The 226314-nt window shown below is 63.9% G+C and carries 209 protein-coding genes, 2 tRNA genes and 9 pseudogenes (2 of these 220 cut by a window edge); 119 read left to right on the forward strand and 101 right to left on the reverse strand.

All coding sequences use genetic code 11. The features are described from left to right. From ACVIGA_RS41110 to ACVIGA_RS41120, 3 genes are all read right to left on the reverse strand, one after another. Positions 1 to 1107, reverse strand: partial view of a porin gene (locus tag ACVIGA_RS41110; protein WP_456670512.1) — the 5' portion only. 525 nt of this gene lie to the left of the window's left edge; 1107 of the gene's 1632 nt are visible here — the first part of the coding sequence; it begins with the start codon at positions 1105 to 1107; its stop codon lies off the left edge, out of view. 356 nt (positions 1108 to 1463) lie between these two features. Further along, the gene (locus ACVIGA_RS41115; RefSeq protein ID WP_456670513.1) at positions 1464 to 1943 is read right to left on the reverse strand and encodes a hypothetical protein; all 480 of its coding nucleotides are present in this window, start codon (positions 1941 to 1943) and stop codon (positions 1464 to 1466) included. Between the two features lie 79 nt (positions 1944 to 2022). After that, a complete protein-coding gene (locus ACVIGA_RS41120; RefSeq protein ID WP_456670514.1) occupies positions 2023 to 3006 on the reverse strand; it encodes an ATP-binding protein in 984 nt (327 codons plus the stop codon). A 190-nt stretch (positions 3007 to 3196) separates the two neighbouring features. On the opposite strand from ACVIGA_RS41120, the gene yajC reads away from it, so the two are divergent. The 5 genes from yajC to ACVIGA_RS41145 are packed head-to-tail and all read left to right on the forward strand — an operon-like array spanning position 3197 to position 7493. Continuing rightward, positions 3197 to 3553, forward strand: coding sequence for a preprotein translocase subunit YajC (gene yajC, locus ACVIGA_RS41125; protein WP_050400518.1), 357 nt, complete (start codon positions 3197 to 3199; stop codon positions 3551 to 3553). Positions 3554 to 3593: 40 nt separating this feature from the next. Beyond that, complete coding sequence (gene secD, locus ACVIGA_RS41130; protein ID WP_456670515.1) at positions 3594 to 5198, forward strand: protein translocase subunit SecD; 1605 nt, start codon at positions 3594 to 3596, stop codon at positions 5196 to 5198. 10 nt (positions 5199 to 5208) lie between these two features. Beyond that, the gene (secF, locus tag ACVIGA_RS41135; RefSeq protein WP_223967692.1) at positions 5209 to 6243 is read left to right on the forward strand and encodes a protein translocase subunit SecF; all 1035 of its coding nucleotides are present in this window, start codon (positions 5209 to 5211) and stop codon (positions 6241 to 6243) included. A gap of 6 nt (positions 6244 to 6249) precedes the next feature. Next, positions 6250 to 6633: an Mth938-like domain-containing protein gene (locus ACVIGA_RS41140; RefSeq protein ID WP_223967691.1), complete on the forward strand. Its 384-nt coding sequence runs from the start codon at positions 6250 to 6252 to the stop codon at positions 6631 to 6633. Further along, positions 6630 to 7493: a phytoene/squalene synthase family protein gene (locus ACVIGA_RS41145; RefSeq protein WP_456670516.1), complete on the forward strand. Its 864-nt coding sequence runs from the start codon at positions 6630 to 6632 to the stop codon at positions 7491 to 7493. Before ACVIGA_RS41140 ends, ACVIGA_RS41145 begins: the two co-directional genes overlap by 4 nt. Here the strand turns inward: ACVIGA_RS41145 and ACVIGA_RS41150 are convergent. From ACVIGA_RS41150 to ACVIGA_RS41165, 4 genes are all read right to left on the reverse strand, one after another. Then, a complete protein-coding gene (locus ACVIGA_RS41150) occupies positions 7490 to 7774 on the reverse strand; it encodes a DUF1488 family protein (protein ID WP_456670517.1) in 285 nt (94 codons plus the stop codon). The genes ACVIGA_RS41145 and ACVIGA_RS41150 overlap by 4 nt on opposite strands. Before the next feature lie 75 nt (positions 7775 to 7849). Next, positions 7850 to 8953 (reverse strand): serine/threonine protein kinase, encoded by a 1104-nt coding sequence (locus ACVIGA_RS41155; protein WP_456670518.1) that lies wholly within the window; start codon positions 8951 to 8953, stop codon positions 7850 to 7852. Positions 8954 to 8958: 5 nt separating this feature from the next. Then, positions 8959 to 10392: a methylenetetrahydrofolate--tRNA-(uracil(54)-C(5))-methyltransferase (FADH(2)-oxidizing) TrmFO gene (gene trmFO, locus ACVIGA_RS41160; protein WP_456670519.1), complete on the reverse strand. Its 1434-nt coding sequence runs from the start codon at positions 10390 to 10392 to the stop codon at positions 8959 to 8961. 216 nt (positions 10393 to 10608) lie between these two features. Continuing rightward, a complete protein-coding gene (locus tag ACVIGA_RS41165; protein WP_016846063.1) occupies positions 10609 to 10761 on the reverse strand; it encodes a DUF1127 domain-containing protein in 153 nt (50 codons plus the stop codon). 756 nt (positions 10762 to 11517) lie between these two features. Between ACVIGA_RS41165 and ACVIGA_RS41170 the strand changes: the two genes are divergently transcribed. Next, positions 11518 to 11793, forward strand: coding sequence for a hypothetical protein (locus ACVIGA_RS41170; RefSeq protein WP_374707969.1), 276 nt, complete (start codon positions 11518 to 11520; stop codon positions 11791 to 11793). A 153-nt stretch (positions 11794 to 11946) separates the two neighbouring features. On the opposite strand, the gene ACVIGA_RS41175 is transcribed toward ACVIGA_RS41170, so the two are convergent. Beyond that, positions 11947 to 12762, reverse strand: a complete 816-nt coding sequence (locus ACVIGA_RS41175; protein WP_456670520.1) for a lytic murein transglycosylase — start codon at positions 12760 to 12762, stop codon at positions 11947 to 11949. Positions 12763 to 12995: 233 nt separating this feature from the next. After that, positions 12996 to 13907, reverse strand: coding sequence for a DUF2189 domain-containing protein (locus ACVIGA_RS41180; protein ID WP_456670521.1), 912 nt, complete (start codon positions 13905 to 13907; stop codon positions 12996 to 12998). 288 nt (positions 13908 to 14195) lie between these two features. Here ACVIGA_RS41180 and ACVIGA_RS41185 point away from each other — a divergent pair, with 288 nt between their 5' ends. Further along, positions 14196 to 14609, forward strand: a complete 414-nt coding sequence (locus tag ACVIGA_RS41185; protein ID WP_456670522.1) for a DUF3597 domain-containing protein — start codon at positions 14196 to 14198, stop codon at positions 14607 to 14609. 141 nt (positions 14610 to 14750) lie between these two features. Continuing rightward, complete coding sequence (locus tag ACVIGA_RS41190) at positions 14751 to 15542, forward strand: fumarylacetoacetate hydrolase family protein (protein WP_456670523.1); 792 nt, start codon at positions 14751 to 14753, stop codon at positions 15540 to 15542. A gap of 14 nt (positions 15543 to 15556) precedes the next feature. Here the strand turns inward: ACVIGA_RS41190 and ACVIGA_RS41195 are convergent, their stop codons facing one another. Continuing rightward, a complete protein-coding gene (locus ACVIGA_RS41195) occupies positions 15557 to 15829 on the reverse strand; it encodes a GNAT family N-acetyltransferase (protein ID WP_298363310.1) in 273 nt (90 codons plus the stop codon). Between the two features lie 343 nt (positions 15830 to 16172). Between ACVIGA_RS41195 and ACVIGA_RS41200 the strand changes: the two genes are divergently transcribed. The 3 genes from ACVIGA_RS41200 to ACVIGA_RS41210 all read left to right on the forward strand — a co-directional run bounded on the left by ACVIGA_RS41200 (position 16173) and on the right by ACVIGA_RS41210 (position 19305). Then, on the forward strand, positions 16173 to 16574 hold the full coding sequence (locus ACVIGA_RS41200; RefSeq protein ID WP_456670524.1) for an SPW repeat protein: 402 nt from the start codon (positions 16173 to 16175) through the stop codon (positions 16572 to 16574). Between the two features lie 210 nt (positions 16575 to 16784). Then, positions 16785 to 18425 (forward strand): acyl-CoA synthetase, encoded by a 1641-nt coding sequence (locus tag ACVIGA_RS41205; RefSeq protein WP_456670525.1) that lies wholly within the window; start codon positions 16785 to 16787, stop codon positions 18423 to 18425. 4 nt (positions 18426 to 18429) lie between these two features. Next, positions 18430 to 19305 carry a PCC domain-containing protein gene (locus ACVIGA_RS41210; protein WP_456670526.1) on the forward strand — a complete coding sequence of 292 codons (876 nt, stop codon included), beginning with the start codon at positions 18430 to 18432 and terminating at the stop codon, positions 19303 to 19305. A gap of 94 nt (positions 19306 to 19399) precedes the next feature. On the opposite strand, the pseudogene ACVIGA_RS41215 reads toward ACVIGA_RS41210, so the two are convergent. From ACVIGA_RS41215 to ACVIGA_RS41225, 3 genes and pseudogenes are all read right to left on the reverse strand, one after another. Further along, a pseudogene (locus ACVIGA_RS41215) lies at positions 19400 to 20389 on the reverse strand (IS30 family transposase); the annotation flags it as partial. 204 nt (positions 20390 to 20593) lie between these two features. After that, positions 20594 to 20917, reverse strand: coding sequence for a hypothetical protein (locus ACVIGA_RS41220; protein WP_456670527.1), 324 nt, complete (start codon positions 20915 to 20917; stop codon positions 20594 to 20596). A gap of 4 nt (positions 20918 to 20921) precedes the next feature. Further along, entirely contained in the window at positions 20922 to 21329 is a 408-nt protein-coding gene (locus tag ACVIGA_RS41225; RefSeq protein WP_456670528.1) for a PaaI family thioesterase, read from the reverse strand. Between the two features lie 177 nt (positions 21330 to 21506). On the opposite strand from ACVIGA_RS41225, the pseudogene ACVIGA_RS41230 reads away from it, so the two are divergent. From ACVIGA_RS41230 to ACVIGA_RS41250, 5 genes and pseudogenes are all read left to right on the forward strand, one after another. Then, positions 21507 to 22273 (forward strand): annotated as a pseudogene (locus ACVIGA_RS41230) (AAA family ATPase). A 156-nt stretch (positions 22274 to 22429) separates the two neighbouring features. Further along, positions 22430 to 22969, forward strand: coding sequence for an SRPBCC family protein (locus ACVIGA_RS41235; RefSeq protein WP_375780949.1), 540 nt, complete (start codon positions 22430 to 22432; stop codon positions 22967 to 22969). Between the two features lie 2 nt (positions 22970 to 22971). Beyond that, the gene (locus ACVIGA_RS41240; RefSeq protein WP_456670529.1) at positions 22972 to 23910 is read left to right on the forward strand and encodes a YVTN family beta-propeller repeat protein; all 939 of its coding nucleotides are present in this window, start codon (positions 22972 to 22974) and stop codon (positions 23908 to 23910) included. A 196-nt stretch (positions 23911 to 24106) separates the two neighbouring features. After that, positions 24107 to 24439 carry a PRC-barrel domain-containing protein gene (locus ACVIGA_RS41245; protein WP_375780951.1) on the forward strand — a complete coding sequence of 111 codons (333 nt, stop codon included), beginning with the start codon at positions 24107 to 24109 and terminating at the stop codon, positions 24437 to 24439. Positions 24440 to 24596: 157 nt separating this feature from the next. After that, complete coding sequence (locus ACVIGA_RS41250) at positions 24597 to 24968, forward strand: VOC family protein (RefSeq protein ID WP_456670530.1); 372 nt, start codon at positions 24597 to 24599, stop codon at positions 24966 to 24968. A gap of 121 nt (positions 24969 to 25089) precedes the next feature. On the opposite strand, the gene ACVIGA_RS41255 is transcribed toward ACVIGA_RS41250, so the two are convergent. The 5 genes and pseudogenes from ACVIGA_RS41255 to ACVIGA_RS41275 form a co-directional block, all read right to left on the reverse strand. Continuing rightward, positions 25090 to 25731 carry a tetratricopeptide repeat protein gene (locus ACVIGA_RS41255; RefSeq protein ID WP_456670531.1) on the reverse strand — a complete coding sequence of 214 codons (642 nt, stop codon included), beginning with the start codon at positions 25729 to 25731 and terminating at the stop codon, positions 25090 to 25092. A gap of 74 nt (positions 25732 to 25805) precedes the next feature. Next, on the reverse strand, positions 25806 to 28781 hold the full coding sequence (gene uvrA, locus ACVIGA_RS41260; protein ID WP_456670532.1) for an excinuclease ABC subunit UvrA: 2976 nt from the start codon (positions 28779 to 28781) through the stop codon (positions 25806 to 25808). Positions 28782 to 29027: 246 nt separating this feature from the next. Further along, positions 29028 to 29687: an outer membrane protein gene (locus ACVIGA_RS41265; RefSeq protein WP_456670995.1), complete on the reverse strand. Its 660-nt coding sequence runs from the start codon at positions 29685 to 29687 to the stop codon at positions 29028 to 29030. Positions 29688 to 29912: 225 nt separating this feature from the next. Further along, positions 29913 to 30299, reverse strand: a pseudogene (locus ACVIGA_RS41270) (outer membrane protein); the annotation flags it as partial. A gap of 99 nt (positions 30300 to 30398) precedes the next feature. Beyond that, positions 30399 to 31142, reverse strand: coding sequence for an outer membrane protein (locus ACVIGA_RS41275; RefSeq protein WP_456670533.1), 744 nt, complete (start codon positions 31140 to 31142; stop codon positions 30399 to 30401). A 445-nt stretch (positions 31143 to 31587) separates the two neighbouring features. Between ACVIGA_RS41275 and ACVIGA_RS41280 the strand changes: the two genes are divergently transcribed. The 3 genes from ACVIGA_RS41280 to gyrA all read left to right on the forward strand — a co-directional run bounded on the left by ACVIGA_RS41280 (position 31588) and on the right by gyrA (position 35676). Further along, a complete protein-coding gene (locus ACVIGA_RS41280) occupies positions 31588 to 32082 on the forward strand; it encodes a single-stranded DNA-binding protein (RefSeq protein WP_097672149.1) in 495 nt (164 codons plus the stop codon). 257 nt (positions 32083 to 32339) lie between these two features. Continuing rightward, positions 32340 to 32738 (forward strand): DUF2306 domain-containing protein, encoded by a 399-nt coding sequence (locus ACVIGA_RS41285; protein WP_456670534.1) that lies wholly within the window; start codon positions 32340 to 32342, stop codon positions 32736 to 32738. A gap of 211 nt (positions 32739 to 32949) precedes the next feature. Then, positions 32950 to 35676 (forward strand): DNA gyrase subunit A, encoded by a 2727-nt coding sequence (gene gyrA / locus ACVIGA_RS41290; RefSeq protein ID WP_456670535.1) that lies wholly within the window; start codon positions 32950 to 32952, stop codon positions 35674 to 35676. A 408-nt stretch (positions 35677 to 36084) separates the two neighbouring features. On the opposite strand, the gene ACVIGA_RS41295 is transcribed toward gyrA, so the two are convergent. Beyond that, the gene (locus tag ACVIGA_RS41295; RefSeq protein ID WP_092114072.1) at positions 36085 to 36264 is read right to left on the reverse strand and encodes a hypothetical protein; all 180 of its coding nucleotides are present in this window, start codon (positions 36262 to 36264) and stop codon (positions 36085 to 36087) included. A gap of 260 nt (positions 36265 to 36524) precedes the next feature. Here ACVIGA_RS41295 and ACVIGA_RS41300 point away from each other — a divergent pair, with 260 nt between their 5' ends. After that, complete coding sequence (locus tag ACVIGA_RS41300) at positions 36525 to 37334, forward strand: transglutaminase-like domain-containing protein (protein ID WP_223975206.1); 810 nt, start codon at positions 36525 to 36527, stop codon at positions 37332 to 37334. After that, a complete protein-coding gene (locus ACVIGA_RS41305; RefSeq protein ID WP_456670536.1) occupies positions 37331 to 37522 on the forward strand; it encodes a hypothetical protein in 192 nt (63 codons plus the stop codon). Before ACVIGA_RS41300 ends, ACVIGA_RS41305 begins: the two co-directional genes overlap by 4 nt. 45 nt (positions 37523 to 37567) lie before the next feature. Here ACVIGA_RS41305 and ACVIGA_RS41310 read toward each other — a convergent pair whose 3' ends face one another. From ACVIGA_RS41310 to ACVIGA_RS41320, 3 genes are all read right to left on the reverse strand, one after another. Next, on the reverse strand, positions 37568 to 38545 hold the full coding sequence (locus tag ACVIGA_RS41310; RefSeq protein WP_456670537.1) for a phosphotransferase family protein: 978 nt from the start codon (positions 38543 to 38545) through the stop codon (positions 37568 to 37570). Positions 38546 to 38604: 59 nt separating this feature from the next. Then, on the reverse strand, positions 38605 to 40503 hold the full coding sequence (locus ACVIGA_RS41315) for a potassium transporter Kup (protein ID WP_374708069.1): 1899 nt from the start codon (positions 40501 to 40503) through the stop codon (positions 38605 to 38607). A gap of 154 nt (positions 40504 to 40657) precedes the next feature. After that, positions 40658 to 40915 carry a hypothetical protein gene (locus tag ACVIGA_RS41320; protein ID WP_212319671.1) on the reverse strand — a complete coding sequence of 86 codons (258 nt, stop codon included), beginning with the start codon at positions 40913 to 40915 and terminating at the stop codon, positions 40658 to 40660. Between the two features lie 266 nt (positions 40916 to 41181). Here ACVIGA_RS41320 and coaD point away from each other — a divergent pair, with 266 nt between their 5' ends. The 5 genes from coaD (at position 41182) to queA (ending at position 44366) form a co-directional block, all read left to right on the forward strand. Next, positions 41182 to 41679: a pantetheine-phosphate adenylyltransferase gene (gene coaD / locus ACVIGA_RS41325; protein ID WP_092114077.1), complete on the forward strand. Its 498-nt coding sequence runs from the start codon at positions 41182 to 41184 to the stop codon at positions 41677 to 41679. A 47-nt stretch (positions 41680 to 41726) separates the two neighbouring features. Next, entirely contained in the window at positions 41727 to 42290 is a 564-nt protein-coding gene (locus ACVIGA_RS41330) for a peptidylprolyl isomerase (protein ID WP_456670538.1), read from the forward strand. A gap of 6 nt (positions 42291 to 42296) precedes the next feature. Then, on the forward strand, positions 42297 to 42737 hold the full coding sequence (locus ACVIGA_RS41335) for a hypothetical protein (protein WP_456670539.1): 441 nt from the start codon (positions 42297 to 42299) through the stop codon (positions 42735 to 42737). Further along, complete coding sequence (locus ACVIGA_RS41340) at positions 42713 to 43177, forward strand: peptidylprolyl isomerase (RefSeq protein WP_223975197.1); 465 nt, start codon at positions 42713 to 42715, stop codon at positions 43175 to 43177. Before ACVIGA_RS41335 ends, ACVIGA_RS41340 begins: the two co-directional genes overlap by 25 nt. Before the next feature lie 112 nt (positions 43178 to 43289). Next, entirely contained in the window at positions 43290 to 44366 is a 1077-nt protein-coding gene (gene queA, locus ACVIGA_RS41345) for a tRNA preQ1(34) S-adenosylmethionine ribosyltransferase-isomerase QueA (protein ID WP_456670540.1), read from the forward strand. A 3-nt stretch (positions 44367 to 44369) separates the two neighbouring features. On the opposite strand, the gene ACVIGA_RS41350 is transcribed toward queA, so the two are convergent. From ACVIGA_RS41350 to ACVIGA_RS41375, 6 genes are all read right to left on the reverse strand, one after another. After that, the gene (locus ACVIGA_RS41350; RefSeq protein WP_456670541.1) at positions 44370 to 44882 is read right to left on the reverse strand and encodes a GNAT family N-acetyltransferase; all 513 of its coding nucleotides are present in this window, start codon (positions 44880 to 44882) and stop codon (positions 44370 to 44372) included. Between the two features lie 91 nt (positions 44883 to 44973). Beyond that, a complete protein-coding gene (locus tag ACVIGA_RS41355; protein ID WP_456670542.1) occupies positions 44974 to 45240 on the reverse strand; it encodes a tautomerase family protein in 267 nt (88 codons plus the stop codon). A gap of 204 nt (positions 45241 to 45444) precedes the next feature. Next, positions 45445 to 46482 (reverse strand): aspartate-semialdehyde dehydrogenase, encoded by a 1038-nt coding sequence (locus ACVIGA_RS41360; RefSeq protein ID WP_456670543.1) that lies wholly within the window; start codon positions 46480 to 46482, stop codon positions 45445 to 45447. A 251-nt stretch (positions 46483 to 46733) separates the two neighbouring features. After that, positions 46734 to 47336, reverse strand: coding sequence for a PepSY domain-containing protein (locus tag ACVIGA_RS41365; RefSeq protein WP_456670544.1), 603 nt, complete (start codon positions 47334 to 47336; stop codon positions 46734 to 46736). A gap of 308 nt (positions 47337 to 47644) precedes the next feature. Next, positions 47645 to 48382, reverse strand: a complete 738-nt coding sequence (locus ACVIGA_RS41370; RefSeq protein WP_456670545.1) for a TetR/AcrR family transcriptional regulator — start codon at positions 48380 to 48382, stop codon at positions 47645 to 47647. A 98-nt stretch (positions 48383 to 48480) separates the two neighbouring features. Continuing rightward, positions 48481 to 49614 carry a patatin-like phospholipase family protein gene (locus ACVIGA_RS41375; protein WP_456670546.1) on the reverse strand — a complete coding sequence of 378 codons (1134 nt, stop codon included), beginning with the start codon at positions 49612 to 49614 and terminating at the stop codon, positions 48481 to 48483. A 255-nt stretch (positions 49615 to 49869) separates the two neighbouring features. On the opposite strand from ACVIGA_RS41375, the gene tgt reads away from it, so the two are divergent. Beyond that, the gene (gene tgt / locus ACVIGA_RS41380; protein WP_456670547.1) at positions 49870 to 51003 is read left to right on the forward strand and encodes a tRNA guanosine(34) transglycosylase Tgt; all 1134 of its coding nucleotides are present in this window, start codon (positions 49870 to 49872) and stop codon (positions 51001 to 51003) included. A gap of 10 nt (positions 51004 to 51013) precedes the next feature. Here the strand turns inward: tgt and ACVIGA_RS41385 are convergent, their stop codons facing one another. Next, positions 51014 to 51229: a hypothetical protein gene (locus ACVIGA_RS41385; protein ID WP_223975179.1), complete on the reverse strand. Its 216-nt coding sequence runs from the start codon at positions 51227 to 51229 to the stop codon at positions 51014 to 51016. A 229-nt stretch (positions 51230 to 51458) separates the two neighbouring features. Between ACVIGA_RS41385 and cysK the strand changes: the two genes are divergently transcribed. The 7 genes and pseudogenes from cysK (at position 51459) to ACVIGA_RS41420 (ending at position 55852) form a co-directional block, all read left to right on the forward strand. Then, a complete protein-coding gene (cysK, locus tag ACVIGA_RS41390; RefSeq protein WP_375780966.1) occupies positions 51459 to 52433 on the forward strand; it encodes a cysteine synthase A in 975 nt (324 codons plus the stop codon). Between the two features lie 3 nt (positions 52434 to 52436). After that, positions 52437 to 52682: a BrnA antitoxin family protein gene (locus tag ACVIGA_RS41395; RefSeq protein WP_456670548.1), complete on the forward strand. Its 246-nt coding sequence runs from the start codon at positions 52437 to 52439 to the stop codon at positions 52680 to 52682. A gap of 299 nt (positions 52683 to 52981) precedes the next feature. Continuing rightward, on the forward strand, positions 52982 to 53305 hold the full coding sequence (locus ACVIGA_RS41400) for a PadR family transcriptional regulator (RefSeq protein WP_456670549.1): 324 nt from the start codon (positions 52982 to 52984) through the stop codon (positions 53303 to 53305). Continuing rightward, positions 53306 to 53422, forward strand: a pseudogene (locus ACVIGA_RS41405) (HAAS signaling domain-containing protein); the annotation flags it as partial. Positions 53423 to 53567: 145 nt separating this feature from the next. Beyond that, positions 53568 to 53879: a hypothetical protein gene (locus tag ACVIGA_RS41410; protein ID WP_456671021.1), complete on the forward strand. Its 312-nt coding sequence runs from the start codon at positions 53568 to 53570 to the stop codon at positions 53877 to 53879. 17 nt (positions 53880 to 53896) lie between these two features. Then, positions 53897 to 54814 (forward strand): GIN domain-containing protein, encoded by a 918-nt coding sequence (locus ACVIGA_RS41415; RefSeq protein ID WP_456670996.1) that lies wholly within the window; start codon positions 53897 to 53899, stop codon positions 54812 to 54814. Positions 54815 to 54859: 45 nt separating this feature from the next. Next, positions 54860 to 55852 carry an alpha/beta hydrolase family protein gene (locus ACVIGA_RS41420; RefSeq protein ID WP_456670550.1) on the forward strand — a complete coding sequence of 331 codons (993 nt, stop codon included), beginning with the start codon at positions 54860 to 54862 and terminating at the stop codon, positions 55850 to 55852. A gap of 40 nt (positions 55853 to 55892) precedes the next feature. On the opposite strand, the gene ACVIGA_RS41425 is transcribed toward ACVIGA_RS41420, so the two are convergent. Beyond that, on the reverse strand, positions 55893 to 56768 hold the full coding sequence (locus tag ACVIGA_RS41425) for a DMT family transporter (RefSeq protein WP_456670551.1): 876 nt from the start codon (positions 56766 to 56768) through the stop codon (positions 55893 to 55895). 142 nt (positions 56769 to 56910) lie between these two features. Here ACVIGA_RS41425 and ACVIGA_RS41430 point away from each other — a divergent pair, with 142 nt between their 5' ends. Continuing rightward, on the forward strand, positions 56911 to 57309 hold the full coding sequence (locus ACVIGA_RS41430; protein ID WP_106317130.1) for a RidA family protein: 399 nt from the start codon (positions 56911 to 56913) through the stop codon (positions 57307 to 57309). Between the two features lie 11 nt (positions 57310 to 57320). Then, positions 57321 to 57527, forward strand: a complete 207-nt coding sequence (locus ACVIGA_RS41435) for a hypothetical protein (RefSeq protein ID WP_223975171.1) — start codon at positions 57321 to 57323, stop codon at positions 57525 to 57527. A gap of 68 nt (positions 57528 to 57595) precedes the next feature. Here the strand turns inward: ACVIGA_RS41435 and ACVIGA_RS41440 are convergent, their stop codons facing one another. The 6 genes from ACVIGA_RS41440 to ACVIGA_RS41465 form a co-directional block, all read right to left on the reverse strand. Beyond that, the gene (locus ACVIGA_RS41440) at positions 57596 to 58150 is read right to left on the reverse strand and encodes a hypothetical protein (RefSeq protein ID WP_456670552.1); all 555 of its coding nucleotides are present in this window, start codon (positions 58148 to 58150) and stop codon (positions 57596 to 57598) included. Continuing rightward, complete coding sequence (locus ACVIGA_RS41445; protein ID WP_244549451.1) at positions 58095 to 58454, reverse strand: hypothetical protein; 360 nt, start codon at positions 58452 to 58454, stop codon at positions 58095 to 58097. Before ACVIGA_RS41445 ends, ACVIGA_RS41440 begins: the two co-directional genes overlap by 56 nt. 193 nt (positions 58455 to 58647) lie before the next feature. Then, a complete protein-coding gene (locus ACVIGA_RS41450) occupies positions 58648 to 59247 on the reverse strand; it encodes a formyltransferase family protein (protein WP_375780967.1) in 600 nt (199 codons plus the stop codon). A 119-nt stretch (positions 59248 to 59366) separates the two neighbouring features. After that, complete coding sequence (locus ACVIGA_RS41455; protein WP_223975163.1) at positions 59367 to 60656, reverse strand: hemolysin family protein; 1290 nt, start codon at positions 60654 to 60656, stop codon at positions 59367 to 59369. 206 nt (positions 60657 to 60862) lie between these two features. After that, a complete protein-coding gene (locus tag ACVIGA_RS41460; protein WP_375780969.1) occupies positions 60863 to 61120 on the reverse strand; it encodes a hypothetical protein in 258 nt (85 codons plus the stop codon). A gap of 104 nt (positions 61121 to 61224) precedes the next feature. Next, positions 61225 to 61440 carry a hypothetical protein gene (locus ACVIGA_RS41465; RefSeq protein ID WP_456670553.1) on the reverse strand — a complete coding sequence of 72 codons (216 nt, stop codon included), beginning with the start codon at positions 61438 to 61440 and terminating at the stop codon, positions 61225 to 61227. 530 nt (positions 61441 to 61970) lie between these two features. Between ACVIGA_RS41465 and ACVIGA_RS41470 the strand changes: the two genes are divergently transcribed. From ACVIGA_RS41470 to ACVIGA_RS41500, 7 genes and pseudogenes are all read left to right on the forward strand, one after another. After that, on the forward strand, positions 61971 to 62162 hold the full coding sequence (locus ACVIGA_RS41470) for a hypothetical protein (RefSeq protein ID WP_456670554.1): 192 nt from the start codon (positions 61971 to 61973) through the stop codon (positions 62160 to 62162). Positions 62163 to 62282: 120 nt separating this feature from the next. Then, a pseudogene (locus ACVIGA_RS41475) lies at positions 62283 to 63155 on the forward strand (3-hydroxybutyryl-CoA dehydrogenase); the annotation flags it as partial. 289 nt (positions 63156 to 63444) lie between these two features. Next, entirely contained in the window at positions 63445 to 63705 is a 261-nt protein-coding gene (locus ACVIGA_RS41480; RefSeq protein ID WP_456670555.1) for a DUF3551 domain-containing protein, read from the forward strand. An 84-nt stretch (positions 63706 to 63789) separates the two neighbouring features. Beyond that, positions 63790 to 63954, forward strand: a complete 165-nt coding sequence (locus ACVIGA_RS41485) for a hypothetical protein (RefSeq protein WP_375780973.1) — start codon at positions 63790 to 63792, stop codon at positions 63952 to 63954. Between the two features lie 36 nt (positions 63955 to 63990). Beyond that, complete coding sequence (locus tag ACVIGA_RS41490) at positions 63991 to 64473, forward strand: hypothetical protein (protein ID WP_456670556.1); 483 nt, start codon at positions 63991 to 63993, stop codon at positions 64471 to 64473. Positions 64474 to 64638: 165 nt separating this feature from the next. Continuing rightward, on the forward strand, positions 64639 to 65016 hold the full coding sequence (locus tag ACVIGA_RS41495; protein ID WP_456670557.1) for a hypothetical protein: 378 nt from the start codon (positions 64639 to 64641) through the stop codon (positions 65014 to 65016). A 50-nt stretch (positions 65017 to 65066) separates the two neighbouring features. Beyond that, positions 65067 to 65261, forward strand: a complete 195-nt coding sequence (locus ACVIGA_RS41500) for a hypothetical protein (RefSeq protein ID WP_456670558.1) — start codon at positions 65067 to 65069, stop codon at positions 65259 to 65261. 1 nt (position 65262) lies between these two features. On the opposite strand, the gene ACVIGA_RS41505 is transcribed toward ACVIGA_RS41500, so the two are convergent. After that, a complete protein-coding gene (locus tag ACVIGA_RS41505; RefSeq protein WP_456670559.1) occupies positions 65263 to 65712 on the reverse strand; it encodes a BLUF domain-containing protein in 450 nt (149 codons plus the stop codon). A 349-nt stretch (positions 65713 to 66061) separates the two neighbouring features. Between ACVIGA_RS41505 and ACVIGA_RS41510 the strand changes: the two genes are divergently transcribed. Together ACVIGA_RS41510 and ACVIGA_RS41515 are read left to right on the forward strand one after the other, a co-directional pair. Further along, entirely contained in the window at positions 66062 to 66307 is a 246-nt protein-coding gene (locus ACVIGA_RS41510) for a hypothetical protein (RefSeq protein ID WP_456670560.1), read from the forward strand. A 220-nt stretch (positions 66308 to 66527) separates the two neighbouring features. Then, on the forward strand, positions 66528 to 66899 hold the full coding sequence (locus ACVIGA_RS41515) for a hypothetical protein (protein ID WP_456670561.1): 372 nt from the start codon (positions 66528 to 66530) through the stop codon (positions 66897 to 66899). Positions 66900 to 67114: 215 nt separating this feature from the next. Here ACVIGA_RS41515 and ACVIGA_RS41520 read toward each other — a convergent pair whose 3' ends face one another. The 4 genes from ACVIGA_RS41520 to ACVIGA_RS41535 form a co-directional block, all read right to left on the reverse strand. Continuing rightward, entirely contained in the window at positions 67115 to 67480 is a 366-nt protein-coding gene (locus tag ACVIGA_RS41520; protein ID WP_456670562.1) for a hypothetical protein, read from the reverse strand. 1083 nt (positions 67481 to 68563) lie between these two features. Continuing rightward, a tRNA-Lys gene (locus tag ACVIGA_RS41525) sits at positions 68564 to 68639 on the reverse strand. Positions 68640 to 68816: 177 nt separating this feature from the next. Continuing rightward, positions 68817 to 71690: a glycosyltransferase gene (locus ACVIGA_RS41530; RefSeq protein WP_223975146.1), complete on the reverse strand. Its 2874-nt coding sequence runs from the start codon at positions 71688 to 71690 to the stop codon at positions 68817 to 68819. Between the two features lie 193 nt (positions 71691 to 71883). Then, positions 71884 to 72495, reverse strand: a complete 612-nt coding sequence (locus tag ACVIGA_RS41535) for a beta-1-3, beta-1-6-glucan biosynthesis protein (protein ID WP_223975144.1) — start codon at positions 72493 to 72495, stop codon at positions 71884 to 71886. 244 nt (positions 72496 to 72739) lie between these two features. Here ACVIGA_RS41535 and ACVIGA_RS41540 point away from each other — a divergent pair, with 244 nt between their 5' ends. Then, entirely contained in the window at positions 72740 to 74368 is a 1629-nt protein-coding gene (locus tag ACVIGA_RS41540) for a glycoside hydrolase family 17 protein (protein ID WP_456670563.1), read from the forward strand. On the opposite strand, the gene ACVIGA_RS41545 is transcribed toward ACVIGA_RS41540, so the two are convergent. Both ACVIGA_RS41545 and ACVIGA_RS41550 read right to left on the reverse strand, forming a co-directional pair. Continuing rightward, on the reverse strand, positions 74328 to 74708 hold the full coding sequence (locus tag ACVIGA_RS41545; RefSeq protein WP_456670564.1) for a hypothetical protein: 381 nt from the start codon (positions 74706 to 74708) through the stop codon (positions 74328 to 74330). The genes ACVIGA_RS41540 and ACVIGA_RS41545 overlap by 41 nt on opposite strands. A gap of 7 nt (positions 74709 to 74715) precedes the next feature. Then, entirely contained in the window at positions 74716 to 76197 is a 1482-nt protein-coding gene (locus ACVIGA_RS41550) for a hypothetical protein (protein ID WP_456670565.1), read from the reverse strand. 183 nt (positions 76198 to 76380) lie between these two features. On the opposite strand from ACVIGA_RS41550, the gene glmU reads away from it, so the two are divergent. Further along, a complete protein-coding gene (gene glmU / locus ACVIGA_RS41555) occupies positions 76381 to 77739 on the forward strand; it encodes a bifunctional UDP-N-acetylglucosamine diphosphorylase/glucosamine-1-phosphate N-acetyltransferase GlmU (protein WP_456670566.1) in 1359 nt (452 codons plus the stop codon). 241 nt (positions 77740 to 77980) lie between these two features. After that, positions 77981 to 78997, forward strand: coding sequence for an IS30 family transposase (locus tag ACVIGA_RS41560; RefSeq protein ID WP_456670567.1), 1017 nt, complete (start codon positions 77981 to 77983; stop codon positions 78995 to 78997). 59 nt (positions 78998 to 79056) lie between these two features. Here the strand turns inward: ACVIGA_RS41560 and ACVIGA_RS41565 are convergent, their stop codons facing one another. The 3 genes from ACVIGA_RS41565 to ACVIGA_RS41575 form a co-directional block, all read right to left on the reverse strand. After that, entirely contained in the window at positions 79057 to 80640 is a 1584-nt protein-coding gene (locus ACVIGA_RS41565) for a solute symporter family protein (protein WP_456670568.1), read from the reverse strand. A gap of 15 nt (positions 80641 to 80655) precedes the next feature. Next, complete coding sequence (locus ACVIGA_RS41570) at positions 80656 to 80946, reverse strand: DUF485 domain-containing protein (RefSeq protein WP_456670569.1); 291 nt, start codon at positions 80944 to 80946, stop codon at positions 80656 to 80658. Between the two features lie 78 nt (positions 80947 to 81024). Then, the gene (locus ACVIGA_RS41575; protein WP_456670570.1) at positions 81025 to 81975 is read right to left on the reverse strand and encodes a LysR family transcriptional regulator; all 951 of its coding nucleotides are present in this window, start codon (positions 81973 to 81975) and stop codon (positions 81025 to 81027) included. 259 nt (positions 81976 to 82234) lie between these two features. Here ACVIGA_RS41575 and ACVIGA_RS41580 point away from each other — a divergent pair, with 259 nt between their 5' ends. After that, entirely contained in the window at positions 82235 to 83299 is a 1065-nt protein-coding gene (locus ACVIGA_RS41580; protein ID WP_456670571.1) for a carbon-nitrogen hydrolase family protein, read from the forward strand. Between the two features lie 140 nt (positions 83300 to 83439). Continuing rightward, positions 83440 to 84234, forward strand: a complete 795-nt coding sequence (locus tag ACVIGA_RS41585) for an adenylate/guanylate cyclase domain-containing protein (protein WP_456670572.1) — start codon at positions 83440 to 83442, stop codon at positions 84232 to 84234. 217 nt (positions 84235 to 84451) lie between these two features. Here the strand turns inward: ACVIGA_RS41585 and ACVIGA_RS41590 are convergent, their stop codons facing one another. Beyond that, positions 84452 to 85666, reverse strand: a complete 1215-nt coding sequence (locus ACVIGA_RS41590; protein ID WP_456670573.1) for a sensor domain-containing diguanylate cyclase — start codon at positions 85664 to 85666, stop codon at positions 84452 to 84454. Between the two features lie 426 nt (positions 85667 to 86092). Between ACVIGA_RS41590 and ACVIGA_RS41595 the strand changes: the two genes are divergently transcribed. The 3 genes from ACVIGA_RS41595 (at position 86093) to ACVIGA_RS41605 (ending at position 89760) form a co-directional block, all read left to right on the forward strand. Continuing rightward, a complete protein-coding gene (locus tag ACVIGA_RS41595; protein ID WP_456670574.1) occupies positions 86093 to 86743 on the forward strand; it encodes a hypothetical protein in 651 nt (216 codons plus the stop codon). A gap of 207 nt (positions 86744 to 86950) precedes the next feature. After that, positions 86951 to 88777, forward strand: coding sequence for a glutamine--fructose-6-phosphate transaminase (isomerizing) (glmS, locus tag ACVIGA_RS41600; protein WP_456670575.1), 1827 nt, complete (start codon positions 86951 to 86953; stop codon positions 88775 to 88777). A gap of 197 nt (positions 88778 to 88974) precedes the next feature. Next, entirely contained in the window at positions 88975 to 89760 is a 786-nt protein-coding gene (locus tag ACVIGA_RS41605; RefSeq protein ID WP_223975127.1) for a DUF502 domain-containing protein, read from the forward strand. Between the two features lie 121 nt (positions 89761 to 89881). Here ACVIGA_RS41605 and ACVIGA_RS41610 read toward each other — a convergent pair whose 3' ends face one another. Next, on the reverse strand, positions 89882 to 90169 hold the full coding sequence (locus tag ACVIGA_RS41610; protein WP_456670997.1) for a GIY-YIG nuclease family protein: 288 nt from the start codon (positions 90167 to 90169) through the stop codon (positions 89882 to 89884). Positions 90170 to 90292: 123 nt separating this feature from the next. Further along, on the reverse strand, positions 90293 to 92401 hold the full coding sequence (gene recG, locus ACVIGA_RS41615; RefSeq protein ID WP_456670576.1) for an ATP-dependent DNA helicase RecG: 2109 nt from the start codon (positions 92399 to 92401) through the stop codon (positions 90293 to 90295). A 239-nt stretch (positions 92402 to 92640) separates the two neighbouring features. Between recG and ACVIGA_RS41620 the strand changes: the two genes are divergently transcribed. The 3 genes from ACVIGA_RS41620 to ACVIGA_RS41630 all read left to right on the forward strand — a co-directional run bounded on the left by ACVIGA_RS41620 (position 92641) and on the right by ACVIGA_RS41630 (position 102865). Further along, positions 92641 to 92931 (forward strand): FAD assembly factor SdhE, encoded by a 291-nt coding sequence (locus ACVIGA_RS41620; RefSeq protein WP_456670577.1) that lies wholly within the window; start codon positions 92641 to 92643, stop codon positions 92929 to 92931. Further along, a complete protein-coding gene (mfd, locus tag ACVIGA_RS41625) occupies positions 92928 to 96446 on the forward strand; it encodes a transcription-repair coupling factor (protein WP_456670578.1) in 3519 nt (1172 codons plus the stop codon). Before ACVIGA_RS41620 ends, mfd begins: the two co-directional genes overlap by 4 nt. A 509-nt stretch (positions 96447 to 96955) precedes the next feature. Further along, positions 96956 to 102865 (forward strand): AIDA repeat-containing protein, encoded by a 5910-nt coding sequence (locus ACVIGA_RS41630; protein ID WP_456670579.1) that lies wholly within the window; start codon positions 96956 to 96958, stop codon positions 102863 to 102865. A 102-nt stretch (positions 102866 to 102967) separates the two neighbouring features. Here the strand turns inward: ACVIGA_RS41630 and ACVIGA_RS41635 are convergent, their stop codons facing one another. The 3 genes from ACVIGA_RS41635 to ACVIGA_RS41645 all read right to left on the reverse strand — a co-directional run bounded on the left by ACVIGA_RS41635 (position 102968) and on the right by ACVIGA_RS41645 (position 107633). Then, a complete protein-coding gene (locus tag ACVIGA_RS41635) occupies positions 102968 to 104194 on the reverse strand; it encodes a GGDEF domain-containing protein (RefSeq protein WP_456670580.1) in 1227 nt (408 codons plus the stop codon). 105 nt (positions 104195 to 104299) lie between these two features. After that, on the reverse strand, positions 104300 to 105811 hold the full coding sequence (locus ACVIGA_RS41640; RefSeq protein ID WP_456670581.1) for an AMP-binding protein: 1512 nt from the start codon (positions 105809 to 105811) through the stop codon (positions 104300 to 104302). Between the two features lie 85 nt (positions 105812 to 105896). After that, complete coding sequence (locus ACVIGA_RS41645; RefSeq protein WP_456670998.1) at positions 105897 to 107633, reverse strand: extracellular solute-binding protein; 1737 nt, start codon at positions 107631 to 107633, stop codon at positions 105897 to 105899. A 384-nt stretch (positions 107634 to 108017) separates the two neighbouring features. On the opposite strand from ACVIGA_RS41645, the gene ACVIGA_RS41650 reads away from it, so the two are divergent. Both ACVIGA_RS41650 and ACVIGA_RS41655 read left to right on the forward strand, forming a co-directional pair. After that, positions 108018 to 108845, forward strand: a complete 828-nt coding sequence (locus ACVIGA_RS41650; protein ID WP_456670582.1) for an invasion associated locus B family protein — start codon at positions 108018 to 108020, stop codon at positions 108843 to 108845. 544 nt (positions 108846 to 109389) lie between these two features. Beyond that, positions 109390 to 110511 carry an MFS transporter gene (locus ACVIGA_RS41655; RefSeq protein ID WP_456670583.1) on the forward strand — a complete coding sequence of 374 codons (1122 nt, stop codon included), beginning with the start codon at positions 109390 to 109392 and terminating at the stop codon, positions 110509 to 110511. A gap of 50 nt (positions 110512 to 110561) precedes the next feature. On the opposite strand, the gene hspQ is transcribed toward ACVIGA_RS41655, so the two are convergent. Then, on the reverse strand, positions 110562 to 110894 hold the full coding sequence (hspQ, locus tag ACVIGA_RS41660) for a heat shock protein HspQ (protein ID WP_024584048.1): 333 nt from the start codon (positions 110892 to 110894) through the stop codon (positions 110562 to 110564). A 121-nt stretch (positions 110895 to 111015) separates the two neighbouring features. Between hspQ and ACVIGA_RS41665 the strand changes: the two genes are divergently transcribed. Continuing rightward, positions 111016 to 111969 carry an AEC family transporter gene (locus ACVIGA_RS41665; protein ID WP_212314395.1) on the forward strand — a complete coding sequence of 318 codons (954 nt, stop codon included), beginning with the start codon at positions 111016 to 111018 and terminating at the stop codon, positions 111967 to 111969. A 12-nt stretch (positions 111970 to 111981) separates the two neighbouring features. Here ACVIGA_RS41665 and ACVIGA_RS41670 read toward each other — a convergent pair whose 3' ends face one another. Beyond that, positions 111982 to 113166 carry a UbiH/UbiF family hydroxylase gene (locus ACVIGA_RS41670; protein WP_456670584.1) on the reverse strand — a complete coding sequence of 395 codons (1185 nt, stop codon included), beginning with the start codon at positions 113164 to 113166 and terminating at the stop codon, positions 111982 to 111984. A gap of 132 nt (positions 113167 to 113298) precedes the next feature. Here ACVIGA_RS41670 and pcsA point away from each other — a divergent pair, with 132 nt between their 5' ends. The 3 genes from pcsA (at position 113299) to ACVIGA_RS41685 (ending at position 115858) form a co-directional block, all read left to right on the forward strand. Then, positions 113299 to 114027, forward strand: coding sequence for a phosphatidylcholine synthase (gene pcsA, locus ACVIGA_RS41675; RefSeq protein WP_298379892.1), 729 nt, complete (start codon positions 113299 to 113301; stop codon positions 114025 to 114027). Further along, positions 114024 to 114749, forward strand: coding sequence for a TerC family protein (locus ACVIGA_RS41680; RefSeq protein WP_456670585.1), 726 nt, complete (start codon positions 114024 to 114026; stop codon positions 114747 to 114749). Before pcsA ends, ACVIGA_RS41680 begins: the two co-directional genes overlap by 4 nt. Before the next feature lie 134 nt (positions 114750 to 114883). Beyond that, positions 114884 to 115858 carry a quinone oxidoreductase family protein gene (locus tag ACVIGA_RS41685; RefSeq protein ID WP_092114426.1) on the forward strand — a complete coding sequence of 325 codons (975 nt, stop codon included), beginning with the start codon at positions 114884 to 114886 and terminating at the stop codon, positions 115856 to 115858. Between the two features lie 97 nt (positions 115859 to 115955). On the opposite strand, the gene ACVIGA_RS41690 is transcribed toward ACVIGA_RS41685, so the two are convergent. After that, the gene (locus tag ACVIGA_RS41690; RefSeq protein ID WP_456670586.1) at positions 115956 to 117152 is read right to left on the reverse strand and encodes an acetylornithine transaminase; all 1197 of its coding nucleotides are present in this window, start codon (positions 117150 to 117152) and stop codon (positions 115956 to 115958) included. 309 nt (positions 117153 to 117461) lie between these two features. On the opposite strand from ACVIGA_RS41690, the gene ACVIGA_RS41695 reads away from it, so the two are divergent. After that, positions 117462 to 117758: a hypothetical protein gene (locus tag ACVIGA_RS41695; RefSeq protein ID WP_456670587.1), complete on the forward strand. Its 297-nt coding sequence runs from the start codon at positions 117462 to 117464 to the stop codon at positions 117756 to 117758. 6 nt (positions 117759 to 117764) lie between these two features. Here ACVIGA_RS41695 and rimO read toward each other — a convergent pair whose 3' ends face one another. Continuing rightward, complete coding sequence (gene rimO / locus ACVIGA_RS41700; protein ID WP_456670588.1) at positions 117765 to 119090, reverse strand: 30S ribosomal protein S12 methylthiotransferase RimO; 1326 nt, start codon at positions 119088 to 119090, stop codon at positions 117765 to 117767. Positions 119091 to 119208: 118 nt separating this feature from the next. On the opposite strand from rimO, the gene ACVIGA_RS41705 reads away from it, so the two are divergent. From ACVIGA_RS41705 to ACVIGA_RS41715, 3 genes are all read left to right on the forward strand, one after another. Continuing rightward, the gene (locus tag ACVIGA_RS41705; protein ID WP_028332037.1) at positions 119209 to 119799 is read left to right on the forward strand and encodes an ANTAR domain-containing response regulator; all 591 of its coding nucleotides are present in this window, start codon (positions 119209 to 119211) and stop codon (positions 119797 to 119799) included. Next, complete coding sequence (locus ACVIGA_RS41710) at positions 119796 to 120953, forward strand: CmpA/NrtA family ABC transporter substrate-binding protein (protein WP_456670589.1); 1158 nt, start codon at positions 119796 to 119798, stop codon at positions 120951 to 120953. The genes ACVIGA_RS41705 and ACVIGA_RS41710 overlap by 4 nt, the downstream gene beginning before the upstream one ends. Positions 120954 to 121219: 266 nt before the next feature. Beyond that, positions 121220 to 121372, forward strand: coding sequence for a hypothetical protein (locus tag ACVIGA_RS41715; protein WP_168193479.1), 153 nt, complete (start codon positions 121220 to 121222; stop codon positions 121370 to 121372). Between the two features lie 74 nt (positions 121373 to 121446). On the opposite strand, the gene ACVIGA_RS41720 is transcribed toward ACVIGA_RS41715, so the two are convergent. The 4 genes from ACVIGA_RS41720 to pxpB form a co-directional block, all read right to left on the reverse strand. Continuing rightward, positions 121447 to 121866 carry a hypothetical protein gene (locus ACVIGA_RS41720; RefSeq protein WP_456670590.1) on the reverse strand — a complete coding sequence of 140 codons (420 nt, stop codon included), beginning with the start codon at positions 121864 to 121866 and terminating at the stop codon, positions 121447 to 121449. Between the two features lie 151 nt (positions 121867 to 122017). Beyond that, positions 122018 to 122791 (reverse strand): LamB/YcsF family protein, encoded by a 774-nt coding sequence (locus tag ACVIGA_RS41725; protein WP_456670591.1) that lies wholly within the window; start codon positions 122789 to 122791, stop codon positions 122018 to 122020. 31 nt (positions 122792 to 122822) lie between these two features. Further along, complete coding sequence (locus tag ACVIGA_RS41730; RefSeq protein WP_456670592.1) at positions 122823 to 123857, reverse strand: 5-oxoprolinase subunit C family protein; 1035 nt, start codon at positions 123855 to 123857, stop codon at positions 122823 to 122825. Then, positions 123854 to 124585, reverse strand: a complete 732-nt coding sequence (pxpB, locus tag ACVIGA_RS41735; RefSeq protein ID WP_456670593.1) for a 5-oxoprolinase subunit PxpB — start codon at positions 124583 to 124585, stop codon at positions 123854 to 123856. Before pxpB ends, ACVIGA_RS41730 begins: the two co-directional genes overlap by 4 nt. 213 nt (positions 124586 to 124798) lie before the next feature. Between pxpB and ACVIGA_RS41740 the strand changes: the two genes are divergently transcribed. Continuing rightward, positions 124799 to 125497 carry a ribonuclease activity regulator RraA gene (locus ACVIGA_RS41740; RefSeq protein WP_456670594.1) on the forward strand — a complete coding sequence of 233 codons (699 nt, stop codon included), beginning with the start codon at positions 124799 to 124801 and terminating at the stop codon, positions 125495 to 125497. A gap of 23 nt (positions 125498 to 125520) precedes the next feature. Next, positions 125521 to 125925: a (R)-mandelonitrile lyase gene (locus tag ACVIGA_RS41745; RefSeq protein WP_456670595.1), complete on the forward strand. Its 405-nt coding sequence runs from the start codon at positions 125521 to 125523 to the stop codon at positions 125923 to 125925. Between the two features lie 72 nt (positions 125926 to 125997). Here the strand turns inward: ACVIGA_RS41745 and ACVIGA_RS41750 are convergent, their stop codons facing one another. After that, positions 125998 to 126798, reverse strand: coding sequence for a DUF2147 domain-containing protein (locus ACVIGA_RS41750; RefSeq protein WP_456670596.1), 801 nt, complete (start codon positions 126796 to 126798; stop codon positions 125998 to 126000). 186 nt (positions 126799 to 126984) lie between these two features. Continuing rightward, positions 126985 to 127758, reverse strand: a complete 774-nt coding sequence (locus tag ACVIGA_RS41755; RefSeq protein WP_456670597.1) for a transporter substrate-binding domain-containing protein — start codon at positions 127756 to 127758, stop codon at positions 126985 to 126987. A gap of 86 nt (positions 127759 to 127844) precedes the next feature. Here ACVIGA_RS41755 and ACVIGA_RS41760 point away from each other — a divergent pair, with 86 nt between their 5' ends. Beyond that, on the forward strand, positions 127845 to 128369 hold the full coding sequence (locus ACVIGA_RS41760) for a DUF1993 domain-containing protein (RefSeq protein WP_456670598.1): 525 nt from the start codon (positions 127845 to 127847) through the stop codon (positions 128367 to 128369). Positions 128370 to 128465: 96 nt separating this feature from the next. Here the strand turns inward: ACVIGA_RS41760 and ACVIGA_RS41765 are convergent, their stop codons facing one another. The 7 genes from ACVIGA_RS41765 to ACVIGA_RS41795 all read right to left on the reverse strand — a co-directional run bounded on the left by ACVIGA_RS41765 (position 128466) and on the right by ACVIGA_RS41795 (position 136144). Next, positions 128466 to 129098, reverse strand: a complete 633-nt coding sequence (locus ACVIGA_RS41765) for a hypothetical protein (protein ID WP_456670599.1) — start codon at positions 129096 to 129098, stop codon at positions 128466 to 128468. Between the two features lie 91 nt (positions 129099 to 129189). Then, on the reverse strand, positions 129190 to 130308 hold the full coding sequence (locus tag ACVIGA_RS41770; RefSeq protein WP_456670600.1) for an amidase: 1119 nt from the start codon (positions 130306 to 130308) through the stop codon (positions 129190 to 129192). Between the two features lie 376 nt (positions 130309 to 130684). Next, positions 130685 to 131674, reverse strand: coding sequence for a hydroxyacid dehydrogenase (locus ACVIGA_RS41775; RefSeq protein WP_456670601.1), 990 nt, complete (start codon positions 131672 to 131674; stop codon positions 130685 to 130687). Positions 131675 to 131703: 29 nt separating this feature from the next. Then, entirely contained in the window at positions 131704 to 132804 is a 1101-nt protein-coding gene (locus ACVIGA_RS41780) for an ABC transporter ATP-binding protein (protein ID WP_456670602.1), read from the reverse strand. Positions 132805 to 132835: 31 nt separating this feature from the next. Next, a complete protein-coding gene (locus ACVIGA_RS41785) occupies positions 132836 to 133747 on the reverse strand; it encodes a carbohydrate ABC transporter permease (protein WP_456670603.1) in 912 nt (303 codons plus the stop codon). Beyond that, a complete protein-coding gene (locus tag ACVIGA_RS41790; RefSeq protein ID WP_375774783.1) occupies positions 133747 to 134685 on the reverse strand; it encodes a carbohydrate ABC transporter permease in 939 nt (312 codons plus the stop codon). Before ACVIGA_RS41790 ends, ACVIGA_RS41785 begins: the two co-directional genes overlap by 1 nt. A 118-nt stretch (positions 134686 to 134803) precedes the next feature. Beyond that, on the reverse strand, positions 134804 to 136144 hold the full coding sequence (locus ACVIGA_RS41795) for an ABC transporter substrate-binding protein (protein ID WP_456670604.1): 1341 nt from the start codon (positions 136142 to 136144) through the stop codon (positions 134804 to 134806). Positions 136145 to 136599: 455 nt separating this feature from the next. Here ACVIGA_RS41795 and ACVIGA_RS41800 point away from each other — a divergent pair, with 455 nt between their 5' ends. Continuing rightward, a complete protein-coding gene (locus ACVIGA_RS41800) occupies positions 136600 to 137352 on the forward strand; it encodes a Spy/CpxP family protein refolding chaperone (RefSeq protein ID WP_374708067.1) in 753 nt (250 codons plus the stop codon). A gap of 261 nt (positions 137353 to 137613) precedes the next feature. Here the strand turns inward: ACVIGA_RS41800 and ACVIGA_RS41805 are convergent, their stop codons facing one another. The 4 genes and pseudogenes from ACVIGA_RS41805 to ACVIGA_RS41820 all read right to left on the reverse strand — a co-directional run bounded on the left by ACVIGA_RS41805 (position 137614) and on the right by ACVIGA_RS41820 (position 140646). Then, positions 137614 to 138015, reverse strand: coding sequence for a VOC family protein (locus tag ACVIGA_RS41805; protein ID WP_223975078.1), 402 nt, complete (start codon positions 138013 to 138015; stop codon positions 137614 to 137616). A 24-nt stretch (positions 138016 to 138039) separates the two neighbouring features. Next, the gene (locus tag ACVIGA_RS41810; protein WP_456670605.1) at positions 138040 to 138900 is read right to left on the reverse strand and encodes an acyl-CoA dehydrogenase family protein; all 861 of its coding nucleotides are present in this window, start codon (positions 138898 to 138900) and stop codon (positions 138040 to 138042) included. A 52-nt stretch (positions 138901 to 138952) separates the two neighbouring features. Beyond that, a pseudogene (locus ACVIGA_RS41815) lies at positions 138953 to 139228 on the reverse strand (acyl-CoA dehydrogenase family protein); the annotation flags it as partial. 11 nt (positions 139229 to 139239) lie between these two features. Continuing rightward, positions 139240 to 140646, reverse strand: a complete 1407-nt coding sequence (locus tag ACVIGA_RS41820; protein ID WP_456670606.1) for an MFS transporter — start codon at positions 140644 to 140646, stop codon at positions 139240 to 139242. A gap of 270 nt (positions 140647 to 140916) precedes the next feature. Between ACVIGA_RS41820 and ACVIGA_RS41825 the strand changes: the two genes are divergently transcribed. Beyond that, entirely contained in the window at positions 140917 to 141168 is a 252-nt protein-coding gene (locus tag ACVIGA_RS41825; protein ID WP_223975071.1) for a PilZ domain-containing protein, read from the forward strand. Positions 141169 to 141250: 82 nt separating this feature from the next. Beyond that, entirely contained in the window at positions 141251 to 141982 is a 732-nt protein-coding gene (locus tag ACVIGA_RS41830; RefSeq protein WP_456670607.1) for an adenylate/guanylate cyclase domain-containing protein, read from the forward strand. Positions 141983 to 142128: 146 nt separating this feature from the next. On the opposite strand, the gene ACVIGA_RS41835 is transcribed toward ACVIGA_RS41830, so the two are convergent. Then, positions 142129 to 144198, reverse strand: coding sequence for an ATP-dependent helicase (locus ACVIGA_RS41835; RefSeq protein WP_456670608.1), 2070 nt, complete (start codon positions 144196 to 144198; stop codon positions 142129 to 142131). 112 nt (positions 144199 to 144310) lie between these two features. On the opposite strand from ACVIGA_RS41835, the gene ACVIGA_RS41840 reads away from it, so the two are divergent. Continuing rightward, positions 144311 to 144568, forward strand: a complete 258-nt coding sequence (locus ACVIGA_RS41840) for a hypothetical protein (RefSeq protein ID WP_456670609.1) — start codon at positions 144311 to 144313, stop codon at positions 144566 to 144568. Between the two features lie 161 nt (positions 144569 to 144729). On the opposite strand, the gene ACVIGA_RS41845 is transcribed toward ACVIGA_RS41840, so the two are convergent. Further along, the gene (locus tag ACVIGA_RS41845) at positions 144730 to 144984 is read right to left on the reverse strand and encodes a hypothetical protein (RefSeq protein ID WP_223975061.1); all 255 of its coding nucleotides are present in this window, start codon (positions 144982 to 144984) and stop codon (positions 144730 to 144732) included. A 100-nt stretch (positions 144985 to 145084) separates the two neighbouring features. After that, positions 145085 to 145285, reverse strand: coding sequence for a DUF3072 domain-containing protein (locus ACVIGA_RS41850; RefSeq protein ID WP_223975059.1), 201 nt, complete (start codon positions 145283 to 145285; stop codon positions 145085 to 145087). A 61-nt stretch (positions 145286 to 145346) separates the two neighbouring features. Between ACVIGA_RS41850 and ACVIGA_RS41855 the strand changes: the two genes are divergently transcribed. Next, positions 145347 to 145652 (forward strand): hypothetical protein, encoded by a 306-nt coding sequence (locus ACVIGA_RS41855; RefSeq protein ID WP_456670610.1) that lies wholly within the window; start codon positions 145347 to 145349, stop codon positions 145650 to 145652. Between the two features lie 363 nt (positions 145653 to 146015). Here ACVIGA_RS41855 and ACVIGA_RS41860 read toward each other — a convergent pair whose 3' ends face one another. Next, entirely contained in the window at positions 146016 to 147971 is a 1956-nt protein-coding gene (locus tag ACVIGA_RS41860) for a PAS domain S-box protein (protein WP_456670611.1), read from the reverse strand. Positions 147972 to 148254: 283 nt separating this feature from the next. On the opposite strand from ACVIGA_RS41860, the gene ACVIGA_RS41865 reads away from it, so the two are divergent. The 3 genes from ACVIGA_RS41865 (at position 148255) to ACVIGA_RS41875 (ending at position 157532) form a co-directional block, all read left to right on the forward strand. Continuing rightward, the gene (locus tag ACVIGA_RS41865) at positions 148255 to 154539 is read left to right on the forward strand and encodes a HAMP domain-containing protein (RefSeq protein WP_456670612.1); all 6285 of its coding nucleotides are present in this window, start codon (positions 148255 to 148257) and stop codon (positions 154537 to 154539) included. 16 nt (positions 154540 to 154555) lie between these two features. After that, on the forward strand, positions 154556 to 156049 hold the full coding sequence (locus ACVIGA_RS41870; protein WP_456670999.1) for a sensor histidine kinase: 1494 nt from the start codon (positions 154556 to 154558) through the stop codon (positions 156047 to 156049). A gap of 169 nt (positions 156050 to 156218) precedes the next feature. Continuing rightward, on the forward strand, positions 156219 to 157532 hold the full coding sequence (locus ACVIGA_RS41875) for a PQQ-dependent sugar dehydrogenase (RefSeq protein ID WP_456671000.1): 1314 nt from the start codon (positions 156219 to 156221) through the stop codon (positions 157530 to 157532). 18 nt (positions 157533 to 157550) lie between these two features. On the opposite strand, the gene ACVIGA_RS41880 is transcribed toward ACVIGA_RS41875, so the two are convergent. Beyond that, positions 157551 to 157808, reverse strand: coding sequence for a hypothetical protein (locus tag ACVIGA_RS41880; RefSeq protein WP_223975052.1), 258 nt, complete (start codon positions 157806 to 157808; stop codon positions 157551 to 157553). 199 nt (positions 157809 to 158007) lie between these two features. Here ACVIGA_RS41880 and ACVIGA_RS41885 point away from each other — a divergent pair. Continuing rightward, positions 158008 to 158827: pseudogene (locus ACVIGA_RS41885) on the forward strand (aminoglycoside phosphotransferase family protein). A gap of 12 nt (positions 158828 to 158839) precedes the next feature. Here the strand turns inward: ACVIGA_RS41885 and ACVIGA_RS41890 are convergent. Next, entirely contained in the window at positions 158840 to 159007 is a 168-nt protein-coding gene (locus ACVIGA_RS41890) for a hypothetical protein (protein ID WP_176531327.1), read from the reverse strand. 85 nt (positions 159008 to 159092) lie between these two features. After that, the gene (locus tag ACVIGA_RS41895) at positions 159093 to 159563 is read right to left on the reverse strand and encodes a winged helix-turn-helix transcriptional regulator (RefSeq protein ID WP_456670613.1); all 471 of its coding nucleotides are present in this window, start codon (positions 159561 to 159563) and stop codon (positions 159093 to 159095) included. 149 nt (positions 159564 to 159712) lie between these two features. On the opposite strand from ACVIGA_RS41895, the gene ACVIGA_RS41900 reads away from it, so the two are divergent. Further along, complete coding sequence (locus tag ACVIGA_RS41900) at positions 159713 to 160633, forward strand: alpha/beta fold hydrolase (protein ID WP_456670614.1); 921 nt, start codon at positions 159713 to 159715, stop codon at positions 160631 to 160633. A 145-nt stretch (positions 160634 to 160778) separates the two neighbouring features. Here the strand turns inward: ACVIGA_RS41900 and ACVIGA_RS41905 are convergent, their stop codons facing one another. The 4 genes from ACVIGA_RS41905 to aspT (ACVIGA_RS41920) form a co-directional block, all read right to left on the reverse strand. Continuing rightward, positions 160779 to 161066 carry a DUF5658 family protein gene (locus ACVIGA_RS41905; protein ID WP_456670615.1) on the reverse strand — a complete coding sequence of 96 codons (288 nt, stop codon included), beginning with the start codon at positions 161064 to 161066 and terminating at the stop codon, positions 160779 to 160781. A gap of 158 nt (positions 161067 to 161224) precedes the next feature. Then, the gene (locus tag ACVIGA_RS41910) at positions 161225 to 162205 is read right to left on the reverse strand and encodes an acyltransferase family protein (protein WP_456670616.1); all 981 of its coding nucleotides are present in this window, start codon (positions 162203 to 162205) and stop codon (positions 161225 to 161227) included. Positions 162206 to 162370: 165 nt separating this feature from the next. Next, positions 162371 to 164065, reverse strand: a complete 1695-nt coding sequence (gene aspT, locus ACVIGA_RS41915; RefSeq protein WP_456671001.1) for an aspartate-alanine antiporter — start codon at positions 164063 to 164065, stop codon at positions 162371 to 162373. Between the two features lie 14 nt (positions 164066 to 164079). After that, positions 164080 to 165771, reverse strand: coding sequence for an aspartate-alanine antiporter (aspT, locus tag ACVIGA_RS41920; RefSeq protein WP_223975043.1), 1692 nt, complete (start codon positions 165769 to 165771; stop codon positions 164080 to 164082). A gap of 323 nt (positions 165772 to 166094) precedes the next feature. On the opposite strand from aspT (ACVIGA_RS41920), the gene aspD reads away from it, so the two are divergent. Both aspD and ACVIGA_RS41930 read left to right on the forward strand, forming a co-directional pair. After that, positions 166095 to 167726, forward strand: a complete 1632-nt coding sequence (aspD, locus tag ACVIGA_RS41925; protein ID WP_456670617.1) for an aspartate 4-decarboxylase — start codon at positions 166095 to 166097, stop codon at positions 167724 to 167726. A 200-nt stretch (positions 167727 to 167926) separates the two neighbouring features. Continuing rightward, positions 167927 to 168106, forward strand: a complete 180-nt coding sequence (locus ACVIGA_RS41930; protein ID WP_456670618.1) for a hypothetical protein — start codon at positions 167927 to 167929, stop codon at positions 168104 to 168106. 8 nt (positions 168107 to 168114) lie between these two features. On the opposite strand, the gene ACVIGA_RS41935 is transcribed toward ACVIGA_RS41930, so the two are convergent. After that, a complete protein-coding gene (locus tag ACVIGA_RS41935) occupies positions 168115 to 168633 on the reverse strand; it encodes a B12-binding domain-containing protein (protein ID WP_456670619.1) in 519 nt (172 codons plus the stop codon). A 26-nt stretch (positions 168634 to 168659) separates the two neighbouring features. On the opposite strand from ACVIGA_RS41935, the pseudogene ACVIGA_RS41940 reads away from it, so the two are divergent. After that, positions 168660 to 168979: pseudogene (locus tag ACVIGA_RS41940) on the forward strand (hypothetical protein). A 36-nt stretch (positions 168980 to 169015) separates the two neighbouring features. On the opposite strand, the gene ACVIGA_RS41945 reads toward ACVIGA_RS41940, so the two are convergent. After that, a complete protein-coding gene (locus ACVIGA_RS41945; protein WP_456670620.1) occupies positions 169016 to 169411 on the reverse strand; it encodes a hypothetical protein in 396 nt (131 codons plus the stop codon). Positions 169412 to 169820: 409 nt separating this feature from the next. On the opposite strand from ACVIGA_RS41945, the gene ACVIGA_RS41950 reads away from it, so the two are divergent. Further along, complete coding sequence (locus ACVIGA_RS41950; RefSeq protein ID WP_456671002.1) at positions 169821 to 170900, forward strand: AI-2E family transporter; 1080 nt, start codon at positions 169821 to 169823, stop codon at positions 170898 to 170900. Then, entirely contained in the window at positions 170897 to 171337 is a 441-nt protein-coding gene (locus tag ACVIGA_RS41955; RefSeq protein WP_456670621.1) for an ion channel, read from the forward strand. The genes ACVIGA_RS41950 and ACVIGA_RS41955 overlap by 4 nt, the downstream gene beginning before the upstream one ends. An 8-nt stretch (positions 171338 to 171345) precedes the next feature. Here ACVIGA_RS41955 and ACVIGA_RS41960 read toward each other — a convergent pair whose 3' ends face one another. Beyond that, positions 171346 to 172014: a helix-turn-helix domain-containing protein gene (locus ACVIGA_RS41960; protein ID WP_223975031.1), complete on the reverse strand. Its 669-nt coding sequence runs from the start codon at positions 172012 to 172014 to the stop codon at positions 171346 to 171348. A gap of 340 nt (positions 172015 to 172354) precedes the next feature. On the opposite strand from ACVIGA_RS41960, the gene ACVIGA_RS41965 reads away from it, so the two are divergent. From ACVIGA_RS41965 to ACVIGA_RS41975, 3 genes are all read left to right on the forward strand, one after another. Then, positions 172355 to 173428, forward strand: a complete 1074-nt coding sequence (locus ACVIGA_RS41965) for a sensor histidine kinase (RefSeq protein ID WP_456670622.1) — start codon at positions 172355 to 172357, stop codon at positions 173426 to 173428. A gap of 82 nt (positions 173429 to 173510) precedes the next feature. Next, on the forward strand, positions 173511 to 174143 hold the full coding sequence (locus ACVIGA_RS41970; protein WP_456670623.1) for a response regulator transcription factor: 633 nt from the start codon (positions 173511 to 173513) through the stop codon (positions 174141 to 174143). Between the two features lie 170 nt (positions 174144 to 174313). Further along, positions 174314 to 174718, forward strand: coding sequence for a response regulator transcription factor (locus ACVIGA_RS41975; RefSeq protein WP_456670624.1), 405 nt, complete (start codon positions 174314 to 174316; stop codon positions 174716 to 174718). Here ACVIGA_RS41975 and ACVIGA_RS41980 read toward each other — a convergent pair. Both ACVIGA_RS41980 and ACVIGA_RS41985 read right to left on the reverse strand, forming a co-directional pair. Next, complete coding sequence (locus ACVIGA_RS41980) at positions 174700 to 175251, reverse strand: invasion associated locus B family protein (protein WP_456670625.1); 552 nt, start codon at positions 175249 to 175251, stop codon at positions 174700 to 174702. The two genes, ACVIGA_RS41975 and ACVIGA_RS41980, sit on opposite strands and share 19 nt — an antisense overlap. A gap of 79 nt (positions 175252 to 175330) precedes the next feature. Then, the gene (locus ACVIGA_RS41985; RefSeq protein WP_456671003.1) at positions 175331 to 176218 is read right to left on the reverse strand and encodes an alpha/beta hydrolase family protein; all 888 of its coding nucleotides are present in this window, start codon (positions 176216 to 176218) and stop codon (positions 175331 to 175333) included. Positions 176219 to 176399: 181 nt separating this feature from the next. On the opposite strand from ACVIGA_RS41985, the gene ACVIGA_RS41990 reads away from it, so the two are divergent. The 3 genes from ACVIGA_RS41990 to ACVIGA_RS42000 all read left to right on the forward strand — a co-directional run bounded on the left by ACVIGA_RS41990 (position 176400) and on the right by ACVIGA_RS42000 (position 181540). Next, complete coding sequence (locus tag ACVIGA_RS41990; RefSeq protein ID WP_456670626.1) at positions 176400 to 178076, forward strand: SulP family inorganic anion transporter; 1677 nt, start codon at positions 176400 to 176402, stop codon at positions 178074 to 178076. A 188-nt stretch (positions 178077 to 178264) separates the two neighbouring features. Then, positions 178265 to 181015 carry a decarboxylase gene (locus ACVIGA_RS41995; RefSeq protein WP_456670627.1) on the forward strand — a complete coding sequence of 917 codons (2751 nt, stop codon included), beginning with the start codon at positions 178265 to 178267 and terminating at the stop codon, positions 181013 to 181015. A 90-nt stretch (positions 181016 to 181105) separates the two neighbouring features. Then, positions 181106 to 181540: a hypothetical protein gene (locus tag ACVIGA_RS42000; protein ID WP_223975023.1), complete on the forward strand. Its 435-nt coding sequence runs from the start codon at positions 181106 to 181108 to the stop codon at positions 181538 to 181540. Between the two features lie 40 nt (positions 181541 to 181580). Here the strand turns inward: ACVIGA_RS42000 and ppk2 are convergent, their stop codons facing one another. Continuing rightward, entirely contained in the window at positions 181581 to 182381 is an 801-nt protein-coding gene (gene ppk2 / locus ACVIGA_RS42005) for a polyphosphate kinase 2 (protein WP_456670628.1), read from the reverse strand. A gap of 25 nt (positions 182382 to 182406) precedes the next feature. Further along, positions 182407 to 182859, reverse strand: coding sequence for a hypothetical protein (locus ACVIGA_RS42010; RefSeq protein ID WP_375774803.1), 453 nt, complete (start codon positions 182857 to 182859; stop codon positions 182407 to 182409). A gap of 154 nt (positions 182860 to 183013) precedes the next feature. On the opposite strand from ACVIGA_RS42010, the gene ACVIGA_RS42015 reads away from it, so the two are divergent. The 7 genes from ACVIGA_RS42015 (at position 183014) to ACVIGA_RS42045 (ending at position 189705) form a co-directional block, all read left to right on the forward strand. Next, positions 183014 to 183457, forward strand: a complete 444-nt coding sequence (locus ACVIGA_RS42015; protein WP_456670629.1) for a hypothetical protein — start codon at positions 183014 to 183016, stop codon at positions 183455 to 183457. Then, entirely contained in the window at positions 183450 to 184682 is a 1233-nt protein-coding gene (locus ACVIGA_RS42020) for an HlyD family secretion protein (protein WP_456670630.1), read from the forward strand. The genes ACVIGA_RS42015 and ACVIGA_RS42020 overlap by 8 nt, the downstream gene beginning before the upstream one ends. A gap of 24 nt (positions 184683 to 184706) precedes the next feature. Next, complete coding sequence (locus tag ACVIGA_RS42025; RefSeq protein ID WP_456670631.1) at positions 184707 to 185120, forward strand: hypothetical protein; 414 nt, start codon at positions 184707 to 184709, stop codon at positions 185118 to 185120. Positions 185121 to 185211: 91 nt separating this feature from the next. Then, positions 185212 to 186522 carry a TAXI family TRAP transporter solute-binding subunit gene (locus ACVIGA_RS42030; RefSeq protein ID WP_456670632.1) on the forward strand — a complete coding sequence of 437 codons (1311 nt, stop codon included), beginning with the start codon at positions 185212 to 185214 and terminating at the stop codon, positions 186520 to 186522. A 99-nt stretch (positions 186523 to 186621) separates the two neighbouring features. Beyond that, positions 186622 to 188328, forward strand: coding sequence for a DUF3300 domain-containing protein (locus ACVIGA_RS42035; protein ID WP_456670633.1), 1707 nt, complete (start codon positions 186622 to 186624; stop codon positions 188326 to 188328). Continuing rightward, on the forward strand, positions 188325 to 189257 hold the full coding sequence (locus ACVIGA_RS42040) for a DUF2950 domain-containing protein (protein WP_456670634.1): 933 nt from the start codon (positions 188325 to 188327) through the stop codon (positions 189255 to 189257). The genes ACVIGA_RS42035 and ACVIGA_RS42040 overlap by 4 nt, the downstream gene beginning before the upstream one ends. 16 nt (positions 189258 to 189273) lie before the next feature. Next, positions 189274 to 189705, forward strand: coding sequence for a hypothetical protein (locus ACVIGA_RS42045; protein WP_223975004.1), 432 nt, complete (start codon positions 189274 to 189276; stop codon positions 189703 to 189705). Positions 189706 to 189797: 92 nt separating this feature from the next. Here the strand turns inward: ACVIGA_RS42045 and ACVIGA_RS42050 are convergent, their stop codons facing one another. After that, positions 189798 to 190346: a hypothetical protein gene (locus ACVIGA_RS42050; protein ID WP_456670635.1), complete on the reverse strand. Its 549-nt coding sequence runs from the start codon at positions 190344 to 190346 to the stop codon at positions 189798 to 189800. Positions 190347 to 190428: 82 nt separating this feature from the next. Then, the gene (locus ACVIGA_RS42055) at positions 190429 to 196080 is read right to left on the reverse strand and encodes a glycosyltransferase (protein ID WP_456671004.1); all 5652 of its coding nucleotides are present in this window, start codon (positions 196078 to 196080) and stop codon (positions 190429 to 190431) included. 524 nt (positions 196081 to 196604) lie between these two features. On the opposite strand from ACVIGA_RS42055, the gene ACVIGA_RS42060 reads away from it, so the two are divergent. Further along, entirely contained in the window at positions 196605 to 197006 is a 402-nt protein-coding gene (locus ACVIGA_RS42060) for a hypothetical protein (RefSeq protein WP_456670636.1), read from the forward strand. 97 nt (positions 197007 to 197103) lie between these two features. Continuing rightward, positions 197104 to 197547 (forward strand): annotated as a pseudogene (locus ACVIGA_RS42065) (DUF4347 domain-containing protein); the annotation flags it as partial. A gap of 245 nt (positions 197548 to 197792) precedes the next feature. On the opposite strand, the gene ACVIGA_RS42070 reads toward ACVIGA_RS42065, so the two are convergent. After that, complete coding sequence (locus ACVIGA_RS42070) at positions 197793 to 199121, reverse strand: hypothetical protein (RefSeq protein WP_456670637.1); 1329 nt, start codon at positions 199119 to 199121, stop codon at positions 197793 to 197795. A 2758-nt stretch (positions 199122 to 201879) separates the two neighbouring features. Between ACVIGA_RS42070 and ACVIGA_RS42075 the strand changes: the two genes are divergently transcribed. The 6 genes from ACVIGA_RS42075 (at position 201880) to ACVIGA_RS42100 (ending at position 209230) form a co-directional block, all read left to right on the forward strand. Beyond that, positions 201880 to 202068, forward strand: coding sequence for a hypothetical protein (locus ACVIGA_RS42075; protein WP_223966502.1), 189 nt, complete (start codon positions 201880 to 201882; stop codon positions 202066 to 202068). Positions 202069 to 202152: 84 nt separating this feature from the next. Further along, positions 202153 to 203043, forward strand: coding sequence for a hypothetical protein (locus tag ACVIGA_RS42080; protein ID WP_456670638.1), 891 nt, complete (start codon positions 202153 to 202155; stop codon positions 203041 to 203043). A gap of 187 nt (positions 203044 to 203230) precedes the next feature. Continuing rightward, complete coding sequence (locus ACVIGA_RS42085) at positions 203231 to 204466, forward strand: hypothetical protein (RefSeq protein WP_456670639.1); 1236 nt, start codon at positions 203231 to 203233, stop codon at positions 204464 to 204466. Beyond that, positions 204384 to 206045, forward strand: a complete 1662-nt coding sequence (locus tag ACVIGA_RS42090; RefSeq protein WP_456670640.1) for a peptidase domain-containing ABC transporter — start codon at positions 204384 to 204386, stop codon at positions 206043 to 206045. Before ACVIGA_RS42085 ends, ACVIGA_RS42090 begins: the two co-directional genes overlap by 83 nt. Further along, complete coding sequence (locus ACVIGA_RS42095; RefSeq protein ID WP_223966495.1) at positions 206042 to 207439, forward strand: HlyD family type I secretion periplasmic adaptor subunit; 1398 nt, start codon at positions 206042 to 206044, stop codon at positions 207437 to 207439. The genes ACVIGA_RS42090 and ACVIGA_RS42095 overlap by 4 nt, the downstream gene beginning before the upstream one ends. A gap of 42 nt (positions 207440 to 207481) precedes the next feature. Continuing rightward, the gene (locus ACVIGA_RS42100; RefSeq protein ID WP_456670641.1) at positions 207482 to 209230 is read left to right on the forward strand and encodes a tetratricopeptide repeat protein; all 1749 of its coding nucleotides are present in this window, start codon (positions 207482 to 207484) and stop codon (positions 209228 to 209230) included. Positions 209231 to 210011: 781 nt separating this feature from the next. Here ACVIGA_RS42100 and ACVIGA_RS42105 read toward each other — a convergent pair. The 4 genes from ACVIGA_RS42105 to ACVIGA_RS42120 form a co-directional block, all read right to left on the reverse strand. Continuing rightward, positions 210012 to 210254: an Arm DNA-binding domain-containing protein gene (locus ACVIGA_RS42105; RefSeq protein ID WP_456670642.1), complete on the reverse strand. Its 243-nt coding sequence runs from the start codon at positions 210252 to 210254 to the stop codon at positions 210012 to 210014. A gap of 139 nt (positions 210255 to 210393) precedes the next feature. Further along, positions 210394 to 210483 (reverse strand) — tRNA-Ser (locus ACVIGA_RS42110). A gap of 12 nt (positions 210484 to 210495) precedes the next feature. Next, positions 210496 to 210951: a tyrosine-type recombinase/integrase gene (locus ACVIGA_RS42115; RefSeq protein ID WP_456671005.1), complete on the reverse strand. Its 456-nt coding sequence runs from the start codon at positions 210949 to 210951 to the stop codon at positions 210496 to 210498. Between the two features lie 75 nt (positions 210952 to 211026). Continuing rightward, positions 211027 to 211224, reverse strand: coding sequence for a hypothetical protein (locus ACVIGA_RS42120; protein ID WP_456670643.1), 198 nt, complete (start codon positions 211222 to 211224; stop codon positions 211027 to 211029). A 330-nt stretch (positions 211225 to 211554) separates the two neighbouring features. Here ACVIGA_RS42120 and ACVIGA_RS42125 point away from each other — a divergent pair, with 330 nt between their 5' ends. The 4 genes from ACVIGA_RS42125 to ACVIGA_RS42140 all read left to right on the forward strand — a co-directional run bounded on the left by ACVIGA_RS42125 (position 211555) and on the right by ACVIGA_RS42140 (position 213638). Next, positions 211555 to 211908 carry a nuclear transport factor 2 family protein gene (locus tag ACVIGA_RS42125; protein ID WP_456670644.1) on the forward strand — a complete coding sequence of 118 codons (354 nt, stop codon included), beginning with the start codon at positions 211555 to 211557 and terminating at the stop codon, positions 211906 to 211908. 460 nt (positions 211909 to 212368) lie between these two features. Beyond that, positions 212369 to 212572, forward strand: coding sequence for a cold-shock protein (locus ACVIGA_RS42130; protein WP_223966486.1), 204 nt, complete (start codon positions 212369 to 212371; stop codon positions 212570 to 212572). Positions 212573 to 212711: 139 nt separating this feature from the next. Beyond that, a complete protein-coding gene (locus ACVIGA_RS42135; RefSeq protein ID WP_223966485.1) occupies positions 212712 to 212861 on the forward strand; it encodes a hypothetical protein in 150 nt (49 codons plus the stop codon). Positions 212862 to 213197: 336 nt separating this feature from the next. Further along, positions 213198 to 213638, forward strand: a complete 441-nt coding sequence (locus ACVIGA_RS42140; RefSeq protein WP_456671006.1) for an arsenate reductase/protein-tyrosine-phosphatase family protein — start codon at positions 213198 to 213200, stop codon at positions 213636 to 213638. Here the strand turns inward: ACVIGA_RS42140 and ACVIGA_RS42145 are convergent. Then, positions 213631 to 214065, reverse strand: coding sequence for an NUDIX domain-containing protein (locus ACVIGA_RS42145; RefSeq protein WP_456670645.1), 435 nt, complete (start codon positions 214063 to 214065; stop codon positions 213631 to 213633). The two genes, ACVIGA_RS42140 and ACVIGA_RS42145, sit on opposite strands and share 8 nt — an antisense overlap. 860 nt (positions 214066 to 214925) lie before the next feature. Here ACVIGA_RS42145 and ACVIGA_RS42150 point away from each other — a divergent pair. Beyond that, the gene (locus ACVIGA_RS42150; protein ID WP_456670646.1) at positions 214926 to 215861 is read left to right on the forward strand and encodes a septal ring lytic transglycosylase RlpA family protein; all 936 of its coding nucleotides are present in this window, start codon (positions 214926 to 214928) and stop codon (positions 215859 to 215861) included. A 50-nt stretch (positions 215862 to 215911) separates the two neighbouring features. Here the strand turns inward: ACVIGA_RS42150 and ACVIGA_RS42155 are convergent, their stop codons facing one another. After that, positions 215912 to 216847 (reverse strand): alpha/beta fold hydrolase, encoded by a 936-nt coding sequence (locus tag ACVIGA_RS42155; RefSeq protein ID WP_456670647.1) that lies wholly within the window; start codon positions 216845 to 216847, stop codon positions 215912 to 215914. 162 nt (positions 216848 to 217009) lie between these two features. Here ACVIGA_RS42155 and ACVIGA_RS42160 point away from each other — a divergent pair, with 162 nt between their 5' ends. The 9 genes from ACVIGA_RS42160 (at position 217010) to ACVIGA_RS42200 (ending at position 226122) form a co-directional block, all read left to right on the forward strand. Then, entirely contained in the window at positions 217010 to 218269 is a 1260-nt protein-coding gene (locus tag ACVIGA_RS42160) for a D-alanyl-D-alanine carboxypeptidase family protein (protein WP_456670648.1), read from the forward strand. A gap of 1 nt (position 218270) precedes the next feature. Further along, on the forward strand, positions 218271 to 218957 hold the full coding sequence (tmk, locus tag ACVIGA_RS42165) for a dTMP kinase (RefSeq protein ID WP_207839864.1): 687 nt from the start codon (positions 218271 to 218273) through the stop codon (positions 218955 to 218957). Then, positions 218954 to 219994 carry a DNA polymerase III subunit delta' gene (locus tag ACVIGA_RS42170; protein WP_456670649.1) on the forward strand — a complete coding sequence of 347 codons (1041 nt, stop codon included), beginning with the start codon at positions 218954 to 218956 and terminating at the stop codon, positions 219992 to 219994. Before tmk ends, ACVIGA_RS42170 begins: the two co-directional genes overlap by 4 nt. Positions 219995 to 220114: 120 nt before the next feature. Continuing rightward, the gene (gene metG, locus ACVIGA_RS42175) at positions 220115 to 222088 is read left to right on the forward strand and encodes a methionine--tRNA ligase (protein ID WP_456670650.1); all 1974 of its coding nucleotides are present in this window, start codon (positions 220115 to 220117) and stop codon (positions 222086 to 222088) included. A 14-nt stretch (positions 222089 to 222102) separates the two neighbouring features. Continuing rightward, positions 222103 to 222894, forward strand: coding sequence for a TatD family hydrolase (locus ACVIGA_RS42180; RefSeq protein WP_456671007.1), 792 nt, complete (start codon positions 222103 to 222105; stop codon positions 222892 to 222894). Beyond that, positions 222891 to 223697 carry an MBL fold metallo-hydrolase gene (locus ACVIGA_RS42185; RefSeq protein WP_223966476.1) on the forward strand — a complete coding sequence of 269 codons (807 nt, stop codon included), beginning with the start codon at positions 222891 to 222893 and terminating at the stop codon, positions 223695 to 223697. Before ACVIGA_RS42180 ends, ACVIGA_RS42185 begins: the two co-directional genes overlap by 4 nt. Before the next feature lie 128 nt (positions 223698 to 223825). Continuing rightward, complete coding sequence (gene lpxA / locus ACVIGA_RS42190; RefSeq protein ID WP_456670651.1) at positions 223826 to 224659, forward strand: acyl-ACP--UDP-N-acetylglucosamine O-acyltransferase; 834 nt, start codon at positions 223826 to 223828, stop codon at positions 224657 to 224659. 256 nt (positions 224660 to 224915) lie between these two features. After that, complete coding sequence (locus tag ACVIGA_RS42195; protein ID WP_456670652.1) at positions 224916 to 225674, forward strand: nitroreductase family protein; 759 nt, start codon at positions 224916 to 224918, stop codon at positions 225672 to 225674. Beyond that, a complete protein-coding gene (locus ACVIGA_RS42200) occupies positions 225655 to 226122 on the forward strand; it encodes a MarR family winged helix-turn-helix transcriptional regulator (protein WP_456670653.1) in 468 nt (155 codons plus the stop codon). The genes ACVIGA_RS42195 and ACVIGA_RS42200 overlap by 20 nt, the downstream gene beginning before the upstream one ends. 13 nt (positions 226123 to 226135) lie before the next feature. On the opposite strand, the gene ACVIGA_RS42205 is transcribed toward ACVIGA_RS42200, so the two are convergent. Then, positions 226136 to 226314 carry the 3' portion of an acyl-CoA synthetase gene (locus ACVIGA_RS42205; protein ID WP_456670654.1) on the reverse strand. 1471 nt of this gene lie beyond the right edge of the window, so the window shows 179 of its 1650 coding nt (coding positions 1472–1650); its start codon lies beyond the right edge, outside the window — the gene reads right to left on this strand; its stop codon occupies positions 226136 to 226138.

The following is a 226314-nucleotide window of genomic DNA, read 5'->3' on the forward strand; positions in this document are numbered from 1 at the left end:
GGCTCCCGGCGGAACGATCAGCACGCCGCCATTGCTCAACGGCGTGACGGCTTCGTCGCCGGTGCGGTTGGTGCCCTCATGCAGCTCGTAGGCGGCGACCGCCGTGAACGGTCCCTGATTGTAGGTCAGCGACGCACTGTAGAGGTTGCCGTAGGAGCCGTCGGTGCAGCCTTCCGGTGCCGCGGTGAGCGGGAAGCCGCTGCCGCTGCCGCGCGCGGACGTGGCGGGGCAGTTGAAGTCGCCGAGCGCGAAATCGCTGTTGTCCTTTGCCGTGTTCTGTCCCGGCGAGATCATCAGCGTGGTCTGGAAGCCGTTCCAGACCGGCGATTCGTACCAGAGCGCATGGGCCGCGCGCCAATCGAACTCCGCGCGCAGGTCGCCGCCGGTATTGCCCATGATCGAGTTGTAGTCGCCGAGCGTCGCCGAGAACGGATCGAACTTCGATGTGGCTTTCTTGTACGGCGTGTCGGACTTGCCGGCCTTGATGGTTCCCCATGGCGTTGCCATCCCGATGAAGCTGTCGCGCGTTCCGAGCGCGGCGCGCTCGGTCGGAACCGCGGCGACCTCGACAAGGGATTCGAACTGGGCGATGGCGGCCCAGCCGGCGAAGCCATACGGTGTGAGATCGTGACGCGCGTGGACGCCGAAAAAGGTGAGGTTGCTTGCCACACCGAACTTAGTGCCCTGATCGAACACGCCGGCGTTGAAGACGTCGCCGGATAGATCCACGTGGCCGTAAAGCGTGACGGTGGTGTTGTCGACGAAGGCGTTGCCGCCCGGCGCCTTGCTGTAGAGCGGCGCGCCTCCGATGCTGACGACGGCATGCTCCGGAGCTGGAGTCGGCGTCGGGGAGGGCGCGACGCCCGCATGCTGTACCGGGTTGCCCTTTGGCGTTGAGGCCGCCGCAGGGGGCGCGGCGCTGCGGCTTGAGATGGTGTTCACGCGATCCCGAAGCTGTGCATTCTCCTTCGCGAGCTTCGCATTGTTTCGTTCGAGCGCATCCAGACGCGCCATCACGTCATCGAGCGTTGCTGCCTGCACCGGTTGTTGTGTGAGCGCCAGGCCGATCGCCGCGAGTGCGGTTCCGGCGAGAAGTCCCTTCTTCATCTAATCCCCCTTTGTCAGAACGCCTCAGCGGTGTGCTGAGGGTCACAAAGTGGAGGAACGTTAATGTATACCACACACCAGATACATGGATGCGGACGGGGCCAGACAGATAAACACGCGATGTGACTTATATGGTACTATGATACTGCTGCACTGCATCAATTTGTCGCATCTCTGAGTCTGGAATAAGATTTGACTTACACTCAGGCAATTGAACTTGCGTCAGGAAAATCGATCCCCAAAATTCGGACAGGATTGCTGACGTAAGATATTGCACCGCAGAAATGTCGATGCATTTTGGAATAATGGATGCCAACTTTCGGTAGCTCAGAGCGAGTTCGTGCCCGGCAAGAGGCTTAGATCGGCTGCCAGGGGTCTCGCGTATCTGCGAGACGCTCGACCATGTCGCTCAGGAATTGCGGCGGTCCAAACGCGTGCCAATCCCCATCCGATTGCAGCAGCAGGGGCCGGCGCGCGTCGCGGCTGAAGGCTTCCAGCCACGCGCGCGCCTTGGCTTTCGGACGAGCGCCGATGGCAACCGCGACATCGACTGGAATTGTGCGCCAGACAAAGCTTGCCGGGAGAAAGATGACATTGGATTTGTCCGGACGCATCCAGTCAGGCAGCGGGCTTGTCGGCGTCAGCCAGCCGCAGACGAAATTCCGGCAGGGATCGATCGGACGCTCGTCGTAGATCGTGCATTTGCCTGCGCTGCTGAACGGGCACCTCTGCCCCGGATGGACGTCGTGGCCACGGATCCGGATTTTCAGCCAGCCATCGCAGCAAGCGGTGCACTCGCCACATCGTCTCGCAGTCGTGCTGGGTTCGGCCGGCATGCGTCGAGTGTACCCATGCCGCAATGAATTCAGAAGGCCTGCGACTTGATTCAGCGACCTGCCGGACGTGCGGCTCGCACTATGCGCCGCTCAGCCGCACGCCGAGCCGGCCGGCGAGTTCCTGCGCGTACTGCCAGGCGACGCGGCCCGAGCGCGATCCGCGGGTGGTCGACCATTCGAGCGCCTCGCGCTCGAGCTCGTCCTCGGCGATCTTGATGCCGTAATGGTCGCAATAGCCTTTCACCATCGCGAGGTACTCGTCCTGGCTGCAACGGTGGAAGCCGAGCCAGAGACCGAAGCGGTCCGACAGCGACACTTTCTCCTCGACGGCTTCGCCCGGATTGATCGCGGTCGAGCGTTCGTTCTCGATCATCTCGCGCGCCAGGAGATGCCGCCGGTTCGAGGTCGCATAGAGGATGACGTTCTCGGGGCGTCCCTCGATACCGCCTTCCAGCACCGCCTTGAGCGATTTGTAGGAGGCGTCGTTGCCGTCGAAGGAGAGGTCGTCGCAGAACACGATGAAGCGGAAGGAGGAGCTGCGCAGACGCTCCATCAGGCCGGGCAGGCTCTCGATGTCCTCGCGGTGGATCTCGATCAGCTTGAGCCGGTCGGCCGGCTTGCGATCGACATTGAGGCTGGCATGCGTCGCCTTGACCAGCGACGACTTGCCCATACCGCGGGCGCCCCACAGCAGCGCATTGTTGGCGGGCAGTCCGTTGGCGAAGCGCTCGGTATTCTCCATCAGGATATCGCGCATCCGGTCGACGCCCTTGAGCAGGCCGATCTCGACGCGGCTGACGCGCGGCACCGCGGCGAGGCGTCCGTCCGGATGCCAGACAAAGGCATCGGCGGCGCCGAACGTCTCAGCCGGATCGGGGGCCGGGGAGGCGGTCGCAAGGCGGCTCGCAATGGTCTCCAGGGCGTTCGCGATCCGCTCGGCGGTGACGCCGTCGAGTGGCATTACCGGGCGTTTTGTCGCGGCGTTTGCAGCACGCTTGGCGGCAGCTAGAGGGGCGGTTTTGCGGGTTGTTTTACTGGTGGTTTTCTTGGCTTTTTTCGGCATTTGTCCAGTTCCTGACGGCGCAGCCTTATCGGGCTGGCGGCGGTCCCGCAAGCGCCCTAAATGACGGTCCGTTAACGTTGCAATTGGGACCGCGGCCGCTATAGTCCGCGCGAATTTGTCCGGACCGCCATACCGCCCCGAACCCGAGGGTGCTGCCGGTCCTTTCCCGTCTTATCCGAGGATCGTCTGAATGCTGATTACTCCTGCGTTTGCTCAGGCTGGAGCTGGCACTGATACCAACAGCATGTTGATGTCACTGCTGCCATTCGCGCTGATCTTCGTCATCATGTACTTCCTGATTCTGCGCCCGCAGCAGCGGAAGGTGCGCGATCACGCGGATCTCGTGAAGAACATCCGCCGCGGCGACACCGTGGTGACCTCGGGCGGTCTTGTCGGCAAGGTGACCAAGGTGGTCGACGACGACCAGATCGAGTTCGAGATTTCGGACGGCGTTCGCGTGCGGCAGATGCGCCAGATGATTTCGGGCGTGCGTACCAAGGGTGAGCCGGCGAAGGGCGATGCCAAGGACGAGGCGTCCGCGAGCTGATTGCCGCGGAGCCCTTTGCCGAATCTGACAGGTCAATTCGATGTTGTATTTCACGCGGTGGCGAGCGCTGGGGATTATCCTGACAGCGCTGGTGGTCTGCCTGTGCGCCGTGCCCAATTTCTTCCCCGAAGCGCAGGTCAAGACCTGGCCGGCCTGGGCACAGCGGCGCCTCGTCCTCGGCCTCGATTTGCAGGGCGGCTCGTATCTCCTGCTCGAGGTCGACTCCAACTATGTAAAGAAGGAGAAGCTCGAACAGATCCGCGACGATGCCCGGAAGGCGCTGCGCGATGCCCGGATCGGCTTTACCGGGGGAATCGTAATCCGCAACGACGGCGTCGAGGCCCGGATCGCGAAGGAGGCCGATGTTCCTGCGGCGTTGGCCAAACTTCGGGAGATCGCGCAGCCGATCGGCGGCCTGATCGGATCGAGCGGGCAGCGCGATCTTGAGGTGGCGGACGCCGGAGGCGAGCTGATCCGCATGACGATACCGCAAGCGGCCATGCTCGATCGCATGCGCAAGACCATCGAGCAGTCGATCCAGATCGTCGAGAAGCGCGTCAACGAACTCGGCACCGTCGAGCCCTTGATCCAGCGTCAGGGCACCGATCGCATCCTGGTGCAGGTGCCGGGTCTGCAGGACCCGACCCATCTGAAGGAGCTGCTCGGCAAGACCGCGAAGATGGAATTCCGCATGGTCGACTCCTCGGTGTCGCCCGACCAGGCCCAACAGGGCCGGGTGCCGCCGGACTCCGAATTGCTGACGAGTGCGTCGCCGCCGCCGGTTCCGTACGTCGTCAAGAAGCAGGTGCTGGTTTCCGGAGCTGAACTCTCCGACGCTCAACCCGGCTTCGACCAGCGCACCGGCGAGGCGATCGTCAGCTTCAAGTTCAATACGTCGGGCGCGCGCAAATTCGCTCAGGCGACCGCCGATAACGTCGGCCAGCCGTTTGCGATCGTGCTTGACGGCAAGGTGATCTCGGCGCCCGTGATTCGCGAGCCGATCACCGGCGGGCAGGGGCAGATCTCCGGCAGCTTCACGGTGCAGTCCGCCAACGATCTGGCGATCCTGATGCGTGCCGGCGCGCTGCCGGCGCCGTTGACCGTGGTCGAGGAGCGCACCGTCGGTCCCGGTCTCGGGCAGGACTCGATCGAGAAGGGCGAGCTCGCTGCCTATGTCGGCTCGATCCTGGTGATCGTGTTCATGCTGATCACCTACCGGCTGTTCGGGGTGTTCGCCAACATCGCGGTGGCCATCAACGTCGCCATGATCTTCGGGCTGCTGTCGCTGCTCAACGCCACGCTGACCTTGCCCGGCATCGCCGGTATCGTGCTGACGGTCGGCATCGCGGTCGATTCCAACGTGCTGATCTACGAGCGCATCCGCGAGGAATTGCGCGGCGGCCGCAACGCGATCTCGGCGATCGACGCCGGGTTCAAGCGGGCGCTGGCGACCATCCTTGACTCCAATATCACCACCTTCATCGCTGCCGCCGTGCTGTTCTATATCGGCACCGGGCCGGTGCGCGGCTTTGCCGTGACGCTCGGCATCGGCATCATCACCACGGTGTTCACCGCCTTCACCATGACGCGCCTTATCGTCGCCGGGTGGGTGCGGTGGAAGCGGCCGCAAACCGTGCCGATCTGAGAGGCCTATTGTGACTCATACCGTTCTCATTGGCCTTGGCATCCTGATTGCCGTGCTGACCGTGGTCGCGGCGCTCGGCCTGCTGCCGCCGCTGCGTATCGTGCCCGACGACACGCATTTCGACTTCACGCGCTTCCGCCGCATCAGCTTCCCGATCTCGGCGCTGCTCTCGATCCTCGCCATCACGCTGTTCTTCACCCACGGCCTGAATTTCGGCATCGACTTCAAGGGCGGCACGCTGCTGGAAGTGCGGGCCAAGTCCGGCACCGCCGACATCGCCGCGATGCGTACGACGTTGAACGGTCTTGGCCTCGGCGAGGTGCAGTTGCAGCAACTCGGCGGTTCGGGCGAGGCCGACGTGCAGATCCGCGTCGCCGAGCAGCCGGGCGGCGACAAGGCACAGCAGGATGCGGTGGGCAAGATCCGCGCCTCGCTCGGCGAGTCCGTCGATTACCGCCGTGTTGAAGTGGTCGGACCTCGCGTCTCCGGCGAGCTGCTCGCCTTCGGCATGCTCGGCCTGATGCTCGCGATCGTCGGCATCCTGATCTACCTCTGGTTCCGGTTCGAGTGGCAGTTCGCGCTCGGCGCCATGATCGCCAACGTCCACGATATCGTGCTGACGATCGGCTTCATGTCGATCACTCAGGTCGATTTCGATCTCACCAGCATCGCGGCATTGCTGACGATTCTCGGCTACTCGCTCAACGACACCGTCGTCATCTACGACCGTATCCGCGAGATGCTGCGGCGCTACAAGAAGATGCCGATGCCGCAGCTGCTGAACGAGTCGATCAACTCGACGCTGTCGCGTTCGATCATCACCCACGTCACCGTGACCCTGGCGCTGCTCGCGCTGCTGCTGTTCGGCGGCCACGCGATTCACAGCTTTACCGCCGTGATGATGTTCGGCGTGGTGCTGGTCGGCACCTACACCTCGATCTTCATCGCGGCGCCCATCCTGATCTATCTCGGGGTTCACACCACGCGGGGCGAGGCGCAGGACGCGCCGGCCAAGAAGCCGGACGCGGCCGCAGCCAAGAAGTAGCCGGTCATGAGCAATCCCTCGGACGCTCCCCATCTTCCGAGGTCGGCGCCGATCGAGGCCTACGGCAAGGGCGGCTTCGCGTTTGCCGATATGTCGCATCGTGGCTCGCTGTTGTGCCTGCCCGACTCGATGTGGGCCTGGGCGGTGACCAGGCCGCAGGAGATCGACGAATACGCGCTGCAAAAGGTATTCGCGGCCGCCAATGCGATCGACACCCTGATCGTAGGCAGCGGCACCGAGGTCTGGGTGCCGCCAAAAGGCCTACGCGAGGCCCTGCGCGCGGTGCGGGTGGTGCTCGACCCGATGCAGACGGGCCCCGCGATCCGCACCTACAACATCATGCTGGGCGAGCGGCGTCGCGTCGCGGCGGCGCTGATCGCCGTGCCATGAGCGCGGCGGAGGCGCCGCAGGACGGCGCGGCATTCTGCGCCGATTTGGTGCGGACCCATGACTTCGTGCGCTACGCGTCGATCTTGTTCCTGCCGGGTCCGGAGCGCCGGGCGCTGCTCGCACTCTATGCCTTCAACATCGAGGTCTCGCGCGTGCACGAGCAGGTCAGCCAGCCGCTGCCCGGCGAGATGCGGCTGCAATGGTGGACCGACATGCTGGCAGGCGCCGGACACGGCGGCGTCGAGGGCAATCCGGTCGCGGCGGAGCTGCTGTACGCGATCCGCAATCACCGACTGCCGGTCTCGCCATTGTCGCAGCTGGTCGAGGAGCATCAGTTCGATCTCTACAACGACCCGATGCCGTCGCTGGCCGCACTCGAGGGCTACCTCGACGCCACGGCGTCGGCGCTGTTCGCGCAGGCTACGCGCGTGGTGGCGCGGCCGTCGGAGGCGATCGATCACCTGGCTCGTCATGCCGGCCTCGCCCAGGGCATGGCGCAGGTCATCGCGGCGCTCGGCCGCGATGCGTCGCGGCAGCAACTGTTTCTGCCGGTCGAGCTGCTGCAGCAGCACGGCAGCAGCAAGGAAGAGGTGTTTGCCGGCAAGCCGACGCCGAACATCCGCGCTGCGATCAATCAGCTTGCAGACGAGGCGCAGGGACATCTCAAGACCGCATTCGGGCTGCTTGCGGATGTGCCGTCCGGCGTGAGGCCGATCTTCCTGCCGCTCGCTCACATCAGGCGCGAGCTGAACCGGGCGAGGAGGGCCGACTACGACCCGTTCCTGCCGAAGCCGGTGTCACGACTGCGTACGCTCTGGACGTTGTGGCGAGCCGCGCGCACCGAGGAGTTCGGTCGCTAGCGCTGCTCTTTCGAGATGTGCTTGGTGAAGATCCGGATCGTCGCGCCTCTGACCACCGGGCCGCTGTCAAAGATGTCGGATGCGATCATCTCGATCGCGTCGCGCAGCGCAATGAACTGCGCCTGCCGGGCCAGGCTCGGTGTTCCGCGCGTGCCGGCCAATTCGTCCATTGCGGCGTCGCTGATCTGACATTCAACTTCCTGATCGCCGTGCATCATGGTGAAGCCGAACGCCAGGCGTTCGGAATCATATCCCCCGATACGGCCACGGGTGAGTGGCATTAAGCTTGTCCCTTGAGCGCGCTAGCCCTCACAAGATTGGCGCTTCGAGCTGCGTTTGTCGAGAGTGCGCGCGCTTCAGCGCGCCGGCCGATCCATCTCGGCGACTTCAAAATTGAAGCGGTCGCGCAGATTCTTGCGTTGCTCGAGGATGTCCTTGAGGAACTCGCGATCGGCGTCGCTGCGCATCATCGGCTCGATCAGGTCGATCTGGTTCATGGCGACGAGCTGCAGGATTTCGGTGCGCGGCTTGCCGGTCGCATCGCGCGGCAATGCATGCACGATCTGGATGTGTTCGGGCGGCTTGACGCCCTTGGCCCCGGCAAGCTCGCTGCGCAGCGTCTTCTCCAGTGCGGACTGGTCGGCCTCGACGAAGGCGTAGAGTCCGACGCCGACGCGCCGATCGGCAAAGGCGACGATCGCGGTGTCGCGCACGTCGGGATTCCTGCGGATCAAATCGACCAACACCGGCGCGTCGTTGACCAGTCGCCGGCCGCCACCTTCGCGGTCGGTGAAATTGAAGATACCGCGGGTGATTGCCTGATAGACCTTCTTGCCGGTCTTGAGCCAGACGCTGGCGACCGCGGACTTCTTCGCGAGCACCTTGCGCTCCTTCGGCGTCAACGCCTCCGGCGCGTAGCTGCGCTTGTGCTTCAACAGATGCCGTAGATCCTCATAGGCCGCGATGCGGAACAGCCGGCTTCGGGTCTTGAAGCAGGCAGCAAGCTGGAAGTCGGTGAGGTAGGCGCGGCCGTCGCGGCCGACCAGCCAGTTCTGCTCCTTGGCGAGGTCGTTGTGGCAGATGCCGGCGCGATGCAGCTTGCGCAAGGCGGCCTTGGCGGAGCGGAAATAGGCGACGTCGCCATGCGGCTTCGCCAGATGCAGAGCCGCGCCGTCGATGAAGCCGCGCACCAGCGCGCGCCTGCCTGCCCACAACAGCTTGGGGCCGACGTCGAGATCGCTCGCCAAGGTGAGCGCGCGGCGTTCGCGCGAGAACAGATGCAGCGCCACGGCGAACGACCAGAACGGCACCTGATCGAGCCGGCGCAGCACGCCCTCGACCTCGCCGCCATCGGTCCGGAAATGGCCGCGCTCGACCGTCGAGAACACGTCGCGCTTGAGCAGCACGCCTTGGCTCCATCGCGCCGACAGGGTGGCGTCGTCGTCTTTCGGCAAGCTCATGACTGTCAGGCCGCTGCCGCAACGCGCAGGTGCTCTGCGATCCAGTGGTCGAGGTCGGTGAGTGCCCGCGCGCTGATCGCCTGCTTCTTCGCAACCGTCTTCTCGTTGCCGCGCAGCCGCGAACCGTCCGGCTTCTTGGTCGGAGCACTGGCCAGCGGCGGGAACAGTCCGAAATTGATGTTCATCGGCTGGAACGAGCGCGTCCCGGCGTCGATGGTTTCGATATGGCCACCGGTGATGTGGCCGAGCAGCGCGCCGAGCGCGGTGGTGGCGGGCGGTGGCGTCAGCGCGGCGCCGCGCATCTCGGCGGCAGCGCAGAGGCCGGCAACCAGGCCGACGCTGGCCGACTCGACGTAACCCTCGCAGCCCGTCATCTGACCGGCGAAACGCAGCCGCGGCTGCGCGCGCAGGCGCAGCTGGCTATCGAGCAGTTTCGGCGAGTTCAGGAAGGTGTTGCGATGCAGGCCGCCGAGGCGCGCGAACTCCGCGTTCTCGAGCCCCGGGATAGTGCGGAACACGCGTTGCTGCGCGCCATGCTTCAGCTTGGTCTGGAAACCGACGATGTTGTAGAGGGTGCCGAGCTTGTTGTCCTGCCGCAACTGGACGATCGCATAGGCCTTGACCGTCGGATTGTGCGGATTGGTCAATCCCACCGGCTTCATCGGCCCGTGGCGCAGCGTCTCGGGGCCGCGCTCGGCCATCACCTCGACCGGCAGGCAGCCGTCGAAATAAGGCGTGTTGGTCTCCCAATCCTTGAAGTCGACCTTCTCGCCGTCGAGCAGCGCCGCGACGAAGGCGTCATATTGATCCTTGGTCATCGGGCAATTGATGTAATCGGCGCCGGTGCCACCCGGGCCGACCTTGTCATAGCGCGACTGAAACCAGGCCACCGACATGTCGATGGAATCCTTGTGCACGATCGGTGCTATCGCATCGAAGAAGGCCAGCGCGTTCTCGTCGGTGAGCTGCCTGATGGCGTCGGCGAGCGGCGCCGAGGTGAGGGGACCGGTAGCGACGATCACGTTGCTCCAGTCGGCCGGCGGCAGGCCCGCGACTTCTTCGCGGCTGATCTCGATCAGCGGATGTTCGTTCAGTGCTTCGGTAACGGCAGCGGAGAAGCCGTCCCGGTCGACCGCCAGCGCGCCGCCGGCGGGCACCTGGTTGGCATCGGCCGAGCGCATGATCAGCGAGCCCAGCCGCCGCATCTCGGCGTGCAGCAGCCCGACCGCGTTGTTGGCGGCATCGTCGGAGCGGAAGGAATTCGAGCAGACCAGTTCGGCGCAGCCTTCGGTCCGATGCGCCTCGGTCATCCGGTGCGGGCGCATTTCATGCAGGACGGCACGGACGCCGGAGTTGGCAACCTGCCAGGCGGCTTCCGAGCCGGCGAGCCCCGCGCCCACGATGTGCACGGGTTGGGAAGAGGATTGATGCGGTGTCATCGCGCAGCGTTAGCGCGTTTCGAGATCATATGCATCTGAAACTGCAGCAGAGCGTTTTCAAGCGAAGTGGGTACCGGTTCGCGTGAAGAAAACGCGTCAAACCTAGGACCAGAGCCCATCCCGTTCCGACCCCGTTCGGAACGGGATGGGCTCTGAAAACGAGAACGCCCGCTGTGGAAGCGGGCGTTATCCGTTCATCAGATGGCTTGCGGCCGATTAGCCGTTGTAGGTACCGGCGGCAACGCGCGGAATGTCCGAGCGGTCGAGGCCGATATCGGCCAGTTCGCGATCGCTGAGCTGGGACAGTTCGCTGACATTGCGCTGATAATCCCGGAAAGCCTGGATCATGCGGATGAGCGAGAGCAACATGGTAGTCTCCTAGTAATTATAGCAATTCAGATTCAGCTTTTCCAAAGCCTCATCGTTGAAGTGAATATAGATGATATGGTGCGCCGCGGTAGTTCCAATGGTGCGATGCAGCTAGACCCAAAACGCATGGCGGCGGTAAGTTTCGATTAACCGTTTGGCGCTTGCCGAGCAGGCCCACCAACGGAAGTTCCGCCGATGCGGCGTGCAATACAAAAATAATCTTGAAATCAGTTGGTTGGTAGAATTTCGGTAAGCCGGATTAGGCATCATATATGGTAACTGAAGACCGTCCAATCAAGTTTTTCGGCGACCTCGCGGGCCGGATCACGGCGATGTGTTCCATGCGTGATTCGCATGCGACAGGATGTCATAGAAGTGATTTTTTATTCATCTTATGGTGCGGGCGCCTCCATGGGTCGGCGAGGCGTCAATCAGTCGCATTGACGTGAGAGGTAATTCGGTCATGCGCCACGCGCGGATCCCCGTCGCGTCCGGCCGTGTCGCACGGAACGTGCTGAGGATTATCGGAAGTGCATTCGATTGAAGTGAACGTTGGCAGCAAAGCTAATGCGGCGCCGCTTCCTTACCGACATGTAATCGAAACACTATGCAACGCATGCGCGATCCGCGTGCAGCGCCGATCACATTCGTATCGCGCGAAGTTCATTCTGAACGGTGCCGTGAACAGCGAATAATCGCGCTGCAGATTCCGCAATCACGCAGGGATCTGTCCAAGAACAAGAGATGGATCATCCCATGATTAAAACATTCATCGCCGCGGCCGCCATGGCTGCCGTTGCTTACGCTGTCGCTGCTCCCGCCCAGGCCGCTCATCGTCATCATATGGGCGTCGGCTGCAGCGGTGCCAATTTCGGCAAGACTGAAGCCGCCGTCGAAGCTATGGCCGACAATGAGGTCAAATTCGCGGCGGAAAAGGAAGTCTCGCTCGCGCAGGATGCAATGCTGAACAACAAGTGGGGCGCATGCGGCGCGCACCTCAGCAAGGCCGCCGAAGAGAGCATGGCGAAGTAAGCTTTTGATCATGGCGATAAGGGCCGATTGCCTGGGGCAATCGGCCCTTTTTGATTCATCCTAGCGGGATCGGTATTGATCGAACCGGAGGCGCAGTCCGCGTTTCGCGTTCTTGGCTCGCCGTTGGCGCAAGACGGTGTGCCCTCCAGGGCGCTACGGAGCCTTGGCGAGCTGGGTCGCAAAGTAGCCGATCGTCTTGGCGTACACCTCGCTCTTATTCCACTGCTGGATGACTGCGAAATTCTCGCTGCCGGGCTCCCAGCCTTTGCCCTTCTTCCAGCCGTAGCTCTTCAGGAAGTTCGCCGTCGAGGCCAGCACGTCAGGCACGTTGTGCAAGAGGTCGCGTTTGCCGTTGCCGTCGAAATCGACCGCGAACTTGATGTAGGACGATGGCATGAATTGGGTCTGGCCGATCTCGCCGGCCCAGGCGCCGCGCATCTCCTGCGGTGCGAGATCGCCACGCTCGACGATGCGCAACGCATCCATCAGTTCGGCCTTGAACATGTCGGAGCGGCGGCAATCATAGGCCAGCGTCGCCAGCGAGCGCATGGTCTGAAACTTGCCGGTGTTGACGCCGAAATCGGTTTCCAGCCCCCAAATCGCGACCAGGATTTCGCCGGGTACGCCGTAGGCCTCCTCGATCCGCGACAGCACCGAGCCGTAGCGCTTCATCATGTCGGAGCCGCGATTGAGCCGCGGGGGTACCATGCGACCCGAGAACTGTTCGAAGGTCTGGCTGAACACCTGCTGCGAATGGTCGCGCGCCAGGATCGCCTTGTCCTGCGTGACGCCATTCAGCCCAGCCTGGATCGCGTTCTGCGAAATGCCCTTCGTCACAGCCTCCTTCTTGAAATCGTCAAGCCAGGACTCGAACGTGCCCGTGCCGCATTGGGCGGCCAGCGCAGACGCGGTCGAGGTCAAGAGCCACGCCCCGACGGCGAGCGTGCGAATGGAAAAGCGCGAGGTCATAGGCAATTTCACTCCGGAGTCTGCGATGTCATCGATTGGTCGCGAAACCCGGCGGGTATGTTCGCGGCAACAGCGGCCAAAACAAGGCTCGTGATCGAGCCGTTTATCTCGGGCAACGCTGCAAATGCCACGCCAATTTCACACCCATTTGACGATCCGGAACGACAAACCGCCAGCCGAATATAATCGGCCGGCGGTTGCTTTGGCGTTTACGCGTTCGGGTTAACGGGCGCTTAGCCGCGATCGCTGCGCCGCCACGGGAAAAGGTTGGCCGGGAAGTCGGCGGCGGGCTTGCGCTCGCGCGGCTCGGGGATCACCGGCCGTGCGTTCGGATCCTTGACGATGACCTCGCGATAGAGATGCCAGGTGGCGTGACCGAGCAGGGGGATCACGACGGCAAGGCCGAGGAAGAACGGGATTGTGCCGAGCAACAGCAACACCGCGACGATCAGGCCCCAGGCCGCCATCGGCACCGGGTTCTGTGCGACGGCGCGCATCGACGTCACCATGGCTTCGCCGGCGCTTGCCTGGCGGTCGAGCATCATGGGGAAGGCGACCACGCTGATGCAAAGCGCGACGAGCGCGAACAGGAAGCCGACACTGCAGCCGACCACGATCAGCCACCAGCCTTGCGTTGTGGTCAGCACGCGCGTGGCAAAATCGGGAATGTCGGCCGCAACCGCATAGCCGAACACAGCGGTGTAGATCGCCTGCGCGGTGGCGATCCAGGTCACGAACAGTGCGAACAGCAACGTTCCGACCCCGAGCATCGCGCCGAATGACGGCGAGCGGAATACCTGGACGGCGTCCCATGCGGATGCCTCACCGCCGTCCTCGCGGCGGCGGCTCATCTCGTAGAGGCCGATCGCGGCGAACGGGCCGAGCAGGGCAAAGCCCGCGGCCAGCGGAAACAGCAGGGGCAGCACGGAATAACCGTGCACGGTGCGCGCAAGCACGATGCCGAGCACCGGATAGATCAGACAGAGGATGATGGCGTGGCTTGGTACTGCCTTGAAGTCTTCCCAGCCGAGACGCAGCGCTTTATGCAAATCGGACAGGCCGATGGTGCGGATAACCGGCGCAGATGCGGGGCCTTGTCCGCTCTGTGTCATCGATGTGACATTGCCTTGGTATGGAGTGGCCATGGTCGTTGTCTCCCTCTGGGCGGGCGCATTCTGCGCCCGGCGCGTGGGCACAAACGTACCGCCTCTCGAAGCGATCACGATCAAGCCAGACGCGAAAGACAGAGCAGGGAACTGGCCGTGTCGCGAACTGTGAAGCGAGGGTACTCCCAAACCGCGGCAAAAGCACTCACGCTTAGGTGAATGTCGCATTGGCAAGGTATTGAGGGAGCGATACACTTGAACTGCGACCTCGGTCAGCCGGCGCGTTGCCGCGCGGCCTTCACATCTCAACTCTCTTGGGAGCGAACGATGAGCATTTTCGGAAAAATCATGGGCGCGATCTTCGGCAGCAGCGCCAGCGCCGCGCCCGCCGGCGGAACGGCCACAAGCGCAGCTCCCGCCGGTGGATCCGGTAGCGCATCGCCGTCTCCCGCCACGGTCCCCGCCGGGGCGGCGCCCGCGCAGTCCGTTGATGTCGCCCCGATCCTCGACAAGGCGGTTGCCGCGAAGGGCGAGAAGCTCGAGTGGCGGACCTCGATCGTCGACCTGATGAAGGCGCTCGACATCGACTCCAGCCTGTCGGCGCGCAAGGAGCTCGCCAAGGAGCTCGGCTACACCGGCGACACCAACGATTCCGCCAGCATGAACATCTGGCTGCACAAGCAGGTGATGACGAAGCTCGCGGCCAATGGCGGCAAGCTGCCACCCGATATCAAGCACTGAGATATCAAGCACTGACGGGATCATCATCCCGCACACCGCCAGGGCCCGCGCCAGCGCGGGCCCTTTTTTATAGGCCGGCGAGCATCTATAGATCGGCGGACAAGAAGGAGAACGCCCATGAAAACTCCCATGAAAACGCCCATGACTGATCTCGATCGCCGGACGATTCTTGCGACCGGCGCCCTCGCACTGGTCGGCGTCGCCGCGCAATCCGTGCCGGCCCATGCCGAAGCCGCGCCGAAGGCGATGTTTGCGGTCCCGGCCGTGACGATCCCGATCGTCGGCGCCACCGAGGTGTTCCAGGTCCGCCGCATCTACTGCATCGGCCGCAACTACGCCGCGCACGCCCTCGAGCGCGGCTCCGATCCGACGCGCGAGCCGCCGTTCTTCTTCCAGAAGCCGACCGATGCGATCCAGAACGTCGCGATCGGTACGGTCGCCGATCATCCCTATCCGTCGCTGACCAAGAACTATCACCATGAGGTCGAGCTGGTCGCCGCGCTGAAGTCCGGTGGCACCAACATCCCCGCCGACAAAGCGCTCGATCACGTCTATGGCTACGCGCTCGGCCTCGACATGACGCGGCGTGATTTGCAGAACGGCATGGCGGCGGAGAAGAAGCCGTGGGAGATCGGCAAGAGCTTTGATCACGCCGCGGTGCTCGGGCCGATCCATCCGGCAAGCAAGACCGGCCATTTCACGCAAGGCGCGATCTCGCTCGCGGTCAACGGCACGGTGCGGCAGAGCTCGGATCTGAAGAACATGATCTGGAGCGTCGCCGAGCAGATCGCAAAACTCTCCGAGGCCTTCGAACTGAAGGCCGGCGACATCATCTATTCCGGAACGCCGGAGAATGTCGGCCCGGTCGTCAAGGGCGATGTGCTGCTGTGCAAGCTCGAGGGCTTGCCTGACATGTCCATCAAGATCGTTTGACGCCGGGCAGGGCGCTAGCCCGCAAGGTCCGCAAATTCCGGATGCTTGTCGAGGTAGTCCACCACGAAGCCGCAGCCGGCGATCACCTTGTGGCCGTCGGCGCGGATCAGCTCCAGCGCGCCCTTGACCAGCTCCGACGCGATGCCGCGGCCGCGCAGGGCGCGCGGTGTCTCGGTATGGGTGATGATGACGGCCGAGGGCGTCTGCCGGTAATTCGCAAAGGCGGTGCCGCCCTCGGTGTCGAGTTCGAAGCGCCTCTCGGCCTTGTTGTCGCGGACGGCAGCCATCGCAAAATCCCGGTTGATTCACAGGCCTTGATCTAAGCGCGTGAACCCGCCGGTGCAAAGCCGCGACCAACCCGCAAATTGGCATTTGTGGATTGACGAGATGCGCATTTTGGCCGGCCTGACCGCCGCATTGCTCGGCGCCGCGCTGACGCTGCCAAATCGCTCGCGAGCCGCACCCGGCGATCCTGCCGCATCGCACATGCGCGGATCGGGCTTGCGGGCCGATGCAATTCGATTAGGCTTGTTCCCAGACATACGCCCCCGGATGCGGCCCAATGGTCGTCTGGTACCGAGTGGTGAGGCCGGCCGCTGACGTATGCCCCTTGTCGCAAGGAGGTTCGTCATGTCGGACAATCGTTTCTTCGGCACACACCGCCCCTGGGAGGACTGGCTCGGCATGCTGCTCGGCGTGCTGATCATGGTCTCGCCCTGGTTTCCGATGCAGGTCAGCGACGTCGTCGATGTCGAGCGCAGCCACCTGGTGCTCAACAGCTTCGTGGTCGGCATGCTGGTGCTGGGCCTCGCCCAGCTCGAATATGTCGCGCTGCATCGCTGGGAGGAGGTGGCGAGCATCGTGCTCGGCCTCTGGCTGATCGCGTCGCCCAACATCTTCGGCTATTCGGAAGACCAGGCGCTGCAGCTCTGGCACATCCTGCTCGGCGGGCTGGTCGCCTTGATCGGCGCCTTGCAGCTCTGGCAGGACTGGAACCTGAGCGAGCAGGACCTGGCCAAGCATCCGCAATAGCGGTCTCGGGCCAAGCATCCTCGGGTTGGCTGCCGTCGGCGCGGTATCATCGCGCCGCGCCCGGCGGGCCTTGCCGAGGCGCGCTGCTTGGCGATAAACCGGGGCGCACCAATCCCTTGCGGCGCTTGAAGACGCCCGGTTCTGACCGAGGAAACACCTGATGACCGTCCTGACCATGCCTTGTCTGTTGTGCGTATCGGCGTGGCGGCAATGAGCGGGACCGAGCTGACCGCGCCGCGCGGCGGGATCGCGCGGGTGTCGCGCCGGGTGATGAACCTCGCCTACATCCTGACCCAGAACGCCCGCCGCCACGGCGATCGTCCCGGCTTCATCTGGAACGAGAAGGCCTGGTCGTGGCGCCATATCGACCAGAACGTCTCGGCGCTGGCGGCAGCGCTCGCCGCGCGCGGTATCGGCAAGGGCGACCGTATCCTGGTGCATTCGAAGAACTGCGACGAGATGTTCTGGTCGATGTTTGCGGCCTTCCGGCTCGGCGCGGTCTGGGTGCCGACCAATTTCCGCCTGATGCCGGATGAGGTCGCCTATCTGGCGGCGGCCTCGGGCGCCAAGGCGTTTCTGTGCCATGCCGATTTCCCGGAGCACGCCAAGGCGGCCGCCAATCCCGCGCTCGAATTCGTCTGGCGGATCGGCGAGGAGGGGACCTTCGGCGAGGCCACGGTCGGCGACGTCATTGCCAAGCATGCCGGCGCTGCGGTCGAGAACGTTGCTGTCGAATATGACGATCCCTGCTGGTTCTTTTTCACCTCCGGCACCACCGGCCGCTCCAAGGCCGCGGTGCTGACCCACGGCCAGATGGCCTTCGTGATCACCAACCATCTCGCCGACCTGATGCCCGGCACCACCGAACGGGACGCCTCGCTGGTGGTGGCGCCGCTGTCGCATGGCGCCGGCGTGCATCAGCTGGTGCAGACCGCGCGCGGCGTGCCGACCATCCTGCTGCCGTCGGAGAAGTTCGACATCACCGAGGCGTACCGGCTGATCGCCAAATATCGCGTCAGCAACATGTTCACGGTGCCGACCATTTTGAAGATGATGGTCGAACATCCCGCCGCCGACCAGCACGACCATTCCTCGCTGCGCTATATCATCTATGCCGGCGCGCCGATGTATCGCGAGGACCAGAAGGCGGCGCTGCACAAGCTCGGCGGCGTGCTGGTGCAGTATTTCGGCCTCGGCGAGGTCACCGGCAACATCACGGTGCTGCCGCCCGGCCTGCACGATCCCGAGGACGGACCGCATGCGCGGATCGGCACCTGCGGCTTCGAGCGCACCGGCATGCAGGTCTCGATCCAGGGCGACGACGGACGCGAGCTGAAGGCGCACGAGACCGGCGAGATCTGCGTGATCGGCCCCGGCGTGTTCGCCGGCTATTACGACAACCCCGAGGCCAATGCGAAGGCGTTTCGCGACGGCTGGTTCCGTACCGGCGACCTCGGCCACATGGACGAGGAGGGTTTTGTCTATATCACCGGCCGCGCCTCCGACATGTACATCTCCGGCGGCTCCAACATCTATCCGCGCGAGATCGAGGAGAAGCTGTTGACGCATCCCGCGGTCGGCGAGGTCGCGGTGCTCGGCGTGCCCGACCCGTTCTGGGGCGAGGTCGGCATTGCCGTCTGTGTCGCGCGCGAGGGCACCGAAGCGGTCGCGGAGGCGGAGCTTGCGGCGTACCTCGCGCCAAAGGTGCCGCGCTACAAGATGCCGAAACGCTTCTTCTTCTGGGAGGCGCTGCCGAAGTCCGGCTACGGCAAGGTGCCGAAGCGGCTGATCCGCGACGAACTCGAAGCGCGCGGGCTGCTCGAGGTAACACCCAAATCAACGGGCGCGTGAGGCGATGCGCAGCATCGCCCAGCCTGGCGCTCCCATCCCCGAGCGCATCCAATGGGTTGCCGCGCGCGGCCGCGCTTTTTCATTCGTGCTCGAAGCCGGCATTCCCTTGCTCGAAGCCGTGCGTCGCGGCTTTGCGGCGGAAGGATTTTCCGGCGGCGTGCTGAGCGCGACCGGTGGGGCGCTCGGGCCGTTCGCCTATGTGATGCCGGCGCTGTCGAAGGACGGCGTCAATGCCGCGTTCTACAGCGACACGTTCCGTCCCGTTGGCGTGACGCGGCTCAAGCTCGCGGCGCTGACCTTCGGCGAACGCGACGGCGCACCGTTCTTCCATTGCCATGGCTTGTGGACGGAGGCCGACGGTCGCTTCAACGGCGGACACATGCTGCCGGATGAAACGATCGTCGCCGAGCCGTTCGAGGTCAGCGCGTTCGGGATCGACGGCGCGACGTTCGTCGCCGAGCCCGACAGCGAGACCAATTTCAAGCTGTTCGGTCCGGTCGCCAGCGCGCCGACGGGTGCGAAGACCACGAACCATGCCTTCGCGTTGCGGCTGCGGCCGAACCAGGATTTCGCCTGTGCTCTGGAGGGATTCTGCCGTGAGCACGGCATTCTGCGCGCGCGTCTGCATGGCGGCGTCGGCTCGACCATCGGCGCGGTCTTCAGCGGTGGCCACAGCGTGGTGCCGTTCGCGACCGAGCTTGCGGTGACCGCGGGGCAGATCGCGCCCGACGCCAATCGCCGGATGCGCGCCAGTCTCGACGTCGCGCTGGTCGACTATCTCGGCGGCATCGCCGAGGGACGTCTGGTGCGCGGCGATAATCCCGTGCTGATGACGATGGAGCTGGTGCTGGAAGTGCTGGAAGAGGCGGAGCGGCCGTAGGGGGCGTCCTCTGGTCTCTCCACGCGTCGTCCCGGCGTTTGCTGGAGTCGATACCGCGCCACATCCTTCGCTGTCGTCCTGGCGAAAGCCAGGAGGTGGATTCACACTCGAAGTGCAACACTTGATCGGCAAAGGACTCCGCAGGCGTGCGGTAGTCAAGGCATTTGCGTGGGGTGTTGTTGTAGGTGGCGATGAACTGGCGGAATCTGGCGGTCGAGAGGGTTACGAGATCCGTTTTGCGAGGGATGAAGCGGCGCATCCTGCCGATGGCGTTCTCGATACCACCCTTCTGCCAGGGCGCGTGGGGATCGCAGAAGAAGGTCTCGATCGAGAGGCGATGTAGCGCCAGGTGACCGGCAAACTCGGTGCCGTTGTCGAAGGTGACGGTCTGGCGCAGCTCTTGTGGAAGGGCAGCGAAGAAGCGGACGAGATGGCGTGCGACACCGCGCGCAACCTTGCTGGCAAGGCGGATGCCGAGCAGCAGGCGAGAGGTGCGCTCATGCACGGTCAGCACGGCCTGACCGTACTTCGAGAACATCATCAAATCGGCCTCCCAATGCCCGGCGACGCTACGGTCGGCAACCTCAAGGGGCCGATTTGCCAGGGAAACACGGCCTTCGATGAAGCTTGCGGGGCTGCCGCCTCGCTTGCCGCGGAGGCCGCGCTTGCTCTTGGCGCGCGGCAGGTAGCGTCGCCAGTTGAAGTCCGAGGTGCGCCTGAGTTGGCCATAGATGAAGCGGTAGATGGTCTCGTGGGAGATCACCTTGTGCCCGCACTCGCGGGCCAGCCGGCCGGCGATCTGCTCCGGCGACCAACCTCGGCGAAGGCGTTGCAACACCGCGCGGCGCAGGACGGGCTCCCGTTCGAGGCGTCCGCCCGTCCAGCGCCGCGCTCGCATCTGTTGCTGGGCATAATTTGGCTTGTAGCCAGCCTGAACGCTCCGATTACGGCTCAGTTCCCGAGAGATTGTTGATGGCGAGCGATCCAGAGCTGCCGCGATTTGCCGGACCGAGCTGCCATTGGCCGATAGACAGGCAATCTCGCATCGGTCGTCCAGAGAGAGCTGCTTGTAAGTCCGCCCCATGGCAACACCTCCTCAAGGAAGTGTTGCACTTCGTTTGTGAACTCAGGGGACCCATACGCCGCGGCCATCGCAAAGGCACGCGGCGAGACCTTCATCTTGCAACTGACAGTGGTGGCAATGGGTCCCGGCCTTCGCCGGGACGACGGGGAGTGCGTGGTGTGGGTCACACATCCGCATTCTCGCAACTGGCAAGGGCCGCGCCGCTCACCGCCGCTTGCGGACGTGAACGTTGATATCGAGGTCGATCGCGCTGACGCAGGTCTGCTCGGTGCGGTGCGAGCCGCCCTCGTGCCAGGCGCCCTTGCGCAGGCTGAGGGCAGTGACCTGGGCAAGCCGCAGGCAGCGCCATTGCGGCAGCCTGCCCGAACTTTCGCCGGCGAACTGCCAGGCCAGCACGACCTCTTCGCCGCTTTTGTTGTGGCCGATGATATGCGGGCATAGCTCTCGCGGCCGGCCATCATAGATGCAGACCGCTTGCTGCTCGGTAAGGATCGCCTTGCGGAAGAGCATGTAGGCACGACTTGGCATCGGCTCAGTCGTCGAACACGCGGAAGACGGCGGCGGCTGTCACCAGCAGCTTGTCGCCGGCGAAGGCTTCCGCATCGACGAAAGCGAAAGTCCGCGTCACCTTCTTCAAGGTCGTGCGGCCGATGATCCATGGACCCGGCGCGGCGCCGCCGACGAAGCGGGTGTCCAGCGAAACGGTCGCGCATTTGCGTTTGGTTGCCATGAACACGGCACTGCCAAGGGCGGTATCGAGAAAGCCGAGGATCGCCCCGCCATGAATGTAGCCGTAGGGATTGCCGTGCCGCTCGTCGCTCTGAAATCCCCATTCAGGCGTGGCGTCGCCGGTCTCGCGCCAGTAGTAGGGGCCATTATGGTCGATGAACCCTGGGCGGCTCGGCAGGAGCTTGAACCCTTCTGGAGGCGAAGTTGTCATTTCGGGGATCCCAACAAGGCTTGCTGATTCCGCGTCGCATGCGCGGGACGTTGAACCTAGCATTGTGCGCCGACATGCGCGCCAGACCAGTCCACGCGTTCCCGTTGTGTTCTTGACGGGGTCACCTCGATCTGGGATCGTGGTTGGCGCCGCCGCGGCGTGCCGGAAGCAGGACGAATGGCCAGAGGACGACACCGCCCGATCAACATGCCCGCGCCGTATCTGAGGCGCGTCTGGCTCGATCCCGAGCGCATCCCCAATCGCAACGGATATCCGTTCGTGCTGCCGCTGCTGCGCGACGAATTCGAACTCAGCTTCGACAAGGCGATCAGCATCATTGTCGGCGAGAACGGCACCGGCAAGTCGACGCTGCTGGAAGGCATCGCCGTGATGGCGGCTATGACGACGCCGGCGGCGGCAAGGGCTATCGCGCGGTCGACCATGGTCGTGCGCTGGAGAAAATGGGCGGTTCGCTGGCGTCAGCGCTGCGTGCGAGCTGGTTGCCCAAGGTCACCAATGGCTGGTTCTTCCGCGCCGAAAGCTTCTTCTCGGTTGCACGATATCTGGACGAGGCAGCGCAGGACGTCGGCGCGTTGCCGCCGGACTTCCTGTCGCATTCCCACGGCGAGGGCTTCCTACGCTTTTTCGAGGAGCGCTGCCAACGGCAGGGCATCTTCATGTTCGACGAGCCGGAATCCGCCCTGTCGCCGTCACGGCAGATTGAATTCCTCAAGCTGCTGCACCGGATGAACGGCACCGGCCACTGCCAGGTGATCATGGCGACGCATGCGCCGGTCCTGATGGCCTATCCCGACGCGACGCTGCTGCGGCTCAGCAAAAGCGGGCTCGAGCCGGTCAACCTGCGGGACACCGATCACTACCGGCTGATGCGCGAGTTCTGCGACGATCCGAAGGGGTTCGTCGAGGCGGCGATCGAGGAGTGACGCCGATCCCGGCAGGCTTGCCTCGCGGGGAAGCCGGCGGCCGCGACTTCGCTCTGGTGCAAGAAGCCGGCCCCCGATCTAGTCTAGAACCTCGAACCATAAACTGCGGCATGCGCCAGGCGGCGCATGACCGACGGACATCGGGAGAGACCAGGGATGAGATCGACGATCGCGAAGGCCGGCGTGTTGGTGGCGGCATTGGCCGTATTGGGGGCCGCCTGGGCCCATGGGCCGACCCGCCAGAAGGTGCGCGAATCTATCGAGATCGATGCGCCGCAGGCCAAGGTGTGGGCGGTGATCGGCAATTTCCAGGACATGAGCTGGCTTGCCGGTGTCGCCAAGACCGAGGGCGAGAAGGGCAACGAGATCGGCGCCACGCGGCGGCTGACACTGGCCCCCGGCATTACCATCGACGAGGAGCTCTACAAATACGAGCCCGAGATGATGAGCTATTCATACCGGATCACGGCTGTCGACGTGAAGGTGCTGCCGGTCACAAATTACTCCTCGACGCTGTCGGTGTCGCCGGCGCCTGGCGGCAAGACGAAGCTGGAATGGGCCGGCGCGTTCTATCGCGGCTTTCCCAACAACGATCCGCCGCCGGACCTGAACGACGAGGCCGCGGTGAAGGCCGTGAGCGAGCTCTACCGCGGCGGGCTGGCGGCGCTGAAGAAGAAGATCGAGAGCGGCAGCTGAGCATGCGCGCGATCGCGCTGGTGGCGCTGCTCGCCAGTCTCAGCGGCGCGCGCGCCGAGGAGGCGTTCGTCACCAACCAGCTCAGCGACGATCTGACGGTGGTCGATCTTGCGACCTCGAAGCCGGTCGCGACCATCGCGATCGGCGGCAAGCCCGCGGGCGTTGCCGTCAGCAACGACGGCCGCTTCGCCTATGTGACGAGCCCGGACGCCAAGGCGGTCACGGTGGTCGACGCGTCGGCGCGAAAGGTGGTCGGCCGGGTCGAGGTCGGCGGCGGGCCGCTCGGCATCGCGGTGGCGCCCGACGGCGCAACCGTCTATGTCGCCGACTGGTATGCCGCCGCGGTGCGGGTGATCGATGCCAGGGAGCAACGTGTCGTCGCCAGTCTCGCGGTCGGCGCATCGCCATCCGGGCTTGCCGTCACGCCGGACGGGCGGCTGCTGCTCTCGGCCGACCGCGACGACGACAGCCTTTCGATATCAGACATTTCCGCCCACGAGCGGAGAGGGATCGTGAAGGTCGGGACCCGTCCGTTCGGCGTTACCATCGATGCCGACGGCAAGCGCGCCTACACCGCCAATGTCGGCTCCAACGACGTCTCGGTGATCGACATCTTAACCGCGCGCGAGATCGGCCGCGTCCATGTCGGCCTGCGACCCTATGCGGTGGCGCTGGCGCAGGGCCGCGGCTTCGTCACCGACCAGTATGACGGCAAGGTCAGCGTGTTCGATCTTACGACGTTGCAGCTGGTGAAGCGGATCACGGTGGGCGACTACCCCGAGGGCATCGAGGCGACCGCCGACGGCAAACGCATCGTGGTCGCGAACTGGGAGAGCAACACGCTGAGTGTGATCGATGCCGCCGAGCTCAAGGTGATCGGCGAGGTCAAGGTCGGCGACGGCCCGCGCGCGTTCGGGGCGTTTCTGAGACGGACGGAGTAGGTGCGAAGCACGGTGCGTAGGGTGGGTTAGCGAAGCGTAACCCACCACCTTCCTCGCGGAGGAGCGGTGGGTTACGCCTTCGGCTAACCCACCCTACGACCTTCGAGCCGCCTGACGCTTCCTCGCGCGACCCGTTGGCTGACCGGGACGACAGGCCTATAATCCCCTCCGAACAAGGGAAGACAGGGAGGATGCCATGCATCATACCTTGGTGCCCAGCGACCGCGTCGAGCATGTCTGCGTGTTCGGGCGTGATGGCTCAAAACTCGGATCGATCGAGCGGCTGATGCTCGACAAGGTGAGCGGAACGGTGGCCTACGCCGTGATCAAGACGGGCGGCGTGCTCAGCAGCCACCACCATTATCCGGTCAAGTGGACGGCCCTGAAGTTCGATCCCGCGCGCCAGGCCTTTGAGGCCGAGGTGACGCTGGACGATCTGCGCACTGGCCCGTCCGAGTTCGACGGCGACGAGTTCGACTGGGGCGACCGCTCGCACGGCTACACGCACCCGAATTATTGGGCGGTATAGCGCGGAGGCGAGGGGACGGTTGTTGTAGCCCGCATGAGCGAAGCGACATGCGGACAGAGGTCGACGACTACGAGAAGGCTCCCGGATATCGCTTCGCTCATCCGGGCTACTGCTCTAATCTACGGCGCATCGTCGTGGCCTAGGCAAAGACAGACGCATGCCCCAGTTCAAGCCCGCCGGCTGGCCTTCCGTCATACCGCGAATTGTCACGCGCGACCTCACCGGTTTGGCCGGATTCCTGAGAGACGTTTTCGATGCGGAGGGCGACGTCCGGTCCGGCGCGCCAACGGAAATTCGGATCGGAGACTCGATCATCCTTATCAGCGACGGCGGAGGCGTACGGGACGCCATGCCGGCCTTTCTCTATGTCTATGTTGAGAACGCGGACGAGACCTACCGGCGCGCGATTGCGGTAGGCGCTGAATCGATCGAGACCCCTGCGGATACGCCTTATGGCGACAGGCGCGCGATGGTCCGGGATACATGGGCGAACGTCTGGCAGATAGCCACTTACCGAGGGAATCCGTAGAATGGGTGGAACGAAGCGATACCCATCATTCGGGCCGCAGGATGAGTTGATGGGTTTCGCTTCGCTCTACCCATCCTACGCGCTGGTCCGCGCTGCTTACCAGCGTGCCCGGTACCGAATTTCACGCGGACGCAATTGCCGCTAAGCGTGCCCGGATGTCATCGTACCTTGGTCCCACAACACCGAACTTCGGACGGTATCGAAGTCCGGACTCTTCCTGGTCGGCCGCACTAAGCGCTGTGCGTGCGTTGTTCGCGGCAAGGTCGGTCAATCCGTAGGTGTTCATGATGAGGGCGCGGCTACCGTAGACGCGGAATACTACCACGGGAAACAATGCTGCTCGATTCCCGAACTCATCAAGGACCGCAAGGGCAGTCTCATAGCGGTTCGAGAGTTCGTTAGTCGCGACGACCCACGCAAGTTCAAGCCACGCCCATGTCTGGACACTCGGCTTGACACGCATCCTCTGGATCGCATGCTCATAGTAAGTCAGCGCGCCCTCAATGTCTCTTGACCTTAAAAGACAGTCGGCTTTTGCGGAGAGCGCTTGCACGACGGTAATGGAATTAGGGTAGCGATCGATCACGTGGTTGAAGAGAGCTATCGCATCGGCGTCGTATCGCTGCCCGATTTCCATCAGAGTGAAGCCTTGAACGAAGACGTACTGCGCCCGATTTGTCTCCCGCGCTCTGTTCAAGCGCCGCCAAAATTCGGTTTGATCCTCTTGCGACCAAGACTGCTTGCGAAACCAGTCGACGCCCATTCTAAGACCAGTCAAAAACGCTTTGGCGCACTGAGGATATCCACGATTGACCCCGGAATAGGGGGCTTCCTAAACTACTCCGCCGCCTCGCTCGCCGAGCTCTTCCTCGGCTTGCTGTTCCCCTTCTTCAGCACCGGGGCCAGAAACTTGCCGGTGTAGCTGCGCGGCGCCTTGACGATGTCCTCGGGCGGGCCCCAGGCGACGATCTCGCCGCCGCCGTCGCCGCCTTCGGGGCCGAGGTCGATCACCCAGTCGGCGGTCTTGATGACTTCGAGGTTGTGCTCGATCACCACCACCGTGTTGCCCTGGGCGACCAGCTCGTGCAGCACCTCCAGCAGTTTTGCGACGTCGTGGAAGTGCAGGCCGGTGGTCGGCTCGTCCAGGATGTAGAGCGTGCGGCCGGTGGCGCGCTTTGACAGCTCCTTGGCCAGCTTGACGCGCTGGGCCTCGCCGCCGGACAGCGTGGTGGCCTGCTGGCCGACATGGATGTAGTCGAGGCCGACGCGGTGCAGGGTCTGGAAGGTCTCGCGCACGCGCGGCACTGCCTTGAAGAAGTCGGCGGCTTCCTCGACCGTCATGTCGAGCACGTCGGCGATGCTCTTGCCCTTGAACAGCACCTCAAGCGTCTCGCGGTTGTAGCGCTTGCCCTTGCAGGTGTCGCAGGTGACGTAGACGTCGGGCAGGAAGTGCATCTCGATCTTGATGACGCCGTCGCCCTGGCAGGCCTCGCAGCGACCGCCCTTGACGTTGAAGGAGAACCGCCCGGGCTCGTAGCCGCGCGCCTTGGCCTCGGGGAGGCCGGCGAACCATTCGCGGATCGGCGTGAATGCGCCGGTATAGGTCGCGGGGTTCGAACGCGGCGTGCGGCCGATCGGCGACTGGTCGATGTCGATGATCTTGTCGATGTGCTCGAGGCCCTCGATGCGGTCGTGCGGGGCCGCGCCTTCGCTGGCATTGTTCAGCTTGCGCGCGATCGACTTGTACAGCGTGTCGATCAGCAAGGTCGACTTGCCGCCGCCGGAGACGCCGGTGACGCAGGTGAACAGGCCGAGCGGAATCTCGGCCGAGACGTTCTTCAGATTGTTGCCGCGGGCGTTGATCACCTTGATGGTGCGCCGGTGGTTCGGCGGCCGCCGGTCGGGCACGGGCACCGAAAGCTCGCCGGTGAGATACTTGCCGGTCAGCGATTTCGGGTTGCGCATGATCTGGTCGGGCGTGCCTTCGGCGACGATGTGGCCGCCATGCATGCCGGCGCCGGGTCCGATGTCGAGCACGTAGTCGGCAAGCCGGATGGCGTCCTCGTCATGCTCGACCACGACCACGGTATTGCCGAGGTCGCGAAGCCGCTTCAGCGTGTCGAGCAGCCGGGCGTTGTCGCGCTGGTGCAGGCCGATCGACGGCTCGTCCAGCACGTAGAGCACGCCGGTCAGGCCCGACCCGATCTGCGAGGCCAGACGGATGCGCTGGCTCTCGCCGCCGGACAGCGTGCCTGAGGAGCGCGACAGCGTCAGGTAATTGAGGCCGACGTCGAGCAGGAAGGTCAGGCGCTCGCGGATCTCCTTGAGGATGCGCGCGGCGATCTCGTTCTGCTGCGCATTCAGCGCCTCCGGCACCGTCTCGAACCATTCGCCGGCGCGCCTGACCGAAAGCTCGGAGATCTCGCCGATATGCTTAGCCCCGATCTTGACGCACAGCGCCTCCGGCTTCAGCCGGTAGCCGTTGCAGCCGGCGCAGGGCACGTCCGAGAAATACTTGCCGAGCTCCTCGCGCGCCCACTCGCTCTCGGTCTCGCGGTAGCGGCGATTGATGTTGGTGACGACGCCCTCGAACGGCTTCTTGGTGTCGTAGGAGCGGACGCCGTCCTCATAGGAGAACTTGATCTCGTCGTCGCCCGAGCCGTGCAGCAGCGCGGCCTGCACCTTCTTGGTCAGGTCCTTCCACTTGGTGTCGAGCGTGAACTTGTAATGCTTGCCGAGCGCAGTCAGGGTCTGGATGTAATAGGGCGAGGACGATTTCGCCCACGGCGCGATCGCGCCCTTGCGCAAGGTCAGCTCCTTGTCGGGAATGACCAGGTCTTCGTCGATATGCTGCTCGACGCCGAGACCGCCGCAGGCCGGACACGCGCCATAGGGGTTGTTGAACGAGAACAGGCGCGGCTCGATCTCGGGGATCGTGAAGCCGGAGACCGGGCAGGCGAATTTCTCCGAGAACAGGATGCGCTCGGGCCCGCTCTTGTCGTGGATCTTCGCGGTCTTCTTCTTGTCCTCGGCCGGTGCCGCTGCCGGCGCGTCGGCGTATTCGATCACGGCGAGGCCCTCGGCGAGCTTCAGCGCGGTCTCGAAACTTTCGGCGAGGCGCTGGGAGAGGTCGGGACGCACCACGATGCGGTCGACCACGACGTCGATGTCGTGCGGGAATTTCTTGTCGAGCGCGGGCGCCTCCGACAGCTCATGGAAGGTGCCGTCGATCTTGACGCGCTGAAAGCCCTTCTTGAGATACTCGGCGAGCTCCTTCTTGTACTCGCCCTTGCGGCCGCGAACGACCGGCGCCAGCAGGTAGAGGCGGGTGCCTTCCGGCAGCGCCAGCACGCGGTCGACCATTTGCGAGACGATCTGGCTCTCGATCGGCAGCCCGGTAGCCGGCGAATAGGGCACGCCGACGCGCGCCCACAGCAGGCGCATGTAGTCGTAGATCTCGGTGACGGTGCCGACGGTGGAGCGCGGGTTCTTCGACGTGGTCTTCTGCTCGATCGAGATCGCAGGCGACAGGCCGTCGATCTGGTCGACGTCGGGCTTCTGCATCATCTCGAGGAACTGGCGCGCATAGGCCGACAGCGACTCGACGTAGCGGCGCTGGCCCTCGGCATAGATGGTGTCGAACGCGAGCGACGACTTACCGGAGCCCGACAGGCCGGTGAACACCACGAGCTTGTCGCGCGGAATCTCGACGTCGATGTTCTTCAGATTGTGTTCGCGCGCGCCGCGGATCGTGATGGCGCGCGATGAGGAGCCGGCGGTCTGTTGGCGCTTCGCCTTGAGCACTTCATCCATAGCGACATTTCCGGGCGCATGATCGGGCGCCTTTTGGGCGCGCATCGCCGGTGCTGCCGGGACCTTGCGCCGATGGGTGAGAAGACTGGAACGTAGGAAGAACGGCCGACAATTTCCAGTGCTGAGTCGCGTCCATCAACGGATAGTTTGCCTGTTGGCAGCAGCCGTCAGCAGGGCCCGGTTCCCGGACGCAAAAAAGGCCGGCGCGAGGCCGGCCTTTTCGAGACCGTGAGGTCTGCTTTTCGCTCAGTACTTGGCGACGATCGGGCCGCCGAAGTGATAGTTCACGCCGAACTGCACGGTGTGCAGGTTGATGTCGGCAGACCGAATGCCGAAGTAGGTCTCGCCGCCGAGGCTGCGATACAGGTACTCGCCCTTGATCGACCACTGTGGCGCGATGAACGCCTCGATGCCGGCGCCGACGGTCCAGCCGGAGTGGAAGTTGCTCTGCGAGACGTTCACGCCGCCCGCGCTGAGGGTGAGCTTGTTGTCGGCCCAGGCGTAGCCGCCGGTGCCGTAGAACAGCACCTTGTCGACGGCGAAGCCGATGCGGCCGCGCGCGGTGCCGAGCGCGTCGATCTTGCTCGTCGCGGTGATGCCGAAAGCGGTAGCGGACGCATTGACGTCAGCCCAGGCGCCGTCAGCCTCGAGGCCGTACACGATGTTGCCGGCCTGCCAGTTGTAGCCGACGGTGCCGCCGCCGAAGCCGCCTTCCATCTTCGGGTTGCCGGAGTCCTCGCTGGCATAGCCACCGAAGCCGCCGATGTAGAAGCCGGTCCAGTTGTAGATCGCGGCCGGCTGCGGAGCCTTCACGTAAGGCGCGCGTGCCGCCATGTCGGCGGCCATTGCCGGTGCAATTGCGCTGAGGGCAAACATGCCGGCCGAAGCCAGCAAAACATTCCTGATTTTCAAAGTCCCAGTCCCATTTTCTTGTTGTCCCTTCAAACACTGAAGGGAACGTCACAGCAGTGTCGTGTGACGATCGCGTGTTTCTACTTAGAAATCTTGGAAGTTGTGTATCCGTGAAACCACAATGCACGGAAAATGGCTCGGCGAAGCGCGCGCTTGCACGCAACGAAAAGCCGGCGCAAGGCCGGCTCTTTTCTCCGATGCGAAGCGACCGCCGGTAGCTCAGTATTTCGCTGATACGACCGGGCTCAGCGCGTTGAAGTGGTAATTGATGCCGAGCTTGACGGTGTGGAAGGTGTCCTTCCACTCCGAGCGATCGTTGATCGCCGGCGTGTACTGGGTCGGCGCGACCTTGCCGAGATCGATGTAATTGTACGCGAGCTTGGCCGACCAGTTGGCGGCGAACATGTATTCGACGCCGGCGCCGACGGTCCAGCTCCAGCGCGTGTCACTGGCCGAGACCGAGGGCGGCGCGAGCCCGGCATTGTAGCGGTGCAGGATGTCGCCGACCGCGGCGCCGCCGTTCACGAACCACAGCGTCGCGCCGTCGGCGTAGGCGAGCCGGCCCTTGATGTCGCCGAAGCTGCGCAACTCGGTGTAGTAGCTGTCGAGCACATCAGGCGGTCCGACGTTGGAGCGCACCGCCCTCGCAAAAAAAAGGCCGGCGCGAAGCCGGCCTTTCGTCTGGATCAAATCCGTGTCACGCGATCAGTAGCGCGCAACCACCGGGCCGCCCCACTTGTAGTTCACGCGGACGGTGACGAGGTCGACGTCCTGGCGATCGCGGATGTTGCTGAACAGCGCGCCGGTCGGGGTGGTGAGGTTGTAGGTCTTGTCCTGCATGAACAGGTGGTCGTATTCGACGCCGGCGGTCCAGTTCGGCGCGAAGCCGACTTCGATGCCGGCGCCGATGGTGCCGCCCCAGCGGGTGTCGCTCGCGCTGCCGGCGAGGACGCCGGTCGGCGTGAAGTAGGTGTTGAAGCGATTGTCGGTCAGCGCCGCACCGCCCTTGGCGTAGAGCAGCACGTTGTTGACGGCGTAGCCGATCTGGCCGGTGAACAGGCCGAACGCGTCGATCTTGCTCTGGTTGGTGAACAGGCCCGGGAAGATCGCGCTGTTGTTGCTGCCCTTCAGGTCAGCCCAGTTGCCCTGCGCTTCGAGGCCGAACACCCAGGTGCCCGCCTGCCAGCGATAGCCGATCTGACCACCGGCAACGCCGCCGGTCGCGTCGTGGCAACCATCCGAGCCGATGAAGATGCCGCCCGGGACCTGGTCCCAGCAATTGTGGCTCGAGCCCCAGCCGCCGTTGGCGCCGATGTAGAAGCCGCTCCAGTCATAGACGGCGGCGATCATCGGCGGCGCCTTTGTGTAGGGGCGCGCAGCGAGATCGGCAGCCGCGGCAGGCGCAGCGAATGCAATCAGGCCAACCGTAGCGAGCAAAAACTTCTTCATAATCAAACCCCCAGCTTCCCAATCGGCTTCCAACGGTCCCGAAGCGCGACTTCAGACGCGAGCGCCCGTCTGATGGGTGGTAGCTATACGCTGATTCAACCTGAAGCGCCGTCTCCCAAATGCAACACTCGCAGAGGAAGTGTCGACAAGGCAAGGCGTTGATTTAACTTACATTTTCGTAAGGCGTCAGAGCCCGCTGGTGGTCGGACCGAAATCGGCGGCGACTCCATGACCACCGGCTGCTTCTACGGCTGGTTGTGGCGAACAAAACTGGAACAGTGTCGGCTGCGATGCTATATCTTGAATATCGTGGATAACCGCGCGACGGCGAGGGCATCGAGCCGGCACCGGCCGTATAGGTCATTCGCGGCGCCTGCAAGTAAGTGGCGATGGTTGAGAGTGGCGGCCGATGTCCGGCGCCCGGTTTTTGAGCGGAGATGATGCGATGGCGGGAAGCGTGAACAAGGTGATCCTGGTTGGAAACCTCGGCAAGGATCCGGAAATCCGGCGGACGCAGGACGGCCGACCGATCGCAAATCTTTCCATCGCCACCTCGGAGACCTGGCGCGACAAGGGCACCGGCGAGCGCAAGGAAAAGACCGAGTGGCACCGCGTCGTGATCTTCAACGAGGGCCTCTGCAAGGTCGCCGAGCAGTATCTGAAGAAGGGCGCCAAGGTGTACATCGAGGGTCAATTGCAGACCCGCAAATGGACCGACCAGAGCGGCGTCGAGAAGTACTCGACCGAGGTCGTGCTGCAGGGCTTCAACTCCAACCTCACCATGCTCGACGGGCGGGGCGGCGGAGGCGGCAGCTTCGCCGATGATGGCGGCGGCAGCGATTTCGGCTCGTCCGGTCCGGTCAGCTCGGCGCCACGCCGTGCGGTCGCCGCCGGCGGCGGCAGCCGCAACAGCGACATGGACGACGACATCCCGTTCTGACCGGAGGTCAGGCTTTCCGAGATTCCGTCAGACGCCGTTCCGTGAAGATCATTATCCCGGAGCGGCGTTGAGATTTGTCGCGGAAGTCTCCTCGTGTGGATTTTGAGGATAACTCTCTAAGCGCCTGCTTGACCTTGTCCAACCGAGGACGGCCAGCGCGGGTTCCCCGAACTTTGACACAGGTCAATGTGAATGATATTTACATTGGCCTGCGGCGAGCGACGTCTGGCCGCGAGCTTCACTCGAGGGCTGCCATCATGAGCCTCGCGCCACTGCTCGACGCTGCGCCTGCGATCCCGCTCCATGCCTTTGCCGCGATGGCGGCCTTCGTGCTTGGCTCCATCCAGCTCGCCGCACCGAAGGGCACGCTGCCGCACCGGACGCTGGGCTGGATCTGGGTGATCCTGATGCTGGTGGTCGCCGGGAGCTCGTTCTGGATCCATCAGATCAAGCTGGTGGGCCCGGGGAGCCCGATCCATCTGCTGTCGATCTTCTCGCTGATCATGCTGGTGCTCGGCGTGACGGCCGCGCGGAACCACAACGTCCGCCGCCACAAGTTCACGATGATCGGCATTTTCTTCGGCGCGCTGGTCATTGCCGGGCTTTTCACCTTCATGCCCGGGCGGATCATGCACGCGGTGATTTTCGGCCAATAATCGGATGATCAGGGCGTTGCGAAGGCCGGTTCCACCAGGCCTTCGCGACCTTGCAACCGCCGGGCTAAGCAGGCGCGTCGCAAACCTGCAATGCGGCCGGTAAGTGCATGAAAAAACGAAGGGAAAAACGGCTTGCGGCGCCGCGCAAGGGTGGTTATCAGGCCTTCAATGGTCTATATGATTCCCCAGCAGAACTGACCGGATTTCCCCTTTGTCCGAACCCGAAGACGACAAGCCCGGCGAGCCGCCGGTGCCCTCAGATATTCGTCCCGTTTCCATTCTCGACGAGATGAAGAAGTCCTACCTCGATTACGCGATGAGCGTGATCGTGTCGCGTGCGTTGCCCGATGCGCGCGACGGGCTCAAGCCGGTGCACCGGCGCATCCTCTATTCGATGCATGAGCAGGGACACACCCCGGACAAGAAATACGTGAAGTCCGCGCGCGTCGTCGGCGACGTGATCGGTAAGTATCACCCGCATGGCGACCAGTCGATTTACGACGCGATGGTCCGCATGGCGCAGGACTTCTCGCTGCGGGTGCCGCTGATCGACGGCCAAGGCAATTTCGGCTCGGTCGACGGCGATCCGCCGGCGGCCTACCGATATACCGAGGCACGGCTGACGAAGGCGGCGCTTGCCGTCCTCGCCGACATCGACATGGACACCGTCGATTTCCAGCCGAACTACGACAACTCGGAGAAAGAGCCGGCGGTTCTGCCGGCCCGGTTCCCGAACCTCCTGGTCAATGGCGCCGGCGGCATCGCCGTCGGCATGGCGACCAACATCCCGCCGCACAACCTCGGCGAGGTCGTCGACGCCTGCGTGGCGCTGATCGACAATCCGGCGCTCACGATCGACGAGTTGATCGACATCATTCCCGGACCGGACTTCCCGACCGGCGGCATCATCCTGGGCCGCCAGGGCATCCGCTCGGCCTACCATCTCGGCCGCGGCTCGATCGTGATGCGCGGCAAGGTGGCGATCGACACCATCAGGAAGGATCGCGAAGCGATCATCATTACCGAGATTCCCTATCAGGTGAACAAGGCGACGATGGTCGAGCGCATCGCCGATCTCGTCAAAGAGAAGAAGATCGAGGGCATCGGCGACCTGCGCGACGAGTCCGACCGCGACGGCTATCGCGTCGTCATCGAACTGAAGCGCGAAGCGGTGCCCGACGTGGTGCTGAACCAGCTCTACCGGTTCACGCCGCTGCAGACGAATTTCCCGGCCAACATCCTGGCGCTGGATTCCGGCCGTCCGCAGACGATGAATCTGAAGGACCTGCTCACCATCTTCGTCGCGTTCCGCGAACAGGTGGTGACCCGGCGGACCAAGTTCCTGCTCGGCAAGGCCCGCGATCGCGCCCACATTTTGGTCGGCCTGGCGATCGCAGTCGCCAATATCGATGAGATGATCCGTGTCATTCGAACCTCGCCCGATCCGAACACCGCGCGCGAGGCCCTGATGTCGCGCGACTGGCCGGCACGCGACGTCGAGGCGATGATCACGCTGATCGACGATCCCCGGCATCGCATCAACGATGACGGCACGCTCCGGCTGTCGATGGAGCAGGCCAGGGCCATCCTCGATCTCCGGCTGCAGCGCCTGACCGCACTGGGGCGGGACGAAATATCCGAGGAGCTCGACAAGCTCGCGGCCGAGATCGCCGACTATCTCGACATCCTGCGCTCGCGCGCGCGCGTGCAGGGCATCGTCAAGACCGAGCTCGCCGAGGTGAAGCAGCAGTTCGCCACCCCGCGCAAGACCGTGATCATCGAGCATGAAGGCGAGGTCGAGGACGAGGACCTGATCCAGCGCGATGACATGGTCGTCACCGTGTCGCATGCGGGCTACGTCAAGCGCGTGCCGCTGTCGACCTACCGGGCGCAGCGCCGCGGCGGCAAGGGCCGCGCCGGCATGCAGACCCGCGACGAGGATTTCGTCGCGCGCCTGTTCGTGGCCTCGACCCACACGCCGGTGCTGTTCTTCTCGTCACGCGGTCAGGTCTACAAGGAGAAGGTCTGGCGGCTGCCGATGGCGGCGCCAAACGCGCGCGGCAAGGCTCTGATCAACATCCTGCCGCTGGAGCAGGGCGAGCGCATCACCACGATCATGCCGCTGCCGGAGGATGAATCCTCCTGGGGCAATCTCGACGTGATGTTCGCGACCACCAGCGGCACGGTTCGCCGCAATAAGCTGTCCGATTTCGTCGACGTCCGCCGCTCCGGCATCATCGCCATGAAGCTCGGCGAGGGCGAGGCGATCGTCGACGTGCAGATCTGCACCGAGCGCGATGACGTGCTGCTGACCGCCGCCGGCGGGCAATGCATCCGCTTCCCGGTCACCGATGTGCGCGTCTTCACCGGCCGCACCTCGATGGGCGTGCGCGGCATCGCGCTGGCCGAGGCCGACAAGCTGATCTCGCTGTCGATCCTGCGCCATGTCGAGACCACTTCGGACGAGCGCTCGGCCTACCTGAAGATGCGCCGCGCGGTGGCCGGCGAGGCGACCGTCGAGGAGCCCGCGGATGCCGAGGGCGAGGAGACGGCGAATGCGATCCAGCTGTCGCAAGAACGTTATGCCGAGCTGTCGGCGGCCGAGCAGGTGGTGCTGACCGTCTCAGTCAACGGCTTCGGCAAGCGGACCTCGTCTTACGAGTACCGCACCACCGGCCGCGGCGGCAAAGGCATCGTCGCGATGAGCGTCAACAACCGCAACGGCAATCTGGTGGCGTCGTTCCCGGTCGAGGACGCCGACCAGATCATGCTGGTCACCGACAAGGGCCAGCTGATCCGCTGCCCGGTGGCCGACATCCGCGTCGCCGGCCGCTCGACCCAGGGCGTGATCGTGTTCGACACCGCCGAGGACGAGCACGTGGTCTCGGTCGAGCACATTCCGGAGGAAGAGAACGGCGCGAACGGGAACGGCGAGTAGGGTCGTTCCCGAACGTGGTTCGTTGCAGGCGGCTCAAGGTCGGGGCGCCACGCCAGGTTGACTGATGCCTGATTGCCTGGGCGCGCAGGGCTGCGCCCATACGTCGTTTCGCCGAGCTTCGCGAACGTGCGTCTCTGTTCGTCGAAGGGCGACCCGCTCAGGGCGTCTGGGGCGCAGATAGCATTGTGAACAGAACGCTATCGCCGTCCCGTTGCGCTGTTTCACGTGACGTCGCGTAGCCGTGCACGAGCTCCAAACCGCCTTCGGAAACATGCCATTTCCAGCGAGTGGGCTCTTTCTGCGCACTCACGACAACCTCGAGAAGGCGAACGCGGGTTTGTTTGGCCATCTTGCCGACGTGCGTCTGAGTTGGCATTTGCCGATGCGCCCAATCCGGTCGCGCCGGAGCTATTTCTTCTTCCTCGGCGGAGGAGGATTGATCTCGGCGATCTTGCGCAGGCAATCGGCTTCGGTGTCATGCGGGCCGGTCACGAATGTCCCGCTGACCTTTGTGGAATACCAACCGGACGTCACGCCGAGGCGCACGGACTCTTCAGTCTTGACGTGACGAGGCGAGAGATTTTGCATGAAGCTCTTTCGGTGAGTGCGTTCGAGTCTTTCTCGAGCGCACGGAGGAGGCTTTCGACCATCCGACTGGAACATTCGTCGGGTTCGCCTCGCGCTGGAAAGCCGCGCCAGTCGGCAAGCGTCGTCGTTCCTGCGCGCGATTGCAGCAAATAGCCAGCACTTTCTCGCGCGATACGGGTATTTGTCCGATCAGGCAGATCGTACCTTGTATTCGACCGCATCGTCGCCATGTCGGTAGGACATAGAGGAACGTATTTCGAATGAAGCTTCGCGTCGGATTCGAAATGCACTACGAGTTCCCGCAGCCGACGCCCATGATCATGGTGCTGGGCACGCATTTCACGCGCGCCTCCGATATCATCGTCCCCGACCACCTGACCACCAGCCCGGCGGTGCCGATCACGCCGTATCGCGACGGATTCGGCAATTGGTGCAGCCGTATCGTTGCACCGGCCGGTCCGATGCGCCTGGCGGCCGATGGCGTCGTGCGCGACAGCGGCGAGCCTGATCCGGTGTTTGCTTCGGCCGGTCAGCACGCGGTCGAGGACTTGCCGGCGGACACGCTGGTCTATCTGCTGGGCAGCCGCTATTGCGAGACTGACCGGCTTTCGGAAATCGCGTGGAAGTTGTTCGAGGGCACGCCGCCGGGCTGGCCGCGGGTCCAGGCCATTTGCGATTTCGTCCATCGCCACATCGCTTTCGGCTACGAGCACGCCCGCGCCACCAAGACGGCGCGGGAGGTCTTCGACGAAGGCAAAGGCGTGTGCCGCGATTACGCGCATCTGGCTATTGCCTTCTGCCGCTGCATGAACATTCCGGCGCGCTATTGCACCGGCTATCTCAGCGACATCGGCACCCCGCTGCCCTGGGCGGCTGGTGATTTCGCCGGCTGGTTCGAGGCCTATATCGGCGGCCGTTGGCATATGTTCGATCCGCGCAACAACGTGCCGAGGATCGGCCGGGTTCTGATCGCACAGGGACGGGATGCCTCCGACGTTCCGATCACCCAGACGTTTGGGCCAAACACGCTGGTTTCGTTCAAGGTCTGGACCGACGAGGTCGCGTCATGACGGATGATCCCCAAGTCCTCAGTTCGGACGAGTTCGCCTCCCTGGTCGAGGTCGGCAAGGGTGAAGCGCAACGGGAGATTCCTCAGTTGCACGGGGAGCGACTTGTCGGACTCGGTTACGCAGTCAGACGGCTCGGTGAACTCGGCCTGACCGCATCCGGCGTGCGTCGTCTCGCGGCGGGCGAATAGGCCGTCCGGCCTTTGCCAGGCCTCGATGCCCGCGTCCGATTTCGGTCAATAAGCCACGGCCTGACTGGTCGAATTCTCGAGCTCTCTGGTGAGGCCGGCCAGCGCATCCGCTTTGCCGATCTGCGCGAACCAGCACCACAGCTCTAACATGGAGGCGAGCCGGTAGAGCGCGATCGTCGCTTCCCAGTCGGGGCGATCGAGCGCGCCATAGCCGGCGAGCAATCCTTCACGCCGCGCCGCATCCTTCGGGGTGAAGTAGTACAGCGCCTTGGCGATATCCATCAGGGGATCGCCGGCCGTCGCGTTCTCGAAATCGACGATGCCGCAGAGTTGCGGCTTTCCTTCCGGCGTCACCAGCACGTTGCCGGCATGGAGATCGTAGTGGCAGAGGCGGGGCCTGTCGGCGGCGTCGAGCAGGTGCGCACGGGCGGCGATGCAGGTCCGGAGCCGCTCGGCCAGCGCTGCGTCGCCGCCGCGGGTACAAAACTCGGTCAGCTTGCGGTCGAACTGCGCGGACATGTAGGCGCGGTTGGTGGGGTGGGGCGTCCAGACCCCGCTTGGGCCGATATAGCCGAAGCTGTCGAGCGTGATGTCGTTGATCCTGCGCAGCGCCGCGCCCATCTCGGCGAAGATCGCAAACTGCTCCTGCTCGCTCAGCTCCGGATCGCGCCGGCTGAGCTCGACGCCGTCGAGCTTGCTCATCAGCACGAAGCCGAGATCGATCACCGACCGTGTGTCGTCAGCGAGCAGGATGCGGGGCACGGGGATATCGGCGTCGCGCAACAGCCCGTGGACATAGACCTCCTTCGCCATCTTCCAATGCAGCTGGGCGGGGTAGACCTTGAGGATACAGTTTGGCGTGTCCGTCAGCGCGATCTCGAGGATCGTGCTGATCTCGCCGCCGCGCAGCTCGACGACGTCGCGCACCGTTGCGCCCGGTGCGGCGCGGCTGATGATCGCCTGCGCCTGGTCGATCGAAATCGCCAGCCGCGGCTTCAGCTGAAGAGGCGGATCGTCTGACATTGCCGGTTATCGTAGCCCGGATTGCGCTGCGCTGCATCCGGGCTACGCAAGCCGCTCGATCAAATCTCGATCTCGGTGCCGAACTCCACGACCTGTCCCGTCGGCACGCCGAAGAAGGCCGCGGAACGCTCGGCGTTGCGCTGCAGGAAGGCGAACAGCGATTCACGCCACACCCACATGCCCGGGATATCCTCGCTTGGGATGATGGTTTCGCGGCCGATATAGTAGGTCACGTCGGAGAGATCGATGCCGGGCAGCTTGGCCTGCAGGCAGGCGGTCTTCAGCCCCTCATAGATCGTCGGATACTGCATGAAGCCGTAATGCAGGACGATGCGGGTGATGCCGGGGCTGATCTCGAGCACATTGGCGCGTTCCTCGTCCGAGATCCGCGGGCGCTCCTCGATCAGCACGGTGACCAATAGCACGCGCTGATGCAGCACGTGATTGTGCTTGACGAACTGGGTCAGCGCGAGCGGCACGCCATTGGGGGCCGAGGCCAGGAACACCGCGGTGCCGGGCAGGCGGGCGCTGCATTTGTTGACCGCGGTCTCGATCAGATCCTCTTCCGGCTGACGCAACTTGCCGCGCGCCTTTTCGACCAGCTTAACGCCGCTGCGCCAGGTCAACATCAGGAACGCCACCGCGGCTGCGAGCAGCAGCGGGAACCAGCCGCCCTCGAACAGTTTCTCGGTGTTCGCCGCGAAGAAGATCGCGTCGATGATGAAGAAGAAGCCGTTCACCGCGATCACGATGATCGGCGAATAGCCCCACTGGATCGCGACCAGCGCCGCGAGCAGCGTGGTGATCGCCATCAACAGCGACACGGCGATGCCGTAGGCGCCGGCCAGCGCGTCCGAGGTGCCGAAGGCGAGTACGGCGCCGAGCGTTCCCGCCGCAAGCAGCCAGTTCACCAGCGGCACGTAGATCTGTCCGATCGCATCGCTCGTGGTGTGGCGGATATGCATCCGCGGCAGGAAGCCGAGCTGGATCGACTGCTGGGTCAGCGAGAACACACCGGAGATGATGGCCTGCGAGGCGATCACGGTCGCAACGGTCGCGAGCAGGACGAGCGGGTAATGTGCCCAGTCAGGGGCAAGCTGGAAGAACGGGTTATCGATCGAGCTCGGATCGTTGATCAGCTCGCCGGCCTGGCCAAAATAGTTCAGTACCAGCGCGGGCAGGCAGATGGCGAACCAGGCGAGCCGGATCGGAAAGCGACCGAAATGCCCCATGTCGGCATACATGGCCTCACCGCCGGTCACCGCGAGGAACGCGGCGCCGAGGATGGCAAAGCTGACGTGAAAATCCTGATGGATCAGGAAATCGAACGCATAGAACGGGCTCAGCGCGACCAGCACGCCGGGCGCCTTGACGATGCCGTGAATGCCGAGCGCTGCGAGCACGGCGAACCAGAACAGCATCACCGGGCCGAAGATCTTGCCGATGAAGCCCGTGCCCTGCTTCTGCATGAAGAACAGGCCGATCAGGATCACGACGGTGAGAGGTACCACGGCCGGCGTCAGCGACGGCGCGTCGACCTTGAGGCCTTCGATCGCCGACAGCACGGAAATGGCCGGCGTGATCGCGCCGTCGCCATAGAGCAGGGCGGCGCCGATGAGGCCAACGACCAGCAGATGGGCGCGCCAGGTGCCGGGCGCCGCGTTGCGTGCGGAGAGCAGCGCCAGCAGCGCGACGATGCCGCCTTCGCCGCGGTTGTCCGCGCGCAGGATCAGCATGGCGTATTTGACGGAAATGATTAGGATCAGTGCCCACAGGATCAGCGACACCGTGCCCAGCACGGCAGCTTGGCTGAGTGGCCCGCCATGCGCGGCGGCCTTGGCGGCTTCCTTTAGGGCGTAGAGGGGGCTAGTGCCGATGTCGCCATAGACGACACCCAGGGCACCGAGCGTGACGGCAAACGGGATCGGGCTGGTTGGAGGATGGCCAGAAGAAACGATGGCGGGCGTACTGGTCACGGCAATCCCCCGATGGCTTGCGCCCGCCGGATCATCCGGTCGGGCGCCTTAGACGATAGTCTGCGACGGGACGTCGCAAATTACCATTGGGTTTTGTGTGACGGACGGAAGTGACGCCTTTACGGGTCAGAAGTGACTACGGGGTGCGATCGGCGGTGACGAGGCGGGCTTCGCGAACGACCGTCTTGTTGCCGGCGCTGCGCAGGCAGGAGGCTTCGAAATTCGGCCAGGCCTGCTGTGAGCACTCCTTGCCGACCGGGTGCACGTCGAGACGGTCGCTCTTGGCCAGCGGCTGCGGGGTGGAGGCTGCGACCTGCGGCGCAAAGCCCGGCAGAACGGTGAGCGCGGCGGCAATGAACGCGGCAACGGCGATAGCGGAAAGTGCCTTGATCATGACGGTCCCCATATGATCGGACCCCCCGGGCCCGTCGTTTCGTTGTCCAATGTCTACCGGCCGCAGGTTTCCTGGTGTCTTCGCCAGGGTGGAAAATGGTTTCATCGCCGGCCGGTTTTGTTTCGTCCGCCAACGGCCGACGAAACATTCACCACGTAGACGCTGGCATCCCAGGACTCGTTCACTGGACGAGCAGGTATTTATTTCGCGCGACGGGTGGAACCCGGGCGGCTTGCCGGGACGAGCCGGGCGGGTTAGGAGGGACCATGTCCCGTATCGCGCTCTATCCCGGCTCCTTCGATCCCGTCACCAACGGCCATCTGGACGTGGTCCGGCAAGCCGTCGGCCTGTGCGACCGCCTGGTCGTCGCCGTCGCTATCCATGCCGGCAAAAAGCCGCTGTTCTCGACCGAGGAACGGCTGGACATGCTGCGCGAGGTGTGCGGCCCGATTGCCCAGCAGGCGGGCTGCGCCTTCGATTGCACCACCTATGACAATCTGACCGTGACGGCGGCGCGCAAGCTCGGCGCGACCATCATGATTCGCGGCCTGCGCGACGGCACCGATCTCGACTACGAGATGCAGCTGGCCGGCATGAACGAGGCGATGGCGCCCGAGGTGCATACCGTGTTCGTTCCGGCGTCGGTCGCGGTCCGCCCGATCACCGCCACACTGGTGCGCCAAATCGCCCAGATGGGCGGCGACTTCTCTGCATTCGTGCCGTCATCAGTCGCCGCTAGCCTGAAGGCCAAGTTCGCCGGCTGATGCCGGCGGCCTGCCATACCCAAAACGTCCAGAGATCCGGAGTTTCCATGATCCGCATTCTTGCATTCGTTGCCGCGCTGCTCTGCGTCGTGCCTGCGGTCGCGCAGCCGCTGCCAGCCAATCTCGACAAGGCCAATGCGATCGTGATCGACACCACCAAGGGCCGCATCGTCATCAAGCTGCGCACCGACATCGCGCCCCAGCATGCCGAGCGCATCAAGCAGCTGGCGCGCGAGGGCTTCTACAACAACGTGCCGTTCCATCGCGTGATGGATGGCTTCATGGCGCAGACCGGCGACGGCCAGAACTTCAACGGCACCGGCGGCTCGAAATATCCGAACCTGAAGCAGGAATTCTCGCAGGTCCCGTTCAAGCGCGGCATCGTCGGCATGGCCCGGCGCGGTGACAGTGTCGACAGCGCCAACTCGCAGTTCTTCATCATGTTCGCTGAAGGATCGAGCCTCAACGGCCAGTACACCGTGGTCGGCGAGGTGGTGTCGGGCATGGACGTGGTCGACAAGCTGAAGAAGGCTCCCGCGGGCTCTCCCGGCGGCGCCGTCACCGATCCCGACAAGATGGTGAAGGTGCAGGTCGCATCAGACATCAAGTGATCGGCGATGGCGGCGCGCAGCAAGCCACTTGCCTGGTTCGCCGCGCCACTGGTGCTGTGGCTCGCGCTGACCGGATCGGCGGCGGCCGAGCCGGAGCAACTCAATACGATCCGGGACGTTATTCTGGCGATCCATCGCTGCTGGCGGCCGCCGGCGGCGGACAAGGCCGCTCCGATCGACATTACCGTCATTGTCAGCTTCAACCGTGAGGGCGCGATCCTCGGGCATCCCAGGATCAGCTATGAATCGCAGGAAGCGACCGACAACGACCGGATCGCGTACCGGGTCGCGGTGATGGAGGCGTTGCAACGCTGCACGCCGATGCCATTTACCGAGAGCCTGGGCGGCGCGGTTGCGGGCCGTCCATTCGCGATCCCGTTCCGGAATAAGAAATATCCACCCCGAAGCCAGGAGAAGCGAGCATGGCTGCTACCGAAAATACTCTGATCCTCGAAACCACCCAGGGCCCGGTCACGATCGAGATGCGCCCGGATCTCGCGCCCGGTCACGTCGCGCGGATCAAGGAGCTGGTGCGCGAAGGCTTCTACGACGGCATCGTGTTCCATCGCGTGATCGACGGCTTCATGGCGCAGACCGGCTGCCCGCAGGGCACCGGCATGGGCGGCTCCGGCAAGAAGCTGAAGGCGGAGTTCAACAAGGAGCCGCATGTCCGCGGCACCACCTCGATGGCGCGCGCCGCCAGTCCGGATTCCGGCGACAGCCAGTTCTTCATCTGCTTCGACGACGCCTCCTTCCTCAACGGCCAGTACACGGTCTGGGGCAAGGTCACCGAGGGCATGGAGAACGTCGACAAGATCAAGCGTGGCGAGCCGGTGAAGGACCCGGACAAGATCGTCAAGGCACGCATGGCCGCCGACGCGGCGTAAGCTATTCGCTGTCATTCCGGGGCGATGCGCAGCATCGAACCCGGAATCTCGGGATTCCGGGTTCACGCTTCGCGTGCCCCGGAATGACGGCGCTGAAGTAATAGTCACGGCCATGCGCACCGATCTCTTCGATTTCGAACTGCCGCCCGAGAGCATCGCGCTTCGCCCTGCGAGCCCGCGCGATTCCGCGCGGATGCTGGTCGTGCATCCGGACGGCGTGCTGCGCGACGCCACGATTGCCGACCTGCCGCATTGGCTGGAGGCGGGCGATCAGATCGTCGTCAACGACACCAAGGTGATCGCGGCCCAGCTCAGGGGCCGCCGGATCGGGCGCGAGACCGAGCCGAAGATCGAGGCGACCTTGATCAAACGGCTCGACGGCTCGCGCTGGCAGGCGCTGGTGAAGCCGGCGAAGAAGCTTGCGCCCGGCGACGCCATCCGCTTCGGCAATGAGGGCAAGGTCTGCCTGCTCGGCAATCTCGATGCAGAGGTCGAGGCCAAGGGGCAGGAGGGCGAGGTGACGCTGTCATTTTCGTTCCATGGTCCGGTGCTCGACCAGGCCATCGCCGATGTCGGCGCCACGCCGCTGCCGCCCTACATCGCCTCCAAGCGCACGCCCGACGACCAGGACGTCAGCGACTACCAGACCATGTTCGCCGCCAATGAAGGCGCAGTTGCCGCGCCGACGGCGGGGCTGCATTTCACGCCGGCGCTGGAAGCCACGCTGAAGAGCCGCGGCGTCGGGCTGCATCGCCTGACGCTGCATGTCGGGGCAGGGACATTCCTGCCGGTCAAGGCCGATGAGACCTCCGAACACAAGATGCATGCCGAATGGGGCTGCATCAGCGCCGAGACCGCGTCTGCCCTGAATGCCGCACGCGCAAAGGGTGGCCGGATCGTCGCGATCGGCACCACGTCGCTGCGGCTGCTGGAGAGTGCCGCAAATGCCGACGGCACCATCCAGCCGTTTGCGGCGGAAACCTCGATCTTCATCACGCCGGGCTATCGCTTCCGCGCGGTCGATATCCTGCTGACGAACTTCCATCTGCCGCGTTCGACGCTGTTCATGCTGGTCTCGGCCTTCTCCGGCCTCGAGACCATGCAGGCCGCCTACGCCCATGCGATCAAGGACGGCTACCGGTTCTATTCGTACGGCGATGCCTGCCTGCTGTTCCGCGCGCGCGACTGAAGTTCACGCGCGAGGCTCAAGCTTCGCGTAGAGATAGCGCACCGTCTTCGCGCCGCCGTCGATCGTGGCCCGGCCGACTTCCTCGAAGCCAAGCGAGCCGTGGAATGCGTCCGACGTCGGGTTCGGAGGCTCGACGTTGACCTCGCAGACGACGCGGCCGAGGTCGCGCTGTGCAGCCTGCTGGAACACCTCGCGGTAGAGCATGCGCGCCAGTCCGTACCGCCGCCACGCTGCCCCAACGACGATGCGATCGACGTAGATGAACCGGTCCATCCGGCGGCGAAACCACCCGAAATGCGTGCCGTCGTACTCGTCGCAATGCGCAAACGCCAACAGCAGTGCGGCGGAAGGCGGCACGAACAGCGCGATCGATGCGGTATCGATCAATTGCGCGAAACGCTGCGCCGTCAGCAGCGAAGTCTCCCGCGCGCTGGCGTTGTTCAGATGCAGGAGGTCGTCGCGCTCAGAATGAGTGTGAAGATCTCTGATCTCGAACTGTTCGGATGAGGAATGCATATCGAGAAGGGGTCCGTCGGCAACGCATCGAAGTGGGTTACGGCAGCTCGCCCGATGGTGTGACTTGAGCGAGTTTCACCGGGCATGCCCGTCAGACGTCAACCTTGAACCCGAGGTCAATTTCGGACGCGGGCAAACCTCCGCGTAAACCCCAATTGTCGGATGGAACCTCGATCAGAACGGTCTTGATCTCATTGGCGGGCACCCCGAGGGCGGAGAGGTTCGCCACCACCGCACTGTAGAGCGCTTTCTTGGCCGTCAGCGATCGTCCGGAAAACAGCAAAATCTCGATCCGTGTGTAGCGCTCCGATCGGCCGGTGGGCACGATCCGGGCGGCGTCGTCATAGAGGTCGAGCACGACATCGCGGTCGTAGTCAGGGATTTTCAGCGCCGCAGCAGGGCGTCCTGGACGGCTTCAATCACCTTGGTCTCGATGCCGCGGGCCCAGATGCCGGTCGTGATCCGAGTGCTTGGCATGATACGTCCTGCTCTGTCTGTCGCCGAACGATGCGGCGGATCGCGGGGTGGGCTACGCTTTGCCCACCCTGCGCAGTTCATCACATCACGCCACTGCGCGTTCGGGCAATAACTCAGCGATCTGCACCGCGTTCAATGCAGCGCCCTTGAGCAGCTGATCGGCCGCGACGAACATCGAGATCGAGTGCCCGCTGGGATCGCTGAGATCCTTGCGGATGCGGCCGACCAGCACGTCGTCCTGGCCGGAGGCGTCGATCGGCATCGGGAAGTAGTTCTTCGCGCGATCGTCGACGATCTTGACGCCCGGCGCCTGTGCCATGATCGCGCGCACCTGGTCCTCGGTGATCGGCCTCTCGCATTCGAAGGTAATCGCCTCGCAATGCGCGCGCAGCACCGGCACCCGCACGCAGGTGACGCCGACCGCGATCTTGTCGTCCTCGAAGATCTTGTGGGTCTCCTTGATGACCTTGGTCTCTTCGTCATTGTAGCCGGTCTCCGGATCGATCGCCGTGTTGTGGTTGAACAGGTTGAAGGCGTAGGGGTGCGGCATTACCTTCGGGGTGTAGACCTGTCCGTTGAGATTGGCGCGGGTGGATTCGACGAGCTCCTCCATCGCGGCTGCTCCCGCGCCGCTCGCGGCCTGGTAGGTCGAGATGATCACGCGCTTGATGCGGTTCTTCTGGTGGATCGGCCACAGCGGCACCAGCGCGGTGATGGCGGCGCAGTTCGGGTTGGCGATGATGCCCTTGTGGTCGCGGATGCGGTTGGCGTTGATCTCGGGGATCACCAGCGGCACGTTCGGATCCATCCGGAAGGCCGACGAATTGTCGACCACGACGGCGCCCGACTTCACGGCAACAGGCGCGAACTTCTTCGAGATGCCGCTGCCGGCCGAGAACAGCGCGATGTCGACGCCCTCGAAAGCGCGCTCGGTCAGCTCCTCGATCACGACCGGCTTGCCGCGGAAGCTGACGGTCTTGCCGGCCGAGCGGGCGCTCGCCAGCGCCTTCAGCTTGCCGACGCGGAAGCCGCGCTTGTCCATGGTGGCGATGAATTCGGCGCCGACTGCGCCGGTGACGCCGACAATCGCGACGACGGGATCGTTACTCACTTTGTCCTCCATTCGAGTTTGAGCATGACGCAGGCAACAAAAAAAAGCCCCGGACCTTCATCAGGCGGGGCTTCGGGTAGAGATGATGCTGTACGACCGACTACGCGCGCACGCCTCCCGAGGCCCCAGAGGGCTTGGTGGTTTTGGTCGTGCGTTTGGTCGCGGTGATCATGATGCGGACTTATGCGGCAGAGATCGGCGTCCGTCAACGGCTTTTGGGCGAAAACTTGGCAAGGGAGAACCGGGCAGCGCCCGCGCCGCGCTCAGCGCCTGCGCGCGCCGGGCGGCTCGAGGATCACCTCTTTCAGATCGCTGCCCGTCAGCACCACGATGACGAAATTGAGCTTGCCGCGTTCGCGCATCAAGCCGCCGCTGATCGCCTTGCCCGAGGTCGTATGCTCGGCGACACGCACCGCATCGGCGAGGCGATGCCGGAGCGCCCTGAGCACGACAAGGTTGTCGCGGTCTTCGGCACCGAGGGAGGCCAGCGGCGAAGGCGGCTCGCCGCCGATCACCTGGCCGGTCGAGGCGTCGATCGCGTGCTGCCAGATCCGGTTCTGCTGCATGGTCTTGACCCGGTAGACCGCGGGGTCCGATGCGCCGTCGAAGCTGATGTCGGCGGTGATCGAGCCTGAGTGCAACGCTTCCGCAATCGCCATCGCCTTGCGCAGCGAGATCTGGGCGGACTGGAAGCTGTCGAGCTCGCGGCGAACCGCATGCACGTCGAGCGCGCTGTCACTGTCCTGCGGGGAGAGCGCGGCGGCAGCCGAACTCGAGATCGCATGGGCCGGCGACGCGAAGGGCAGGGCCAGCAGCGCGGTTGCAAGCAGCCGCGTTCCCAATGCCAAATGCCTCAGTGCGTGCAATCGTCCTGTCCTCATCGTCGAACCTGTATCGAATATGTGCACGCGCATGACCCGCGTTCGCAGCGCGACGGGGCGGGTCGAGAAAGATGCGGCCGACCCTTGTTAGTCAGAGGTCGGACGCCGAACGTTCAGGCGGAGCGATGGCGGCAGCTCCGTCGTGACGGTCGAAGTTACAAGGCGACGCAGAACCCTTTGGGGGGCGATCTGGGTTCGGCGTCTCTTTGCAACTAAACAATACGGTTTCGTTCTGTTTATTCAAGGTTCATCACGGCAACGTGTAAGACGACGAAACGATCCCCTAAAAACGGTCAGCGCGCCGGCCGGCGTCGCGCTTTGGCGGCGTCGCGCAGCCGGTCCCGCGGTCCCACGGCACCGGCAAGGAACAGCCGGATCGAGACTTCCATCCGCGTCACGGCGGCCTTCATGTCGATTACAATCCCGAATGTCGCCATCCGGTGGGTGTGGCCGACCACCATGTTGAGGAAGGTCTCGGCCGCGATCGTCGTGTCCTCGAGGTCGAGGGCGCCGTTGTCGACCAGATGGTCGAAGAAATCCGCCGTGGTCGACACCGCTTTCGACCAGCCTTCGTCGACGGCAAGCTTGGCGACCTCGGGAAAATTGATCGCCTGCGCGGTCAGGATCCGGCTGAAGGCGATCGAGTCGGCGCTGCAGTTCAGCACCAGCAGCTGGCGTCCGAGCTCGATCAGCCGTTCCTCGACCGAACCATCGCAGCTGCCGCCGGCCTGCGCTTCGGCCGCCGCGGCGGCGAGCGGAGCAAGCCAGCGGGCGATCTCGCGCCGGAGCACTGCGGTGAACAGGCCGCGTTTGTCGCCGTACTGTCCGTAGACGGTCGGCTTGCTGACGCGGGCAGCCTCGGCCACGGCGTCGATCGACGTCGCATCGAAGCCGCGCTCGAGGAACAGGCGCGTGGCGACCTCGATCAGCCGCTGGTCGCGCTCGATCGCAGCATCCCGGGTCGGCCGGCCGCCGCGTGACTTGATCACGCCGCGCTTGGCCGCCTTGGCCTTGGTTGCCGTCAATCCCATTGCCCATTCATCTCGTTGTGCGTTCGGACGGGTCTGTCCGGTCTATAACCCGCGCGATGCGGATTCGTCCATTCGGCGGTACCGGGAGCTGGCTCGCTTTAGGGCGGCGTCGCGGTCCAGGCCTGCCCCGCGGCGGCCTTCTCGTAGCCGTGCTGGTAGAGCGCGCGCATATAGGCGGTGTCGAAGCCCTGGGTTTCCGGCGCCGGATAGTCGCGCTCGATGTAGGACAGATGGAAGCCGAGCCGATTGCGGCGGGCGAAATCATATGTCGAGAGAATGACCGAGCGCGTCTGCGCCTGGGTGATCGCGGAAATGCTGCGCGAGGCGACGTCGATCGTCGAGTTCGACACCAGCTCGAAATTGCCCTCGAGCTTCTTGTTGACGAGGATGTAGATGTTCATGTGGCCATTGGCGGGCCAGGCACGCTCGCGGAACAGCAATGCGTCCGGCAGCGTCAGGACCGGCGCGGTCACGCCGCCGTCGACATGCATCTCCTGGAAGCGGCGGCCCTGGCCCTCGGCGTCGATCATGATCGGCGGAAACACCAGCGGGATGCTGGCGGAGGCCGCCATCACGTCGCGAAACAGCTGGAGCGCCTCGGGCGTTCCGACGGCGGCGATCCGTCCCATGTCCCAGATCACCGTGCGCTGGGTGTCGAGATCGGTGGTGACGATCAGGAGCTTCCGGCCCTTGGCGTTTTCGCGCGCCACCTCGCTCAGGATGTCCTGGCCGACGTAACGCGCCACCAGCTCGCGCAGCCGCTTGTTGCCGAACAGGCCGGAGCCGAACAGCACCCGCATCAGGCTCGGGTCCTGCAGCAGGCTTTCAGCGATACCTGACGTGTATACCTCCCTCAGCGTGTCGTCGTAGCGCGGGCCGAGGAATGCAAAGGGCGCGATCAGTCCGCCGGTGCTGACGCCGGAGACGACCGAAAAGCTCGGGCGGTTGCCGGCCGCGGTCCAGCCGTTGAGGACACCGACGCCATATGCGCCGTCGGCGCCGCCGCCGGAGAGGGCGAGATAGGTCTTGATCGGGGCAACGGTGTTCTTCTCGAGCCGGAATTTGGACGCCGGCTCGTCGGCGTAGCGGCGCAGCCCGTCGAGATCGAGCACCCGCGAATTGGCGGCGTCGGCAGCCGTGTAAGGCATGCGCGGCAGCGAGCTGCAGGCCGCCAGCGCGATGGCGAGCCCGCACAGCAGCACCGCTTGCCGGATTGCATGAGCGGGTGTCATCCGATGGCGGACGCCGTCAGGCCGGGCGCTGGAGGATGGGAACATCTCGGCCAGTCAGGTTTTCGCGCGGATTGCATTCACGGGCGGGAAGATCCGCTGCCTTATTCTCGACATAAAACGATACGGTATCGTTTTGTTTAACGGAAGGACTGTTCCGGGGCAAGCATCGGTCCGGCCGTTGGCGTTCACGAAGTCGCGCGAAGACCGTTACCCGACGGGTTGATCGGGCATCGGCGACACGCAATAAGCAGCCGCATGACTCTTCCCAATCATTTCGAGTTGCTGGCAACTGACGGCGCCGCCCGCACCGGGCGCCTCACGACGCCGCATGGCGTCGTCCGAACGCCCGCATTCATGCCGGTCGGTACCGCCGGGGCGATGAAGGGCATGCATTGGCGCGAGGTGCGCGATGCCGGCGCCGATATCGTGCTCGGCAATACCTATCACCTGATGCTGCGGCCGGGCGCCGAGCGGATCGCAGGGCTTGGAGGCCTGCAGCGCTTTACCGGCTGGGGCGGCCCGATGCTGACGGATTCCGGCGGCTTCCAGGTGATGTCGCTCTCCGAGCTGCGCAAAGTGACCGAGAAGGCCGTGACCTTCCGCTCGCATATCGACGGCGCCAAGGTCGAACTGTCGCCGGAGCGCTCGATCGAGGTGCAACGGCTGCTCGGCTCCGACATCGCGATGCAGATGGACGAGTGCGTGCGGCTGCCGGCCGAACGCGCCGACATCGAGCGCGCAATGCAGCTGTCGCTGCGCTGGGCCGAACGCTCCAAGCGTGCCTTCGAGAGCGCGCCGGACGGCTACATGCTGTTCGGCATCGTCCAGGGCGGCGACATCCCCGATCTGCGCCACACCAGCGCGCGCGGGCTGACCGATATCGGCTTTCACGGCTACGCGATCGGCGGGCTGGCGGTCGGCGAGCCGCAGGCGGTGATGCTGTCGATGATCGAGGAGACCGCGCCGGCGCTGCCGTCCGATCGGCCGCGCTATCTGATGGGCGTCGGCACGCCCGAAGACATTCTGGAGGCGGTGGCGCGCGGCGTCGACATGTTCGACTGTGTGATGCCGACACGGAATGGGCGCCACGGCATGGCGTTCACCCGGTTCGGGCAGATCAACCTGCGCAACGCGCGGCACATCGACGATCCGCGTCCGCTCGATGAGGAGAGTTCGTGGCCTGCCGCGTGCAACACTTCGCGCGCCTATCTGCACCATCTGGTGCGTGCCGGCGAGACACTTGGGGCAATGCTGCTGTCCGAAATCAACGTCGCCTATTACCAGGAGCTGATGCAGGGCATCCGCGACGCGGTGGCAAACGGCACTTTCGAGGATTTCAAAACGAAAACGCGCGCCGGTTGGGCGCGCGGTGACATCGCTCCGAGGTGAGCTTAAGTGATCAGTTGCACACGATCGGTTTCACCGTGTGCTTGGTCACGAACCCGTAACCGCAATTGTCGCAGGTCCAGAGATAGCTGATTAAATTGTCGAACAGGTACGCGGACGCTTCCGCCGCTACCATGGAGTCAGCACACACGGGGCAGGTCGGCAAATCGCTGCCGCGCGGATCGGGCCTGGACGCTACGGTCGACAGAACTTCAGCAAGTGCCGGCATGCGCGTCTCCCTTTACGTTCTGAGCTTCACCTGACGAAAGTATATAGACGCACTTGTTTGACCTTGTCGCAACACAAATGCGTAGGTTTTACGTTATTTGCGCAGGTTCTAGTTTTTGCGATGCAACGAATTTGCACCTCGGCGGTTTCTCACTTGCGCGTCATGATGCGCTGCTTCTAATGAGAGAAGACCGCTTATTTCCAGCATATCCCGCAGCAGGAGCCGCTTGATGGACGCGCCGTCGACAACGAGTGCAGTGCAACCCGGACGCGGCCGCGTCTTTGACTCCATCGTCGATGCGATCGGCTCGACGCCGATCGTGCGGCTGCGCAGACTGCCGCAGGCAAGCGGCGTCAACGCCACGATCCTTGCCAAGCTGGAATACTTCAACCCGGCGGCCAGCGTGAAGGATCGCATCGGCGCGGCGATGATCGTGGCGATGGAGAAGGCCGGCATCATCAACGCCGACACCGTGCTGATCGAACCGACCTCGGGCAACACCGGGATTGCGCTTGCCTATGTCGCGGCGTCGCGCGGCTATCGGCTGAAGCTCGTGATGCCGGAGTCGATGTCGATCGAGCGGCGGCGGATGCTCGCCTTCCTCGGCGCCGAGATCGTGCTGACGCCGGCGGCGCAGGGCATGAAGGGCTCGATCGCGACCGCGGAAGAACTCGTGCGCACGACCCCCAACGCGGTCATGCCGCAGCAGTTCAAGAACCTCGCCAATCCCGAAATCCATCGCCGCACCACGGCGGAAGAGATCTGGAACGACACCGGCGGCAACATCGACTATTTCGTCGCCGGCGTCGGCACCGGCGGTACCATCACCGGCGTCGGGCAGGTGCTGAAGCCGCGCAAGCCGTCCTTGCGCGTCGTCGCGGTGGAGCCGGAGGAGAGCCCGGTGCTGTCGGGCGGCCAGCATACGCCGCACAAGATTCAGGGCATCGGCGCGGGCTTCATCCCTGACATCCTCGACCGCTCGGTGATCGACGAGATCGTCAAGGTCAACAGCGCCACCGCGATCGAGACCGCGCGCGCGCTGGCGCGCAACGAAGGAATTCCCGGCGGCATCTCGTCAGGGGCGGCGATCGCGGCCGCCTTGCAGATCGGCAAGCGGCCGGAGGCTGCGGGCAAGACCATCCTGGCGATTGTGCCGTCATTCTCGGAGCGCTATCTCTCGACGGTGCTGTTTGAAGGAATCTAGGACATGGCCGACCAGCCGAGACGACCGCGAACCCTGAACGATGCCCGTAGCGAAGCCGAGGCGGCGTTCAAACGGGCCACAACCAAGGTTGCGGATGCACTGCCAAAGACTGCGGCCGTCCCGGTCCCCGGCGTCCGGGAGCAGATCACGCTGCGGATCGATCAGGACGTGCTGGCATATTTCCAGGAGGGCGGCCCTGGCTGGCAGGACCGCATCAACGCGGCGTTGCGCAAGGCCGCCGGGAAGTAGCAAGATGAGGGGCCCCGGAAGATCCCCGGGACGCCCACTTGAAGGCAGAAGCCTTTGCCCGCATCCATCGATGTCCCGCGCGGAAATCCGCCGATACGCATGCCGAAGTCTATTGTGTATCGATCGCGCTCGCGGTTTGCAGCGACGATAAATCGCGCGATGGGCTAGATCCGGACGCTCGCCACCCTCAGACGCCGTGCTTGCGATTGCCGAGGCACTACCTTCCATAAACATGTACCTTGCAATAAGAGGTACCTTGTAATATATGCTCTCTGAACGGTCCTACCGCGCGGATTGCCATGACCGAGCAGAACCAAGTCCAGCTCAAGAAAGGCGCGCTCGAATTGTGCGTGCTGGCGCTGTTGGCGCGCGGTGAAAGCTATGCCTACGAGATCGCCAGCGCGCTCGCGGCCGGCGTCGGCATGGGAGAGGGAACGATCTATCCCCTCATGCGGCGCATGCAGGACGACGGGCTGGTCGAGACGCGCCTTGCCGAATCGAACAGCGGTCCGCCGCGCAAATATTACCGGCTCACCCCAGCCGGCCGCGCTGCCTTCGCAGAGCAGAAGCGCGAGTGGCGGACGTTCACAGATGCCGTCAACCAGCTGCTGGGAGAACGCTGAATGAACCGCGTCGCCTTCTTGACCATTCTCAAGGACGGGCTCGCCGGACTTCCAGCGCGGGAGATCGACGATATCCTCGCCGACTACAGGTCCTATTTCGATGAAGCCGAGGCCTCCGGGCGAAGCGAGGCCGAGGTGGCGGCGGCGCTCGGTGACCCCAGGCGGTTGGCGCGCGAACTGCGCGCCGAGACCGGGCTGCGTCACTGGGAAAATCACCGCAGTCTGGGGCAACTCCGCCACCGCTCTGCTCGCGCTCGGAGGATTGGCCACTGTCGATATTCTGTTCCTGCTGCCGCTGCTGTTTGCCGTGACCCTGGTCATGCTGGTGATCGGCCTCGTCCTCTTCGCGCTCGGCATCGTCGGGATCGGATTGCTGCTGAGCCTCGTGAAGGTCGGGCACTTTGCCTCGGCCGCCGCGATGCTGCTGCGCGCGGTGGCCGGCATCGGGCTGATCACCGGCAGCGTCGGCGGCGGCGCACTGCTGCTGCTGGCGCTCGACGGCGCGGTGAAGATGCTCGGGAATTACGCCCGGCTGCACTACCGGCTGCTCAAGCCGGAACAGGACCCGACTTAACGAGTAGGAGGTACGTCATGCGCAGGCGTCTTTTAGGGATCGCAGTGGTGTCGCTGAGCATTGCGTCGGCGTGCGCGATCGTCACGGTTCTGACCACGGCAACGGACTGGGTGAATGGCGACTACCGATCATGGGCCGGCACGCTGCGAAGCTGCGCATCGGCGAAAACGATCGGCGCGGGCGAGCGCCGCACCGTCGATCTCGACTGGGCGGGCAGCGATGTCGTCAAGATCAAGATTCCGGCACAGGTGCACTATCAGCCTGGACCCAAGCCACAGGCCAGCGTCACCGGCGACGCCGACCTGGTCGGCCATGTGCGCCTGCACGACGGCACGCTGGAATGGGACACGGTGGAGTGGGACCGCCTGGTTGACTGCTTTCCGGCAAGCGATCTCGTCGTCCAGCTCTCCGGCCCCGCAGTCACGGCGTGGACGCTGAACGGCTCGAGCGAACTCAACCTCTCCGATCTCAAGCAGGATGTATTGCGCGTCACCGTGCACGGCAGCGGCACTGTGACGGCAAGCGGCGAAGCCAAGGAGGTAACGCTCGATGCCGCTGGCTCCGGCCGAGCCGACTTCGGCCGGCTCGTCGCACAAAAGACCAGCGCGAAGATGACGGGCAGCGCGGATCTCAAGCTTGCCGATATCAGGCAGGACGTGCTGCGCATCATCATGCACGGCAGCAGCGTCGTCACTGCCAACGGAACGGCCCACGAGGTGTCACTCGAGTCCGCCGGCTCCAGCCGCGCCAATCTCGGCGGTCTGATCGCCGAACGAGCCAGCGCGCAAATCCACGGCAGCGGCAACGTTGATCTCGCACCGCGCCAGGATGCCGATATCTCGATCTCCGGCAGTGCTGTCGTGAAACTGCACGGCACCGTGGCGCGGATCAATTCGCACGTGTCGGGTTCAGGCGAGATCAAGCAGGTGCCGTAGGCTCTTTTGCCGTCAAGCAGGCTCGGACAGAGGGAGGAGAATTCGATGCGCGCTTCCAACCATTTTTGCAGATTGCTTTCCGCCATCGGCTTCTGCCTCACAGCAACGCTGACACAGGCAGCCGGCCTGCGCTCGTTCGACATTCCCACTGATGCCGATGGCCCGACCATTCACGGCGCGATCTGGTCTCCCTGCACCGAACCGCCGGGAGAGGTGCATCTCGGCACGATGACCTTACCAGGCGTGAAGGATTGTCCGCTGCCCGACGGCAAGCTGCCGCTGGTCGTCGTCTCGCACGGCAGGGGCGGCAATTTCGCGGGGCATCACGACACCAGTGAAGCACTCGCCGATGCCGGCTTCATTGTTGCCGCTATCAGCCATCCCGGCGACAACTCCTTCGATCTGAGCCGCTCGGACGACATGTCCGTCTATGTCGAGCGACCGCAAGACATCAAGCGCCTGATCGATTTCATGCTGGTCACATCACCGTTGAGCGCAGCCGTCGATCGCGAACGGATCGGATTGCTAGGCTTCTCGCGGGGCGGCTACACTGGCCTGGTGGCGGTCGGCGCCAATCCGGATTGGACCAAAGCCAATGCCGTCTGCCAGCATTCGGCGAGCCACGCTTGCGCGCAGATTTTGCGAAAGGAATATCCTGCGCAGCCTCTGGCGCACGACCCGCGGATCAAGGCCGCCGTCATCGCCGATCCGCTCGCCGTCGCCTTCAGCGCGGAAAGTCTCTCGGCGGTTAAGGTGCCGGTACAATTGTGGGCCTCGGAGTATGGCGGCGACGGCGTGTTTCCCCGCGATGTGGCCGCCGTGGACGCCAACCTTCCGGCCAGGCACGACTATCGCATAGTTCCGAACTCCTGGCATTTCTCATTCTTGCCGCCCTGTCCACCGGCGCTGCTCAAGTCGCGGCCCGAACTCTGCGTGGATGCGCCGGGCTTCGACCGCGTCGCGTTCCACACGCAGTTCGACGCCGACGCGCTCGCGTTCTTCCGAACATGGTTGATCCGGCCAGCCGAAGTTCGCTGAGCCCCTCTTAGGTCCGGCGGCGCCGGACGGCGCGCCAGCGTCAGCTTGCGCGCGCCGCGACCTTTCCGCCCGGCTTCAGGTTCAGGAGGTTGCCGGCCAGAATCATGGCGGCGCCAAGCACTGTGTAGGCGTCGAGCTGCTCGGCATAAATCAGCCACCCGACGATCGCGGTGAGCGGCACCCGAACGAAATCCATCGGGATCACGACGGTCGCATCGGCATGGAGCAGGGCGCGCGCCATGCAGTAATGCGAGAAGGTGCCGCAGAATGCGATCACCGCAAGCCAGCCCCAGGTGGACAGCGGCGGCCAAGTCCAGACGTAGAGCGCAGGCCCGATGCTGGCGAGCGACTGCACCACCAGCATCCAGAAGATGATCGTCAGCGCCTGCTCGGTTCGCGTCAGCGATTTGACCACGACGATCGAGACCCCGAAGCCCATGGCCGCGCCAAGCGCGATCAGCTGGCCCGGATTGATCGCACCGGTGGCCGGCCGCACGATCACGATGACGCCGACCATGCCAAGCACGATCGCGACGATCTTCCAGGATGTCATGCGTTCGCCGAGGAAGCCCGCCGCGAGGATCGCGGTCCAGATCGGCATCGTGAACTCGATCGCGACCACTTGGCCGATCGGGATCAGTGTCAGCGCATAGAACCAGCCAAGCTGCGCGCAGAAATGGATCAGGTTGCGCGCGATGTGGACGTGCACGCGTGCCGTCTTCACGATCGAAAAGCCGCCATTGATGTGGATCAGCGGATACAGCATCACGAAGCCGAGCACGCCGCGCACGGCCATCAGCTGGAAGACGTTGACCTCTCGCGTCGCCTCGCGGCCTGCCACCGCCACGATCAGCATCAGCGCGAGCCAACCGGACATCCACAGTGCTGCGCGGGTCTTTGAGTGCGTGCGATCCATGATCGGAATGCGATGAGGAGGGATTCCCGGTATCGGCGAGCCGCTATGAATTTGCAACGCGCAATTCTGCCGATGCGTGGTGCGCCAACCGCGTGATCTCTGCTAAGCAGGGCACCACTAATCATATCAGGAGGATCTGCCCATGCGTGTCTTGCAACCGGCCGAGTGGTCGAAACCCCGCGGCTTCTCGCACGGTGTCGCGTTCGATGCCCCGGGGAAATGGATTGTCTTGGCTGGACAGACCGGCGGCGACGAGAAGGGCGAGTACGCGCCCGAGATGGCTGCCCAGGTCGGCACGGCACTGAAGCGGATCATCAAGCTGTTGAATGAAGCCGGCGCCGGTCCCGAGCACATCGTCCGCCTGACCTGGTACCTGACCAGCCGGAGCGAATACGAGGCCGCGGGCGCCGGTATCGGCGCGGCGTGGAAGGAGACGCTCGGGCGCAATTTCCCGCCGTCCACGCTGCTTTACATCGACGGGCTGGTCGATCAGCGCGCCAAGGTCGAAATCGAGGTCACGGCATTCATTCCCGCAGCATAGGAACTTCAGCGATGAACAAGAGCAACATGCGAAAGGCGCCTGAGCTCCTCACGGGGTTCGCGACCGGGTGGCCGGAGCAACAACCGGATATCATGGTGATCTCCATGACGACGGACAAAGGCGTGCACGACTTTGCGGTCACCAAGGATCAGGCGCTGTTGATCGCCCGCACCATCCAGCAGACCGCCGAGAACCTTGGCAAGCCACGCACTGCGTAGCGAGCGCATGGCGGATGAAAAACGCCCCCGAGATTTGGGTCCCGGGGGCGTTGTTGTCTGAAGGCCGGTTACTTCGTCAGCGTGATGTTGGCGCCGCGGAACTGGCTGTCGGCCCGGATCGTGACGGACTGCTTGTTGCCGGCGGTGCGCATCGAGATGTCGGCGTTGAAGCCGGGCGCGCTGGCGACGACCTGGAAGTTGCCGCCGCCGCCGCGACCACGCAGATCGCCGCTGACATTGCGGCTGGACTCGCTCCAGGAGCCAGTGACCGCGCTACCCTCGGCCTCCACGTCGGCCGCCAGATTGAACTTGTAGGCGTCGCTGGCGCAGGTAAGGCTCATGGTCATCTTGGGCCCACCGACGTGGTAGGTCGCACGGCAGCGGATACGCTCGCTGGAACCGTCGTCGAGGGTGACCGAGCCGGCGCCCGACCAGGTGCCCGCCATGCCGGCGAACGGGCTGGACTGGGCATGGCCTGCGGTGCTTCCCAATACCGTCACGAAAAACGCGGCGGCTGCAAATGCTGGCCGCCGCGCGATGGCGAAGAAATTCGATACGCTGGTGATCTTACTGACGGGACGCTTCCCATCGGCCGCTGCACGGTACGCCAGCTGATGCCCCATTCCACTTCCCCGATCCGGAGTTGCCACTGAGTTGTCCGTTCGCATATGCACCATTGATTGAGACTCGCACAAGGCCCCCGCTGCCGACGGTGCCGGAGATCGTCGCGCCGGGCGCGGTGATCTTTCCTTCCGAAACGGTCAGGGTGGAGCTGGACGACGGCTCGCAGCTACCGGTCTTGGTGACGACGGTGACGTTCCAGAGGCCGTCATAGGGCTGCTGGGCGGAGGCGGGAGCAGCGGTGAGGGCGGCAGCCGAGGCGACCGATGTGACCAAAATCAGGTCGCGAATGCGGATCGAACGCATGAATCAAATCCCTGTAATTTCGTGTGATGACGCGGCTTATCCTGTCACAATGTGTTCAAAATTTGCTGCGTCGCGAGAGCCCCAGATGTTCCTGTGAACTCAAACACATCATGGTGAATTCGGTTCCAGACCAGGAACGGAGAATCTGGGGCACTCTTTCGAATCTTTGGTATTTTGGTACCGCAATTACGGATTAGTGCTTGTCGGGGCTGAGGTTAGGCGCCTTGGTCGCAAACTGCTCATCCTGGGGCTTGGCCGGCAGCGAGCCGTTGACCTTGCCGTAGTCGATGACCTCGCCGAGCAGACGCAGGCCGAGCGGCGCCAGCGCGCGCTCCCACAATTCGCGTGCCGTTTCGCCCTTCTTGACGAAAACCCAGTCCTGGGCGGCGATCGCGCCGGCGTCCATGCGGTCGGCGAGGTGATAGATGCTGCCGCCGGCGATCGGATCGCCTTCCTTGATGGTCCATTCGACCGCTGCGATGCCGCGGTGCCGCGGCAGCAACGACGGGTGGTACCCGATGCCGCCAAGCTTGGCCACGGCAAGGGCTTCCTTGCTGACCCGGGCGTGGCTGTGGGCAGTCACGATCAGGTCGGTGCCCGGCGCGATCTCGGCGGCCGTCACCAGCTTGGGATCGGCCTGGACCACGACCTCGATGCCGGCCGCCCTGGCCGCTGCCGCCAGCCGGTCCTCGCCGTCATGGACGACCACCCTGACCAGCGTGACGTGGTGCTCGCGCAGCATGTTCAAGGTCGTCACGCCGAAATGGCGGGAACCGACAAGGGTGAGGCGCATGGGATCAATTCCGTGGGGGTTACGCGGGATTTGCTTGGGCTGCCGCTATGCCGATAGCACACCGCGGTCGCCTGTTTCGTTGTCCTGCCCGTTATCAACAGGCCGGCCGGCTGGCAACCTCAGGCCGCCGGCTGCTTGCTCGCCAGCACCTTGTCGATGCGCCGGCCGTCGAGATCGACGATCTCGAAGTCCCAGCCCTGCGCCGTGGTTTTCGCACCGGTGTCGGGGATCGCGCCGAACGCATGCAGCAGGAAGCCGGCGGCGGTCTGGTAGGGCCGCGGCGAGGGCAGCACGATGCCGAGCAGTTCGCTGAATTCGAGCGCCGGCATCCAGCCCGAGATCAGATAGGAGCCGTCGTCGCGCCTGACATAGGCGGGCTCGGCCGGGCCTTCCTCGGTATGGAAGGCGCCGACGATGGCCTCGAGGATGTCGGCGCTGGTGACGACGCCCTGGAAGGTGCCGTATTCGTCGTGCACCAGGCCGATATGCACCGCGGAGTCGCGCAGGATCGCGACCACGTCGCGGGCGTCGACGGTCTCCGGAATGATCGGCGCATCGCGCGTCAGCGCGCGGATGTCGGGCGTCTGGCCGGCGAGGTAGACGTCCAGCACGTCCTTGGCCTGCACGATGCCGAGCGCATGATCGCGGTTGCCGTCGAACACCACACAGCGCGAGTGGCTGCTCTTCTGCAGCGTCGCCAGGATCTCGGCCGCGGGCGCTGCGAGGTCGATCAGGCTGACCTCGTGGCGCGGCGTCATGACCGCGCCGACCGGCAGATCGCCAAGGCGCATCACGCCGGCGATCATCTCCTTTTCGCCGGGCTCCAGCACGCCGGCGTTCTCGGCTTCCACCACCAGCGTCTTGATCTCGTCCTCGCTGACGCGGTCCTGCGCATCCTCGCGATGGCCCAATAGCCACAGCAACGATTTGCCGGAGCGGTCGAGCAGCCACACCACCGGCAGCGACAATTTTGCCATCACCGTCATCGCCGGAGCCGCCCGCACCGCGATCGCCTCGGGATCGCGCAGCGCGATTTGCTTCGGCACAAGTTCGCCGACGATCAGCGAGGCATAGGTGATCACGCCGACCACAATGCCGACACCGGCGGCGTCGGCGACGTTGGCCGGCACGCCAACCTCGAACAGCCATTGCGACAGGCGCTGGCCCAGCGTCGCGCCCGAGAACGCGCCCGACAGCACGCCGATCAGCGTGATGCCGATCTGCACGGTAGACAGGAACTTTCCGGGATCGGAGGCCAGCGCGAGCGCGCGGCGCGAACCGCTGACGCCTTTCTCGACCAGCGCCGCGAGGCGCGCCGGACGGGAGGAGACGATCGCGAGCTCCGACATCGACAACAGACCGTTGACGACGATCAAGACCGCCACGATCGCAAGTTCCAGATATAACACGGGAGTCTCTGAGGTTTGGCGGCATGGGCCGCTCTGCGACGCCCTATATAGGCATACCGGGGCCGTTTTGCTGTGCCTTGTCGGGCATCCCTGCACAAGCAGAGGGGGTGTATAGCGCGCATGCAGCAGGAGATCGCGGCATTTTGGCGCGCTGGCACTTGTGACGCCTTCACCTGGACCGGAGTCCGTTCCGCCGGAAAACGCGGCTAGGCGAGGATCCGAAGCTCAGGTCTGACGAACGTCTTGCCCGCTGCCGCCGGCTGACTCAGCATCTGCTTGGAAGCGGCTTGCAGCTGCACGCGCAGATCGGCGTGGCATTGCTTCATCTGGTTGCGCAGCTCGCGGCGGGAGAAGGCGGTGAGCGAGGGATCCGCGAGCTGCTGCCAGGCAGTGCGGAGCCATTCCTGCAGCTCGCGAATGTTCTGATCCAAAATCTTCTGATCCAGGACGCTGGGCTGGGTCATGCAGCCAAATCCCACGAAGTGATCAGTTGCAAAGTAACGCTGATTCGCGTCGCTTCACCTAGCGCTATGTTGCGCGGGCGCGGGAACGGCAGGGGAGATCAGCGTCAGCGCGCGTTGCCGGGGCCGGCGCGCAGGAAATCCAGCGCGATCGGCAGCGCGAGGAACAGCGCGGCCATCATCGAAAGATGGCGTGTCTGCGCGGCGGTTAGGCCGAGATCGTCTTGGGCGAGATAGGCGAGCATGATCGCTGTGTAGGCGGCGACGCAGATCGCGACGGCGATGCTCCCGAAATCGGTCTTGCTGTCGGGCTTGCAGTCCATGGCACCACCACTTCGTTGCGGGAGTGGTGTAGCGTGCCTCGCCTGCACCGACTATGAGCTGGATCACGCGCGCGAGCCTGCGGATTGGCTCCGCGCGTCGCGGCGATCAGTCAGGCTGGCTCGCGGCGCGAAGCCTAGCGAGGGAGCTTGCGTTTCGGCTGGCCTTCCTGCGGAAGCTTGACCGGGACGTGGGGCGATGTGCTCACCACACGCGGGCTTCCGTCGGAATGGGTCTGGCCGTTGAGCAATGTCTCGAGAACCAAAAAGAATTTTTCAGAAAGCATGGGCGTAGCCCTCGTCGTCTAATGTCCTTATGTCGCCGGGCGCGGCGGAAAATTCGATCAATTAAAAGCGAGTCGCGCCGTGATGGCGATGCTGCGGCGCGGGGTATGCCCTGTGCAATCCGGGAAATTACCGGCGCCGAAGCCTTCAGCCTGCGCGCCAATGGTTGCCAAATTCCTAATGGCGGCCGGCGCAACAGGCGATTGCGTCACACCGTTCCTTCAAGGATCGACGTTAACGATAGCGGCATGGATCGGGACCAGGACATCGACGAGGGATTTGGGTCGGCGCCGCGCCGCAGCTACGGCCGGTTCGCCTGGTGGATCGTGCGGCTCAACCGCGTGCTCGAGCCATCGCGCGCGGCAGAGCCGCCGCGCACCCAATTGCCGCCGCGCGCCGCCGCCCCGCCACGCCGATCCATCCCGCCGCGCCCGGAATAGACCTCACCGGAATACCGCCACCTCCTGTATCGGCCGTTCGGCCGGACTGCTATGCATGCGCCATCCGCGGACCTCTAAGGGTCCGCCGTTTTTGACGATGCGGCCGCGCGGCGGCGCAAGCGACGAGAAGGGACAGACACAATGATCGAGACGGTTGGCATCATCGGCGCCGGAACCATGGGCAACGGTATCGCGCAAATCTGCGCGGCGGCGGGCCTTGCCGTGACCATGGTGGATATCTCGGACGCGGCGGTGCAACGCGGCCTGAAGACGGTCGGGTCCAGTCTCGATCGCCTGGTGTCCAAGGAGAAGATGACGGCGGCCGATCGCGACGCGACGCTCGCGCGGATCATTGCGACCACCGACAAGGCCAAGCTTGCCGCCTGCGATCTCGTGATCGAAGCGGCAACCGAGAATGAGGACCTGAAGGTCAAGATCCTGAAGGATCTCTGCGTAGGGCTGAAGCCGAGCGCGCTGGTCGCGACCAACACCTCGTCGATCTCGATCACCCGCCTTGCGGCCTCGACCGATCGTCCCGACCGCTTCATCGGGATGCACTTCTTCAATCCGGTGCCGGTCATGGCGCTGCTCGAACTGATCCGCGGCCTGCAGACCTCGGACGATACGGTCGCCAAGGCCGAGGCGTTCGCCAAGCGTGTCGGCAAGGTCGCGATCACCGCGAAGAACAGCCCGGGCTTTGCCGTGAACCGCATCCTGTGCCCGATGATCAACGAGGCGATCTTCGCGCTGCAGGAAGGTATTGCGACCGCGGAAGAGATCGATGCCGGCATGAAGCTCGGCTGCAACCATCCGATCGGCCCGCTCGCGCTCGCCGATTTGATCGGGCTCGACACGATGCTGTCGGTGATGGAGGTGTTTTACACCGGCTTCAACGATCCCAAATACCGGCCGGCGCCGCTCTTGAAGGAGATGGTCGATGCCGGTCATCTCGGCCGCAAGACCGGGCAGGGGTTCTACAGCTACAGCAAGTGAAATCTGCGCGCGCCCGACCCCGTAGTCATCCGGGATGGATCGCGCGGACAAGCTCGCGTAACCACAACGCCTGATCCGTCACTGAGGCGGGGGACATCAGACACGAGGCCCGGGCTCCTAGGCACACCGGGCCTCGTGTTTTTTGTTGGGTGCCCCGCGCCTGTCCATGGCGCCCTGGCTTCCCCTGCGCTCGGGTCACACCTTCTTGAGGCGGTGAGCGGAAACCTCGCAGATCTTCCCGGCGTACCTAGATCAACTGCTGGGTGCCGATCGAGAAGGAAGCAGACTCATGCGCAGGTCAAATTTGGCAATTCTGGCGTTCGCGGCGCTCGGGACGAGCTGGATTGTCGGTTCCGCACGGCCGGCGGCGGCCGATCCCTACGATTATCCCTGGTGCATCCAGGGCAGGGATGAGGGCTATCCCGGCTATTGCGGCTACCAGACCTACGAGCAGTGCCAGGCGTCGGCGTCGGGCCGTGATGCGTATTGCGGCATCAATCCGCGTGTGGCGTTCAGCCAGCAACGGATGGCGCCGCGGCGGATCCGGTAAGCGCGAGCACGTCGGCCGGGCGGCCATCAGGCACGATGGTTGCATTGCCGATGGTCGGAGAATTCCCCCTGCGTTGGAGAGCATATGGGCGAGATCATCAGGTTCATCTCGAAGTCTGAACGCGAGCGTGCGCGTCTGATTCGCGAGGCCCGAGCCAATTACGAGCGCATCTTTCCGTCGGCCGATTCGGCTGACGTGGAAGGCGCCGCGATCGAGGGCGACGGCGGCGAGGCGTCGTCGAAGCCGTAGCGCGGGGATTGCGCTCAGGAGAATGCGGACGCGGCGATGGGGAAACGGAACTGGCGGCAGCTGTGGCAGACATTTTGGCAGACCTGGACGATCGACAAGCCGGCCGCGCTCGGCGACTGGCTCTGGCTGGTCCTGGTGGTTGAGCTCGCTGCCTTGCTGGATCGGCTGACGTTACGGAAGCTGATCGCGCTGATCCCGGTCGTCATCGTGATCGGCGCCTATCTGCACCGGATTCCGCTTCCTCCCGAATTGATGCTGGTCGGCGATGTGCTGGCCTATATCGACGTCTTCTCGATGGTGTTCCTGATCGGCCTGTTCACGCGCGTGGCAACCGTCATGGCCGTCGTCAGACAGGCAATCGAGCTCGCTCAAAGCCTCGCGCGGCGTGTGCCGACGGCGCGGCGCCGGTTTGACACGCGTCATCGTCGCGCCAGGGACAGCGCGCGCCGCAGGCGCCTCACCGGCGCGAGGGCCGACGATGATGAGCCCGCTGTCGTCGCGGGCTTGGCGTGGGCCTAGGTCGAGGCGATGCGGCAGTGAGGAACGCAATTGCGCCATCTATCGCGGCTGTCGGGCCCGTTCGTCGCTGTCGTCGGCCGCGGGCCGGGCAGGGCTACTCGCGGAAGAGCCGTCCTGGCCACGCCGGTGCGAGCTGGAGAGATCGGTTGGGGCCTGCCGGGAGCGATGAAACGCGATGCCCATCTGGAAACTCCAGATACCGAACAGCAGCGCGCCGGCCGCACAGGCGGCCACAAAGGCCCAATCGCGTTTCTTCATCTGATGCAACAATGCCAACTCAAGGATGCACCGGCCGTGGCCAGCGCCAACCAGTCCGCCAAAATGCCCATCGCGGCAATGCTCGCGAAGATGCCCCGCGCTCCCGTCAAGACGTTGCTGCGTCCGAAGCAAGACTCACGCATAGTGATGCGATCGGGCGCGCTTGTCGATCCGCGCAGCACGCACCCGCGCTGGTCACGGAGCAGTGATTATCAAATCATGCCTCCAGCAACACTCCGACCAGATCATCCCGTGTCCGCAACAATCTTGCCAAACTTTCACTAGGCCGTTGGCGCACTGAGTTCGAAGATGCAGATGAAATCGGACGAATCGCAATGACCGAACTTGAGGAGCTTCGCTACTTCGAGCACCAGTGCCTCGAGATGGCCAGGCAGTCCACGCTGCCGGATGCCCGACGCGCGCTCCAGATCCTGGCACGCAACTACGCTACAGCTGCCGAAATCCTCGAACGGCGCGCCCAATCCGCCAACACCGCGCTCGCCCAACTGTTTCGATGCCTGAGGGTCTGAACTAGGGGCCGTCGACGTCCTGCTGCCTGACCAGATCGGTCATCCGGACGAGCAGTTCGCGGCCCATCTGATCGCCGTCGATCGCGGACGGGTTTGCAAGCAGGCCTTCCATCTTGCAAGTCCAGGCCGGGCCGGCAGCGGCGCCGGCATAAGCCATCGACCAATCGGGGAAGCGCCGTGGCGTCGCCGGCCTGAAGGTGAGCAGGGTGATGTCCCGGTGTCTCGGATCGGACTCGATCGCGCTGAATATCTCCTCGACGGCAGCCCGCTCGCCTTCGAGGACCTGGCAGAAGTAACCCTCACTGAACAGCAGGGCGCCGGTCACGCCGAGCCGCGCATTCTTCGCGCGCGACTGCGCCAGGATGCTGCGAATGATCTCACTCGCGGAACTGTCGTGCAGGTTGCTGGTGCTACGACTGACGTAGATCAGGGCATGCTCGGTTGGCGACATCCTCAAATTGCCTCAGCGCGTCGAAGGAAGCAGCCGGCAACGAACACGCGGTCCAAAATGAAAAGGGGCCGCGTCACGCCAACGGCCCCCCTACCGGCTTGATGCAATAGCCCAAGTTCCCCGCTGGTTAGCGCGGTTCCCGATTAAAGGGGAATCCGGAGAAACACGGGACGGCAGACGGTGTCGGCGAGCTCCAGGAAGGTATGCCGCCGCCGCACAAACAACGTTTCATTAACCCGACTCGCCCACGCTCGTGTTGGGCCGTCTGGATGGGCCGCTACGCCGAAGGCCGCCACGATGAGTTTCGTGGCGGCCTTTTGGCTTCTGACAGTGCTGAGGGAGACGACCGATGGACTACGGCGCCTTCACCGACGCCAGCCTGAAGATGATGTACGAAGCCATCCGCGGCGCGCTCAAGGCCGACGATGAATTCGAGGCACACGGCGAAGAGCCAAAATTCCGGGTCCGCGCAACGCCCGAGTGGAAACGCCACGCCGGCAGTCTCGAGGCAGAGATGCTGAAGCGCGGGCTGCAGCTCGAGATCATCGACTGGACGAACGGCCAGGGCGAACTGCCGCTGACGGTTGGGCCGTGAACATCTTGCTCAGATGCGGGATGCGGCGGGCACGTTGGCATGTGCTCTAGAAGCAGATGCCGGTATCCGCGGCGATCTCTCGCTTGAGCATTGCCAAAAGACAAGCGTTCCGCGCTGGCTTTGTGAATATGGAGATGATGGCCGTAGAAACACGGGAATCTCGGGCGGGGAGAATAGGGTAAAATGCAGGTGTACGATAAGCGCTTCGAGGAGTTTTTACGTGCAAGTCATACGGAATGGATTTTTATCGCTTCTGGCCCTGGGAGCATTGACCCTGGAAGGTCACGCTCAAACCGTGGTCGCAGCATTGGAGTGCGATTTTCCGCCAGCTTCAAGTGATGATTGGAACATGGCCGCGGCGACCCTTCAGTATTACGTTGATCCCGCAGGAGGCTGGAAGGTGGAGCAGGATTCCTTCTCCTTCGATGGCCCGACAAACATTACCATCGGTGGAAAAGATCGCGCAGCTTCGCTTTCGATCACCATTTCTCGACAGTCAGGCAAAGCCACCAAGACCCTGTCGTCGGAACGGAAATCCCTTACGATCAGTGGGGAATGCAGAAAGATGGACTCTTCCGGACGCAAGTTTTAGGCGAACCCGTCGGCTCAAATGCGCGCGAGCCGGCGAGCGGAAAAGCCCCTAACCCGAAACACCCTTCGCGAAGTTAGTGACCTCGCCCCAGTCCAGGCGGGTATCGACCCAGCCGACCTTGCCGCACGAGGTGCACTTGAGATGCGCCGAGCGCACATTTGTGGTCCGAGCGTGCTTTGATTGGTGAGCGCGGAGGGTGTGGAGAACAGGATGCGCTAAGTCGGTCCGGGAGGTGGCTTGTTCTGGAATTGGATGTTGCACTTCTTCGCGATCGAGGCCTGCTCAATCGCGACCATCTGTCCCTTCATCTGACCGAGCTCGGCCGCGGTTTGCTTGTCTCCGCCGACAAGGAACGCCGCGGGCCAGAAGACGATGACGGCTGCTGTCGTCGCGATCGTGTCCTTCGTTCGCTGGCTGTCTTGGGCGCCGGAAAGCGCCGCCGCGCGCGCGGATACGCCCTGCGCCTCGAGCGCGAGCTGTTGGCACGTGTAGGACTGATACATGACAGGTGAAACATAGTTCGGCGTGATGTCTGCCGCCGACGACGCGCAACCGCCCAGCATGGCGGCCAGCGCCACCACTCTCAAATTTCTCATTAAAAAAGCCTCCCCAGCGGTCCGCTACTAAGCGCAACCACTGGTGGAGGGCAATCCGTAGGTGTCCGGATATCCGAAAGTAGTGTGTACGAGCGGAAGCGGTCCAGGCCTGACGAGGGAGGCCGCGAGCTAGCCGGCGCGCGCGATCAACCGGGCCGAACCAATAGCGACAAGCGCACTTGCCGGCGCCAGGGCGTGCCCGAATGAACTGAATCGCACCGGAAGCGCAACCGCCGACGGCTGTCTCACTAATCCCAAAAAGATACGCCGCCGGGCCCGAAATGATTTGTCCCGGCGGCGCCCTGTTTCAATCTGGGGACTGCAATCCCAGCGGATGAATATCAGCAATGGCTATGCCACGAGGCTCCGGCGGAGGGGCGGGTACGGCCCTGCGCCTACTTTCTTTTCGGTGGCGTCCACACGCACACGACCCGGCGCCACACTAGCAACGGGTTTTTTCTGCCCTCAATGATAGCGCGATCGGCGTCATCGCTGCGGGATCCGTCGATCGGGTCAGGCGCGAAGGCGAGGCCCGTGTTCACCGAACTGCCTAAAAGCGTCACGGTATGATCCGCTTGAGGTATTGACGAAGCCGCGTCAGCGGTTCTGAATTTCAGCACGACGCCCACACCGCCGCTAGCTGGGGCGCCGGTCCAGGGCGAGGTGCCGAAGTCCCCAAACCCCGACGCCTCGCTTGCCCACGGCCCTGGTCTTCCCAAGACTGGGGCCGTGCCGCTTTGACGGGACCTCTAACTGCGGTTCCATGCGCTCACGGCGCGAAGAGGGAAATTGGCGCCAGCACCGTCAGAGCCATAGCGAAAAGTCCAATCATGGTGATTGCTGCCGCCATGGGATCCGAACTCGACGACTATCGGCGCCTAGAGCGCATCTGCCGACAGGAAACGGAGAGGGTGGTGCTGTCCGAGAGCGGGCGCCGCTGCTCGTCATGGCGGGCCGCTATCGCGTTGCCGCCGCGGCCGTCGAGTGCGGTAATGTGTTTGCCAACACAGTGCCCACACGATGGATTTTCTGGCTGGTTAGATTTTCGTCGAAGCTATTGAATTTGATTGGTGAGCGCGGAGGGACTCGAACCCTCGACCCCATGATTAAAAGTCACGTGCTCTACCGCCTGAGCTACGCGCTCACTCACCTGAACATCGGATCCGGACGCAGGCTTCGCGCCGCTCCGGATCATGCTCCAGCCCGCGCTGTGTAGGGGGCAGGGCCCATCGGGTCAATAGCCGAGGGGCGGTCAATTGTGCACCGTGAGGGAGGATTTGCCGTTCCGGCGCCTCGGGTTAGGCCGGTTTCTTGAAGTTAGTCAGCTGTCGTGGCGGATTTCCGAGCCGACCGGCTGCGACGGGGCGGCAACCGAGGGCAGGCTGACCGGGCGGAGCCCGATCAGTTCCGCGGTGCGGATCGCGCTGTTGCGCCAGAACGCGAACTCGTTGATCCGCGAATTCTCCAGGATCGCGATGGAAACCGCGGCAAGGAATGGCAGGCTTTGCAGCACCAGCACGCCGGCGAAGATGTAGATCTCGCGCACCTGCTTGTAGCCGTTGGTGACGACAAGCACGATGGCGCCGATCAGCAGCAGCACGCCGATCACGGCTTCCCAGAACGCCTGGAATTCGATCGACATCCGCGACAGGCCGCCCTTCGAGGTGCGGGCGAATGCGAGATGCTCGGTGATCAGGCCCTGCGCCACGGCGCGCGACACCGTCCATTGCACGCTCATCGCCGCGATCATGGCGCCCAGCATCTGGGCGGCCTTGATGTTCACCCGCAGCCGGTAGAGCGCGACGAAATGCACCAGCGAGACGATGAAGGAGGCGATGATCGGCAGGGTCAGGATCTTGTCGGGGATCGCGATGTCGGCGAAGGCGACGATCGGGACCCAGATCAGATTGAGGATCGCGACCACGACGCCGAGGCTTTCGGCCCCCAGCCAGTTGAGCCAGCCCAGCGAGAACTCGCGGCGCTGGTCCGGCGTCAGCCGGCTGGCGCCGGGCAGGAAGCGCCGCCAGTGCTTCTTGACGATCTGGAAGCCGCCATAGGCCCAGCGGTGGCGCTGCTTCTTGAAGGCCTCATAGGTGTCGGGCAGCAGGCCTTCGCCGTAACGCACATTGGTGTAGTGCGTCAGCCAACCCTGTTGCTGGATCGAGAGGCCGAGATCGGTGTCCTCGCAGATCGTGTCGGAGGACCAGCCGCCGGCCTTGTCCATCGCGGCGCGGCGGATCAGGCACATCGTGCCGTGCACGATGATGGCGTTGAACTCGTTGCGCTGGACCATGCCGATGTCGAAGAAGCCGGCATATTCGCCGTTCATGATGTAGTGCATCAGCGAACGGTCGCCGTCGCGATGCTCCTGCGGCGCCTGCACCAGGCCGACGCGCGGATCGGCAAAGGCCGGCACCAGATCCTTGAGCCAGTCCGGATGCACGACATAGTCGGCGTCGATGATGCCGATGATCTCGGCATCCGCCGCCGTCCGCTCCATCGCGATGCGCAGCGCGCCGGCCTTGAAGCCCTGCACCTTCTCGGCATTGATGAACTTGAAGCGCTCGCCGAGCATCCGGCAGTGATCCTGGATCGGCCGCCAGAAGTCGGGATCGGGCGTGTTGTTGATGATGCAGACGCACTCGAAGTTCGGATAGTCGAGCCGCGACACTGCATCGAGCGTCTGCTTCAGCATCTCGACCGGCTCGAAATAGGCCGGGATGTGGATCGAGACCTTCGGAAACTTGACGTCCTCGCCCATCGTGGCAGGCGCGAGCGGTTCGCTCTTGCCGATCAGCCGGCGCGGGCCGCGGCCGAATGCCACCGCCGCGATCTCCTCGATCCGCGCCATCGCGATCAGGACCAGCGGAACAAGCAGCACGAGGCCGAGGCTGAGCGCAAAGGCCGAGCCCCAGACGAAGTAGTGCGTGGTCCAGTACGAGAACACGGTTGCGGTCCAGGCGCCGACGCCGTTGGCTGCGGCCGACAGCAGCAGCGCCTGCATCACGGTCGGCTGGTCCAGCCGCAGGATCGGCAGCGACATGAACAGGCCGACCAGCACGGCGACCAGCGCGATCTTCCAGTAATTCGGATCGGTGACCGGGCCGGTCCAGGCGAACTTCGCCTCGCGGTCGGCATTGAGGATGCCCCAATAGGGACCGACGCCGCCTTCGAAGAACTTCCAGGGCTGATCGATGGCCTCGACGATGTTGTAGTCCATGCCGATGGCTTCGGCGCGTGCGACGAAGTTGCGTAGCACCGTGGCCTGCTGGAACGGGCCGGGTACGGCGCTGCGCAGATTGTAGCCCTGGCTCGGCCAGCCGAATTCGGCGATCAGGATGCGCTTGCCGGGGAAAGAGTCGCGCAGGAGGTTGTAGCGGTCGACCGCCTGATCCACCGCCTGCTTGTCGGTGAAGTTTTCCCAGTACGGCAGCACGTGCGCGGCGACAAAGTCGGACGAATTGGCGAGCTGCGGATGGTCGCGCCAGATGTTCCAGATTTCACCGGTCGTGACGGGAACGCTGACCGACTTCTTGACCGTTTGGATCACCTTGATCAGCCGGTGCACGTTGTTCTCGGCGATCGCCCACTTGATCGCCTCGGCCCGCTTGTCCTCGGGCTGCGCTTCGGCATCGTGGAGGCGTGTGTCCTCCTCGCGCTGAACGCGCGGGGCCTCGTCACGAAGGAAGCGAGCAAAATCCTCGCGAAAGCGCTCGGCCTCGTCAGGGCTGGGGTCGTCCTTGGGCAACGGTCCGAGATTCTCGATCGGAACCTGCTCGCCGCGGAACACGGTTTCGTTGCCGACCACGATCCCAATGACATTGCTGTTGCGCTTGGCGAGATTGATCGCATTGAACAGCTCGCGGCTGTTGCGGTTGGCGTCCTTGTCGATCCAGGCGCCGACCGTGACCTTCATGCCGAACTCGGCGGCGACCGGCGGTACCAACTCGTTGCCTTCGGTCGACGAATAGAGGCGGACCGCTTTGGTGAGCGTCGAGAGCTTCCTGAGGTCGGCGCGCACCTTCTCGCTGTCGGCGGCAACGTCTGCGACGGAGTGGCCGGACTCGAACGGGGCGTAGGACAGGCTCGGCAGCGTGCCACGGAAATCGGGCGCCGACTGCTTCTCCTGGAAGAGACCCCACAGGGCAGCGTGGGCGGCGGTGACAAGCAACAGGACGGCGACGACGGCGCGCATCGCGGTTAAACCATACGGGGCCTGAGATTGAGGACTAAGCGAACCCGTCCCCTGGGTTCGGCCAACATAGCGGCGGAGGGAAAGATATCTCCGCCATCCGATTTAACAACTGGTGTGCCGCAATGGCGTTTTAAGGGCGCAAGCCGTTCCAGCTGCGAAAAAAAACGCGGCCGGATCCGAGCGCGCGATTCGGCTATTTCGATGCCGGCGCCGGTGTCGCCGACGGGGTCGGCGCAGGCGAGGGCGACGCGGCCGGCGCAGGCGCGGCATTGCCGGCCGTCGGCGGCGCCGGGGTTGGCGCGGCGGCCGCTGCCGCCGCCTGCGGCTGGGCGCCCGGGTTGACCCAGCATGCGTGGATGCGGCCGTCGAGGCTGCCGCGCACCTTGTCGTCGATCTGGGCGCCGAACCGGGTCAGGCAGCGGAACGCGGCCTGGACGTGACCGCCGGGGCAGCCGAACCGGTCATAGAGGTCGAGATGGCGGAACGCGGTATCGAGGTCGTCGTTCCACATCAGGCGGACCACCCGGCGGCCGAGCCAGACGCATTCCGGGTTGCCGGCCGGGCCGTTGATGGCCTGTTGGGCCTCGACGAATTCCTCGACCTTGCGCTGGTTGGCCTCCCGCACTGCGTTGGCATTGGCGTCAGCCTGACCAGGCTGCTGCTTGGCCTGATCGGGCGGGTTCGGCGTGCCGCTCTGGGCGAACGCGCCGCCGGCTCCGTTCACGAGCGCGAGCGCTGTGACCAGGCCCGTTACGGCAAGATGGCGCAAAGCAGTGTTCTTCAAGTCAAGCAGCCGTCGACGCATGCATTCCCCGATATGTTCCGGCCCCTGCGGGATCATCCTAACGGCTGGCGTGATGCCGTCCAAATAGGTCTCCAGTGCGGCGGAGACTCTGGCGAAATCTGATGACTGGAATTTGGTATTTTGTCCAGCAAACTCACAACTTTATCGGCCCAGCGCAAAACTGTCGCAGGACAACCATGGTATTGACCGATTCCTGGACTTGGCAGACGGGCTATGACCGGCTAATTCGACGGTCCCCCGGAGGATGGAACCGATTTCGCTTCGTACGCCGCTGGCGCTTCTCCTGATCTCGCTCGCTGTGATTGCATCCGTGTGGTGGTGGCTCGCCACGCCGATTACGCTCGCGCGTGCGCCGATCGATCCTGCCGCAAAGCTGCAATGCGTGTCCTACACGCCGTTCCGCGGCGCCCAGACACCGCTTGATCCCACCACGCAAATTCCGGTCGAGCAGATCGAGCAGGACCTCGCCGATCTCGCCAAGGTCACCGATTGCGTGCGGACCTATTCGATCGAGAACGGCCTCGACCAGGTCCCCGGCGTTGCGGCCAAGGTCGGGCTGAAGGTGATGCAGGGCATCTGGCTCAGCAGCAACCGCTTCAAGAATTTGCAGCAGATCGCGATCGCGGTCCGGCTCGCCAAGGAATATCCCGGTGTCGTCACCTCGCTGATCGTCGGCAACGAGGTGTTGCTGCGCGGCGAGATGACCGCCACCGATCTTGCCGGCAACATCCGCGCGGTGAAGGCGGCGGCGGGCAATCTCCCGGTCACCTATGCCGACGTCTGGGAATACTGGCTGAAGAACCGCGAGATCTATGACGCGGTCGATTTCGTCACCATTCACATCCTGCCGTATTGGGAGGACGTCCCGATCAAGGCGAAGTACGCCGCGGCGCATGTCGACGATATCCGCAAGCGGATGGCGGTGGCGTTCCCGGGCAAGGAGATCCTGATCGGCGAGACCGGCTGGCCGAGCGCGGGACGGATGCGGGAGGGCGCCTTGCCGTCGCGCACCAACCAGGCGCGGGTGGTGTCCGAGATCCTCGATCTCGCCAAGCGCGAGGGCTTTCGGGTCAACCTGATCGAGGCCTATGACCAGCCCTGGAAGCGCAAGCTCGAGGGCACCGTCGGCGGCAATTGGGGCCTGTTCGATGCGGTCAAGCGGCAGGTGAAGTACCCGCCCGGCGTTGCGATCAGCAATTACCCGGACTGGAAGCTGCAGATGGTGGGCGGCATGGCGCTGTCAATCGCCACCTTCCTCGCGGCCTGGTTGACGCTGCGCCGCCGACCCTGGACGCCGCGGCCGTCGGCCTGGATCGCGGTCGCGATTTCGGCGACGACGGCGGGGACGCTGCTCGGGATCGCCGGCGACAAGATGTACTATGAGAGCTACGGCGTCGGTGGCTGGCTGCATTGGGGCGTGCTGCTCGCTGCCGCGATCGCCTCGCCCCTGCTGACCGCGCACGCGTTGATCGCCGGGCGCTCGCTGCCGACCTTCCTCGAGCTGGTCGGGCCGCGCGACTATCGCGGCAAGGGCGCAATCGGCGCGTTGCTGGCGATCGTGCTGGTCGTCACCACGGTGATCGCGGCCGAAACCGCGCTCGGGTTCACCTTCGATCCGCGTTACCGCGATTTCCCGTATGCCTCGCTGACCATGGCCGTGGTGCCGTTCGCGCTGCTCACCATGCTCAATCGCCCGAAGGAAGGCATCCGGCCGCTCGCGGAATCCGTGTTCGCCGGCCTGTTGGCGATCGCCGCCGTCTACACGATCTGCAACGAGGGCACGATCAACTGGCAGTCGGACTGGACCTGCGTGATGTACCTTCTGCTCGCCGCTACGCTGTGGCGGGGGCGGGCCGCGCAAAACCCAGGATGAACAGCCCGATCGCAAGCCCCGACAGCACGACGTTGTAGAGCACGATCCCGAGCCCGGCTGCGATCAAGCCGACGGTGAGCAGCACGATCGACGGCCGCGTCAGGTTCAGCACCGCAATCACCAGCGCGGTGATCCCGAACACCGAGTTCTTGAACAGCACGGTCGACAGCGCGCGGGCCTTGCAGAGCATGGTCTGCGTGCCGGCGTCGCACGCCAGTGCAACCGGCGAGAATTCGATCGCGAGATACCGCACGTACAGCGCGTAACCGACAGTGATGAAGCCCACGACCATCAGGAACTGGACCTGATAGGGGGAGAGGCGGAACGGAGGTTTTGTCATCGCGGCACTATGGTCGGGAACGAGGTTTCGGACAAGGCTCGGCGAGACGCAGCGAAATTGGTTGAGAATTTGGCCGCAATCCCTTGCCGGGCATGATTATTGGCTGTTCCGCCGGAACATCGAGGAGATCGTTGTTCCTTCCGGCTTCTTTTCCTCGGCGACCCGGCTGCGGCGGTGGTGCGGCGGCGCGCCTCGGCGCGACACGCCGGTGCGGCGAAGCCGGCTTGGCGTCGGCAGGTGGCTCGTTCAGGGCCAGCCGCTGGCCGTCATAGATCGCCGTCTCGCAGGTCCGCTGGACCAGGCTGAGGCCGGCGCAAATCTTGGCGGCGGTTCCGGCGTCGTTCAGTGGCCCGGCCACCAGGCGCAACTGCATGCCGAGCCCGTTGCTGCTCTCCTTGATGACGATGATCGGCCGCAGCGCCGCCAGCGGCGCGTTGGCCTTCGACTTCAAGAGGCCGCGCCACAGCGCACGCAGTCCATTGACCGAATTTGCCGTGCCGAGATCGACGCCGAACTCGGTGCGCTGGATCTGCGCCTTCGGCGCATCCTCTTCAACTTCGGAGTCCGGATCCGGGGTGATCACCAGCGGCGGGATCGGCGCGGCGCTGACATCGTTGGCGGTCGGCGGCTTGGCAGCTTCGGTTGCCTTGTTCGGCGCGGGATCGCGCGACGCCATCAGCGGCCTGTCCACCCGCGTAGTCGCGGCTGCTGGCGCGGCCGGCTTTATTTCGTCGGTATTGGCCGCGGCGGCCGCGGCGCTCATCGGACTGGCAACCGATGGGGCGGCGGCAGAAACCGGCGGCGAACTCTCGGGGGCCGACGGCTTCTCCGTGGCAACCAGCGGCCTGCTCGTGGTGGCCATCGGCTTCTTGTCGGCCGCCATGGGCTTCTCGGTCGTAGCAACTGGCTTCTCGACCGGTGCCGGTGCCGGCGCCTTGCTGTCGATGGTTGCCACCACCTTGTCGGTCGCGACCGGCTTGTCCGATGCGGCAGGCGGCGTCGTTGCGATGGCGACAACGGCCGGTGCCGCCACCGCGGGCGCCGAATTGGCTGAAGCGGGCGGCGTGGCCGGCGCCGCTGCCGAGGATGGTGGTGCCGGCACGGCTGCCACCGGCTGTTTCGCGATCGTGCCGGTCACGGAGTCGAGACCCTGCTCCAGCGTGGTGACGCGCGAATACAGCCGGTCGCGGTCGCCGTTGAGCGTATCGATCGCGGATGCCAGCCGGCGCGTCTCGTTATGGCTCTCCTTCGCCAGCGTCTGCAACTGCTGGGCCTGTCGTGCGACATCGGATGCGGCGACCTGGTCGCGCCGCAGCGTCAGCGCCGACTGGTTGGTCATCACGGCGATGGTGACGGCGCCGACCGCAGCCACGCCCCACGACCCGAGCCGCCACAGCATGCGGCGATCGAGAGCATCCTCCTCGGCCAAAAAGCCGGTGCTGCTCTCGGCATCGAAATCCGCCGCCAGATTGTCGGGATCTTTGGCCAAAGCCCGCTTGGCCCTCCTCAAGGCCCGCCGAATCACGAGGCAAAGATTAACAGGAAATGGACCGGGAACTTGAATCTGAGGGGCCACGGAGGCGAATCGGTTTCTTCTGCCGGGGAAAACAATTAAAGACGGCCTCAAAGAAAGCGTTGCGCAGCAGATTGCGCGAACCGTCGAGGATACTGAATGACTGCGCGATCGAGCCTGACAGTGGTGCTTGCGGCTGGTGAGGGCACGCGGATGCGCTCGTCGCTGCCGAAGGTGCTGCACCCGGTGGCCGGACAGTCGCTGCTGGCGCATGTGCTCGATGCCGCAGCCTCCGGCGAGGGCTCGCAACTCGCGGTCGTGATCGGTCCCGACCATGAGGCGGTCGCCGCGGAGGCGCGCCGGGTGCGGCCCGACGCGCAGATCTACGTGCAGCGCGAGCGGCTCGGCACGGCGCATGCGGTGCTCGCGGCGCGCGAGGCGCTCGCCAGCGGCGCCGACGACCTCTTGGTCGCGTTCGGCGACACGCCCCTGATCTCGGCCGAGACCTTTGCGCGGATGCGCGCGCCGCTGCGCAACGGCGCTGCGCTTGCGGTGCTCGGTTTCCAGGCCGCCGACCCGACCGGCTACGGCCGGCTGGTGACCGAGAACGGCAGACTGGTTGCGATCCGCGAGCATGCTGATGCCAGCGCCGAGGAGCGCAAGATCACGCTGTGCAACGCCGGCGTGATGGCGTTCGGCGGCAGCAATGCGCTCGCGATCATCGAGAAGATCGGCAATGCCAACGCCAAGGGCGAATATTATCTGACCGATGCCGTCGGCATCGTCAGGGAACTGGGACTGGAGGCCGTCGTGATCGAGACCAGCGAAGACGAAGTGCGCGGCATCAACACCAAGGCACAGCTCGCCGAGGCGGAGGCCGTGATGCAGGCGCGGCTGCGCAAGCAGGCGCTCGAGGCCGGCGTGACCCTGATCGCGCCGGACACGGTCTATCTCGCCGCCGACACCAAATTCGGCAAGGACGTTGTGATCGAGCCGTTCGTCGTGATCGGACCGGGCGTTTCGATCGACGACGGCGCCGTGATCCATTCCTTCTCGCACATCGTCGAGGCCACCATCGGCAAGAAGGTGTCGGTCGGTCCCTATGCCCGGCTGCGGCCCGGCACGTCGCTCGGCGACGGCGCGCGGATCGGCAATTTCGTCGAGACCAAGGCCGCTGTGCTCGAGGCCGGCGTCAAGGTCAACCATCTCTCCTATGTCGGCGATGCCCATGTCGGCGCCAATTCCAATCTCGGCGCCGGCACCATCACCTGCAACTATGACGGTTTCCTCAAGCACAAGACGCTGATCGGCGAGGGTGCCTTCGTCGGCACCAACACCTCGCTGGTCGCGCCGGTCACGATCGGCAAGGGCGCCTATATCGGCTCGGGCTCCGTCATCACCAGGGACGTCCCCGACGACGCGATGGCGCTCGAGCGCAGCGAACAGTCGATCCGCGAAGGCGGCGCCGCGCGCTATCGTGCGGCGAAGCTCAAGGCGAAGGCCGCGAAGGGGAAGTGAGCGGCTGGCGTGATTGGCGTCATGCCGGCTCAACGGCTTCGCCACTGTGCCGGCAGAGCGGTGATAGATTTGGCCACGCAATCTCCCCAATCGTCGTCCTGGCGAAAGCCAGGACCCATAACCACGACATGTAATTGTGAGAGGGATTGGGGCCCCAGCGTCGCGCAGCAATTGGCGTAAGGGGTAATGGGTCCCCTGAGTTCACAAACGAAGTGCAACACTTCCTTGAGGAGGTGTTGCCATGGGGCGGACTTACAAGCAGCTCTCTCTGGACGACCGATGCGAGATTGCCTGTCTATCGGCCAATGGCAGCTCGGTCCGGCAAATCGCGGCAGCTCTGGATCGCTCGCCATCAACAATCTCTCGGGAACTGAGCCGTAATCGGAGCGTTCAGGCTGGCTACAAGCCAAATTATGCCCAGCAACAGATGCGAGCGCGGCGCTGGACGGGCGGACGCCTCGAACGGGAGCCCGTCCTGCGCCGCGCGGTGTTGCAACGCCTTCGCCGAGGTTGGTCGCCCGAGCAGATCGCCGGCCGGCTGGCGCGCGAGTGCGGGCACAAGGTGATCTCCCACGAGACCATCTACCGCTTCATCTATGGCCAACTCAGGCGCACCTCGGACTTCAACTGGCGACGCTACCTGCCGCGCGCCAAGAGCAAGCGCGGCCTCCGCGGCAAGCGAGGCGGCAGCCCCGCAAGCTTCATCGAAGGCCGTGTTTCCCTGGCAAATCGGCCCCTTGAGGTTGCCGACCGTAGCGTCGCCGGGCATTGGGAGGCCGATTTGATGATGTTCTCGAAGTACGGTCAGGCCGTGCTGACCGTGCATGAGCGCACCTCTCGCCTGCTGCTCGGCATCCGCCTTGCCAGCAAGGTTGCGCGCGGTGTCGCACGCCATCTCGTCCGCTTCTTCGCTGCCCTTCCACAAGAGCTGCGCCAGACCGTCACCTTCGACAACGGCACCGAGTTTGCCGGTCACCTGGCGCTACATCGCCTCTCGATCGAGACCTTCTTCTGCGATCCCCACGCGCCCTGGCAGAAGGGTGGTATCGAGAACGCCATCGGCAGGATGCGCCGCTTCATCCCTCGCAAAACGGATCTCGTAACCCTCTCGACCGCCAGATTCCGCCAGTTCATCGCCACCTACAACAACACCCCACGCAAATGCCTTGACTACCGCACGCCTGCGGAGTCCTTTGCCGATCAAGTGTTGCACTTCGAGTGTGAATCCACCTCCTGGCTTTCGCCAGGACGACACTGAATGTGTTGCACGATATGAGTTACCGCGCTATCGCGACATCTCACCCTGCGCGCCGCTGTTCAGGCCGCACTCTTTGCCCGGACAGGCTCATCAGTATTCGGCTGAACCGGTCCGAGCAGGATGCGCCGTTGCATCTCGTCAAAGGCGCGATCGGCGTTCTTCTCCCGTGTGACCAGCGATAGCAGGATCGCGACTGCGAACGACAGCGGCATGCTGACGATCGCCGGGTTGCGCAGCGACACGAACCACCATTGGTGCTCGACCGATGCCAGCGGCTTGCCGAGAATGTCGACCTGGATGGTCGGCGACAGATAGATCAGCACCAGCGAGCTCAGCGTGCCGACGAGGATGCTCACCACCGCCGCAGGTGTCGTGAAGCGGCGCCAGGTGATGGCGAGTACCAGCGAGGGGAAATTGGCGGCGCAGGCGATCGAGAACGCAAGGCCCGCCATGAAGGCGACGTTCTGGCCCTCGAACGCGATGCCGAGGAAGATGGCGAAGATCGAGATCATGACGGTCGCGACACGCGCGACCTTGAGCTGCTCGGCCTCCGAAGCGCTGCCGTTGCGGATCACATTGGTCCAGACGTCGTGGCAGAGCGTGGCGACGCCCGACAGCGTCAGCCCGGCGACGACGGCGAGCATGGTCGCGAACGCGACCGCACAGATGAAGCCGAAGAACGCATTGCCGCCGACCGTGAGCGCCAGCAGGGGCGCTGCCATGTTGCCGCCGCCTCCCGCCTTTGCCACCGCGTCGGCGCCGACCAGCACCATGGCGCCGAAGCCGATGATGAAGACCATCAGGTGAAAGACGCCGATCAGGCCGGTGGCATAGAGGATCGATAGCCGCGCGGCCTTGGCATCCTTCACCGTATAGGCCCGCATCAGCACATGCGGCATCGCAGCTGTGCCGAACATCAGGCCGAGCCCGAGCGAGATGGCGTCCCATTGGCCCGAGACCACCTTCGATCCCGGCTGCAGGACCTTGGTGCCGTACTTCTCCGACGCCGCGGCGAACAGCTTGAGCGGGTTCATCTCGAAATGGGTCAACACGAGGAAGGCGAGCAGGATGCCGCCGCCCATCAGCAGCGCAGCCTTCACCACCTGCACCCATGTCGTCGCCAACATGCCGCCGAACAGCACATAGACCAGCATGACGCTGCCGACCACGACGACCGACCAGGTGTAGGGCAGGCCGAACAGCAGCTTGATCAGCGATCCCGTCGCGACCATCTGGGCGATCAGGTAGAACAGGATGACGGCAAGTGTCCCGACAGCGCCGGCGAGGCGCACCGGGCGCTGGCGCAGCCGATAGGCCACGACGTCGGCGAAGGTGAAGCGGCCGACGTTGCGCAGCGGCTCGACGATCAGGAACAGAATGATCGGCCAGCCGACCAGCCACCCGATCGAATAGATCATGCCATCGAAGCCGTTCGAGGTGACGATGCCGGCGATGCCGAGCAGGGCGGCGGCGCTCAGGAAGTCACCTGCGAGGGCCCAGCCGTTCTGCCACGGCGTGACTTGGCCGCCTGCGGCGAAGAAGTGTTCGGTGGTGCGCGTGCGTCGCGCGGCCCAATAGGTGATCACCAGGGTCAACGCCATGAAGGCGAAGAAGAACCCGATCGAAAGCGTGCTGCTGCCCATCTTGCTCTGCTCCCTTCAGCGAAGATTGCGGATGCCGGCATCGAACACCCGGTTCGCCCACAGCACGTAGACCAGGCAGAGCGCGAAGGAGGAGATGATGACGAGCGGGCCGAGCACAATGCAGAGCGAAAGGCCGGGCACCAGGATGGTGCCGAGCAGCGGCTTGTCGAACGCGAACAGCCCCATGAAGCCGAAATAGATCACGATTATCGCGGCACTGAGCACGAGCGCGACTGTCAGCCGCTTCCTGGCCAAGGCGCTGACACTCGGCGCCGGATCGGAATTGCCGGGAATAACCACGTTCATGCTTGCCCCCTCAAAGCTTCAGCGCGCGCGACCTTGCGCCAATCGGACGAGCTTCAGCCGGGCTCCCGGGGAAGGGAACTATGGATTTTTGCAATCTGCCGTGCGCGGCTGCGGCAGGGCATCGCCCAGCGTGACCTGCATGTCGGGGTCCTGCTTCAGGGTATTTTTCAGAAACGCGCGGACCGCACGGATGCGCGGGGCAAATTGCAAGTCGCTGTGGACGTTGAGCCAGACCTCGCGAAAGGTGCCGGCGAGGGCGGGCAGCACGGGGATCAGGTCGGGCCGATCGTTAGTGGCAAAGCTCGGCAGCATGACGATGCCGAGGCCGCCCGCCGCGGCGTTCATCTGTGCAATCATGCTGTTGGAGTGGAAGGAGACCTTCGGCTCCTCGATGACGTCGGCGAGCCAGCGCACCGAATCGACCTGGATCAGATCCTCGATATAGGAGACGAACCAATGATCGGCGAGGTCGCGAAGGCTTGCAGGCGTGCCGTGATGGTCGAGATAGCTCTGGCTCGCGAATAGCCCGAGCCGAAACTTGCCGATGCGCTCGGAGATCAGGCCCGGACCGGGTGGCCGGAAGAACGACACGAACAGATCGGCTTCGCGCTTGTGCACGTAGACCGTCTGTGCCGATGTGACGAGCTCGACGGAGAGTTGCGGCGCGGTGCGACGCAGTTTCGCAAAGCGTTGCGCCAGATAAAGCGAGGCGATCCCCTCCATGGTGGCGAGCCGCACGGTCCCGATCAGCCCCTGGGTGTCGCTGGCGCTGGCCTCCTCACGAATGGCGATTACCGCGCTCTCGACCCGCTCGGCATGACGCAGCAAGCGCTCGCCGACTTCGTTGAGCTTGAGCCCGGTGCGGTGGCGTTCGAACACCGCGATGCAGAGCGAAGCTTCCATCTGGGCGATCCGCCGGCTCACGGTGGAATGATCCAGCCGCAGCCGCTTTGCGGTCTGACTCAAATTTCCGGCGCGAGCGGCGCAGAGGAAGACCCGCAAATCGTCCCAGTTGATCGTATCGAACATGACCTGCCTCCGGATTTACGGCCCCTGTCATCAAAGCAATTCCCGTTCCAACGCGCCGACGGCTCCGATCCTTCGCAACCGGCCTTGCGACAATTCCCATGCGTGCCGGGAAGGCAGGGATGATACCGCTTCGCCTCCCTGGCCCTAGAGCTTTTCCGTTCCGATTGGATCGGAACGGAGCTCTAGATCTTGTTTCGACGCGTCTTCTCGCGAACCGGTATCCACTTCGCGGGAAAACGCTCTAGCCGGAATTTTCGTCATGCTCCCTCGTTTCAAGGCTGCCGCCGTCCACGCCGCGCCCGTCTTCCTCGACAGCCGGGCGACCACCGAAAAGGCGATCGCCATCATGCGCGAGGCGGCCAGGGCCGGCGCCGAGCTGATTGCGTTTCCTGAAACCTACATTCCCGCCTTTCCGGTTTGGGCCGCGCTGTGGCCGCCGATCGACAATCACGATCTGTTCGTGCGGATGGCGGACCAGTCCGTGCTGGTGGACGGGCCGGAAGTGGCCGGGCTGTGCGCCGAGGCGCGCGGCCTCGGCGTCACCGTCTCGATCGGTATCAGCGAGCGCTCGGCCGTCAGCGTTGGCGGCCTTTGGAACTCGAACCTGTTGATCGGCGAGACCGGCGAAATTCTGGTTCATCACCGCAAGCTGGTTCCGACCTTCTATGAGAAGCTGGTGTGGTCGTCGGGGGACGGTGCGGGCCTGAAGGTCGCGGAGACGCGGCAGGGCCGGATCGGTGGGTTGATCTGTGGCGAGAACACCAATCCGTTGGCCCGCTTCGCGCTGATGGCGCAGGGCGAACAGGTGCACATCTCGAGCTGGCCGCCGATGTGGCCCACAAGGCGCCCGGCAGGCGGCGGCAATTTCGACAACGTCGCCGCCAACCGCATCCGGGCCAGCGCCCACTGCTTCGAAGCCAAGGTATTCGGGATCGTCACCGCCGGCTACATGGACCAGCCGATGCGGGCCTTCCTGATTGAACGCGACAGAACCATCGCCGACGTGATCGACCAGACGCCGCGTGCGGCGAGCTTCTTCGTCGATCCGACGGGTGGTGTCTTTGGCGACGAATTGCAGGACCAGGAAGGGATCGCCTACGCGGAGATCGATCTCAATCGCTGCGTCGAGCCGAAGCAGTTTCACGACGTGGTCGGCTACTACAACCGCTTCGATATCTTTGGCATGACCGTCGACCGCAGCCGACTGACCCCGGCGCGATTTCGCGATGACGAGCAGCCAATAGCGAAGGCGCAGGACGAGGCAATTCCGTCCGTCGACACTGACGCCGTATCGAGCGGGCAGAGGCGCGAATACCGGAGCTGACGAAGAGCTGGCTATCCGACGTCGCAGAGCCTGACGCTTTTGATCGGTGCGGAGACGAGCACCGTTGCCAATGCGGAAATCTATGGCTACGTTTTGCTCTAGGTTAGTCCCCAAGCGCTCGTTCGATCGGCCGGACGCTCATGCCCAAATTCCTTCGCATCGGAGTCCATCAGTCGAACGTGTCCGGATACACGTCGAAGGCATGGTGCATTCGACGGGCCGGCTCGACGGTCTTCCTGAAATGGGGCGCCGTGGAGGTTCAGGGCGCCGGCGCCGGGCGAAAGGTCTCTTGGACGTTTCCACCGCAGGAAAAAACCATTCGCTGCCGCACGGTGCAGCGCGCTCAGGACTACACCAAGGCCGCGGTCGCGCGGCGGCGCAGCCACAGCTATGAACCGCTGACGGGCAATATTGCGAACCGGCGTCGGACCTCCGACCGAGGCCCGGAACTCAAGCAGGCGCTCGCCACAATCCTCTTTGTCGACATCGTCCGATCCACCGAAAAAGCCGCGCGGCTGGGCGACTCGCGCTGGGCGACGGTGATGAATCACTACTACGCCGCCGTCCGCCGGGAACTGAAGGCCTTGCGCGGCAAGGAGGTCGTGACGACCGGCGACGGTGTGCTGGCGACATTCCGCGCGCCGGCGGCCGGGATCAGTTGCGCGACTGCGATCGTCAAGGCCGTGCGCACGCTCGGGCTCGAGATCAGGGTGGGATTACATGCCGGCGAATACAAGGTCAGCGGCGCGGAGGTGATCGGTCTTGCGTTTCACATCGGTGCGCGCGTCGCCGCCAAGGCGCGTGCCGGCGAGGTGCTGGTCTCGAGCGCGGTCAAGGACCTGATGCCAGGGTCAGCCATCCAGTTCAAGGATCGCGGCGCGCACCAGCTCAAGGGCGTGCCGGAGCGATGGCGGCTCTACCGGGTCGAACATTAGGGCGTCTTGAACGGACGCCTGGGTTGCAATCAACGCCGACCGCTAATCGCTCGTCATTCCCCGGTGCGCAATTGCGCACCTGAGGGCGCGCCCCTTGGCGCGAGCCCGGATCCATCAGGCCGCGGAATCGGTGGTGAAACGGATTCCGGGCTCTCGCTTCGCGAACCCCGGAATGACGATTAGAGATTGACTTGTGGAGATAATCCCGCGCCGCCGCTCAGGTGAAAGCAACCTCGATCCGGTTGTCGCACTTCGCGGTGATGCGGCAGGCCCGTGACAGCGCGTCGGCGGCGATCGCGAGCTTGAACTGATCGGGAATGCCTGAGATCGACAGCACCTCGATCGTCGCGGTCTCGCGCGACAGGCCGCGCACCGTGCAGTCGATCGTGGAATGGCCGGCGTTGAAGCTGATCTTGCCGGCCTTGAACACCCGCCGCGCGGTCGGCGCGATCGACGGCGCCCGCTCGACCCAGGCCAGCGCCTGATTGCGGCCGGCCTGCTTGGCGCCGTACATCGCAAGGTCGGCGTTGCGCAGCATGTCGTCGAAGCAGTTGCCGGGTGAGAGCACCGCGCCGCCAAGGCTGCAGGTGACACCGATCGTGCCGGCCGGCGTCTCTGTCCGCGTTGCCGCGACGGCGGCGCGCACCTTCTCGAGCACGCCCATCGCCTGGTCGAGCCTGGTGTGCGGCAGCAGGATGCCGAACTCTTCGCCGCCGAGCCGGCCGATCACGTCGGAGCCGCGCAACGCGCAGCGCGCGGCATCCGCGACCGCCGCCAGCACCATGTCGCCGACGGCGTGCCCATAGGTGTCGTTGACCTGCTTGAAGTGATCGACATCGAGCACGGCGCAGGCAAGCGGACTGAGATGCCGTGCGGCCAGCGCGGTGAGCCGTTCCCCTTCGCCGCGGAAGGCGCGCCGCGAGGAGCAGCCGGTGAGGCCGTCCTGCAAGCTCAGGTTCCGCAGCATCAGTTCATCGACGGCGATGGCGGCGAGGTCGGTCAGCATGCTGACCGCATCGGCATCGAACTCGCGGGGGCGCGTGTCCATCGAGCACAGGGTTCCGACGATCGCGCCTGAGATCCTGAGCTGCGCGCCGGCATAGAAGCGGATGAATGGCTTGCCGCGCACGAAAATATTGTCGGCGAGGCGCGGGTCGTATTGCGTGTCGGGAATGATGAGGGGATGGTCCTGCGCGATCGCAAAGTTGCACAGCGCAGGTCCGCGTGCGGTCTCGCGATCCGCCATGCCCTCAGAGGCCTTGAACCATTGCCGATGGCCGTCGATCAACGTCAGCGTCGACATCGGCACGCGAAAGATCTTGCGGCACAGCCCGGTCAGGCGATCAAAGGCGAGTTCGCGCGGCGTATCGAGGATGTCGAGTTCGGCCAGGACATCGAGGCGCTGCGTCTCACGGTCGTGCGTGGCTTGCATCAGGGTACCTCCGGCGGCGGCACCCTCTCCGAAAGCCGCTAATGACTGGTTTCGACGAATAAGCTGGGTTGCAGGACGGGCAATCAGCTATCGATCTTGGGAAATAGTGATGCGAATTCAGCCGCTTGGTTCATGACACGCGGGCGCATCGCGCAGTTTGCCACCCCCAACGAACTATCAACAACTTGCGCGTGCGAACCTCGTTCTTTCAGAGCGGTCTTCAGGTACGAATAAATCGAGACACATTACGGGTTGCCAAATGTCGTTACCGCACTTCGAGTATTATGATCAAAGCGCCTTACTTGAACGACTTACGACTGGCATTGCGCGATCAGAGCAGTCAGTCGTTTTTCTCGTCGGATCAGCTTTGAATGCTCCGATTGATGATGCACTTGGTGTTCCCAACGTCACGGGCGTAAGGGAACAATGCCGGCCAAAGACGCGCGATATATCAATTATTGCGCGCTCCGCTCCCACATGCATTGGACTAGGCTTGAGCACACCGAGGCTGTGAAATGGGCGGAAGCTGGCAAGGCGCTTAAGGATCGCACGAATGTTGATACGCGATTTAATACAGACCATGAGCTAGCTCTGGCCCGACGTGATGCTGGTTACCCAGAGTTGGCTATCGACTATTTTCTCAACGGCATTTCGGTCGATGAGATACTTGATCCTGACGAGTTTGATGAAAGTAAAGGCGAGTCGTTCTATGGCAATACGGGCCGTTGTTTGCACCTGATGGGAAAGATTGACGAAGCGCTAGTTTGCTACCGAAAGTCGGCGCTAGTTCTTCATCGATCTCCTCGGGGGCATGCCGAGAACAAAGCCTTCGTCCGGAATTGGATTGGCGAACTGCTTATCGCCAAGGGAGAGTTTTGCAACGCCAAAACGTTCTTAGAGGCCGCGGAGGCGATTTGGAACTTGGTGGCGCCGACGCGAGCTAGGGCGGTGAAGGAGAAGCTTGAAGACATAACGCCGCTTACTCGGGACTGCGCCCAGATCAGTGCCCTCGATGCGGAACGATACGTGGTGGCTTGGGTAAACGATCGCGCAAGGTACTTCGTCGGTCTGGGATAGTCCAATCGTAAGAGCCGCCTTCCTCCCGCTCCCGCGCTCTTGCCAAAATAGTTAGCCCCGATTAACCAGCCGGTCGCATCAACCTTGCCGTTTAAGACTGTCGCAATCGGCAATAATTATTGAGTATCTTGCGACCGGCGATTCCCGTTAAGGGACCGTGTCGCCGCTTTGGCAAATTTTCGGCGATTTTTGGGGACATTGAACCGCATGTGCGGCATCGTCGGCATTCTTGGACGCGCTCCGGTCGCGGAGCAACTGGTGGATTCGCTGAAGCGGCTGGAGTATCGCGGCTATGATTCAGCCGGTGTCGCCACGCTGGAGAACGGCTTGCTGGCGCGGCGCCGCGCCGAGGGCAAGCTGAAGAACCTCGAGACCCGGTTACAGGCCAAGCCGCTCGGCGGCCACACCGGCATCGGCCACACCCGCTGGGCCACCCACGGCAGGCCGACCGAGAACAACGCGCATCCGCACGCCACCGAACGCGTCGCCGTGGTGCATAACGGCATCATCGAGAATTTCCGCGAGTTGCGCGAGCAACTCGAGCATAAAGGCGTGGTGTTCTCGACCGAGACCGATACCGAGGTCGTGGTGCATCTGGTCGACGATCTGCTCAAGGGCGGCGTCGCGCCGGTCGAGGCGGTGAGGGCGGTGCTGTCGCAACTGCGCGGCGCCTTCGCGCTCGGCTTCATCTTCGCCGGCCAGGACGATCTGATGATCGGCGCCCGCAACGGCCCGCCGCTCGCGGTCGGCCATGGCGAGGGCGAGATGTATCTCGGCTCGGACGCGATCGCGCTCGGACCGTTCACCGACACGATCAGCTATCTCGAGGACGGCGACTGGGTGGTGCTGAACCGCAAGGGCGCCACGATCTTCGACAAGGACAACGCCATCGTCCACCGCGAGGCGATCAAGCACACGACGGCGACCGCTCTGGTCGACAAGGCGAATTATCGCCACTTCATGGCGAAGGAGATCCACGAGCAGCCGGAAGTGGTCGGGCACACGCTCGCCCGCTACGTCGACATGGCGACCGAGCGCGTCGCCCTGCCGGTCAAGCTGCCGTTCGACTTCAAGGATATCCAACGCATCTCGATCACGGCCTGCGGCACCGCGAGCTATGCCGGCTTCGTCGCAAAATACTGGCTGGAGCGGCTGGCGCGCGTTCCGGTCGAGCTCGATGTCGCCTCTGAATTCCGCTACCGCGAGGCGCCGTTGCGCAGGGGCGACCTTGCGATCTTCATCTCGCAGTCCGGCGAGACCGCCGACACGCTGGCGGCGCTGCGTTACGCCAAGTCGCAGGGCGCGCACACGCTCTCGGTCGTCAACGTGCCGACCTCGACGATCGCGCGCGAGAGCGAGACCGTGCTGCAGACGCTCGCTGGTCCCGAGATCGGCGTTGCCTCGACCAAGGCGTTCACCTGCCAGCTGATGGTGCTGGCCGCGCTCGCGGTTGCCGCCGGCAAGGCGCGCGGCGAGCTGTCCGATGCCGACGAGGCCAAGCTGGTGCACGGCCTCGTCGAGATCCCGCGTCTGATGTCGGAAGCGCTCACCTCAGAGCTGCAGATCGAGAAGCTGGCGCGCGAGATCTCGAAGTCGCGCGACGTGCTCTATCTCGGCCGTGGCACCAGCTATCCGCTGGCGCTGGAAGGCGCGCTGAAGCTGAAGGAGATCTCCTACATCCATGCCGAGGGTTATGCCGCCGGCGAGCTCAAGCACGGGCCGATCGCGCTGATCGACGAGCACATGCCGGTCGTGGTGATCGCGCCCTACGACAAGGTGTTCGAGAAGACCGTCTCCAACATGCAGGAGGTCGCCGCCCGCGGCGGCAAGATCATCCTGATGACCGACGCCAAGGGCGCCGCGGAGGCAACCATCCAGTCGCTGGTGACGATCGTGATGCCGGACATGGGGGCGACCTTCGCGCCGATGGTCTATGCCGTTCCGGTGCAGCTGCTCGCCTATCATACTGCCGTGGTCATGGGCACCGACGTCGATCAGCCCCGAAATCTGGCTAAATCGGTCACGGTCGAATAGCCGCAAGTGACGCTGTCACGCAGCCCTTCAAAAACCTGCTAGAATGGCTTAGCTGAGGGGTGCTGCGCGCCGAAGTTCGGGACAGGATCATCATCTCACGCTAGCCTTTTGTTTATGCACGGTCTTTTCGGAAATCCGCGGCGCACTTTTCCGGATCATGCTGGTGAGGACAGCCGCTTCGACGATCTGGAACAGCAATGACGTCCAACAAAGTGCCTCCCCACGCGCCAGGTGAACTGCCTCCGGACGCTCCCCGCGGGCTGATGGCGCGGTTCCGCAACTATTTCCTGACCGGCCTGGTGGTGGCCGGGCCGATCGCGATCACGTTCTATCTGACCTGGTGGTTCGTGAACTGGGTCGACAATCTGGTCCGGCCGTTCGTGCCCACGGCCTACCGGCCGGAGACCTATCTGCCGTTCGGATTGCCGGGTTCCGGCCTGATCGTCGCGGTCATCGCGCTGACGCTGCTCGGCTTCCTCACCGCTAACCTGATCGGCCGAACCCTGGTCGATCTGGGCGAGCGGCTGCTCGGCCGGATCCCCGCGGTGCGTGCGATCTATCGCGGCCTGAAGCAGGTGTTCGAGACGCTGTTCTCCGGCAACGGATCGAGCTTCCGCCGGGTCGGCCTGGTCGAGTTTCCCTCGCCCGGGATGTGGTCGATCGTGCTGATCTCGCAGGCGCCGAGCGCCGAGCTTGCGGCCAGTCTGCCTGGCGAGGAGGAGCACATCTCGGTGTTCCTGCCGTGCGCGCCGAACCCGACCACCGGCTTCTTCTTCTACGTGCCGAGGAGCAAGATCATCGAGATCGACATGAGCACCGAGGATGCCGCGACGCTGATCATGTCGGCCGGCGTGGTGCAGCCCGGCGCCAACGATCAGAAGCAGCGCGCCGCGGCGCTCGCCGGCATGGCCAACGCAGCGCGCGTCGCCAACCAGGCCTCGTTGCAGCCGGCCACTCAGCCCGCGCCGGCGAAGGTGGAGTAGGACCCTCCGCTCTATCCCCGTCATTGCGAGGAGCGAAGCGACGACGCAATCCATGGCTCCGCACACGCGGAACGATGGATTGCTTCGCTTCGCTCGCAATGACGACGGAGGGGACGGTGACCTAGATCAGCGTGTCGTAGAGGTCGTTCCAATCTGGATTCAGCGCCTCGATCAGCGCAATCTTCTTCGCGCGACTGCCGGCCTTGATTTGTTTTTCCCGCGTGATCGCGTCGTACATCGTTTCGTGAATCTCGTACCAGACCAGAATCTTGCATCCATATTTGGCCGAGAATCCCTTTACTAATCCCTCGCGATGCTCAAACGCGCGCTTGGGCGGATTGGCGGTGACGCCGGTGTAAATGGTGCCGTGACGTTTGTTCGCAAAGATGTATACGCACGGTTGTTTCATGGTGATCCCCCAGCCGTAAGCATACATCGTCATTGCGAGGAGCGAAGCGACGAAGCAATCCATGGCTCCGCATACGTGGATGGATGGATTGCTTCGCTTCGCTCGCAATGACGGGGCTGGCCGTTACCCCGCGCCGATCAGCGGCACCGCCTCGTCGCGCTCGTAGAGATAGAGCAGGCAGCGCAGCGCTTCGCCGCGCTCGCCCTTCAGCTTCGGATTGTCCTTCATGATCCGCAGCGCCTCGTCGCGGGCCTGGGTGATCAGCTGGCCGTGCACCTCGGAGCGCGCGATGCGGTAGCCGGGCAGGCCGCTCTGGCGGATGCCGAGCACGTCGCCTTCGCCGCGCAGCTTTAGATCCTCCTCGGCGATCCGGAAGCCGTCCGTGGTCTCGCGGATCACTTTCAGCCGCGCCTTCGACATCTCGCCGAGCGGCTCCTTGTACAGCAGGAGGCAGGTCGAGGCCTCCGAGCCGCGGCCGATGCGGCCACGCAGCTGGTGCAGTTGAGCCAGGCCAAAGCGTTCGGCGTTCTCGATCACCATGATGGTCGCCGCCGGGACGTCGACGCCGACCTCGACGACGGTCGTTGCGACCAGCAAGCCGATCTCGTGCGCGGCGAATTGCGCCATCACGCGATCCTTCTCGGTGCCCTTCATCTGGCCGTGCACCAGGCCCACACGATCGCCGAACCGCTGCTGCAGGCTCTCGAACCGCTCGGTCGCATTGGTGAGATGTTCGGTGCCCTCGGCCTCGGATTCATCGACCAGCGGGCAGATCCAGTAGACCAGCTTGCCGGCGCCGAGCGCGCGGCCGACGCCGTCTATGACATCCTCGATCCGGTTCATCGGCACCGCGCGGGTGTCGATCGGCTGGCGGCCGGCGGGCTTTTCGCGCAGCTCCGAGACGTCCATGTCGCCAAAGTATGTCAGCACCAGCGTGCGCGGGATTGGCGTTGCGCTCAGCACCAGCACGTCGACGGCCTCGCCCTTGGAGGTCAGCGCGAGGCGCTCGCGCACGCCGAAGCGATGCTGCTCGTCGACCACGGCGAGCGCCAGCGCCTTGTAGATCACGTCATCCTGGATCAGCGCGTGGGTGCCGACCAACAGGTCGATCTCGCCGGCTTCGAGCCGCGCCAACAGCTCGCGGCGTTCCTTGCCCTTCTCGCGGCCGGTCAGGATCGCAACCCGCATGCCGGCGCTCTCGGCGAGCGGCGCGATGGTCTTGATGTGCTGGCGCGCCAGGATTTCGGTCGGCGCCATCAGCGCGGCCTGCTTGCCGGCTTCGGCGACGGCGGCGGCCGCCAGCAGCGCCACCACGGTCTTGCCGGAACCGACATCGCCCTGCACGAGGCGCAGCATCCGCACCGGCTGGCGCAGATCCTCAATGATCGCCGCGACCGCCTGCTGCTGCGACTTGGTCAGCGCATAGGGCAGGGCGTCGATGATCCGGTTGCGCAGATGGCCGTCACCGGCGTTGCGCACGCCGGCGGGGCGGCGCAACGTGGCACGGATCAGCGCCAGCGCGAGCTGGCCGGCGAGCAGTTCGTCGAAGGCGAGCCGCGACCAGAACGGGCCGTCCGGCAGGATGTCGGTCAGCTCGACCGGAACATGGACGCGGGTCAGCGCCTCCCTGATCGGCGGGAAGTTGCAGCGGCGCAGCACGTCGGGACTGATCCACTCCGGCAGGTCCGGCAGCTTGGTCAGCGCCTGCGCAATCGCGCGGCGGAGCGAGCCGATCGCAAGCCCCTCGGTCAGCGGATAGACCGGGTCGATCCCGGACAGCTTTGCAAAGCCGGCTTCATCGATGACGCGGTCGGGATGCACGATCTGCGGGATGCCGTCATACATCGCCAGCGTGCCGGAGACGTAACGCTTCTCGCCGACCGGCAGCAGCTTCTCGACATAGCCGGGCTGGGCGCGAAAGAAGGTCAACACGACATCGCCGGTGTCGTCGCTGGCGTAGACGAGGTACGGCGCGCGCGAATTGCGCGGCGGCGGCGGACGATGGCGGTCGACGGTGACCTCGAGCGTGACCATGGTTCCGACCGCGGCGTCGCGGATCTTCGGCCGCGTGCGGCGATCGATCACGCTGGCCGGCAGGTGCAACAGCAGATCGACCAGCCGCGGCGTCTCGCTGCGGTCGAGCAGATAGCGCAGCAGCTTGTCCTGCTTCGGGCCGACACCCTGGAGGGTCGTGACCTGGGCAAACAGCGGATTGAGCAGGCTGGGGCGCATCGGTGTCCTCGCACACACGACTCACGTCATGCGCGGGCTCCTGTCCTCGACTCGATCGAGGATGACCCGCGCATCCATCTTCAAAAGAGGATGGATTGCCGGGTCAAGCCCGGCAATGACGGCATGCGCCCAAAGCATCTCCAAAACGCGGCAAAAGAGGGCTGACATCGGCCCCCGCCGTCGCTATATCAAGCCCGCCCGGCACGTCCGGGCTTTTGGCGTTTGATGGATTTTGGGACATGACGGGATCGACACGATCGAGCAGCGGGCTCGATGACCGCCGCAAGCGGCTTTTGTTTCGCTGCTGGCATCGCGGCACCCGGGAGATGGACCTGATCCTCGGCCGCTTTGCCGATTCGACCATCGCCGACCTGTCCGATCAGGAGCTCGGCGAGCTCGAGCATTTGATCGAGGTGCCGGACCCCGACCTCTATGCCGCGCTGACCGGCGATAGGGTGCTGGCTGCCGAGCATCAGACCGCGCTGTTTGCCCGCATCAAGGCGTTTAGGGTGGCGGATCCCAGCGCATGAAGCAGCCCATGAAATCCCCGGCCGCGATGCTCGCGCCCGGCCGGGTGCTGACCATCGCCAATGTCGCCGAGGGCGCCGAGGGGCTCGTCATCTCCGACCTGGCGCGCGCGATCGCCGCGCAGCCGAAGCGGTCGGCGGTCAGTCTCGCCGTGGTGTGCCGCGACGGCGCGCGGATGCAGCAGCTCGCCCGCGCACTGGAGTTCTTTGCGCCCGATATCGCCGTGATGCAGGTTCCGGCCTGGGACTGCCAGCCCTATGACCGCGTCTCGCCGCATTCCGGCGTTCTGGCGCAGCGGCTGACTGCGCTGGCGAAGCTGTCGCGGCTGGTCGGCTCCGACAAGCCGCTGATCGTGCTCACGACCGTGAACGCCGCCGTGCAGCGGGTGCCGGCGCGCGATCAGGTCGCAGCGCAAGCGCTGTCGGTTGCGCCCGGCAACGTGGTGCCGATGGATTCGGTCGTCGCCTGGCTCGAGCACAACGGCTACACCCGTTCGTCCACGGTGCGCGAACCCGGCGAATACGCGGTGCGCGGCGGCATCCTCGACCTGTTTCCGGCCGGCCTCGACCAGCCGGTGCGGTTCGACTTCTTCGGCGACTCCCTCGAATCGATCCGCACCTTCGACGCCGAGACCCAGCGCACGCTGCTCGACATGCGCGGGCTCGACCTTGTGCCGGTCTCCGAATTCCAGCTCACCACCGAGACGATCCGTCGCTTCCGCATGGGCTATGTCGCAGCGTTCGGCGCGCCGGGACGCGACGACCAGCTCTATGAAGCGGTCTCCGAGGGACGGCGCCATCCCGGCATGGAGCACTGGCTGCCGCTGTTCCAGGAGCGGATGGACACGCTGTTCGACTATCTCGACGGCGCAACGATCGCGATCGAGCCGCAGGGCGAGGACGCCGCGCGCGAACGCTTCACGCAGATTGCCGATTATTACGACGCACGGCGCGAAGCGCTGGAGCATCCCGGCAGCGGCGCGATCTACAAGCCGCTGCCGCCGGACAAGCTGTATCTGTCTGAGGCCGAATGGACCAGGCTGCTCGGCGATACGCCGCTGGCGCGGCTGACGCCGTTCGCGGTGCCGGAGGGCTCACCCGACGTGTTCGATGCCGGCGCGCGGCAGGGCCGCAATTTCGCGCCGGAGCGCGCCGACGGCAATGTCAACGTGTTCGAGGCCGTCGTCGGCCACATCGGCGCGCTGCAGTCGCAGCGCAAGAAGGTGATCGTCGCGCTGTGGAGCGAGGGCTCGCGCGACCGCATGGGCGCGATGCTGCGCGACCACAAGCTGCTCAACACCACCAGCGTCAACACCTGGCGGATCGTGCAGGCGACCCCGCGCAACGAGACCATGCTGGCCGTGCTCGGCATGGAATCCGGTTTCGAGACCGACGAATTCGCCGTCATCAGCGAGCAGGACATTCTCGGCGACCGCCTGGTGCGGCCGCGCAAGGCGAGCCGCAAGCTCGACAATTTCATCTCGGAGGTGACGAGCCTTGCGACCGGCGACCTCGTCGTTCACGTCGAGCACGGCATCGGCCGCTTCGTCGGGCTGCAGACCCTGGAAGTCTCCGGCGCGCCGCATGACTGTCTCGAGCTGCACTATGCGGCGGAGACCAAGCTGTTCCTGCCGGTCGAGAACATCGAGCTGTTGTCGCGCTATGGCTCCGACAGCGCCAATGTCGAGCTCGATCGTCTGGGCGGTGGCGGCTGGCAGGCGCGCAAGGCGAAGCTCAAGAACCGCATCCGCGAGATCGCCGGCGAACTGATCAAGATCGCCGCCGAGCGGCAGCTGCACGAGGCGCCGAAATTCCCGCTGCAGCCGCATGTCTATGACGAGTTCTGCGCGCGCTTCCCCTATGAGGAGACCGAGGATCAGCTTGGCGCCATCAATTCGACCTTGAACGACCTCGAGATCGGCCGCCCGATGGATCGCCTGATCTGCGGCGACGTCGGCTTCGGCAAGACCGAGGTGGCGCTGCGCGCGGCGTTCGCCGTGGCGCTCGAAGGCCGGCAGGTCGCGGTCGTGGTCCCGACCACGCTGCTGGCGCGGCAACACTCGCGCACCTTCACCGAGCGCTTCAAAGGTTTCCCGGTCAATGTCGCGCAGGCGTCGCGGCTGGTTTCGACCAAGGAGTTGAACCAGGTCAAGAAGGGACTCACCGATGGCAACGTCGACATCGTCGTCGGCACCCATGCGCTGCTCGGCAAGGCCATCAAGTTCAAAGACCTCGGCCTTTTGATCGTCGACGAGGAGCAGCATTTCGGCGTCAGCCACAAGGAGCGGCTGAAGCAGCTTCGCGCCCAGGTCCATGTGCTGACGCTGTCGGCAACCCCGATCCCGCGCACGCTGCAACTGGCGCTGACCGGCGTGCGCGAGCTCTCGATCATTGCCTCGCCGCCGGTCGACCGCCTCGCGGTGCGCACCTTCGTCGCGCCGCACGATCCCCTGATGATCCGCGAGGCGCTGCTGCGCGAGCGCTACCGCGGAGGGCAGGCGTTCTACGTCGTGCCGCGGATCGAGGACCTCGCCGGCGTCAAGGATTTCCTCGACAAGAACGTGCCGGAGATGAAGGTCGCGGTCGCCCACGGCCAGATGCCGCCGACCGTGATCGAGGACATCATGTCCGCGTTCTACGACGGCAAGTACGACATCCTGCTCTCGACCACGATCGTGGAATCCGGTCTCGACATCCCGAACGCCAACACATTGATCGTGCACCGCGCCGACATGTTCGGCCTCGCCCAGCTCTACCAGCTGCGCGGTCGTGTTGGCCGCTCCAAGCTGCGCGCCTATGCGCTGTTCACCTTGCCGGCGCAGCAGAAGATCACGGCGCAGGCGGAGCGGCGGCTGAAGGTGCTGCAATCGCTGGAAACGCTCGGCGCGGGCTTCCAGCTCGCCTCGCACGACCTCGACATCCGCGGCGCCGGCAATTTGTTGGGCGAAGAGCAGTCCGGCCACATCAAGGAAGTCGGCTTCGAGCTGTACCAGTCGATGCTCGAGGAGGCGATCATCAACCTCAAGGCCGGCGTCGCCGAGCCCGCCGCCGATCGCTGGTCGCCGCAGATCACGATCGGGATGCCGGTCCTGATCCCCGAGGACTACGTCAACGACCTCAGCGTGCGGCTGTCGCTCTATCGGCGTCTCGCCGATCTCGAGACCGACGACGAGATCGACGCCTTTGCCGCCGAGATGCGCGACCGCTTCGGCGTGCTGCCGGACGAGGTGCGTTATCTGTTCAAGGTCGCCGCGATCAAGGCCTATTGCCGCCGGGCCAATGTGGGGAAGGTCGATGCCGGCCCGAAGGGCGCGGTGATCGCGTTCCGCGACAACAGCTTTGCGCATCCGGAGCGGTTGGTGACCTTCATCCGCCAGCACGGAAAGGCCGCCAAGGTGCGGCCCGACATGAAGGTGGTGTTCTTCCAGGAATGGGATACGCCGGAAGAGCGGCTCGCCGGCACCACGGAGATCCTGCGCCAGCTCGCCAATCTCGCCGAGAGCAAGAAGGCGGCATGAGGCTCACGCGCCCGGGAGGGCGCGGCTGTCGCATCGGGGCGAGGTGATCGGCGTTCCCGCAAGCTTGTCATGGCCGCGCTTGTCCCGTTCATGACTGTTCTGAAATGTCCAGAAACATTTGGAGAAGGCGGATCGTTCGCGGCGAGCGAACGGAATATCCAAGGCGGGCGCGACGGTCCCACATTGTGAATAACAGGCGAGGAACATTGGACTTTTGCCAATGCGACCTTGACGGCTTTTGCGCGAATTGTAAGTTGGTCGTGTATTTAGTTCAGATCGGCCTTTATATTTTGGATGACGTAGCAACTTGAATCTGGTTGGCGTCCCGCCAGCATTTCAACTGCTCTCCAAAACTCAGTGATCAAGACCCCGCGCCAAGTGAGTTGGTGAGGGCTGGATGGCGTTCGCCTCCTCGGCTGTCGGCAGCCCATCGGCCAGACTCGGCCGCGGAGGTGAATTGCCGGACATATTTTTTGGATTTTGAGATCAGTTTTTTTGGGGAGGGGTCTATGGGTGTGAACGTTGCCAGCGGCAGCACCGTTTCTGTGTCCGATACGGAGACCAGCAACACAGTCCAGTACGGCGGCACGCTCTACGTGCTGAACGGCGGCTATATCAGCGACACCGTAAATGCCGGGAGCGTCGTTGTTTCCTCCGGCGCTACGGATATCGGCGACACGACTTCCAGTGGTTCTTCCAATAGTGCCGGGCAGATTTATGTTCTTGGCACACTCGTCAACGCCGTGGTCAACGGTGGTGGAGGTGTGGTTCTCGGCACCACTCCGTCAAACGCAACCGGAACTGGAACGGCGATTGGAACGACCATCAACAGCGGCATAATGGCCGTTTACAGTGGCTCGACCGCAAGCAACACCACGGTCGGCAGCGGCGGGATTAGACTATTCAACGGCTCAACCATCAACACCACCCTCAGTGGCGGCAGCGAACAAATGTGGGGCGGCACCACGATCAGCACCTTGATCGAGAACGGAGGATACGAGTACGTCTCCGACACATACAACAACAACTTCGTAGGCAGCGCCCTCGCGTCCAACACCACGATCCAAAGCAGTTCCGAACAGATCGTCGGATTTCTTGGGGGCGGCGTTGCAACCAACACGACAATCGCGGGCGGAACGCAGTGGATCGGCTATGCCGCCTTCGGAAGCGCCGGTCATGGTGTCGCAAGCAATACCACCATCACCAGCGGTGGAATCCAGCTGGTCGCGCCATATAATTATATTGCAACAGGCACAGCCGTCGACACGACGGTCACCGGCAGCGGCAGCATCCAATACGTCGGCAGTGGCCAATACAGCGGAAGCGCAACGGCGATCTCCACCACGCTGATCGCGGGCGGTGAACAGATCGTGTGGGGCGGCGGCCCGTACAGCCCCATTGCCAGCAGCACGGTGATCAGTTCCGGCGGTGCCGAGATCGTTTCATCCGGCGGCATCGCCAGGACCACGGTGATCAGCGCCGGCGGCACCGAGACCGTGATGGCGGGCGGCATCGCCAGCAGCACAGTGATCAGCTCCGGTGGCACCGAAGTCGTTTCGTCCGGCGGCACCGCAAGCGGCATCACGGTCAATAGCGGGGGCACCTTGATTGTGATTGCCGGCGCCAGTGTCACGGGCTTGACCAACAACGGCGGCACGGTGATGAGCCAAAGCTCCCCGGTGACCGTGAGCAGCGGATCGTCCTACACCGTATCGAGCGGTCAAACCGACACCGGTGATACCGTCCTCAATGGCGGTTCGATGTTCGTTGCCTCCGGCGGGTCGGCTATCAGCACCACTGTTAGCAGCGGCGGACTTCTGACCATCAGCAAGGGCGGCAGCGACACGGGTACGACCGTCTCGTCCGGCGGCACCGAAGCGGTCGCGGGCAATGATGCAAATGCCGTCGTTGCAAGCGGCGCGACGATGTTCGTAAGCAGCGGCGGCACGGCCAGTGGAACGCTCCTATCCGGTGGAACGCTCGACGTGCTGGCTGGTGGATTTGCCACCGGGACGACGGTCTCGGCGGGCGGCACTCTGAACGTCACGGGGACCACGTCCAATACGGTCGCGGTGTTGAGCGGTGGCATCGAGAACGTCTCGTCCGGCGGCGTCATCCAGGGCACCATCAGCGGCACGACCGGTACCGGCACGTTCGTCGCAGCCGGTGCGACGCTCAACGTTCTGGCCGGAGGCTCGGCCAGCATGGTCAACGTGTCCGGCACCCTCAACGTGCGGGGCAAGATCACCAGCAATGTCACCGTTCAGAGCGGCGGCCACGAAATCGTCTCTGCGGGTGGCTCCGTCACCGGCGTCACTGGTTCGGGGACCGCAATTTCGGGCGTGGTCGACGTTCTCTCCGGCGCTTCGTTCGAATATGCGACCGTCTTCAGTGGCGGTGACCTGAATGTCTCGTCCGGCGCGACGGCGGACCATATCTCCGTCTCGAGCGGCGGCATCTTCAACGTCGGCGGCACAGTCCTGAGCAACGTCGCGGTCTTTGCCGGCGGCATCGAGAACGTGTTCTCGGGAGGTGTGGTTACCGGCGTGACCGGCTCCGGAACCGGGATTTCGGGCGGCACGGTCAACGTGTCGTCGGGAGGCGCGATCGACCACATGACCGTCAGCAGTGGCGGCATGTTGAATGTTCTGTCCGGGGCGACGGCCCACAATGTTTCCGTCTCCAGCGGCGGCACGTTCAAAGTGGCTGGCGCAGTGACCAGCAACGTGACGGTGTTTGCCGGCGGCGCGGAAGTCGTTTCCTCCGGCGGGTCGACTGGTCCGGTGACGATTTCGGGCGGCGTGGTCGAGTTGCAGGCCGGCAGCGTCGCGAGCGGCGGTATCACCTTCAGCGGGTCCGGCGCGCAGCTGAAGATCGACAGCACGTCGATGCCGACGACGACCATCAGCGGGCTGGTGCTGGGCGACAGCATCGATCTGGCCGGGGTGACGTTCTCATCCGGCGGCTCGGTGACCTTGCTTGCGGGCAATGTCCTGCAGGTCACGGAGGGTGGGACCTCCTACGATCTGCAGCTTGATCAGACGCCTGGCGTGCGGTTCAGCGTCGGCACGGATTCCGGCACCGGCACGCTGGTCACGACGCGTGCCGATATCGCACCGGTCACGTCAGCGCCCAATGTACAGGCAACGGTCGGCCAGACCTCTGTGGCGGCATCCAGCCTCTTTACGGTGTCGGACGCCGATGGTGATCCCATCACCCAATACGCATTCTGGGACACCCAAGGTAACGGCCACTGGGCCATCAACGGCGTCGTCCAGGCCACCAACGCCGAGATCGATGTTGCGGCCGCGAACCTTTCGCAGGTGAGCTACGTGTTCGGTCCAAGCGGCTCTCCGGCCGATACGCTCTACGTCCGAGCCAATGACGGTACGGTTTGGGGCGGCTGGACCCAATTTGCAGCAACGGGATTTGTGGACACCGCTCCGACCTTGAACGCAGTCAACGTGACCGGGGCGCATGGTCAGACGTCGGTTGCCGCATCCAGCCTGTTCACGGTGACCGATCCGGATCACGACACGATCACCGAGTACGCCCTCTGGGACACCGGGGGAAGTGGCCACTGGGCGTTGAACGGCGCGGCTCTGCCTGCCAACACCGAGATCGATATTCCCGCGGCGCAGTTGTCGCAGTTGACCTACGTGTTCGGGCCGCCAGGATCAGCCCCCGATACGCTGTTCATCAGGGCGAACGACGGAACATTGTGGGGGGCCTGGAAAGCGTTCACGGCAGGGCCGGGGAGCGATACTGCTCCGGTTGTTATGGCACCGAACGTCACCGCCAATCACGGGCAGGCGTCAGCTCTCGCCTCGAGCCTATTCACGACCTCGGATGCCGAGCACGACACGATCACGCAGTATGCGTTCTGGGACACCGGCGGCAACGGCCACTGGGTGGTGAATGGTATCGCCCAGGCGGCCAACACCGAGATCGATGTTGCCGCGGCGAACCTGTCGCAGGTCAGCTACGTATTCGGGCCCGGCGGCTCGACATCAGATACGCTCTACGTGCGGGCGAACGACGGAATGCTATGGGGAAGCTGGACCGCGTTCACGGCAGCACCGGGCCCCGATACGGCTCCGGTGGTGACGGCACCGAACGTGACCGCGACTCATGGTGAGACGTCGGCGCTCGCCTCGAGCCTGTTCTCGGTCACGGACGCGGAGAACGATCCGATCACCCAGTACGCGTTCTGGGACACCGGCGGCAACGGCCACTGGGTGGTGAATGGTGTCGCCCAGGCGGCCAATGTCGAGATCGATGTCTCCGCGGCGAACCTGTCGCAGGTGAGCTACGTGTTCGGCCCCGGGGGCTCGACGGCTGATACGCTCTACGTACGAGCGAACGACGGACAGAAGTGGAGCACCTGGGCCGCGTTCACGGCAACCCCGGGGATCGATGATCCTCCGGTCGTGACGGCATCGAACGTGACTGCCAATCACGGGCAGTTCTCGGCGCTCGCCTCAAGCCTGTTCTCGGTCAGCGATGCCGAGAGCGATACGATCACCCAGTATGCGTTCTGGGACACCGGCGGCAACGGTCACTGGGTGGTCAATGGTGTCGCCCAGGCGGCCAACACCGAGATCGATGTGTCCGCGGCAAATCTGTCGCAGGTGAGCTACGTCTTCGGTCCCGGCGGCTCGGCGCCCGATACGCTTTACGTGCGGGCGAAGGACGCCGGATCGCCGTGGAGCGCCTGGGCCGCGTTCACGGCGACACCAGGGATCGATACGGCTCCGGTCGTGACGGCAACGAACGTGACCGCCAATCACGGGCAGTTCTCGGCGCTCGCCTCGAGCCTGTTCTCGGTGACGGATGCCGAGAACGATCCGATCACCCAGTACGCGTTCTGGGACACGCAAGGTAACGGACACTGGGTCGTCAACGGTGTCGCCCAGGCCGCCAACACCGAGATCGACGTCTCCGCGGCGAACCTGTCACAGGTGAGCTACGTGTTCGGGCCCGGCAACTCGACATCAGATACGCTCTACGTGCGGGCCAACGACGGATCGAAGTGGAGCATCTGGACCGCGTTTACGGCAACACCAGGGATCGATACGGCCCCGGTCGTGACGGCACCGAACGTGAACGCCAATCACGGGCAGTTCTCGGCGCTCGCCTCGAGCCTGTTCACGACCTCGGACCCCGAGAGCGATCCGATCACGCAGTACGCGTTCTGGGACACCGGGGGCAACGGCCACTGGGTGGTGAATGGTGTCGCGCAGGCCGCCAACACCGAGATCGATGTTGCGGCGGCGAACCTCTCGCAGGTGAGCTACGTGTACGGGCCCGGCAACTCGACGCCCGACACGCTCTATGTGCGGGCGAACGACGGATCGAAGTGGAGCACCTGGGCCGCGTTCACGGCAACACCGGGCCTCGACACGGCTCCGGTCGTGACGGCATCGAACGTCAGTGGCATTCACGACCATTCGGTGGCGGCCACGAGCCTGTTCTCGACCTCTGATGCCGAGAGCGATCCGATCACCCAGTACGCGTTCTGGGACACGCAAGGTAGCGGCCACTGGGTGGTGAACGGTGTCGTCCAGGCGGCCAACGCCGAGATCGATGTCTCGGCGGCGAATCTCTCGCAGGTGAGCTACGTGTACGGCCCCGGCGGCTCGCCGTCGGATACGCTCTATGTGCGGGCCAATGACGGCAGCGAGTGGAGTACGTGGACAGCGTTCACGGCCACCGCCACCAACCAGGCGCCGACCGTCTCGGTCGCCAACGTCGTGACGGTTTCGGGGCAGACCTTTGCTGCCGCGAACCTCGTCACTGCGACGGACGCCGACGGCGATGCCATCACGAAATATGCGCTGTGGGATTCCAACACGAACGGGCGTTGGAACGTCAACGGAGTGAACCAGCAAGCGAATACCGAGATCGACATCACCGCGGCGCAACTCTCGCAGACGACCTATCAGGCGGGCTCGGGTACGGACCAACTCTGGATCCGTGCGTATGACGGCATCGCGTGGGGGGCTTGGCAGTCTTTCAACGCGACCGGCGAGAGCTCCGGCGGCGCCAACATCGCTGCGGGCGCCACCCTGGAATTGCCGGGAGCGTCGAGCGCCACCGTCGCATTCCAGGGCTCGACGGGGACGCTGAAGCTCGACAATTCCGCGAGCTTTGGCGGGACCGTCGCCGGGATGACCGGTTCGGATGCGATCGATTTCGCGAACATCAATTTCGCGAGCGTTCACACGCCGAGCTTCAGCGGAAACGCAGCGAGCGGAACGCTCACGGTGACGGACGGCACCGTCACGGCGAGTATCATGCTGCTGGGCAACTACATGGCCTCGACCTTCACGACCTCGAGTGATGGCCATGGCGGAACCCTGGTTGTCGATCCGCCGGCGACGCAGGTCAGCCAGCTGGCGCAGCCACAGCATGCGTGAGGCTTGAGGATGAGGAATGCGGAGCCGCCCAGACAAGGCGGCTTCGCCTGCCGACGATACCCGCGCAGCGATCGCAGCAACTGACAAACGGCATAGAGCTTGTTACGACGCCGCGCGTTCCGGCGTGCCGAACAGGCGCCCGAGCAGCGAGAGGGCGGAATCGCCCGGCAGCAGCGTTGCGATGCTGACGGCGGGCTCGGCCCTGCTGTCGCGGCGGCCGTTCTGGGTGTGGCGCATCACGCTCGCCAATCGCCGCGTAATTGCCTGGGCGTTGCGCATGTCGGTCCCGGCGAACGCCACGACGAGCGACCGGTCGTCGTGCACGGCGCCGAAATCGGCCTGGCGCATCAGCCGGCTGATGATCCGCGCGCCGTCGAATTGCGCGCGCGGCTGCGTGTTGTCGAAGGTGAAACGCGCCACCGAGAGCGCGCCGCCGCGCTCCGCGGTCTGGTAGACGGTGGTCGCGAAGTCGCGCTCGAACGCGGCCTTGGTGAGCAGACCGGTGCGGGGATCGATCAGGCCCTTGGCGTCGATCGCCTTCAACATGCGGCCGAGCCGCGCCTCGAAGGCATGCTGCCGGATCATCGGCAACACCATGTCGCCGACGCGTGTCGGCCCGGCCGTGACGATCTCGAGATTGGGCAGCTCGTAACGCGGCGTCAGCTCGCCGGAGGCGACGATCACGGGCAACGGACGAAAGCGGACATCCTCGGTCAGCACCGTCAGGAACGCATCCATCACACGCGGGGTGAAGCCTTCGGCCAGCACGATGCCGTCGATGTCACGGTTGGAGAGATGTTTTGCGGCCGCCTCGATGCTCAGCGCACCGACCACGCCGGCGCGTTCACCGAGCGCGACCGACAGGGCCGGGTAGGCGCCGCCGCGGCCGATCAGCAGCGCGGTGGCCTCTCCGACCGGATCGATATCGGACATTGCGATCGGCGCCGGCGGCACCAGGCGGCGCATTACGGTCGCATGCAAGGCGCGAACGCGTAAGGACGCGTTGAGCCGGGCGGCCAGGCGATCCGGCATGCCCTTGTGCTGGAAGAACGCGATGACGGTGTCGGGTAGGGTGGTCGCAGGATCGACCGCGATCAGCGGCAGATAGGGCGCGCGGGCGGCAGCGCGCTTGGCAAGGCCCGACAGGGCGACGAAGTCGACGCCCTCGGCGGCGGCGATGATCGCCGCCGGCTTGACCTGTTCGATGGCGCGTCCGACCTCGTTCCAGTCGGTGACCACGACCGGAAACAGCTTCCTCTCATCGAGGACCGCGGCAAACGGCGGCTTTGCCGACGCCGATACGATGAGGACCGGACCTTGTTGAGACATTCGAACGCTCGAAACCAATGCACAGATCAGCAACGGCTACGATGCTAGTTGGCATGGCTTAATGCGGCGTCAACACAATGCTAAGACTAACGCAATGATAAGATTCTAGGGCGTTCCGGTGCCGTTGCGGTCGCGAAATGCTTCGACCATCAAGGGGTTAAGCCCAAGTTCTGTCAGGGCGTCGCGGGCCCGCGCATTGTCCTGGGCCCGTCCGGCCAGCCGGTGGCCGCTCAGGCGGTCGGGCAGTGCCGTCAACAATGCGCCCTGGCCGAGGCGGCGCGACCACTCTTGCAGCTCTTGGGCAAGGAATCGGTAGCCGCCGACCGTCATGACCCCCGACGGCGGGGCGGTGATGTTGACGGCGCCGGTCGCGCGATCGACCCGCGCGGCATATTCGGTGTCGACGTAGTCACGCGGCGGTGGCGCAATCAGGGTGTCGCCCGGGGGCGGCGGCGGCGCATAGGCGGCGACCGGCACCATGGGACCACGCAGGCCGAGCGTCCCCTTCGGGGTCAGCAGGATTTCGCCGGCGATCGATGCGCCGGGAGCCTCACGCGGCGCGCTGTGCGGACCGGGCTTGATCGGGGCCGGCGATCCGTCCTCGGCGTTGCGGCGGGCGCCGAACAGCCCGGCCTCGCCGAACAGATAGACGTCGGTGAGGGTCACCCGCCGCGACGTCCAGTGCGGACTGGAGGCAACCTGCTCCGGCGTCCGCCAGAGGCCGATCGCGTTACGCAGGGTGGGCAGGCGCTCCGACAGTCCGCACTCGTCGAGCCGCAGCGCGAGCTGCGCCGGCGCGATCAGCGTGTCGCAGCCGTGATCGTTGAACTGGGTTTCGAACGCTTCCTCGTCGAACGGATGATGCATGACGAGCGTTCCGCCCGACAGCAGCCAGGCCACCAGCGACGAACAGATGCCGGCGAACGACATCGGCGCGAACGCCGACATAATGGTCGCGCCCTGGGCCAGGTCGCTCTCCAGCGACATCGCGAGCCCGCCGGCGATCAGGCCGAAATGCGCGCGCGGCACCGGACGAAAACCCTCGCTGGTGACGTCGAAGGAGATCAGCGCCGCCTTGCGGCCGTCCTGGATCATCGGGCGCGCGGTCCGCGAGTCCTGCAGGATAGCGTCATCGAGCGACGCCATGCCTTCGGGCAGATCGGTGCCGAACCCGCAGACATGGCGGATCGAAAAGGCTTCCGCCGCGGCGTTCATGGCGATGTCGGCGTAGGAGACGCCGTCGATCTTGCCGCAGGTGACGATCGCCCGCGCCGCGGTGCGATTGAGGACGGACGTCAGCTCGGCCTGCCGCCACAATAGCGGCAACGGCGCCACAACGAGGCCGACGCGATGGGCGGCGAGCACGGTCAGGGCGAATTCGATCGTCGAGGGAAGCTGAACCGCGATCACGGTATTGGCCGGCAATCCGCTCTCGACGAAATGGGCGGCGATCGCCGAGATCGCGCGGTCGGCCTGAGCATAGGTCAGGCGCTTGCAGGTCTGTCCGGTGATGCGCTGCTTGTTGATCGGGTCGACCAGCGCCAGCGCCTCGGGTTGCCGCGCCAAGCTGCGCTTGAACAGCGTATCGAGCGTGGGCGAGGTGATCGACTGGTTCACAGGTTCAACGTCGGTTGCATCGCTTCGATCAGACCGGTCCATGCCGCGTCGGGTCGCAAATCACTTGGTCGCTCAACTTGGCAGCTCAATTGGATTGCGCGCCGGGCTTCTGCCACCAGGTCTCCGGCAGGTAGCCCGTCAACGCGGTGGCCGAAGGCCGTTCTATCCGATTCCAGCGCGCGATCCATTGCTCTCCCAAGTTAAATAGGGGGATAGCGTAGAAGCCGGACATCAGGGCCCGGTCCAGCGCCCGCACCGCCGAGACGAAGGCCGGCCGCTCCCGCGCCGCGAGCAGCGCGGCGATCATGGCGTCGATGGCCGGATCCCTGGCGCCCATGTAGTTGCGGGTGCCCGGCACGTCGGCTGCCTGGCTGCCCCAGTAGAACCACTGCTCGTTGCCCGGCGACAGCGACTGGTCCCAGCGAATGGGGATCATGTCGAAATCATAGGCGACCCGGCGTTGCTCGAACTGCACGGCATCGACCACCCGGACCGCGGCGTCGATGCCGGCCCGCTTCAGGTCGCGCTGATAGGCGAGGGCGATCCGCTCATGCTCGCGTGTCGTCACCAGAAGCTCGATCCGGAGCGGCGTCCCGGTCGCGCGCTCTTTCAGCACTGTGCCGTCGAGCGTGTAGCCGGCGTCCGACAGGAGTTTAAGCGCGTCGCGAAGAATGGTGCGGTCGCGGCCTGAACCGTCGGTCTCGGGGAGGCGATAGCGGCCCTCGAGAATGTCGGGCGCGATATGCGACAGATACGGCTTGAGGAGTTCGCGCTCGCGATCATCCGCCGGGCGGCCGTAGGCGGACAAGTCCGAGCCGGCGAAATAACCGCCGGCGCGCGAGTAGAGTCCAAAATAGTAATTGCGATTGATCCATTCGAAATCGAACAGCATCAGCAGCGCCTGCCGCACCCTGACGTCGGCGAACTTCGGCCGTCTGGTGTTGAACACCAGGAATTCCGACGGATCGGGCGTGCCGATCTTGATGGTGTCGCGGATCACCTCGCCGCTTTTCGCGGCGGGGAAGTCGTAGCCGTCATGCCAGCGGAGCGGTTCGGGCTCGGTCCTGAAGTCATAGAGGCCGCGCTTGAACGCCTCGAACTGGCCGTTGGCGTCGCGGTAGTAATCGAGCCTGATCTCGTCGAAATTCCAGAGCCCGCGGTTCACCGGCAGGTCGCGCCCCCAGTAATCCGGATTGCGGGTGAACGTCACGCTGGTTCCGGGCTTGACCGCCGTCACGCGGTACGGGCCGGTGCCGATCGGCGGCGCCAAGGTGGTCTCTTCAAACTTGGAGACGTCGGTGGCATGGCGCGGCAGAATCGGCATCAGCCCGAGGATCAGCGGCAATTCGCGGTCCGCGACGCCGCCGAAGTCGAACCGCACCGTGAGCCGATCGAGCACCTCGGCCTTTGCGACTTTCGAATAATACTGGTGGTGCAGCGGACGGCCGTGATCGCGCAGCAGCTCGAGCGAGAATACCACGTCGTCGGCTGTGACCTCGTGCCCGTCGGAGAAGCGCGCGCGCGGATCGAGGCGGAATGTCACATAGCTTCTGGCATCGTCGGTCTCGACGCTGCGGGCGAGCAGGCCGTACAGCGTGAAGGGCTCGTCATTGTTCCGCACCAGCAGGCTTTCGTAGACATAGCCGCGTTCATAGGCGTAGCCCCGCAGCTGCTGCACGGCGAGACCCCTGACAATCAATGGATTGAGGCTATCGAAGGTGCCCTCCCGGGGGCTCAGGACCAGACGGCCCCCCTTGGGGGCGTCAGGATTGGCGTAGGGCAGGTGGCTGAAGTCGGCAGGCAGCGCGGGCGCGCCATGCATCGCGATGGCGTGGCTCTCGCTGGCGGCCGCAGGGGCAACCGCGCTCGTCAGGAATGCCAAGATGGATGCCAGGACGAGCCAGATGGCGGCCGACACGGCGCGCCAAACGTGACCGGGAACACGTCCATGAGGCGCCGGATTTGATTCGCGAAACGTCACATCGGGAGGTTTATCACAGGGCGCCAAAACTCGCCGTGACAGGTGCGCAAATGCGCTTGTCGGCATTGATCTTTCCGCGCGCCGCTGTATTGAAGGCGTGCAATTCGAAGGCGGGAACGCCTGTCACGTATCCGCCTCAATTGACTAGGAGACAGCCGCCCAAACGGCTATGTGTCGGCGCCTGCAGCGGTTTCGGGCGCTGCCGTTCAGAAAGGGTTTTCCGCAATGAATTTCCGTATCTTGGCCGCCCCGGTCCGGCCGCATGGGCGAATTGTTGCCCTGATGGCGGCGACGGCATTCTCTGCAGCGCTCCTGGTTCCTGCCGCTCAGGCCCAGCAGCCGGCAGCGCCGGCGCCTGCGGCACCGAAGGCCGCGCCCAAGGCGGCACCCAAGGCAGCTCCGAAGGCGCCGGCTCCGGCAGCCCAGGCGGCGCCCCAGGCACAGGCCCCGGCCGCAGGTCAGGCGCCCGCCGCGGCAGCCCAGCCGCCCCAGGATCAGCAAATCCAGCTGATCTACGCCCCCTGGACCAAGTTCTGCCTGAAGGGCCAGGAAGCCAACGCCAAGCAGGTTTGCTTCACCGGCAAGGATGGCCGCATCGAGTCGGGCCAGCCCGTGATCGCCGCCGTGATCATCGAGCCGGAAGGCGAGCCGAAGAAGATCCTGCGCGTCACGCTGCCGCTCGGCATGCAGCTGGTTCACGGCACCCGCATCATCGTCGACAGCAACCCGCCGCAGCAGGCGCCCTATGTGATCTGCTTCCAGAACGGCTGCATGTCCGATTATGAAGCAACCCCCGAGCTGATCGCCAACATGAAGAAGGGCCAGAACCTCGTGGTCCAGGCGATCAATTCGAACGGCGCGCCGCTGACGCTGCCGCTGCCGCTCAACACCGAATTCGCCAAGGCCTATGACGGCCCGCCAACCGATCCGAAGGTGTTCGAGGAAAACTCGAAGAAGCTGCAGGAAGAGTTGCAGAAGCGCGCCGAAGAACAGCGCAAGAAGCTGGAAGGCGCGGGCGGTGGCGCGGCTCCGGCCAACCCGGCCGCCAAGTAACAACGTCGATCGCGCGTTCAAGAAGTCGCGAGTTCGTCGCAAGCAAAAGGCGCCCGTAAGGGCGCCTTTTTTTGTCATGCGAAACAGACTGGCTGATGGCAGCCTGCCGCGCTGGTGATCGCACAGGTCGTGTGCGATGGTCGCTCAAGGCAAATCGATCGCGCCAAGCCGCATCGTCGTTGCCTTGTCCGGACAAGTCCGGCGTCGAAGCACAATCATAAATCTGTTACGGGAGGCCGGACGAAAGCGCGGAACGCGCGCCTTCGATGCGCAAATGCGTGCGTGGTTCGCTGCGAACCCCGGCCACTGTGTGGAAGCGTGATGGCGCGATGCGACTGGACTTTGCCTGGGCCGCAAGTCCGTCCGTCGATCGCAATCATGAAAGTCCCCAATGTCCCAGCGAGTCAGCACGTAGCGGCGGGAACCGCTTTCCCGGCCTTCGGAGCAGCCGACCGGCCGTGCTTCGGTCGATGCCGGCGGGCGTCTCAACCAGGACAACGCCCCCGGGAGCTTTCATCCGGGCATCGTTCATCTCGCGCTGGCGATGGGCGGCTTCGCGATCGGCATCGCCGAATTCGCGACCATGAGCCTGCTGCCGTTCTTCGCCCATGACCTGCACATCAGCGAGCCCCAGGCCGGCCACGCGATCAGCGCCTACGCGCTCGGCGTCGTGGTGGGCGCGCCTGTCATCGCCGTGCTGTCGGCGCGCATGACGCGGCGGACGCTGCTGATCGCGCTGATGGGCTTCTTTGCGCTGATGAACGGTCTCTCCGGGCTCGCGCCGGATTATCACACCATGCTGGCGCTGCGCTTCCTCGCCGGGCTGCCGCACGGCGCCTATTTCGGCATCGCCATGCTGGTCGCGGCCTCGTTGGTCCCGACGGACAAACGCACGGCGGCGGTCGGCCGCGTGCTGCTCGGCCTCACCATTGCGACGACGATCGGCGTGCCGCTCGCCAATGGCGTGGGGCAGGCGATCGGCTGGCGCTGGGCGTTCGCGATCGTTGCGGGCCTCGCGCTGCTGACGTCCATCCTGGTTCTGATCTTCGCCCCGCGCGACGTCGCCGACAGCAATGCGAGCCCGTTGCGTGAGCTCTCGGCGCTCGGGCGCAAGCATGTCTGGCTGACGCTTGGGATCGGCGCCATCGGTTTCGGCGGACTATTCTCGGTCTACACGTATCTGGCGTCGACCATGCTGGCGGTGACTCACGCATCGCCCGCGCTGGTACCCGTCACACTCTGCGTGTTCGGCGCCGGCCTCACCGCCGGCAACATCATCGTGCCGCGCTTTGCCGACCGCGCGCTGATGGCAACCGCGGGCGGGTTGCTGCTGTGGTCGGCCGCGACGCTGGCGTTGTATCCGCTGGCGGCCGCAAATTTCTGGACGCTGAGCGCCGACGTGTTCCTGATCGGGCTGGGCGGAGCGCTCGCCACCGTGTTGCAGACCCGGCTGATGGATGTCGCGGGCGAGGCGCAGAGCCTCGCCGCGGCGCTCAACCATTCCGCCTTCAACGTCGCCAATGCGCTGGGGCCGTGGCTCGGCGGAATGGCCGTCGCAGCCGGTTACGGCTGGACCTCGACCGGTCTCGTCGGTGCTGGACTGGCGCTGGCGGGTTTTGCGGTCTGGGCGATCGCGGCGGCACTGGCCGCGCGTGAGGGGGTATGAGCAGGCTGGAAGCCGCGCCGTCGCGTCCGTCGCCGGACAGGCGACGAGCGTCAGTTCAGCGACGGGTTGCGCGGACGGTAGCCGCCCGATTTGTCCTTCACGAAGATCTCAGCCACCTGCGAGTGTCGGATCGGTTCGCCGGAATCGTCGGGCAGCAGGTTCTGCTCGGACACATAGGCGACGTACTCGGTCTCCGAGTTTTCCGCGAGCAGATGATAGAACGGCTGGTCCTTGTGCGGCCGCATGTCCTCGGGGATCGACAGCCACCATTCCTCGGTGTTGTTGAACTCCGGGTCGATATCAAAAATCACGCCCCGGAAGGAGAACACCCGGTGACGGACGATCTGCCCGATCTGAAACTTGGCGGTGCGCGCTTTGATCATGGTTCGTCGATAGACCAACATTGTGGCCGATGCTAGGGGCTAAGCCTCGAATTAACCCCCGGTTTACCGATTCTAGCGGCACCAAAACGACCCGAAATCCGGCCGAGAAACTACTTTCAGAATGATCGATATCCTCAATCTGGCGTTGCCGTATTTCGGCTTGATCTTCATCGGCTACGCGTGCGGAAAAGCCAAGGGTTTGCCCGAGAGCGGGCTCGCCTGGATGAATTTCTTCCTGCTTTACGTTTCGTTGCCGGCGCTGCTGTTCGGGATCATGTCGAAGACGCCGTTCGCCGAGCTGAACAACCCGCCATTCCTGATCGCCACCACGCTCGGAACCGTGATCGCGTTCTTCCTGGCGATGGTCGCAGGCAGACTGATCGGCGGGCTGTCGCTGCGCGAGGCGACGCTCGCGGGCCTGTCCGGCGCCTACGGCAATATCGGCTACATGGGGCCTGGGCTGGCGCTCGCCGTGCTCGGCGCCAAGGCGGCGGCGCCGACCGCGCTGATCTTCTGCTGCGACAGCATCTTCCTGTTCTCGATCGTGCCGCTCCTGATCGAGCTCACCGACCGCGACCATCCCTCGCTGCTGCACGCGTTCGGCGTGGTGCTGCGGCAGATCGTGCAGAACCCGCTGATCATGTCGGCAGTGTTCGGCGCGCTGGTGGCCGCGTTTCACATCCCGATCCCGGTCGCGCTCGACCGCACCATCCAGTTCCTGGAGAACGCCGCCGCACCGACGGCGCTGTTCGTGCTCGGCATCACCGTGGCGCTGCGGCCGTTCGAGCGGGTGCCGTGGGAGGTGCCGGGCGTGGTCGCGATCAAGCTTCTGATCCATCCGCTGCTCGCCTTCGGACTGATGCTGCTGTTCGGTCCGTTCGCGCAGCCCTGGGCTGCGACCGCGGTGCTGATGGCCTCGCTGCCGCCGGCACTCAACGTGTTCGTGATCGCGCGCCAGAACGACACCTGGATCGAGCCGGCATCGGTCGCGGTGCTGATCGGCACCTTCGCCTCGGTCGTCACGCTGACCAGCGTGATGTGGTTCATCCAGAGCGGACGGCTGGTGTTTCCCTAAGACGAGTAGGGGCTATCGCCGCCATGACGGCGCGAGGCCCTCGCGCATCGCGAGCCGCCGCAGCGGGCCGAAGGCGCCGAGCAGATGCAGGCCCGCGGCCCGCGCCGTCTGCACGCCCAGGAAATCGCTGAGCAACGACCGGTTGGCGATGTCGATCGCCCAGGTCCGGCTGGCGACATCCGGACGCCGCGCCGCCTGGTAGCGCGACAGCACATTCGGCGCGCCGGGATCCTCGCCGCGGCCGATCGCCTGGCCCGTGATCTCGGCGATATCGGCAGCATCGCGCAGCCCCATGTTGAGTCCCTGCGCGCCGATCGGCGGCAGCACGTGGGCGGATTCGCCGACCAGCGCGATCCGGTCCTTGGCGAATTGCCGGGGCCGCTCGATCGCAAGCGGAAACACGTAACGGCCGCCCTGGACCTCGACGCGGCCGAGAATCGAATGCGACTGTCGCTCGGCCGCTTCGGACAACTCGTCATCGCCAAGCGCCTTCAGCCGTTCGGCCTCCTTGGGCGCCGAGACCCAGACCACGCTGCTGCGGTTGCCGCTGAGCGGCACGAACACGCAGGGGCCATGCTCGGTGTGAAACTCGGTTGAGATGTTGTTGTGCGGCCGGCTGTGGGTGATGTTGAAGGTGAGGGCGGATTGGCCGAGCTCGCGGCTGACCACCTCGATGCCGGCGGCCTCGCGCGAGAGCGAATTGCGTCCGTCGGCGCCGACCACGAGCCGGGCCGATAACGTCTGGCCCTGCCGCGTCACCACGGTGACCGCGGCATCATCCGGTTGCACCGAGGCGGCCTCGTCGTCGAACCGCGTCATTGCGGCCATCTCGCCGGCGCGCTCCTCGAGCGCTGCGACCAGCGAGCGATTGTCGATGTTGAAGCCGAACTGCTCGCGGCCGATCTCCTCGGAGGTGAACCGCACCTCCGGCGCGCGGATCAGGCGGCCGGTGTCGTCGACGAGGCGCATAGTCTTGAGCGCGGCAGCCTTGTCGCTGCAGCGCCGCCAGACGTCGAGCCGCTCCAGGATCTCGGTCGAGGCGCCGAGCAGCGCGGTGGTGCGGTTGTCGGCATAGGGGGCGCGGCGCGCCAACAGCGCGGTGCGCGCGCCGGCGTCGGCGAGGGCAATCGCAGCCGTTAATCCGGCCGGGCCGCCGCCTATTACGATAACGTCATAATCCTGCGAGCTGTCGGTCATATCAGGACATTTGACATGCTTGGCCCGATTTTCAAGCCATCGGTAACCACTGAATCCTTCCAATGGTTTGCGCGGCGGAACGCCGCAAGACTGCATATGCAAAGGGGGCCGATTCCTGATAGCACTCGGCCGATGGAGCACTCGAGCCAGCCGGATGCGTTGCCAGAACGGATGCGGACCGCCGCATTCTCCGTTCATATTTTCACGGCGCTCGGCGCCGGGGTCGCGCTGCTGGCGATGCTGGAGGCGGTGCGCGAGCACTGGGCCAACATGTTCGCCTGGCTCGGGGTGGCGCTGATCATCGACGGGATCGACGGCCCGCTGGCGCGCCGGCTCGACGTGGTGCGGCTGCAACCGAACTGGTCGGGCGAGGTGCTCGACCTGGTGGTCGATTTCGTCACCTATGTGTTCGTGCCGGCCTATGCGATCACCGCGAGCGGCATGCTGCTGCCGCTGGCCGCGCCGGTGCTCGGCATCGGCATCGTGGTTTCCAGCGCGCTGTATTTCGCCGACCGCCGCATGAAGGCCGACGACAACCATTTCCGCGGCTTCCCGGCGCTGTGGAATGCGGCGGCGTTCTATCTGTTCCTGCTGCATCTGCCGCCGGTGCTGTCGACGATCGTGGTCGCGCTGCTGATCGTGCTGACCTTTGCGCCGTTCCATGTGCTGCACCCGTTCCGCGTGGTGCGGCTGCGCTGGCTCACGTTGTGGCTGCTCGGCGCCTGGGCGCTGCTCGGCATGTACACGCTCGCCAACGATTTCGTTGTCGGAGCCCCGATCACCTTCGGCCTCTGCGCCATCGCCGTCTACATCGTCGGCAGCGACACCTTGATACGCCGGATGAAAGCCTTCAGAGCATGATGCAATTGATCACCAGCCCGGAAGCCTGGGCGGCGCTGCTGACCCTGACTGCGCTCGAGATCGTGCTCGGCATCGACAACGTCATCTTCCTGTCGGTGCTGGTCTCGCGGATTCCGCGACCGCAGGCCAACCGCGCGCGGCAGATCGGCCTGCTGCTGGCACTGGTGTTCCGCATCATCCTGCTCAGCGTCCTGGTCTGGCTGATCGGGCTGACGCAGCCGGTGATCACCATCGAGAGCGTCGCGCTGTCGTGGCGCGACATCATCCTGATCGGCGGCGGCCTGTTCCTGATTGCGAAGGCGACCCACGAGATCCACGCCGAGGTCGAGGCGCGTGACGCCGAGGAGAATGACAAGCCGAGCCCCAACGCGTTCTTCTGGGTGATCGTGCAGATCATCATCATCGACCTGGTGTTCTCGCTGGATTCGATCATCACCGCGATCGGCATGGCGCAGGACATCGAGATCATGATCGCGGCGGTCGTGATCGCGTGCATCATCATGTACGTCTCGTCGGGACCGGTGGCGCGGTTTGTCGCCGAGCATCCGACCACCAAGATGCTGGCGCTGGCGTTCCTGGTGCTGATCGGCGTGGCGCTGGTGGCCGACGGCTTCAAATTCCACATCCCGCGCGGCTACATCTATTTCGCCATCGCATTCTCGGCGGCGGTCGAGATGTTCAACGTGCTGGCCAAACGCAACCGCAGGAAGCCGGCGGGCTAAAGGGCATGATCTTTTCGGAAAACCGCTTCGCACTTTTCCGGATCATGCTGTGCCCCCGGTTCCGGCCGGTTGGTTGACAAGCCGGTGCCGATGGCATTCGCTCGTTTGACGCTGAGATCTGAGGGAGCGACGACATGACTAAGGCTGTGCGGGTGCACAAGGTGGGGGGCCCGGAGGTCCTGACCTATGAGGATGTCGAGGTGGGGGCGCCGGGGACCGGCGAGGTCCGCATCCGCCAGCATGCGGTCGGGCTGAACTTCATCGACGTCTATTTCCGCACCGGCCTCTACAAGGCGCCCGGCCTGCCGTTCATCGCCGGCAACGAGGCCGCGGGCGAGGTCGTGGCGGTTGGTCCGGGGGTGACCAATTTCCACCCCGGCGATCGCGTTGCCTACTACTACAACCTCGGCGGTTACGCCTCAGAGCGCGTCATCCCGGCGGATAAACTCGTCAAACTGCCCGACCACATCACTTACGAGCAGGGCGCCGTCCTGATGCTCAAGGGCCTCACGGTCTGGTACCTCCTGCACAAGACCTTCAAGGTCGAGCAGGGCCATCGGGTGCTGATTCATGCGGCGGCCGGCGGCATCGGGCTGCTGGCCTGCCAGTGGGCCCACGCGCTTGGTGCGCATGTCATCGGCACCGTCGGCTCGAAGGCGAAGGCCGATATCGCGCTCGCCAATGGCTGCGACCACGTCATCCTCTACAACGAGGAGAATTTCGTCGAACGCGTCAAACAGATCAGCCGCGGCGAACTTTGCGACGTCGTCTATGACGGCGTCGGCAAGACCACCTTCCCGGGATCGCTGTCGTGCCTGCGGCCACGCGGCCTGTTCGTCTCGTTCGGCAACGCCTCCGGTCCGGTGCCGCCGTTCCCGCTCGCCGAGCTCAACAACCACGGTTCGCTGTTCGCGACGCGGCCGAAGCTCAACGACTATGTCGGCACCCGCAAGGAATTGCTCGAAGGCGCCGACACGCTGTTCGCCGCCGTGATCAACGGCAAGCTGCACGTGCCGATCAACCACGCCTATGCGCTCAAGGACGTCGCCAAGGCGCATATCGACCTGGAGAGCCGGGCTACGACGGGTGCTGCGATCTTGCGGCCGTAACAAGTTGTCATTCCGGGGCGATGCGGAGCATCGAACCCGGAATCTCGAGGTTCCGGGTTCATCGCTGACGCGATGCCCCGGAACGACAGGAACGACGTTACGCCACCCGTCTGGCCGCACCGACTTTCGTCAGCACTCCATCCAGACAATCGATGACAGCGGATATCTCCTCCCGCGTGACGTCGAGCGCCGGCATGAAGCGCAGCGTGTCCGGCTGCGGCGAATTGACAAGCACACCGGCCGCGAACGCCTCGGCGACGATGGCGGCGCCGATCGGCATCTTGAGATCGAGCGCGAGCAGGAGGCCGCGGCCTCTGATGTCGCCGAGCCCGTGCCGCGCCGACAGCCGCTGCAATTCGCGCTCGAGCAGCAGACCGGCATCGACGACCGATTTCAAGAAATCGGGCTGGCCGATCTTGTCGAGCACGACAAGCCCCGCGGCGCACATCAGAGGGTTGCCGTTGAAGGTGCCGCCCTGATCGCCGTGATCGAAGCAGGAGGCATGCTCGGTCGCGAGCAGCGCTGCGAGCGGCACGCCGCCGCCGATGCCCTTGCCGAGCGTCATGATATCAGGCTCGATTCCGGCGTGCTCATAGCCGAACAGCTTTCCGGTCCGGCCGATGCCGGTCTGGATCTCGTCGACGATCAGCAGCAGCCCACGCTGCTGGGTCAGCGCCCGCAACTCTTGCAGGAACGCGTCGGTCGCGGGCCACACGCCGGCCTCGCCCTGGATCGGCTCCAGCATCACCGCGACCGTCGATGGCGAAATCAACTTCCGCACCGACTCGATGTCGTTCAGCTTGGCCTTTCGGAAGCCCGAGACCTTTGGCTCGAACAACGGCTCGAACGCCTTCTTGCCCGATGCCGACATGGTCGCGAGCGTGCGCCCGTGGAAGCCGCCTTCGAAGGTGATGATCTCGTGCGCGCCACCCTTGTACTTGGCGCCAAATTTGCGCGCGAGCTTGATCGCGCCTTCGTTGGCCTCGGCGCCGGAATTGGCGAAGAACACCTGATCGAAGCAGCTGTTGTCGACCAGCATCTTCGCCAGTTTCAGGCTCTGCTCGTTGTAGAATGCCGGGCTCGGCGTCAGTAGCCGCCTGGCCTGCGCGGCCAGCGCATCGGCAACGATGACCGGCGAGTGGCCGAGCGGATTCACCGCCCAACCCTGCACGAAGTCGAGATAGCGTTTGCGGTTGGCGTCCCACAAATACGAGCCTGCGCCGCGCACGAACACGACCTCGGGGCGAGCGGTGATGTCCATCAGCGCATCGAACGGATGGGTGGCGTTGGTCATGTCGATCTCCTCTGGGGTCGGTGTCGGGATTAAGGGCAGGCCGAAAAGCGAGAAGGCCGCGCTTTGGGGGCGCGGCCTTCTCGAAAACCTTGGCTGATTTAGCTAATCAGCGGTGGCGTCGGACACGGCGCAGCCCAGCATCGTCGCGGGTGCGACGACGGTTGATGGCGCGGCGGTGGGTCCGGTTCAGCTTCATGGCGCAGGGCCATACAGCCGAAGGGCCGGTGGTGTCAAGCGGGAGGTGATATCGGACGCGACGGGCTCGTTGAGGGTGTTAGGCTGCGACCAGGCAATCCTGGAGGTGGCGCCGTGATCAAGTTGCTGATCGAACGAGATCTTCCGGCCGGTTTCGATGTGACCGATGACGCGCAGGCGGCGCGTCACGCGCGGATTGCGCTGGACGCCATCATCGCGACGCAAGGCAAGATGCATTGGCTCTGCACCTACGCGACCGACGACCGCAAGCTGTTCGGCCTCGTCGTGGTCGAGAGCGAGGAGGTCATCGATGCCTATGTGCGCAATGCAGGCATCGGTACCTCGGTTCGCGTCCATCGCGTGCTTCGCACGCTGGATCCGGCGCTCGCCGCTGCGCCGGCCGCAAATTAGCGGATCTCAGAATCCGGCGACGCTGCCGTGCAGGTCGTATTCGTCGGCGCGCTCGATCTTGGCGGTGACGATCTCGCCGACCTTGAGCGGGCGGCGGCTGGTGAGATAGACGGCGCCGTCGATCTCCGGTGCGTCGGCCTTTGAACGACCTTTCGCGACCGTCGGGCCGACCTCGTCGATGATCACCTGCTGGCGGGTGCCGACCTTGCGCTTCAGGCGCTTTGCCGAAATCTTCTGCTGCCGCGCCATCAGCGCATTCCAGCGCTCCTGCTTGACCTCGTCGGGCACCGCATTGCCGATTGCGTTCGAGGCGGCGCCGGCGACCGGCTCGTATTTGAAGCAGCCGAGGCGATCGATTTCGGCTTCATCGAGCCAGTCGAGCAGATAGGCGAAATCGGAGTCGGTCTCGCCGGGGAAGCCGACGATGAAGGTCGAGCGCAGCGTCAGCTCCGGGCATTGCTCGCGCCACTTCTGGATTCGCGCCAGCGTCTTCTCCTGCGCGGCCGGGCGCTTCATCGCGCGCAGCACGTCGGGGCTCGCATGCTGGAACGGGATGTCGAGATAAGGCAGCACCTTGCCCTCGGTCATCAGGCCGATGACCTCGTCGACATGCGGGTAGGGGTAGACATATTGCAGCCGCACCCAGGCGCCGAGCTCGCCGAGCTCCTTGGCGAGATCGAAGAACTTTGCGCGCACGCTGCGATCCTGCCACGGGCTCTCGGCATATTTGATGTCGACGCCATAGGCCGAGGTGTCCTGCGAGATGACGAGCAATTCCTTGACGCCGGCCTTCACCAGCTTCTCGGCCTCGCGCAGCACATCATTGGCCGGCCGCGACACCAAATCACCGCGCAGCTTCGGGATGATGCAGAAGCTGCAGCGGTTGTTGCAGCCTTCGGAAATCTTCAAATAGGCGTAGTGACGCGGCGTCAGCTTGACGCCCTGCGGCGGTACCAGGTCGAGATGCGGATTGTGCGCCGGCGGCAGCGCGCGGTGCACGGCGTCCAGCACGCTCTCATATTGCTGCGGCCCCGTGATCGAGAGCACGCCGGGATAGGCGGCCTCGATCTGCTCGGGCTCGGCGCCCATGCAGCCGGTGACGATGACCTTGCCGTTCTCGGCCATGGCCTCGCCGATCGCCGCGAGCGATTCCTGTTTGGCGCTGTCGAGGAAGCCGCAGGTGTTGACGATGACGATGTCGGCGCCGTCATGCTTGCGCGCCAGCTCATAGCCCTCCGCGCGCAGCCGGGTGATGATGCGCTCGGAATCGACCAGCGCCTTGGGGCACCCCAAGGACACAAAGCTCACTTTCGGCGTGGCGGCCTCTTGCATATCTCTGAATCTGCCTGATTGATGGGCAGGAGCTAGTCCCAATTGCCGAGAATTACAACCCTTTCCCGGGGCTTCCGGCGTGATATGGATGGCTCTTGCCGGGCTTTAAGAGTGGTCGATGAGCGCTGAATCGTCTCCCAAGATCGTCATTGTCGACGAGAGCCCGATCCGTGCGGCCATCCTCGAGGAGGGGCTGCGGGAGGCCGGCTATACCGATGTGGTCCATATCAGCGAGATGCAGAGCCTGCTCTCGCGGATCTATGCGCTCGATCCCGAGATCATCGTCATCGACCTCGAGAACCCCAGCCGCGACGTGCTGGAACAGATGTTCCAGGTCAGTCGTGCCGTCCGCCGCCCGATCGCGATGTTCGTCGACCAGAGCGACGCTGCCTCGATCCAGGCCTCGGTGGAGGCCGGCGTCTCTGCCTACATCGTCGACGGCCTGAAGAAGGAGCGGATGAAGCCGATCCTCGATCTCTGCGTGTCCCGCTTCAATGCCTTCGCCAAGCTGCAGGATGAACTCGACCGCACCAAGCATGCGCTGGAGGAGCGCAAGGTGATCGACCGCGCCAAAGGCATCCTGATGAAGGTGAAGGGGCTGACCGAGGAAGAGGCCTATGTGCTGATGCGCTCGACCGCGATGCGCGAGAAGAAGAAGATCGGGGAGATCGCGCAATCGATCCTGACTGCGTCGGAGCTGTTGAAATGACCACACCCTTGCACATCGGGTTCATTCCGCTGGTGGACGCTGCCGCCCTGATCGTCGCGGTCGACAAAGGGTTTGCGGCAGCCGAAGGCCTCGATGTCACGCTGGTACGGGAAGTGTCGTGGTCGAACGTCCGCGACAAGCTCAATATCGGCCTGTTCGACGCGGCCCATCTGCTGGCGCCGGTGGCGATCGCCTCGAGCCTTGGGCTCGGTCACGTCAAGGTGCCGATCGCAGCGCCATTCAACCTCGGGCTCAACGGCAACGCCATCACTGTATCGCCGGCGCTGCACGCGGCGCTGATGGAAGAGATCGACGGCGAACGCTTCGATCCGATGGCGACCTCGCGGGCGCTGGCGCGCGTGGTTGCGAAACGGCGGAAGAGCGGCGCGGAGCCCCTGACCTTCGGCATGACGTTTCCGTTCTCGACCCACAATTATCAATTGCGGTTCTGGATGGCCGCCGGCGGCGTCGATCCCGACGAGGACGTCCAGCTCGTGGTGCTGCCGCCGCCCTACATGGTGGACAGTCTCGCCAACGGGCATGTCGACGCGTTCTGCGTCGGCGCGCCCTGGAATTCGATCGCGGTCGATCTCGGCGTCGGCCACATCCTGCACTTCGTCTCCGACATCCTGCTCAGCGCGGTGGAGAAGGTGCTGGCGGTGCGCCAGAGCTGGTCGGAGAAGAACGCCGACGTCGTGGCCGCGCTGGTGCGCGCGCATCTGCGCGCCGCCGAGTTCATCGAGCAACCGGAAAACCGCCCCGAGGTCGCGCGCATGCTGGCGCAGCCCGAGCGGCTCGGTGTCGAGGCCAGCGTCATCCAGCGCACGCTCGATGGCCGGCTCAAGATCCTGCCCGACGGCACCATGCGCGAGAGCAGTCGCTATCTGCTGGTCGGGCGCGAGGCGGCGGCGCGGCCGGACCCGGGGCAGGCGGCCTGGCTCTACGCGCAGATGGTTCGCTGGGGCCAGACACCGTACCGGCCGGAGGCGCTGAAGGCTGCCATGGCGGTGTTCAGGCCGGACCTCTACGACGCCGCGGCCGGGCGCCCGGCTGATACCTCCAACGCCATAGGCGCGTTCGCCGGTCCACCGTTCGATCCGAACGACGTTCCCGGCCATCTGGCGGCCTTCAAGATTGGGCGCTGGAAGCCCTGAGCGCGTCGCAGCGGCCGCGCCTCAGCCAGCCACCTCCGGCTACTTTGCATGGGGTTGTTTTCGAGATTTTCGGTATTGCAGGACTGGCGCTGGTTCCCAACGCCTCGAATTGCAACGAATAAGATTCTCGGGTCGGCCTGCGGGGAAGAATATTCCTCTGGGAACCGGGTTCGCCGAGGGAGCGGCGTCGCTATTTTTGCCACCCGCTTGAATCGGCGCGTGAACGATATTCCATATGCCCGAGAATGGGGCGTTGGAGATCGACCATGCGCGAGCTATCGGCGGAAGCCCGCCTGCACTTTTACGCGCGACAAATTTCAAGGAAGTCCGGGACCGGAATTCACACTGCGGCGCTTTATAGCGCCTTCGCGGTGATCGCGGCCATCGTGTTCGGCACGCTCTCCGTCCACCCGTTCTGAGGCCCTGAGAGAACTGCAAAGCCGCCGTCTGATGTCCTCAGGCGGCGGCTTTGTGCTGTCTGGACGCTGACGGCTCAGTAGCCGTAGCCGCGTCCGTATCCGTAGCCGTACCCACCGCCGCCGCAGGTGTTGCAGGTCTGCTGGACCGGCGCGTAGTAGGAATAGCCCGGCGAGACCATCTGGGTGCGTTCCTGGGTGGCGTATTGCGGCGCGATGCGCTCATAGGCGACGCCTTCGGGCGCGACCATCACGGTCTTCGGCACCATCACGGTACGATACTGCGGCGGCGTACGATGCGCGATGACGTGGCCCGGCGACACCATCACGGTCTCCTGCACGGTGCGATACTGCGGCGGCACGGTCTGCACCTGATAGCAGGTCGTGCAGGGCTGGGGCGGCGGCGTATAGCAGCTGTAGCAGCCGGCGGAGGCCGCGCTGGTGAAGGCGGCCGTGGCCACCGCAGCAATTGCGAGGGAGAGGCTGGTGCGGAACATGCTTTCGTACCCAATTTTCCTGAGAGGACAATCAAAGGCTCGGAAGCTGCACCTAGCAATCAAACGGCAAGTTTGGGTTTAAGAAGACTCTTAACGGAATCTAAAAGGGTCGGCGCGGCGGCCGGCCCTTGCTGCTCCGTGTGTTCGCGGCTCAGTGCGCGGTCTTGAACGGCGCGACCGTGATGCCGGCCGTGCTCAGCGCCTCGCGCAGGCCGCGCGCGATCTCGACGGCGCCATGGGTGTCGCCATGGATGCAGACGGTGTCGGTCTGCATCTTGATCACCTTGCCGGTGACCGAGACGACCGCGCCATCCTGCACCATCCGCACCACACGCTCGGCGATCGCCTTGGGATCGTGCAGCACCGCGCCGGGCTTCTTGCGCGACACCAGATTGCCGTCGTCCTCATAGGCGCGGTCGGCAAACACTTCATGCGCCATCCGCAGATTGGCGGCTTCGCCCGCGCGCACCAGCTTCGAGTTGGCGAGCACCACGAAGATGAGATTGCGGTCGACCGCCTTGATGGCATTGGCAATCGCGCGTGCGGTCATGTCGTCCTCGCAGGCGACGTTGGATATCGCGCCATGTGCCTTCACATGGGTGACCTTGTGGCCGGCCGCGGTTGCGATCGCCTGCAAGGCACCGATCTGATAGGCGATCAGGTTCTCGATCTCGGAGGATGTCAGTCCCGGCATCGGGCGGCGGCCGAAACCATGCAGGTCGCGATACCCGGGGTGGGCGCCGACGCTGACGCCGCGCGCCTTCGCGAGCTCGACGGTCTTGCGCATGATGTCGGCGTCGCCGGCATGGAAGCCGCAGGCGACGTTGACCGAGGTCGCAAGCTCGATCATCGCGGCGTCATTGCCCATTTCCCAGGGGCCAAAGCTTTCGCCGAGATCGCAATTGAGGTCGATGGTTGCAGTCATGACGATCGATCCGTTCGTTGTTCGTATTGATTCAGGGTAGCGTAACTTGCCAGGTCGTCACATCGACGGCGCTGACGGCCTGACCCGCGACATTCGCATCCCGCAGCGCCTCGATGTTGAGGCCGAGATCGTCGATGCCGCGGAGGCGATCGGGCAGGGAATGCAGGAGCGTGTGGAACTTGATCGCCTCGGCCTGCGCTTCCGCCATCGTGACGGCCTTGAAGCGGAACGGCCGGCCGGCCGAGGTCTGCGCGAAGCGGCCAAGATCGGCCGTGATCACGGTTGCGATCTTGGGATAACCACCGCTGGTGCCGCGGTCCGGCATCAGCACGATCGGCTGGCCGTTGCCGGGCACCTGGATGCTGCCGTTGACGGTGCCGTCGGAGACGATGTTGTGGCCGTCGCGGTGCTTGATGACGGCGCCTTCGAGCCGGTAGCCCATGCGGTCGCTGGTGGCCGAGATCTTCCACTCGCTGTCGAGGAACAGCTGCTTGTTTTCCGCGGTGAACTCGTCGTCCTGCGGGCCGAACACGATGCGGATCGGCGCTTCGGTAGCTATCGGCAATTCGATGCGGCGCTCGGCGGCGCCGCTCGCAGCCTTCGTCTTCAACTCGTCGCCGCTTTGCAGCGGCCGCGGGTAGGGGCTGCCGAGCCCGGCCCGGGCGTTGACGGCGAGGCTGCCGAACATCGGCTCGCCTTCGATGCCGTGCTCGATCGCGAGGTAGCTGAACGAGCCGCCGCGCGCAAAACCGAGATTGAGCGTCTCACCTTCGGCGAGCGTTGCCGAACTGTCGAAGGCAACCGGCCGGCCACCGATGTCAGCATTGCGTGACGCGCCGGCGAGCCCGATGCGCACCGCGCCGCCGCGCGCGGTGAAGGTGGCGCCGAACGGGCCGATCTCGACCACGGCAGCGAACGGCTCATTGCCGACCAGCGTGTTGGCGGCCGCCAGCGAAAGCCGATCCATCGCGCCGCTCGGCGTCAGGCCGTAGCGCTGCGAGCCCGGACGTCCGCCGTCCTGTACCGAACTTGCCGGACCGATCGAGGTGACGACGAGCTTGCTCATGGCGTCACCAGTTCTGCGACGAACTCGCCGGCCTCGGCGGCGCGGTCCTGTTCGGCAAAGGTCTTGGCATCCACCGCTGTGAAGGTGACGGCATCGCCCGGCTCCAGCAGGAAGGTCGGGTCGCGATGCAATTGGTAGGTTCGCACCGGGGTACGGCCGAGCAGGTGCCAGCCGCTCGGGCCGGCGAGGCACTGCACGCCGGTCTGGATGCCGCCGATCGAGATGGTGCCGGCCGGGGTCACGAGCCGCGGCTCCTTGCGCCTGGACATATGCAGGAACTTGTCGAGCCCGCTGAGATAGGACCAGCCGGGCGTGAAGCCGATCATGGCGACGCGATAGTCACCGGCGGCGTGGCGCGCGACGATATCATCGGGCGTGGTCTGGAGCGCCTTCGCCACATCCTCGAGATCGATGCCGTGCTCGCCGCCATAGGTGATGGGGATCCGCCAGCGTCGCGTTCCGCTCTCGGTCGGCGGCGCCTTGGCGGCGCGCGCAAGCAGCTGCTCGCCGAGTGCATCGAAGGTGATCTGCACGGGATCGTAATGCACCAACAGCGACCGGTAGGTCGGCACGGTCTCGATGATGCCGGCGATCGGCTCGGCTGCGATCACGCGGTCGAGCGCGAGCACCCGCCGGTTGGCGGCGTCATCGATGGTGCGGCTGAATTCCACCGTGATGGCGCTGTCGCCACTCGGCAAAAGGCGGGGAGGACTTAAGGGTTCGGCCATCGGCTCAAGCAGATTGGATTGGCCATCAAGCTAGCGTGTTTCGATTCAAAACGGAATTCGCTTCGTGCAAAATGATGCAGCAACTTCAATAAATTAATCGGCATGCCGGCGATAAATTTGGATGATCGCAGGTTTTTCGCGCAGCCCTTGACGCAGGGCCTTCGCCCGGCAACATGCGCCGGTCTTTTCCTCCCATCGGAGCAAGCTTTCGAGATGTCACTGTCCGCCGAAGCGATCGCGACGCTGTCGCACGTGTCCACCGCCACCATCACCACGGTCCTGCTCAAGAAGGGCCTGCGCAACATCTGGATGCGCGGCACCAAGCCCTTGAAGCCCGGGCAGAAGCGGTTGGTCGGACCGGCCTTCACGCTGCGCTTCGTGCCGGCCCGCGAGGATCTGGCGACGCCGGAATCCTGGTCGTCGCCGATCTCGACCCGTACCGCGATCGAGGCGATGCCTCAGGGCTGCATTGCCGTGGTCGATGCCATGGGCATCACCGATGCGGGCATTTTCGGCGACATCCTCTGCGCCCGCATGGTCAAGCGCGGGGTGACGGCGCTGATCACCGATGGCGTGGTGCGCGATCTCGAGGGCGTGCTCGGCACCGGCCTGCCGGTGTGGTGCGATGGCTACGCGGCGCCGCCGTCGGTCGCAGGCCTGACCTTCGTCGGCTGGGGCGAACCGATCGGCTGCGGCGGCGTTGCCGTGTTTCCGAACGACGTGGTGGTGGCCGACCAGGACGGCGCGGTGCTGATCCCGCAGGCCTTCCTCGACCACGTGCTGACCGAGGGGCCGGAGCAGGAGCGGATGGAAGCCTGGATCGTCAACGAGGTGAACAATGGCGCCCAGCTACCCGGCCTGTATCCGATGAACGCTGAGACCAAGGCGCGCTACGCCGCATCCAAGAAATAACGTCAAGAAAGGGAGGTAACCCCATGGATATCCACGTTTCCGGCTCGCGGCCGACCCGCCGCGCGCCGAAAGAGAACTTCACCGGCAGCGTGCTGCAGGACCCGATCAACATGGCGCCGGCGCCGGCCCGGCTGAATGCCTCGCGGGTGTCGTTCGAGCCTGGTGCGCGCACAGCCTGGCACACCCATCCACTCGGGCAGACGCTGTACGTGATCTCAGGCATCGGCCGCGTGCAGGCCAAGGGTGGGCCGATCCGGGAGATCCGCCCCGGTGACGTCGTCTGGATCCCGCCGAACGAGAAGCACTGGCATGGCGCATCGCCTGACAACAGCATGACCTACATCGCCATGCAGGAGGCGCTCGACGGCGTGTTCTCGACCTGGATGGAGCACGTCACCGACGAGGAATACAACGGCAAGCTCGGTTGAGGCGTCGTTGCCTGCCCAAAGGAAAAGCCCCGCTCTCGAGCGGGGCTTTTTGCTTTCACGACGCGGCGTCGATCAGTTCATCCGCGTCCAGGTCTGGCCGCCGCAGAACATGCCGCCGAACGCGCAGCCCTGGACGCGCAGCGTGTCGGGGCTCTTCAACGCGATGGTGGAATCGTAGGTACTGCCGCTGTTCGGATCGAAGATGCGGCCGCTCCATTTGTCCTTGCCCGGCTTCATGTTGATCAGAACCTGTTCGCCGTTGGCGTTCGATTTCTTGTCGACCGAGTAACCGCAGAGATTGGCGCCGCATTGCTCGATGCGAACCCTGCCTTCCTTCTCCTCGGTCAGCCAGACGCCGAGCGGCGAGTTGGCTCCTTGTACGGGGTTCGCTGCCGGCTTGGGCGCAGGCGACACGGCGCCGACGGTGGGCGCTGAAGCGGGCTTTGCTGCCGGCGCGGCGCTTTGTTGCACGACTGGCGGCGCGGGTGGTGGCGGCGGTGTGGTCGCTGCCGTGGCCGGAGGTGGCGTAACGCTCGTGTTCGCGGGGTCTGTCGTTGTTGCTGTCGGCGCCGGCGCGGCGGCCTGATCAACGGCAGGCGGAGAGGGTGAGGCAGCGGCTGCGGGTGGCGTGGCAGGCATGGACGGAGAATCCGCTTTGGCATCCTTCGGAGCCGTTTCGCGCTTCTGCTCGGCGTCCCTGTGCTTGGCGCGCTTGGTGCTGCGGCCGGTATTGTCATAGACGCCGGGGATCGAAACGGTTCCGCGATCCGGATCGATCCGAATGGTACGGCCGCCGTAATCGAAGGTGTATTGCGCCTGCGCTGTCGCCGTGCTCGCCAGCACGAGTGTGGCGATCGCCAGAAGCTTTCTCATTTCGACCTCCAGTGCAGGGAATCCCGTTCGCGAGGCTATTTGGTGGCCGCCTCGCTGAACGCGCCCCAAATCACGGTCAAAACATGAGTCGTGTCCTCGCGCCCCAGGTTCAAATCACTGGATTGCGATCTGGTTTCAGGCCGTGCGCATCAATTTGCGGCACGCGAGCAGTGAACTTGACGCAGCCTATTCAAACCACGCGGCATAGATCTTCGCATAACTGCCGTCTTCGCGCGCGATGTGAAGCCACTGGTCGACGAACGCCTTCAAGGCGACGTCGCGCTGCATCCAGTAGGCCTTTTCCGCGAAGTCGAACGGCTTGTCGGGATGCACGGCGCAGAGCACGCCGGGATGCAGCTTCTGCTGATAGCGCGTCTCGGACGCGTCGGTCATCATCAGGTCGGCATCACCCTTGGCGATCTCGTCGAAGATTTTGGTGTTGTCGTTGAAGACACGGATGTCGGCGGCCTTCACGTTGGCGCGCGCGAAACGCTCGTTGGTGCCGCCGGGATTGACGATGACACGGGTGCCGGGCTTGTCGATCTCGGCGATCGTCTCAAACCTGCCCTTGTCGGCGCAGCGCGCGATCGGCGTCTTGCCCTCGCGCATGATCGGCGTCGAGAACAGCCCCTTCTTCTGCCGGTCGAAGGTGATGGAGACGCCGCCCATCGCGATGTCGAAATTGTCGGCCTCGAAATCCCTGGTCATCTGCGGCCACGATGTCGGCACGAACTCGACCTTGACGCCGAGCGCCTTGCCGAGCGATTGCGCCATATCGACGTCGAAGCCGCGGAACGCCTTGGTCTCCTTGTCGAGCGCCGTGAAGGGCAGGTAGTCGCCGGTCATGCCGACCCGCAACGTGCCGCGCTTGACGATCTCATCGAGCCGGGACGGCGCCGGCTGCGCGTGCGCGGCAGACAGAAGCAAAACGAGAGCGAGGCCGGCCAGCGCGCGAAACATCAGACGTCTCCGTCAATTCCGATGACATGTCGTTGCGGACCATTTAGACCAGATGAGACTTTCGAGCCAGTACAGCGGGCGCAACATTGACCATCTCGCTCCACGAAGCATCTGTCGGCGTCTATGTGCCGTACCTGCGAAATCTCTCCGCGCTGCTCGATCATGCCGAGGCGCATGCCGGGGCTCGCAGGATCGATCCAACCGTCCTGCTCGAGATGCGGCTTTCGCCGAACATGTACAACCTTCGCCAGCAGGTCGGGGAGGCGAACCGGCATGTCGTGCTGAGCTGCGCGTTGCTGGCAGGGTGCGCGCCGCCGGTCTTGGCCGACACGGCGCCCGGCATCGGCGGGCTGAAGGCGCAGATTGCGGCCACGATTGATTTTGCGCAGGGCCTGCCGCGGGAGGTGATCGACGCCGCCTGCGACAGGGACGTCGTCTTCACGTTCCGGAGCGGCGCGACCAGGCCATTCACCGGCAAGTCCCTGATCCTGACCTTCAGCGTCCCGCAGTTCTTCTTTCATGTCGCAACGGCGTACGACATGTTGCGCCATGCCGGCGTCGATCTCGCGAAGAAGGACTTTCTGGGACCACCGCGGCCGCCGCAGGGCTAGAGCGTTTTCGAGCGAAACGGACGCCGGTTCGCGTGAAGAAAACGCGTCAAGACAAGAATCTAGAGCTTCGGTTCTGATTCAATCAGAACCGAGGCTCTAGGCCTCGTGGCGGTCCTTGCTTGCCTGAAGGGCGGCGGCCGTGCGGCTGACGATCTCGCGCTTGAAATGCTCGAAGCGCTGCCGTGCTTCGGCCTCACGATCGTCGACGAATTTGATCGCTGCCTCCCTGTCCATTGGGCCGTTGACCAGCGGGGTCGATCCTTCGCCGACAGTCTCGTCGACATAGTATTGGGCGCCGTCCTCGCGCACCGTCCAGCGGAAGCGCAGCGCGGCCATCGGGCCCGGTCCGGACTTGGAATAGCCATTGGCCTCGATCGGCTGGGCCGGCCGGATCGGCTCCGGCTCGCTCGGCTCTGGTGCGACAGCTTCGGGTTCGACCGGCTCGGGTTCTTCGAGCTCGGCCTGCTCGATGTTTGGCTCGACCTGCTCAGTCGGCGACGGCTCGAGCGCCGGCGGCTCGGCCACGATGGAAACCGCCTCGACAGAAACGTCTGTGACGGACGATGGCAGGGGCGGTGGCATCGCTATCGAGACCGGCGGCTCCTCGGCAGCGTCCGATGCCTCGTCGGACGACTTGGTGTCGGACGATTTGGACTTCTCGGGAGGCGTCGTCGTCTGATCGAGAATGCTCGCGATGGCGGCGAGCGCATTGTCGGTCGGGTCACTCACGGTTCGGTCTCCCAGGCATGACGCCGGCGGAATCGGGCCGGCGCCCTTCCTATCTACCTGATTGGACTGCCCTTTGTCGCGCCCGATTGAGCTAGGCGCAAACCGGCGGGCGCCGGTCCTTCCAGGGGCGGACCTGTTCGAGCTGACCGGCCAGGCGGAACAGCAGTCCTTCCTCGCCAAGCTTGGCCGCGAACATCATGCCCAGCGGCAATCCGGCCTTGTTCCAGGCCAGCGGCACCGACATTGCCGGCTGCCCGGACATGTTGAACATCGAGGTGCCCGGCATGTAGCGGCGCAGCACCGGCGCGATGTGGCTCAGGTCCTCGGACATCGTGTTCAGTTCACCAATGCGGAGCGGCGGCGCGCACAGCGTCGGGCTGAGGAAGACGTCGCAGCCCTCGAAGAAGGTGGCGAGTCCGCGCGAGATCTGGAACGCCGCAAGTTGCGCGGCGACGTAGTCGGCAGGCGTCATCTTGATCGAGTTCTGGCCGCTGGCGAGCGTCAGCCGCTCGACATCGTCCGACGTCAGCGTGCGCCCGACGCGCTGTTCGAGCAGGCGGATGGTCAGCGCGGTGTTGCCGCCGACGATGGTAGTCATGACCGCGGCGGGATCGGCGGCAAGCGGTGGCGCGCGCTCCTCGACATGATGGCCGAGGCTCTCGAGCACCTTGGCGATGTCACGGACCGCCGCGGCGATCTCGGGATCGACAGCATCGCCATAGGGCGCCTTGTCGGTGAAGCTGATGCGCAGATGGCCGGGGTCGCGGCCGACCTCTTGGGAAAACGGCCGTTCCGGCGCCGGCGCGACGTAGAGGCTCGACGGCTCCGGACCATGGATCGCATCCATCATGACTGCGCTGTCGCGGACGCTGATGCTCAGCACATGGCCGACGGAGAAGCCGCCCCAGCCTTCGCCGCGATCGGGACCGCAGGGGTTGCGGGCGCGCGTCGGCTTCATGCCGAACACGCCGGAGGCGGAGGCGGGGATCCGGATCGAGCCGCCGCCGTCGCTGGCATGCGCGACGGGCAGGATGCGCGCGGCGACCGCAGCCCCCGCGCCGCCGGACGAGCCGCCGGAGGAATGGTCGAGATTCCAGGGATTGCGGGTCGGGCCGAACAGGCGGGATTCCGTCGTCGGCATCAGGCCGAACTCCGGGCTCGCGCTCTTGCCGAAGATCGCAAGACCGGCATCGAGGAAGCGTTGGGTCAACGTACCGTTGTGGTCGGCAACGAAGTCCTTCAGCAGGCTGGCGCCCGACGTGGTGCGGGTGCGCCTCGAGCAGGTCGAGATCCTTCAGCAGGAACGGCACGCCGGTGAAGGGGCCGTCAGGCAACCCCTTGGCGATCTGGCGCTCGGCGTGGTCGTAATGCTTGACGACGACCGCGTTGATCTTCGGATCGACGGCGGCCGTGCGCGCAATCGCCTCGTCGAGCAGTTCCTTTGCCGTGACGTCCTTGTTGCGGACGAGCTCGGCGAGACCGACCGCATCGTAGTTGCCGAATTCCTTGAAAGCCATGTGCATGCTCCGCATCGCCGGGCCGACCTCGCGGGATCGGCCGCGGCGCAAACGAGGGAGGCTGAAAGCTCAGCCGAGGACGTCCTGGTTGATCACGTTCTGGCGCAGCGGATTGCCGTCCAGCACGCTCAGGATATTGCGCGCGGTCTGCTCGCTCATGCGATCGACAGCCTCGACCGTCACGCCCGCGACGTGCGGCGCCATGATCACGTTCGGCAAAGCATGCAGCGGCTGGCCGACCGGTGGAGGCTCGACCTCGAACACGTCGAGGCCGGCGCCGGCGAGCTTGCCCGACGCCAGCGCGTCGTGCAGCGCCTTCTCGTCCACGATGCCGCCGCGGGCGGTGTTGATGAGATAGGCGGTCGGCTTCATCAGCCTGATCCGCGCGGCGTTGAACAGGCCGACTGTCTCGGGCGACTTCGGGCAATGGATCGTGACGAAATCCGCACGCGGCAGTGCCGCTTCGAGGCTCGACACCGCCTGACAGCCGGCCGCGGTGATCTCGCTCGCGGGCTTGTAGGGATCGTAGACCAGCACGTTCATTTCCATCGCGAGGCAGCGCTTGGCGGTGCGGGTACCGATGCGGCCGAAGCCGACGATCAGGACCGTCTTGCCGTAGAGGTCGAACGGCAGCACACCGAGCCGGCTCGCCCAGGTGCCTTCCTTGACCATCGCGTGCATTTCCTGCGCGCGCTTGGCCAGCGTCAGCATCATGAACACGGCATGCTCTGCGACCGACGGCGAGTTTGCGGTGCCTGCGACCATCAGCGGCACCTTGCGGCGGGACAGCGCCGGTACGTCGACCGCGTCATACCCGACGCCGATCCGGGTCACCACCAACATGCCCTTGGACGCCTCCAGCTCCGCCTCGCCGAAGCGGGTCGCGCCGAGCGCCACGCCATGGACCGGCGCGTGCTGCTCCAGCATCGCCTGGAAGTCCTTGGCCGAGATCAGGTTGGGAAATTCGACGAGTTCTACATCATCCCGTTCATTGAGGAGGACCCGCGCCCCCGGAGACAGAGTCTGGGTGATGAAAATCTTCTTCTTGTTGGTAGCCATTTCCTGCCCTTGAGGTTTCTTGTGCGCCGTCAAAGCACGGCGCCGGTCACCTCGTTTAGCAAATGCATATTGTTGAGGTCCACAGCCAATCGGAGCGGGCTGCCATCCTGCGCGCCGGCATTGGGATTGACCCGGCCGCAGAGCTGGGAGCCCTCCAGCGTGAAATAGACCAGGGTCTCCATGCCCATCGGCTCGGTGACGTCGAGCACCGCATCGAACGGCTCGATGCCGGGCTCGGCATGCGGCCGCGCCTCCATGACATGCTCGGGCCGCAGACCCAGCAGCAGCTTGTCGGTGCGGGAAAGGGCCTGGTAGCGGGCGGCGCGCGCCGGCGGCAGCGGGAAGGAGAGGCGATCGGTCAGCCGCACGTTGAGCTTGCCGCCGACGTCCTCGAGCCGGCATGGCACAAAGTTCATCGCTGGCGAGCCGATGAAGCTCGCGACGAACCGGGTCGCCGGCTTGTGATAGAGCTCGTTGGGCGTGCCGATCTGCTCGATCTTGCCGTGGTTCATCACCACCACGCGGTCGGCCAGCGTCATTGCCTCGACCTGGTCGTGGGTGACGTAGACGGTCGTGGTTCGGACCTTTTGGTGCACCTTCTTGATCTCGATCCGCATCTGCACGCGCAGCTTGGCATCGAGATTGGACAATGGCTCGTCGAACAGGAACACCTTCGGGTTGCGCACGATCGCGCGTCCCATCGCGACACGCTGGCGCTGGCCGCCGGAGAGCTGCTTCGGCTTGCGGTCGATCAAGTCGGTGATGTCGAGCATGCGGGCGGCTTCCGTGACCCGGCTCTTGATCTCGGCCTTGGGGTAGTGCTTCAGCCGCAGCCCGAACGACATGTTCTCGGCGACGGTCATGTGCGGATAGAGCGCGTAGTTCTGGAACACCATCGCGATGTCGCGGTCCTTCGGCGGCACGTCGTTGACGACATCGCCGCCGATCATGATATCGCCGTCGGAGATGTCCTCGAGGCCGGCGATCATCCGCAGGGTCGTCGACTTGCCGCAGCCGCTTGGGCCGACCAGCACCACGAACTCATGGTCGGCGATATCGAGGTCGATGCCGCGCACCGCCTCGACCTCGTCGTAACGTTTCACCACCTTGCGCAAACTGACGTCGGCCATGAATCCTACCCTTATCCTACCTTTGTCGCGTTCAACCCTTTGTCGCACCGGCGGTCAGGCCGGCAATGTAGTAGTCCATCAGGAAGGCGTAGATGATCAGCGGCGGCGCGGCGCCGAGCAGGGCGCCGGTCATGATCTGCCCCCAGTTGAAGACGTCACCCTTGATCAGGGTCGTGATGATGCCGACCGGCAGCACGAGCTGATCGGTCGAGGTGGTGAACACCAGCGGATAGAGGAATTGGGCCCAGGAGACGGTGAAGGCAAAGATCGTCGCCGCGATCAGGCCGGGCAGGGCGACCGGGATGAAGATCCGGGTCAGGGTCTGGAACCAGCTCGCGCCGTCGATGATCGCAGCTTCGTCGAGCTCCTTCGGGATCGATGCGAAATAGCCGATCATGATCCAGGTGCAGAACGGCACCGTCAGCGTCGGGTAGATGAACAGCAGCACGTACCAGCGATTGACCAGCTGAATGCCGGTCCAGTCGCCGAACACGGCAAACATCTTGAACAGCGGGATGAACAGCAGGCTGTCCGGAATGAGATAGGTGAGGAACACCCCGGTCGCGAGCGTCGCCGAGCCCCAGAACTTCATCCGCGCCAGCGCAAAGGCCGCCGGCACGCTGATCAGCATCGTGATCGTGACCACGATGATCGAGACCCAGGCCGAATTCCAGAAGAAGCGCAGGAATTGATTGGAGGTCAGCAACTCAATGTAGTTGGAGAGCGTCGGATGATATACCCACCACGGGTTGGTCGCCGCGGAAATCTCCGCGCTGCTCTTCAGCGAAGTGATCAGCATGTAGAACGGCGGCACCAGCGAGAAGATCGCAAACAGCGTCAGGAAGAAGTAGGACCAGCGCAGCGCCCAGGTCCGATCGCGGCTCATGCTGCCGTATTTGACCTTGCGGGTCGGTCCGGACTTGTCGATCGTCACGGTGCTCATCAGGATTCATTCCCGCGTTTGGTGATGTCGCGCAGGATGAAGATCGCCGCGACCGCGAGGATCGGCACCATGAACAGCGAGACGCTGGCGCCGAGCGGAATGTCGCTGCCCTCTATGCCGACGCGGAACGCCCAGGTGGCGAAGATGTGGGTGTGGTCGAGCGGTCCGCCCGCAGTCAGGATGCGCACGATGTCGAAATTGGCGAAGGTCACGATCAGCGAGAACAGCGTGGTGATCGCGATGATGTTACGCATCATCGGCAGGGTCACATACCAGATCCGCTGCCACCAATTGGCGCCGTCGATCGCGGCCGCCTCATAGAGCTGCTCCGGCACCGATTTCAACGCCGCCAGATACATGATCATGAAGAACGGCGCGCCGTACCAGACGTTGACCAGGATCACCGAGAAGCGCGCCCACATCGCGTCGCCGGTCCACGGGATCGGGCCGAGGCCGAAGAACGACAGCGTGTAGTTGAAGGCGCTGTAGGACGGGTCGAAAAGCCACAGCCAGGCCAGCGTGCTCATCGCCGGCGGGATCACCCATGGCACCAGCAGCATGCCGCGCCATTTGCGCTGCCTGTTGGCGGGGACGTTGTGCACGAAATGCGCGACGATGAAGCCGATCAGCGCTTTGAAGACCACCGCCGAGATCGCAAAGATGCAGGATTGCTTGACCACCAGCCAGAAGGTTTCGCGCTTGAACAGGAACTCGAAATTACCGAAGCCGACGAACTTCGTCATCGCCTTGTTCAGCGTCGCGAGATGCAGGGAATAGAGCGCCGGATAGATCACCAGCACCGCGATCAGGAGGATCAGCGGCAGCGTCATCAGGAACGCCGACATCGACTTGCGTCGCAGCGCGTTGCGCAGGCCGGCGCGCTTTCGCCCTGCCTGGGCCGCAGCTGTGCGGCTGGATTGGAGTGCGACATCAACCATTACGCTGGTCCCTCGCGCGGGTTGGTTGCACGGCTCGCCGTGTTCGGCGGCCGGGATGCAGAGGCGAGATCTCGCGCGGCCAACATGATCGGCGACCGCGCGCGAACTCGTCCGTTCGTCAGCTTCGCATGAAGCCTTCGCACTCGCCCTCGGCCCAGGCGAGTGTCTTTTCCATGGCTTCACCCTGGTAGTAGCGCAGGCACATCTTGGTCAGGGTGGCCTGGAAGTAGATCTGCTGTGCGACCTTGGGCGGCGCGGGCGAGGCCGCAATCGACAGCGTCTGGTGCTTGAAGGGGTTCGGGTAGTGATAGAGCGTGCCCTTCGGCGGCCCAACCTCTTCCCAGACCTTCAACGTCGTGAGCTTCTCGTAGGCCGGCAGATCGTAGCCGCCGCTCGCGACCACCATCTTCTCGATCGATGCGGGTTGCGACAAGTAGGACAGCAGGCTCTTGGCCGCTTCCTTGTTCTTCGAGAACGACCAGATCGACCAGAAGAACGGCAGATAGGGCGCGAAGCGTCCCTTCGGCCCGGCCGGGAACCCGTGCGTCCAGCATTGCTCGGCGACTTGCGGGGCGTCGCGCTTGGCGACCGCCCACGCGCTCGGCGGGTTCATGATCATCGCGCCCTTGCCCGCGACCAGCCACTTGTTGTTGGAAGCATCGTCCCATGCGGCAACGTCGGGTGGCAGGAACGCCAGCAGCTTCTTGTAGAATTCGAGCGACTGGCGAACCGCGTCGGTCTTGACGGTGAGGTTACCCTTGGGGTCGACCAGCTGCGCGCCGAACGACTGGAAGATCGCGCCGGCGGTGTCGACATTGTCACTGGTCTCGCCGAGACCGATGCCGAACGGGAAGCCAGCCTTGTGGCAGGCTTCAGCCGCCTTGAGGAATGTATCGAGGGTCCAGTTGTCCGCCTTCGGCGCGCTTCCGGCCGGATACATCTCCTGGACGTCGATATTTGCGTACTTCTTCATCAGGTCGATGCGCGAGCAAGGACCCTTGATCTGGCTGCCGACGCTGGCGGGAACGCCGAGCCATTTGCCGTCGGCCTGGCCGAGATACTTCACCGTGCCGTTGACGTCGCCGTTCAGCTTGATCAGCGGGTCCATGATGTCGTTGACCGGCTCGAGCAGCTCGGCGTTGGACTGTGGCCACCATGTCGGCATCTGGAAGATATCGTGACCGGATTTCGCCTGCGCCTCGGCGGCGATGGTGACGATGTTCTTGTTGCCCTGGCTGGTGATGTAGTCGAGCTGGACCTCGACCTTTTCCTTGGCAGCCCATTCATTGACGAGCTCGGTGGAGGCACTGTTCGCACCCGGCACCCAGTGATCCCAGAAGCCCATCGAGAGCTTGCCGGCTGCGTAGGCGCCACGGACGTAGGGGGCTGTAATGAGCGCCGCCGATGACAGCGCTGTCGCTGCAACGAATTCTCGGCGCGAAAGCTTCTTCCGTGACATGGCATTCCCTCCCTGGTAGCCGACGGACAAAAGACTTTTTGAATCCCGTTGTTGTTTTTGTGCGTCGCGTTCGCGCGACGTCGCGGGATTTCATTCACACTGATCAGAACAGAATTGCCGGCTGCTGTCGAGAAACGAGATGCCTGTGCCAAGTAGTACTAACGTTGTGGTCAAATCGCAGGCAGTGTCATCGGCATCACTGCAGATGTCCGTGGTTTGGCGCGCTTCCGGTCATCATGCTGCGACGCACGCGGAGGTTGGCGCAAGCGATGCTCGCAGACGGTGCGCGGTTGAGCCGCAGGTTTCCGGCCACGCCTGATCGAGCCGCGTTCCGTCATGTTGATGGCCGTCGCGACCGATAGACTTGCCGAAGCCGGAAACGATAAAGTCCGGATTCGTCGAACCCGCCCGCCGCGTCAGTCCTGCAATCCACCATCGATCACGGAGATCCGATCATGCTCATCCCGGTAGCGAAGCTGCGAGCGCAATGGAAATTGTGCGTCGCGGTTGGGGCCGCCGCCGTCACGCTGCTTGCAGTGCCTCATATGGTCGATGCGCAGATCGTGCAGGGCGTCGAAAACGGCGCGCGCGAAGGCAACAAGGCTGCTGGCCCGGTCGGCGGCGTGCTGGGCGGAGCAATCGGCGGCGTCGTCGGGGTGGTGACCGGCGTGACCGGGGTGCTGACCGGCAACAACAACGCCAACCCCAATGCCGGCAACGGCAAGAATGCGCAGGCTCCCGCGTCCGGTGACAAGCAGGGCGCCAAGGCCGCCAAGTCGGCCAAGGCCGCCGCCAAGGACAAGGGTGCGAAGCAGGCGCCGACCGTGCTGACCCAGGCAGGCGCGCCGCAGCTTACGGCCGAACAGATCGTCGCCAATAGCGACGCCAACATCGAACGGATCAAGAAGGAGCTCAACCTGACGCCGGAGCAGGAGAAGAATTGGGCCGGCTTCAACAGTGCGATGCACTATCTCGGGCACAATGGCGCCGATCGGCTCAACCTGCGCATTGCGCGTGCGCAGCGCGATCCGCCTGACGACATCATCGAGCAGATGCGCAACGAGGCCCAGTTCCTCAATGACCGCGCAGGCGATCAGCGCGGCGTCGCCGACGCCGCCGAGCCGCTCTATGCGAGCCTCGACGACAAGCAGAAACAGATCTTCATCAACGAAATGGTCCGCCTCAGCCACGAACGCGGGCTCGATTGAGCCCCATCGACGGCGAAGTGGGGACGAATAGCCGGGCTACCAAGCCCTGGGGTAGGTTAAAGGCGCAGCACCCGGCTATTCTGCCGCAGCGGCGCGGCCGGGTTAATTCGTCATTCAATGTTGAAGAAAAGCGGACCGGATCACGCCCGAGTGATGGCCGAGTCAGGGCCTTGTCGGGAACCGGTTTGCTGACATGAGAAATTGGCCGGCACATGCGCCGGCCAATTGTTGAGCAGGGGCAAAAAACCGGCGAAGACCGCTTCAGCTGTTCGGGAAATTCAGCTCCACGCCGACGCCGTCGGGATCGTAGAGGAATATCTGGGTGTCGCCGGTGCGCGGCACGATCTGCTCACGGAAGCTGACGTTGTTCGACTGCAAGCGCTTGCGCACGGCGTCGACGTCGGTGGCTGCGAAGGCAATATGGTCGAGCCGGCCGGTGTCTTCATATTTCTTCTCGGTGCCGCGCACCACGATGCCGTCGCGCGGCTTGCGGGTGCCCATTAAATGGACAGTGGCCTGGCCGCCGGAATAGAGCCAGTAGCCGGGGAAATCGAGCGGTGGGCGATCGCCATTCTCGAGCCCGAGCACATCGCAATAGAACGCCTTAGTCTTCTCGAGGTCCTGTGGCTCGATGGTGAAATGCTGTAGTCCACCCAGTGGCATGGTTCTTCTCCCTGAGAAATCGGGTTAAACGAAGCTGAGGTCGGCATCGACGCCGAGCATCCAGGCGCCGACCGTCTCGAAATGACTGAAGCGGCCCTGCAATTGCTGGGTCACGGTGTGGATGTCGCGGAAGCGCCGTTCCAGTGGATGGCCGTCGAAGATCGCGGTGGCGCCGGCCGTGTTGTAGGCGAAGTCGACGGCTTCCCGCGCCTTGTGGATGGCGTGCGTCGCCGCCATCCGGATCGTCATGCGCTGCGCGACCGTGATGCTGTGGCCGGCAACCAGATCCTGCCAGATATCCGCCATCGACTGCAGCAGGAAGGCCCGGGCGGCGCGCAGACTGACCTCGGCCTGGGCGAGGCCGGATCGCACCACGGCATTGTCGCGCAGCGTCTTCTTCATGCCGCGCGGCACCTTGTTGCGGGCGACGTCGACGAAATTATCCAATGCGGTACGGGCGATACCGCAGGCAACGCCGGCGAAGCCGACCTGGTAGCAGGTGTGGTTGCTCATCCGGTACAACGGGCCACTCTCGCGGCATTCGCGATCGAATTCGCGGGTGATCGAATGGTCCGAGCGGACGAAGAAATCGTCCAGCGCGAACTGGTCGCTGGCGGTGCCGCGCAGCCCGACCGTGTTCCAGATGTCGGTCCATTCGACGTCTTCCGTCCGCACCAGCATGGTGCGCTCGACCTGCTCGCCGTTGGCGTCGCGGCGCGGCGAGCCGTCCGCGGCATAGACCGGGCAGTGGGCGCCGAGCCAGGTGGCGTGCCGCCCGCCTGACGCAAACGACCAGACCCCGGTGACGCGGTAGCCGCCTGCGCGTTCGACCGCCTTGACCTTCGGGCCGGGTCCCCCAGGCCAGCACGGCGCGCGGATCGGCAAACATCTCTTGCGCGACCGGCAGGTCGAGATAGGCCGCCGACATCGCACAGCCGCCGGCCTGGCTCAGGCACCACGCCGTCGACGCATCGGCCTTGGCGATGGTCTCGATGACATGGAAGAAGGTGACGGGATCGGTCTCGATCCCTTCGGTCGAGCGCGGCAACAGCAGGCGGAAAAGGCGCGCCTCATGCAGCCGGTCGAGCAGATCGGGCGGCAGGCGGCGGGTCATCTCAATCGCGTCGGAGGCGGCCGCAACCGCCTCCCTGACCGCCTCCGCGCGGGCGATCACGTCGCGATCACCGGCAAGATCGGCAGAAGTCACGCTCATGTCAGCCTCCCTCAGGCGCGCCGTATGGTTGCGGAGGCCGCGACGTCAGCCGTCGCGTTGAGCTCCTTGTCGATCTGCTCGATCGACTTGCCCCGGGTCTCGAGCCCGAAGAACAGATAGACCGCGCCCGCCATCAGGAACCAGCAGCCGAGATAGACGAAGGCGGTCGGGATCTGGGTCAGGGGCACATCCGGCTTGAGATAGTTGTTCGAGCCGACGATCAGGGCAAGCCCAACCGGTCCGATGATCTTGCCGATGCCGCCGAAGCCATAGGCCGATCCCATGCCGGTGGTGCGCAGATGCGACGGCCAGACCTCCGCGGCATAGGGGCCGACGATCGCAAAGCCGCCGTCGGCGAAGAAGAAGGCGGCGCCGAGCAGCAGCCAGAATGCCGACATGCCGAACAGCGTCGCGTCGTAGTGATAGCCGGCGATGATCGTGAGCGCGCCGGCGCCGAGGCCGAGCAGGCCGCCGGCGATGCGCCGTCCCAGCAGTTCCGAGAACCAGGAGAACGAGATGCGGCCGAGGAAACCGGTGACGCTGAGCAGGATCATCATCTTGGCGGCCTCCTGCGGCGTGACCTTCAAGAGCAGCACGAACAGCGCGGGCGCCCACAACGTGATGCCGTAGACGCCGGTCTGCGCGCCGGCATTGCCGAGCCAGGAGACGATCAGGCTGCGCGGATATTTGAACAGGTCGAACCAGCTTGTCTTGACGATCGGGCCGGCGTCGGCCGCGCTTGGCAATGGCAGCTCCGATGGCTGAACCTCGAGGGCCCAGGCCAGCGACTTGCGGGCCTCGTCATAGCGTCCCTGACGGCACAGCCAGCGCGGCGATTCCGGAACCCAGAGCCGGACCAGCAGCACCAGGACAGCAGGCAGCACGCCGATCGCAAACAGCAGCCGCCATTGATCGGTGCCCATGATCGCGCCCAGCACCGCGCCGAGGCCGACACCGAGCGGGATCACGCAGGTGACGAGCCCGCCGACCCAGCCGCGCTTGTGCGAGGGCACGAACTCCTGCACCAGCGGCAGGTCGACACAATAAAGTCCGCCGACGCCGGTGCCGACGAAGAAGCGCAGGATTGCCAGATAGACCCAGCCATTGTCGGGCGTGAAATAGAGCAGGCCGGTCGCGATCGAGAAGTTCAGGACAGTGCCGATGAAGACGATGCGGCGCCCAACCCGGTCGGCCAGCCAGCCCCAGAGATAGGCGCCGAGGATGGCGCCGATGCCGGAACTCATCAGCACGGTGGCCGACTGGCCAAAGGTGAGTTTCCACGGCCCGATCAGGAACGCGAGCACAAAGCCGATCAGGAAGTAGTCGAAGAATTCCAGGGCATCGCCGATGATGGCCGCCGCAAGGATCTTGATCTGGTTGCCGGTCAGAGTCGTCCGGCGATCGAGGATCTCGAACATGGCGCGTCTCCCCATGGCGCCTGTTCGTTGTTGTTGGGAGCGTGCGTTGCGCCGGCGCATCGCCCATAGGGTGAGGCTATCCTTGCGCCGTCGCGGACCACAAGCCCGCACCGACGCGGGGCTCATCTGCAAGGGCGCGATACGCAATTCGGCTTACTGCTGCGCACAAATCGTGGTGCGAAAGCCCGATGCAAGCCGCGGCAGCCGTTGACTCCGGCAATGCCGATCGCCCACGTTTGCGTGAAGAAAGTTTGAGGGGGGCAAGGCCGGGTGGACGAAAAGCGCAAGCATCCGCGAATCGAGGTCAACGAACCCGGCTACGTCTCGTCGGGCGGTTCGGTCATGCATTGCACGATCGTGAACATATCGCCGGAAGGGGCCGCCATCGAGGTCGAGAATCCGGCCTTCGTCCCGCACAGATTCCGCTTGGTGATGGCCCGGGACGCCTCGGTCGTCTATGACTGCCAGGTGATCTGGAGCAAGAAGACGCGGATTGGAGTGAGTTTCGTGACGGCCGCCTGAGTGCGGCAATCTCCAGGGAACGCCGTGACCGACCGTGCCAGGTGGGGCGTGTCTGGTTGGTGGAACAGCAGGTGAGGCGCCGATGACTCCGGAACCCGCAACGATCTGCCTCGGCTGCTGGCAAAACCTGCATATGCCGATCCCGTTGCGCGGTCCCTTGTCGGCGCCGTTCCGCCTGTTCGGTGTCCGGCCGAGCCGTATGAATCCGAACACCTGCACGATCTGCGAGATGGCCTTCTCGAAGATCATGAAGGCGCGCGCCGTGACCATCGACGCCACCCTCCTGTTCGCCGATTTGCGCGGCTACACCACGCTGACGCAGACCATCGCGCCGACCGGGCTGACATCGCTGCTCGATGCGTTCTACGACGACTGCGCCGCCGCGATCTGGCGCTATGACGGCATTCTCAACAAGACGATCGGCGATGCCGTGTTCGCGATCTTCAATTTTCCGGTGCGGCGGGAGGATCATGCCGTGCAGGCCTTGCTGGCGGCGCGCGAGATCCAGCGCCGTTTCCAGGATAGGCACGATGCGCTGGTGCGGGCGATCGGCGCCGGCGACATCGAGCTCGGCATCGGCATCGGACTGGACAGCGGCGACACCAATTTCGGAGAGTTCGGCCAGACCCACCGCGACCTGACCGCGGTCGGCACGGTGGTCAATCGGGCGGCGCGCGCCCAGGCCGCGGCGAAGTCCGGCGAGATCCTGGTCACAGCGGCCGTGCGGGATCGAACCCGCGACATGATCACGGCAACCGGTTCCGACTATACGCTGAAGGGCTTCGACCAGCCGGTTACGCTGTTTTCTGCGTGAGTTGATGCGGCGCAAAAAAAAAGACGGCTCCAGCGTGCAGCTGCGCGCCGAAGCCGTCGGGATGGTCGTTTGCCGATTACGAACGTCGCCTCAACGCGGGATCGGCGGCTTCGTTCCTGCCCAAACGAAATTTCTTTTGACCCGTTTCAGCGCCACATGCCGCGCATCCGGGCGCCGATGTCGATCGGCGGCGCGCGGCTGGCGGAGGAGGCCTGCGCGGCCGCGGCGCGCGGCCACGTGGTCCGCTCGAACATCGGCAGCAGCCGTTCCGTGATGAAGCGGGTGCGCGAGGCGTACATGTGGCGGTCGCCCTTGGCGGCCTGGCCGTGGACGAAAAAGCGCTGCGGCACCAGCAAATGCAGATCGTCCTTGGCGCGGGTCATGGCGACATAGAGCAGGCGGCGCTCCTCCTCCAGTTCCGCCGATGTGCCGGCGCCGAGATCGGAGGGCATGCAGCCGTCGACGACGTTGAGCACGTAGACGGATTTCCATTCCTGCCCCTTGGCGGAGTGGATGGTCGACAGGATCAAATAATCCTCGTCGAGCAGCGGCACACCCGCCCGATCGCTGGTCGCGTCGGGCGGATCGAGCGTGAGCTCGGTGAGGAAGCGTTCGCGTGACGGATAGCCGGCGGCGATCTGCTCAAGCTGAATGAGGTCGGCGCGGCGGACCTCGCTGTCCTCGTGGATTCGATCGAGATGCGGCTCGTACCAGAGCCGCGCGCGTTCGATGTCGACCGGCCATTCCGAGTAGCGGAGGTTCTCGATCGCCTCGACGAACAGACGCCAGTCGGCGCCGGCGCGTGGCGGCGCAGGCAGCGCCACGAGTGCTGCGATCGGATCGGGGGCTTCTGCCATGCGGTCGAGTACGCGCTGCGCCGAAGCCGGCCCGACGCCGGGCAACAGGTGCAGGATGCGAAAGCCCGCGACCCGGTCGCGCGGATTGGCGGTGAAGCGCAGCAGCGCCAGCATGTCCTTGACGTGCGCGGCGTCGAGGAATTTGAGGCCGCCGAATTTCACGAAGGGAATGTTGCGCCGGGTCAGCTCGACCTCCAGCGGACCGCTGTGCGAGGAGGTGCGGAACAGCACCGCCTGGTGCTTCAACAGCGCGCCTTCCTCACGGTTGGCCAGCACCTGCTCGACGATGTAACGGGCCTGATCTGCCTCATCGCGGATCGTGACGAGCAGCGGCTTGCGGGTCGAGGTTCGGTCGGTCCAGAGGTTCTTGGTGAAGCGTTCCTTGGCGAGCGAGATCACGCCATTGGCGGCCGCCAGGATCGGCTGCGTCGAGCGATAGTTGCGGTCGAGCGTGACGATCTCGGCGGCAGGGCTGAACTGCGCCGGGAAATCGAGGATGTTGCGCACGGTGGCGGCGCGGAACGAATAGATCGACTGTGCGTCGTCGCCGACGACGGTGAGCCCGCGTCCGGCCGGCTTGAGCGCGAGCAGGATGGAGGATTGCAGGAGGTTGGTGTCCTGATATTCGTCGACCATCACATGATCGAAGCGGCCGCCGATCTCCTCGGCCAGGGCCGTATCCGTCACCATCTGCGCCCAGTAGAGCAGCAGGTCGTCGTAGTCGAGCACGTTCTGCCGCTGCTTGGCTTCGACATAGGCCGCGAACAACTGCTTCAACTCGCTGGCCCAGCCGGAGCACCACGGGAAGAACTGGCCCAGCACAGCCTCGATCGGCATCTCCGCGTTCACGCAGCGCGAATAGATCGCAAGGCATGTGCCTTTGGTCGGAAACCGGCTTTCGGTACGGGAGAAACCGAGATCGTGGCGGACCAGGTTCATCAGGTCGGCGGAGTCCTCACGGTCATGGATCGTGAAGGCCGGGTCGAGCGCGATACGTTCGGCGAATTCGCGGAGCAGCCGCGCGCCGATGCCGTGGAACGTGCCGGCCCAATTGAGCGCATCCGTCATGATCGAGGCGCGATCGCCGAGCACGCGCCGTGCGATGCGCTCGACGCGGCCGGCCATCTCGGCGGCTGCGCGTCGCGAAAAAGTCATCAACAGGATGCGGCGCGGATCGGCGCCCGCGACGATCAGATGCGCGACGCGATGGGCGAGCGTGTTCGTCTTGCCGGAGCCTGCGCCCGCGATCACCAGCAGCGGGGCGCCGACGATGCCATCCGCGCCGACCCCGTGCTCGACGGCGCGGCGCTGCTCGGAATTGAGCGCATCGAGATAGGCTGTGTTGGCAAGATCAGGCACGAATCACCTCCACGAAACGCTAACAGACATTGCGATTCCGTGGAGTCGGCGCGCCGGCGTGGGAGCCGAGAAATTAGATTGACATTAACGCACCGCGGAGCACAACCGCGCCATGGCTGACGTTTCCAAATCCGACACGCCGCTGAAGGCGACATTCAGAGTGCGGCAGAACGGCGAGACGGTAACGCTCGCGACCGTCGGCCAGGCCTACCGCTTCATCAGCAATCTCAGCGCCGTCGAATGGATGGAGTTCCGCTCACTGCATGACGACGCGCTGGTTGCGCTGGAGCGCGCAGCCGGTAACGCCATGCTGACGGTGCAGGCAACCTCCGCGCTGCGGGTGCTGTTCGTCCGCGCCAAATTGCTCTGAAAAGAAATGGGCCGCCTTGGCCCTCCGAAGGCGGCCCGAGAGTGCGGCCGAAGCGCATTGCGCCCCTGGCCGTCGCGTGTACCGCCGTTACCTTGTTTGCGGCCATAACGAACGGGCCTTACGAAAGGCGTGCCGATTCGGCTGTAGCTGCAACACCACAATCAGTGGCCGACGTCGTCGACGAGACGGTCATACACAAGCGCAGAGCGCAGATTCATCGTTGCGATCCTCAGATAGCTGGGCTCGCGCATGGCGTTGTTGAACATCATGATTGCCGTCTTCCAGTACCCGCGCTCGCGCTGATCGACATTCAGCGCTGACAGGTAGTCCGCCGCGTCGCCAACGGTCGCGAGCGTTCGCCCGTCCTTCAGCGTGATCGGGAACGCAAGCGGCGACCGCTTCTCCAGCTCCAGCACGAAAGGCTCCCCCAAGACAAAGCAGCAATAGCAGAACAGACCTAGCTGCGCCGCTATATCAAAGCCTTAAGGGAGTGTCCGGCCCGGGTGGGTGGGCGGTTCAGAAGGAATCCGCCAATGCGATCTCGGCCCTGAGCGCATCGATGCGCCGTTCGGCTTCCTCTGACGTCAGGCCGTGCACGTACTGGTTCGGCTGATAGGCCTCCTCGGCCAGACTCCTCAACCGCAGCGCCTGGGCACGCGACATCAGCCCGCCAAGCCGCTCCGCAACCCCGCCAAATCTTACCGCTGCCATGCTCATCGCTCACCTCGCTTGCCGGATCGTGACTTGACAATATGTTCTATTTTTGTTCTAACAAGCCATGGACAACAAGATCAATGAAATTCGTCGCAGGATCAGCACTTTGCGGGCTGAGATGACCCTGGTCGAGGCGTCGATCCGGGACCAAGTCAACCGCGATCTGGATTGCAGCGAGGCGTCCTACCGGCTGATGGCGATGCGCGCCGAAGTGGCCGAACTCATCGGCCGCTGGAAGGCCGCCGGCGGTGGCGAGCGCCTCCCCACGGTTCGGGAGCGGCTGAGCCGAAGCTTTGCGGATCGGCCGGTCGCAACCGCTAAGCCGGCCCCAGTGAAATCAGACAAGGCCAAGCCCAGCGCCAGGGTGTGATCCGGCCGCTCGGCTAAACAGGAGCGTCCGCACCGTCTCGCACTCAAATCAGGTTTCCGGGCTGGAACCCTGGCCGCGGGTGGGCATTTTCTTGTGGTGAGAGCCAACACCATAGCATCGCCCAACGCCATGATCGCCGATCCGACCGCGCCACCGCGGGCATCGATGAATGACGATCGCAGCCCACTGCTGACGCTGATCTCCTGCATCAGCTGCATCAGGACGATGCGGCTTGAGAGCAGCTCTCCGGGCAGCGAGGGCAGGGACATCCTTCAGTATCGCTGCGAGCAATGCAGCCGCATCGAACGGGTGCAATTGGTGCGGCGAACCTGGCCGGCGGACCGTTCGTCCTCAACTTGAGAATTACTGCCGCGCTCGGACCTTTCTGGGCGCATCTTGATGCGCCGGGAGATCGTCCGAAGCGGTTTCGGATCGTTGCCCCGTCAGCTTCGAGAGTTCGCGGCTGAGATCGTGAATGTGGTACGGCTTGCGCAGAACCGGAAAGTCGGACCGCACGTCGCGCGCACTCTCGCTGTAGCCCGTCGTCAGCAGGATCGGCAGCTCAGGCCTCCTGTCCCGGATCGTGCGCGCGAGCTTCAGCCCATCCATCCTGCCCGGCATGACGATGTCGCTGAACACCACGTCGACGCCGTCGGCGTCGATTTCCAATAAGGCAGCCTCAGCGTTCGACGCCCAGCGCACGGTGTAGCCGAGCTGTTCGAGCAGGCCGGTGCTCGCGTCCGCAACGGCCGGATTGTCCTCGATCAGCAGGACGGTTGCGGAACCGCGCACGCTGTGGCCCGCGGTCGTACCCGTTGCGGCCGCGGTCCCGCGCGGAAGGTAGATGCTGACCGTGGTGCCCTTGCCAAGCGTGCTTGCAATCTCGATCCGGCCGTCGGCCTGGTGGGCGAAGCCGTGGACCTGGGACAGTCCGAGGCCGGTCCCTTTGCCGACCGGCTTGGTGGTGAAGAACGGGTCAAAGACCTTGCTCAGCACATCCTGGGGGATGCCTTCGCCGGTATCCGCTACGCTGACGGCCACCTCGGTGGTTTCGGATACGTTTCGGGCCGAGACGATCAGCGTGCCGCCATTGGCCATCGCGTCCCGCGCATTGACGACGAGGTTGATCAGCGCGGTCTCAAACTCGTTCGGGTCGACGAACACCGGCCAGAGATCCGGCTGGATCTCCATGTTGAGCTTGATCGCGCCGCCGAGCGCGCTGCTCAGCACCTCGCGCACCGCGGTGATCCGGTCGGCGACATCGATGGTCTGCGGGTTGACGCTCTGGCGGCGCGCGAAGGTGAGCAGTTGGCTGGTCAGGGATGCGGCGCGCTCGGATGCGGTTTCGATCGCGCTCAGGGCAAGCTGGCCGCGCTCGCTCGTCACCTCGCGCTTGATCCGGTGCAGATTGCCCGAAATGATCATCAGCAGGTTGTTGAAGTCGTGCGCGACGCCGCCGGTCAATTGGCCCAGCGCATCCATCTTCTGCGATTCCGCCAGTTGTCGCTGCACCAGTTCGAGCTTCTGCTGCGCCTCACGCCGCTCGGAAATGTCCCGCGTGATCTTGGCAAAGCCGACCAGACTGCCGCCGCTGTCGCGGATCGGATCGATCACGACGCTGGCCCAGAAGAACGAGCCGTCCTTGCGAACCCGCCAGCCATCCTCCTCGTAGTGCCCGGTCTCTTCCGCGATCTTGAGCGCGCGGGCCGGCTTGCCCGCGGCCTGGTCGGCCGGCGTGTAGAACCGCGCGAAGCTCTGGCCGATGATTTCGCCGGGCGAATAGCCCTTGATGCGCTCGCCGCCGGCGTTCCAGTTGGCGACGATGCCGGCCGGCGTCAGCATGTACAGCGCGTAGTCGGTGACGTTGCTCACCAGCAAGCGGAACTGGCTTTCGCTGGCGTCGAGATCCGCGCGCGCCTGTTGGCGCTCGGTCACGTCGCGGGTGACCATCGCGTAGCCGATCAGCTTGCGCTTCTCGTAGATCGGATCGATGACGACAGAGGCGTAGAATTGCGAGCCATCCTTGCGGAGGTACCAGCCCTCGGCCACGGCGTGCTTTTCCTTCCGCGCCATCCGCAACGCCATCGCGGGAAGGCCCGATGCACGATCCTCTGCGGGGTAGAAGACCGAGAAATGCTTGCCGAGGATCGTTTTGGCCGGATAGCCGGTGATGCGCTCGGCGCCCTTATTCCAGTTGATCACCCGTCCGTCCGGGGCGAGCGTGCAAATCCCATAGTCAATCGCCCCTCCGGCCAACAGGCGGAAGCTGCGCTCGCTCTCGAAAATGCCCTGCTTGAGCTGGTCCGATTTCTTAACCATCACCAATCCTGCCAACGCCGGGAACGTTCCGGAGAGGCCAATGTTCCAATGCGATCAAATGCGCCGATGACGGCCAGGCAATACGAACGGCTTACGCTACTGCGCAAAAAGTTCCAATGCGCATTGGAACTTTTGGTTCCATTGGCGATTAAGCCCCTCGGTTTGCGTCACAAATCGCGGTTTTGGCGTTTTCCCGCTTGAATAGATCAAGAGCAGTCATTCTTATGGTCACACTGGCTTCTCCGAGTCCCTGGATTCGTGGCCAGCGCGTAGGGGAAATTACATGACCGATCTCGGTTCGCCGCCTCGTCCCCGTGCTGATACCCGCCGCGCCCAATCATCAAACGGAAGCCTCGATTCCTCGCACGATCTGCTGCAGTCGCTGCAGGCGATGCGCGGTGGCGACTTCTCAGTTCGCATGCGTGGCGACTATCTTGGCATCGACGGCAAGATCGCGGACGCCTTCAATGAAATCGCAGCCGCCAACGAGCGCATGGCGCAGCAATTGGCGCGCGTCGGACAGGTCGTCGGCCGCGAAGGACAGACCCGCCAGCGCGTCAATTTCGGCCTCGCCAGCGGCGCCTGGGCCGATATGGAAAGCTCGGTCAACACTCTGATCGACGATCTGCTGTGGCCGACCCGTGAGGTCACCCGTGCGGTCGCCGCGGTGGCGCAGGGCGACCTGCTGCAGACCGTGCAACTCGACGTCGAGGGCAGGCCGCTGCGCGGCGAATTCCTGCAGTCGGCGAACATCGTCAACACGATGATCAAGCAATTGTCGGTGTTCACCTCGGAGGTCACGCGCGTGGCGCGCGAGGTCGGCACCGAGGGCAAGCTCGGTGGCCAGGCCCAGGTGCCGGAAGTGACCGGCGTCTGGAAGGACCTGACCGAGAGCGTCAACTCGATGGCCAACAATTTGACCGGCCAGGTCCGCAACATCGCCGAGGTGACGATCGCGGTCGCCAACGGCGATCTGTCAAAGAAGATCACGGTCGACGTCCGTGGCGAGATCCTGCAGCTCAAGGAAGCCATCAATACGATGGTCGATCAGTTGCGTTCATTCGCCTCGGAAGTGACGCGCGTGGCGCGCGAAGTCGGCACCGACGGCAAGCTCGGTGGCCAGGCGATCGTGCCCGGCGTCGCCGGCACCTGGAAGGACCTGACCGACTCGGTGAACGCGATGTGCGGCAACCTGACCGCTCAGGTCCGCAACATCGCTAACGTGACCACGGCCGTGGCGCGCGGTGACTTGTCGCGCAAGATTACGGTCGACGTCAGCGGCGAGATCCTGGAGCTGAAAGACACCATCAACACGATGGTGGACCAGCTCAATTCATTCGCCTCGGAAGTGACGCGCGTGGCGCGCGAGGTCGGCACCGAAGGCAAGCTCGGCGGCCAGGCCCAGGTGCCCGGCGTCGCCGGCACCTGGAAGGATTTGACCGACAACGTCAACTTCATGGCGTCGAACCTGACCGCCCAGGTCCGCAACATCGCCGACGTCGCGACCGCGATCGCCGGCGGCGACCTGTCGAAGAAGATCACGGTGAATGTGTCGGGCGAGATCCTTCAGCTGAAGGAAACGCTCAACACGATGGTCGACCAGCTCAACGCGTTTGCGTCGGAAGTGACGCGCGTGGCGCGCGAGGTCGGCACCGAGGGCAAGCTCGGCGGCCAGGCCAACGTGCTCGGCGTCGCCGGCACCTGGAAGGACCTGACCGACAACGTCAACTTCATGGCGTCGAATCTGACCGCGCAGGTGCGCAATATCGCGGGCGTCACCACCGCGGTCGCCAATGGCGACCTGTCGAAGAAGATCACGGTGGACGTGCGCGGCGAAATCCTCGAGCTGAAGGACACCATCAACACGATGGTGGACCAGCTCAACGCCTTCGCCGGCGAAGTCACGCGCGTGGCGCGCGAGGTCGGCACCGAAGGCAAGCTCGGCGGCCAGGCCGAGGTGCGCGGTGTCGCCGGCACCTGGAAGGATTTGACCGACAGCGTCAACTCGATGGCCTCCAATCTCACGGGACAGGTGCGCAACATCGCCGAGGTCGCAACTGCCGTGGCGAAGGGCGACCTGTCGAAGAAGATCACCGTGAACGTGTCGGGTGAAATCCTTCAGCTGAAGGAAACGCTCAACACGATGGTCGACCAGCTCAACGCCTTCGCCGGCGAAGTGACGCGCGTGGCGCGCGAGGTCGGCACCGACGGCAAGCTCGGCGGCCAGGCCGAAGTGCCCGGCGTCGGCGGTACCTGGAAGGACCTGACCGACAGCGTCAACTCGATGGCCGGCAACCTGACGGCGCAGGTCCGCAATATTGCGGAAGTGGCGACCGCCATCGCCGGCGGCGACCTGTCGCGCAAGATCACGGTCGACGTTCGCGGCGAGATACTGCAGCTGAAGGAAACGCTGAACACGATGGTCGACCAGCTCAACCGCTTCGCGGGCGAGGTGACGCGCGTGGCGCGCGAGGTCGGCACCGAGGGACGTCTGGCCGGCCAGGCCAACGTGCCCGGCGTTGCCGGCACCTGGAAGGACCTGACCGACAGCGTCAACTCGATGGCCGGCAACCTCACGGCGCAGGTCCGCAACATCGCCGAGGTGACGACCGCCGTGGCGCGCGGCGACCTGTCGCGCAAGATCACGGTCGACGTGAAGGGCGAAATCCTCGAGCTGAAGAACACCATCAACACGATGGTCGACCAGCTCAACGGTTTCGCGGGTGAAGTGACGCGCGTGGCGCGCGAGGTCGGTACCGAAGGCAAGCTCGGCGGCCAGGCCGAAGTGCCCGGCGTCGCCGGCACCTGGAAGGACCTGACCGACAACGTCAACTTCATGGCGTCGAATCTCACGGCGCAGGTCCGCAACATCGCCGAGGTCGCGACCGCGATCGCCGGCGGCGACCTGTCGAAGAAGATTACGGTGGACGTGCGCGGCGAGATCCTGCTGCTCAAGGACACCCTGAACACGATGGTCGAGCAGCTGCGCTCGTTCGCCGCCGAAGTGACCCGCGTCGCGCGCGAGGTCGGCACCGAGGGACGGCTGGGCGGCCAGGCCGTGGTGCCCGGCGTCGGTGGCACCTGGAAGGACTTGACGGACAACGTTAACCTCTTGGCCGCGAACCTGACCACCCAGGTCCGCAACATCGCGGAAGTGACCACCGCCGTGGCGCGCGGCGATCTGTCGCGCAAGATCACGGTCGACGTGAAGGGCGAAATCCTCGAGCTGAAGAACACCATCAACACGATGGTGGATCAGCTCAATGCCTTCGCCGGCGAGGTGACGCGCGTGGCGCGCGAGGTCGGCACCGAGGGCAAGCTCGGCGGTCAGGCCGAGGTGCGCGGCGTCGCCGGCACCTGGAAGGACCTCACCGACACGGTCAACGTCATGGCGGCGAACCTGACTGAGCAGGTGCGCGGGATCGTCAAGGTGGTGACCGCGGTCGCGGACGGCGACCTCAAGCAGAACCTGACGGTGAAGTCGAAGGGCGAGGTGGCCGCGCTCGCCGACACCATCAACAACATGACCGAGACGCTTGCGACCTTCGCCGACCAGGTCACCAGCGTGGCGCGCGAAGTCGGCGTCGAAGGACGCTTGGGTGGCCAGGCCAACGTGCCCGGTGCGGCTGGCACCTGGAAGGATCTGACCGGCAACGTCAACCTGCTGGCCGCCAACCTGACGTCCCAGGTCCGCGCCATCGCGGAAGTGGCGACCGCCGTGACCAAGGGCGACCTGACGCGCTCGATTCAGGTCGACGTTCGCGGCGAGGTTGCGGAGTTGAAGGACAACATAAACACCATGATCGGTAACCTCCGTCTCACCACGGAGCGCAACACCGAGCAGGACTGGCTGAAGACCAACCTCGCACGCTTCACCAACATGCTGCAGGGCCAGCGCGACCTTGCGACCGTCGGCCGCCTCCTGCTGACCGAGCTGGCGCCGCTGATCAACGCGCATATGGGAGTGATCTATCAGGTCGACAATCCGGAGAGCCCGCAACTGCGGCTGCTTGCTGCCTATGCCAACGACAGCAGCAACCCGCATTCGCAGATCGTCCAGTTCGGCGAGGGCTTGATCGGCCAGTGCGCACTCGACAAGCGCCAGCGCCTGGTCTCGGACATTCCCGGCGATGCGGTGCCGATCAATTCGGCGCTGATGCGGATCATGCCGAAGAACCTCGTCGTGTTCCCGGTGCTGTTCGAAAACCAGGTCAAGGCGGTGATCGAGCTGTCCTCGATCTCGTCGTTCACGACTTCGCAGATCACCTTCCTCGAACAGCTGACCGACAGCATCGGCATCGTGCTCAACAGCATCGAGGCGACGATGCAGACCGAGGCCTTCCTCAAGCAGTCGCAGACGCTCGCCGGCGAGCTTCAGACCCAGCAGAGGGAGTTGCAGCAGACCAACGACCAACTCGAGCAGAAGGCCCAGCAGCTTGCCGAACGCAACGTCGACGTCGAGCGCAAGAACCAGGAAATCGAGCAGGCCCGCCGCGCGCTGGAAGAGAAGGCGACCGAGCTGTCGCTGACCTCGAAGTACAAATCCGAATTCCTCGCCAACATGTCGCACGAGCTGCGCACGCCGCTGAACTCGATCCTGATCCTGGGCCAGCAGCTCACCGAGAATCCGGACGGCAATCTGACCGGCAAGCAGGTCGAGTTCGCCCGCACCATTCACGGCGCCGGCACCGACCTGTTGAACCTGATCAGCGACATCCTCGATCTGTCCAAGATCGAGTCCGGCACGGTGACGGTCGATGCCGAGGAAATCCTCACTTCGAGCCTGCTCGAAACCGTCGGGCGGCCGTTCCGGCACGAGGCGGAGAACCGGCATCTGTCCTTCAGCATCGATGTCGACGCCAACCTTGCGCGCAGCATGGTGACCGACTCCAAGCGGCTGCAGCAGGTGCTGAAGAATCTGCTGTCGAATGCGTTCAAGTTCACCGCGGATGGCGGCGTGAGCCTGACCGTGTCGGCCGCGGTCGGCGGCTGGAGCGCCGAGCATCCGATCCTGAACGCCGCAACGGCCGTCGTCGCATTCGAAGTGTCGGATACCGGTATCGGCATTCCCCAGGACAAGCAGAAGCTGATCTTCGAGGCGTTCCAGCAGGCCGATGCCGGCACCAGCCGCAAATATGGCGGCACCGGACTTGGCCTTGCCATCAGCCGCGAGTTGGCCGGCCTGCTCGGCGGTGAGATCCATCTGCGCAGTGCACCGGGCAAGGGTTCGACCTTCACGCTCTATCTGCCGCTGAAATATGCCGGACCGTCGGCGGCGTTGCGTCCGCAGGCGCTGGCGCTGCCGCACACGGCGACGCCGTCGCTGCAATCGTCCGGCGTGCAAGAGCGCGTGATCGAGCAGCTGCCGGACGACCGGCTCGATCTCGAGCCCGGCGACACGATCCTCTTGATCGTCGAGGACGACCCGCATTACGCGCGGGTGCTGATCGATCTGGCGCGTGACAAGGGCTTCAAGGTTCTGGTCGCAAGCCGCGGCGCCGAGGCACTGGATCTCGCCAAGCAGTTCCAGCCGAGCGCGGTTTCGCTCGACGTCTTCCTGCCCGACATGCTGGGCTGGACGGTACTGAGCCAGCTCAAGCACAATCCGCTGACCCGTCACATTCCGGTCCAGATCATTACGCTCGACGAGGACCGACAACATGCGCTGGCGCGCGGCGCGTTCTCCTTCGTCAACAAGCCGACCACGACCGAGGGCGTCAGCGCGGCGCTATCGCAGATCAAGGAATACGCCAGACCACGTCGCAAGCGTCTGCTGATCGTGGAGGACAATGCGGCGGAGCAGCTTAGCATCACCGAGTTGCTCGGCCACGAGGATATCGAGATTGTGACCAGCGGAACCGGGGCAGGGGCGCTGTCGACGTTGCGGGAGCATCCGTGCGATTGCGTCGTGCTCGATCTGCGGCTGCCCGACATGAGCGGCTTCGAGGTGCTGGATCAGATCCGCAAGGACGAAACGCTCTCCAATATTCCCGTTGTGGTGTTTACCGGTCGGGAACTTTCGGCCGAAGAGGACGCGGAACTGCACACGATGGCGCGCAGCATCGTCGTCAAGGGTGTGGAGTCGCCGGAACGTCTGCTCGACGAAACGTCACTGTTCCTGCACCGTGTGATCACGGAATTGCCTGTCGAAAAACAGAGGATGCTGGAGAAGCTCAATAGTTCCGATGAGGATCTTATTGGCAAGACCGCGCTCCTGGTCGACGACGACGCCCGCAACATCTTCGCGCTGTCGAGCGTGCTGGAGCGGCGAGGTATGAAGGTGTTGACTGCGACAACCGGTCACGAGGCGATCTCGCTGGTCGAGTCCAATCCCAAGATCGCGATCGTGCTGATGGACATCATGATGCCGCAGATGGACGGTTACCAGACCATCGGCGCCATCCGGCTAAATCCGGCCTTTGCGCGGCTGCCGATCATTGCACTGACCGCGAAGGCGATGAAAGGCGATCGCGAGAAATGCCTGGAGGCAGGCGCATCCGACTATCTGGCGAAACCGGTGAATACCGAGCAACTGCTGCTGGCGATCCGCATGTGGCTGCACCGCTGATCGGCGATCGAACATGATGGACCATGAAAAGGTGAACATCCTTCTGGTCGATGACCAGCCGGCCAAGCTGCTGGCCTATGAGGTCATCTTGAAGGAACTCGGTGAAACGCTGGTTGCCGCTTCGTCAGGCCGCGAGGCGCTCGAGTTCCTGCTCAAGAACGAAGTCGCGGTCATTCTGGTCGACGTCTGCATGCCCGAGCTCGACGGCTTCGAGCTCGCGGCGATGATCCGCGAGCATCCGCGCTTTCAGAAGACCGCGATGATCTTCATCTCGGCAATCCAGGTCAGCGACATCGACCGGCTGCGCGGCTACGAGATGGGCGCGGTCGATTACGTGCCGGTGCCGGTCGTGCCGGAAGTGTTGCGCGCAAAGATCCGGGTGTTCGCCGAACTCTACCGCAAGACACGGCAACTCGAACGCCTCAATGCCGAGCTCGAGGACCGGGTGCGCGCGCGCACCGCCGAGCTCGAGCAGTCGACCACGCGGCTGGTCGAGAGCGAAGCACGCCGCAGCATGGCGATTGCCGCGGGCAAGATGGGCTCGTGGGACTGGGATTGGGTCAACGGCGACTGGATGTGGGACGAGGGACAATACAAGATCTTCGGCGTCGAACCGAAGTCCTTCGCGCTGACATCAAACAATATCCAGGCGCTGTTTCATCCCGACGATGTCGAACAACTCCGGCAGGGCTGGACCGGCTTCGACAACGGCCGCACGTCCTATGAGGCCGAATTCCGCGTCGTGCGGCCGGACGGCGAGATACGCTGGTGCGTCGGCACGGCTGCGGCGACCAGCGACAGGAACGGCAGGGTGGTGCGGGTCAGCGGCGTCACCGTCGACATCACCGATCGCAAGAAGGCCGAGGAACGGCAGAGCCTGTTGACCCGCGAGGTCGACCATCGCGCCAAGAACGCGCTCGCGCTGGCGCAGTCGATCGTGCGCCTGACGCGCGCGCAGAACGTGACCGCCTATGTGCGGGCGGTCGAGGGCCGCATCACGGCGCTGGCGCGGGTTCACACCGTGTTGTCGCTGTCGAGCTGGCAGGGCGCCGAAGTCCGGCGGCTGGTGACCGAGGAGATCGCGCCTTACTCCGAGGCCGGGCAGATCCAGATCGCCGGCGGAGAGGTGCAGTTGCAGCCCGCGACTGCGCAGACATTGGCACTGGCGCTCCACGAGCTCGTCACCAACTCCGCCAAATATGGCAGCCTGTCGGTGTTGCCGGGCCGGCTCGCGATCACCTGGGAAGTGGCGGACGACACGCTGATCCTGGCCTGGGTGGAATCCGGCGGGCCTCCGGTGACCAAGCCGAAGCAGAAAGGCTTCGGCACACGAAGTGTCATCGCCAGCATCGAGACCCAACTCGGCGGACGGGCCGACTTCGATTGGCGTGCCGAGGGCCTGATCTGCCGCCTTACGGTTCCTCTCAAGCCGCTTGTCGGAGACACGCCGGCGTTCCGCGAACCGTCGGCAGCCGAGCGCAAGCCCATGGTCCGTTCCAGAGCCGTGTAGTGCATGCTGCGGAGCAGCTCGCCTGCTGATGCGACGGCGCCTCCCAATGGACATCGATGCAGACGACATTGTGAACGCAGCCTGCGCGCGAACTGCGCTATGAGCTTCGCGTCTGACCTGGGCCTCGCGCGAGGAGCAAATGCGTAAGACAAATCTTGCCGGCGTGAGCATGTCCGTCGTCATCCTCGTAGTGACCAGCATCGCGCCGTCGGGCGCTGAACCTGTGCTGAAAGGCGCGGAGGCCTTCGGCGACTGGCAGCGCGACAGACCCGGCACGGTGCGCCTGATCACGCCGCAGGACTTGCCCAAGCCGGGCGCAACGGCTTCCAGCAGCAATTCGTCCCGCGTCGTGTCGCGCCCCGCATCGGCGGTGCCGCAGGTGCCGGCGGGCTTCAAGGTCGAGCTGTTTGCCAGCGGATTGAGCGGTCCGCGCATTATCCGGACCGCGCCCAATGGCGATATCTTCGTCGTGGAAACCAGCTCCGGCCGCATTCGTGTCCTGCGCAGCGCCGACGGCGGCACCAGGCTGGCGACCAATGAGGTCTACGCAACCGGACTGAACCGGCCGTTCGGCATCGCGTTCTTTCCAAACGGCGACAATCCGCAATGGCTCTACGTCGCCAACACCGACAGCGTCGTGCGCTTTGCCTACCGCAACGGCGATCTCAAGGCGTCGGGAAAGCCCGAGAGCATCGTCACGAACCTTCCTCACGGCTACGGCCATTCCACGCGTGATATCGTGTTCACGCCCGACGACAAGCGCATGCTGGTGTCGGTCGGCTCCGCCGGCAACGCCGGCGAGGGCCTTGGCCGGCCGCCGGAAGGTATCGAAAGCTGGAGTCGCGATCACGCGCTTGGCGCTGCCTGGGGATCGGAAACCGACCGTGCGGCTGTGCTTGCCTTCGATCCCGACGGCAAGAACCAGAAACTGTTCGCCACCGGTATCCGCAACTGCGTCGGACTTGCGATCCAGCCCGGAAGCGGCACGCCCTGGTGTTCGACCAACGAGCGCGACGGCCGCGGCGACAATCTCGTGCCCGACTATGTGACGCGTGTCCGCGAGGGCGCGTTCTACGGCTGGCCCTGGTACTATATCGGCGCCAACGAAGACCCCGCACATGCCGGCGCGCGGCCCGACCTCAAGGACAAGGTGACTACTCCCGACGTGCTGTTGCAGGCGCACTCGGCCTCACTCGGCCTGACCTTCTACACCGGCAGCAGTTTTCCGGTCGAATATCGCGGCGATGCGTTTGCAGCCGAACACGGCTCGTGGAATCGCGCAAAGCGAACCGGCTACAAGGTCATTCGCATCAGGTTGAAGGACGGCGTGCCGACCGGCGAGTACGAGGATTTCGTCACCGGCTTCGTCGTCGGCGACAATGAGGTCTGGGGCCGTCCGGTGGGTGTCACCGTGGCGCGGGACGGCGCGCTGCTGGTCTCCGAAGACGGCAACGGAACGATCTGGCGCGTCAGCCACGACTAGCTGTTCAGTCGACGGCTGCTACCCCAGTCCGTCCTTCAGGCCGTATTCCTCATAGATGGTCAGGGGATCGGTATCGGGAAACAGCCGGCACTTGGCCTGTGCAAGATGCAGCGTGACGGCGCCGGCCTCACATCTCGCGGTCAGGATCTTCCGCACGTCCTCCATATGCGCGCGCGGCTGATGCTTCGACGGCAACTGCTCGAGCGCGACCAGCGCGGTGGCCAGCGCTTCCGTGACCGCCCAATCGTCGTGTCCGGTAATTCCCTTTCGCGGCATCACCACACCCTCCGTCACACCGGCTGCGACATTGTAGCGCGAGAAGGGTGGGGGCTGTCATCAGCCAACATGGGCAGGGCGGCCAGGAACCGGTTGGCACGGCGCTGCCACGATGCGCCGCAGGGAACCAGCGTGGCGGCGCGCGCAGGCAATGCTTACAACGACGGGTACGCCCCTGATCACCCAATCAGCCCGCCCGATGTTCGAACCCTATCTCTCGGCCTGGAGCCTCGTCCCCGACGGCGATCCGATCGTGACGCACGCCGCACGGTTGCTGCCGGTGCGGCAGTTCGGCGAACCGGCGATGCTCAAGCTCTCGCACGAGCCGGACGAACGCCTCGGCGCCATCGTCATGGAGTGGTGGGGACGGCGACGGTGCGGCGCGCGTCCTTGTGCGTCATGGCGAGGCGCTCCTGCTCGAACGGGCGATGGGCTCGGCTTCGCTCAGCGACATGGCGCGAACCGGCCAAGACGATGAGGCCTGCAGAATTCTCTGTGCAACGGCCGATCGGCTTCACGCCCGGCGAACGAAACCGCGGCCGGACCTGACGCCATTGAGGGACTGGTTTCGCGAACTGTGGCCGGCGGCGAGGGCGCATGGCGGCATCCTGAACCGGTCGGCTGCCGCCGCCGAAGCACTGCTCGGCGATGTCAGCGAGATCGTGGTGCTGCATGGCGATCTGCACCATGACAACGTGCTCGACTTCGGCGCGCGCGGCTGGGTCGCGATCGATCCAAAGCATCTCGTCGGCGAGCGTGGCTTCGACTTCGCCAACATCTTCACCAATCCGGATCTTGCCGATCCGACACGGCCGGTCGCGACCGAACCCGGACGTTTTACGCGGCGTCTCGACATCGTCGTGGAAGCAGCAAGGCTGGATCGCCGGCGCTTGCTGTCATGGATCGTCGCCTGGACCGGCTTGTCGGCAGCATGGTTTCTCGGCGATGACGATCCGCTCGCCGAAATCGACCTGCAGATTGCAAACCTTGCCGCGGCCGAGCTCGACCGGATGGCGTAGGGCGCGCGGCGACTAAGCCGCGGCGGCGCTGGCTCCGCTCAGCGACACGCTCAAGATCCGCCATTTCGATATGTCGAAGAAGTAGGCCGCCTTGATACGCGCGGACGCGGGATCCGGCGCCTGAATCGCCGTGTGGAATTTCCGCTCCCCGTCGCTCAGCGAAATCCGGAATGTCTGCATTGATCGAACCTCCACGCGCGGATGCTGCGGCAAGGACGGTTAAGATCCGGTTGCTGACAGCGGTCCTGCGTGGAGCACGCGCGTCTCACGCGATGCCGTTCTCAGGTGAAGTCTGCGGCAGCCGCACCATCGTGTCTCCTGCACCAACGACGCGTCCGTCCTGCGCTCTCAGCTCGAGGCGGCGCACCGGCAATCCGTTCTTTCGGTCGACCAGCAGCACATGCGCCTCGTCGGGCTCGAAGAAGAAATCCTCACCCCATTGCCGGAGCGCGACAAGGAGCGGGAACAGCCCGCGTCCCTTTTCGGTCAGCACATATTCCTGATACGGGCTGCCGTCCGCGGCGGGCACGGTCTCCATGATTCCGTGCGCCAGCAGATTGCGGAGCCGGGCGGAGAGGATGTTCTTGGCAAGCCCGAGGCTCTTCTGAAATTCACCGAACCGGCGCAGCCCGTCGAATGCATCGCGCACGATCAACAGCGACCACCAATCGCCGATCGCGTCCAGCGGCCGGGCCACGCCGCACATCGAGTCCTTGTGGCTCACTCGCTTGGCCATCGTGCTCCACCTGACGCTCCTCATTCCACGTCGTGAATCGGTGGCGCGGTCCCGAAAGACCGCCCGAGTCGGAGCTCGATATATCGGTTGCAAAGTAAAACCTCAAGCGCTACAGGATGGTTTCAACTTAAAACCACTCGAGGCCAGCCGTGATCCAACCCGACGCCACCTTCGACGGCACCTTTCCGTTCGCACCGCATTTCAGCTCGGCGCCGGGCTTCCGGATGCACTATCTCGACGAAGGCCCGCGGGACGGCGAGGTGGTGCTCTGCCTTCATGGCGAACCGACCTGGGGCTATCTGTTTCGCCATCTCGTGCCACTCCTCAGCACCACGCACCGCGTGGTCGTTCCGGATCACATGGGGTTCGGCAAGAGTGCGACGCCGGCGGAGCGCAGCTATTGGCTGCAGGACCATGTCGACAATCTCGAAGCGCTGGTCCTTGCGCTCGATCTCACCGACATCACGCTGGTCATGCATGACTTTGGCGGCCCCGTCGGCATGGGGTTCGCGGCCAGGCATCCGGATCGCATCCGCCGCGTCATCTCGGCCAACGGGCCGACGCCGTTCGGGCAAAGCGATCTGTTCGAGCGTGTCACCGCCAATGCGCTGGCTTCGCCGTGGTTTCAATGGATCGCAAGGGCCGGAGCGGACGGTGAGCTCGAGCCGGTTCTCGGCCAACTCGGCTTCAACATCCTGAGCACCCTCAAGCTCAACGGTTTCGAGAACAACGCAGTCATCACCGACGCCTGGCTCGCCGCCTACGGCGCACCCTTCGCACGCCCGGCCGACTGCCTCGGTGCGATCGGATGGGCCAGGGGCTTTGCGATCGGCGCGCACAGGTTCGACGCGCCGGATCCCACAGCCGACCGCGCGATCCGCAGCAAGCCTGCACTCGCTATCTGGGGCGAAGCGGACCGCACGCTGCACGCAGAGCATTTGCTGCCGCTGTTTTCCGCGATCTTCCCGGCGGCAACGGTCAGGCGTCTTGCCGGCGTCGGGCACTATTGTTTTGAGGATGCCCCGGAGGAAATCGGCAGCCTGATCGCGGAGTTCATCCGCCAGACCTGACTGCGTGCCCGATCGCATGCGACGGGCAGGGCAGCGACGGCGCTGGTCAGGTGGCAGAGGATTCGGACGTTGATCGGATCATGCCTGCTCGCAACAAGCGAGCAGGACGGTCAGATCGCCAAATCTCAATTGGGATGTGTCTGGTTCAGCTCGCGCCTGCGAGAAGGACAAGGTTGTTGATGACGGGCGTCGCGCAAAACGCCACCACAAGGGCAATCCTGGAAAGGCTTTCGCTGCGCCAAAGCAACGCGATGACGAGGAAGGTCAAACCCAATTTCGGGATCAACCACCAGGCGCCGAACCAGGCCTGCGCCATCTCCATGAACGGGTTCGCCTCGCCGAACCCGAGCTCCAAAATCCGGTTGGTGGTCGCGAGGTCCGCGCATCCAAGGAGAAGCACGGAGAGCAGCAGCAGTGCCTTGGCCCAATTCATTTTAGCCTCTTGGTGTCGAGCGCCAGCCTGGCAATGACCCCATCATTTTAAGCTGATTCGTTAATTGTTGGTTCCAGCAGGAGATTCAACCGCGGCACCGGGATGAGCGCGCGGCCATTTGGCATGGCCGCTGCTCCGGTCACCCCCTTGCATTTGCTCTAAACGACACCAACGACCCTGATCGTCGCTGGCTTGGCTCGCGCAAATCGTTTCCTCGCGTAGCCGATCAGCGGAGACTCGATCGTGCGCCAGGTGATCTCCGCCAGGACGCAGACAACCGGAAGTGCAAGGCACCCTGCAAGCGGACGGCCGAAGTCAAAGAACACGTCGTAGACGAGCATGTGGAATAGATAGAGCGAATAGCATCTGCGTCCCGGCCATACGAACGGACGAAGCAGTTCTGTCCGTTCCATGTTGGCGCCCAACCACACAATCGCGCAGCATGCGAATGCTGCGATGGAGAGAAAGCCGAAGGGTTCAACCACGATGGCATACGCCACATCGCAAAGCGGCGGCACGCAGGCCAGCATCATCCACACGGAGCGGGAGCGGCAGTAGCCGCGCATGAAGCAGGCGAGGAGGACGCCGCCGAACAGTTCATCGAGGCGACCGGGCAGCAGAAACTGCCAGGAATGGTCGGGCAGATAGGCGTGAAACAGCCAGCGCCAGACCGGCGCCAGCAGCACACCCGCCCAAATGGTAGGGATCAGCCATCGGCGTGGCAGCCAGTAAATCAGGATGGGCAGGATCAGATAGAACTGCTCTTCGATGGCCAGCGTCCAGGTGACGAAGGTCAGGTCAGACTGCGGATAGCCGAACTCCAGCCACGGGATGGCCTGGATGAAGAACAGGTAGTAGCCCCAGTGATCTGGCGGCACGAGCGCCAGCAGCAGCCAATAGAGCGGCAGGATCCGAAACGCTCTTCGTCCATAGAAGGACGAGAAATAGCCGGGCTGTTCGCGGCTATCCAACAGGATGCCGCCGATCAGAAAGCCGCTGAGGACGAAGAACAGATCAACGCCCAGCATGCCGTATTTGAAGCCGAAATAGTGCCGGGCGATGACCATCAAGATGGCCAGCCCCCTGAGCGCGTCAAGCGGTTCGGAACGGCCGGACTGACCCTTGCGTTCCGCGCTCATGGATCGCCGATAGCAGCAGTGTCCATCTTGGCCCGCCTTCAGGAGGAGCGGAAAGGCTCCCGCACCCGACAGCGAAGGGCAACCCGGGACTCTACGGGGCTTCCCGGTCTTGCTGAACGGAAATGCGTGGCTTGGGCGATCGTGCCAATGCCGTCCAGAAATGACTCATCCAGCGACGACGACCACCATGACCGATCCCCAGGTGGTCAGTAGAATGTTCGAGATCGGATAGGCGGGCGTATAGCCCAGCACCACCACCGAACTGCCGGAGCGCTCCTGAATGGCGGCCATCGCTGCCGTGACCGTCTGTGCCCCGGTCAATGCACCGAGCAGGAGGATGGGATTCATGCGCAGCACGAAATGGCCGAAGCAGAAGCCGACGATCTGCGGCAACAGGGTGACGATCATGCCGCCCAGAAGCAGGCCGATGCCCGACTCGCGTATGGCGGAAAGGAAGATCGGGCCGGCATGAATTCCGGTCAGGCCGACAAAGGCCGCCAGTCCGAGCGACGTCATCAGGCTGATGGCGCCGTCGGGGATCCGGCCGAAATGCGGCAGACGGGTGCGGAGATAGCCAACCAGAAGTCCAGCGAGCAGCGTGCCGACGCTGGTGCTCAGCGAGATGTTGATGCCGCCAACCGTAAAGCTGACGAGAACACCGACGAGGCCGCCGAGGAAAATCGCGAGCCCCAGCACCACGAAGTCGATGCTGGTGCTCGGCGCAACGATGACGCCGATGCTCTTGGCCGCATTCTGCACCACTGATTCAGGACCAACGATGCGAAGCAGATCGCCGCGCTGCAGGACGACCCCGGCGGCTACGGGGAGCGCTTCTCCACCTCGGCTCAACGAGCGCAAATAGAGGCCGCGAGCCCAGCTCTGTTCCGAGGCTTGCTCGAGATTGGTGCCCGCAAGCTTCGGGTTGATCAGGAACACGTCTGCCGAGATCAGAGGGATATCGAGCAGCTCCCGGTCCTCCACCTCTTCGCCGCGCGGTCCGATCAGTTCCACGATGGTCTGGCGCGGTGCGGACAGCGCGATCACGTCGCCTGCCGCGAGCGTCGTTCCAGGCTCCGCCTCGAGGATGTGCTCTCCACGGCGAATGCGGTGGATGAACACGCGTTGCCCGGGTACGCGGGCTTCGGCGGCGGCAACCGTCAGTCCGGCGATCGCCGCGTGATCATCGAGCCGGTAGCCGCGCAGTTCGAATTTGCGCCAGGCCGACGCCAGACCGGGCTTGGCGCGCGTGATCCCCAGGGCCTGCTCCAGCTTGAGCGCTTCCGTCTTCAGGTCGATCTTCAGCAGCGCCGGGACGACGATCGTGCAGAATGTGATCACGCCGGCATAGCCGAAGATGTAGCAAACCGCATCGGCCACCGCGATGTGCGAGACGAACAACGCACGCTGTGCGTCGGACAAAGGCAGCGAGTTGACTGCGTCGGTCGCCGTACCCATTGCGGCGCTCTGGCTGAGCGCACCTGACAGGAGCCCGGCCGCAAAGCCGGGGTCAAGTCGCAGCACGCGTGCCACGACGATCGCCGCCGCAAGGCCGGTGAGGCTCACGACCACGGCCATCAGCACCGGCTTCAGCCCGTCACGCTTCATCGCCAGCACAAATTGCGGACCGACCGAATAGCCCACCCCGAACAGGAACAGCAGGAACAGGAACGATTTGGTCATGTTGGAGACGGGCACGTGCGCGAAGTCGCCGACCGCAAGGCCAGCGAACAGCGAGCCCGTCACCGGGCCGAGGCTGAAAGCGCCGATCCTGAAGCTTCCGATCCAGTAGCCCGCTGCGATCACCAGGAACAGCGCGAGCTCCGGATAACGGACCAGAAACTGCTGCAGCCAGATCAACATGTTCCGGGCCGCGGCTAAGTCATCATCATCACCAGCACCATGCCCCAGATCGTCAGCAGCGTGTTTCCGACCGCGTAGGTGACGGTATAGCCGAGGCCGGGTATCTGGCTTTTCGCGCGGTCGTTGATCATGCCGAGCGATGCAGTGGTCGTGCGCGCGCCGGAGCAGCATCCGAGCAGGATCGCGTCATGGAAGCGGAACAGGTATTTGCCGACGAACATCGCCAGGATCAGCGGCACCGTGGTCACGATGACGCCCCAGAGGAACAGGCTGAAGCCGAGCTTCTGCAATCCGGCGACAAATCCCGGTCCCGAGGAGATGCCGACCACGGCAATGAAGACATTCAGGCCGACCGAGTTCATGAACCACACGGTTGGTGAGGGGATGCGGCCGAACGTCGGGTGCACGGATCGGAGCCAGCCGAAGAACAGACCGGAGATCAGCGCGCCGCCGGAGGTGGACAGGGTGAGCGGCACGCTACCGATCTTGTAGACGAAGGCGCCGATGAGCGCGCCGATCGCAATGGCCGCCCCGATGAACGCTACGTCGGCAACGTCGGTCGCGCGATCCGGCCGGCCCAGCAGCTTCGTGGTGGCCGCGACATCTGACGTGCGGCCGACCAGGGTGACGATGTCGCCGCGGTTGATCTTCGTGTTCGGCAGGATCGGGATCTCGGTCGCGATCGCGCCCCGGGCGATCTTGCGCAGGAATACGCCGCGAGCGCCCGGTTCCTTCGCCAGTTCCGCCAGCGTCTTGCCATCGACGTCCTTGCTGGTGACGTAGACATCGACGCCCTCGATCGGCACCGCCAGCAGCTCGCGATCGTCAACCTCCTCGGCCTGCTCGCCGATCAGCTGCACGAGCACGTCGCGGCGGCCGGCGACGGCGACGACATCGCCCGCGTGAATCACGGTGCCGGAGCTTGCCTCCATGATCTTGCCAGCTTGCCGAAGCCGGAGGATGAAGATGCGATGATCGGGGATCAGCGCCTCGGCTTGCTCGACCGTCTTGCCGACGACCGGCCCGCGTTCGCTGACGCGATAGGCACGCAAATCGAACTGGTGCCAGGCCGTACCCGGACCGCCCACCTCCTTCTTGCCGCCATGCTCCTCTTCATATCTCTTGCAGGCGGTCTCGAGATCGATGCCGAGCAGCGCGGGCCCGAGCAGGGCAAGGACGATCGCCGACCCAACCGTGCCGAAGATATAGGTCACGGCATAGGCGACTGGCATCGCATCGAGCAGCTTCTTGGCCTCGTCCGCGGGCAGACCAAGGCGATTAATCGCGTCGGTTGCGAGCCCCATCGACGCGGAGATCGTCTGCGAGCCGGCATAGAGCCCGATGGCCGATCCGACGTCGTAGCCGGCGATCTTCGCGCCGAAATACGCCGAGAGAAGGCAGAACACACAAACCACGGCCGCGAAAATCGCCTGCGGAATGCCGTCCTGCGCGATGCCGCGCACGAATTGCGGTCCGACACCGTAACCGATCGCGAATAGGAACATCAGAAAGAAAAACGGCTTGAGCGGACCTGAGATGGTGATGCCGATCTGGCCGATGATAACCGCGGCCACCAGCGTCGCGGTGACGGCGCCGAGGCCGAGACCCTTGTAGGTGAAGGATCCGAAATAGTAGCCCAGGGCCAACGAGAGGAAGATCGCGATTTCGGGATAGGTGCGGAGCGTCTGGAAGAACCAATCGATCATGATGTCACCCGTTCATGCTGTCCCGGGGCTTCGGCATGCGCCCGCTTCGATCTCACGCAGGGGGCCGAAAAGGGCGAGCAACTGTATCGATCGACATCAGACGGTGGCCGACGAGGTGGATGTTGATCTATGTCAACCGCGAGTGCGACAGCCTCGTGATTTCATTGTCTTGCCGACAACGCACGCGTGAGCTGCTTGCGATCGCAAGGCCGGCACGAGACCGTTGACATAGATCAAGGCTCGTCACCGGCCGCCGCTCATGCTGAGCGCAAGGCGCCTGTCCACCTCCATTCCAACACCTTGCATCGTCCCGGGAGTGTCAAATGGCCGATCTTCTGACCCTAAAGAAATTCGAGGCGTTGAGCCCGTTCGAGATCAAGGACGAGCTGATCAACCTCGCGAAGAGCAATTCGAAGCGGAGTCAGATGCCCTTCCTGAACGCCGGGCGGGGCAATCCGAACTGGGTGGCCACGACGCCGCGTGAAGGCTTCTTCCTGCTTGGACAGTTCGCCATGACCGAGAGCAAGCGGGTGATGGAGCACCCGGCGGGCATCGGGGGCATGGCTCAGGCAAAGGGCATTGCCGGACGGTTCGAGGCCTGGCTCGCACAGCACAAGGACATGCCGGGCGCGAGCTTCCTGACCGAAATGTTGCCCTTCGCGGTCAAGAAATTCGGCTTCGATCCCGACGCTTTCGTCCACGAACTCGTCGACTCGATCATCGGCGACAATTATCCGGTGCCGGATCGCATGCTGGTGCACAACGAATGGATCGTGCACGAATATCTGATGTGGGCGGTCTGCGGCGAGCCGCGGCCGGCCGGGAAGTTCGACATCTATGCGGTTGAGGGCGGCACGGCGGCGATGTGCTACCTCTTCAAGTCGCTGAAGGCCAATCGGCTGCTGGTGCCAGGTGATACGATTGCGCTGGCGACGCCGATTTTCACGCCCTACATCGAGATGACGCACCTGGAGGACTACGATCTGAAGGTCGTTCAGATCAGGGCTCCGCAGGAAAACAAGTTCCAGTTTACCGACGAGGAGATCAAGAAGCTGGAGGACCCGAAGGTCAAGGCCTTCTTCGTCGTCAATCCGTCCAATCCTCCGGGGATGGCGTTGAGCAAGGAGACGATCGCCAAGCTGGCCAATTTGGTCAAGACCAAGCGTCCTGACCTGATGATCCTCACCGACGACGTCTACGGAACCTTCGTGCACAACTTCCGTTCGCTGCTCGGCGAGCTGCCGCACAACACCATCGGCGTCTACTCCTATTCGAAGTATTTCGGCTGCACGGGATGGCGGCTCGGGGCCATCGCGATCCACGAAGACAATATCTTCGACAAGAAGATCGCCAAGCTCCCGGACGAGGCCGTGAAGGCGCTCGACAAGCGTTACGGGCCGCTGACGCTCGAGCCGCGCAAGCTCAAGCTGATCGACCGGATCGTCGCCGACAGCCGCGACGTGGCGCTCAATCACACCGCGGGACTGTCGTTGCCGCAGCAGGTGATGATGAGCCTGTTCTCGCTTGCGGAGATGCTGGATGTGAAGAAGGCCTATCAGGCCGCCTGCATGGAAATCGTCAACAAGCGCCTGTGGTCGCTGCTCGACGGGCTCGGGCTTGCCGACAAGCTGACCCCGAATCCGAACTACGATGCCTACTACGCCCTGATCGATTTCGAGTTCTGGGCTCGCAAGAATATCGGCGACGATGCCGTCGAACACCTGAAGAAGAATGTCCACCCCTTGGATCTCGCGTTCAGGCTGGCCGAGGCCCACGGGATCGTGCTGTTGAACGGAGGTGGCTTCGATGCGCCGGAATGGTCACTTCGCGTGTCGCTGGCAAACCTCCCTGACGATGTCTACGACGACATCGGACGCGGCGTCCGGGCGATCGCCAGAGGCTATCGCGATGCCTATGACGCTGCGACAGGGAAGGGCGCAGGCGCGAGGCGCTGATGAACTGAATTCTACGGGCGGAGAGACCCGTTGATTTTCGGCGCGGCAGTTGGGCACGGTTGTCCACCATTCAGCTGTCCAGATGTCGCGTCGTCAACGGCCCGGCTCTCATAGCCCGATTGGGTTAGCCAGGTTGTCGCAAGTGATTTCGATCGCGTGGCACAAGCTGCACTGGTCAACCGGTTTCCACGTGATCTACGATGACGATCATGAGGAACGGCGACGACAAACTTAGTCGAATCGTTCGTGCAGGCCGCGCTCGCGGTTGGTTGAATCATTGGCTTGAAGCCATCGACGGCGATTTTGCTTTCAGGATGATTGTTGTCACAGCCGGCACCCTGTCGACCATGGCGATTGCATTCGGATTGTTGTCGCCCTGAGCGCGACGTTACCCGAAGTCGGGCGAACTGATGTCGGTGACGAGACCGGCGTCGGCAACCGCGGGCACGTAGCGTGGCGCATTCGTGAACAGGACCTGATCGGAGGGCGACGCTATCGGTGCTTGGCCGAGCGTGCTCATCATCGCCGTGATCAGGTTGATGACCTCCTCGCAGAAGGCGGTAAATCGATGCTCGCCATCGACGCTGAGTACGCCGGTCTTCCAATCCTCACCGATCTGATACAGCATCGGGGCGATCATGCCGATCAGGATGTCGACCGGCCGGCAGCTTGCACCGATTGCCTCGTCGACGACAGCTTTCGCGGTTTGGACGTTGTTGTTGCGCCCGGCAATGAACAGGCGGCCGAAGATATCGCGGAGGAATTGTGCATGCGCGAGCTCGCGCCCCTCGAGGGACCAGTAGTGCTTCGCTTCGCAATCCGCGCACAAGCCGTGCGTGATGCTGAAATCGCCGTATTCAGGCGCTTCGCCCGTGAAGCGTTGGCAGTATGAGCACCATTTCAGCACGAGACGGCTACTCCCGGCCGTGATGAATGCGCTTCAGAATAATTGCAAATTCGACCGGACGTCGAGACCGCTGTTCGGCCAGGCTCGGTATCGGGGCCTGTGTCACGACCTTCTTGTTCTGCTGCGCACAAGAGGCGGTCGCGCTGCCGCTAACACCATTCCGTTATGAGGCCCAGGCGCATCGGCATTGTCCCGGGGATACCGTGGTCTGGCTCGATCTCCGCCGCGGACGCTATTATCTCTCAAGGGACAGAGCCGTTATGCCAGAGGCTTCGACGGCAGTTACGTGTGCAGGAACGAAGCCCGCGACAGCGGCTATCGGCGATCGTTGCTGGGCCTGCGGTGACTTCCCTGCAAGCCGGCATAGCGCCCGACGACCGATCTACCATCCGTAATAGGCGCGCGGCTGGGCGTAATATCCGTAACCTCCATATCCTCCATAAGGCGGGCAATAGCCGGAGCCGTAACCATATCCGCCGCCGTAATAGGGATATCCGCCATAGGCGGAGCTTGCGACGGCTCCGCCGACGATCGCCCCGGCTGTGGCGGCGCCCCATCCGCGATAACCCCATCCACGATAGCCCCAGCCGCCGTAGCCTCCTCTCCAACCGCGATAGCCCCAGCCACCGCCCCATCCGCCCCAACGGACCTGAACGGTGCCGTGGTCGACCGCGGCAATGGCCGCGATGTTGGTCGGCAGCGGGGCGGCATGGCTCGCGTCAACGCCGATCGCGCTCGCAAGCAGGGTCAAGGCCAGCAAGGTTCTGGTGTTCTTCATGATGTCCTCCAGATCGGGGTGACAAGGCAGTCGTGATCCAATGGCTGGCAAATCACGACCGGCTTCCAGATCATGTGCAACCCAGACTGTCAGCAGGCGGCAGCCGACGCTTGACTTGAATCAAAGTGACCGTGGGGGCTCCTCGGTGGAGCGGACGATCGATGCTGCACCTTGGGACAATTGCCGCGGGCAGCAGTCCGTCGCCTAATTGGAGCGCGATCGCGATCGTGATCCCGGCCGTGAATCGCATCCCGACGAGTTGGAGCGGCCTCGATTCCCATCCCCGAACCGGGGCCGTTTCTTTGCCGAGGCAGCGGACGCGCGACGCTTGATCTGGATCAACTCGCGCGCGGCAGTGCGATGGCACCACTTCCTGCGTGCCTGCTGACGCTCAATCGAAAGCATGCTCTTGAAAACCCTTCGCCAGCTCGTAGCCGGAGATGAGTTCATCCAGCTCGCAATTCGCCTCGGATTGCTGGCGCTGCTGATCTACTGGTCGTTCGTCCTGGTCCGCCCGTTCGTGCCGATCCTGGCCTGGAGTGTGGTGCTCGCAGTCGCGCTCTATCCCGTCTTCACCTGGCTCACGAGGATACTCGGCGGCCGCGCGAGCATTGCGGCTCTCGTTCTGACCTTGATCGCACTGGGAGTCGTCATCGGACCGGCGACCTGGCTCGGGATCGGGGCGGTGGACGGGGTGAGGGAGCTGGCAGGACAATTGAGCGCCGGGAACGTTGTCGTGCCGTCGCCGGTGCCGCAGATCAAGGATTGGCCGCTGATCGGCGGCCCGCTCTACGATCTCTGGGATCGGGCCTCGACCAATCTGAGCGCCGTGCTGCGCGAGGTCGTTCCGCACCTAAAACCGCTCGCCGGGATCTTGTTTGCGTTTGCGGGCGATGCCGGGGTCGGGATGCTGAAATTCCTGCTCGCCGTTGTCCTGGCGGGGTTTCTGTTTCCCTATGGCTCGCAGCTTGCCGCAGCGTGCCGGAGCTTCCTGTCCCGCATCGTGCCGGAGCAGAGCGAGCACTTCCTCGACCTGGCCGGCGCAACCATTCGGGCGGTGTCCCGGGGCGTCATCGGCGTTGCCGTCCTGCAATCGCTGCTGGCCGGGGTCGGCTTCAAGCTGGCGGGGATTCCAAGTGCGGGCCTGCTGGCGTTTGTCGTGATGCTGCTGGCGATCGTGCAGATCGGGGCGGCGATCGTGCTGATTCCGGTGATCATTTGGCTCTGGTCGACCAAGGACCTGGCGACGGCGCTTGCTTTCACGTTGTTCTTCCTGGTCGTCGGGGTCATCGACAATGTGCTGAAGCCGCTGGTCATGGGGCGGGGCCTGACCACGCCGGCGCTCGTCATCTTCGTCGGCGTGATCGGCGGGACGCTTGCGCACGGCATCGTGGGCCTGTTCATCGGGCCGATCATTCTCGCGGTCGCCTGGGAACTGGTCACGGCATGGATCCGGGACGACCGCGCCCGGTTGGCGGGACAGCGATGATACTGCTTCAACTCATCGTGGGATCGGCGGTCAGCGCGATCAATATCGCGGTCCATTCGCTATTCACCGTCGCGGTGATTGGGCTACTGCGGAACATCGCCTTGAGCGCGGCCGGCAGGTCTGGGTTGCAGCTCAGCGGCGTGATGGTGGCGGCTGCGCTGATCCTGATGGTCGCACACACGCTGGAGATTATGGTGTGGTCACTGGCCTATTTCGTGATGAGTGCAGTGCCTGCGGGTAGCGATCTGATCTATTTCGCGTTCGTGAACTACACCACGCTCGGTTACGGCGACGTGATCCCGGTAAAGGCGTGGCTGTTGCTCGGACCGATGGCGGCCATGAACGGTATTCTGATGTTCGGCTGGTCGACGGCGGTCCTGTTCGAAGTGCTGCAAAAGACCATCGAGCGCCAGGCCGCGCTCGTGAAGTCCCCGTAAACTCGCGGTCAGTTGTCCAGCCTGGACAGCTGGTCGCGGTCCACCAGCATGATTTCGCGCTGGTTCGAGCCGAGGAAGTTGAGCGCTCCGTAGGCGTGCAGCTTGGAAAGCGCGCGCGATACCGTCTCCAGGGTCAGCCCGAGATAGTCGGCGATATCGCGCCGGCACATCGGTAGGGCGACGACGTCTACTCCAGTCAGCCGGCGGTCCATTTCGAGCAAGAATGCTGCAACCCGCTCCAACGCGGTCTTGCGGCCGAGCAGCAGCATGTGATCCTCGGCATGCTGCAGGTTGCTCGTGGTCATGCTCAGCAGGTTGCGGGACAGGGCGGAATCCGAATGGGCCACCCGTTCGAGGCTCATCCGCTTGACCAGGCGCACATTGGTGTCGACGACAGCTTCGGCGGTGAAGCGATGGAACTCGGTATTCTCGAGGCCGAAAATGTCTCCGGCGAGATGAAAGGCGCCAATCTGGCGCCGTCCGTCTGAGAGGAGCTTGTAGCTGCGGACGGCCCCCGAGACGACCTGATAGACGTACTCCGCAGGCTCCTTCTCGCCGTAGATCTCGGCGCCCTTTCTGTAGTGGAATTCGCTGGTGATGAAGTTGGCGTGCCGGGCGGTCAGCCCACCGAGGATGTTAGGTCCATTGGCCGGTCTGACATTGACGTGAGCGAACATGGACCAACTCACTCTGTAATGAACTTGCGGCGTCCGAGCGGTTCGAAAGGCCTGTCCGCACGCAATGACTACGACAGGGCTCGATCAGCCTCTATTGGTCCTGAGGTCATTGTCCTAAAGGACAGGGCGCGGGAATGCGGCGATTTGTCCGTAATTGGTGCGGAAGTCTTCGATGAAAATTCAATTCTCTCGACGATAACGGAGTGCTAAGTTTTGAACCCGTTGATCTCCGGCTCCGAGCGCTATGGGCAAGCCAATTCGGCTCTCTGGACTGATCATCCTGCTGGCTATCTTGCTTTCTCCGCCTGGTCTCCGGGCGCAAGAGATGCGTCCGCATTCGATGCTGGTGCTGGACCAGTCCGATCGGCGCGGCCCGTTCGACGATCAGGTGTTCGTCGGGCTGAGCGATGCCGTGAGCGCGCAGGGTCACGCGCCGACGACCGTCTACACGGAGAGCCTCGATCTCAGTCGCTTCGGTCGCGAGGCTTATCAAGATGGATTTCGGCGTGAAGCCGCTCTTCAATTGGCAGCAGATGCAGCACTGCCGCAAGGCAGCGAAAGTCGCTTCCGTGAGCCGACTTTTATTGAAAGGTACCGCTGGCGGGCGATCGCGCTCGCCGCTGCAATACTAGCCCAGACCTTGCTCATCGCGTTCCTGCTGCACGAGCGGCACATGCGGCGGAAGGCCGAGGTCGAAGCCCGTAATCAGCTGTCCCAGCTTGCCCACGTCAATCGGCAGGCGACCGCCGGAGAGCTGTCGTCCTCCATTGCCCATGAGCTCAACCAGCCGCTTGGCTCGATCCTGACCAATGCCGAGACCGCGGAACTGATCCTGGCTTCGCCGACGCCCGACCTTCAGGAGGTCCGGGAGATCATTTCCGACATCAAGCGCGATGATCTGCGCGCGAGCGAGGTGATCCGTCGGATGCGCAGTCTGCTGAAGCGTGCGCCGTTCGAGAAGAAAGAGATCGATCTCAATCAGACCATGCGGGAAGCGTTCGATTTCCTCAAGCTGCAGGCCTCCACGCGCAACGTCGCCATCTACCTGCAGACCTCACCGGAGATCTTGTGGGTGAAGGGTGACCCGGTTCAGTTGCAGCAGGTCATTCTCAACCTTGTGGTCAACAGCATGGATGCGATGGCCAAAATGCCCTACGGGCGCACGATCATCGGCCGTACCGAGGTCAACGGCGACGCGCTGGCGATGATTTCCATCTGCGATTCAGGTCCGGGAATTCCCCAGGACAGGCTGAACGATATTTTCGATCCGTTCTTCACCACGAAGGAGCAAGGCATGGGCATTGGCCTGTCCATCGCACGGACCATCGTTCTGGCGCATAGCGGTCAGATCTGGGCCGAGAACCAATCCGGCGGCGGAGCGGTTTTTCATCTTTCATTGCCGCTCGCTGCATAGCTCGTTTGGGGTCTTTTCTTGGCAGGAGGCCGTGATAATACGAATGCAGAATCTCGCTGTCGATCGCGCAGGAGAGGGCGTCATGCACGCTTACGTGCATATCGTCGATGACGATGCCTCGTTTCGTACAGCACTTGAGCGCAGGCTCAAGCTCGCGGGCTATCGTGTTCTGACGTATGCGTCGGCCCGGCAACTGCTCGATCGATTGCCCGGCGACGAAGAGGCCGGCTGTATCCTGTTGGACGTGCGGATTCCCGGAATGAGTGGTCCCGAGCTGCAGGGCCGTCTGAACGAGCTGCAATCCACGCTCCCGATCGTATTCCTCACCGGACATGCCGACACAGCGACGACCGTGCAGGCGATCAAGGCCGGAGCCGAGGATTTCCTGACCAAGCCGATCGCGTCCGAGCAACTGATCGAGGCAATCAATCGCGCCGTCGCGCGGCACGAACTGGCCCGCAGCCAGCGAACCAGGCTCGACTCACTCCGCGCGCTGCTGGCCAGGTTGACCCCGCGCGAGCGGCAGGTGTTCGATCTGATTGTGCGCGGTCGGATCAACAAGCAGATCGCCTATGAGCTCGGCACGACGGAACGCACGATCAAGGCGCATCGTCACCAGGTCATGGAGAAGATGCAGGTGCAATCGCTTGCGGAACTGGTCTCGATCGCCGAGCGGCTCGGCGCGCGCGAGCTTGACCGCGAGGTCAAGGGGTGACCCGCTGCGGCCGTCCTGTCCCATGGTACAATATGAAAGCTCTGTGACGGCGCTTATCTCGAATAATACCGCGACGGTGTCGCGCGCCGATCGACGTTCAGTGTCCTGCATCGGGACACGGACGTCGGGTGACGAATCAAGATTCGGCGTCGAGGTAGAGGTTCTATAATTTGCCGATCCAGAAAATTGTTCTCGTTGTGGACGATAATCCCTCCATGCTTCGGGGAATCGGACGGCTGCTTCGGGAATATGGATTTGCATCCAGATTGTTCGAGACCGGAGCTGCCTTGCTAAATGACAGTGGCTTCGATGGCGCGTTGTGTCTGATCCTGGACATCAATCTCAGCGATGGTTCAGGGATCGAACTGCGTCACCGCCTGGCAGATCAGGGCATCGAAGTCCCCGTCATTTACATCACCGGAAATGACAACCCGGCGACACGCATGGCCGCGATGGCATCCGGATGCGTGGCCTATCTGACCAAGCCGTTCACGGCGAAGTCGCTGATGCAGCCGATCGAACAATTGTTGGCTGGCGCAGCGATTGCGGGTCTCGATCACTCGTCGATGGCTTGATCGAGCGTCAGCGCGGGTGCTCCCTTGCGCACGGTCGCAAAGCGGTCGAGCGGGACCGATGTCGTCATCGTCAGAATACTGGTGTCGACCACCTCTATCGAGAGCGTCTTTCCACCATCCATTTCCCCAAGCAGCTTGGGATCGGCAACATCGGCGGCGATGCACATGTTGGTCACGCACCAGGTATAGGGCAGGCGATGGACCTGCTGCTGGTCGACCGACAGCTTGACCCCGGCCTGCAGGTACATCCCGACGGGCAGGAACAGCTGGAGACGGGCGGTGCCGTCTTCGCGCTCGATCAGATCGACGCGAACGGCCGTCTGGCCGGTCCCGAAGGTGCCGGTGATCGTCGTCCGGCACAATGTCTTGGCGCCGGCAGCATTGAAACAAAGCCTGCGCCAATCGCCGAATTTGACGTCCCGCGCCGCGCGTGCGCCCCGCGAGGTGACCTCCGCGCCGTCCTTGACCGCAGCCGGTGGCGAGGGCGTCTGTTGACTGTACGCAGCACCGATGCTGACCGCGAACAGCGCCAACGTCGCCCAAGCACGATACAAGGCACGATATAAGGCACCAGATCGGTCCATGGATGCTCCTTCAGCGAGGCTTGGCCGCCTAGCGAACGTTGCCCAGAAATCGTTCGACCAATGGCGACCAGATGGGAATCGAATTGGGAGAGCCGATCAGGAAATGCCCTTCGTCGCCGAACGGCGGCAATAGATGGTATTCGGCCCGCCCGCCGGCGCGCGAGAACGCCTCGTGCATTCGCTTTGACAGGACCGGGCCGAAGAAGGTGTCGTTCTCGATATAGAGCCACAGCATGGGCACCCGTGAGGTATGGCCAAAGAAGCCGGTCGTTTCGACTAGTTTATCGGGATTGCAATTGTTGTTGGGCTTGCCATCGACCCGGCCACCGCGGCCGGCCGCGAAGGTGATGATGGCTTTGACCTGCGGAGGGTTGAGGCTAGACAGCGCGATCGCCGCCCAACCGCCGGCCGACTGCCCGACGACGATGACGTCTTTCGGCACGATGCGCTTTTCGGCTGCCATGTAGTCGATGATCCAGAGATCGACCTGCGCGACGGCGAGACCCGGATCGAGGAAATTCGGATTGATGCATTTCCCGACCTTGGAGAAGAACGGGCCGTAGAGACCGCGTTCGGGAATATCGATCGCCGCCGCGCCATAGCCGGTGCCGACCGGTGCGACCACGAGATAGCCGCGCCGCGCAAACCACATGGCGGCGTCGCGAAACTCCACCAGGGGGAAGAAACTGCGATCCCTGGCGTTCAGCGACACACCGTGGTTCATGATGACCAGCGGGAAGGGGCCGTCGCCCACGGGGCGGACCAGGTAAGCGAACATCGGTAGCGGCAGCGGCAATGCCCAGATCTCTTCCTGGATGCGCTGGGATGGGTCTTGATCATCGGTGCGTGCGGGAGCGGTCAGGCCAAGCAACAGAAGCGCTGCGGTTGCGAGGATCCGTAAGCGGTGCTGACGCATGCCATGCGCTCCAGCGGTCGTTCGGCAAATGTGCAGGTCACGATAATCGAGCCGACGTAGGTGAGAAGCACATTGCGGGCAGCGAGGCTTGATCTGAGTCAACGAGCATCGCGTCCGCCGGCGCAACCACATGCAGCCATTGCGGCTTCATACGGCGGGCGTGATGTCGATCCGAGGCGAGATGAGTTGGATGCGTCGGTTTCCGCCGGCGATCTGGCTCGCCGATTATCGCGCCTCCTGGCTTGGGGCGGATGCGATCGCCGGGGTCACGCTGGCGGCCTACGCCATACCGGTGTCGCTGGCCTATGCGGGCCTCGCCGGCCTGCCGCCGCAGATCGGCGTCTACGGCTACCTGCTTGGCGGAATAGGCTACGCCCTGCTGGGCTCCTCCCGGCAACTCGCGGTCGGACCGACCTCGGCGATCTCGCTGATGATCGCCGGTGCCGTCGGCATATTGGCCGGCGGCGATGCCACGCGTTACGGACAGATCGTCAGCCTCGTTGCCTTCAGCGTCGCAGTGCTCTGCCTGATTGCGTGGCTGTTCAAGCTCAGCCTGCTGGTGCGGTTGATCAGCGATAGCATTCTGGTGGGCTTCAAGGCCGGGGCAGGGCTCACCATCATCATGAGCCAGCTGCCGAGCCTGTTCGGCGTCGCAGGCGGCGGCCATAATTTTTTCGACCGCGCGATCAAGCTTGCCGGCCAGTTCGGCGATACCAGGCCGCTGGTGCTCGGCATCGGTGTGGTTGCGACCGTGCTGCTGTTGCTCGGCGAGCGCAGGCTGCCCGGCAAGCCCGTTGGGCTGGCGGTGGTCGCGCTGTCGATCCTGACCGTCTCCGTGCTCGGGCTTGCGGAAATGGGATTGCCGGTGACCGGAAAGATCCCAACCGGGTTGCCGGTCCTTGCGCTGCCGACATTTGGCCTGCTCGAATTTGACGATCTCTTTCCAATTGCCGCCGGGTGCCTGGTGCTGGCCTATGTGGAAGGCGTATCCGCCGCGCGAAGCTTCGCGGCAAAGCACGGCTACCCGCTGGATGTCCGGCAGGAGTTTTTGGGACTCGGCGCGGCCAATCTCGCGGCAGCCCTTGGGCACGGCTATCCCGTTGCGGGCGGCCTGTCGCAGTCGGCCGTCAATGACGCAGCCGGCGCGCGAACGCCGCTGGCCCTGGTGTTCTGCTCCGTGACCCTCGCACTCTGCCTGCTGTTCTTCACCGGTCTGCTGACCAATCTGCCGAAGACCGTGCTTGCCGCGATCGTCTTTTCGGCCGTCTACAAACTGGTCGATATTCGCGCGCTCGCCAGAATGTGGCGGATCAGCCGGATCGATTTCTATGCCGCGCTCATCGCGCTGGTATCCGTGCTGTTCCTCGGAATCCTGCAGGGAGTGTTGCTGGCCGCCGTCGCCACCATCTTCCTGCTGCTGTTGCGCGCGTCCCAGCCGAATATCGCGTTTCTCGGCCGTCTGCCTGGCAGCGGCCGCTATTCCGACCGGGCGCGGCACGACGACGTGGAGCCCTTGGCCGGAATCCTCGCGTTTCGCCCGGAAACCTCTCTCCTTTATGTCAATGCCGAGACGATCTTCGAGACGGTATTGGCGGCGCTTCGGATGTCCCCCGACGTCAAGCTGGTGGCCTGTGACCTGTCGGCCTCGCCATTCATCGACCTCGCGGGGTCGCGCATGCTCCACGATCTTCACCAGGAACTCGCATCGCGCGGAATCACGTTCCGCATCGTCGGGGCGCACGCGCAGTTGCGCGACCTGCTTCAGGCGGATGGCCTTGCCGACAAGACCGATCGTGGAGACTGGATGCGCACGCTTGACAGCGTGTTGGACGACAGGAAACCGCCGGCAAACACCTAGCGTGTGCGACCGAGCGGATCGCCCCCGGACACAGTAGCCCTGTCGCATCGCAAGGCGTGGCGCCTGCTCGGAAGCTGTGAGACGCGTCTCAATCCGGCGTCGGCTTGACTTGGATCAAAGGGAGCATTGGGCCCGGTTCCTACGATCGGACAGAACCAGCGCCAGGATCACGAGATCAGGAGTCATTCATGGCCAACGACGCGAAGCCGGCACAGCAGCGCATCGACCAGTTCTTCTCCGGACCCGGCGGACGCGCCGACAATTGGCGCGATCTGGTTGAGGCGGCAAAGCGGTGGAGCGGAGGCGGCGACCGTGCCGCGTATGACGCGGCGCTGTCGGCGCTTGCGGTCACGGAGGAGTTTCACGGCTACCCGGGCCTTCGTTTGATGGCGGCACTGAAGGAAGCCGCGGCGGCGGGTGATGCCGCCACCTCGCATATGCTTGCGACGCGGATCACGCAGGCCCTTCAAACGAAATCCTTCCGCCAACAGGCCCACGATTGGAGCACGCAGGACGACGGCAATGGCGACGTTCCCGATCTGCTTCCGCCAACGCTCGGACAATCGGGGGGCCGCCGTCCCTACTTCGAGACCCTGATCGTGACCGGGGTGCCGGCCGGTAACTGGCCGGGACTGCTTTCGGAATGGCGCAGGCTGCGGCGTCCGGTCGACGCCTTCATCTATGAGCCCGTGGTCGTGGGCAGTCTCGAGGACGCCTTCTGTGCGGCCATGCTAAATCCCAACATTGCGGCGGTGGTGATCAACGAAGGCTTTGGCTTGCGCTCGCGCCACGACGCGCCTGTGCTTCGTGCCATGACCGGCGCCATGGGGCTCAACGACGAGTCCGACGCGTCCGCGCTCCGGCTGGCCCATATCCTGAAGCGGATCCGTCCCGAGCTTGATCTCTACCTGATGTCCAACCGCGACGTCGAGGAATTGGCCGGCAATCCCGAGGCCGACGTGGCGCGCCGGGTGTTCTACTCGGTCGAGGATATCCTCGAATTGCATCTGTCAATTCTGGAAGGCGTGCAGGATCGCTTCGATACGCCGTTCTTCGACAATCTGAAGAAATACGCGCAGCGGCCGATCGGAACCTTCCACGCGCTGCCGATCGCGCGGGGCAAGTCCGTGTTCAAGTCGGACTGGATCCGCGACATGGGCGAGTTCTATGGGCTGAATCTGTTCCTTGCCGAGAGCAGCGCCACCACCGGCGGCCTCGACAGCATGCTGGAGCCGACCGGTAACATCAAGAAGGCGCAGGAGAAGGCCGCTCGCGCGCTCGGCGCCGACCGCGTCTTCTTCGTCACCAACGGGACCTCGACCTCCAACAAGATGGCGGTGCAGGCGCTGCTGGGTCCCGGCGACATCGCGATCGTCGATCGCAACTGCCACAAGTCGCACCACTACGGCATGGTGCTGGCGGGCGCGCAGCCGCTCTACGTCGAGGCATTCCCGATGACGGAATACTCGATGTACGGGGCAGTACCCCTGAAGACGATCAAGCAGGCGCTGCTGAATGCGAAGGCCGATGGCCGGCTCGACCGGGTCAAGATGATCGACCTGACCAATTGTACCTTCGATGGTCACATCTACAACACGCGGCGGGTGATGGAGGAATGCCTCGCGATCAAGCCCGACCTGATCTTCCTCTGGGACGAGGCCTGGTTCGGCTTTGCGCGGTTCTCGCCGTTCCTGCGGCGGCGAACCGCGATGGGCGCGGCCAACGAGATCGAAGCCTGGATGCGCGATCCCAAATCGGTTGCCGCTTACGAGAAGCAGCAGGCCGAACTCGGCAAGAACCCTTCGGACGAGGTGCTGCTCAAGACCCGGCTGATTCCCGACCCGCGCCAGATCCGGTTGCGGGTGTACCAAACCAATTCGACGCACAAGTCGATGTCGGCGATCCGGCAGGGCTCGATGCTGGCCGTCAAGGACATCGAATTCCACACGGTCGAGGCGCAGTTCAAAGAGGCCGTGTTCACGCACGCTTCGACCAGTCCGAACCAGCAGCTGATCGCAAGCCTCGACGTCTCGCGCCGCCAGATGGAGCTCGAGGGTTATGGACTGGTGGCCAATGCGATGGAGATCGCGTTCGCCATCCGCAATGCGGTCAACACCAATCCGCTGATCTCCCGATATTTCCGCGTTCTGGGCGCGGATGCGATGGTGCCGAAGGCCTATCGCCAGAGCGGGTTCACCGATTATCTGGCTGATGGCACCAACTGGGCGAGCGCGCTGAAGAGCCTGAACGACGACGAGTTCTGCCTCGATCCGACCCGGATGACGCTGGTCTGCGGCACGGCCGGCTACGACGGAACGCAGTTCAAGGGTCTGCTCGCCAGCCGCTACAACATCCAGGTCAACAAGACCTCGCGCAATTCGGTCCTGATCCAGTCCAACATCAACAATACGCGGAGCGACGTCGCGCATCTGGTCCGGGTGCTGGCCGAAGTCTCCGGCGAAATCGATCGCGGCCTGGCTAAAGGTGGAGCGAACGCCAGGCGCGATTTCGACGCGCGGGTCAGCAGCCTGATGAAGGACGTGCCCGACCTGCCGAACTTCTCGCATTTCCACGACGCTTATCGCGGCGACGCGGGCACGAAGACGAACGAGGGCGACATCCGCGGTGGGTTCTATTCAGCCTATGATGCGGCTGGATGCCAATACATTCGCCTGAACGATCCCGAGATCGACAGGCGCCTGAAGAACGGGCCCGCTCTCGTTTCCGCGAGCTTCGTGATCCCGTATCCGCCGGGCTTCCCGATCATGGTGCCTGGCCAGGTCATCACGCAGGAGACCATCGATTTCATGCGCAAGCTCGATGTGAAGGAGATCCATGGCTACGACGCCGCCGAAGGCTTGAAGCTCGTGACCACCGAGGCGCTGGCCAGGATGGGCAAGCCGCGGGCGGCAGCGCCGAAGCTGAAGGCCGCATCATAAGGGCACGAGATCTCGCAAGGCGTCTTCGCATTCTCGGAGCGATGATCCTTGCACAACAAGTCGTAACGCAACCGGTTTCTGGAGAGAGCCATGAGGAAAGTGAGTTTGATCGGAGTTCTTGCTGCGGTGGTGATGGGATTGGCCGGCTTCAGCACGCCATCACTGGCCGAAACCGGCTCGGTCGCCGTCATCTTCACCAAGGGCGGCTTCATCGTGGGTGTCGGAGGCGGCGAGGGCGTATTGACGCTGCGCGGCAAGCATTATCCGTTCACAGTGTCGGGGATGAGCGTTGGCTTCACGATCGGCGCTTCGACCACCAAGTTCGTCGGGCGTGCCATCAATCTCAGGGGGCCTGCCTCAATCGAGGGCTCCTACAGCGCCGCAGGCGCCGGTGGTGCGATCGCCGCGGGCGCCGGCGGCGTGCAATTGCAGAATGCCAATGGCGTGATCCTGCAGCTCAGCGGCCCGAAGGTCGGCGCCGAAGTCTCGGCCGCCGTGGGCGGTGTCACGATCCGCTTGAAATAGGTCTGAAGGACCAAGGCCGCGCGCGGCGCGGCCTTGCCCTTCAGTAGCGCTCCTCGACGAACTTCATCCCGCGCAAGCCGGTCTGGTCGTTGTAGCGGCCCTTGTTCGAGCGCTTGGGCAGCTTGACCTTGACGCGCTTGACGCGTCCGTGAGGAATTGTCTTGAGCAGGAATGAGATGCAGTTCAGTCGCGCCCGCCGCTTGTCATCGGATCGGATGATGTTCCAGGGCGCATGCTTCGAGCTCGTCGCCTTGAACATCAGGTCGCGCGCACGTGAGTAGTCATACCAGCGGCGATAGGATTCAGTGTCCATCGGGCTCAGCTTCCACTGTCGCAACGGATCGTCGATCCGAGCCCTGAAGCGCCGTTCCTGCTCATCCATCCCGACCTCGAGCCACAGCTTGACCAAGATGATGCCGCCCTCGATGATGTATTGCTCCATCTGCGGGCAGAGCGAGAGGAACCGCTTGTGGTCCGCAGGCGTACAGAATCCCATCACATATTCGACGCCTGCGCGATTGTACCAGCTGCGATCGAAGATCACGATCTCGCCGGCGGCGGGAAACTGCTGCATGTAACGCTGGATGAAGAGCTGGGACTTCTCGCGATCGGATGGTGCCGGCAGCGCGACCACCCGAAACACACGTGGGCTGACCTTCTCGGTCAAGGCCTTGATGGTTCCGCCCTTGCCGGCTGCATCGCGCCCCTCGAACAGGATGATGACCCTGAGCTTGTTCGCGACCACCCAGTCCTGGAGATGGCACAGCTGGACCTGCAGCTTGTGCAGCTCTTCCTCGTACTGTTTGCGCGTCATCTTTTCTGCGGACTTGTCTTTCGCCATGGATACCCGTCCATCGTTCGAGCTGTTAACCCCAGGCAATGACGATGCCGATGTCGCCGGGCATGCCCCCGGGGTATTCAACGACCTGGTATCGGATGCGGTAGCCGCGCGGCTGCAGATAGTCCGCCCAGAGCTGGTATATTTCCTTCGGTATGCCTGTCAGCGTCTTTTCCCAGCCGGCCTCCATCTGATTGATGGCGCGCCCCTTGTCGGTGCACAGCGTGTTGGGGAAGCGGTAGACCTGCACTTCGGTCAGTCCGTTGCGTACTGCGCGCTGAATCACCGTCGATGCCAGCTTGACCTTCTCGTCCTCGCTGAGCCCGGAGGGTTTGCTCAACCGCTCGATCAAGGCGCGCTTCTCGGCCTCCACAGCAGCCGCACGCTTGGCATGTTCCTCGGCCTTCCCCGCTTCCTGGAGCGCTGCCTGCTTCTGGATCTCGTGCGCATTCGGGATCAAGTCATCGATCTTGTCTCGCATGGCTGGGGACTCCTAAGCCCGATCTCTCACCGTGCCTCCGAACGGTAGGGTCGGGCCAACGGGCCTCCTTGATCCAGATCAAGCAAGCGCGATAGGATGATCAGCAGTGTCGATCAAGATTGCTTGCGGTTTTATTGCAACCGGGAGACTTGGCTTGAACGAACAGATCCATCCGGCAGCGCCCCATCATCTGCCGTTTTTCATTCCCGGCGCCGACGGGTCGGATACCCTGATGGTGGTGATGGGCATTTTCCTTGTAGCCACAGTCTTGTGGGTTGGCACTCTCTACTGGAAGCTGCACAGCCTGCCGGAACGCATGGCGCACAAGAGCCAGAAGCTTCAATTTGAGATCGTCGCGGTCCTCGGCCTGATATCGCTTTTCACCCACATGCATATCTTCTGGGTCGCCGGCTTGCTGCTGGCGCTGATCGACCTGCCGGATTTCGGCACGCCGATGCGCAGCATTGCCGATTCCGTCGAGCGCATAGCCGACGCCACGCCGGGTTCGCCCGCTGCTGAACCGGAAGCCGAATCCGTACCTGGCGGCGGTCCCGACGTCCGGACGCCCGCGAAGCAGGAGGTGCACAACCATGCTTGAGCTGATGATCTGCTCGCTGGTGACGATCCTGCCGGATTACCTCTACCGCCGCTATCGGCAAGGCAAGCGGTTCGGCAAGGAGATCACGTTTTTCTCCGTCTGGTACGAGTTGAGATGGGGCATCACCGGCTGCCTGATGCTCACGATCTCGCTGATCACGATGATCTTCTACTTCCATCCCTCGACAAGCTCCGCGGCGATCTACTTCAGAACCGTACCGATCCTGCCCGAAGGGTCCGGCCGCGTCATCGAGGTCAATGTCGACTTCACCGCGCCGGTGAAGAAAGGCGACGTTCTGTTCCGGCTTGATGGTTCGAAGCAGGAGGCTGCGTTGGAGACCGCCAGGCGAAAGATCGCCGAGGTCGATGCGTCGCTGATCTCGGCGCAGGCCGATGTCGTCAAGGCGGACGCCCAGATCGGGGAGGCGAAAGCCTCATTGCAGCAGGCCAAGGACGAACTCGACGTGAAGAGCGAATTGCAGCGCCGTAATCCCGGCATCGTGCCGCAACGCGACATCGAGAAGCTGCAGGTGCTGGTCGATCAGCGGCAGTCCGGCGTCGATGCCGCTAGCGCCGTCAAGGAATCGGCGACGCTACGGGTCTCCACGCTCCTGCCGGCCGAGCGGGCGAGCGCCGAGGCCGCGCAGGCGCAGGCCCAAGTGGATCTCGACAAGACCTTCGTCCGTGCCGGCGTCGATGGCCGCGTCGAGCAATTCCTGGTTCGCCCAGGAGACCTCGTCGCTCAGATCATGCGGCCGGCGGGAGTCCTGATACCGGACGAAGCGGGCCGCAACAGGTTGCAGGCGGGCTTCGGGCAGATCGAGGCCCAGGTGATGAAGCCCGGCATGGTTGCAGAAGCCACGTGTATGTCGAAACCCTGGGTGATCATCCCGCTCGTCGTCACCAGCGTGCAGGATTTCATCGCCGCCGGCCAGTTTCGGGCCACCGAGCTGTTGATCGACCCGCAGAGCCTGCAGAAGCCGGGTTCGATCCTCGTGTTCCTTGAGCCGCTTTACAAGGACGGCCTCGACGGCGTGACACCGGGCAGCAGTTGCATCGTCAATGCCTACACCAGCAACCATGACGTGATTGCCGATCCGAAAACCGGCGCGTTGAAAGGTTTTGCCCTGCACGCCGTCGACGCGACCGCACTCGTTCATGCACTGCTGCTGCGGATCCAGGCTCTGCTGCTGCCGATCCAGACGCTGGTGCTCAGCGGTCACTGACGGGCGCGAACAGGGAGACAGCATATGAAACCGGATCGCAAATTTCGCGCAATCGTGGTCGCGGGCGTGATCTTCGGATCGCCGGATTGCGCGCGCGCATTCGATCTCACCGGCGCCTGGGCGACGAGCGCCGAACAGTGCCGAAAAGTGTTTGCGCACAAGGGCCGGGCGAGCCAGCTCACCTTCACGAATTTTTCGGGCGTCTATGGCGGAGGGTTCATCGCCGAGGCCGATCGCCTTCGGGGCAAGTTCGAGAACTGCAAGATCAAATCGCGCAAGGACGACGGCCAGAACATCAACATCATCGTCGGTTGCGCGTCGGGAATCATGGTATCGAACGTGCAGTTCTTCCTTAAGGCCGTCGACGACGATACCATTACGCGCCAGTTCCCGGGCATCGAGGGGATGGAGGTCAATTATCATCGTTGCAAGCTCTAGAGGCGTCCGCTTGCCGCGCTGGCGCGGCGCCGCCAAACTGTTCTCGGCTGACGCCGGGCCGATTGGGTAGCGCGCCGTGGATCCGGGCAGGTTGCCGAGGTCATTCCGCATCGCCCTGGTGGTGGGAATCATTCTTCTGGCGGCGGGGGCGGGCTTGCTGGCCTATCGCTGGTATGAGCGGCCGACGACCTTGACGATCGCAGTTGGCTCGCTCGATGGCGAGGCCGGCAGGCTGGTCTCGGCGATCGCCGGAAAGCTCACCCAGTCGAAAGCGCCGGTCAGGCTCAGCCTGGTCCAGACCCCGGGGCCGCTTGAGTCCGCCCAGGCATTCGCGTCCGGAAAGGTCGATCTCGCCGTCGTACGTGGGGATGTCGGCGATCTCTCGCAGGCTCAGGCGGTCATCGTACTGGCCCACGCCACCGTGCTGATGATCGCGCCGCCCGGCGCTGCGATATCCGACGTGGCGGAGCTGAAGCGCGCCACCATCGGCGTGATCGGCGCCGAAGCCAATCAGAAGCTGATCAAGGTGCTGACCGACGAGTACGACCTGACGCGGGCCGGCGTGACGTTCAGGCCGCTGGCGCCGGCGGACGCGCGCCGGGCCCTCGACACCAAGGAGGTCCGGGCAATCCTGCTCGTGATGCCCCTGACCGAGAAATATCTTGCGCTGCTGCGCAATGTCTTCCCGCACACGGCGCGAGCCGGCCCGGTGATGATCGCCATCGAGTCCGCCGGCGCGATCGCGGAAAAGGAGCGCGCCTATGAGAGCTTCGACGTGCCGAAGGGCACCTTGCGCGGCTCGCCGCCGATTCCCGCCGACGACCTGACGACGCTGCAGACATCGTTCTATCTGGTGGCGCAGAAGAAGCTCGGGAATGACCTGATCGGCGACCTGACGCAATCGATCATGAATGCGCGGCGGGACCTGCTTGCAGAGCTGCCGGGGCTTTCCCAGATCGCCACGCCCGACACCGACGCGGGCGCCTATTTGCCGGTGCATCCCGGGGCGGCAGCTGTCTTTGAGGGGACCCGGGAGAGCTTTCTCGACCAGTGGGGCAATGCGATCTTCCTGGCGCCGATGATCGCAGGCGGGCTCGCGTCCGTGCTCGCGGCGGCTTGGAAATTCCTGCGGCCGGTCGAGATGCCGAGCCGCCAGGAGGCGCTCGACGCGCTCTATGCGCTGGGGCCTCGGGTCCGGGCGGCCGGTCTCGAATCGGAGCTGGAGGAGATCGAGCGTGAAATCGATCAGGTGCTGCGGACGCAACGCAAGGAGCCGGTCGCAGACGACAAGGCAGAGCGTGCCGTCACCGCGGTGAATGTTGCGGCTCACCGGCTCGAGAACCTGATCCACGATCGCCGCGTTCATCTTGCATCGCGGCAGCCGAGCCAAGTCCAAAGTTGAACCGCAAGCTGAGCGGAAGGATGCTTTCCTTGATCTCGATCAAGGGGAAGACGTGGCTGTGGCGGATGCTGCCGACCGTCGGTGTCGATGGAGGTCGCGATGGTCCGTTGGGGCAAGACTCTGCTTGTGGTTGCGCTGGTGTCGGTGACATCAGCTGCCGGATTCGCGCAGACGGCCGACAAACCGCCGGCTCCGGCCGGCCAGCCGGCCGCGGCAACAGCGCAGCCGGCGGATCAGCTCCTGAAGCCCGAGCAGTTGGAAGCCCTGGTGGCGCCGATCGCGCTTTATCCGGACTCGCTGCTGGCCAATGTGCTGGCGGCCTCGACCTATCCGCTCGAAGTCGTGCAAGCCGATCGTTGGCTGAAGGAGCGCAAGAGCCTGAAAGGCGATGCGCTGAAAGCCGAGGTCGACAAGCAGGCCTGGGATGACAGCGTGAAGGCACTCGCGAGTACCGCCGACGTGCTCTCGATGATGAGCGACAAGATCGATTGGACGAAGAATCTGGGCGATGCCGTGCTGGCCCAACAGGCCGACGTCATGGATGCGATCCAGCGGCTGCGCAGCAAGGCGCAGGCGAACAACAAGCTGGTGACGACCAAGCAGCAGAAAGTCAGCGTCCAGACCCAGGAGAACAAGCAGGTTATCGTCATCGAGCAGACCGATCCGGACACGGTCTACGTACCCTACTACGATCCCGCCACGGTCTACGGCGCGTGGCCCTATGCTGAATACCCGCCGTATTATTTCGGCTATCCGTCCTATATCGGCGCGGGTGTGATCGCGACCGGCCTTGCCTTCGGCGCCGGATGGGCGATCGGGCGCTGGGGCAATTATTGGGGCGGTGGCTGCAACTGGGGCAATCGCAACGTCTATGTGAACCATTTCAACAGAACCAACAATATTGCCAACGGCTGGCAGCACAATTCCGCGCATCGCCAGGGCGTTCGCTACAACAACAGCAGCGTCCAGCAGCGCTTCGGCGGCAACAACAATCGTGCCGGCGTCAGCGACCGGATGAACTATCGCGGCCGCGACGGTCAGCAGGTTCTCAACCCGGGCGGCGATCGCGCGGGTGGCGCAGATCGGGCAGGAGACCGGGCAGGAGACCGCGGCGGCGATCGCGCCGGAGACCGTGCGGGTGATCGCGCTGGAGATCGTGGGGGTGACCGCGCCGGAGATCGCGCCAGAGGTGGCGACCGTGCCAGTGCGGGCGATCGTGCCAAAGGCGGCGACCGCGCCGGTGCCGGCAACAAGGCCAAGGGCGGCGGCGATCGCGCAAAGGCCGCCAACCGTGGCAATTCCGGTAACCGCGCCGCTTCGGCTAATCGCGGTGGCGGTGGCAGTCGCGGCGGCGCCATGAACGTGTCGTCCGGACGGGCAGCCGCGGCGGCATCGGCGCGCGGGCGATCGAGCATGGCCAGCATGCCGCGCGGCGGCGGCGCAAGCTTCGCCGGTCGCGGTGGCGGCGGCGGAGGTGGCTTCCGAGGTGGCGGCGGAGGTGGCGGCTTCCGCGGTGGTGGCGGCGGTGGACGGCGTTCCGACATCGCGCTCAAGCACGACATCGAACTGCTTGGGTATCTCGCCAACGGCCTCGGCTATTATCGCTTCAGCTATCTCGGCAGCAACAAGGCCTATGTCGGCGTGATGGCGCAGGAAGTCGAACAAGTGATGCCGGCGGCGGTGACACGCGGCGCCGATGGCTATCTCAGGGTCTATTACGACAGGCTCGGCCTCAAGTTCCGCAGCTACCACGACTGGCTTGCCGCCGGTGCGAAGATTCCATCCTCGTCGGAGGCATCACGATGACAGGCACTTCGTACTTGCGATTGGATCGCCTCGCGTGGATCGGCATCACGGCGGCAGCAGCATTCGCCTTGCTCCTCTCTCCGGTTCGCGCGCAGCAGGGCTTCCCCAATCCGGAGGACGCGGCGTCCGCGCTGGCAACCGCCGTCAAGGCCGGCACGAGCCGGGCCATGCTGAAGGTGCTGGGCCGCGATGCCGCCGACATCATCGAGTCCGGCGACGACGTCGCCGACGCCAATGCGCGAGAGCGTTTTCTTTTGGCCTACGACGCCAGGCATTCGATCAAGGCCGACGGTAACAAGAAGGCCACCCTGATTCTGGGACCGGACGATTTCCCGTTCCCGATTCCCCTCGTCAACAACCAGGACGGCTGGAGTTTTGACGCGGCCGCGGGACGTCGCGAAATCCTCTACCGCAGGATCGGCCGCAACGAGCTTGCTGCGATCCAGACCAGTCTCGCCTATGTCGACGCGCAGAATGAATATGCCGAGAAGGATCGCGGCGAGGGCGTCGGCACCTATGCCCAGCGCATCGTCAGCAGCCCAGGCAAGACCGACGGATTGTTCTGGCGCGACGACAAGGACCCGAGCCCGCTCGGTAAGCTGGCAGCACAGGCCGCGGCGGAAGGCTACAAGGTCGGCGAGCAGGCCGAGCCGTACCACGGATACTACTATCGGATCCTGAAAGCGCAGGGCTCCGATGCTCCGGGCGGTGCGCTGAACTATGTCGTGAAGGGCAAGATGATCGGCGGATTTGCACTGGTCGCCTGGCCCGCCGAGTACGGCAATTCCGGCGTCATGACCTTCCTGGTCAATCACGCCGGCACTGTCTACCAAAAGGACCTCGGTTCACGCACCGATTTCCTCGCCAAGCGCATGATCGCCTTCGATCCGGATCAGACCTGGAAGAAAGTCGACCCTACAAATCCTTGAGCGAAGAGGGGCTGCAATGATGCGAGGCATCCGTCCCGTCATACTGGCGCTTGTCGCGATGGTTCTGCTGGTCGCGCCCTGCTTTGCGCAGGCGACCGGCCACGTCCAAGTCAAGTTCGTGAAGGCGGCGCTCGTCGTGGGTGGCGGCGGCGGGAGCGGCACGCTCACCTACCGTGGGCGGCACCATCGGTTCATCGTGTCCGGCTTCAGCCTCGGCGTCAGCGCGGGCGCATCGGTGACGTGGCTGGAAGGCACCGCCTCCGGCATCAGGGAAGTCAACGATTTCGCCGGCAGCTATACGCTGGTCGGCGGAGGCGGCGCATGGGCCGCCGGCGTCGGCGGTGTGAGTATGCGAAATGAGCACGGCGTTCTGCTCATGCTCAAAGGGCCGAAAGCAGGCCTGGAGTTTGCGGCAAATCTGGGCGGGCTGACGATCTCACTGCAATGAAGTCAGGCATCTTGCGTAGCGCCTGGCAATCGAGCTGCATGGTGCGCCCTTCCTGGCGAGCATCCAAGCGTCGAAACTGAGCCAGTGAAAATTCAATCCTCTACCAGCAGAGCTGACGGAAAGTAGGCGAGCAATTTTCCGTCCGGCGGACCGTACTTCCAGAAGCCGGCAGCGCGGTGAAAGCCGTCGATCAATATCGGAAAGCTAAACGAACGACCAAACGTAATCGGATCCGCGGGAAATTCATAGCTCGTTCCCCTGGGAAGTACGCTTCGAGGATCATCGAGATCGAGGCTCGTGGTTTCCATGTATTCCTCGAACGAAATGAAACGTCCCTCGCTTTCGGGATCCCACACATTTGGAGGCACGAACATCGAGCCTAATCGGGCCCGTCCGATCTCGACAACGTCGAACGAAATTACGCCGGTTAGAAATGCGAGCAGGACGGGCCTCGCGCACGCCGCGCCAAAGGCAAGTTCATATCGTTCGGCTTCAGAGAGCCGCTCAAATGATGTCCCACTCAATCGCTTTGCGGCGAGATGCGCCAGGTCAGAATAGTGCCGAGCGGCCGGAGAATCTGTCAACTCGCTGTAGCCCCACCGAGCTTGAACTTCCAACAAAGGGACGTTTTGCAGTCTCAAGACATCTACTTTCTCTCGATCGAAATTGGGCTCGCTTTGTCCAGGCCATTCCGGAATTGCGTCAAGTTGATGGTACTCGCGACTATTTGGTGCTCAGCCGGTCGCTGACACCATCGTCACGCTGAACCACCAGGGGAGGGATGCAGACGTAGCTTTGCATTGTGGGATACGCCAGGTTCATAGCCCCATCGATCCCTTGGTCCTCATCGACGATCGGTGTTCCAGGAAACGGTACGAGCTGCTTCTTGAGCGGCAGCACGCTTCCCAGGAAGCGCCGCGCTCCGCGTGGACTAATCGAGTATGCCTGTATTCCGTAGGCGTGCCTGAGCCGGTAGGGGCGATAAGTTGGTGGGCCGTCCGGAGTATCACTCCAGGAAAACGGTTCGCTTCGGTCGTAGAACCGAAGCTCCGAAGCGGAAAATCCAAGATCGATCCAGAGATACAGTGGATCGTAAATGAAACCCCACAAGATTATATCCCAATCGCTGGGCATCTGTGCCAGCACCGACAATCGGTGCTCATCGAATGCAGGATGACTAAGCGCGTCGTCCTCGAAAATCGTCAAAGGCTGGTCTTGAGACGCCGCCTTTTGCCAAAGGTTTATGTGAGAGAGCGCGCAACCCAAGGCTCCCGCGCTGTAGTCAAGTCCGGGGGCAATGAGCCCCTCCCGTTCGAGCCGTGAGCGATCCAGCTTGCTGCCATCGATCGCTGAAACTCGCTCAACGTTGCTGAGTTTGGCGTTGCGAGATTTGAACTTATCCCAGCGGGCCGCGCTTCGGTCCAAATTGATGACATGGATGTCATTCGTTGATTGCCTGTTTCCTTGCGCTGCTCGAGGTTGCGTGTTTGCCCCCTTCGCCAGCAGGAATGTACCCAAACCATCTGATACGATCGAGCGAGCCGCAGCCTCGGCGCCGACTGGATTTAGGTGAAAAGCGTCTTGAAAAATGTCAGTGCGGCCGGCTAATCGCGCTTCCAAATCGCACAGGATATGTTTTCCAGCACGAGCGGCCGCGCGAGTGGTTTCGTTGACCAACGCACGGGTTCGGGCCACGGCTGGATCGATACGTTCGCCCCGCAGATGGGGAATAGTCGCAAACCAAAGCTCGATGCCAAACGATCGCGCCGCGAGGGAAAAGAGATCGAGTAGCCGACGACGATCCGCGACGCTCGGTACGGAAAGCAAGTTTTGGTCGCGCCACGAGTTGTTCGTGTTGAGGTCGACGATCGGCTCGAGCCAACAATCGCGGCTCCAGAAACTGGCCTCAAGACCCGCGACATCCACATCCACAATTCCCGTCATCAGAATGACGACGTCCGGCTTGAGCGGTATGATCTTGTTGAGGAACAGATTCAACATATGGAGAGTGGTTGCTCCGCTGTAGCCTCCGTTTCTAACGATGACGTCCAGAGCACTCTCGCTACGCAGAATTGTCTCGAGCTTGGCGCAAAACCGGTCATCGGGGTCGAGATACATGCCCTCGACCACACTGTCGCCGAGAACGATCACAGTTCGAGCCGCCGTAGCCGGAGACTGTGACCCGCGAATGAAGCCGAGCGCGTCAGTCTCCATGAGATATGGCTTCCGGACGAGGGTGTGCTTTCGACTTTCGACGTACTCATCTGAAGGCGTGTGCGACAAGGATACGTTCGCAGGATATTCCTTCAATCGTATCGTCCGTTTTCCATTGCTAGCCGGAACAGTCTCCTTGCTCTGTGTCTCCTGTGATAGTTTTGCCGCAAATTCTCCAGCAACCAGCGGCCGAATTGCCTCCCCATCGGACGCAAACGTCAACCATCCGTAAATCTCGCGAGTGTCCAACGTTTGCGAAATGCCCGCGCGACGCGCGCTATGGGAAAATATCACGTATTCATACCGACCCGAACCATCATCGTAGGTCAAATGCGGTATCGCGTCTGCGCGAACCAGATATGTGCAATGGACGACAGGTACCTCGTAGAGCCCTGGCGAGGAGCGGCCCAGGATATTGTTGTATTCGTCGCTGGGTAGAAAATATCCGTTCGCGTCGATCTTCTGGTGATAGTTTGAGTACAGCGGCCTGTCTTCGTCCACGCATTTGAGCAGCGGCGCTACGATCGGACGATTCAAATCTACGAGGCTTCGTAGGGTGGAGGGGCGCAGATAGTTGTCGACGTCGACCACGAGATAGTAGTCGCATCCCAGGACCAGGGTCCGGTTCATGCTGTGCTGACGGATCCGCCCTAGCACAGAAAAACGAGTAGCATTCCACTCGTGGTCGGCAAACTCCTCGACCCGTTCGGCTGCGTCGCTGTCGTCGAGTTCTACGTGCGAGTATCGCCGTCCAACCCGTTTGAGCCAGTCCCGGAGAATGTTGGCGGTGTCATCTTGATTGTTGTTGGTTCGGACGTGAACCGCAATGCGATCCGGCGGATAGTCGAGCGCCTCGATGCATTCCAGGTACAGCGGCAGATGGCCAGCTTTGCTCTTGGCGAGTATTGCTATCAGCACTTTGGGAAGGGGATCCGCTGCGCCGGGCTGCCGGTGCGCATCCGCAAGCCTGACCCTTTCGGAAATCCGGTCCTTTGCAAAGCGCAGATTGTCCTCTACGCGTCTCTTCACACCCTCATCGATCGATGGAATTTGAAGGATGCGAAGGCAGGCGTCGATACAGCCTTCATAGTCGGCGGACCAATAGGCATTGACCGCGAATTCGTCGAGGAGCCCGAATTCATAAATCCACTCTTCGACGAATAGCGCTCCAATAGGGATCGGCAAATCGATGCCACCGCGAGCGATATCGGCCCCCTGCTTGTTGCGGCTCTTTGAACGGCAGTATCGGCTGGCACCGTGTAACGCTTCGGCCCTCTGGGGTTGAGCGTCGGTGGCCCGCTGGTAAGCCGCAATGACGTCGTCTTCTGGGTAGGCAAGAGCCTCCTTGAGCCGTGCCGCGCTGTAGAGGGAAATGAATACCTCTTCCTGCCAGAAGCCCATTTCGGCACGAGCCAGGTAGTGGGGGAGTGCTTTCTCGGGTTCATTGCAGTCTCGATAGCTTTGGGCAAGATAGAACGTATAACGAGAGCGAAGAAACGCATCCGTCTCGCTCTGAAGGGCGCGTTCCAACAGCGCAGCATCCTTACGGTACTTCAGAGGATCTTGGCTGCGCGCGCCCCCGCCGCCTATCTGGATCGCAAAGCCGGGAGCTGTCTCTCGACCATGAGCGTCGGCCGGCGCCTCGACGAATTCGTGGAGTACGCCTCGAAAATAGAACTCCTTTTTGTTGCTGCAAATGTGTGGTCGATAATGACGGATGCCGTTGTGGTTGATCGCCACGTCATAGAGGTCTGCGGACATGCCAGACTTGAAGCCGGCAACGTCGAATCCCGGCTCGATGGTGAGTGCGTCGTCGGCGTCGATGATGAAGGCGTAGTCGACGTCCGGTCTGCGGCGAAGGCAAGCTAACGCGTGCGATCGGTTGTATGCGAAATCCCGCCACGGTTCGTCGACGACTTCGCCCGCCAGCCCATTTCTGTCGAGCCACTGCCTTATGACCTCTTGCGTGCCGTCGGTTGATCCTGTGTCTTCGATCAGCACATAGTCGATCAATTGCCGAACGCTGTCGAGACAGCGGTCGATGACCGCGGCCTCGTTCTTGACGATCATGCATAAGCCGATCGACTTTCCGACTCGTTGCGGCAATCCAAGCTCCTTCGCCACGTGCTGTTCGCTTCTGGGCGTGTTCTCTGACGGCAGAGGAGGCGACACAGCCGAAGCCTTAGGCCGGGACACCGGATCGCTCTCAAGTGTCGAGCGGACCTCGGTCGCATCGATCGAGGCGATCCAAGACTCGCTGTCGGCGACCCCATAGGACACGAGTAGCCGACGGCCGTCTGGATGCCACGCCAGGCCAGCTGCAAATTCTACGCCTTTGTCCTTGAAAAAGAACGGTCGGCTAAGCCGGCGCAGGCGATTGTCGCGATCAAACCAGACAAAGCGATGCTGATAGAACCTTCGATCGTTCTGCCACTGAACTTCGTGGACGAGCGCGAGCCATCCTTGGTCGAATTCGATGAGTGGCGTTCCGCCTCGAAACTGCTCGACGGCAAAGGCAGCATCACTCTCTGAGACAAGTTCACCCCTGTCGTTTACGATCTTGGTCGGGCCGCACGAGTAGACGAAACGCAGACTTGTGCCATTGGCTTGTGGCATCCAGTTCTTTTCGTGGAGTCGAGGACCCTCAGGACGAAGCACGCGCCAATCGGCGAGCCGGGTTTCCGAACTGCTTCGCTGTTCAATCCGGGCGATCAACTGTTCGCACCAGCCTTCGGCATTCAACTCGCGGACGCATGAACTGCCCCACAGCGAGCCATTCCAACTGAACAAACGGATATCCTCGAGTCCTTGCACTTCCTCGAACTGGGCTATTGGAAAGTCGGCGGGCGGCAAGATTTCGGCCGACGTTTGCACGCCGAGATTCGTGTCCAGCCGTAGCAGAAAGTTGCGGGTCCGAATGGGATCGCCGCTGTCGGTCTCATAGGTGCCATCTTCGAGCAGACGAAAATTCACTGCGCGCTGCACGAGGTAGAGGTCATCTCCATGACGCGAGACGGATGGGTTGGTTGGCCGATAGCCTGTAGGCACATCGTATTGCACCGGTTGTGCCGAAAACGATTCAAATAGCTGCTGCGCTGACTGTAGGTAAAAGAATAGATTTGCCCGCGCGAGCTCGCGTGGGTCGTCTGGAATTGCTCGGTTGAGCGCTAATCCGTTGCAGATTGAGTACCCACGGTCCCAGCGGGCAGCGTCCTGACTGTAATTCGCAGCGATCGAGAATTCCTCATGCAGGCCGGTCTGATAGACGTCGGTTTCGATGAAAAGGATGTCGCTCTCGGGAGCTGGTATGGAAAGTCCGAGCTCGGAAAAGTGGAGGCTCGTCTCATGTCTACCGCACTCCCGATAGTATCGTGCTAAATCGTAGAGGGGTTCGGCGCGTGTCGGCCGCTGCTTGAAAGCCTCAAGCGCCTTGCTGACGAACGCGTCTTCATCGCCCATATCTCGCAGGCAACGCGCGTGCTGCAGCTGTGCCATCCACGCCTCTTCGTCCCAGCCTTCCATCTCTGCGCGCTTGGCAAAAGTTGCCGCGGATTTGGCATACTGGCCGGCATCTCGATACGACCACGCGAGATAAAACCAGTATCGGGCGTTGTCCGGCTCCCGCTCGAGCGCAGCTTCCAGCAGTCGTATATCCCGCTCCGATTTATCTCCGCGGTTCGCCCCGCTGGCGTGATCGATGTACCAGGCGCCTTGCAATTCAACGACATCTCCGGGGACGTCGATATATTCGTGCGTGACTCCAATATACCTTGAGCCGGTGTCACGCCGCACCAATCGCGTGTTCCAATAGCTCAATCCGCCCGACGCGCGTTGGAGGAGGCGATAGCCGGGACCGGCAAGGGATTGGCGGAATTTGGCGTCGTCGACAATGAACTCCATATCGGCGTCGTTGAACAGGACATAGTCGAAATCGAGCTTTGAAGCGCAGGTGCGATCAAGCGCTTCGTTCCGGGCCTGGCCGAAATCGTGGAAGGGAATCGTATGGAGTTCACCCGGAAGATTGCGCCGGGCAAAGAATGTTCTGATGAAGTCCTGCGTGCCGTCGGACGAGCCAGTATCGCATATGACCCAGCAAGAGATGTGATCAGCAACCGCCGACAGGCAGCGCTCGAGATTTGCCATCTCGTTCTTGACGATCATGTTCAAGCAAAGGCGCTTATTTTCTGTCACCGCCAAACTTTTTAGGTTGATGCAAGCTATTACAAAAAGCTCAAACTAGAAGAAGAGTTGATCGGTTCGACACGGCATGCGCCGGCGCTTTGGTTCCATCAACGGAAACAGCAAACAACGTAGCTGAAAATGTTCGGGCAGCAAATTCAGCAAGTTGCGCCGCCTGATGCGCAGTCAATCGTTGTTAATGGAACCCGTTAACCGAAATAATTTGACATAACTCGCGCTCGATTTTGAATCTTCTTGCGCTATTTTTCTCGATCTGCTTATGCTTAAGGGATTATTAATTTCTGCGGTCCGTCTGCGCTTCAGGCGGGGGTATTTGGAATGACGTTCAATCTTGGAATGTGTTCGTTGGCTGTTTGCTGATGGCTTAGGTATGCGTAGCGGCTAACCACCCAAGGTTGAACCACTATTTCTAGTTGGATCGAGCGTCGGTTTCCGGGCGAAGGGGCTCCGGGCGTCGACCTGGTCCGTGCATTGGGTGGCGTCGCATGGTCAAGTCAGGTCGAGCCGGCAAGTCGTCGATTTCCCACAACTTCCCGTCCATCGCACCTCCGATAACTGCGGCAGGCGTTGCTCAATATACTGGGCTTCTCTCTGCGGGCATCTCGAACGAGATCACGGTGACCGGATCGCTGCCGCGAGGCGCGACCACGCAAAACGTAACCTACTTCGTCGTCGATCGAGCTACGAAGACGATCGTTTCCCAAGTCATTTTACCAGATGCGTCCAATCGCTTCGACGCGGTCGAGATGCGGATGAAGGTCGGGCGCTATGCGAGCGCCTACGACGTCGGCACTTTTGATGCGAACGGGGAGTTTACGGTCTGTCCGTTCCTGTCCGTGCGCAGTTCTCTGAATCTATCACCACCTGGCGGACCGAGCAGCGGATGATCTAACCGCGCTACGGCAGCGTCTGCAGTTTGATTTTGGTCGAGGCGGCACTCCGCGCTCGGCGCGAATTGTTGCAAGCTAAAACAGGACCAATTTCATGGCCCACTCAGAGCTTCTGTTCGTCGATCCATTCGTTCCCGATCTAAATACACTGCTGGAAAATCTGCGTCCCGAAGTTCAGGCGCTGGTACTTGATCCTGGCAGGTCCGCAGCGCGGCAGATGGCCGAAGCGCTCGAGGGGATTGAAGGTCTCGATGCGATTCACATCGTCGCACATGGCGCGCCCGGGCGCGTTTGCTTCACATCTGACGAGTGGTCGGTTGATACCCTGCCAGATCACTCTGAAGACTTGGCCCGCATTGGCAGCGCTCTTGCCGAAGAAGGAGATGTACGGCTCTGGAGTTGCAATGTCGCTCAAGGATCTCTCGGCACGACATTCGTTGCAGCGCTTAAGCATGAGTTTGGCACGGGCGTTGCGGCAGCATGTGGGCCAATCGGCGACGTGCGCCGCGGAGGGACGTGGAGTCTGGTTAGCTCAAGGGACGACGGGCAGCACTTGCCGTTTGCGCCAGACGTGCAGTCGACCTATGCGGGTCTCCTGGCCGTGGTCGATGATTACGTTACGATCACCGGCGCCGTAGGCAATGGCAGTGGTCGCCTGTCGAGCGGCACCTACTACATCGAAACCACAATCGGTGGAGTGATCACCGTTGTTGGTTCGTTTTCAATCCCGAATATCAACAACGTCGCGTTCCAGCTAAACGTACTCGTTAGCTCCACAGGCACTTACACCATTGTCAATACGTTTGGTTCGACGATTGATGGTACGAGCAATGGTGAGACCTTCACTCTGACTGGTCCCAGCAGCAATGCGGGCCCCACCGGCGCTACGGGTGCGACAGGCTCAACCGGTGCGACCGGTGCCACGGGCAGGACGGGAGCGACCGGCTCGACGGGTGCCACGGGAGCAACTGGCGGCACGGGTTCAACAGGAGCAACCGGCGCTACGGGAGCGACGGGTGGCACCGGCTCGACGGGTGCCACGGGAGCGACCGGCGGCACGGGTTCGACGGGGGCAACCGGCGCCACAGGTGCGACGGGTGGCACCGGCTCGACGGGTGCCACGGGAGCAACCGGCGCCACAGGTGCGACTGGCGGTACGGGTTCGACAGGAGCAACCGGCGCTACGGGTGTGACCGGCGCAACCGGCGCCACAGGATCGACCGGTGCAACGGGCGATACCGGCGCGACTGGAGCAACAGGCGCGACGGGCGACACCGGCGCAACCGGTGCCACAGGATCGACAGGCTCCACGGGTGCGACGGGCGACACCGGCGCCACAGGTGCGACCGGCGCCACGGGTACGACGGGCGACACCGGCGCAACCGGCGCCACAGGATCGACCGGCGCCACGGGTGCGACGGGCGACACCGGCGCAACCGGAGCCACAGGTTCGACCGGCGCCACGGGTGCGACGGGCGACACCGGCGCAACCGGAGCCACGGGTTCGACCGGCGCCACGGGTGCGACGGGCGACACCGGTGCAACCGGAGCCACAGGATCGACAGGCTCCACGGGTGCGACGGGCGACACCGGCGCAACCGGCGCCACAGGATCGACCGGCGCCACGGGTGCGACGGGTGACACCGGCGCAACCGGCGCCACAGGATTGACCGGCGCGACGGGCGACACCGGCGCAACCGGCGCCACAGGTGCGACCGGCGCCACGGGTGCGACGGGTGACACCGGCGCAACCGGAGCCACAGGATCGACCGGCGCGACGGGTGACACCGGCGCAACCGGCGCCACAGGATCGACCGGCGCCACGGGTGCGACGGGTGACACCGGCGCGACCGGCGCCACAGGATCGACCGGAGCAACAGGCGCGACGGGCGACACCGGCGCAACCGGTGCCACAGGATCGACCGGTGCGACGGGCGCGACGGGTGATACCGGCGCGACCGGCGCCACAGGATCGACCGGAGCAACAGGCGCGACGGGTGACACCGGCGCAACCGGTGCCACAGGATCGACCGGAGCAACAGGCGCGACGGGCGACACCGGCGCAACCGGTGCCACAGGATCGACCGGCGCCACGGGTGCGACGGGAGCCACCGGCTCGACTGGCGCAACTGGAGCGACCGGTGATCCTGGCGCGACGGGTTCGACGGGAGCAACGGGCTCGACAGGAGCAACTGGTAATACGGGAGCAACCGGCTCGACGGGTTCGACAGGATCAACTGGAGCCACAGGTGCGACGGGCGCATCTGGAGCTACAGGTTCAACCGGTGCCACGGGCTCGACGGGTGCGACCGGCCGGACCGGTGCGACGGGTGCGACCGGACCGACAGGGCCTACGGGACCGACGGGTCCGCGCGGCAACACTGGTGCGACTGGTCGCACCGGTGCAACCGGTTCGACCGGCGCCACTGGGGCAACGGGTGCGACCGGGCGTACAGGCGCCACCGGCTCGACGGGGGCCACTGGTTCGACGGGCGCCACCGGCTCGACGGGAGCTACCGGCTCGACTGGTGCGACCGGATCGACCGGTGCAACCGGCGCGACTGGGGCCACTGGTTCGACAGGCGCGACGGGAGCAACAGGTAACACTGGAGCAACCGGAGCCACAGGTGCGACCGGAGCTACGGGCTCGACGGGTGCGACCGGCTCGACTGGTGCGACCGGATCGACCGGTGCAACCGGCGCGACTGGGGCTACTGGTTCGACAGGCGCGACGGGAGCAACAGGTAACACTGGAGCAACCGGAGCCACAGGTGCAACCGGAGCCACGGGCTCGACAGGCGCAACCGGATCGACCGGTGCTACCGGCTCGACTGGGGCCACTGGTTCGACCGGCGCAACGGGAGCAACAGGTGACACCGGAGCTACGGGTGCCACCGGCGCGACCGGCGATCCTGGTGCGACTGGCGCGACGGGTTCGACCGGCGCAACCGGATCGACCGGGGTAACGGGAGCCACAGGTGCGACCGGAGCCACGGGCTCGACAGGTGCAACCGGAGCCACAGGTGCTACCGGCGCAACCGGCGCAACCGGCGCGACTGGGGCTACTGGTTCGACAGGCGCGACGGGAGCAACGGGTGGCACTGGAGCAACCGGAGCCACAGGTGCGACCGGAGCCACGGGCTCGACGGGTGCAACCGGATCGACGGGTGCCACTGGCCGAACCGGAGCGACGGGTGCGACCGGACCAACAGGGCCTACGGGCCCGACGGGCCCGCGAGGCAACACTGGTGCAACCGGGCGCACCGGTGCGACCGGCGCAACAGGGGCCACGGGTTCTACAGGCGCCACCGGCTCGACAGGGGCGACTGGCCGAACCGGATCGACGGGTGCAACTGGTGCTACCGGCTCGACTGGGGCCACTGGTTCGACAGGAGCGACCGGAGCCACGGGTGCCACCGGCTCGACCGGTGCCACCGGGTCGACGGGTGCGACCGGCTCGACTGGTGCGACCGGCTCGACAGGTGCGACGGGAGCCACCGGCTCGACGGGTGCGACTGGAGCGACCGGCTCGACAGGTGCGACGGGAGCCACCGGCTCGACGGGTGCAACTGGTGCGACGGGCTCGACCGGCGCCACGGGAGCCACCGGCTCGACGGGTGCAACTGGTGCCACCGGCTCGACAGGTGCGACGGGAGCCACCGGCTCGACGGGTGCGACGGGAGCCACCGGCTCGACGGGTGCGACGGGAGCCACCGGCTCGACGGGTGCAACTGGTGCCACCGGCTCGACGGGTGCAACTGGTGCCACCGGCTCGACGGGTGCAACTGGTGCCACCGGCTCGACGGGTGCAACTGGAGCGACCGGCTCGACAGGTGCGACGGGAGCCACCGGCTCGACGGGTGCAACTGGTGCGACCGGCTCGACCGGCGCCACGGGAGCCACCGGCTCGACGGGTGCAACTGGTGCGACGGGCTCGACCGGCGCCACGGGAGCCACCGGCTCGACGGGTGCAACTGGTGCCACCGGCTCGACGGGTGCAGCTGGAGCCACCGGCTCGACAGGTGCGACGGGAGCCACCGGCTCGACGGGTGCGACGGGAGCCACCGGCTCGACGGGTGCAACTGGTGCCACCGGCTCGACGGGTGCAACTGGTGCGACGGGCTCGACCGGCGCCACGGGAGCCACCGGCTCGACGGGAGCCACGGGCTCGACGGGTGCAACTGGTGCGACCGGCTCGACGGGTGCAACTGGTGCAACCGGCTCGACGGGTGCAACTGGAGCCACCGGCTCGACCGGCGCAACCGGACGAACGGGAGCCACCGGCGCAACTGGCCCGAGGGGGCCGACCGGACCAACAGGCCCGCGAGGCAAAACCGGCGCAACAGGCCGTACCGGAGCCACGGGCGCTACAGGCTCGACCGGAGCCACTGGGGCAACCGGCGCGACGGGAGCGAGTGGGGCAACCGGCAATCCTGGCGCTACTGGGGCCACCGGTGCTACGGGCTCGACGGGTGCAGGCGGAGCCACGGGTGCGACAGGCTCGGCAGGCTCGACCGGGGCGACCGGCTCGACCGGTCCACGAGGTCCGAAGGGTCCGACTGGTCCGAGAGGCCACAGGGGTCATACCGGCCCAACGGGTCCGACGGGCACTGCCGGAGCGACGGGTGCAACCGGTGCGACTGGCGCACGAGGCGCTACCAGTTCGACCGGAGCTACCGGTGCGACGGGAGCTGGAACGACGGGCTCGACAGGCTCGGCGGGCCCAACAGGAACATCTGGTCATCATGACGATCAGACGTCGCTGACCACGACGATCAATCCCGATACGACCGTTGGAACGTTGAGTCCGGTGCTGCTAAAGTTGGAGGCTGCAGTCGCGGACCTGGCGCTGGCAATGGCGGGAGGGTCAATGAATGGCCAGCAGTTGCAGGCCGATCTCACGACGATCAAGAGCTTGGCGCAGATGCTGTTGTCCCGCATGGGCAACACCGATGGCGGCTCAGCTTTCGATCAGAACAGTCCAGGTGGTGCCGGAACGATTGGTCAATTCGATCAATCAAATCGGCCAAACCTCAACTTGCCGAAGAACGACCATTAAGGTCGGCGGCTAAAGCAACGACTGACAACGAAGCCAGGGATCGCGCATCCCTGGCTTCTTGTTCGACCAGGCCGAGAGTAGCCGATGGCTGGCACTGCCCTGATCGACCGCCGACGCTTCCTCGTTCTCGCGAGCAGCGCGGCCGTTGTCGCCATGGAAGGCAGCAGGAGGGCTCTCGGACGCGAGATCGCTCCGACTGAAGGCCTGCTGAGTGGTCCGATCGAATTATCGGGCGATTGGCATGCGGCGCCGACCGACGCCGTGATGCGCGTGCTCAACCGCATCCGGGAGGTCGATCTATCAGGATTGCGATTGCTGTCGGATCGGCAACCCAAGAAGATCCGTATCGAAAATCGCGACGAAGTCACGCCGGCGATCTGGTTGCACAGCGACCAACCTGACATGGCATCGATCGTCGTAAACGTCGGGTACGCGGATTGGTGCAGGCTCGCCTATCAATTCGGTCATGAGCTCGGGCACGTGTTGTGCAACAGCTGGCAGTTCTCCGCGAAACCGCAGCCTCCGACACAATGGCTCGAGGAGGTGCTGGTGGAGACATTTTCGGTTCGCGGTCTGCGGCTGCTAGCCGGCAGTTGGGAGCGATCGCCGCCATTTGCGGGAGACGCAGGATTTGCCCGCGCCATTCGTCAATATGGCTCAGCGCTGCTGGACAAGTTCAAAGCTGACGATCTTTCACCGGCCGAGTGGTTCCGGACAAATCGAACGAAGCTGGAAGCCAGATCAGGAAAGGAAGTTCCGTGGGGCCCCGCCGTGGTCGGCGTCCTTCATATCTACGAGGACGTCAAGGTGGGCAAACCGGCCTGCCTCGATGATCTGGGAGCCTTGAACCGCTGGCCGGAACGGACATCCGTTCCGATCGAGCGCTATCTCGACTTATGGACAAAAAGCTGTGTTGCGATTGGTTCCACCGGCGAATTGCCGTCCCGGCTAAGGCAATTGTTCGCGATCGGGTGAAACGTGGGTGAAAACGGGTCCCAAGCGCATCAACCAATAGCGGGGATTTCGGTGTTACGGCCCATCGAATTCGTCTAGATTGCCGGGATATAGCGAAGAAATTTCATTCTGTTGTCGATTTTGGAGGGTGACCGTGGACCCGCATAGGGGCGCCTTTGGGGAGCCAGGGCCAGGCAAGTATGTCCGCTTGCTGCAGAACGCCATTGACGATCTGTCGGCGAGCGACGAGGCGTCGCGCAACGCGCTTTACAGCCGGGCACGCGCCCTTTTGGAGAGCCGGCTAGCCGCCAGAATCGATCTGTCGCAAGCCCAAGTCGACAATGAGAAAAGTGATTTCGATGAGGCGGTGTGGCGCGTGGAAGGGCAGGCCCGCCCTGGCGTAACGGCACCGGCGCGAACACAGTCGTTCAATATACGCGGCGATCTGAACGTCATCCCCGTGCAGCACGACGACAGGCCGCAGGTTGTGGTGTCACCGGATATTGCTACTGCACGTCCGAAGGGCCGTCCACACGTTACCCAAAAGCCGAGAGCATCGCGACGTGCCTCATGGAAAGCGACGAAAGCGCAATTCGCAACGCGATGGTCCGATCACCTGCATTCATTCATGGATTCTCTCCGTGGAAGAAGCGAGTTATTGATCGACCTCGGCGTTCGCGCACGTTTGTCCGCGCAACGGCTTTGCGCGAATCTCGCCGCAAAGGTCAACGTAGAGGCTCGGTCAAAGCCGCGGGCCGTCTCATCCGAGCCGAAATCAATCGGAGTTGGTCCGCAACAAGGGCCTTCGATCAATCGAATGGAAGCGCAACGCAGTCCGCAATACCAGGCGCGATTGCAGGCGGTTGTCCAGGTCGCGCGTCATCACGGCGTCGAGCTCGACGTCGCAGAATTGAGAACGGGTGAATCCGAAATCTATCCATCGGCTGCAGCGCTCTCGGCCTGGGCGCAGAATGCCGGCCTATGGTCTCGCGCGGTACGAACCAGCTGGCGCCAATTGCTCGGGATGAGCGAAGCCGGGCCCGTCATCTTGTTGTTTGCCGACGGTAGCGCTGCGCTCATGGTTGGTGCGAACGCCGATCAGAATATCGTCATGCTCAGGGATCCCGGCGCTGCTGCGGACGGGGCCGTTCCCGTCGACGAGTTGCGCCTTTCGCAGGTGTGGAACGGCGAAGCCATCCTGGTGCGCGCGAGCCGAAGCCGCGTTGCAGCCGACGCGCCGTTTGACCTGCGCTGGCTTTTCGATCTCGTTCTGCATGAACGGCGCTTGTTGCGGGACATCGGTATTGCTTCGCTCACAATCAGCTTCCTGACCATCTTCCCACCGCTTCTGGCTGATGACGATGGTCAACAAGGTCCTGCAATTCCACAGTACGTCCACCTTGGTCATGCTCGCCGCCGTCATGACGGTCGTGATCGTCTATGAGGCCCTTTTGGGACATGCGCGACGTCATATCATCGCGGTGGTCGGCGCCCGGCTTGATGCAAAACTCAATCTGCACGTCTTCAACCGGCTGCTTCGCCTGCCGCTCGATTACTTCGAGCGACATCCTGCGGGTGAAACGATGTACCGTATCGCGCAGGTCTATCGTGTTCGCGAATTTCTGACCGGCCGCCTTCTGACGACGTTTCTCGACCTGATGACGCTTTGCGTGCTGCTCCCGTTCCTGTTCTATCTCAGCCCGATCCTGGCTAGCATTGTGCTCGGCTGCGCCGGCGCAATCTTGTTGATCATCATCGCATTCCTGAAGCCGATGCGCGAGATGTACGGACGGGTCGCTACCGCCGAGACCTGGAAGTCGGCGACGCTCGGCGAGACGATCGTGGGCATCAAGACGGTCAAGGCGTTGGCTCTCGAGCCACAACGTCGCGCTCTTTGGGATGAGCGGATTGCAGAGGCCGGCAAATGGCGGCTGGAATTCGGCCGTCTGTCCAACTGGCCGCAGACTTTGGTTACGCCGATCGAGCGCTTCATGGTGCTCGGCACGACCATGCTCGGTGCGTATCTGGCGATGAACGACTCGTCAGGCTACATGGTAGGCGGATTATTCGCGTTCCTGATGCTGAGCGCGCGGGTTGCCCAGCCACTCGTTGGGTTGGCGCGGTTGATCGAGGACTATGAGGAGGTTGGGGCGGCGATCGGAGAGGCAAGTTCCGTACTTAATCGGCCAGCCGAGAGCAGCGCGCGAGCGGCGGGCCTCAGACCGAAGTTCGCAGGCGAAATCGCCTTCCAGGACGTCAGCTTCACTTACCTCAACACGACCATCCCGGCGCTCGACAGGATCAGCTTCTCGGTTCCGGCAGGATCGACGCTGGGCATTGTGGGTCGCAGCGGATCGGGCAAGTCGACGGTTACGCGCCTGCTGCAGGCAATCAATCGTGACTATAAGGGATTTGTGAAGATCGATGGCGCCGACCTGCGCGATGTTGATCTGCGTCACCTTCGGCAAAGCCTCGGTGTCGTCTTGCAGGAGAACTTCCTGTTTCGTGGCTCCATCAGAGATAACATCATCGCCGGTCGACCGGGCTTGACGTTATCAGATGCTGTCTATGCGGCAAGGCTCGCCGGCGCGGAGGAATTCATCGAGCGGATGCCCAATGGATTTGAGACCTACATAGAAGAAGGATCTCCGAACCTGTCTGGCGGACAACGGCAGCGGTTGGCGATCGCACGAGCGCTCATCACCGATCCGCGCATCCTGGTATTGGACGAAGCGACCAGTGCCCTCGATCCCGAAAGCGAAGCTGTCGTGACGGCCAACCTCGAGCGCATTGCGAGCGGACGGACGATGATCATCGTTTCACACCGGCTGTCGTCATTGGTTGGCTGCGATCAGATTTTGGTCCTCGATCAGGGTAAGATCGTCGATTGCGGCGCGCACAGTGTTTTGGTCGAGCGTTGCGCCATCTATCGACAGCTTTGGAACCAGCAAAACCGCCATAGCGAACCGGCGCGCCAGTCCGTTACTCCGAAGCTGGTCTCGGGCGGAGCGAACGAACCATGAGCGAAGTCCAAGCCAATTTGCTGCCGCTACCGACCAGGGCGAAGAGGAACGATCCGACGCTGCCGGTGATCCTTGAGTTTCAGCAACCGTCGACGGCGATCATCAATGCTCCCGTACCGCGCTCCGCACGTGGCACGATTTGGATCGTCTCCAGCATGGTCGCTGCTATGGTCCTTGTTGCGGGGGTATTGCCCGTCGATCAGGTCATCACTGCGCGCGGTCTGGTGGTCTCGCAATCTTCCACCATCCTCGTTCAACCGCTGGAAACGGCTATCGTCCGTTCGATCGACGTAAGCGAGGGCCAGCATGTCCGGGCGGGCGATGTGCTGGCGCGCCTCGATCCGACCTTCGCCGAAGCAGATCGAGTGGCCCTCGAGGGGCAACTGAACAGCCTTGAGCCCGAACTCGCGCGTCTGCGTGCCGAGGCGGATGGCCAACCGTTCACCTACTCCGGCGATGATCCAAACTGGGCCCTGCAGGCTTCGATTTTCAGTCACCGAAAAGCGCAATTCGATTCCAAGATCGAAAACTACGAGCACCGGCTGCAGGAACTGAACTCCGTAATAGCGAGATCGGAATCCGATGCTGTGGGCTATCGCGAGCGCCTCGGTGTGGCTCAGAGCATCGAGGATATGCGTAAGCAGCTGGAGGCGACCCAAACCGGAAGTCGGCTGAACTCGCTGATCGCCAAGGATACACGCGTTGAAATGCAGCGGTCGCTTTCCAACGCGGTCGCTACCGGGGAGGGGGCGAAGCGCGATCAATCGGCCCTTGCTTCGGACCGTGACGCCTACGTCCGCGGCTGGAAGGCGGAAGCTTCGCAGAAGTTGCAGGAGATCAGTGTCAAGGCAGCCGACACGCGGGAGTTGCTGACCAAAGCCAACCTACGACGCAAATTGGTCGAGATCCGCGCCGGGCTTGATGCGATCGTGCAATCCGTCGCAAAGGTTTCGGTGGGTTCCGTCATGCAGTCGGGGCAGCAATTCATTACGCTCGTGCCGGCCGACGCACCACTTGAGGTCGAGGCCAACATTGCGGGCAAAGATAACGGCTTCGTGCATGTCAAGGATCCCGTGTCCGTCAAGTTCGACACGTTTCCATTCTCCCAGTACGGGATGGCGGAGGGAGCCGTACGAATCGTGAGTCCGGATAGCTTCAATGCCCAGGTTGAGGCGCGCAATCCTACGAGTGCCATTCCGACGACGAACCTGGAACCATTTTACCGCACTCGGATCAGTATTGATCGCGTGGCCCTGCATGGCGTGCCGGCCGGTTTCCAACTCACACCAGGCATGCCCGTAACCGCCGATATTAAGGTTGGTCAGCGGACCGTGCTAACATACATGCTCGGCCTGATGCTTCCGGTGACGCAGGAAGCGTTGCGCGAGCCGTGATCGATTTGGCTCTGCAGTGCTGACGGATGGAGCCTTCGGGAAATGCTCTTTGATCGCTTGATCGGAAAGGCCTCCCCCGAGGCGGGGCTGCGCCGAGCGATCGCTCTAATTGAGAAAGAGCGGTTTGCTGAAGCGTTGCCGCATCTGGCCCGAATGGCCGAAGCCGGCAGCGCGGAAGCCGCCTATCATATTGGAAGGCTTTATCTTCAAGGCGCCGGCGTACCGTACAGTCGGACAGAGGGAGCGCGCTGGTTGGAACGGTCGGCCTTGAACGGCAACGTCGAGGCGCAGTCTTTGCTGGCTTCGCTCTTGCTCCAGGGGCTCGGTTCGCAAGCGCGAGAGGACCGCGGCGACGCCGCAGCGCGACTATTTTCACAGGACAGCACGTCAAGGCCAGATTTCGACGCCGCCCTGAGATGGGCTCGCATGGCGGCTGACGCCGGATCTCCCGACGGGCAGGCTCTGCTCGCTTACATTTTAACCTACGGTCCGCCACCGCTCAGAGACCAGATACAGGCGAGGGAATGGTATAGCCGCTCCGCCTCCGCAGGCTGCGCCCAAGGACAGTTGGGATATGCGCTGTCGCTCGCCGGAGACCCGAACCGGGCCGCTCACAGGGACGAGATCGTTGAAAACATGAAAGCAGCGGCGGCTGCTGAAATTCCTACGGCCGTGTTCATGCTGGGTGTGCTCACCGAAGGAGGGATCAGCGGCGAACACGATCCCACTGCAACCGCTGAACTTTACCGTAAAGCTGCCGAGCTGGGACACCGCGGTGCGCAGATTAAATGGGGGACGATGCTGATTGAAGGTAGCGTTGTTGCCAGGGATCTGGTGTTGGGCGAGACGTGGCTTCGTCGTGCTGCCTTGGCAGGTGACGCTCGTGCTGCGGAACTGGTCGGCAACCTTTATGCCAAGGGCGGAGCATTGCCGCCGAACTATGTGGAAGCGGCAAACTGGTATCGTCGTGCGGCGGAGGGTGGCAACGCGGCGGCCGCTCGGTCGTTGAGTTCGTTTTACATGACCGGAGCCGGAGTCCCTCAGGACAATCATGAAGCGGCCCGCTGGTTGCGCATCGCCGCCGAGGCCGGAAATTTGGATGCTCAAGTCGACGTCGGAAATGACCTGCTGGAACGAGCGGTCAGAGGAGAGGAATGTCCGCCGGTCGCGGATTGGTTCATGCAGACAGCGCAACGCGGCAATCTTGTCGCCGCGTTCAATCTCGGCGTTTGCCTTCTTCAGGGCATAGGTGTCGAGCGCAACGAACAGCAGGCCGCAGTCTGGCTGCGGCGTGCAGCCGAAGGAGTTCCAGAAGCGCAGTTCATGATCGGTCGTCTTGTCGCCGATGGCCGAGGTGTGCCGGCCGACCCGAAGGCAGCACGAGGCTGGTTCGCGCGGGCGGCGGAGGGAGGCATCACCGATGCTCAGGTTGCTCTGGCTGAGATGCTCGTGAACGGTCGAGGGGGTCCACAGGATGCTCCTGCCGCGCTCAAACTATGCGAACAGGCCGCAGCGAATGGCCACGCTGGAGCAATGTTTGCACTAGGGGCTATGTATAGCGGCGGTCATGCCATTCCCGTGGATCGAAGCAAAGCCGAGCGTTGGTTTCGCGCGGCCGCGGAGCGCGGTCACGGTCAAGCTCAACTCATGCTCGGGCGCTATTTGCGTAGCGGTGCGGCTGGCCACAGTGATCCCAAGCAGGCGAGTTACTGGTTCGAAATGGCCGCCGCCCAAGGCATTGTCGATGCAGATGCAGAGCTTGCCGAATTGACAAGAGCCGTATCAGGATGATGTCGCCGGACCGGCCATGGAGGCGATCCAACGCCCGCTCAGGCTCCGCTGGTATGCGTGCATCGGTTGTTGGGCGTCATCGCGCTCACCCGTAATAATACCTCGCCATCTCAACGCCCACAAAAATGAGCAGCCACAGGCCGACTGCAATGAAGCAGACCGCCAAACCGCAGCCGTATCTGGAGGAACGATCGTCATCGCTCATAGGTCAGTTCGCTGGTACGTCGAGAATGCCGATCGCGCGCTTCACTTTGGCCGGCAAGGCGGCGAACGTGTGCTCGCCGGTGAACGCGATATGCTTGCGCTCGTCGGCCTGACTGTTTCATGCGCGCTTGATCCGCGCTGTCATTGCTGAGGCATCATGGTCACACGGATTATTCGGAAGCAGAAGCGCGGTAGCGACTATCGCACCCCGCGAACAACAACGCCGCCAAGCTTAAAATGCTCGCTGGCGGCGTTGGTCTAGCCCCGGGAAGGATGTGCAAAGTCCCGACATGAGGGAAGTCAGCACAAAGCGTGCCAAGGTTCATCTCGCAAACGGGCTACCACACAAGGGTTATGTAGTGTCGCCAGATGCGAACAGATCCGTCTTGGTTTCCAACGGGTCATGAACTTCAGCATCTCGATCGCGAAATGCTCTACGGATAAGCGCCGCTCGATGAGTGAGTTCCGACTTCGCTAAGTTTGTTGCGAAGTACCCTCGGTGATGCTCGATGTCTGCTTGCGCACGCGCGGCATCGCAATCTTTCGTTCTCGACGCCGGTCGTGTTGCGATCGCCCGTCACCCGCAAGCGGCGGCATCGCGTTCAAGGCGTGCGTTCTTGAGCGACACGTCCTTGAAGGAACCCAAGCCGTGCCAGCGCTCCTTTCCGTCCTTCCAATCACGATAGGACCAACTCTTCGCCGCGGGCCCATTGACTATCAGATAAAGCGCACCGCCGTCGCCGTACTTGCCCGCTTCGTTTCGCGCTCGACATCGAGTGGCTTGAGCTTTCCAGCCATATGTTCCTCCGATGAAGGCCATCCTCCGAACCCACGGTCCCAAGCCACGGTTTGCGCTTCGATTGTGAGGAACGACAGCGAACTGGGAATACAGCCAGCTGACGAAAACGCTGATTTTGTTGGGGATTCCGAACAGCGGTGAACAACGGAGAACAGTGTACTGGCGGAAGGGGTGGGATTCGAACCCACGGTACCCTTGCGGGCACGCCGGTTTTCAAGACCGGTGCCTTAAACCACTCGGCCACCCTTCCAAACCAACAATTTCAAGTGCTTAACGGCGGACTCGAAGAGAACGAACCGCGAAATTGGCACCCGATTGGCAGCTCACGCGCCAGCGCCGCATTGATCGCCGCCGCCTTGCCGTCGCCGTTCCTAAACAAGTGGGCGTAGACGCGCAAGGTGATGTCCGGCCTCGCGTGCCCAAGGCGCCCTGAGAGAGTGACGATATCCACGCCGGCATCGATCAGCCGGGACGCAAGGGCGTGCCGGAGATTGTGGAACCCCGAGTTGGGCTGGAGGTCGCTCCAGGCCTTTGCTGTGGCGTTTCTTGATAGGCGCGTGTGCCCGCTGCGAACTGGCGGGCGAGTTCGGGCTGGATCGCGATCGGCATTCGCGTGAAGGGCAAGACCTGAGCTTACGCGCAACAACGCCGCCAAGCTTAAAATGCTCGCTGGCGGCGTTGATCCTAGCCTCGGGAAGGATGTGCAAAATCCCGACATGTGAGGGGTCAGCACAAAGCGCACCAAGGTTCATCTCGCAAACGGGGTACTACCGAAGGGGTATGTAGTGTCGCCTTATGCGAACAGATCCGTCTTGGGTGATGTTTCCCGACGGTTCATAAACTTCAGCATCTCGATTGCGATACGCTCTTCGGATAAGCGCCGCTCGATGAAGTGAGTCTCGACTTCGCTAAGTCTGGTGCGAAGCAACCCTCGGTAATGCTCGATGTTTTGCTCGTGCACGCGCAACTTCGCAATCTTTCGTTCTTCCATTTACGCCCCCTGTGTCTCGGAGGCGCTTTCGCGCCGGTTACCGTCGTTACTCTAGATGCAAGAATCGACGCCACGATGACTGTCAGTTCGCGACGACCGTCAAATTCGGAGTATGTGTACATCGGGGATTTCTCGCGAAACTGCGATGCCGCCGACGGTGGCTTGGGTCCGGCATCGCAGGCCCGCGACCAAATTGATTTGCAGCAGCGCCTTCTTTTGAACGACGCCGCCAACTGAGGTGGCTTTCACCCGGGCAGTATTTTTCCCAGTATCGGCTCCTCCCAGAAGCGCTCTATTCCTCAGCTACGATACGGATGTAGGTGAGGAAATATGTCCTTTGACCCAATGGCCGCAGCGATTGATTGGCTGAACGCCTATCGCGCGCGCGACCTTAACGCGATTGTACAGATGCACGCCGACTCTGCTGTCGTGGATTGTCGATGCTGCGTTAGGGAAACCGTCGCCAGCAAAGCGCGATTGATGGCCTTCTGGAAAGAGCGTTTGGACGACTGCGTTCCGTCCGAGATCAGCGATCTAAAGCCGGTCTTGAATGGGACATCGATATCCTTCGTTACACCGCGTGGTGCAACGACTGCGATTATAGAATTCGATGTAGACGGCAAGATTGCTTACATGGAATGGGGCGCTCTAGGTGCGCCACAGGGAGATCGCCGGTCGATTTGACGACAAGCCGCTGCGAGGAGTTGTTACCTGCAAGTCATACGGAATGGATTTCTATCGCTTCTGGCCCTGGGCACGTTGACTGGTCAATCAGCGCGAAAGCGGAAGGCGTCGTAGGCGTGGGCACCCAGGATCACGGCGCTTAGGCACAGCAATACGACGATAGCGGCTTCCATCATGACGCTTGCCCCCGATCAATTCGTGAAGGTGTGGTATAGGTCCATTGTTTCAGGCCGGTTTCGTGCGTCCCTCGAAAATGGCCTTCCACCGGTCTTTCGTGTGGAAAATGCGCATCGCCGACCGGCTTGCTGATTTGCTAACGGCCTCGCTTGGCCTGACGAAGAATAGATATCGTTTTTCGGCGAGTAGAGGCCGCTACCGACGCACACGGGCCGGATATCCTTGCGGCCTGCTTTGCTATCGACCTACGCTGGCCACCATTAGATCAAGGGAGATTTGTCTAGTGGCGACAGGTACTGTGAAGTGGTTCAACTCGACGAAGGGCTATGGTTTCATTCAGCCGGACGGCGGCGGCAAAGACGTCTTCGTGCACATCTCAGCGGTCTCGAAAGCGGGACTGAGCAGCCTCGATGAGGGGGCGAAGGTAAGCTACGAAGTCCAGGAAAATCGCGGCAAAACATCCGCTGAAAATTTAAGGGTGGGTTGACGCCCCGGGAACAAGTGGAAGTGTCGGGAGTAGTCCTTTGCTCCCGTCGTCTCAGTTGCCCAACCCCGACTGCGGGAGATTGAATGCGGCCTCGACGCTCCCTGCGTCGAGGTCGTTTTTTATTGGGGTGGCGTTAGAGGTGGGCGACGACAAACGCTGCGCTCGCGCGCATGCTTCGGCCACGGGCGGAGTTGATTCGGCCATGATGCTGGAAGCCGTCGTGCTGCTGATGGGATTGGGCGCTTGCGCCTTGCTGCTCATCGCCTTCTGGGGGCTTACGTTGCGGTAGTAGCGCGAAGCAGGCAGACCCTCGGATGCGCCCTGTGGGGTACCCCGTGAAACCTCGGCAAGCCCGCTCCGACGTCGAGTACAATTCGGGCTGCCGCGGATGTACCGGCGCTCTGCTGAATCGAGGCGGCCTACTTACTGGCGCCCGCGCCCCAGGCAGACGGAATGACGGCCTCAGCAATCCCCAAGCTGAGGCCGTTTTTCGTTACGGCACGCGAACTTGGCGAGAACACCGGAGTGAAGTGGGCCGGTTGCTTGGTCCACCAGCAGCAATCGGCCGCGGGTCATCGTCGCAGGCACGCACCAAGGTTGACCGCGACCACCGCCGTTGGCCATCATGGTGTCCATGAAGCGCGTCCTGTTCCTTTGCACCGGCAACTACTACCGCAGTCGATACGCAGAGGAGCTGTTCAATCATCTTGCCCGCCGCGAAAACCTGCCGTGGCGCGCCTCATCGAGAGGCGCCGCCGAACGGGGCTCGCCCGACAATGTCGGAGCCATGTCGGTGTTCGCTGATGACCGGCTTCGCGCCAACGGCATCGTTCCGGAGGGGGCAGCGCGCTATCCGCAGCCATGTTCATTGGCCGATTTCGACGGCGTGGACCTGGTGATTGCGCTCAAGGAGGCCGAGCATCGTCCGCTCATCGAGCGGCGGTTCCCCGAGGTCGCCGACAACGTGACTTACTGGCATGTGCACGATATCGATGTTGCCCAGCCTGCGGTTGCGCTGCCGATGATCGACGATCTCGTCCGCGCGCTGGTTTCATCGTTCAGGTAGTCGGTTCGCGCTTCCGAAAGATCGCCAGCGCATATTCTGCCGGGCGTGCGAGCCTGCCGCTGATGCGTTCGATGTCGTCCACGGCCACGATCTCGAGGCGACCTTCAGTGACCTTCAACCGGTCGATCGGCACCTCCCGCGCGAGGAATACCTCGCCGCGAAGGGTGCCGCCTGGCGTCGAATGATCCGGCCCGAAATAACGACCGATCCGCTCAAAACGCGCGGGCGGCAAGTAGTAGCCAATCTCCTCGTGGATTTCGCGCACCACGCATTCCAGGAAGGTCTCGCTGCCCTCCCGCCGCCCGCCAAACAGGCTGATCTTGCCCGGATCGGAAACGTGGGGAAGGTCGTCGCGCAGTTGCATCAGCAACCGGCCATCCGTGCTGACGAGCAGCGCAGACGTTCCTTCTCGTAAGCCGCCGGTCATTCGCGAATCCTCTCGCTGGAAAGGTGGAGGGGTGCGTCAGGACTGGGGCTGGGAGAAGGCGGCGGATCTGCCGTGCAGATCATATCAGCCGAGCGCTTGCCTGGTTGGCATCGCCAGCTATTGAAGGCTGACGCGGAAGTCCGGCCGGCGAGGGAAATGAGGTGAGGGTGGCCGACGCCTATCGCATGGGCGCAGATATAGCGCCCAGGGCATCACGGGTTCAGCCGAAGGCAAATGCCAGCAGGCTGGAGCACAGCAACACGAGGCTCGCTGCGGTCAGGGTTAGAAATCCGTCGGAGACTAAATCGTGACTACGCATGATACACCTGCTTTCTACCGATGCTCATCCGAATTGATTAAAGCTTTCCGAACTTCTCTCCTGGGAAGAGGTGACGCGTCTTTCCGCCTTCAACGGACTGTCAGGCCCGGTACCGATAGCCTTCCACGGCGTGCGCCAAGAAGATCGCCGCACTCACCAGGCCCATCACCGCTGTAACCGTCTCGATCATCGCAAACTTCCTTTGCGCCCCACGCGGGAGAGAAAACGATTGCAGCCTTGCACAGTCAAAAAGATTCAATTGTTGGAATTGAAGATGCCCCCCGACTGATGATTTGTTGCAACAGTGTGTCTGATCGCGGGACAGGCGCGGGCGTTTTGCGCGCACGGAGGTCCGTAGAAGGACGGAGGAGGCGCAACAGACCATTCACCAAGACGCCACCGCCTCATGGCTCTCCCCATTTCCGCCGTGTTCCGGTTGCGATATCTTCACCATCTGCTGCGGAGGTGGGCCGCACAGTGACAGAATCGATCCCGACGCCTCGAAGTAGGCGCGGGTCCTGCAGAATGGTACTTGGGGCAGATGGGGATTAGACGGCCAGATTCGATGATCCGGACGGCGCGCGGCGCCGTTGCGGTGGCCTCGTGCCTCGTCCTCGCCAATTGTGCCTCCTCGAACCAGCTCACCAGCCGGATCGATCCCAAGTACGGCGTCTCCTCGAGCCCGCGCGTCGTGGCGCTCGGTGACCCCGTGCCGAAGGGCGGCGGCACCTACCGCATCGGCAAGCCCTATGTCGTCGCCGGCCGCACCTATGTGCCGGAGGAGAACGAGAACTATCGCGCCGAGGGCATGGCGTCCTGGTACGGCGATGATTTCCATGGCCGCCTGACCGCCAATGGCGAGGTGTTCGACATGGGCTCGCTCACGGCCGCCCATCCGACCTTGCCGATGCCGAGCTACGCGCGCGTCACCAATCTGAGCAACGGGAAGTCGCTGGTGGTGCGCGTCAACGATCGCGGCCCATACCGCGGCAACCGCCTCATAGACGTCTCGAACAAAGCCGCCGAACTTCTTGATTTCAAAGGCAATGGCGTCGCGCGCGTCCGCGTCGAGTATGTCGGGCGGGCGCCGCTCGAAGGTTCCGACGACCGCCAGCTAATGGCGACCCTGCGCACCGGAACGCCGGCGCCGTCGCCGTCGATGGTCCGGGTCGCCTCCGCGCGGCCGTTCGTGCCGGAAATGTCGTCCTCGTCGGGCCGGGTCCGCGGCGACGTTCCGTTGCCGGAGGGGCGGCCCTACAGCCTCGGCAACACCCAGGCCGACTACGCCTCGGTCAACGCCACCTCGGAAATGTCGGCCTCAAGCCGGTCGCACCGCCGCGTGCCGAACAATCCGCGCGAAGTCTCCTACGAGGGTGACGCGCGCTACGCCGCGGCCCCGAGCCCGGCGGCGGCCGCTTACGTGCCGATCGACGCGCGTGGACCCGCCGAAGTCCTGAGCGGGCGCGGGCTCTACTGAGCCAAGCGGCTTACTGAACCAAGCCGTTGCGAATCAAGCTTTTGGCCTGATCATTTCAGAAATGCGATCAGCGCGGCGTTGACCTCGTCCGGGCGCTCCTGCTGGATCCAGTGGCCGGCGCCCTCGACGATCAGCTTCTGCCGCAGGTTCGGCAGCACACGCTCCATGTCCGCGACCCGCTTGGCACCGATCAGCCCGGTAATCACCGAATCGTTCGAGCCGGCGATGAACAGCGACGGTTGATGGATCTGCGCGTCCTGCCAGGGCGCGGTCAGCTCCCAGTTGCGGTCGAGATTGCGGTACCAATTCAGACCGCCGCGGAAGCCGGACTGCCGGTAGCCTTCGGCGAATTCGGCGATATCAGCCTCGGTCAGCCAGGCCGGCAGCGGCATTCCAGCCGGGAGCTTGCCGAGGAAGCCCTTGGCTTCGTCGACGAACATCGAGCTCGGATCGGAGACGCCGCGCCCGAGCACCAGCCGCATGGTGTGGGCGACGTCGCGTTCGAACTCCGCCTCCGCCACGCCCGGCGGCTGGAAGTATTGCCAGTAGAAATTGGTGATACCGCTCTCGCGCAGGGTTTCCAACGGACGGCCGCGGCCACGGAACGGCGGCGGCACACTGAGGCCCGCGACCTTGGTGAAGATATCAGGGCGGAACAGGGCCGCGTGCCAGGCAACCGGTGCGCCCCAATCGTGACCGACGATCATCGCCTTCTGCTCGCCGAGCGCGGCCACCAGCGCGACCATGTCGCCGACGGTATCGAAGATTGTGTAGGCGCCGACGTCGGCCGGCGCGGTGGTCCGGCCGAAGCCGCGCATGTCGGGGGCCGCGACCCGAAAGCCTGCCGCGGCGAGCGCTGCGATCTGGTGCCGCCACGAGTAGGACAGCTCCGGCCAGCCATGGCAGAGCACGATCAGTGGGCCTTGCCCGGCCTCGCGCACGAACATGTCGATGCCGTTGGCGGAGATGGTGCGGGAGGATGACATTCGCGTTTCCGCCTTGTTTGCCGGTTCTGCTGTCGTTAGCTGGTTCCAAGGATACGGGCGTTCAGCGCGGGCGGCAATCCAGCCGGCCGTGCACAAGCGGCGAAACCTCAGTTGTTTGCGATACTTCCAGCTGTTAGAACGCAGTCTTTCAGGACATCGCCGATGGCAGCCCATACCGCAATTCCCCGCACGTTGTTCGCTCGCGCCGGGCGTGGATGGCGTGGCGTGATCGCGGCCGCGGTCGTGCTGGCGATCGGCTGCGGCGGAATGGTCTATGCCGCCAACAACAGCGTCCAGGGCGCCAAGAAGGAAGAGGGCGGGTTCGACGGCGATGCGCCGACCGCGATCCTGGTCGAGGCCTCTTCGGGCAGCGTGCTGTTCGAGAAGAACGCCGACGAGCTGCGCGCGCCCTCCAGCATGATGAAGCTGATGACGGCCGAGGTGGTGTTCGACGCCATCAAGAAGGGCGATATCAAGCTGACCGACGAATACCGGGTCAGCGAGAACGCCTGGCGGCGGGGCGGGGCGCCGTCCGGGACCTCCACGATGTTCGCGGCGATCAACAGCAAGGTCTCGGTCGACGACCTCCTGCACGGCGCGATCATCCCGAGCGGCAACGACGCCTGCATCGCGCTGGCCGAAGGCATCGCCGGCAACGAGCATACCTTTGCGACCGACTTCATGACCAAGCGCGCCCGCGAGCTCGGCATGACCAAGTCGACCTTCGGCAATTCCAACGGGCTGCCCGACCCGACCAACAAGATGACGGTACGGGAACTCGCGGTGCTGGCGCGCCACATCATCCTGACCTACCCGGAGCGCTACAAGCTGTTCGGCGAGAAGGAATTCACCTGGAACAAGATCCGCCAGCAGAACCGCAATCCGCTGCTGAACGCTCTGCCCGGCGCCGACGGCCTGAAGACCGGCTACACCAAGGAAGGCGGCTACGGCATGGTCGGCTCGGCCGTGCAGAACGACACGCGGCTGATCGTCGTGGTCAACGGCCTCGAGGATTCCGAAGACCGCGCGACCGAAGCCAAGAAGATGCTGGAATGGGGGTTCCGCAGCTTCGAGACCCGGGTCCTGATCGCGGCCAACCAGCCGGTCGGCTACGCCCGGGTGTTCGGCGGCGAGAGCCGCTCGGTGAAGCTGGTGAGCCCCGATCCGATCAAGGTCATGGTGTCCAAGAACGGCAACGACAAGCTGCTCGCGCGCGTCATCTATAGCGGCCCGGTCAAGGCGCCGGTCACCGCCGGCCAACAGATCGGCGTCGTCCGGGTCTGGCGCGGCGGCAATGTTGCGATGGAGACGCCGGTGTTCGCGGCCGATGCCGTCGGCACGGGATCGACGATGCGCCGCGCGCTCGACGGCGCCCAGGAGCTTGTGATCGGAATGTTCCGCGCAGGGGTCGAGAAGCTCTGACATGGCGGAAGCAGCAGTCCAACGGCCGAGCTTGCGCGGTCGCTTCATCACCTTTGAGGGCGGCGAGGGATCCGGGAAATCGACCCAGATCCGCAAGCTCGCCGAACGGCTCGATGTCGCCAAGCTGCGCGCGATCGTGACCCGCGAGCCCGGCGGCTCGCCCGGGGCCGAGATCATCCGTCACCTGGTACTGTCGGGGATGGGCAAGCTGCTCGGGCCGGAAGCCGAGACACTGCTGTTTGCCGCCGCGCGTGACGACCATGTCCGCACCGTGATCCTGCCGGCGCTCAACCAGGGCATCTGGGTACTGTGCGATCGCTTCTTCGATTCCACGCGCGCCTATCAGGGCCAGCTCGGGCAGGTGTCGCCCGGCCTCGTCAATGCCATGCAGCGCGTCACCATCGGCGACCTGAAGCCCGACCTGACCTTCATCCTCGATGTGCCGGTCGAAGTCGGACTGCAACGCGCCGCCCTGCGCCGCGGCAATGCCACGGCGGATCGCTTCGAAGCCGAGGGCATCAAGTTCCATCAGGATTTACGCGATGCCTACCGTAAGATCGCGGCGGACGATCCACAGCGTTGCGTGCTGATCGACGCGACGGCCGATCCGGACACGGTCGCGGCGCGAATTTGGGCCGCGCTGCGCGAGCATCTGCGCGCAACGCTCACCGCAGACAGTCCCGCATGAGCGCACGCAAGGTCGAACAGGAGAGCCCCGCTCGCCACCCGCGCGAAACCCCCGACCTGTTCGGGCATCGCGAGGCGGAGACTGCCTTGCTCGATGCCTATCGCAGCGGACGAATTCCGCATGCCTGGCTGATCGGCGGCGCGCAGGGCATCGGCAAGGCGACGCTGGCTTACCGCATGGCGCGGTTCGTGCTGGCGTTCCGCAATCCCAAATCGTCCCAGGTGCAGGCGGCGCCGACGCTGCGGGTCGATCCGGCCGACCCGGTGGCGCGCCAGATCACGGCGGGCGCCCATGGCGGCCTGCTGGTGCTGGAGCGCGGCCTCAACGACCGCGGCGTGATGCGCACCGTGATCACGGTCGACGAGACGCGCGAGACGATCTCTTTCTTCGGCTCGACGGCTGCAGTCGACGGCTGGCGCGTCTGCATCGTCGACACGGTCGATGAGCTCAATCCCAATGCCGCGAATGCGCTGCTGAAAATCCTCGAGGAGCCGCCGCAGCGGTCGCTGTTCCTGCTGGTCAGCCACGCGCCGTCACGGGTGCTGCCCACCATCCTGTCCCGCTGCCGCAAATTGCTGCTGCGGCCGCTGGAGACGGGCGATGTTCTGCGCGCTGCCACGGCCGCAACCGACATCGCGGCCGACGATCCCGCGCTGGCGGAAGCCGCGGCAGCGTCCGAGGGCAGCGTCGGGCGGGCGCTATCACTGCTCGGCGGCGACGCGCTCAAGCTGCAGCAGCGCACGGCCGCGCTCCTGGCGACGTTGCCAAATGTCGATCCGCGCGAGCTGCACGCGCTGGGCGATGCGCTTGGCACCAGCGACCGCGTCGCGCTTGCCGCCTTCATCGACGGCATCGATCGCTGGATGAGCGAGCGCATGCGAACCGGCGACGCCAATGCCAATCTGCCGCGCCTTGCACGGCTTGCGGAGGTATGGGAAAAGATCGTCCGCGCCGCGCGCGATACCGAAGCCTACAATCTGGAGCGCAAGCCGCTGGTTTTCTCGGTGTTTTCGATGCTCGCGGACGCGACCCGATAGACGCCAAGTCTGAAAACAATCTGTCTGAATGCGCTCTCGTCCGAAAACACACTCGTCCGAAGACACATCCGTCTGACAACACTCCCGACAATCTCGTTTCGATCTGCAAAGGATTCCGTGGTGGCGACCGCTAAGAAGAAATCGTCGAAAAAGGCCAAGAAGACGAAGAAGGCATCGCCCGCTCGCGCGACCAGGAAGGCCACGGCGAAGTCACGCGCTGCCAAGACCAAGAAGGGTGGGCGCGTCACCAAGAAGACGAAGAAGGCTGCAAAGGCCAAGACAGGAGCCAAGAAGTCGGCTGCGAAGAAGGTCGCCAAAAAGGCCGTCAAGAAGGCTGCGAAGAAGACGGCTCGGAAGGCTGCCACAAAGCCCACCAAGGCTCCGCCGAAGACGGCAGCCGCGACGACTGTGACTCCGGCTGCAAGGAAGCCCGCTGCGCCGAAAGCTTCAGCCGCAGAGAAGGCGCCGAAGGTGGCAATTGTCCGCGCGCCCAAACAACCGAAACCCGTGGCGAGGGCTGCTGCGCCCGCGTCCGTCCCGGCACCAGCCGCGGACCGCGGCAACGCCTACTACATCACCACCGCGATCGCGTATCCGAACGGCCAGCCGCATATCGGCCACGCCTATGAGGCGATCGCGACCGACGCATTGGCGCGCTTCCAGCGGCTCGACGGCAAGGACGTGTTCTTCCTGACCGGCACCGACGAGCACGGACAGAAGATGATCCAGACCGCGGCCGGCGAGGGGATGACACCCTACGATCTCGCGACCCGCAACGCCGCGCGCTTCAAGGAGATGGACGAGCGGCTCAACGTCTCGTTCGACCGTTTCATCCGCACCTCGGAGCCCGCGCACCACAAGTCGGTGCAGGAAATCTGGCGCCGCATGCAGGACAATGGCGACATCTATGTCGACGCCTATGCCGGCTGGTACTCGGTACGCGACGAGGCCTATTACGCCGAGGATGAGACCACGGTCGGCGAGGACAATGTCCGCCGCGGCCCGCAGGGCACGCCGGTCGAATGGGTCGAGGAGAAGAGCTACTTCTTCAAGCTCTCGGCCTATCAGGACAGGCTCTTGCATCTCTACGAGAGCCAACCCGATTTCATCGGCCCGGATTCGCGCCGCAACGAGGTGATGAGCTTCGTGCGGGGCGGGCTGAAGGACCTCTCGATCTCGCGCACCACCTTCGACTGGGGCGTCAAGGTCCCCAACGATCCCGAGCACGTGATGTATGTCTGGGTCGACGCGCTGACCAACTACATCACCGGCGTCGGCTATCCCGACGAGAGCGACAAACACTGGCGCTACTGGCCGGCCGACGTGCACATCATCGGCAAGGACATCATCCGTTTCCACGCGGTGTACTGGCCGGCCTTCCTGATGTCGGCCGGCATCCCGTTGCAGAGGCGCGTCTATGCGCACGGCTTCCTGTTCAACAGGGGCGAGAAGATGTCGAAGTCGGTCGGCAACGTGGTCGACCCCTTCAATCTGGCGAACCAGTACGGCGTTGACCAGGTGCGCTACTTCTTCCTGCGCGAAGTGCCGTTCGGCCAGGACGGCAACTACAACCACGAGGCTATCGTCGCGCGCATCAATGCCGACCTCGCCAATGATTTCGGCAATCTCGCGCAGCGTTCGCTGTCGATGATCGCCAAGCAACTCGGCGGCGTGCTGCCGGAGCCCGGCGAGTTCAGCGAGAACGACAAGGCGATCCTGGCGCAGGCTGACGCCATGCTGGAGACGTCGCGGACCGCAATGGCGACGCAGCAGATCCATCAATGGCTCAACACGGTCTGGGCCGTGGTCGCCGAAGCCAACCGCTACTTTGCCGGCGAGGCGCCGTGGGCGTTGGCGAAGACCGATCCGGCGCGCCAGAAGACGGTGCTCTATGTCACCGCCGAAGTGGTGCGCCAGATCGCAATCATGGCGCAGGCGGTGATGCCGGAATCCTGCGGCAAGATGCTCGACAGCCTCGGCATCCCTGCGGATGCGCGTAGCTTTGCCACGATCGCCGAGCGGATCAAGCCGGGCACAGTTCTGCCGGCGCCGGTTGGCGTGTTTCCGCGCTACGTGGAACCGAAGACCGAGTGAGCGGTTCGAAAGTCATGCTGGTCGACAGTCACTGCCATCTCGATTTCCCTGACTTCGCCGACGATCTCGACGGGATCGTCGGACGCGCCGAAGCGGCCGGCATCGGCCGCATGGTCACGATCTCGACCCGGGTCAAGCGGCTCGGCGGCCTGCTTGCGATCACGGAGCGCTTTCCGGACGTCTACTGTTCGGTCGGCACCCATCCGCATCATGCCGACGAAGAGGACGGTATCCCGGCCAGCGAACTGATCGAGCTGACCAAGCATCCGAAGGTCGTGGCGCTCGGCGAGGCGGGGCTCGATTACTTCTATGAGCATGGTTCGCGCGAGGCCCAGGAGCGCGGCTTTCGCTCGCATATCGCGGCGGCCCGCGCAACCGGCCTGCCGCTCGTCATCCACACCAGGGAGGCCGACGAGGATTGCGGCCGCATTCTGGAGGATGAAATCGCGAAGGGGCCGTTCAAGGCCGTGCTGCACTGCTACACCGGCGGGCGCGAGCTCGCGATGAAGGCGATCACGCTGGGGCTGTCGATCTCGTTCACGGGCATCCTGACGTTCAAGAAGTCGGAGGCCCTTCGCGCACTGGCTGCGGAGCTGCCGGCAGATCGCATCATGGTCGAGACCGACGCGCCGTATCTTGCGCCCGGAAAATTCCGCGGCAAGCGCAACGAGCCGTCCTACGTTGTCGAGGTCGCCAGGGTGCTCGCCGAAACCCGCGGCGTCTCTCTCGAGGAGATTTCGCGGCAGACCACTGAAAACTTCTTCCGGCTGTTCTCCAAGGTGCCGGCGCCGAAGGTTGCTGCATGACGCTGACACTGACCATTCTGGGCTGCGGCTCATCCGCCGGCGTGCCACGTCCGGCACTCGGCTGGGGCGCCTGCGATCCCAACAATCCCAAAAACCGCCGCCGCCGTTGCTCGATCATGGCCGAGCGCACCATGGAGCACGGCACCACGCGGGTCGTGATCGATACCTCGCCCGACCTGCGCGAGCAGCTGATCGACGGCAATGTCGAGCACATCGATGCGGTGTTTCTGACCCATGAGCATGCCGACCAGACCCACGGCATCGACGATTTGCGCTCGGTGGTGCTGCACCAGCGCCGCCGCATCCCGGTCTACTTCAACCAGTCGACCGCCAAGGACATCATGGCGCGGTTCTCCTATTGCTTCATCTCACCGGAAGGCAGCGACTATCCGCCGATCCTGACCCGGCATTCGATCGAGGCCGGCGAGAGCCACACGGTGCAGGGGAAGGGCGGTCCGCTGAAGCTCGAGGCCTTCCTGGTGAAGCATGGCCAAATTCCCGCGCTCGGCTACCGCATTGGAGATGCCGCCTACACGCCCGATCTGCACGACATTCCCGAAGAGAGCTGGCCGACGCTTGAAGGTCTCGATCTCTGGATCGTCGACGGCCTGCGCTATGCGCCGCATCCCAGCCATTTCAGCGTTGCTGACGCGCTGTCGTGGATCGAGCGCTTCAAGCCGAAGCGCGCGGTGATCACCAACATGCATTCCGACCTCGATTACGAGGTGTTGCGGCAGAGTCTGCCGGCCGGCGTGATCCCGGCCTATGACGGCATGCGGCTGACGCTCGATCGGGCAGGCTGAAGCAACCGGTCGCGTCGCGCGGCAATAAATCCGACCGGTCACACCCGGCGGACGGCATTTGAGCTTGCACTCTGCCTGAGCTTGCCCTCTGCTGAGGGTCGCGAATAATCCGTTTTTGAGGGAACTGTATGCTCATCGATCCCACTGCGCGGATTGAGGATGGGGCGGTGATCGGCGCCGGCACGTCGATTGGTCCTTATTGCGTTATTGGTTCCCGTGTCATCATCGGCGCAAACTGCAAGCTGATCGCCCACGTCCACATGACCGCGGAGACCACGATCGGTGGCGGCTGCACGATCTATCCATTCGTCTCGCTCGGCACGCCTCCGCAAGCCCTGAGCTATCGCGGCGAACTGACCAAGCTTCAGATCGGTCAGGATTGCACGATCCGCGAGCACGTCACCATGAATGCCGGAACCGTCGCGGGTGGCGGTGTTACCCGCGTCGGCGATCGCGGCTATTTCATGAACTGCAGCCATGTCGGTCACGACTGCGTCATAGGAAACGACGTCATCTTCGCCACGTCCGCGACGCTGGGCGGCCATTGCGAAATCGGCAATTTTGTCTTTATGGGAGGCCTCTCATCCGCCCATCAATTCGTTCGAATTGGGGCGCAGGCGATGATCGGGGCTACGAGTTGCGTACGTGGCGACGTAATCCCGTTTGGCCTTGCAAGCGGTCAGTACGCGGGTCTCGCCGGGCTCAACCTGGTTGGCATGCGACGCCGCGAATTTACCCGCGAACGCCTCGCGGTGGTCCGGGCGTTCTATCAGAAACTATTTCGCGGCCCTGGTGTGTTTGCCGCGCGTCTGCACGAGGTAAGGCAATTGGCCGACGCGGATCCCGCGATTGCAGAAATCCTGGGCTTCATCGACGCGGTAAGGCATCGCTCGCTGTGTCTGCCGGCGAACGACGATCATATGATTGCCCCACGCCGAAGCTCGTTCGCTGAATCGAGCTGATAGCACCGCGGAAATTTCCGGATCTTTCGGCCGATGTCTTCGGGATCGTGCGGGCTCCGTCACCCGCGCGCCTTGCCTCTGCTCGACCGCGGCGCAGAGGACTTCCCCCATTTCAGATCGGGTTTCCCGCGACCACCGCCATGAACCCGCCGCCCGGCGGGCGGCGTCGGTTGCACAAGATCGCCAACGGTCCTGTCTTGACCTTTCACGCAAAGGGCATATCGTTATGATCATAACAATGCGCTGGGAGGAGCAGATGACGGAAGCTGTGGCAACGCGCGATTTCACTGATCGCACGCGATATGACGCGCTGATGGATGTCGTGAAGAACCGCCTGACGACCCGGGCGTTCGATTCCAGTTACGTGATGCCGGCCGAGCATTACGACATGATCCTGGAGGTCGCGCGGCACGCGCCATCGGGCGCCAATGCGCAGCCGTGGCACTTCATCGCGGTCACCGATCAGGATCTGAAGAACAGGATCACGGAATATTTCCGCGAGGAGCAGGTCGCGCGCGCCCGGCTCAAGATGAAGTTTCCAACGCCCGATTATCGCGGCCTCGCGTCGGCTCCCGGCTTCATCGTCGTCGCCAGCGACTTCCGCTGGGTCAAGGCGTTTCCTGTGCTCAACGACGGCTCCGAGCTCGACAAGATGTACAAGGAGAATGCCGAGCGGATCCTGCTGCAGAGCGTGGCGGCGGCGACGATGTCGGCGCATCTGGCGGCGGCCGCGCTCGGCTATAACGTCTGGTGGGTGACAGCGATCGGGCAGGAGAAGGCCCAGCAGGCGATGAAGCCGCTGCTCGGCATCCCCGATGAATTATCCGTGCTCGACATCATGTGCTTCGGTCCGCCGGCCAAGCCGCCGTACAAGCGCTGGAAGAAGAGCCTGGCCGATATCAGCAACTGGAACAGGTTCGATGATCAGCACTTCATGACCGAAGCCCAGATCGACGAATGGGTTTCGACCACGCGCCACAAGGTGATGTACCGCGATGCCGAGAACGTCGACTAAAGCAGCGGCGCCCGTCAGGCGCGTTGCGTCGGACTACAGGCTGGAGGACCAGGTCGGCTTCCTGCTGCGCAAGGCTTATCAGCGCGCCTCGTCCAACCTCGTCGATCGGATCGGATCCTACGACCTGACGGCCCCGCAATATGCCACGCTGGCCCGGCTCTACGAGCGCGGAGCGCTGTCGCAGAACCTGCTCGGGCGGCTGGTTGCGATGGAGCCGGCCAATATCCGCGACGTCGTGCTGCGGCTGAAGAAGCGCCGCCTGGTCGCGACCCGGCGCGATGCGACCGACAAACGGCTGATCCTGGTCGATCTGACCACGGCAGGCATGGCGCTTGTCGAGCAGCTGATCCCGATCGAGATCGAATGCACCGCGACGACGCTGGCTCCGCTCAAGGCCGACGAGAAGCGAATGCTGTACGATCTGCTCGGCCGCCTTGCGGAGGGCTGAGCGTCGTAACCGCTCAGGCCGAAATCGCCTTGGCCGATCCGACCTGGTTGCGCAGCAGGAATTTCTGGATCTTGCCCGTGGATGTCTTCGGGATCACCCCGAACACCACTGACTTCGGCGTCTTGAAGCCCGGCATATGCTCGCGACAATAGGCGATGATCTCGGCCTCGGTCGCCTTGGCGCCATCCTTCA

It is taken from the genome of Bradyrhizobium sp. USDA 3240, from assembly GCF_054063295.1.

Bases quoted from the DNA above. Each gene is read 5' to 3' on its own strand.
- ACVIGA_RS41175 (WP_456670520.1), bottom strand. From the start codon at position 12,762: ATGACCTCGCGCTTTTCCATTCGCACGCTCGCCGTCGGGGCGTGGCTC.
- ACVIGA_RS41490 (WP_456670556.1), top strand. From the start codon at position 63,991: ATGGGGAAACGGAACTGGCGGCAGCTGTGGCAGACATTTTGGCAGACC.
- ACVIGA_RS41280 (WP_097672149.1), top strand. From the start codon at position 31,588: ATGGCGGGAAGCGTGAACAAGGTGATCCTGGTTGGAAACCTCGGCAAG.
- ACVIGA_RS42045 (WP_223975004.1), top strand. From the start codon at position 189,274: ATGATGCGAGGCATCCGTCCCGTCATACTGGCGCTTGTCGCGATGGTT.
- ACVIGA_RS41780 (WP_456670602.1), bottom strand. From the start codon at position 132,804: ATGGCCGACGTCAGTTTGCGCAAGGTGGTGAAACGTTACGACGAGGTC.
- ACVIGA_RS41375 (WP_456670546.1), bottom strand. From the start codon at position 49,614: ATGACACCCGCTCATGCAATCCGGCAAGCGGTGCTGCTGTGCGGGCTC.
- ACVIGA_RS41440 (WP_456670552.1), bottom strand. From the start codon at position 58,150: ATGGGGCATCAGCTGGCGTACCGTGCAGCGGCCGATGGGAAGCGTCCC.
- ACVIGA_RS41710 (WP_456670589.1), top strand. From the start codon at position 119,796: ATGACCACACCCTTGCACATCGGGTTCATTCCGCTGGTGGACGCTGCC.
- ACVIGA_RS41705 (WP_028332037.1), top strand. From the start codon at position 119,209: ATGAGCGCTGAATCGTCTCCCAAGATCGTCATTGTCGACGAGAGCCCG.
- ACVIGA_RS41985 (WP_456671003.1), bottom strand. From the start codon at position 176,218: ATGCGTCAGCACCGCTTACGGATCCTCGCAACCGCAGCGCTTCTGTTG.
- ACVIGA_RS42145 (WP_456670645.1), bottom strand. From the start codon at position 214,065: ATGACCGGCGGCTTACGAGAAGGAACGTCTGCGCTGCTCGTCAGCACG.
- ACVIGA_RS41495 (WP_456670557.1), top strand. From the start codon at position 64,639: ATGAAACGCGATGCCCATCTGGAAACTCCAGATACCGAACAGCAGCGC.
- ACVIGA_RS41685 (WP_092114426.1), top strand. From the start codon at position 114,884: ATGACTAAGGCTGTGCGGGTGCACAAGGTGGGGGGCCCGGAGGTCCTG.
- ACVIGA_RS41740 (WP_456670594.1), top strand. From the start codon at position 124,799: ATGTCACTGTCCGCCGAAGCGATCGCGACGCTGTCGCACGTGTCCACC.
- ACVIGA_RS42060 (WP_456670636.1), top strand. From the start codon at position 196,605: ATGGTCAAGTCAGGTCGAGCCGGCAAGTCGTCGATTTCCCACAACTTC.
- ACVIGA_RS41575 (WP_456670570.1), bottom strand. From the start codon at position 81,975: ATGTTCGATACGATCAACTGGGACGATTTGCGGGTCTTCCTCTGCGCC.
- ACVIGA_RS41465 (WP_456670553.1), bottom strand. From the start codon at position 61,440: ATGGACTGCAAGCCCGACAGCAAGACCGATTTCGGGAGCATCGCCGTC.
- ACVIGA_RS41500 (WP_456670558.1), top strand. From the start codon at position 65,067: ATGACCGAACTTGAGGAGCTTCGCTACTTCGAGCACCAGTGCCTCGAG.
- ACVIGA_RS41895 (WP_456670613.1), bottom strand. From the start codon at position 159,563: ATGGCCAAGCGAGTGAGCCACAAGGACTCGATGTGCGGCGTGGCCCGG.
- ACVIGA_RS41150 (WP_456670517.1), bottom strand. From the start codon at position 7,774: ATGCCACTCACCCGTGGCCGTATCGGGGGATATGATTCCGAACGCCTG.
- ACVIGA_RS41320 (WP_212319671.1), bottom strand. From the start codon at position 40,915: ATGATCAAGGCACTTTCCGCTATCGCCGTTGCCGCGTTCATTGCCGCC.
- ACVIGA_RS41140 (WP_223967691.1), top strand. From the start codon at position 6,250: ATGAGCAATCCCTCGGACGCTCCCCATCTTCCGAGGTCGGCGCCGATC.
- ACVIGA_RS41245 (WP_375780951.1), top strand. From the start codon at position 24,107: ATGCATCATACCTTGGTGCCCAGCGACCGCGTCGAGCATGTCTGCGTG.
- ACVIGA_RS41190 (WP_456670523.1), top strand. From the start codon at position 14,751: ATGACTGATCTCGATCGCCGGACGATTCTTGCGACCGGCGCCCTCGCA.
- ACVIGA_RS42150 (WP_456670646.1), top strand. From the start codon at position 214,926: ATGGGGATTAGACGGCCAGATTCGATGATCCGGACGGCGCGCGGCGCC.
- glmS (WP_456670575.1), top strand. From the start codon at position 86,951: ATGTGCGGCATCGTCGGCATTCTTGGACGCGCTCCGGTCGCGGAGCAA.
- ACVIGA_RS41655 (WP_456670583.1), top strand. From the start codon at position 109,390: ATGGGCGGCTTCGCGATCGGCATCGCCGAATTCGCGACCATGAGCCTG.
- aspT (WP_223975043.1), bottom strand. From the start codon at position 165,771: ATGATCGATTGGTTCTTCCAGACGCTCCGCACCTATCCCGAAATCGCG.
- ACVIGA_RS41225 (WP_456670528.1), bottom strand. From the start codon at position 21,329: ATGACAACTTCGCCTCCAGAAGGGTTCAAGCTCCTGCCGAGCCGCCCA.
- ACVIGA_RS41420 (WP_456670550.1), top strand. From the start codon at position 54,860: ATGCGCGCTTCCAACCATTTTTGCAGATTGCTTTCCGCCATCGGCTTC.
- hspQ (WP_024584048.1), bottom strand. From the start codon at position 110,894: ATGATCAAAGCGCGCACCGCCAAGTTTCAGATCGGGCAGATCGTCCGT.
- ACVIGA_RS41595 (WP_456670574.1), top strand. From the start codon at position 86,093: ATGCCGGCCAAAGACGCGCGATATATCAATTATTGCGCGCTCCGCTCC.
- ACVIGA_RS41370 (WP_456670545.1), bottom strand. From the start codon at position 48,382: ATGGGATTGACGGCAACCAAGGCCAAGGCGGCCAAGCGCGGCGTGATC.
- ACVIGA_RS41240 (WP_456670529.1), top strand. From the start codon at position 22,972: ATGCGCGCGATCGCGCTGGTGGCGCTGCTCGCCAGTCTCAGCGGCGCG.
- ACVIGA_RS41430 (WP_106317130.1), top strand. From the start codon at position 56,911: ATGCGTGTCTTGCAACCGGCCGAGTGGTCGAAACCCCGCGGCTTCTCG.
- ACVIGA_RS41970 (WP_456670623.1), top strand. From the start codon at position 173,511: ATGCACGCTTACGTGCATATCGTCGATGACGATGCCTCGTTTCGTACA.
- ACVIGA_RS41775 (WP_456670601.1), bottom strand. From the start codon at position 131,674: ATGGCTACCAACAAGAAGAAGATTTTCATCACCCAGACTCTGTCTCCG.
- ACVIGA_RS41330 (WP_456670538.1), top strand. From the start codon at position 41,727: ATGATCCGCATTCTTGCATTCGTTGCCGCGCTGCTCTGCGTCGTGCCT.
- ACVIGA_RS41435 (WP_223975171.1), top strand. From the start codon at position 57,321: ATGAACAAGAGCAACATGCGAAAGGCGCCTGAGCTCCTCACGGGGTTC.
- ACVIGA_RS42185 (WP_223966476.1), top strand. From the start codon at position 222,891: ATGACGCTGACACTGACCATTCTGGGCTGCGGCTCATCCGCCGGCGTG.
- ACVIGA_RS41645 (WP_456670998.1), bottom strand. From the start codon at position 107,633: ATGCATGGCGCGCCCGCGCTGCCTGCCGACTTCAGCCACCTGCCCTAC.
- ACVIGA_RS41630 (WP_456670579.1), top strand. From the start codon at position 96,956: ATGGGTGTGAACGTTGCCAGCGGCAGCACCGTTTCTGTGTCCGATACG.
- tgt (WP_456670547.1), top strand. From the start codon at position 49,870: ATGACTCTTCCCAATCATTTCGAGTTGCTGGCAACTGACGGCGCCGCC.
- ACVIGA_RS41860 (WP_456670611.1), bottom strand. From the start codon at position 147,971: ATGGTTAAGAAATCGGACCAGCTCAAGCAGGGCATTTTCGAGAGCGAG.
- ACVIGA_RS41605 (WP_223975127.1), top strand. From the start codon at position 88,975: ATGACGTCCAACAAAGTGCCTCCCCACGCGCCAGGTGAACTGCCTCCG.
- ACVIGA_RS41210 (WP_456670526.1), top strand. From the start codon at position 18,430: ATGCGCAGCATCGCCCAGCCTGGCGCTCCCATCCCCGAGCGCATCCAA.
- recG (WP_456670576.1), bottom strand. From the start codon at position 92,401: ATGCGCCCCAGCCTGCTCAATCCGCTGTTTGCCCAGGTCACGACCCTC.
- pxpB (WP_456670593.1), bottom strand. From the start codon at position 124,585: ATGGCCGAACCCTTAAGTCCTCCCCGCCTTTTGCCGAGTGGCGACAGC.
- ACVIGA_RS41120 (WP_456670514.1), bottom strand. From the start codon at position 3,006: ATGCCGAAAAAAGCCAAGAAAACCACCAGTAAAACAACCCGCAAAACC.
- ACVIGA_RS41990 (WP_456670626.1), top strand. From the start codon at position 176,400: ATGAGTTGGATGCGTCGGTTTCCGCCGGCGATCTGGCTCGCCGATTAT.
- ACVIGA_RS41180 (WP_456670521.1), bottom strand. From the start codon at position 13,907: ATGGCCACTCCATACCAAGGCAATGTCACATCGATGACACAGAGCGGA.
- ACVIGA_RS41965 (WP_456670622.1), top strand. From the start codon at position 172,355: ATGCTGGTGCTGGACCAGTCCGATCGGCGCGGCCCGTTCGACGATCAG.
- ACVIGA_RS41855 (WP_456670610.1), top strand. From the start codon at position 145,347: ATGGACAACAAGATCAATGAAATTCGTCGCAGGATCAGCACTTTGCGG.
- ACVIGA_RS41785 (WP_456670603.1), bottom strand. From the start codon at position 133,747: ATGAGCACCGTGACGATCGACAAGTCCGGACCGACCCGCAAGGTCAAA.
- ACVIGA_RS41400 (WP_456670549.1), top strand. From the start codon at position 52,982: ATGACCGAGCAGAACCAAGTCCAGCTCAAGAAAGGCGCGCTCGAATTG.
- ACVIGA_RS41200 (WP_456670524.1), top strand. From the start codon at position 16,173: ATGTCGGACAATCGTTTCTTCGGCACACACCGCCCCTGGGAGGACTGG.
- ACVIGA_RS41800 (WP_374708067.1), top strand. From the start codon at position 136,600: ATGCTCATCCCGGTAGCGAAGCTGCGAGCGCAATGGAAATTGTGCGTC.
- ACVIGA_RS41220 (WP_456670527.1), bottom strand. From the start codon at position 20,917: ATGCCAAGTCGTGCCTACATGCTCTTCCGCAAGGCGATCCTTACCGAG.
- ACVIGA_RS42035 (WP_456670633.1), top strand. From the start codon at position 186,622: ATGGTCCGTTGGGGCAAGACTCTGCTTGTGGTTGCGCTGGTGTCGGTG.
- ACVIGA_RS41480 (WP_456670555.1), top strand. From the start codon at position 63,445: ATGCGCAGGTCAAATTTGGCAATTCTGGCGTTCGCGGCGCTCGGGACG.
- ACVIGA_RS41635 (WP_456670580.1), bottom strand. From the start codon at position 104,194: ATGTCTCAACAAGGTCCGGTCCTCATCGTATCGGCGTCGGCAAAGCCG.
- ACVIGA_RS42155 (WP_456670647.1), bottom strand. From the start codon at position 216,847: ATGTCATCCTCCCGCACCATCTCCGCCAACGGCATCGACATGTTCGTG.
- ACVIGA_RS41450 (WP_375780967.1), bottom strand. From the start codon at position 59,247: ATGCGCCTCACCCTTGTCGGTTCCCGCCATTTCGGCGTGACGACCTTG.
- ACVIGA_RS41905 (WP_456670615.1), bottom strand. From the start codon at position 161,066: ATGAATTGGGCCAAGGCACTGCTGCTGCTCTCCGTGCTTCTCCTTGGA.
- ACVIGA_RS42140 (WP_456671006.1), top strand. From the start codon at position 213,198: ATGGTGTCCATGAAGCGCGTCCTGTTCCTTTGCACCGGCAACTACTAC.
- ACVIGA_RS41250 (WP_456670530.1), top strand. From the start codon at position 24,597: ATGCCCCAGTTCAAGCCCGCCGGCTGGCCTTCCGTCATACCGCGAATT.
- ACVIGA_RS41340 (WP_223975197.1), top strand. From the start codon at position 42,713: ATGGCTGCTACCGAAAATACTCTGATCCTCGAAACCACCCAGGGCCCG.
- ACVIGA_RS41335 (WP_456670539.1), top strand. From the start codon at position 42,297: ATGGCGGCGCGCAGCAAGCCACTTGCCTGGTTCGCCGCGCCACTGGTG.
- ACVIGA_RS42170 (WP_456670649.1), top strand. From the start codon at position 218,954: ATGAGCGCACGCAAGGTCGAACAGGAGAGCCCCGCTCGCCACCCGCGC.
- ACVIGA_RS41995 (WP_456670627.1), top strand. From the start codon at position 178,265: ATGGCCAACGACGCGAAGCCGGCACAGCAGCGCATCGACCAGTTCTTC.
- ACVIGA_RS41195 (WP_298363310.1), bottom strand. From the start codon at position 15,829: ATGGCTGCCGTCCGCGACAACAAGGCCGAGAGGCGCTTCGAACTCGAC.
- ACVIGA_RS41185 (WP_456670522.1), top strand. From the start codon at position 14,196: ATGAGCATTTTCGGAAAAATCATGGGCGCGATCTTCGGCAGCAGCGCC.
- rimO (WP_456670588.1), bottom strand. From the start codon at position 119,090: ATGCAAGAGGCCGCCACGCCGAAAGTGAGCTTTGTGTCCTTGGGGTGC.
- ACVIGA_RS41305 (WP_456670536.1), top strand. From the start codon at position 37,331: ATGACGGATGATCCCCAAGTCCTCAGTTCGGACGAGTTCGCCTCCCTG.
- ACVIGA_RS42000 (WP_223975023.1), top strand. From the start codon at position 181,106: ATGAGGAAAGTGAGTTTGATCGGAGTTCTTGCTGCGGTGGTGATGGGA.
- ACVIGA_RS41870 (WP_456670999.1), top strand. From the start codon at position 154,556: ATGGACCATGAAAAGGTGAACATCCTTCTGGTCGATGACCAGCCGGCC.
- ACVIGA_RS41560 (WP_456670567.1), top strand. From the start codon at position 77,981: ATGGGGCGGACTTACAAGCAGCTCTCTCTGGACGACCGATGCGAGATT.
- ACVIGA_RS41830 (WP_456670607.1), top strand. From the start codon at position 141,251: ATGACTCCGGAACCCGCAACGATCTGCCTCGGCTGCTGGCAAAACCTG.
- queA (WP_456670540.1), top strand. From the start codon at position 43,290: ATGCGCACCGATCTCTTCGATTTCGAACTGCCGCCCGAGAGCATCGCG.
- ACVIGA_RS41535 (WP_223975144.1), bottom strand. From the start codon at position 72,495: ATGCGTCGACGGCTGCTTGACTTGAAGAACACTGCTTTGCGCCATCTT.
- ACVIGA_RS41585 (WP_456670572.1), top strand. From the start codon at position 83,440: ATGCCCAAATTCCTTCGCATCGGAGTCCATCAGTCGAACGTGTCCGGA.
- tmk (WP_207839864.1), top strand. From the start codon at position 218,271: ATGGCGGAAGCAGCAGTCCAACGGCCGAGCTTGCGCGGTCGCTTCATC.
- ACVIGA_RS41360 (WP_456670543.1), bottom strand. From the start codon at position 46,482: ATGGAGGACAAAGTGAGTAACGATCCCGTCGTCGCGATTGTCGGCGTC.
- pcsA (WP_298379892.1), top strand. From the start codon at position 113,299: ATGGAGCACTCGAGCCAGCCGGATGCGTTGCCAGAACGGATGCGGACC.
- ACVIGA_RS41960 (WP_223975031.1), bottom strand. From the start codon at position 172,014: ATGTTCGCTCACGTCAATGTCAGACCGGCCAATGGACCTAACATCCTC.
- ACVIGA_RS41510 (WP_456670560.1), top strand. From the start codon at position 66,062: ATGGACTACGGCGCCTTCACCGACGCCAGCCTGAAGATGATGTACGAA.
- ACVIGA_RS41145 (WP_456670516.1), top strand. From the start codon at position 6,630: ATGAGCGCGGCGGAGGCGCCGCAGGACGGCGCGGCATTCTGCGCCGAT.
- ACVIGA_RS42120 (WP_456670643.1), bottom strand. From the start codon at position 211,224: ATGGAAGAACGAAAGATTGCGAAGTTGCGCGTGCACGAGCAAAACATC.
- ACVIGA_RS41670 (WP_456670584.1), bottom strand. From the start codon at position 113,166: ATGACCGACAGCTCGCAGGATTATGACGTTATCGTAATAGGCGGCGGC.
- trmFO (WP_456670519.1), bottom strand. From the start codon at position 10,392: ATGACACCGCATCAATCCTCTTCCCAACCCGTGCACATCGTGGGCGCG.
- ACVIGA_RS41205 (WP_456670525.1), top strand. From the start codon at position 16,785: ATGAGCGGGACCGAGCTGACCGCGCCGCGCGGCGGGATCGCGCGGGTG.
- ACVIGA_RS41565 (WP_456670568.1), bottom strand. From the start codon at position 80,640: ATGGGCAGCAGCACGCTTTCGATCGGGTTCTTCTTCGCCTTCATGGCG.
- ACVIGA_RS41805 (WP_223975078.1), bottom strand. From the start codon at position 138,015: ATGCCACTGGGTGGACTACAGCATTTCACCATCGAGCCACAGGACCTC.
- ACVIGA_RS41165 (WP_016846063.1), bottom strand. From the start codon at position 10,761: ATGTTGCTCTCGCTCATCCGCATGATCCAGGCTTTCCGGGATTATCAG.
- ACVIGA_RS42095 (WP_223966495.1), top strand. From the start codon at position 206,042: ATGAGCGAAGTCCAAGCCAATTTGCTGCCGCTACCGACCAGGGCGAAG.
- ACVIGA_RS42200 (WP_456670653.1), top strand. From the start codon at position 225,655: ATGCCGAGAACGTCGACTAAAGCAGCGGCGCCCGTCAGGCGCGTTGCG.
- ACVIGA_RS41790 (WP_375774783.1), bottom strand. From the start codon at position 134,685: ATGGTTGATGTCGCACTCCAATCCAGCCGCACAGCTGCGGCCCAGGCA.
- ACVIGA_RS41310 (WP_456670537.1), bottom strand. From the start codon at position 38,545: ATGTCAGACGATCCGCCTCTTCAGCTGAAGCCGCGGCTGGCGATTTCG.
- ACVIGA_RS41945 (WP_456670620.1), bottom strand. From the start codon at position 169,411: ATGAAGAACACCAGAACCTTGCTGGCCTTGACCCTGCTTGCGAGCGCG.
- ACVIGA_RS41620 (WP_456670577.1), top strand. From the start codon at position 92,641: ATGACGGGATCGACACGATCGAGCAGCGGGCTCGATGACCGCCGCAAG.
- glmU (WP_456670566.1), top strand. From the start codon at position 76,381: ATGACTGCGCGATCGAGCCTGACAGTGGTGCTTGCGGCTGGTGAGGGC.
- ACVIGA_RS42100 (WP_456670641.1), top strand. From the start codon at position 207,482: ATGCTCTTTGATCGCTTGATCGGAAAGGCCTCCCCCGAGGCGGGGCTG.
- ACVIGA_RS41865 (WP_456670612.1), top strand. From the start codon at position 148,255: ATGACCGATCTCGGTTCGCCGCCTCGTCCCCGTGCTGATACCCGCCGC.
- ACVIGA_RS41540 (WP_456670563.1), top strand. From the start codon at position 72,740: ATGGAACCGATTTCGCTTCGTACGCCGCTGGCGCTTCTCCTGATCTCG.
- ACVIGA_RS41170 (WP_374707969.1), top strand. From the start codon at position 11,518: ATGATTAAAACATTCATCGCCGCGGCCGCCATGGCTGCCGTTGCTTAC.
- ACVIGA_RS42115 (WP_456671005.1), bottom strand. From the start codon at position 210,951: ATGTCGGGATTTTGCACATCCTTCCCGAGGCTAGGATCAACGCCGCCA.
- ACVIGA_RS41570 (WP_456670569.1), bottom strand. From the start codon at position 80,946: ATGAACGTGGTTATTCCCGGCAATTCCGATCCGGCGCCGAGTGTCAGC.
- ACVIGA_RS41425 (WP_456670551.1), bottom strand. From the start codon at position 56,768: ATGGATCGCACGCACTCAAAGACCCGCGCAGCACTGTGGATGTCCGGT.
- ACVIGA_RS41350 (WP_456670541.1), bottom strand. From the start codon at position 44,882: ATGCATTCCTCATCCGAACAGTTCGAGATCAGAGATCTTCACACTCAT.
- ACVIGA_RS42105 (WP_456670642.1), bottom strand. From the start codon at position 210,254: ATGGCCTTCATCGGAGGAACATATGGCTGGAAAGCTCAAGCCACTCGA.
- ACVIGA_RS41730 (WP_456670592.1), bottom strand. From the start codon at position 123,857: ATGAGCAAGCTCGTCGTCACCTCGATCGGTCCGGCAAGTTCGGTACAG.
- ACVIGA_RS42010 (WP_375774803.1), bottom strand. From the start codon at position 182,859: ATGCGAGACAAGATCGATGACTTGATCCCGAATGCGCACGAGATCCAG.
- ACVIGA_RS41850 (WP_223975059.1), bottom strand. From the start codon at position 145,285: ATGAGCATGGCAGCGGTAAGATTTGGCGGGGTTGCGGAGCGGCTTGGC.
- ACVIGA_RS41610 (WP_456670997.1), bottom strand. From the start codon at position 90,169: ATGAAACAACCGTGCGTATACATCTTTGCGAACAAACGTCACGGCACC.
- yajC (WP_050400518.1), top strand. From the start codon at position 3,197: ATGCTGATTACTCCTGCGTTTGCTCAGGCTGGAGCTGGCACTGATACC.
- ACVIGA_RS42080 (WP_456670638.1), top strand. From the start codon at position 202,153: ATGGCTGGCACTGCCCTGATCGACCGCCGACGCTTCCTCGTTCTCGCG.
- ACVIGA_RS42160 (WP_456670648.1), top strand. From the start codon at position 217,010: ATGGCAGCCCATACCGCAATTCCCCGCACGTTGTTCGCTCGCGCCGGG.
- ACVIGA_RS41680 (WP_456670585.1), top strand. From the start codon at position 114,024: ATGATGCAATTGATCACCAGCCCGGAAGCCTGGGCGGCGCTGCTGACC.
- mfd (WP_456670578.1), top strand. From the start codon at position 92,928: ATGAAGCAGCCCATGAAATCCCCGGCCGCGATGCTCGCGCCCGGCCGG.
- ACVIGA_RS42075 (WP_223966502.1), top strand. From the start codon at position 201,880: ATGAATGGCCAGCAGTTGCAGGCCGATCTCACGACGATCAAGAGCTTG.
- ACVIGA_RS41840 (WP_456670609.1), top strand. From the start codon at position 144,311: ATGGCTGACGTTTCCAAATCCGACACGCCGCTGAAGGCGACATTCAGA.
- ACVIGA_RS41715 (WP_168193479.1), top strand. From the start codon at position 121,220: ATGCGCGAGCTATCGGCGGAAGCCCGCCTGCACTTTTACGCGCGACAA.
- aspD (WP_456670617.1), top strand. From the start codon at position 166,095: ATGGCCGATCTTCTGACCCTAAAGAAATTCGAGGCGTTGAGCCCGTTC.
- ACVIGA_RS41725 (WP_456670591.1), bottom strand. From the start codon at position 122,791: ATGACTGCAACCATCGACCTCAATTGCGATCTCGGCGAAAGCTTTGGC.
- ACVIGA_RS41530 (WP_223975146.1), bottom strand. From the start codon at position 71,690: ATGCGCGCCGTCGTCGCCGTCCTGTTGCTTGTCACCGCCGCCCACGCT.
- ACVIGA_RS41445 (WP_244549451.1), bottom strand. From the start codon at position 58,454: ATGCGTTCGATCCGCATTCGCGACCTGATTTTGGTCACATCGGTCGCC.
- ACVIGA_RS42025 (WP_456670631.1), top strand. From the start codon at position 184,707: ATGAAACCGGATCGCAAATTTCGCGCAATCGTGGTCGCGGGCGTGATC.
- ACVIGA_RS41590 (WP_456670573.1), bottom strand. From the start codon at position 85,666: ATGCAAGCCACGCACGACCGTGAGACGCAGCGCCTCGATGTCCTGGCC.
- ACVIGA_RS41690 (WP_456670586.1), bottom strand. From the start codon at position 117,152: ATGACCAACGCCACCCATCCGTTCGATGCGCTGATGGACATCACCGCT.
- ACVIGA_RS42055 (WP_456671004.1), bottom strand. From the start codon at position 196,080: ATGATCGTCAAGAACGAGATGGCAAATCTCGAGCGCTGCCTGTCGGCG.
- ACVIGA_RS41955 (WP_456670621.1), top strand. From the start codon at position 170,897: ATGATACTGCTTCAACTCATCGTGGGATCGGCGGTCAGCGCGATCAAT.
- uvrA (WP_456670532.1), bottom strand. From the start codon at position 28,781: ATGGATGAAGTGCTCAAGGCGAAGCGCCAACAGACCGCCGGCTCCTCA.
- ACVIGA_RS41255 (WP_456670531.1), bottom strand. From the start codon at position 25,731: ATGGGCGTCGACTGGTTTCGCAAGCAGTCTTGGTCGCAAGAGGATCAA.
- ACVIGA_RS41155 (WP_456670518.1), bottom strand. From the start codon at position 8,953: ATGAGCTTGCCGAAAGACGACGACGCCACCCTGTCGGCGCGATGGAGC.
- ACVIGA_RS41385 (WP_223975179.1), bottom strand. From the start codon at position 51,229: ATGCCGGCACTTGCTGAAGTTCTGTCGACCGTAGCGTCCAGGCCCGAT.
- ACVIGA_RS42180 (WP_456671007.1), top strand. From the start codon at position 222,103: ATGCTGGTCGACAGTCACTGCCATCTCGATTTCCCTGACTTCGCCGAC.
- ACVIGA_RS41880 (WP_223975052.1), bottom strand. From the start codon at position 157,808: ATGCCGCGAAAGGGAATTACCGGACACGACGATTGGGCGGTCACGGAA.
- secD (WP_456670515.1), top strand. From the start codon at position 3,594: ATGTTGTATTTCACGCGGTGGCGAGCGCTGGGGATTATCCTGACAGCG.
- ACVIGA_RS41505 (WP_456670559.1), bottom strand. From the start codon at position 65,712: ATGTCGCCAACCGAGCATGCCCTGATCTACGTCAGTCGTAGCACCAGC.
- cysK (WP_375780966.1), top strand. From the start codon at position 51,459: ATGGACGCGCCGTCGACAACGAGTGCAGTGCAACCCGGACGCGGCCGC.
- ACVIGA_RS41750 (WP_456670596.1), bottom strand. From the start codon at position 126,798: ATGAGAAAGCTTCTGGCGATCGCCACACTCGTGCTGGCGAGCACGGCG.
- ACVIGA_RS41275 (WP_456670533.1), bottom strand. From the start codon at position 31,142: ATGAAGAAGTTTTTGCTCGCTACGGTTGGCCTGATTGCATTCGCTGCG.
- ACVIGA_RS41415 (WP_456670996.1), top strand. From the start codon at position 53,897: ATGCGCAGGCGTCTTTTAGGGATCGCAGTGGTGTCGCTGAGCATTGCG.
- ACVIGA_RS42020 (WP_456670630.1), top strand. From the start codon at position 183,450: ATGCTTGAGCTGATGATCTGCTCGCTGGTGACGATCCTGCCGGATTAC.
- ACVIGA_RS41235 (WP_375780949.1), top strand. From the start codon at position 22,430: ATGAGATCGACGATCGCGAAGGCCGGCGTGTTGGTGGCGGCATTGGCC.
- ACVIGA_RS41580 (WP_456670571.1), top strand. From the start codon at position 82,235: ATGCTCCCTCGTTTCAAGGCTGCCGCCGTCCACGCCGCGCCCGTCTTC.
- ACVIGA_RS41745 (WP_456670595.1), top strand. From the start codon at position 125,521: ATGGATATCCACGTTTCCGGCTCGCGGCCGACCCGCCGCGCGCCGAAA.
- ACVIGA_RS42195 (WP_456670652.1), top strand. From the start codon at position 224,916: ATGACGGAAGCTGTGGCAACGCGCGATTTCACTGATCGCACGCGATAT.
- ACVIGA_RS41720 (WP_456670590.1), bottom strand. From the start codon at position 121,866: ATGTTCCGCACCAGCCTCTCCCTCGCAATTGCTGCGGTGGCCACGGCC.
- ACVIGA_RS41930 (WP_456670618.1), top strand. From the start codon at position 167,927: ATGACGATCATGAGGAACGGCGACGACAAACTTAGTCGAATCGTTCGT.
- ACVIGA_RS41820 (WP_456670606.1), bottom strand. From the start codon at position 140,646: ATGTTCGAGATCCTCGATCGCCGGACGACTCTGACCGGCAACCAGATC.
- ACVIGA_RS41545 (WP_456670564.1), bottom strand. From the start codon at position 74,708: ATGACAAAACCTCCGTTCCGCCTCTCCCCCTATCAGGTCCAGTTCCTG.
- ACVIGA_RS42125 (WP_456670644.1), top strand. From the start codon at position 211,555: ATGTCCTTTGACCCAATGGCCGCAGCGATTGATTGGCTGAACGCCTAT.
- ACVIGA_RS41395 (WP_456670548.1), top strand. From the start codon at position 52,437: ATGGCCGACCAGCCGAGACGACCGCGAACCCTGAACGATGCCCGTAGC.
- ACVIGA_RS41890 (WP_176531327.1), bottom strand. From the start codon at position 159,007: ATGCAGACATTCCGGATTTCGCTGAGCGACGGGGAGCGGAAATTCCAC.
- lpxA (WP_456670651.1), top strand. From the start codon at position 223,826: ATGCTCATCGATCCCACTGCGCGGATTGAGGATGGGGCGGTGATCGGC.
- ACVIGA_RS41470 (WP_456670554.1), top strand. From the start codon at position 61,971: ATGGATCGGGACCAGGACATCGACGAGGGATTTGGGTCGGCGCCGCGC.
- ACVIGA_RS41875 (WP_456671000.1), top strand. From the start codon at position 156,219: ATGTCCGTCGTCATCCTCGTAGTGACCAGCATCGCGCCGTCGGGCGCT.
- ACVIGA_RS41665 (WP_212314395.1), top strand. From the start codon at position 111,016: ATGATCGATATCCTCAATCTGGCGTTGCCGTATTTCGGCTTGATCTTC.
- ACVIGA_RS41795 (WP_456670604.1), bottom strand. From the start codon at position 136,144: ATGTCACGGAAGAAGCTTTCGCGCCGAGAATTCGTTGCAGCGACAGCG.
- ACVIGA_RS41650 (WP_456670582.1), top strand. From the start codon at position 108,018: ATGAATTTCCGTATCTTGGCCGCCCCGGTCCGGCCGCATGGGCGAATT.
- ACVIGA_RS41115 (WP_456670513.1), bottom strand. From the start codon at position 1,943: ATGCCGGCCGAACCCAGCACGACTGCGAGACGATGTGGCGAGTGCACC.
- ACVIGA_RS41295 (WP_092114072.1), bottom strand. From the start codon at position 36,264: ATGCAAAATCTCTCGCCTCGTCACGTCAAGACTGAAGAGTCCGTGCGC.
- ACVIGA_RS41460 (WP_375780969.1), bottom strand. From the start codon at position 61,120: ATGACCCAGCCCAGCGTCCTGGATCAGAAGATTTTGGATCAGAACATT.
- ACVIGA_RS41300 (WP_223975206.1), top strand. From the start codon at position 36,525: ATGAAGCTTCGCGTCGGATTCGAAATGCACTACGAGTTCCCGCAGCCG.
- aspT (WP_456671001.1), bottom strand. From the start codon at position 164,065: ATGTTGATCTGGCTGCAGCAGTTTCTGGTCCGTTATCCGGAGCTCGCG.
- ACVIGA_RS41910 (WP_456670616.1), bottom strand. From the start codon at position 162,205: ATGAGCGCGGAACGCAAGGGTCAGTCCGGCCGTTCCGAACCGCTTGAC.
- ACVIGA_RS42090 (WP_456670640.1), top strand. From the start codon at position 204,384: ATGGTCAACAAGGTCCTGCAATTCCACAGTACGTCCACCTTGGTCATG.
- ACVIGA_RS41485 (WP_375780973.1), top strand. From the start codon at position 63,790: ATGGGCGAGATCATCAGGTTCATCTCGAAGTCTGAACGCGAGCGTGCG.
- ACVIGA_RS41755 (WP_456670597.1), bottom strand. From the start codon at position 127,758: ATGTTTCGCGCGCTGGCCGGCCTCGCTCTCGTTTTGCTTCTGTCTGCC.
- ACVIGA_RS42040 (WP_456670634.1), top strand. From the start codon at position 188,325: ATGACAGGCACTTCGTACTTGCGATTGGATCGCCTCGCGTGGATCGGC.
- ACVIGA_RS41285 (WP_456670534.1), top strand. From the start codon at position 32,340: ATGAGCCTCGCGCCACTGCTCGACGCTGCGCCTGCGATCCCGCTCCAT.
- ppk2 (WP_456670628.1), bottom strand. From the start codon at position 182,381: ATGGCGAAAGACAAGTCCGCAGAAAAGATGACGCGCAAACAGTACGAG.
- coaD (WP_092114077.1), top strand. From the start codon at position 41,182: ATGTCCCGTATCGCGCTCTATCCCGGCTCCTTCGATCCCGTCACCAAC.